Here is a 230,686-nt window from a genome sequence, read left to right as displayed (position 1 = left end):
TTCTCCAAAATCAATTATGTTTGAAAAGTAATCACTATCTATAACGTCATCACTCACACCGTTAACGTGAATAAGGACTGGACGACATGAAAAGCCTTTTGGACGCTTTAGTGTATCTATTTTCTTTTGTACTTCTTGTATTATTGAATGACCGATTTTATTTTTTGAAAATTTGATTTCGCAAATGTAGAGAGTGTTAAACCTTGTTTGAATCATGTAATCAATTTGACAACCAGCACCTGTCTTCCTCTGAAAAAATGGATTTTCGCTTACTATTCCATCAATTCTCAAGATATTATGTATGCTCTTTCTATTGTTAAGCACCAAATTTTCAAACTGAAGTCCAATAATTGTATGCCACTCTGGTAGAGATGTAAGTAACCCTATAGAGTAGGTGTCGCGATTAATTTTTCCTAGATTTTTTTCAATATATTTTAGATAAAACCTTAAATAATTATCTTGAAGTCTGTACTTCCTGAGTCGTGAATCAGTACCCGTTTTTATATCCCAAGTGTGATCCTTTGCAATAAAACCGGCAAGCTCGAGCTCATATAGATACTCAGAAATGCGTCCGTGTCTTGCAATGTTTAAAGCAGTACAAATTTCTTCCTGTTCTTTAGCTCCAGTAGAAAGAGCTCTCACTACTTGCTTATAAAAAGCTGTTTTTCGCATGAATAGATCTGAAAATATTTGGTCAAACTCCTCAACTAAAAACCCACCTTTTGTAAAACAAAGCTTTTTAATATTTTCTTCAGTACCATGTTTAAAATTTACCTCTTCTAAATATTTTGGAATTCCACCGGTTACTGCAAGCACCTTAAACTTTTCGTATGCTGAAATATTTTTTGGCCAAAATTCATTGCAATCAGAAAGTGATAACTCCCCGAGTGTTAAAGTCAACGATATTCTTCCTACAAAACCAGTACTACTAAGTATATTTTTTTCAATCCAGGATGAAGCTGATCCACAGACAACAAAAATTAGCTTGTTATTATTTTTTAGCTGTGTATCCCAAAAATTCTTTATTTTGCCTAAAAAAGTTGGATCTTTTGAGCCCATCCAAGAAATTTCATCAAGGAGCAATAATATTTTGCCAGATAGTAAACGTTCACCAACTGCCCATAGTAAGTCACTCCAGTCGTCATATCTAGCAAAAGATGTATTAAATTGTCTAGCAACTTGTCTAGAAAATTCATTAAGTTGGTGGGATGTTGTAGTATGCTTTTCTGGTGGCAAACCTGCAAATGAGTAATGTTGTTCGAAATGTTTACCAAACTCTTGAATTAAACGACTTTTTCCTATACGACGCCTTCCTTTGACTACTACAAAAGATGCAGTGTTTTTTTCCGTAAGCTCCAGCAGTTGCTTCAACTCGGTTTGCCTACCAATAAATGATGGAGACATAAAATACAAAATATAAATCTTTGTCTCCATTATACACAATGAAATTGGAGACGTAAATAAGTAAATTTCGATCTTTGTCTCTATAGTGCTATAGCTAAACTGACTTACGACAATTTGAAAAACCGTCATTCCGCTACGTGTTAGCGGAATCTATGCTGGGATACCGCGAATGAATCGCGGTATGACGGTTCGCGGTGGTATAGTAACTCGTCATTCCGCTACGTGTTAGCGCCGCGGCGGTATAGCTATAAATTGTTGATATCTTTTTTATATCACATTTTTAACTTACAATAGTTAGCCAGCGTTTCTTACATTAACCAAATCTTTCGAATTCTGCACTCACCACTACCTATAACTCACTTTCACGCAATATTGATCGTTCTTAAAAAGCAATCTAACATTTTTTATTCCTTGATTGCGAAGCTTTGATGCAGCTGATTTAGCAGCCTGAGCACTTTTAAAAAATGCAACATATCCCTTACTTTCTGCACTGTCTTGTTTCGGGTGACGTTTCTGCATTTCTTTTTCATATTGCTTTCTGTAATGAGGAGTATTTTGTATCAATTGTTCTGACATCTTTCTTAGGTATTGGACTTTTACCTTTGCAAGCCCTACTTTATGAAATCCTAAGACTTGAGCTGCTTTTTCTGATAAGTCTATTATTCTGCCTTCAATAAAAGGCCCTCTATCGTTAATCCTTACAACAAGCTTTCTTCCATTTTCTAAATTAGTGACAAGAGCAAAGCAGGGTAGGGGCAAAGTCTTATGCGCTGCAGAGATCAAGTGACGGTTAAACACTTCACCATTTGCTGTAAGCGTGCCATGATCTTCTATTCCATACCACGACGCTATCCCTATCTCTTCATAGTGTTTACAGTTTTTTGGATAATAAGTTATACCATTTATTGTGTAGCTGCAGCCAATTTTATAATGACCTGCAGTGCAATTAAACCTGTTGCTAAAACTGCAACTACTTATCAAAACAAATATTAGACATAGGAAGGCTAGGTTTTTTATCATTGTATTCGGTAAGAGGGTTCGATACTATGAGGATTTTAAATTATACTATAATAAATTTAGTAATGAGTAAACATCTACTGCTAAATATTAACAAAACTCAAAAAAGAATAATACATATAATTGGTATAGGTGGAATCGGAATGAGTGCCATTGCTGAAATTCTTCACAATTCCAATTACAAAGTTCAAGGCAGTGATGCACAATCAAACAACAATGTAGATAGATTACAAAGGCTGGGCATAGAGGTTTTTATTGGTCACAATGCTAATAATATAAGCCAAGCTCAAATAGTTGTACATTCTTCTGCGATAGAATCTGATAATGTGGAGTTAGTAACAGCGAGAAATAACAATAAAACCATTTTGCATAGATCAGACATACTTGCTGAAATTATGAAAGATAAATATGTGATAGCAGTTTCAGGTTCAAGTGGAAAGACGACAACAACGGCTATGATTGCTTCTATTTTTGATCATTCTGGCATTGATGCGACTGTAATTGTAGGAGGAATACTAAATTCGTATCAGAGTAATTCAAGACTTGGAAAGAGTGACATTTTTTTAATCGAAGCTGATGAGTCTGATGGAACCATGCTAAAAATTCCTGCAAATATTGCTGTCATAACGAGTATTAACGACGATCATATGGATCATTATGGTACATTCGACGATATTAAAAATGCGTTTTCTCAGTTTATAAGCAAAGCAGGTTTTGCAGTTTTGCCTGATTCTGTAGGCATTAATTATGATGCGAGTAATTCTATAACGTTTGGGTTTGAGAATGGTAGCATAAGAGCCAGCAACATTAAACAGCATGCTAACAGCATAGAATTTGACGTGTTGAACAACTGGATTCCAGCATCAGCTACTTGCATGACAAAAAAGCAGGTGTCATCCCATCACCTTCTGTCATCCCATCACCCTCTGTCATCCCAGTGCGTGACACTGGGATCCAGCCCTTTAAAAAACATAGTACTATCAAACGCAATAGGTATTCACAAAATGAGTAACGCCTTGGCTGCAATATCAGTTGCGATAAAGCTCGGGATTAGCAATGCAGAGATTAAAAAAGGCCTTTTGGAATTTCAAGGAGTAGCAAGAAGATTCTCTTTGATTGCCAATATTAAAGGTGTTAAGTTAATTGAGGATTATGCCCATCATCCAAATGAAATATATGCAACTTTAACGGCTGCACGTTCGATTACTAAAGGAAAAGTAATAGGAATTATCGAACCACTTCGTTTTGCTCGCGTTCGTAATTTTTTTGGTGAATTCATAAGGATCTTTATGATGTTTGACTATGTAATCCTTACTCCTATTCATCCCCCAGAAGACAAGCCTATTCCTGGTTGTGGGATTGATGATATACAAAAAGCTTTAATCAGTAATGGGTTTAATGATGTAAAGATTATGAATGATGCTCTACTCATTTCACATTTTATTAGTGATTCGACAAGTCCAGGTGATATAGTATTATTTATTGGTGCTGGTAGTAATATAGCTAAATTGGCAAAGGAAACTGCAGCACTTATTGCGGAAGTTAAGGTTTAATGCGATGAATAAGATAATCAACAACGTATTTGCAAGAGAAATTTTAGATAGCAGGGGTTACCCCACTGTTGAGGTGGAAATTGAACTCTGTGATGGAGCAATAGGTAGGGCCTCTGTACCTTCTGGAGCTTCAACTGGTAAATTAGAAGCCTTGGAACTCAGAGACCAAGATGAGAAAAGGTATTGTGGTAAAGGAGTGCTGAAAGCTGTTCAAGCTGTAAATGGAGTGATAGCAAATGAAATCATTGGCATGGATGCAACAAACCAAAGTGCAATTGATAAAGCATTAATTGAACTAGATGGAACAAAAAATAAATCTAAACTTGGAGCAAATGCAACTTTGGGTGTGTCTCTTGCGGTTGCAAAAGCAGCAGCAAACAGTTTCAAAATACCGTTGTATAGATATTTGGGAGGAGAGCAGATGCCGGTTCCACTCATTAACATAATTAATGGTGGAGTACATGCAGACAATAAGCTCGATTTCCAAGAATTCATGATTCTTCCGGTCGGTGCTGAGACTTTCAGTGAAGCAATCAGAATATCTGCGGAGGTGTTCCACAACTTACGTAGCATTCTTAAGAAAAAGGGTTATAGCACAAACGTAGGAGATGAAGGCGGTTTTGCACCAAATATTGAAAGTACTGAAGAAGCACTTGACTTGATCATATACGCTATAGAATCAGCAGGTTATTCAGCGCAAAGTGATTTTGCACTAGGCCTTGATGTTGCTTCATCTACTTTTTATGAAGATGGAATTTACAAATTTGAAAATAAAGAGCTTACTTCAAAAGAATTGACTGAATATTATTGTAGTCTTGTGGAAAGATATCCAATAATTTCTATAGAAGATGCAATGAGTGAAGACGATTACGAAGGTTGGAAATTACTTACTGCAAAATTGGGGAGTAAAATTCAATTGGTTGGGGATGATTTATTTGTTACAAATTGTGAACTAATAGGCAAAGGAATAGAAGAAAAAATGGCAAATGCTGTACTGATCAAGCCAAATCAAATAGGGACGTTAACAGAAACTTTTGCTGCTATTGAAATGGCAAAATCAAACAACTACAAAGCTGTTATTTCTCACCGCTCAGGTGAAACAGAAGACACAACAATATCTCATATAGCAGTTGCATCAAATTGCGGGCAAATAAAAACCGGGTCGCTGTCGCGTTCTGATAGGCTCGCGAAGTATAACGAGCTAATGAGAATAGAAGGCACATTAGGAAAAGATGCTAAATATTATCATGGGTTAGCATGGGTTTTATAGACGAAGTAAAATTGTACTTAAAAGCCGGTGATGGTGGTGACGGTTGTGCAAGTTTTCGTCGAGAAAAGTTCGTTGAATTTGGTGGTCCAAATGGTGGTAATGGAGGAAAGGGTGGAAACATAGTTTTCATCAGCGACGCTAATCTCAACACTTTGCTTCATTTTCGTTATAGAAGACACATTAAAGCAGATAATGGGGAAAATGGTGCAGGCAGGGATAGATCTGGCACAGCAGGGAAAGACGTTATACTTCGAGTTCCAGTCGGTGCACAAATAATTGATGAAGAAAGTGAAGAGATAATAGTAGATCTTGACAAGCCTGGTATGGAATTTCAAGTAGCACAGGGTGGAAAAGGTGGACTTGGAAATACTAATTTTAAATCTTCTACTAATAAGGCACCAAGACATTTTACTTACGGTCAGCCTGGCGAAGAAAAACATGTATTATTAAAACTAAAAGTTTTATCAGATGTTGGAATTATTGGCATGCCAAACGCAGGTAAATCAAAATTTTTGACTCGCTGCTCAAATTCCGATACAAAAGTAGGCGATTATCCATTTACCACCGTAAGACCCCACTTAGGTGTGACAAAAGTGGATGATAGCGAAGTTGTAATAGCAGATATTCCTGGAATAATTACTGATGCTCACCTTGGAGTTGGGCTCGGGCATAAATTTTTAAAGCACATAGAAAGGTGTCAAATTTTACTTCATTTAATCGATGTAACTCACGATGACGTTGTTTCGGCTTATAGTTGTATCCATAATGAATTGGAACTTTACAATAGTGATCTTGTTGAAAAAGAAGAGATTGTAGTATTAAACAAATGCGACTTATTGAGGGAAGCAGAAATTCTGGAAAAGAAGAATCACCTAGCTAATTATCTCAATAAAGAAGTGCTGTGCTTATCAATTAATGGTGATTTACAGCCTATTTTAAGATTATTAAGTGAAAAATTGAAAAAGAGTAATTCTAAGGAAATCGATGTATATGATCCTTTTAAGATGTGAATTTCATTTAGATAATTGATGTTTTTCATTTATTTTATCATATAACTAGAATATATGTGTACGAACGTTTGTTTTTGAAGGTGATTTGCACAGTAAATGGTCAGCGCGTGACGCACTGCCCAGTTCATGTTAGCTATAAATATTTAAGAAATTTACCAAACGAAAAAAAAGGCAAAAGAAGCCCTAGTCATTGTCTATTTTCAGTATTGGCGTTTTTTTATGTTTTAAACGTCTAATAACCGCGACTCAGCTGCTTTTTAATGCAACTAACCTTAGTTTAAATGTTTAAGAAATTTACTAAGCAGAAAAAAAGGCAAAAGAAATCCCGTGTTAGCTAGTTGTCACTCTCTAATCCTGCAAATTGGCGTACTATACTGTCTTAAACGACTTATAAGCGCGTTTCAGCTTATATAGGTAAAAACCCAGAAATGTTGTGAAGACATAAGGTGCACATAGTGCAAAAAATTAAAAATAAGACGCCAACTACGTTGTTTTCTTGCTGTTTAATCTGCACAGATGAAGATAACTGAATACCTTCACTATCATGATAAGGGGGCTGGCGGAGTTTGTCAAGGAATTTTTGCATTTAATTCGTTTCTGCGAGCTACCTGGTTTTCCTACTGAAATTTTGAAAAATGTAATCTACTTCTATATTCAAATATATCAAGCAGTAATTCAAAATTAGCCATTGCGCCTTTTGCGTTATTATACGCGAGATTGAGCAGCTCTTTGTCCTGATATAAATCAGCAAATTTAAATTCCATACATCCTGATTGTTTTGTGCCTAAAATATCTCCACTGCCTCTTAGCATCATATCCCTTTCAGCAATGTAAAATCCGTCCTGTGACTCACACATGATCTTTAACTTTGAAGATGAGCTTTTACTTAAATTATCGTATAATAATACACAAAAAGATGGCTTGTTTCCTCGCCCTACTCTGCCTCTTAACTGATGTAATTGCGATAACCCAAATTGCTCTGCATTTTCTATAATCATAATGGTTGCATCTGGCACATCTATACCAACTTCTATCACAGTGGTTGCAACAAGCAAAGAAAATTCATTTCTTTTGAAGGAAAACATAACTTGATCTTTCTGCTCCTGAGTCAATTTTCCGTGTATTATCCCGACTCTATCAAAAAATGTTTTTTGTAATTCCTGAAAACGCATCTCTGCTGCAGCAATATTGGTCTCTTCGTTTTCTTCTATATATGGACAAATCCAATATGCTTTTTCGCCCCTGTTTATAGCACCTTTTAGCTTTTCAATAACATCTGGCACCCTACTAATGTTCATAGTTACAGTTTTTATTGGCAATCTGGATTTTGGTTTTTCTCTCAAAATTGAACATTCAACGTCACCATACATAGCTTGCTGCAAGGTTCTTGGAATGGGAGTTGCAGTAACGAAAAGTATATCGGCATTTTCTCCTTTTCCTACCAAGCGATTTCTCTGCATCACTCCAAATCGCTGTTGCTCGTCTATGACTGCAAGCCCTAAATTTTTAAATGTAACGTTAGCTTGAAATAACGCGTGGGTGCCAATCACTATATTTAAAACACCACTTGCAAGTTCGTTCATGATAATCTTTCTTTCCTTGCGCGAAGTTTTACCAGTAAGCAGCGCAACTTTTATATCGGTACAGGATAAAACTTCCTCAATCCAATTATAATGTTGCTCCGCCAAGATAGTAGTCGGTGCCATTAGAGCTACCTGCATGTTGTTTTCTACCACATTTAGCATCGCAAAAAGTGCAACTACGGTTTTGCCACTACCAACATCACCTTGCAGCAAGCTCATCATGCGATACTTGGATTTTTGCCTCTCTGAAATTTCATCTATTGCACGAATTTGATCGTTTGTTAATTGAAACGATAATTCATTTAAAACTTGCTCTTTATATTTATTCAATACTATAAATTCTCTTCCCCTTTTTTTACATGATTTTCTCTTGCAAGTTTCAGTGCTAGCTGATACGCAAACAATTCATCATAAGCAAGCCTTTTTCTACAAACCTCGGCTTCCGCCAATGAGCTTGGTCTGTGCAACTTTATGATGCTTTCCCTCCAACTTAGCCATTTTTTTTGCTTGATTAATGTATCATCTATCCACTCTGGCAAATCAGGCAATTCTTTCAGGTTAGAGCTTATTATGTTCCCAATGCTCTTATTGGTAATGCCACGGCATAATTGGTAGACTGGCTCTATGCGAGCTATTTCTTTAAATTGGTTGATGTCAAGCGACACGTAATCTGGATGAGTAATCTGCCAATGCTCAGCAAATTTTTCGAGTTTGCCACTGATGATTACATAGGCTCCAACTGGAAATAGTTTATATAAATACTTAACTGAGTGATTAAAAAAGACTATGAATATATACTGACTCTCACTTTCAACGACTATTTTATATGGTCTACCTCTAAAAGTGGGCGACTGATGCTCATAAACTTTTGCCATGAAAGTTGTAAATTCTCCAACTTGAGTATCAAGTAGTGACTTACTTCTATCTATATAACCAAGCGGCCTATAAAACAGCAGGTCCACCACTTTGTTCCCACCACAGAGTTTAGGTAATATTGCGGAATGGAACTTAAGCATATTTTCCAGCTTGCCATTTAGAAAAGCCAGCACATCTAATTGCTCATTGAGATTCATACATGTGTAAAAACTGTTTATCAATAATAGAGCCTTTTTAAAATCTTGTCACCTTATGGTCAGGTATGCACTATAGCTAGCACAGCTCTCTAACATCATACCACCGCGGTGCTAACAAGCAGCGGGATGACGGTTGTCGGTAAGCCTAAGTTACCCCTAACTATATTTGCTATCATAGGGCTTATAGCAGGTATTTTATTGAATTATTAATAATTTGTGATATAATTAATTATGATGTTAATAGGTCTATGATAGAAATGAATAGTACCAATCCAGTAGTTACATTAAGGGCTCAAGCAGAAGAGTTTGATTTTGGCAAATTAAGAGCTGGTAAAGATAATGCTGAAGCAAACTCTGGTGAACAGATGTATAAAGACATCAATAGAATGGATTTTGTTATTAATGGTAAAAGTATAGACCAAACTTTAACTAGTGCGTTGATGGAAGGAGCTAAGCAACGTGAATTCGATAAAATTTGGAGCGAATATTGTGAAAATGACAATACTCCTGATCATAAAAAAACTGACCAGTATGAAAAGGAATTTGAGAGATTTTACAATTTAGGCAAGGAGTATGCTCACCTATTACCAAAGGAAGAAGCCAGAAATTATCGCCCGTTTGCAAAAGAAGTTTTTAAGGAAATGTTTAAATATGCTGAAGCAAAAGTTCCAAGTGATTCTATTCTAGAAGAGCTAATTACTAATTGTAATCAAGCAGGGTATGAAGGCACTTTATTCACTGATGTTCTCTTTCAAGCATTTCGCCAGTCCGAATTTACGCTACTAAGTCCTCAAAAAACAATAGTTATTGATTGCACTGATCCAAATCATGTAAAAGTCAAATCTGAGATGGCAGTGCCTACGGTAAAATCTGATAATCCAGAAGAAGAAGTTTGTCAGATAAATAGCTCATTAGAGTTTACACTTGCATTCCAAGATGAGAAAAATGATGTAACATATAAAGATGGTAAATTGTTACTTACTGCTCCTCGAGAACTGAAAAATTACAAAATTGATGGCAAAAATTTATTTGATATTATTAAAGAGTATTTCCAGAAATTTTGCGAGAAGTTAGGATTTAAGTTTGAAGCAGAGATAGAACATAGTTTAGGTAATCCACTAGAAGTAAACAGCCATCTGGAAAATATGGAACCGCCCATTCATAGCAATGAGCATGGAAATACACCTGGAAACTAACAATTAAAATATTTCAAGCGCTGTTAGCTCATTTGCACAATCAATTACTTCAGAACTTGGGAACTGGTTTTTAAACCAAGTGTACTGGCGTTTTGCGTAGTGTCTTGTGTTTGTTTGAGCAATCTGTATCGCTTCGTCTAAAGTAATCTCACCTTTCAAATACTTTACAATTTCTGGCACTCCATGTGCTTTCATAGCTGGCAAATGTGGAGCTAAGTTCATACTAAGTAGCTTTTTTACTTCATCAATTGCTCCATTTTCGATCATTTTGATAAAACGAGAATTTATTTTTTGGTATACATCCTCACGTTTAGGCAAAATTGTATATATCTTAAAATTATCGAATAAAGGAGGCTGTCTATTTTCTTGCCATACAAAGATTGTCTTACCAGTTTCAGTGATAACTTCAAGTGCCCTTGAAAGGCGGTGCGAGTCATTCATGAATACTTTACCTTGAATCCTTGGATCTTTGCTTAGCACTAATTTGTAAAACTCCTCTTTACTTAAATTTTTCCTTAATTCGCTTACATTTTTCCTTACTTTCTGACTTATTTGTGGCATTGATGATAAGCCTTTGATTAAACTGCTGATGTAAAGCCCGCTTCCTCCAGTGATGATAGGTATTTGAGCATTTTCTAATGCGTGATTAACTTCTTTTTCTAAATCCTCTAACCATAGACCCACGGAATAATTTTCTTTTGCTGAAACATAACCATATAATTTATAAAATTCTTCTTGCTTTAGTGGTTGAGCAGTAATTATGGGAATTTCTTCATATACCTGCTTTGAATCACAATTTATTATGCTGATATTATTATATTTTTTTATCAGGTTATCACACAATTCTGATTTACCTGAAGCTGTAATTCCTGTAATAATTACTATATTATTTTTCATTTATATTAATTTAATTAACATATGATAGAGTGTAGTAAAAATTTGGGTCCTACAATCTAAAGTTTGGAGATTTTTATGGCAGAAAACAACGACAATAATTCATTTATTAAGCGTTTCACAAACAGGACTCCTGGCGGTACAGGGGAAGGTTTTTCCAGTAAGTATTCGTCTCAAAACACCAAAGAACGGGCATTAGGGAAAAAGGGGGAATTTCTGAATTAGCAAACAAAAAAACCGAATCCAAGGAAGCTTTTTCTGAAAGTGGCGGCATAAAAAGTAAAAGCAGAACTGTCAATGAAAGATCTTTTGCTGATGCAACAAAAAGAAGTAGGTCAGATCTTATATATTTAGTCCGTGGTAAAGATCGTGGAAAATCAGCGTGGCATTATGTATTAGTTGATAAAGAGAAAAGAGAAATGTTTCTAGCAAAAAGCAGAACTGGCTCTATAGATGTTGCAGACTATGGAGAGATTTTGTATTCAGGATGGGGAGAGGATCCACCACAGGCAATAGTTGATAAAGTCAATGAAGAGTTTGGGTTGTAGCAAGTCTGCATAACAAATGGTAAGCTGCGTTGCATTGCGTTCACAAAAACTAGCAGTTACTATATAAGATACAATGCAACAAAACTGATCTAGTTGTTATGAATAAGTTTTTAGCTATATGGTATCTAAAATAATAAATGCAATACAGAACAACTTGTTAGTGTGTTTTCCAACAGAAACAGTGTATGCTCTTGCTTGTAATGCATTAAATAATGAATCTATAGGAAAAATATATCAGATAAAGAAACGCTCTCAAAATAAACCACTGTCTATATTTGTTAGTGATATTTGCAGCTTGATGAGAATAGCAAAGCTAGAGAAAAAGTATATTGGTTTAGTAAATCACTTTTCTCCTGGACCGATTACCTATATTTTACCACTTAAAAACAATAATATATTGCCAAACGAATTCTTTAAAGATAGTATAGGCATCAGAATCCCTGAGCATCCTATTGCAATTTCAATACTAAACAAACTGAAAGTTCCAATAGTTGCAACTAGTATAAATATTTCAGGAGAAAAAAGTGTATGTAAGGCAGACGATATACCACAATCCATTAAGCAACATTTATCTGCAGTGATTGAAGATGATGAATTAGTTTCTGGTATAGAATCTACTATTATTGACTTAACCGAAGATAAGATTAAGGTTTTAAGGGAAGGTGCAATTTTATTACAAACAGTAACCAATGCATTTTCAAACTAAGATCTATAGGAGAAAGAATGAAAAAAGTAATAGGTCACAACCAGGCCAAAAAAAAATTAATGAACAACTTATCTGTTCAGTCTTGGCTGATCTGTGGTAAAAAAGGTATAGGAAAAGCAACACTTGCAAAATCCTTCTCCAATTGGTTACTCATAAAAAGCTATAATGAAGTAGCATTGGACTTACACATTGTTGAAGGTGATACTATCGGAATAGAAAAAGTCAGAGAAATGAAAAACTTTCTACACTTAAGTCCCATTCAATCAGAACACAAAATAGCTATAATAGATAGCTTAGAGGCAATGACTAATAACGCTAAAAACGCAATATTGAAAATATTAGAAGAGCCGCCAAAAAATTCTAAGATATTTATAATTAGCCATAAGCCATATGATATACAAACTACTATCCAGTGTAGGTGCTTTCAGCTAAATTTACTTCCATTAACTTATGACGAAACAAAGCAAGTTGCTTCATCTCAATGTAAATTTGATGATCAAACGTTTGACGAAATGATTACTTTATTTCCTGGAATGCCAGGAATGATAATAAATGCAATAAGTAGTGATGCTTATGAAGCATACAAATGCTTTTATAAATTTCTTCATGATTTAAAGAATCCCAATATGATTAATAAAGTAATTAATAGCGAAATCGAACTAGAACTAGCATCATATATAATTCAGGCCTTCATTTTAGAAAGCATAAAGAGAGAGGTAAATGGTGTTGAAATTTTACTAGGTCAGTGGAAAAAAATAGATGAACTTTTCGTTGTTGCTAAGCAACTTCACTTAGATAAAAAGCATGTTTTAGCTAATGTAGTTAATATCATGACATAAGTTTACAAAGTATAATACTTTTAACATAAATTCATGATAAAATTCTGTTAATTTAATACTCGAAGTATATAATTTGACTGATAATAAATTAACTGTATGGCAATCAATAGAAGTTTTGACGAAAGCCATACTAAACATGCAGAAAGAATTAAGTTCAATCAAGAATATAGCTTTAGACCAGGACGTCACCTTAGAAAAAGGAAAGGAGTTGTTAAGCGGCATTTATGAAGCAAATTTTAAGCTAAACAAGGCAATCAATATAGCTACTTTGCCAAAAATTGGCTATCATATGCTAAATGGTGAGCTTGTTGTACGTAATCATATCACGGAAGAGGAAGTAAAGATTCCTAGAGATTTTCATTACCTTAAAGTCGTTAAATCCGATCATGATGATTATAAATTAACGTTTTGTAATTTTTTAGGTAATGAGTTCTTTGAATATAAAAAGTATGATCCACAATATTCTGGCGTTTCAGATGAATATAAGTTTGTGGATTTTGGTAGTGTAAAAAAGACTCATAATCTAAAATTTAAGGAATACGTTGGTCATGCACCTAAGTTTTTTGCTGCAGAAGGGCCTATTGAGCCTGGATCTCAAAACCATGCAATTGATCTATTTGAGCTAGTCAAAAGTGGTAAAGGTAGCAAAGTGGGAACCCTCGCTGATGAATTTGGTTATTTTGATGATCAAAATAAATTACATTATTATAATTATCACAAAAGTGCTGAAAGTAATATTTACAATCCTGAAAATTTCAGTGTAAAAATGATCAATGTAGATGTGAGCAAAATCGATAAATTCTACCTTATTGCGGAACAAGGTGATATAATCATTCATCCTATTTTGGAAAATTTAGACATATTTTAAAGTTTTTTAGAGTATCTAATCTTATTGTTATTATAATTGGGTTTGGTAGCATTGTGTTATGGAAGATAAATTGCTTGAATCAGTAAAAAACAAAAGTTATTTCAGTAAAGCAGTCGAATGGTACTGCCATAGGTATCTGTTTTGTGTAGCAGAAAGATCTTGGATGGCATTAATAGTATCGCTTCTCCTAGTATGCTTATGTTTATTAATACTAAACATATACCTGTTATTTCCTGTTAAAAAAGATTTAAATTTTGTGAAGTACATGAACCACACAGAAGATGAGTTCTCTGCAATGCATAAGCTTAGTTTCAGTAAAAAGGAAGATGAATACACTTCCACAGCGAGGTACTTAATAAGTAAATACATTGAAATATACGAGTCCATTAAGATCGTTGAACCGAAGTACCAAGAAAATTTTATAAGAAACAATTCTATACATAAAATCTATCAAGGCTTTCAGGAAAAAACGAACAATGAAGCTGTTAGTTCACCTTCATCCAAAAGAAAAACTGCCAACATAAATGTAATAACATTATCTATTGATCGATCGACCAAGGACTTAGTTACATTTGCTGGAAATGCTACTGTAGTTTTTACAACCGAGCAAAATAAGGAGGTGAAAGATCATACTGTGGAGATTAGCTTCACTTTGTCGAGTATAAAAGCAACTCTGGCTGGTATAATACCATTTAAATTTATTGTTAATGGTTATAAATACAGATTTTAAAATATTACTTGGTAGCTAAAAAAAATAACTAAAGTGCATGTAGCAGTAATAACTGGAGGTAAAACTAGAAGAATTGGCGTTTTTTTAATAAAGTAATTCTGAGAAGGTTTTAAGAAAAAGGCATTGTAAATTATCGGTAAAAAGTACAGAGCGTTAAGTATAGTACTAACAATTAACACTAGAGTTACAAACACAGAAAGTATTACATTGCCAGAGTTGAAAACAGCTTGAAAAATGAGAAATTTACCCCAAAAAGTCGGAGCAGGCGGCACCCCTATCATAGACAATGCACCTATAGCAAATGCTGTCATGTTAATTGGCATACTGCGTCCTATACCGTGAATCTTATCTATATATTTCTCACCTGTTTTCGTTATTATTGCTCCGGCAATGAAAAACAAAGTGATTTTTGCAAATGCGTGGCAAACTAATTGAAAAATTGCAACCCTCATGCTGAGCTCACTAAAAATTGAAGCAAATAATATAATATACGACAATTGAGAGATGGTAGAGTAAGCAAGCAATTTCTTTAATTCTTTTTGCTTTAATGCAATCAATGATGCAGTAATAATAGTAAATCCAGCAGCGTACGGAAGCCACCCTCCAGCAAACCAATTTTGCTGCACAAAACGTTGTATGTTATCGACGCCGAAAGTGTATAATATAACTTTTATGATGATGAAAACTCCGGATTTCACAACAGCAACAGCATGTAATAGTGCACTCACAGGAGTTGGTGCAACCATTGCTTTTGGTAACCAAAAATGCATTGGCATTAATGCAGCTTTTCCTATTCCATAAATCAGCATAGCAAAACACACTGCAATGAAAGTGATGAGTGAAGTATCAAATTTGAATATTCCACCACTTACAAAGTCTAAAGTATGAAATTCATTATATAAAAGGCCTATTGCAGGAAAAAATAATACTAAAGAAGAGAAAAATAGCACGCCAAAGTAATAGCGCCCTGCAATCATTGATTCATTTGTTGAGTTGTAAGTAACCAGAGGGTATGTACTAATAGTTAGAAGCTCATAAAAAACAAATGTAGTGAGCAAATCTCCAGAAAAAGCAATAAACATTGCACAGCTAATCGATATTGAAAAAAAGCATAGAAAACTTGAGTGATTGCCATCAGCATAGTTATTCTGCATATAACATATTGCATATATACTGGTTAGTATCCATAAAAACGATATTAATAAACTGAATATTACTCCGGTAGACTCTAGCTTTAAACTAATGTGCAAATTATTACCAAAATCCATGAGAATAAATTGAGAATGATCACCATATACCCAATATAAAGTGCACAGACACGTATACGTAAACAGAAGTACAGAAGAAATGACAGTAATACTATTGTTCACTCCGGGCCATTTACCAGTAAAAAAGATAACAAAAGCACTTAAAAGCGGAATCAACGCAGTAATTAATAAGTAATTCTCAGTAATTGAAAATGGTAAGGAAAGATACATTAAGATATAGTCCATTAAATTTTCTGTTTAGGTAAAGCTAGAATTATACTCAAATCATAGAAAAACCGCCATGTTTTTTTGGCAAACTAGTTGTTTGTGTATGCTATAGCTATACCGCCGCGGTATCTCTAGATCCCGCTAACACGTAGCGGGATGACGAATTTGTCGTTACGTCATCCCGCGATTCATTCGCGGTATCTCATCCGCTAACTAGTAGCGGGATATGAGGTTATCGTCATACCGCTGCGAACCGTCATACCGTGATTTATTCACGGTATCTCTTAGCATAGATCCCGCTAACACGTAGCGGTATGACGAACTTGTCGTTACGTCATACCGCGATTCATTCGCGGCATCTCATCCGCTAACACGTAGCGGGATGACAAGCTTATCGTCATGCCACCGCGAACCGTCATACCGCCGCGGCGCTAACTAGTAGCGGAATGACGGTTTTTCAAATTGTCGGTAAACCTAAGTCAGTTTAGCTATATAGATAGCATAAAGTCAACTGCATAAATTGAAACAATATCTGCTAGACGCAAATTATAACAAATGCAGTAGCGTAATCTCCATCGTCACTCAGAGAAAGATGAATCTTGTAGTCCTTTGAGATGAAATCCTTTCTGACAGCAATATATGGTTTTCCTCTTACATCGCTGTATATTTCTATATCTTTCATTATAATGCCCTGGCTAAATCCAGTACCTCGTGCTTTAACAAAAGCTTCTTTTGCTGCAAAGCGTTTGGCAAAATACCTTGCTCGCATTTCTTGACTATTATACTTTCTACTTAGCTCTATTTCTTTTTCAGTGTAGATTCTATTGAGAAATTTTTCCCGTATTTTTGTAATATTCTCAATACTCTTGGTATATATACTATGTCAGTGCCGATACCGCGTATCATTTTGTGCTAAAGCGATTTATTGCTTCCTCAATCTGCATTTCTTTTACCTCTCCAGTTGCTCTATTTTTTACTTCAACTATATTTTCATCTATTGCCTTTTTTCCAACAATTATTTGCCACGGCAAGCCTATCAGATCCATTCTAGAAAATTTTACTCCTATACTTCTTTCCGTATCATCGTAAAGCACTTCATCACTTTTCAAAGCTTTGTATATTTTATCTGCAGCCTCCGTTACTTTCGTTTGTAAATTGATTAAACCAATTCTGAAAGGAGCTACCGCTTCTGGCCAGATAATTCCCTTATCATCATGAAAAGCTTCTATTATTGCACCGACAAGCCTTGAAACCCCAATGCCATACGAACCCATATGCATGTTGACATTTTTTCCATCTTGAGAAGTAACACTTGCCTTCATAGGCTTTGAGTATTTGTCGCCAAAATAAAAAATATGCCCTATTTCAATACCTTTACTAACATTTAACTGCTCTTGCGGCACAAGGCAAGTTTTAGGGTCGTGCATATCATCTGCAACTGCATATATATTCTTCAAACTTTCAACATCTTCACTTTCCAGTAGTTCAGAAAATTTATTGTCATAATATAAAGTGCTCTCACCAGTGTTTGCCAATATATGAAACTCGTGGCTCAAATTTCCTCCAATTGGCCCAGTGTCCGCTCTCACTCCAATTGGAGTAAGTCCCATGCGTTTGAAGATTTTTATGTAAGTTTTGTACATCAAATTATATGAATTCAGTGCACCTTCGTAATCTACATCAAAACTGTATGCATCCTTCATCAGAAATTCCCTACCCCTCATAACACCATAACGTGGTCTTACCTCATCACGGAATTTCCACTGGATATGATACAAACAAAGTGGCAAATCTTTGTAACTTTTTACCACATCTCTAATTAGATCAGTTGCTACCTCCTCATGCGTTGGACCGAAAAGCATATCTTCCTCATGCCTATCCCTTATACGTAGCATTTCCTTACCGTAATCATCGTAACGTCCCGATTCTCGCCAAAGATTTGCTGGTTGCACACAAGGCATTAATGCTTCAATTGCACCAGATTTATCCATTTCATCTCTGATAATATCTTCAATATTCTTAAGCACGCGCAGACCAAGCGGCAACCACGTATAGATGCCAGATGCTATCTGCTTTATTAAACCTGCACGTAAAGAATATTGATGGGAGATAATTTTAGCATGGGTAGGCTTTTCCTTTAGAGTTGGTAGGTAATATTTGGATAAACGCATATAATAGACCTGATTGTATTAAGTAATCTTAATACAATCAGACCTGTAGGTAAACTTATTTTGAAAAAGAAGGGAAGTGTGTGGTACTTCCCTTGATAATTTTATAGCTACCGTGGTCTTGGTACAACATTTTCATCCCGCTAACAAGTAGCGGGATGACGATTGTCAGGGTGTCATCCCAGCGCCCCTATGATGTCATCCCAGTGCCCAGACACCTTAGACGGGAGTGTTAAATAAACTGTGTCAAACCGCATTTTTAGTTCAACTCAATTTTCAATCTGCCAGGAAAGAAAACATCAAGTTGAGAGATAGTTAATGCCCAATCATGTACAGGCATCGTCCACTTTTCCTCTGCCTTCTTTATAGCACAATATACCTGCTTATACAAGGCATTTATGCTGGTAAATGAGCCTTTGGTCTTAGTGAATTTCCTAATTTGCCTATGTAGCCCCTCTATGGGATTGGTGGTGTAGATTATCCTCCTAACTGGACCAGAATACTTAAAATAACCAGACAAGTTTTCCCAATTATTCTGCCAAGATTTTATAACCATAGGGTACTTTGTGCCCCATTTTTCATCCAATTCCAACAGATAATTCTCGGCAATTTCCTTGCTTGAAGCTTGATATACCTTCTTTAAATCGCTCAAAAAACTCTTCGCATCTTTACTGGCCACATACTTCAGTGAGTTGCGTATCTGATGCACTATACACATCTGCACTTCCGCATTAGGAAAGACACTGTTTATAGCTGCAGGAAAGCTTTTCAGCCCATCAACGCAGGCAATAAGGATATCTTCTACTCCTCTTTCTTTGAGGTCATTTAGCACTCCCAACCAGAAGTTAGCTCCTTCACTTTCAGCCAAATAAAAACCTAATACTTCTTTTTTGCCATTTTGATCTATGCCTAATATGTTATACATGCATTTACTTACGCAATGCCCGTCCTCTTTGACTTTAAAAAACCATGAAAACTATCGGATATACAGACTGCAGCGGGCGACTACGCCATTCGTTGATTACTGGTAGCAATTTGTCAGTAATACTTGATATCTCTGCCACCGATATTTTGTGATCATAAATTTCCTCAACATGTGACACTATATCTCTATAGCCCATACCACTGGCAAATGTGCTCAAAATCTTCGTTTCAAGCTCTGGATGTAAGTTTGTTTGCCTTTTTTTGACTATTTGTGGTTCGAAACTTCCTTCCCTATCTCTTGGCGTCAAAAGCTCAAATGACCCTGCGCTTGTACGTAAAGTCTTTGCATTCCTCCCATTTCTTCGATTATTCTCTTCGCTTTCAGCCGACAAGTGGTTTTCTATTTCACCTTCCAGGCTTACCTCCAGCAACTTTTTTATAAACGGTGTTAATGCTCCATCTCTTCCTGTCAACGGTCTTCCTTCTCGTATAGACGACAGGATATTTGTTTCTAATTCTTTATAATCTACCAAACCGGTAGTTCTGTTTACTACTTTCTGACTCATTGTCAAACCTCCATTTTTTTATATCAATTTATTACTTTTTTTTCGGTTTGACACAGTTTATTTAACACTCCCATCTAAATCCGATAGAGCATTGTTGGCACACCATCAAAAGTCGCCTCAGACCTCTAATGCATCAATGTACAGACTTACACCTTTTAGTTGGTAATACCATTTTAGACGTTTATCATTCGTTTTAGAAAATACTATAGTTTCATTAAGATTTTTTTTTAAACTCCTCTTGTTTACTTTTATCTTGTCCGTTATGCACTGGTCTTGGTGTGATATATGAGAATTTCATTCTTTGCATATTACGGTGTACTGTAGACTTGCTAAACCAAACTTTTCCTGAATTCTTATTCTCGTTTCTTTAATGGTAATGTTGGGATTTTCTCCTAAGAAACTCACTCAACTAACTCTTCTTGTTGAACTAATATGTAGCCAAATTCGCTCGCTTTTTTGATCAAATTTTTTACAGTTCTATCTTTATAGCGTGTTTCATAGTATTCCATTCCTTTTTCTACATATTCCTGTCCGTATTTGAGCATACTATAAAATATGCATGCCATTTTTCTTGCAGTAGCTGTTATTGCTTTTGGTGCTCCTAGTCGTTTTTTCAATCTTCTGTAGTATGCACCCAACGCACTTTTACTATTTCCTACAGAATGAGCAGCTATTCGCAAAGCATTCGCAGCACGGTTAATGACTTTACGTGTTCTTGTGTTAAACACTTTTTCCCCTGTAACTTTATTAGCAGGACTGAGTCCCAACCACGACGAAAAGTGCTTTTCTGTTGGCCATTTACTATGGTTTATACCAACTTCTGAAATTATGGTTTGTATACTTAATACATCAAATCCAGGAATTTTAGTGAAATCCATACCAGTTATTCGGTGCAGTTCCTCATACAAAGCAAAGCTTGGCTTACTTTTGCTATTTTTATTCTTTTGCTTACTTAGCTGTTTGCTTTCACAAGACTTTGTTTCAAACGTTTTATAATAGGCTTCAATATTTCTATCACATTCTGCTATTTTTTCTTGATAAATATTATATAATTCAAATTCTTGCTTTAGCGTGAATAAGTGTTCCTCTCTATAGTCACCAGCTAACGCTTTTGCAATAGTAGACTGATCATTTTTCATTCGCACGTCCCTGAATTCTGCTAATTTTTCAGAATCTCTTTCGCCTTCAATTATAGCTTCAATGATTTTCATACCAGTTATCCCAGTAATATGACTAATAACCTTGTGAATTGTATATTCATTTGAATTAATGCCTTCTGCATACGCAGCAGTTGTGTTAAAAGTCAATAGAAAAATTGATGTAGCTGTGAATAAGTACTTAAAATTTGTGTGGGCGTACTTATTCACAGCTATGCTATTGCTATATAGAAGCAGTTTTAGGGCTATACTCCTCAGTAAACAGTCTACCGTCTCTTACTAAAGAGTTAGCAAGGATAAGTAATTTTCTCATTGCAGCAGTAGAGGTAACTTTATATGGTTTTTTATATTGATTGTATAGCCTATCAAAGAAGATTTTTATATAAGAATTGTACCTTTGCGCACTAAGAATGCACATATGTAAAACCTTTCTAATTTGTGATCTACCACCCTGAATACACCTTTTTCCCTTACTAAAACCACTATCTCGATTAAAAGGTGCAACTCCGGAAAGGCTGGATATTTCTTTATGTTGGAGAGTTCCAAGCTCGGGTAGATAACAAATAAAAGTAATAGCTGTTATTGCACCTACACCAGGTATACTAGTTATTGACATATACTTTTTTTTAAGCTCTTGATTTTTATCGACTAATTCCATTATCTCATCTTCTAAGACTTGAATTTGATTTTGTAAAACTGCAAGTAGCTCTTCCATTTGTTTGATTATAGATAAATCGGTTACTTGATGAGCTTGGGTTTTTTGTATTTTTGCTATTTCTACTAGTTGATTCCTGCGAGATAATTTTTGCTTCAAACAGTCAATACTACTAACTTTTAAAGGAGTGACACGCATGTCTGTATTACTAACATAACGTGAGATGATGCTACAGTCTATTTTATCAGTTTTAGTAGCAATACCAAGGCTTTTTGCATAGTCTCTTACCCATCTTGGTTGAATGACATATACTTCAAAACCATGTCTTAATAAAGTATAAGCACATAATTTTTCGTATCCACCCGTTGCTTCAAGTCCAACTTTGGTTACGTTATGTAAACGCAAAAAGTCAAGTATTTGATCAATAGCTTGAACGTTATTTTCAAATACTTTATGATGTCCAAGTGGATGAATATGGATATCTAGTTTATTTTTGCTAATATCAATGCCAGTAATAATATTTGATAAATTCATAATCCCTCCATAAATAATGTGTATACTGCATTTTCCACCCTTATATACGAGCCTAAAAGCTCAACCAGTTGTTCGGAACTTTCAGTATAATAAACCAGAGAGGAGAACCTTGCTGCAAAACGGTCCTTATGACCAAGAATATGTACGGTTCCTCCTCTCTGCGTGTCTTTATACCGCTATTTCGTAACATTTATAAAGACTTGTTTTTAACATATAAGAATATGTGTAGATGCACTTTCAGTGAGATTTTTGCGTTGCCGCACGTAACTGCGCAATACACACATCTGATTATCTGGCCTAAACGATCCATGAAGCAGTCCGTAGCTATGCAGTTGTTGGAGCCATTGGCAATCTTGAACGTCAGACTTCCTACCAGGTACATTCTTTACATGCCGTGCATTTTACCTCGAATTTGTATGACTCAAGTATTTGAAATAAAGGAATCCAGTATACTCCTGTTGATTCCATAGCTACTGTTGTAACTTTACACTTTTTCAACCACTGTGCTAAGTTATGAAGGTCTTCAGTAAAGCAGCCAAATTTCTGAACGCGTTGTTCATCTCTTCCTTCAGGTACACACACATAGTGTACAGCTGAACCAATGTCTATTCCTGCTGCATTAGGATTCACTATTTCTAATTTACTTTTTGCTTTTTTCATGGTAACTCCTACATATAATTTGTAATAGGGAAACGCTTCAGCTTGGAACGGTTGATAGTACAATCTCCTAACCGAGGTAGTCTAAATGACTCCATCAATGATTTGACCGTTCCTTCCAAAACCATGCTTGCATACGGGCACTTAGGCACCATTGAAAATGTCGGTCATAACTGCAGAGGCGCTCCCTGTACAACTATACTTGAAAACTACTAAAAACTTAAATTTGTGTGTTTCTTTCTGATTTGACAGATTTCGTCTGTTCGATGCTTGCATCTTTTGCTTTTATGTACTAGCCTTTACTTGGAGCAGGGTAGACCACTTCCTTACCTCACTTCTTTTTTATAGCTGATCTACCTGCTCAAACATGGAAACCATTTTACCTTTATATAGTAACTTAAGAAGCACGCTAAGAAAGTGGCTATATTGGTAGGAGGAAATCTCCTTTTGGCTCCTCTATGCTGCAACGATTTTTACTAATATCCCCGGACGGTGGCACATCGGCAAAGGGTTGGATTGGGTATGAAGGTCAGTTCCTCTATCAAATCTTCTTGGCTCTTGTTTTGCATACAATGGCTGACCAAACTGTTTCATTAAAGTCCGCTGGCGCAAAGTAAGTAGTAAATGTGCTTGCTGTTCCTAGTGGAAAACAATGTCCTGTATCTTTTTCTATAAACCTTCTCACAATTCCTTCAGGATCGGTTGCTTGTCCTCTGTACTCCTCAAATGTTATTCCACAGAACGTAAATCCTGATCGTTCGGTAGAAGTCATAGTCCTATCCCCCTTGATTGAGTTTTACTTCTATAACTCCCCCGCAAGAACCTTACTATTACCCATAAATCTAAAAATGGAGAAAAAGCTGCTATTTTACTAATTCAACTTTCTATTATAAATAGATCTATGGTCTAAAAATGGAATATATGATGAAAAGAACTATAAATACCTCAACTGGCGAATGGGCAGAAAGTGAATTTGGAATTGTTAATTTTGGTGATATAAGATTAAGTAAAAGGTTTCTAAAAATAGTTAATAGTTTTGCTGAATCGCCTGAGCGTTCAATAAATCAAGCTTGTGAAGATTGGCATCAAAGTAAAGCAGCTTATAGATTTTTCCAAAACGATGCCATTTCTGAAAGAAAGATATTAGACAGTCATATAATTAAAACTGTTGAAAGAGCTAAAGAATACTCAACTATCTTAGCTATCCAGGACACGAGTTATATTTCATATAAAAATCATAAAAAGACCGAAGGATTAGGGATTATAGCAGCAAGATTAACATCTAAAACAACTAATTTTAAAACCCATGATGCATACAACGTTTGCAGTTACAACAGAAGATAGGATTATTGGATCAAAAAATTAGTACTAGACCTTCCTTAGCTGAAGACCTAAAGGAGTTGAAAAGAAGAAGCCATAATACTGCTCTTCCCATAGAAGAGAAAGAAAGCATACGGTGCACTTAAAGACTCTACTAAACATCCTGGATTAAAGGATGTTAAGGTAGTTACCGTTTGTGATAGAGAAGCAGATATTTATGATTTATTTGAAGTTGCTTCCACTAATCAATCTCTTTTTGTAGTAAGAGGAAATCAAAACAGAACAGTAAACAAGAAGTCGACTTATTCTGAAAAAGGTGGTGAAAGATTGTGGGATTTGATGAATCGCATGTCTTGTCAAGGAGAAATTCAAGTCTGCTCGCGATAACAAACCTCAAAGAACAACAGTTTTAGAAGTAAAGTTTAGTAACTTTGTGATGAATGCATCAAAAAACAACGCTAGACGTAAAACCCAAAAACTTCCTAATTTAAATTTAAATGCTGTCTATGTTATAGAAAAATATCCCCCATTTGGCGAAGAGCCCATGAACTGGATTTTGTTAACAAATATAAATATTAATAATTTTGAAGAAGCAGTAGAAAAAATACAATGGTATTGCTTAAGATGGAGAATAGAGGTTTTTCATAAAATTTTGAAATCCGGTCTTAAAGTTGAAGAATGTAGGCTCCAAACAGCAGATAGATTGATCCGCTTTCTTACAATTATGAGTATAATTGCATGGAGAATATTTTTTATCACATTGGTAGCTAGCGAATCTTTCTTGCACTGTCATACTGACTGATGACGAATGGAAGGTTTTATATACCAAAATGCTTAAGACAAAAAACTATCCTGCACCTATAAGAGAAATTGTGAGGTGGGTGGCCAAGTTAGGAGGGTTTTTAGCTCGCAAAAATGACTTAGCTATAGCTTTGTGGAAGGGATGGAAACGTCTCTTTGATTTAGCAGAAGGATGGAGACTTGCTCATGAATTCTATACTTGTGGGTAATAGTAAGCGCAAGAACCGTGCATGCAGCTTTCCCGCACACGGCTCCACAATATTAGCGTTCACGACATACCTCCTGTGTATACAAGGAAAAACATATTTTTGGTTTTGGTGGTGGATTGACTTGTGTATAATGAATAAATTGCTCCCAATTCATGCTCTTTTTCTGGCTACGTCGGTTTATCCACTTAAACGTTAGTTTCTTTACTGCCCAATTAAACTTATTGAGCCATCGATAATTTCCGCTAATCCCGAAGTAGTTATAGTGTCCTCTTAGTTTGGCTTTGAGTATTTGCCACCAGTCTTTGAGACGAATAAGATGTATGGTTCCAGAGTGTGATGGTGTGGATCTATTATAAATAATTCAGGAGACTTTGTCAACTGAGAACATATAAATTCAAAAGGCGTAAGACCCCTAAGAGCTTTGAGTCTCTTTGCATAATTGTAGGCCATAACAAAGTCATAAAGATGCTCCTTAAGTTGCTGATGCGAACGATAGTAATATTTCCTAACTGTAGCATTCTTTAAAGTTTTATTCATACGTTCAACTTGTCCATTTGTCCAAGAATGGCTAACTTTTGTCAGACGATGTTCAATGTTATTTTCTTCACAAACTCTATCAAATATGTGTTGGAAGGCGTATTTATGGCGCTTCTGATTTGTAAATTGTATGCCATTATCTGTCAAAATAGTGTGGATTTTATACGGTAAAATTCTAATCAGATTACCTAAAAACTCAGCAGCTATGGGTTTTGTAGCACTTTTGTGCAACTCAACGTAGGTGAATTTGATCTATTGCAACAAACAAATACAGCTTTCCTTCTTCTGTTCTAACTTCCGCGATATCAATATGGAAATAGCCTATAGGATATTGTTTGAATTTCTTTCTTGATTTAACTTCACCATCGACATCTGGTAGTCTGCTAATGTTGTGCCTTTGTAAACAACGATGTAAGCTGGAGCGACTCAAATGTGGGATTGAGGTTTGCAAAGCGTAGAGACAGTCATCTAATGGCAATAGAGTATGCTTACGAAATGCAACAATTATAGCCTCCTCTTCTAAAGTTAAAACAGTTGATCTTGGATGCTTTGGACCCATACCAGCATCTTTGGTAAATGAGCGTTTTCTCCACTTAATAATAGTTTTTGGTTTAAGGTTATAACACTTGGAGAGTTTTGCTATGCTCTCTTTACTATTTTGTATTGCTCTACAAATTGTCTCTGTTGTTCTGGCGCACCCATGTAATACTTGTCCCATAATTCCTCCCTTTGATGATATTTTTTTCTCACATTTTATCATACCATCACACTCTGGAACTGTGCATCTAATACAATTATAGAACAAGTTTAAAAGTTCTGGTAAAGTAGTTTTATTTACAAAGAATATGCTACTTGAAATTGAAAAGCGCAGCATAACAAATGCATTGTGGAAGTTGCAAGAAGCAGATCAAAGGGAAATCTTAACTCTTATACAGAGATTTGAGTTGCCAGAAGTACTAGCAAGAATATTGGTTACTCGTGGTGTTAACATAGAAAATGCGAGCGACTTCTTATATCCACTAATCAGATCGCTATTACCAGATCCCTTTCACCTTCTTGATATGGATAAAGCTGTTTCTCGTATAATACGGGCAATAAAAAATAATGAAAACATTGCAATATTTGGTGACTATGATGTTGATGGTGCAACGTCGTCAGCATTGATTAACAGGTACCTGAGAGCAATCGATATACACTCTATAATCTACATTCCAGATCGTGTTGATGAGGGCTATGGATTAAACACAGATGCTTTATTACAACTTAAAAAAAACGGGATCGATTTATGTATTTCCGTTGATTGCGGTACGCTTGCATATCAACCAATAGAAGATGCAAAGGTCTTTGGTCTTGATATTATAGTTGTCGATCATCATCTTGGTACGGAAAAGTTACCAAGCGCCGTAGCAGTTGTTAACCCAAACCGCCTTGATGAAAGCTCTCCTTATACTAACCTTGCAGCAGTTGGAGTGTCATTTCTGCTGATTATTGCTCTTAATAAAAGCCTACGTGAGCAAGGATTTTTTACCAACAAAAAAGAACCAGATTTATTTGATCTGCTGGATTTAGTTGCCCTTGGAACTGTTTGCGATGTTATGCAGATTACAGGCCTCAATAGAGCATTTGTCTCACAAGGATTAAAAGTTATGTCAGCAAGAAAAAACGTTGGCTTGCGTGTTTTATTTGATGCTTTGGGGATCCTTGAAAAACCAAGTGTTTCACGATTAGGGTTTAGTATTGGGCCATGCATAAATGCTGGAGGAAGAATTGGAGAAGCATCGCTCGGTGCAAGGTTGCTTTCCACCGATGATGATGAAGAGGCACATTCAATCGCGCTAAAATTAATAGATTTGAATAATGCAAGGAAAGTGTTAGAAAATGAGGCTCTCTTGGAAGCTACAGCACAAGCGGAAAAATTTGCCCAATTAGGTGTAAATTTTATAATGGTAAGCGGCAACTGGCACCAGGGAATAATCGGTATAATTGCATCGAGGCTAAAGGAGCAGTTTCACTTACCAACAATAGTGATGTCTTTAAACAATGGAATAGGAAAAGCAAGCTGTAGATCAATTTTGGGAGTTGATATCGGTGCTGCAGTCCTTTCCGCAAAGTTTACAAATTTAATTATTGAAGGTGGTGGCCATAGTATGGCGGCAGGATTTTCAATTAAAGAAGACAAAATAAATGATTTGCATGATTTTTTTACTGAAAGATTTTCAAACTCTATAAATGAGAAAACTTTAAAAGCTGATAGTATAGTAACTGCTAAAGCAATAAATTTATCTTTATGGAATCAATTGCAACGCTTGGGACCATTTGGAGTTGGGAATCCTGAACCAAGGTTTATTATCCAAGGAGCAAAGATAAGAAAGCCTGAAGTTATAGGAGTTGACCATATAAAATGTTTTATTGCTGATGATAATATTATGGTAAGAGCTATTGCATTTCGTTCTGCAAATACTCATCTTGGCTCTGCTATCATGCAGGGTAATGTTAAAGCTATTTTGGGTAAAATCTCTATGAATTACTGGAATGGCAATGAATTTGTACAATTTTTAATAGAAGATGTATTGACCATTAGTTGAGTTGCTATTTTACAATAATTACCTATCAATCTCACCAAAAACTATATCGAGTGAGCCAATAATTGCTGCAACGTCGGCAAGCATGTGTCCTTTTGCCATAAAATCTAAGGCTTGTAAATGTGCAAAGCCAGGTGCTCTTATTCGGCATCTGTAAGGTCTATTGGTACCATCTGAAACTATATACACTCCAAACTCGCCTTTTGGTGCCTCAACAGCTGTGTAAGCCTCACCTTTTGGTACATGATACCCTTCCGAATAAAGTTTAAAATGGTGGATGAGAGCTTCCATAGATTTTTTCATCTCCGCTCTTGGCGGTGGAGAAATTTTTCTATCTTCAGTTTTTACTGGCCCTTCAGGCATTTTCTCTATACACTGCTTCACTAAGCTAACAGACTGCCTGATCTCTGCCATTCTAACTAGATAACGGTCATAACAGTCGCCATTTTGGCCGATCGGTATATCAAAATCTAGTTGATCATATATCTCATATGGCTGGCTTTTTCGCAAATCCCAAGCAAGCCCAGCAGCGCGCAACATTGGGCCACTAAAGCCCCAATCAAGTGCTTGCGCTACTGATATTTCACTAATTCCTACAGTGCGTTGCTTCCATATTCTATTTTCTGTTAAAAGTTCATCAACATCGTCTATATACTTTGGAAATTGCTCTATAAACTTTGCAATATCCTCAATCAAACCTTCTGGAACATCTGCTGCAATTCCACCTGGCCTGATGTAAGCTGCGTGAAACCTTGCACCTGAAGCTCTTTCGTAAAATTCCAGTATTTTTTCTCTTTCTTCAAAGAGCCATAAAAGGGGAGTCATTGCTCCAACATCAAGTGCTTGAGAAGAGACGTTCAGTAAATGATTTAGTATTCTCGTCAGTTCACAAAACAAGACACGTAAATACTTTGCCCTAATTGGAATTTCGCATTGCAACAATTTCTCCACACACAGTGAATATGCATGCTCTTGTGACATTGGTGATACATAATCAAGGCGATCAAAATAAGGCAAAGCTTGAAGGTACGTTTTATGTTCTATTAATTTTTCAGTACCGCGGTGCAAAAGCCCAATATGAGGATCAGCTCTCTCAACCACTTCGCCGTCCATCTCTAAAACAAGGCGCAACACTCCATGTGCAGCTGGGTGCTGAGGGCCAAAATTTAACATCATTGTCTTTAGATCGGGCATGTCCAGTAGTTTAAGATATTAAAATTGTATAGGCTAAAGTGCGCTCAAAGTCAATAGACTTCTTGCATAGGCTACAACTGTCATTCAATAGAAACAAAAACTTTTACAATGCTAATAAGTGTTGGTAAAACTAAGTCACTTTAGCTATAGAATGACAAAAAAGGTTTGCATTAGCCAAATTTTTAGTTGAGGTAGCATAAGAGGTTAAAGGAAAAGCTTTGTGTTAATGGATTCATTTCAGGTATAATACAGATAATACCACAATACTTATAAAATGGATCATGTTGTTAATGCGTACAATAGACTTGACACTCCTATAGTTAGGGGAGAAGGGGCATATCTTTTTGACAAAGATGGTAAAAAATATTTAGATTTTGCTGCAGGTATTTCTACAACTTCTTTAGGGCATTGTCATCCATACATTACAGACAAACTGAAAGAGCAATTGAGCTCACTATGGCACTGCTCTAACATTTTCACTATTCCCGAGCAAGAAAGGCTTGCTGACCGTTTAACAACCCTTACTTTTGCAGATAAAGTTTTTTTCTGCTCAAGTGGGCTTGAAGCAACAGAAGCTGCAATTAAGTTTATTCGTCGTTACTTTTATTCAAAAAGGCAAGCAAAACGTAATCGTATTGTTACAATTGAAGGAGGGTTTCATGGCCGCAGTATTGCTGCAATTTCTGCTGGAAACAGTGAAAAATCACGCGAAGGTTTTGCTCCGCTTCTTTCTGGTTTTGATAAAGTGCCAAGAAATGACATTAAAGCTTTGGAGAAAAAAATCAGCAATGAAACAGCTGCTGTGTTTTTAGAGCCCATACAAAGCGAAGGCGGAGTATATCCACTAGACGTAGAATATCTTCAAAAAGTAAGGAAAATAACAAAAGCTCAAGGGATAATTTTGTGCTTTGATGAAGTGCAATGCGGATATGGACGCATCGGTTCTTTATTTTATTATCAAAATGTCGGCATTGAACCTGATATGCTAACCTGTGCAAAAGCTATGGGTAACGGTTTTCCTCTAGCTGCATGTTTAGTAAAAGATTACATAGCAGAAGCAATCACTCCAGGAACTCATGGATCAACCTATGGTGGCAATCCACTTGCCATGACTGTTGGTAATGCAGTGCTCGATATAATGCTAAAAGAAGGCTTTTTTGATCATGTTAAGAGAATTAGTAAATATTTAAAAGAAAAGCTGTTGCCTTTAGCTAAAGAATTTCCTGAGATGATTTCAGAAGTTCGTGGAGAAGGGTTACTAATGGGAATAGAACTAGCAACTCCTGTAGCTGATAAAGTTATTAGTCGATCTCTTGATAAAGGTTTAATAATAACTAGGGTTTCAAACAACAAAGTAGTAAGGATAACCCCACCACTTATCATTGAGGATGAGCATGTGAATGCGGCGTGTAATATGCTTTATGATTTATTTTTTAAGATTAAAGATATATAAAATTCGGCAATATAAATTCAGGCTTGCAAATACCTCTCATAACATGTAAAATTAATTTTATTTTTTATCACAATAACATCGTACTTTAATGGATTGGTTATTGGTCTTAGTATCATCAGCAATTTTTATTTTGTTAATTTTATCGTTTTTGTTCTCAGGAGCAGAAATAGGCTTAACCTCAATTAGCCGTTCTCGAGTTAATAAGCTAAAGCTAGACGGTAACAAAAGAGCCAGGATAATAGACCGCTTATTAAATAAGAAAGAATTGACAATAGGAACGGTATTGCTCGGCAATACAATTATTAATATTACTTGCTCTGCTTTATTTACAGCAATATTTATCAATCTTTTTGGAAATGAGGGCATTCTCCTATCAACAATTATAATGACATTTTGTATTTTATTATTCTTATATGTTAAAAACAAGTCTTTATAAATGTTACGAAATAGCGGTATAAAGACACGCAGAGAGGAGGAACCGTACATATTCTTGGTCATAAGGACCGTTTTGCAGCAAGGTTCTCCTCTCTGGTTTATTATACTGAAAGTTCCGAACAACTGGTTGAGCTTTTAGGCTCGTATATAAGGGTGGAAAATGCAGTATACACATTATTTATGGAGGGATTATGAATTTATCAAATATTATTACTGGCATTGATATTAGCAAAAATAAACTAGATATCCATATTCATCCACTTGGACATCATAAAGTATTTGAAAATAACGTTCAAGCTATTGATCAAATACTTGACTTTTTGCGTTTACATAACGTAACCAAAGTTGGACTTGAAGCAACGGGTGGATACGAAAAATTATGTGCTTATACTTTATTAAGACATGGTTTTGAAGTATATGTCATTCAACCAAGATGGGTAAGAGACTATGCAAAAAGCCTTGGTATTGCTACTAAAACTGATAAAATAGACTGTAGCATCATCTCACGTTATGTTAGTAATACAGACATGCGTGTCACTCCTTTAAAAGTTAGTAGTATTGACTGTTTGAAGCAAAAATTATCTCGCAGGAATCAACTAGTAGAAATAGCAAAAATACAAAAAACCCAAGCTCATCAAGTAACCGATTTATCTATAATCAAACAAATGGAAGAGCTACTTGCAGTTTTACAAAATCAAATTCAAGTCTTAGAAGATGAGATAATGGAATTAGTCGATAAAAATCAAGAGCTTAAAAAAAAGTATATGTCAATAACTAGTATACCTGGTGTAGGTGCAATAACAGCTATTACTTTTATTTGTTATCTACCCGAGCTTGGAACTCTCCAACATAAAGAAATATCCAGCCTTTCCGGAGTTGCACCTTTTAATCGAGATAGTGGTTTTAGTAAGGGAAAAAGGTGTATTCAGGGTGGTAGATCACAAATTAGAAAGGTTTTACATATGTGCATTCTTAGTGCGCAAAGGTACAATTCTTATATAAAAATCTTCTTTGATAGGCTATACAATCAATATAAAAAACCATATAAAGTTACCTCTACTGCTGCAATGAGAAAATTACTTATCCTTGCTAACTCTTTAGTAAGAGACGGTAGACTGTTTACTGAGGAGTATAGCCCTAAAACTGCTTCTATATAGCAATAGCATAGCTGTGAATAAGTACGCCCACACAAATTTTAAGTACTTATTCACAGCTACATCAATTTTTCTATTGACTTTTAACACAACTGCTGCAAAGTTCTACCAAAAACTTATGCTATTCAAAATCCTGAAAAATTTGCATCATTTTCTGCTTATTTTGTATTGTTTTTTGTAAAGATTTTTTCTCCATTGACGCTAGGTATTCAATTTATTGTTAACCTCATCCTGAAATTATGTGGGCTGCATAAAGATAAGGAAGTAATATCTGCAGCGGATGCAATGCGTAATATGATTACTCTTCACCGCAGTGAAGGAACTATGTTACAACAGGATTTAGATATGCTAAGCAGCATACTTGATTTGGCTGAGACAGAAATATCACAAATTATGACCCATAGAAGAAATTTATTTTCTCTTGATATAAATCGAAGTAAAGAAGAGTTAATAAGGGAAATTTTAACTAGCAGTCATAGTAGGATACCTTTATGGCAAAAAGAACCAGATGATATTATCGGTGTAATTCACGTGAAGGGTCTAATAAATGCCTTGCGTGAAAAGAATAATAAAGCGGAAGAAGTTGACATTACCCAAGTTATGTCAAAGCCTTGGTTTATACCAGAAAGTACACCGCTCAGCGTGCAACTTCATAACTTCCGTAAGAACAGGAAACACCTTGCATTTGTTATTGATGAGTATGGAGCACTGCAGGGAATTGTAACTCTTGAGGACATACTGGAAGAAATAGTTGGAGAAATTTCGGATGAACATGATTTGATCACGGAGAATTTCATAAAGAAAATATCTGACAATATGTATCACATAGAAGGAAAATCTACTATTAGGGACATTAACAGGCAGTTACACTGGAATCTCCCTGATGAAGAAGCTACAACTCTAGCAGGTATGATTGTGAATGAAATAGAGCGCATTCCTGACGAAGGCGAGGAGTTTTCCATGTATGGTTTTCGCTTTAAGATTTTAAAAAAAGATAAAAATATTATTACTGTTGTTGAAGTGCAAGTAAAAACTGGTAATACTAGTAGCAGCAATTAATTAGTGGAGTTTCATGGAAGATACAGTAAAAATAACGGCTGAAGAGTTGAAGGGTTACATAGAGAGAATCGAAAAACTTGAACAAGAAAAGAGGGATGTGCAAGATCACATTCGTGATGTATATGTAAAAGCCGCAGATGAAGGTTGGGATATAAAAGTGATGAAACAAATTATTAGGCTGAGGAAGATGGATGATGATGACAGAGAGGAACAGGAAATATTGCTTGATACCTATAAACGTGCATTGGGAATGAGCTACGAAGAAGAGTTAAGTGAATAGCAGAATTGTAATTGGAATAAGTGGAGCATCTGGTTCTATTTACGGTGTACGTATTTTAGAGGCGTTAAGAAATATTAATAGATCTCTTATCCCTGTCATCCGAGTAGCTGACACTGGGATCCAGGGAAAAAGAAATATAGATTCGAGCGTCACGCGCTGCAAATTTGGTTATGAAACTCATTTAGTGATAAGTCGTGCTGGAAAAATAACTCTAGCTCATGAGATTAAAGAAAAACTTGAAGATATTACATCACTTGCAGATTTTTACTATTCTGAAGAAAAAATAGGAGAAAAAATAGCAAGTGGCTCATTTAAAACCTCAGGAATGATTGTAGCACCATGCTCTATGAAGACAATGTCTGAAATTGCATCAGGTGTTACTTCCAATCTATTGACAAGGGCTGCAGATGTAACGCTAAAAGAAAGAAGAAAATTAATTCTTATGGTGCGAGAGTCACCACTACATCTTGGGCATTTACAAAATATGTTAAAATTAACGGAGATGGGAGCAATAATTGCTCCACCAGTGCCTGCTTTCTATATTAAACCAAAATCGTTGGATGATATTATTAATCATTCTGTTGGCAAAGTATTGGATTTATTTGATATCAAATTACCTGACTTTAAGGAGTGGCAAGGAAGTGACAATTATTATTGATGGTAAAAAAATAGCAAACGACCTATGTGAGAGGCTATCACAAAAAATTGATATTTTAAAGAGAGAGTATAACATTTTTCCTTGCCTGAAAGTAATTCTCGTGGGCAGCAATCCAGCAAGTCAGGTTTATGTTCGCAACAAACAGAAAAAAGCGGAATCAATAGGCATAAGTTCTGAGACCATTGTTTTGCCTAATAATATTTCAGAAGATGAATTGATTGAAAAAATCAATGAGTTAAATGAAGATCGATCTGTGCATGGCATTTTAGTACAGTTGCCTTTACCAAATCATATTAGTGCAAGCAGAGTAATTAACGCAGTAAGTATTGAAAAAGATGTAGATGGCTTCCACGATGAAAACGTTGGTAGATTAGTTAAAGGTGAAAAAAACTGCCTTATACCTTGCACTCCTAAAGGTTCTTTGCATTTAATTAAATCAATTGAAGAGAACCTTTCCGGTAAAAACGCAGTGGTGATTGGTAGGTCAAATATCGTGGGCAAGCCAATGTTTCACCTATTGCTGCAGGAAAATTGCACTGCTACCATCTTGCACTCACAGAGTAAAGATTTAGCTGAATATTGCTCTAAAGCGGATATAGTAGTTGCAGCAGTCGGAAAGCCAAATTTTGTTCAAGCAGACTGGATAAAGAAAGGTGCAATAGTGATCGATGTTGGCATAAATAGTGTTAATGTAGGAGAGCTTGTAGGTGATGTTGACTTTGAGGGAATAAAAGGGAAAGCCAAAGCTATTACCCCAGTACCCGGAGGCGTTGGCCCAATGACAATTGCATTTCTAATGATGAACACTGTTATTGCTGCTTGCTTGCAGAAGGGAGTTGATGCTTCTAATTTCATTAGTTGAGGTATGAAGAGGAAAGCTATATGAAGATAGAATGTACCACATCTCACAATTAATAAAAAATTGAGATTTTTGAAATTCCTCAGTAGTCAAATTTATTAAATATTTAGGATCATCATCTATTCTTTTTTCTCTACAAGTATAGTATTTTCAAAAGCGAATGATAAAGGTATAATATATTCTATACTGAGAATATGCACGAGCTCCAAGAGGAGAAAAAATATATGCTGATGTTCCAGGAAAAAAGCGGGAAAGAGTGAGTATAATAGGTGGATGGATTGAAAAGAAGTTTATTGCACCAATGACCTTCACAGGAGGGTGTAATAAAGATGTATTTAATGTATGGTTAGAGCGAACCACAATTGCAGCGTAATACAACCATAGTTATGGATAATGCTACATTCCATAAAACTCCCAAAACAAAGTCATTAATAGAGTCTTTTGGCTGTCATTTGCTTTATCTTCCAACATATTCACCTGATCTAAATCCGATAGAGCATTGTTGGCACACCATCAAAAGTCGCCTCAGACCTCTAATGCATCAATGTAAAGACTTACACCTTTTAGTTGGTAATACCATTTTAGACGTTTATCATTCGTTTTAGAAAATACTATACTTGTAGAGAAAAAAGAATAGATGATGATCCTATAGCTAACCCAAGAAAGGGTTACCTGAATACTGAAAAACAAAATCAATAGCAGAATTGATATCAGGCCAAAAGCTTGGCAGCGCTTTTTTTATGGCATGCTTGATGGCAAACCAGAACTTCTCAATTGGATTTAAATCAGACGAGTATGGCGGCAAAAATAAAACTTTACATCCAACACTTTCTATTGGGAGTGTTAAATAAACTGTGTCAAACCGCATTTTTAGTTCAACTCAATTTTCAATCTGCCAGGAAAGAAAACATCAAGTTGAGAGATAGTTAATGCCCAATCATGTACAGGCATCGTCCACTTTTCCTCTGCCTTCTTTATAGCACAATATACCTGCTTATACAAGGCATTTATGCTGGTAAATGAGCCTTTGGTCTTAGTGAATTTCCTAATTTGCCTATGTAGCCCCTCTATGGGATTGGTGGTGTAGATTATCCTCCTAACTGGACCAGAATACTTAAAATAACCAGACAAGTTTTCCCAATTATTCTGCCAAGATTTTATAACCATAGGGTACTTTGTGCCCCATTTTTCATCCAATTCCAACAGATAATTCTCGGCAATTTCCTTGCTTGAAGCTTGATATACCTTCTTTAAATCGCTCAAAAAACTCTTCGCATCTTTACTGGCCACATACTTCAGTGAGTTGCGTATCTGATGCACTATACACATCTGCACTTCCGCATTAGGAAAGACACTGTTTATAGCTGCAGGAAAGCTTTTCAGCCCATCAACGCAGGCAATAAGGATATCTTCTACTTGTATCTTGTCAAAAGCATCTAATGTTTTAAGCTTAAGCATTAGGTGGAGAAGGGAGGAACTCTGTGCTTCTTCTTAGATATAAAATCTGTAGAGGAGATAAGAATTCCCTTCTCAAAAGTATAGGCTGGACGGTATCGTAGAAAGACCTGAATGGTTCTAATTCTGTATTCACAAGACTAGCCTTACTTTTCATTTTTAATGGTAACGTATGGGGTTATATATGATCAACAACTTTTTGGGCATAGATATATCAAAAGATCGCTTTGATGTTTTTCTCTCATTTATAAGCAAAAAAGGAAAGCGTGAAACTAGAAAAAGAAGCTTTAAGAACGATGGTTTCAAAGTCTACTGAATTTTCTACACAAACATAATGTAGAAAAAGTAAAAACCTGCATGGAATCTACTGGTTGTTATAGCGAAGCACTGGCTGAATTTCTACACAATGCTGGACATTTTGTAAGTGTTGTAAATCCTTATTGCATAAAATCTTATGCAAGGAGTAAGCTGATACGACAAAAGAATGATCAGACCGATGCAGAAGTTATTGCTGATTATTGCCAAAGACAGGAACCTTCTAGTTGGACACCACCTTCTCCTGAAATGAAAAAATTAAAACATCTTTATCGTTGCTCAGTTGCGTTAAAAGATGAGTTAACATTAGTAAATAACCACTTAGAAAAAAAGAGAGACTGCCTAAAGAAGTTGCAAATGCTTGGGAAGACCTTGCAATGAATATAGCTCAAAAAATAGAAACAATAAAAAACTCCGTACGTGAACTATTAAATCAACACAAAGAATTGTTGGAAAATTTTCAACTTCTATTGACTATTCCAGGCATAGGAGAAGAATCAGCAATAGCTATTTTAGCTGAAGTTTCTGATATAGAGGTTTTTAGAGATGCCAGGCAATTGGCAGCATATACAGGAGTTATACCACGAAATATGACGTCAGGTTCCTCTGTATATGCCAAACCCAGATTAAGTAAATCCGGTTCACAAACATTACGTAAGGCACTTTTCTTTCCTGCCATAGTAGCTAAGAATCACAATCCTATCATTATGAGCTTTTGCCAAAGATTAAAGGAAAAGGGTAAGCATAATATGGCCATCGTTGGTGCTGCAATGCGTAAGCTACTCCATATCATTTTCGGTATTCTGACATCCAAAAGTGCTTTTGATCCTAACCATATCAAAAACTACAGGGCTAGGAGGTTGACTGAAGGTTTAGTACTTTAAAATCAAAAATGCTTCCTATCTATCTTATGTAAAGTGGTATCTTACACAAATTTATTGAATGTTGTTGGTTAGTGGATATGTTGATAAGTAAATTAGTTTTATACGCACAAAACAGATGAAGTTTACTTATCAACATATCCACTAACTATAATCTGTGTACTGTTACACAATTGGAAGTATTTTTTGATTTTATGATGCAACTTGGGAAATTTTTATAATTTTTTTGTTGACTAACAAGACGGTATCTCCTGTCATCCAGCCCTTCCATCCAAGACGGTGTCATTCCAGTGCCCAGACACTGGAATGGCTTTGTTGCATCGCTAGCTATGATGGATTAAAGATAAAAAAGATGGAGAATATCAGTAGCTTATTATTCTGGTATTTATAACAAGAACGGTCAGTGAATACCTAAATTTGAGTAAAAGAAATTTCACTACCACTCACTAATCCGGCTAAAATTCAAGAATTTCAATGCTTTAGCTATTTTCAATAGAATTAAGTTTATTAATATAAATAATAAATTACTATTCTTAAATTTGATCAGATTGATTGCAAAAAAACAAGATTTTCAATAGGTTGCTTATAATCCTAGCTATAGTTAGCCTTTCATAAGTAGCGATGCAACAAAGCCCACTGGAATCCAGAAAACTTAACTTTATACCAGGTAATAAGAACTGGATCCCAGTGTCTGGGCACTGGGATGACAAGAGAAGGTACTGGAATGACGGTTGTCGTTTAGCTATAAACATTAAGAAATTTACCAAATGAAAAAAAAGGCAAAAGAAGCCCCGTGGTTGGCTAATTACTTACATTATACTTTCAAGTATGGCGTTTTTTTATTCTAAACGCTTAATAACCGCGATTCAGCTGCTTTTAAACCGCAACTAATCTAAATTATAAACGTTAAGAAATTTACTAAACAGAAAAAAAGGCAAAAGAAACCCTAGGGTAGCTAGTTATTCACTATCCATTTTTTAAGTTGGCGTTTTTTGATGTTTTAAATGCTTTATAAGCGTATTTCAGCTTGTGTAGGTAAAAACCTAGAAATTTGATAAAGACATAAGGTGCACATAGTGCAAAAAATTAAACATGAGACGCCAAATACGTTGAGTTTTTTTGTCATTTAATCTGTACAGAGAAGATAAATAAATAGCTTCATTTTCATGATAAGGGGGCTGGCGAAGCTTGTAAAGTAATTTTTTCGTTTCTATTCCCAATAAAAGTTTGTTATATGGTTATGCAAGAAGTCTATTGTGAATGAAATGAATGTGAAAAATATCTTATTAGCGTTTTTAGTACAAACGGTATTCAGTTTGCCGCTATTTGCAGCTGATCCTGTTTTGCTCAACTGCATTGAAACTCCAGAAATATATGACCTTGATGCAAGGCCAAAAAATTTTAGCTCTTCAAACAATTTAAGAAGGAAAGCTGGTTCTCCAAATAGTGCAATAGGAGAATTAATACACATAGTGGGTAGAATTACTGATATAAACTGTTTACCAATACAAAATGCTGTAGTTTCTATATGGCACGCGAATTCACGCGGCGTGAACCATTACGATGAGAATATAGAGGATAATCAACTCGATCCGAATTTTGCTGGATCAGGAAGGTTTGTAGTGAATAATCTTGGCTATTATAATTTTATTACGATAGCACCTGGTAAAATTGGTGAGAGAGCTCCACATATTAACTTTCTAGTTCAACATCCAGATTTTCCAGAATTCACAACGCAAATGTTTTTTGCTGACCATAATTGCGATAATTGTGCTGATCCTGTTCTTGGAGATTTTGTTAGTAATGGGCTTGCAAGCCTTCTCATAACACCATTTACTTACAGTGATCAGGTCATAAAAACCTATACGTTTAACATTACCTTGGGTGGATATAATAAGTTCTCTAATAAAAGATAAAAACCCTTGCATGTAAGGTAGTCCATAGTAAACTTGAATGTTATTGTACTTAGGATGTATATGAAAAATATCTTACTGATGTTTTTGCTATGTTTTATGTACAGTTTACAATTATTTGCAACGGAGATGCCAGCAATGAAAATAACAATTTCTAAAATTTCGCCCGATTTTAAAACAATAGTAATGGGTTTATTTGAGGACAACGAAACCGTAAATGATGGCGGAGTTTTGCAAGGAAAACAGATCATAGATAATATAAAGCAATTTAGCGATTTTAATGGAAGCTTTGGTGAATTTTCTTCTACCATTTTACCAGAAGGAAAAAACGTTGTAGTTGTTGGACTTGGTAAGAAGGATGAATGGAATGAAAATAAAGAATTAAATATTGGTGGTAAAATATATTGTGAGCTAAGCAGATTAAAAATTAAGAAAGCAGCGATTTTAATCGAAGGTAGTGCAGCAAATGTTGCATATGGTGCGTTTCTGCGTAGTTTTAAGTTTGATAAGTATAAAACTAAAAAGGATGAGAAAATTACAGAGGTAGAGGAAATTACCGTATTAGTAAAAGATGAGCAATTAAGTAATGCTGAAAGATCATTTGAGCACTTAAGGCAAGAAGGTGAGAGTATATTCCTTGCGCGCTCTTTTATAACAGAGCCTCCTAACATTCTATATCCAGAATCCTATGCTGATCATATAAAAAAAGAGCTTACTAAGCTTGGTCTTGAAATCGAAGTGCTTGATAAAAAGCAGATGGAAGAGAAAAAAATGGGAGCCTTGCTTGGAGTCGCACAAGGAAGTAGTAAAGAACCAAAATTAGTAGTGATAAAATGGAATGGGGCTTCTAAAGAACAAAAGCCAATAGCTTTTGTTGGTAAAGGTATAACGTTTGACACTGGTGGAGTATCACTCAAACCTTCACGTGGTATGGAGTCGATGAAATATGACATGGCAGGCTCTGCTGCTGTAGTTGGGGTGATGCATGCTTTAGCAGGACGAAAAGCAAAAGTAAATGCAATCGGCGTGGTTGCACTTGCAGAGAATGCAGTGGGTGGTAATGCTCAAAGGCCGAGTGATGTAGTAACTTCAATGTCTGGACAGACGATAGAAGTGTTGAACACCGATGCAGAAGGAAGGCTCATACTTGCAGATGCTTTATGGTATACGCAAGACAGATTCTCACCAAAATTTATGATTGATCTTGCAACTTTAACTGGTGCTATAGTGGTTGCACTTGGAAATAACGAATATGCTGGTCTTTTTTCAAATAATGATGAATTAGCAAACCGTCTGATTGATGCAGGAAATGAAGTAAGTGAGAAGTTATGGCGTTTTCCTATGAATGAAACTTATGACAAAATTATTGATTCACCGATTGCTGATGTTCAAAACATCGCTCCTGCAGGCTCTGGTGGAGATAGCATAATGGCTGCACAGTTTTTACAGCGTTTTGTGAATGAAACTTGCTGGGCACATTTAGATATCGCAGGCACTGCTTGGTACGAAAAAGGTACTGACATTTGTCCAAGAGGAGCAGTAGGTTTTGGTGTAAGGTTACTTAATAAGTTGGTTAAAAAGTACTACGAAGCCAATGATTAAAGGTCTTTATACTGGATTTATGGCTTGACTCACAGCTACATGAACGTTTATTTTCGAGGCGCAGCAAATGAAAGTAGCTGATGCATATTTCTTTTTTTCTGGTCAAGCACTGGAATGATATCAAGGAGTAACTTTTTATTTAAACAATGATTATAATAAGAGATCTATTGAAATTTTAAAGTTATTAAATATTGACGCTATATACTTAAGTGTTAAAATAGAATGAAAAGTTTTTAGGAGTTTATATGGCAGTAGGTGGGAAAGCAAAGACAGCTAGTAAAAATAACCCTACTCAGCGTAAGAAGGCCGAGCAAAAAATGTATAAAGATAAACCGGTAAAACCTGTTAGATATATAGATCGTGACTCGCGCATGAATTATATGTCTGCTCAATATGATAACGGCAATCTGGTTGAAGATGAGGTAAGCGGCAATCCTATAAAGTGGGAAGCTGTATAATAGTTGTGGTTAAAGTTACTATTAATTCTAAGGAATGTGAAGTAGAGCATGGGCTCACTATAATTCAAGCTTGTGAAGTCGTGGGCGTTGAAATTCCACGTTTTTGCTATCATGAGCGTTTAGCAATTGCTGGTAACTGCAGAATGTGTTTGGTTGAAGTTGAGGGTGGGCCTCCAAAACCAGTAGCCTCTTGTGCAATGCCAGTTGCAGAAGGGATGGTTATTCACACTGATACCCCTAAGGTTAAAAAAGCACGTGAAGGTGTGCTTGAGTTTTTGCTAATTAACCACCCGCTTGATTGCCCAATTTGCGATCAAGGTGGTGAATGCGATTTGCAAGATATCACGATGGCTTATGGGAAAGGAACCAGCAGACTTGATGAGCATAAGAGGGCTGTGCCAAAAAAACACTTCGGACCACTGATTGAGACTGCGATGAATCGATGCATTCATTGCACTCGGTGTGTTAGATTTTTGTCTGATGTTGCAGGTACAAATGAACTTGGAGGAATCGGAAGGGGAGAAAATGTAGAGATTAGCACTTACATAAAAAGGCATATTAGTTCTGAATTATCTGGAAATATCATAGATCTCTGCCCGGTAGGGGCTTTAACTTCAAAGCCTTACTCCTTTACAGCGCGTCCATGGGAGCTATCACATTGTGAGACTATAGATGTGCTAGATGCTGTGGGAAGTAGCATTAGAGTTGATTATCGTGGCCTGGAAGTTATGCGAATATTACCAAGACTGAGCGAAGAGGTAAATGAAGAATGGATATCAGATAAAACCCGCTTTGCCTATGATGGACTAAAAGTTCAGCGTCTTGATCAACCTTATGTAAAAAAAGATGGTAAATTAGCCCCAGTTGATTGGAATGAAGCATTAACTATTGCTGCAAAGAAATTAAAGAATACAAAATCAAATAAAATAGCTGCAATTGCAGGTGATTTAGCAGATTGTGAGTCTATGCTTCTACTCAAAGAAGTGATGCAGAAGCTCGGCTCGGGGAATATAGACTGCAGGCAAGATGGTGCAAAGCTTATACCAAGTAATCGCGGATCTTATGTGTTCAATACCACTACCCAGGGTATAGAGAATGCAGATTTGTGTCTGCTTATAAATACAAATCCAAGGATAGAAGCACCGATCATTAATGTAAGATTGAGAAAGAGATATTTACAGGGCAACTTTCCTATTGCAAGTGTTGGTCCTAACATTGAATATTTGTATCATGTTGAGAAATTGGGCGATAATCCTGATATTTTGAGTGAAATAGCAAATGGAAATCATAAATTCTGTGAGCTGCTGGTAGCCGCCCAAAACCCTATGCTGATCATTGGTCAAGATGCATTAATAAGAGATGATTCTGAATCAATTCTAATTCTAGCTGGCAAAATTGCAGAAAAATTTAACATGATCAGAGATGATTGGAATGGCTTTAATGTGCTGCATAAAGCTGCAGCAAGAGTCGGTGGTCTGGACGTTGAGTTTGTTCCTGAAAAAGGTGGAAAAGACACTAATCAGATACTGGAAAATGCAGAAAGTGGTGACATAGAAGTGGTTTATCTTCTTGGTGCAGATGAAATTGATACATCAAAATTAGAAAATACATTTGTAATTTATCAAGGTCATCACGGTGATAAGGGTGCACATGTGGCAGATGTTATCTTGCCTGGTGCTGCATATACAGAAAAATATGCAACTTATGTAAACACTGAAGGTCGAGTGCAAAGAACAAATTTAGCTGTATTCCCACCTGGTGAAGCAAAGGAGGATTGGTTAATTATTAAAAATCTTTCACAATATTTAGACCTTTCTTTACCGTATGATAGTTTATTTGATGTGAGAAAAAAATTAGATACTATCGGTCCACAGTTTAGAAATGCCGATCAAGTGGTAAAAAACACATGGGTGCCAATTAGCAATGATGGGATAAGCTTAAGTAATACACCTTTCACTTTAAAGGAGTGTAATTTTTATATGACGGATTCAATAAGTCGCGCTTCAAAAATAATGGCAGATTGTACTAAAGCTTTTTATGAACACGCTAGTTAATATTTTATTTATTTTAGTACCGCTACTACTTTCAGTTGCGTACTTGGTATACTTTGAGCGTAAGGTTATTGGTGCAATTCAACTGAGACACGGCCCAAGTGTAGTTGGACCTTTTGGGCTATTGCAGCCATTTGCAGATGCTATTAAGCTACTGATTAAAGAGCCGATAATACCATTTAGAGCGAGCACCATACTGTTCATTATGGCTCCAATGCTTACCTTTATCTTGGCATTAATTGCCTGGGCAGTTATACCGTTTGGTGCTGAAGTAATTGTAGAAAATGGCCAGCAAGTAGTGATTCCTAAGGTTATAGCAAATATTAATGTTGGAGTGCTTTATGTGCTAGCTATATCGTCGCTGGGAGTATACGGCGTAATTATTGCAGGCTGGTCAAGCAATTCTAATTATGCATTTCTTGGCGCTATACGGTCGGCTGCTCAGATGATTTCATATGAAGTTTCAATAGGCTTAATAGTTGCTACAGTTGTTGTTACAACTGGTACGTTGAACCTTGGAGAGATGGTGGTAGCGAAACACAACATGCCATTTTGGGTTGATTTGCTACTAATGCCTATAGGAATAATATTTTTTATTTCTTTGCTTGCAGAAACTAATCGTCACCCATTTGATTTACCAGAAGCTGAAGCAGAGCTTGTCTCTGGATATAACGTTGAATATTCATCCATGCCTTTTGCCCTCTTTTTTCTTGGAGAATATGCAAATATGATTCTAGCAAGTGCTATGATGACGATATTCTTTCTAGGAGGATGGTATCCGCCGCTGGAGTTCAGTTTACTTTACAAAATTCCAGGTTTGATTTGGTTCGTTTTGAAGATAGTTATACTTTTGTTCGTATTTATTTGGATTAGAGCAACAATACCTCGTTATCGATATGATCAGCTAATGCGTCTTGGTTGGAAAGTGTTTCTGCCAATATCGGTGCTTTGGGTGGTACTCATTTCAGGAGTGTTGCTCTTTACTGGGAATTTACCCGGGTCCAATGTTTAATTTTCCAAATACAAGATTAAGGCGCAGGCGCTCGAGCAAATGGGTTCGCAATTTAACAAGTGAAAATAGTCTATCAGTAAATGATCTGGTTCTTCCTCTGTTTGTTCACGACAGAAAAGAAACAACTGAACCAATTTCTGGCTTACCAGGCGTAAAGTGTTATTCAATAGATGGATTAGTGTCTATAGTTAAGGAAGCTAAAGATTTAGGAATTAATGCTGTTGCAATTTTTCCTGTAGTTGATAGTAAACTAAAATCTGAAAACGCTGAGGGAGCATATAATTCTGACAACTTAATCTGCAAAGCAATCCGTGCTGTAAAATTAAAGGTACCTGAAATTGGTATTATTGCAGACGTTGCACTGGATCCATACACTATTCATGGCCATGACGGCATTTTAAAAGATAATCAGATGGATGTAGAAAACGATGAAACTATATCAGTACTGTGTAAGCAAGCACTTGCTTTAGCGAAGGCAGGATGTGATATAGTTGCTCCTTCTGATATGATGGATGGTAGAATAGGAAGAATCAGAAAATCATTAGATGATAATAACTTTCAAGACGTATTAATATTATCTTATGCGGTGAAATATTGCTCTAGCTTCTATGCTCCATTCAGGCAAGTCGTTGGTTCATGTGGGCTATCACATTCTATAGACAAAAGTGGTTATCAAATGGATTATAAAAATGCGCACGAAGCAATGTGCGAAATTGAAATGGATATAAATGAAGGTGCAGATTTTATTATGATTAAACCAGGTATGCCATATTTGGATATTATCAAAACAGCAAGTGATAAGTTTAATTTTCCGATTTTTGCTTACCAAGTAAGCGGTGAGTACGCAATGATAAAAGCTGCTGCAAATAATGGCTGGCTAGATTATGACAAGGTGATTTATGAATCTTTGATTGGTTTCAAACGTGCGGGTGCAAGTGCAATATTCACTTACGTTGCACTTGATGTTGCAAAAAATTTGGTATCCGTTTAGCAGTGTGGCTAAAAGGCACGTCTGTGCAAACATTATGATTTAGAAAAATCCAAGTAGCATGAAAATGCAAAACCTACTTGACAAACTCCGCCAGCCCCCTTATCATGAAACTGAAGGTATTTTATTATCTTCAATCTGTGCAGATTAAACGACAACAGTATTACGTGATTGGCGTCTTATTTTTAATTTTTTGCACTATGTGCACCTTATGTCTTCACAACCTTTCTGGGTTTTTACCCATATAAGCTGAAACGCGCTTACAAAGCGTTTAAGACAGTATAGAACGCCGATTTGCAGGATTAGAGAGTGACAACTAGCTAACACGGGATATCTTTTGCCTTTTTTTCTGCTTAGTAAATTTCTTAAATATTAAAGCTAAGGTTAGTTGCACTTAAAAGCAGCTAAATTGCAGTGTTTAAGACTTAAAAAAACGCCAATACTGAAAATAAACAGTGACCGGGGTTTCTTTTGCCTTTTTTTTATTTGCTTGATATTTATAATAGACCCACACCATCACACTCTGGGACCATACAAGAGAAGGCTACTCGGATGACAGGGAGGAACGGTTGTCGGTAAACTTAGAGCTATAATAACTATTTGCCTTTTTTCTATGCAAGAAGTCTATTGATAAGTCCGTTACAATACAGTATTATAAATAATATAAACCAAGTGTTACTTAGAGCATGGGGATTTTTTTTGAATTTTTGGGAAAGATGCTAGGTAAGGTTTTTCCTGCCAAAACAGTAAGCTCTTTTTTGGGAATAGGATATTTACCAGGTTGGCAGAACTATTGGTCTTCTTTTTTAATATTATTTATTGTCGATGTTATATTGATTTTTACATATGGAGGCGAATATTTACTATATAAAATGCCAAATTCAGGAATAGTTGTAGCTGCTGTTTTTACAAAATTGGCAATAGTTATGTTAGTAATACAATTAATTGGAATATTTATTTTTCATGCTCAGGACCCTTCAGCAAACAGTGGTGAAGAAATAGTAATACAAATAGCGTCAGGGCAAGTATTGACTGTAGCACTTTCAATGCCAGCAATAATGTCAATTTATTATACTGTAAGTAAACTCTATGGGAGTATATGTAAGCAGATGTTTCAATGCCCATTTTGGTTTAATGATTTTATGCACTTTTTCTTTTTTCTTATGATACCTTACGTATTTTTTAATGTCGTAGAAGTGATAAAACCATGGCCAATAAGTTCAATACAACTCAGCTATAATAATGCAATTTCAATTACATTTGAGGGGATTTTTCACACATTTTATGCGGTGATTTTACTGTATTTAACAGCATTTATATTCTGCGATTTAACTATGCATGATGCAATTGTCCTAAATAAAAGCATAATTCAGTATGTGAGGGAAAGTTCAGCAGTTTTAGGTGATTATTTACATAGTGCTGCAAAAAAAATAAATATTGAATAGTACTTATTTATTTATATATTTAGTATAAAAAGTGTGCAATTTGTGTGAATTTACAAAGTATAATAAAAGAGTTGCAAGATTTTTGGGCTGGTGAAGGGTGCGTTATACTTCACCCATACACATCTGAAGTTGGTGCTGGTACATTACATCCTGCAACAATTATGTCTGCAATTGATACAAAACCGACAAAAATTGCATATCTACAACCAGTAATTAGGCCAGCAGATGGACGCTATAGTGATAATCCTAATCGCTTGTATCAACATCACCAATATCAAGTTATAATAAAGCCATCTGGTAATAATTTACAAAACGTCTATTTAGATAGCTTAAAAGCTCTTGGCATATCTACAGAAAAATATGATATTAAGTTTGTTGAAGATGATTGGGAAAACCCAAGTGTTGGTGCATCAGGACTTGGATGGGAAGTTACATGCAATGGAATGGAAGTAACACAGCTTACTTATATACAGCAAGTTGGAGGGATTGACTGCAAGATGATTCCTGGTGAGGTGGCATATGGGTTGGAACGTTTAGCAATGTGCATACAAGGTGTAGATAATGTTTACGATATAACTTGGAACGATAACGGTGTAACTTACGGAGATATTTTTAAACAAAGAGAATATGAATTTTCTTATTTAGCGTTAGATTATTATGATACTAAAGTGGTACAGCAGCAATTTGAAGATACGGAAAAATTATGTAAGTTCCTTATTGAAAAGGAGCTACCAATTGCAGCTTATGACCAATGTATTAAAACTAGTCACCTACTTAATCTGCTTGATGCAAGAGGTGTGCTTGGTGTCAATGAACGTACAGCGCATATTGGTAGAGTTAGAGAGCTGACAAAAAAATGTTGCGAATTGTACATGAGTAAATAGCGTATGTCGTTGCAGTTGTTATTTGAGTGCCTTTCAGAAGAAATACCATCGAGAATGCAGAATGTAGCTGCAACTCAAGTTAAGAGCTGTATTGCCAATGTTTTTAACAAAAATAATGTAAAATTTACATCAATGGAGGTTTTTGTAACGGCACGTCGCATTACCCTATTTGTTGACAACATAAATGCTTTGGAGCTAAAGGATTCCAATAACGAAGTTAAGGGACCAAACATTAACGCACCAAAAAGTGCTATCGAAGGTTTTTTAAGAAAATATCAGAAAAATGAAGAAGATTTGCTCGTTCGAAAAGTAAATAATGAGGATTTTTACTTCATTAAAAGAGAAAGCTGCTCATTTAACATCAGAGAATTCCTCAAAAATCAACTGGAGGAAATGCTCAAAAACTTTTCTTGGTTGAAGAGCATGAGATGGGGCGAAGGAAAAGAAAGGTGGGTTAGGCCAATTAAAAACATTTTATGCATTTTAAATGACGAAATAATACCTGTGTCTTTTGCAGGGATCACAGCATCTAACACAACATATGGCCATCGATTTCTCTCAAGTGATGCGACGTTAACTATTAAAGCACCTAAAGACTATTTTGAATTGCTAGAAAAAAACAGCGTAATTCTCCAGCTGGACAAAAGAAAGCAATTTATACTAGATCAGATTAATAAATTCACAAAAGAGCAGAATTTACAACTTGAGAAAAATGATTATTTACTAAATGAATTGACAGGGCTTATAGAGTGGCCAATCGTACTGTTTGGTGAAGTGAATCAAGAAAAGTCATTTGGATTACCGAAGGAAGTAATTCTTAGTATAATTAATACGCAGCAAAAATATCTTGCTTTAAGTAATGGAAAGAGAATTTCACACTTTGTCACTGTTGTCAACGTCAACAATGGTGAAGTTGTTAAAGGACACGAAAGAATATTAGAAGCACGTCTTGCTGATGCACAATTTTTGATATCTCAGGACAAAAAGGAAGATCTGGATCATTATGTCAAAAAATTGGGTTCGATATTATTTCATGCTTTTCTTGGCAGCGTGGGGAAAAGGTGAAGCGTATTACGTCTCTGTCAAAGTATATAGCTATATTTATTCCACATGCTTCGCTGATAAAAGTTGAACGTGCTGCATATTTGGCAAAAGCTGATTTGGCAACATCGATAGTAAGAGAGTTTCCAGAATTACAAGGAGTAATGGGTGGATATTATGCTTCTTATTTTCAAGAAGATAGAGAAATAGTGGAAGCTATAACTGAACACTATAAGCCAATCGGGCCAGAGCAGGAGTGTCCTAAATCCCCTTCAGCAATTGCTGTGTCAATTGCAGACAAAGTGGATAGCTTAGTTGGTTTAATTGCAGCAGGTGAGAAAATCTCTGGTTCGTATGATCAGTTTGGTTTGCGGAGAATGACAATTAGTATAATTAGAACAATACTTGAAAATAATTTGCATATTCCAATTAGGCTATTGATAGATAAGTCAGTATCTTTATATTCAAGGCTTCTATTTAATGAAAATACAACGTCAGTTGATAAGCCAAATAGAAAACAAATTTCAGAACTAGTATTTAGATTCTGCTTAGAAAGATTCAAGGTTATTTTAAAAAATAGAGATATAAGGCAAGATGTCGTAGATTCAATACTATATAAAATCGATATTAATGATCTGCTGACAGCAGAAAAGCAAACTGTTATATTGGATCGTTATCTTAGTACGCCAGAAGGTGAACAGATTCTAAGCACTTACAAAAGAGTCAGTAACATGATGAGCAAAGTAAGGAAAAGTGATGGCACTACTTATAGTGCATCTTACGGTAAGAGATTTTTGATTGAAAATGAAGAAATTGCGCTATCAAATTGTGCTATAACTGCTTGTAAAAACATAAAACAAGCGATAAAAAATAACCACTTTAATGCAGCGCTTGATGAACTTGCTGGTTTTGCTCCGTTTATCAATCAGTTTATGGACAGTGTAAAGATTAACTGTGATTCTGATAAGCTGAGAAGAAACAGATTATCTTTGCTTGAAAATGTAGTTTCCGTCTTTCATTTAGTAGCAGATTTTAACCTCATACAAGTCAAGTAATGGATAAATGTTCAAGCAATATAAAGAACAGATAAAATTATCTCCGCAGTCTTGTGGTGTGTATAAGATGATTGGAGATAAGGATAAAGTTTTATACATTGGTAAAGCAAAAAACTTGAAATCGAGATTATCTGACTACCTTCAATTCGAAAACCTTTCTGAACGAATTAGAGTTATGCTCTCACAGGTTGTTAAGGTTGAAATATTCATCACTGAGAATGAAATCGAAGCACTGCTTCTTGAAGCACAGTTAATAAAATCATTGAAACCACTTTATAATATTGTGCTCAAGGATGGAAAATTTTATCCTTATATAACAATTTCCAAGCACGATTATCCAAGAATAGCAAAATATAGAGGCAAATTTAAGAAGAATGAGTTTCATTATTATGGTCCCTTTACATCTGCCGCTGCTGTTAAGCAAACTATATTGTCATTGCAAAAAGCTTTTCTCCTAAGAGTATGTTCAGATCAATACTTTTCCTCAACAAAAAGACCATGTATTGAATATCAAATTAAGCGCTGCTCAGCACCATGCATAAACAAAATCACAAAAGACGACTACTGCCAATCAGTAAAACAGGCACGAAATACATTGCTTGGAAGAAATAAGGAAGTGAAAGAACAGTTACTTTTCACAATGAGAAAGTGCAGCAGTGAAGAAAACTATGAGCTTGCTGCTATATATAGAGATCGGGTAAAGTTTCTTGAGCAAATTCAAATACAGCACACGGATTTTTCTTTTGAAAAAGATGCAGATTTCTTCAGTATTGTACGTGAAGAGGATCTAGCATGTATTAGTGTGTTATCGTTCAGAAATAAAGACAACTACGGCAGCACTCCTTACTTTGCCGAGAACTGTGGTGATCACTCAAATGATGAAATTTTATCCACCTTTTTGGTCAATTTTTATAATTCAGCTAACATACCTCCAATACAAATTTACGTTCCAGATTCTATTGTGGATAAGGAAATTATAGAACAAGCACTATATAAGGTTGCTCAAAAGCCAGTAAAAGTTCTGCATGCAAAGAATAAAAAAGAGCGTGATTTATTGAAATTTGTTTATGATAACTCTCAGCATAGCTTAGAGCAGAAGCTTATCGATTATAGAAATAACCTAGAAAAGCTTGAGGAGCTTAGCAAAATCTTCTTGTTACCAAACATTCCAAAGCGTATTGAGGTTTATGACAATAGCCATATATTTGGAAATCAACAAATTGGTGTAATGGTTGTTGCAGGGCAGGAGGGTTTTTTAAAAAGTGAGTACAGAAAATTTACTATAAAGGAAAAATTTTCAGGCGATGACTATAAAATGATGAGGGAAGTGCTAACCAGACGTTTCTCCGGCAATATAAAAGGCATAATACCTGATTTTTTACTGATTGATGGTGGACCAGGACATGTTTCCATAGTACAGAATGTACTGGAAGTATTGAATATAAACGTTCCTTTTGCTTGTATGGCAAAAGGTCCTGATCGTAACGCAGGAAATGAAACATTTTATATGCTGGGCAGGGAAGAATTCAGTCTGGCAAATGACAGCAAAGTCATGCTTTACTTACAATTGCTGCGTAATGAAGCCCACCGTTTTGCGATAACTTCACATAGAAAAAAACGCGATAAACAGTTTATAGTTTCACAATTAAGCAAAATACCCGGCATTGGCAACAAAAGGAAAAAGGCGTTGATGTCTTATTTTGGTTCAGTGAAAAATATAAGCAAAGCTTCTCTGGCTGAAATTCAAAACGTACATGGAATTAGTAAAGGTTTAGCAGAAGTCATTCTTAAATACGTGAATTATAAGAGAGGAGTGCTCTTAACCTGACACATATGGCTTTTTGAATACTCCTAATGAACATATTTATAAATAAATATTTACTCTTCTTTTTTATTGTTTTTGGGTTTTTCTTGATCAACCATTTCTCCACCGATCTCTTTTATTTTTAGTATCAACGACTCTGGTACATACATGTCAATTACTTCTTCTGCTTTCACAAATAAAGCCTGATAAGAGTGTGAATTTATTATCCAATTAGGCAATATGTCTTCTGCTTTTATTTCAGAATGTTCCTCTTTTTGCCATATTCTTTTTTGTCATATACTGTGTAGCAATATAAGTGCACAGCAAAAAATAATACATAAGAGAGCAATATTCCTTTAAGCACTCCGAGAAAGATTCCAGTAACTCTATCGATAAACCCCAACCTTATGGGTGATAATATGTACATTAGCCAGTTGTTTATTATCATGAATATAAGATTAAGTATAATAAATACAGAGATTGTAGAAAGTATGTTTAGTATAACTTTAGAATCAAAATATTTACTATAATTTGGAGTGAAAAAATCATAGTGATTAGCTGTCAGAAAAATTGATAAAAATAGAAACATCAATGCGCATAGCTCTTTTATAAAACCTCTAGTTACCGAGATTATTACGCATAGAACAACAATGAAGATAATTAGGCTATCGAAAAGCATATTTTATATCTATATGGTTTTCAAGATATAATAGTTGTAAATAACAAGGTTGTAAAATTAATTGTATTTATGCTGCATCAATTGATCTAAATACCTAGCGATCATGTCAATTTCTAAATTCAGATAATCATTTATTTTGTTGTACTGAAAAGTTGTATTTTCCCATGTATAGGGAATTATATTTACTATAAATTCCTGATTAATAACTGAATTCACTGTAAGGGAAACCCCGTCTAGTGTAACGGAGCCTTTTTTTGCAACAAATTTAATTAATTCTTGTGGGCACGATAGTTTGATTTCATGAGAATCTAAATTTCGCTCAATTGTTAAAATTTTTACTATCCCATCAACATGACCCTGAACCAAGTGGCCATCGATTCTGTCGCTTAGCCGCATTGCTTGTTCTAGGTTTATTTTTTTTCCTATTCTCCACGTATTTAAGTTAGCAACCTTCATAGTTTCTTGAGACACTTGAACTGTGAATACATCGTTCAGTATGTTCACAACAGTTAAACATACACCAGAGCAAGCTATTGAATCTCCTTTGTTTATAGAGGGTAAATTTTGTGTTTTGATATGGAAAATTTGATCAGAGTTGGAGTGAGTGGTAGTATCAGTTATAGTCCCGATATCCGTGATAATTCCTTTAAACATATGGTGAAAATAAATAATTTTACCATGAAAATTTTTTTACAACAACTTACTTCTATTTTGTTATAGCTAAAGTAATTCTGGTTTACCAACGATTTAAAAAATGACAAATTCGTCATTCCGCTGCTTGCTAGTGGGATCTATGTGAGATACCGTGACGGTATGACGTAGGACTGCTGTCATCCCGCTGCTTGTTAGCGGGATCTATCCGCGGCGGTATGACGTAGGAAAACTGAGCCTGCACTAGCTATAGGCGCGAGAAAGGGGATCGTTTTCACTTACTTGCTTAACAGATTCTATAGAATATTCAGAATATATAAAGTAAGCTAAACTCAAAACACATAATGTAATCAATGTCGGTAACCCTATGTTCAATGCTAACCCAATATTTTCTCTTTTTCTGGTGGCACTAATTCTTTTAACATTGACACTTTTCCTAATGGAAAATGCCATAAGCAAAGTGTTGATGCAGATGCTACTATTATAAATAGACAAAAATAAGCCTTTTTTGAGGAAAATACAGTTTTTAACGGTGATTTGAGTGTAATGTTAGTAGGTGGTAGAGTTTTAGCTTCATTTGTTGCTGGTGAAGGATCTTTAGATTTATTTATTGGTAAAGGGTTTGTAGATTTATGAGGAGTATTTTCATGTTGCGTAGGAGGTTGTTGTATATAAACACCTGAAACTAATTTGAGCAATTGCTCTTTTTTTTATATACTTGCTTATGTAAATACTCTTTTGGAAAAGAAGACTTGCCAGCTGGTTGTGGTATTTCTAGTATTTCTAATACTTCTGATATCTCACCTGACTCCAATATTTCATGTAATTGTTTATCTTGAAAATAAACAATATTGAATATTGAGTTAAAAACATTGCGAAATGTTTCTGGATCTTGATTTTTGTATCCATTCATCACTTCAATAAATATTTCATCGAGTTTTTTTCCCCTGCGCTCAATCTGGTTATCTAACATAGCTACTCTAGCATCATTTTGTGCTTGTTTTATGGCTAATTGTTTTTCTTTCTCTGATAGTTCTTTGGTCTGCTTTTTTGACTTCTTTTTTCTGTTAGCCTTAAAATACTCTGTGTGCGAAGTAGTTTGACCTACATTCTGTTCTGCTCCTTGAGGTATTGGATTTCCTATACTACTTGTCATCCAAGTAGCTGACACTGGGGTCCATTTTTCTTTTTTTCTGGATTCCAGCGTCAAGCGCTGGAATGACACCAAATGGTATATTGTTGCTCTGTATAGAAGGTTTTGGTGTTCTTAAAAGGGATAACCTTATTACATCATTAAAAAAATTGGATAAGGGAAGGAAGATTCTATATTTTGGTATATTAGCTTTTATTGCAGCAGTAACCACTGGAGCTTTACAATTTCCTTTGCTTGCTACGTTAAAGCCAAACGAGCCTGTAAATGGTACAATTTGTCTATTTTGTGCGTTTTTTTGCTTAGTTTCACTCTGTTCTTGTCTGTCTTTATTTTCTGCTTCTTTTACTTGTAGTGTAACTTGACTCTGTTCCTCATTTTCAGTTTTTTCTGCATGTTTTAGCCTTTCATTTAAAAATGACCCTATTTGGTGCAAATTATCTAAGTTAATGTCTTTAACATTTGTTTGTAGTATGATTGTTATTCCTTGCAGAAGGATTTGAGGCGGAGCATTATTTACGAATTCTTCTACAGTTTTATCACTACTAGTTTTACAGTAGTTATTATATAATTCACTGCTTTCTTTTGGTACTTTTATGTTGACTGTAAAATTTTTTTCCCGAGAAAGGCAGATTTTAAAAAAATCAATTAAAGATTTTATTTGAAATGGTCTTGTATTAAAGGTGTCTTTACCTGTTGCTGTTAGCTCAAATGAAAATTCTTGTATATTACTTTCAATACTTCTCGAGCGAATGGTACTGATCTTAATTATTTTGCTAGAAAATGCTTTACTTATGTTTTTGGATCTTTCCTTAAAGAACTTAGGTAAATCCTCTATTTTGTACTTATTATCAGTTTCAGTGTCACTGTTGTGCATGGTTGATACAGCAAATTCATCAACGCAAAGGTAAATAAAAAAAACTAATTGGTCAATAAATTAATAATCAAAATGGGACAGTTTTTAGATTGTTGATGCTATTCAAGATTTTACTATAATTAAAGTTTAAGCCAGCGTTTCTAAGATGAATAAAGAGCTACTGAATGAAATACCTTCACTTGAAGATAAAGCGGTCTCTGAAATTGAGAATGCTTCTTCTTTACAAGATTTAGAAAAAGTCAGGCTATCATATTTGGGAAAAAAGGGTGTAATTAAAGCTTATTTTGACAACTTAAAAGAGATAGAAGACGCAGGAAAAAAGCGCAATTTAGGCGAAGTTATCAACGTTTTACGTAATAAGCTAGATCAGCTTATAATGAATAAGGAAAATGCACTAAAAGCCGAAGAAGTTAACTTTAAATTGCAGAACGAGGCGGTTGATATCACGTTGCCCGTTAGACCAGAAAAAATGGGCAAGGTCCATCCACTCAGTAAGGTTCTAAATGAAGTAAAGCTTATTTTTGCACATATGGGTTTTAAAGCAGTTGATGGCCCTGACATTGAAGATGAATTTCATGTATTTGATGCACTGAATACTCCAAGTCACCACCCTGCGCGGGAGGAGCAAGATACCTTCTACTTAAAGAATAAAATAAACGACAAAAGAATGGTGCTGCGCACTCATACCTCATCTGTGGAGATCAGAACTATGGAAAAAGCGAAAACTTTTCCGATTAAAATCGTATCTCCTGGTAGAGTATACAGAAACGACTTTGATGCAACTCACACCCCTATGTTCCATCAAATAGAGGGGTTATATGTCAATGAGAATGTCAATATGGGCCAGTTAAAATTTACTATTCATCACTTCCTTAATAAGTTTTTTGGAGATAAAGGGCTGAAGATACGTTTTCGTAATAGTTTTTTCCCTTTTACCGAGCCTTCTGCAGAAGTGGACATAAGTTATAAAGGTAGTAAATGGATAGAAGTACTGGGATGCGGTATGACGCATCCAAATGTATTTCAAAATGTTGGAATAGATCACACTAAATACAGCGGTTTTGCGTTTGGCATTGGTATAGAAAGGCTTGCAATGCTAAAATATCAAATTAGCGACTTAAGGAGCTTTTATGACAACAAAATCAGATGGCTTGATCATTACGGTTTTCATTTTTCATCTTTAAGATAAGTGATAAGTAAAACTCATACGTTCGTTATACTTGCTGCAGGGCATGGCAGGCGGATGAATTCAGATTTGCCTAAGGTCCTACACAAAATAGGCAGTTTTTCCATGCTCCAGCATGTCATTTACAATGCAAAACAGTTAAATCCTGAAAATATTGCTGTTGTAGTTGATCTGCCTTTAATTGAAAGACTAAAGTGCTTTAAGGATATACAGTTAATTACACAAGAATTAACACTTGGCACGGGAGATGCAGTCAAAACTGCGATGAGAAACCTGAAAGAATTGCCAGATTCGAGCATAATTATTGTGCAGTATGGAGATACCCCACTCATAAAAAGCAGCACAATAACTAAAATGGTTAGTTGCTTAGAAGGCAAGGCTCTAGTTTGCCTAGGTTTTAGGACAAGCAATAAAGAATACGGTAGGTTAATTATTGAGAATGGTTCCTTAAGAGAAATCGTAGAAGCAAAGAGTGATAAAAATAATCATGAAGAGTTTCTTGCAAATGCTGGAATAATGGTTGCATGTGCAAAGAATTTACGTGAATTGGTGGAGAAAATAGAGTGCAATAGCTCAACTCATGAATATTATTTGACCGATATAGTTTCCATTGCAGTGAAGAGTAATTTAAATGTCGGTTACGTTATTACCGGTGGAGAAGAGGCAACGGGAATAAATAACAGAAATGACCTTATAAAAGCTGAATTTTACTTTCAAGAAAACAAAAGAAAATTTTTTACCAACTCTGGAGTAACGCTTGTTGCTCCAGAGACTGTTTTCTTTTCTCTTGATACGCAAATTGCCAGAGATTCAGTTATTTACCCATATGTTTTTTTCGGTACTGGAGTGAAAATAGAGTCTGGTGCGAAAATACTGCCATTTTCGCATTTAAAAAACTGCTTAATTAAAAGTAATGCTGAGGTCGGTCCATTTACCAGAATACGCGGAAACACAACAATTGGTAATAAGGCAAAAATAGGAAATTTTGTGGAAGTGAAAACAAGTGAAGTTGGTCAAAACACTAGAATAAAACACTTAAGTTATATAGGAAATGCTAAAGTAGGGCAGAGGAGTAATATAGGAGCAGGTACTATTGTTTGTAATTATGATGGGAAAAAGAAACATAAAACGAACATAGGAAGCAATTGCTTTATTGGTGCCAATAGCTCACTCATTGCACCGCTTAATGTTCATGATGACTCTGTAATTGCGGCAGGTAGTGTTATAGTGGAAGATGTACCAGAAAAAAGCCTTGCAATAGCAAGAGAAAAGCAGGTGATTAAGAGAATAAAGTAATTCGCTGTAATTATATTATTTTTAATGCTTATATTTGTATACATGCGTATATCAATATTTGGAGGGTAAAAATGAAAAAATTACTTACCTTAGTAGCTATATTGCCTGCTGTTTCTTTGTCAGTACCATGTTTTGGAGTTGATTGGGTTAGAGATAGGATCTATACTTCTTCGTCATACAGTTCTGGCAATTTTAGTCATAGTATCGGTTATCACTACACAAACAGCGTAAAAATTTCAGTTGAGCCTATGATTTCAGTTGCAAATATTTTTAAATACAGACTGCAAGGAGGAATTTTAGCAAATTTACGTTATCATTACGAGTTTACAAACACGGATATCACTCCGTATGTCAATGTTGGTATAGGTGCTGCTATCGATTTTATTGGACAGTCAAAGTTTGGTTTCTCATATAAAATAAGCTCTGGTCTTGATTTTCCGCTTTCTTCAAGGACAAGTGCTTTTGCTGGTTATAGTCTATTGAAAGCATTTGAAGATTATAATCATGGATTTGAGCTTGGAATAAATTATAACTTATAAAACCCCAGCTGAATAGCAACAGGTTGTACTTTTTTCAAATTGAAGCTGAATTTTTGCTAGATAATTAATAAGCCATATTATGGAGTTTTAATTAGAGACCTACCGCAAAAGCAAAGTGAGGGAGATTAAAAATGATCAAGTTTTGCTTCTGTTCAAAACAAGATTTTTTGAGAATTAATTATTGTCTGAGAAAAAGCAGATAACAAGGTGAAAAAAGATAGAAGTATTTAAGTAGCTCAGAAGGAGCATTAAGTCATGTTTTTTATTTATATTGACAGCATATATGACATCGTTTACGATTAAAGTTAATAACAATAATTTATATTTATCATGTTTGCAGTAATTGAGACTGGTGGAAAACAATATTTAGTAAAAGAAGGCAGTATAATAAAAGTAGAGAAGTTAGAAGTTGAAGAAAAAAAGAGGTAGAAATCAATAAGGTGATTTGTATTTCAAATAATGGCTTATCTTATTCATCTAATGCTACTGTTAAAGCTGAAGTATTGGAGCAGTGTAGAGGAGAAAAAATTATAATCTTTAAGAAGAAAAGAAGAAAAAATTACCGTAGAAAGACTGGTCATAGGCAGTATATAACTGTTCTTCGTATCAATGAAATTAATCTTCAAAAGTAAGAGGTAAGATATGGCAACTAAAAAATCAGGTGGTAGTTCCTGTAATGGTAGAGATTCAGCAGGTCGTAGGTTAGGAATAAAGAAGAATGGGAAGGTTATTCCTGGTAACATAATTGTGCGCCAAAGAGGCACAAAATTCCATCCTGGGAAGAATGTTGGTATAGGTAAAGATCATACGATTTTTGCCAAAGTAGAAGGCTGGGTCAGCTTTAGAAGGTCAGCAAATAAAAAGACTTTTATTGATATCTTGCCTACAGATAATATGAAAGCTTCAGCTTGAATAAATCAGGGGTCTGTAGCTCAGGTGGTTAGAGCGCACGCCTGATAAGCGTGAGGTCGGAGGTTCAACTCTTCCCAGGCCCACCATTTAGTAATTACTAACTGTGTTTTTATAGCGGTTTTGGTATTGTATAAGCAGAAACCTAAAGCATGAGTTTATATAAAAATTTAGTAACCAGTGAGTCAGTGGCGGCTGGTCATCCAGATAAAGTAGCAGATCAAATTTCAGATGCAATACTTGATGAATACCTTTTCACTGATCCTTTTGCGCGAGCTGCAATAGAGACTTTAGTCACCAAAGATAACGTTATTATAGCTGGGGAAGTATTCGGACCTAACATCAAAAATAGCAGGATTGAAAGTATTGTACGGAATACAATAAAAGATATTGGTTATGAGCATGATGGTTTCCACTGGAGAAAAGTGAAGGTAAATATACTGCTGCATGAGCAATCAAATGACATTGCAATAGGGTTGGATCAAGGTGCTGGCGATCAGGGCATAATGTATGGCTATGCAACAACAGAGACAGAAAACCTTATGCCAGCACCCATTTTTTATGCACACTCGATTCTGAAAAATATCATGAGCGCAGTTAAAGAAGCAAAGCTTGGTCCGGATGCAAAATCACAAATCACTTTGGCATATGAGAATAACCTCCCGGTACGTGCTGAAAGTATCATTGTCTCAATACAGCACCCTGAGGATTTGGATCAATCAAAAGTAAAAGAAATAATTTATCCTTACATAGTTTCATCTTTACCTAAAGGGTGGATATGTCCTGAGGAAAATCTCTTAGTCAATCCAACTGGTAGATTTGTTATTGGTGGACCGGTTAGTGATTGTGGATTAACCGGACGAAAAATTATGGTTGATACCTATGGAGGTTATATTCCACACGGTGGAGGGGCATTTTCCGGAAAAGATGCAACCAAAGTTGATAGATCTGCAGCTTATATGGCAAGATACCTTGCTAAAAATATTGTCTTTGCAGGTTTAGCTGAACGTTGTCTTGTGCAGCTTTCTTATGCAATTGGTGTATCAAAACCTACTTCATTCTATATTGATACATTTGGTACGAATGCGGTGGAGGAAAGAGTAATTAAAGAGTTTATCGAGAATAGTATAGATTTATCAACAAAAGGCATAATCAAGCATTTATCGCTTAATCGCCCTATATATAAACGTACAGCCTGTTATGGACATTTTGGTAAAGAGTCAGAAAATGACGGTGGATTTTCTTGGGAAAGCATGAACTTGTCTGCTGATCTTTGTAGAGAATTCAATATAGAAGGTAATAGTAAAATTTCTTTAGATTGCTAAAATTTTTGATTTACAGCCTCATATTTATATACTAGCTTATTGTTGAAGTATAATTGCTTTTTCATAATAATTATACTATATTAGTGATAATTATTATATTCAGTTTTTATTATGAGGCTCATAAAGTGTATAACGAAATAGAAGGAGAACTGTACAACGTAATTGTAAAAGAGCTTTCCGATCTTATTGATAGGATGAAAGAACATCCTTTTTATGTTGAATTGATGAATGGTACTTTAGATTATAAAAGATTTAAATTTTACCTTCAGCAGGATTTTCTAGGTTCTGTAGATTGTGCTCGTGCTCATTTAGTTGTTGCAGCTAAAGTTAATGATGTTGAAACAATAAGTAGGTTAATTGATATAGCAAAAGGAGCATTTGATTTTCGAGAACAATATAAAAAATATTTCGAGGATTGTGATCTATCTGATAATCATAAAAAGTCAAGAGCTTGTTCTGCCTGTGTTGACCTTTTCATGAGTACTGCGTATCACAATTCTGTTACTGAGACCTTAGTATTGTCTTATTCTTCCTTTAATGTATACCAAATTGTTATATGCCATATGGCAAATGAGATAACAACTAAGGGGATTAAAAATAACAAATACAAAAAGTGGATTGATATCTGTAATAGCAAAGGAATGGACGCGGTGGTTGAGGAGGTTAGTGATATTACAAGTAGGCTATACAAAAGAGCTAGTGACTGTGAAAAGGAAAAGATATATGAGCTTTGTAGGAAAGGACTGGAGCTAGAGATAATGTTTTTGGATGAGGCATATTGCTCTAATATACCTCAATAAAAACGCATTAGCACAAGTTGTTTACGTTGGCAGTATTGTAGTGTTCAGTGGTATAATTAAGAGTTGTTATGGATCAAATCTTTTAAAGGATATAATTAAGCATCCTTTTAATGTTGAATTGGAGAATAACACTCTAAGTATAGAAAGTTCTCTAATTGCATAAAAGTCAATAATAATTTTTTATATCATTAAAAATATTTTCTGACATCAAGCCTGGCTATAGTACAAATTTTATCTGCTATTATATTATCTTACTCAACTACAAATCGCTTTATTGGCAAAAAAACACCTGTACTAAATTTTTAATGACCTTTCTAAATCAATATAGTTAATGAATATGTGGATAAGTACGTCCACACACATTAAAAGTACTTATTCACATATTCATTAAACTCATAAAAATTAAGGTGTCATACTTTCCTCATAATCCTAGTGATTTTACATAAGTTAAAGTAGCATGCTTCCAAAGTTCTCTCCGCGGTCCAATATGGCTAAAACTTTAGTTCGCCAAGCCGCACTATACTTGTTAGGCGGAAGTGGACGGCAACATGTTTCGCACGAAGTCTAAGCTTCACTTTCTGCTCTTGCTTGTCCCTTCCATCGGCATTACTATCTTCACTTTCAATAAAACTATTGTTCTATACTCCTCTTGTTTATTGATAACAAAATTCTGTTTTATCAACCAACATCCTGTGCATAATTACAGCTAATTTTCTCGCTACTGCTACAATTGCTTTTTTCATCCCTTTTTTCTTTGCTAGCTTTAATCCCCAGCTTTTTAACTTAAATTTCTTCTTATTGACTACAAGTAAGACTTGTGCAGCCTCATACAACATACTTCTGCACTCCACTGGTCCCATTTTTGATATACTGCCATGATGATTAACCTCCCCAGAAGCGTACTGCCTTGGTGTCAATCCTATATAGGCTCCAACTGTATAAGATGTTTCAAATCTATATGGATTATCTATTGCAGCTTTAAATGTCATTGCTACTATCATACCAACTCCTGGGGTAGTAGTTAACAATTTGCAATCTTCGTCTTTTTCGCCTTGTCCTGAAAGTATTTTGTCAAGTTTTCTTATTGATTCTTCTATTGTTTCCAAACTACAAACTAATGCTTCTATTGAACTCCTACTGATTTCATCCAAATTATTCATTGCATCTTGTATTCTTAAGGCAAAAATTTCAAATTTTGCTCCTTTACCGAGCTTTATTCCATATATCTTCAATAATCCTCTTATTGTTCCAATGATTTGCTGCTTGTTGCATATTAACTGCCTTCTGCTTCCAAGCGCTACCTTAATTTTGCAAGATTCGTCTGATTTTACCAATACTTCTTTGTATAACCCAGCTCTCATCATTTGTGCTATACCTCTTGCATCATTTTTATCATTCTTATTGATCCTTGCAGATAATGCTGCTGCCATATGTCTTGCATCTACACAAATTACTGGTAATCCAAAATTCCTTAATTCTTTGCACATTGATATTGATAGCTGTCCACTTTCTATCCCTATCACTTCATATTCTTTGTCTTGGCCAAGCAAGCACTTAGCTATTGCATCACTCTCACTTGCAACAACTTCTTCTTTAATAATTTTTCCTTTCTCATCAACGATACTGATAAAAGTTTCTTTGAGTGAGACATCTAATCCGCTATAATATTTCATGAGACTACTCCTACTATAAAAGTTTAAATTATTTTTGAAGAACTTATTCTACTGAATTTGTTACTTCGCGCCAAAATAATGGAGTATGTCTCTCCATTATTCAACAGCAATTACAGTATGTTTCAGATTCTATATTCAACAAGGTACATTACTCTTGAGTGATTATATTCGTACCGTCTTAATTACTGCATCCAGGGTAGAAGGCTGTAACAATGTTGTTTCACTTATTAGGGTGGCTCGAGGGGCAATTGCTATTGAGAGAATTTTGCATAACCACTACTTTGCTATATATGCTATAAGTCGTGGAGAGAAATCTCTTGAGTGCTTAAATTTTACTAATTTTCTTTTGTCTACCTCATATAGCAACACTTATGAAGCCATAACAGTTTTGTATTCTTATATGTTTATATACAAGACTATCGTTGATAGTATGAAAAATAGATTCAAGAAAAATAATAGATATAAGGATTGGTTTGATTATTATAGCGGTAGTTTTATAGAATCTGGATGCATTATTTTGGAAAATATTGTTGATGAATATTGCAGCAGGGCAAGAGAAAATGAAAAGAGCAGGATGCTTAAGTTATTTAGAATAAGCGCCCAATTCATGTTAGATTTTTTGAATGGTGCATATAATTTTTCAAGATTCAATCAATTTCCTAAGGAACATTGACAATTTTAAGCTAATTTGTATCCTTAGTAAGTATTTTTTAAAATGCTATGAAAAGTAAAGAACATGATTTTCATTTAGTGGACCCAAGTCCTTGGCCAATTGCTATATCAGCAGCAATTCTTATTCTTGCACTTGGATTAGTTGGCGCGCTTCATAAACAAATTTTCGGAATGTTTTGTTTAGTTCTGGGAATCTCCGCAGTATCAGGGGTGCTGTTCTATTGGTGGAGAGATGTAATAAGGGAGGCCATTTATGATAAATGTCATACTACCATTGTAAAACATGGACTCAAATTTGCAATGTACTTATTTATTCTCTCGGAGGTCGTATTTTTTATAGTGTTCTTTTGTTCATTCTTTAAAGCCTGGCTTGATCCAGTTTTTTTATTTGAGGCGTTTTCTCCTGCAAAAAAAGTTGAATGGCCCCCTGAGGGAATTTTGCCACCTGATCCGTGGTCACTACCATTCATGAATACATTAATATTATTGCTTTCTGGTACAACAATTACTTGGGCAAATCACTCTTTACTTGAAAATGATAAAAAGAGCACGATTAAAATGCTGTCCATAACTATATTGCTTGGGGTTTTTTTATAATAGTGCAAGCAATAGAGTATCATGAAGCGAGTTTTTCTCTACAAGAAACAGGAGAAAAGCTTATTTATACATCCAATTTTTATATGATTACCGGTTTTCACTGCGCACACGTTATAATAGGAATAATATTTTTATCAGTGTGTTTATTTAGAGCGCGGAAAGGCCAGTTTACACCTCAGGACCATTTGTGCTTTGAGTTTGCCTCCTGGTATTGGCACTTTGTAGATGTAGTCTGGATGTTTTTATTTTTGTTTGTCTATTGGTTAAGCGTTTATTAAGTGGTTAAAATAATAGGTCTAGATCCAGGGATAAGCAAGACTGGTTGGGCCATTATCAGCCTGAACGAGAAAAATAATATTGAATTTTTGGGCGGCGGTACCATATCAACTGATGGAAAATTGGGTACAGGTGAACGCTTACATATAATTTTTGAACAATTAAAGAAAGTAATATTTCAATATTCTCCGAATGAAGCTGCAGTAGAAAAAATTTTTGTTAATAAAAATCCTAAATCTTCACTAACTTTAGGATATGCAAGAGGGGTTGTAATTTTAGCGTTAAAAATAACAAAGCTAACTATGAATGAATATGATGCAAACTATGTAAAAAAAAGCATTACCGGAAATGGCCATGCTGATAAGGATCAGATTATATTTATGGTGAAGCAAATAGTTAAAAATTTGAGTATAAAATGTCACCATGCTGCTGATGCTCTTGCTGTAGCAATTTGTCATGCTTATACGAAAGGTTCTTGTTTTGTTGAGTAACTTTTATATGAGATTCAGTTTGAAGATTTCCAGATCTGAAAAAACTATTTGATTGTATTTATTTTGTCTAACGTTCGTTGCAAAATAATACATGCGGAGATTTTATCATCTATTTTTTTTGATTTTGTGATTGATATTCCAGTGATTTTTAGTGTATGAGTTGCGATAGATGTTGAGAAGCTTTCGTCTTGTAAGTATATATGTACTTTATATTTTTTTATTATTTTATTTGCGAATTGGATTATGGTTTTACACCATTTAGTTTCTTGCTCGTCCATTTTTAATGGTAGTCCTATTACCATTGATCCAGCTTCATTTTCTTTGAATATTCTATGCAGATAACCTAAATCTTTGCTCATATTTTTCCTATAATATACACTATGAGCTGTGGCTATAAGCTGTGTTTTATCGCTAAATGCTATACCTATTTGCTTTTCTCCCATGTCAAGGCACATTATGCGCTTATCTTTTGGAATAGACTTTAGAAACTCATCTGGATTTCTATGTAGCATCTATTAGACTTCCTTTAAAGTGACCTTACCCAGAAAAAGTAGAGAGAAAGTCAAGAAAATTTTTTACAAAAAGAATAATGAATCAAATTGCTCAGGAATGCAATAATTAATAGCAGAATGTCTACGCTGTTTAATACACAGCTTCTAATTAAAACTCAACTGTATATTCTCTTCTTTTTGTCATTACTACTCCTTTTGAAAAAACATTTTTATTATAAAAAAACGCCTTTTCTTTCTCTTCACTCTTTCTGGGTAAGGTCATATTTTAATTACTATAGGTTAAAAAGTTAAGACAAAAAATAAAAATGTGGGTTTTGTTTTGACTTTTTGTGTTAATTTTGCAGAATATTAAGATTATCATTTAAATAAAATACATGACGAAAGAGGATTGGGAAGCGGTAATTGGGCTTGAGGTGCACGCTCAAGTTTCTTCTAATACGAAGCTATTTTCTAGCTCATCAACGGAGTTTGGTGCTGAGCATAACACTCAAGTTTCTCTAGTTGATGCAGCAATGCCAGGTACGCTGCCAATACTAAATTATTACTGCATAGAGCAAGCAATACGCACCGGTCTTGCAATTTCTGCAGAAATTAATAAGTGTTCTTACTTTGATCGGAAAAATTATTTTTATCCTGATTTACCGCAAGGTTACCAGATAACCCAGTTTTTTGAGCCAATAGTTAAAAATGGTAGAGTATTTATCAACGACAATGAAAAGGAAATAAGAATTGCGAGAATTCATTTAGAGCAAGACGCAGGAAAGAGCGTTCATGAGGAAAGCAAAACTTATGTGGATTTAAATCGTGCAGGGGTTGCTTTAATGGAAATTGTTTCAGAACCAGATCTCCGTTCATCTGCGGAAGCTGCAGAATGCATGAAAAAATTGAGGCAGATTTTGCGTTACATTGGTTCATGTGATGGTGATATGGAAAAGGGATCACTTCGTTGTGATGCAAATGTTTCTGTCCGCCTAAAAGGCAGTAGCACATTTGGCACTCGTTGTGAGATAAAAAATCTGAACTCGATACGTTATATTGTGCAAGCTATAGACTATGAAATACAAAGACAAATTGAAATTTTAGAAGGTGGGGAAGAAATAAGTCAAGATACCTTATTGTTTGACGTTGCTTCGGGAAAAACAAAAGTGATGCGAAACAAAGAAGATGCAAGCGACTATAGATACTTCCCTGAGCCTGATTTATTACCTGTTGAGGTAAGCCAGGAGAAAATTGATTTAATTCAATCATCTTTGCCTGAGTTGCCAGAGCAGAAAAAGCAGCGATACATTGAAAAATTAGGTATCAACGAATACGATGCAAATGTCATTACTTCCGATAAGGCGATTGCTGATTACTTTGAGGAATTGATAAAAAAACATGATTCAAAGCTCGCGGTCACCTGGTTAACTGTAGAGCTTTTCGGTCGTTTAAATAAAGCAAATATTGATATTGTGAGCTCCCCAATCAAAGCAAATGCTTTGTCAGAACTCTTAGATTTTATCGTTGATGGAACGATCTCTGCTAAACTTGGTAAACAAGTTTTTGATATTATGTTTGAAACTGGAAAGCCTGCATCCCTTATTATAGAAGAGCAGGATCTCAAGCAAATAACTGACAAATGTCAAATTTCAGAGGTAATAGATAAAATCATCAATGACAACCAAGATAAAGTTCAAGAATACAAAAGCGGTAAAACAAAATTATATGGTTTCTTTGTTGGTGAAGTCATGAAATTCACCAAGGGAAAAGCCAGCCCTGATGTTGTGAATTCAATTTTGAGTGAAAGATTAAGTAATTAGTCACATTTTTTTATTTACATAACAGCACATCTCGTAGATATTCCAAGGTCTTTGTTACGATATCTGTATATCATGACATATAACTTTTTTACCATTTATGGGTACTATTTATAAAATTATGTGAGGTTGAGGATGCCTGAAACTTATCCTGCTGGAGGGAGAAAACGCTCTTTTCATGGTGATATTTACCAATTGAAGTGGCTAATGCTGTTTCTCAAACGTGCAGTAGATAGAGAATATTCTTTCCGCTTAGCCACAGAAATGGAATCAGCTGCAGGTTTTGATGATATTGTTTTTCGATATAGGCAAAATGGAACAACAGTACATAGGTTTGTACAAATCAAACACAAGCAAAATGAATGCGAAAAAATCGGTGTAGGCAAATTGCTTTCAAAAGATAAAAGTGGTGAATTTAGCTTGGCAAAATATTTTGTTCCCTACCTAAAGACTAAAAATAATCAAGATTTTGCAGATGGTGACCTAGAGGACTTTATTATCTGTACTAATATCGGTTTCGATCTAGCTCAAAGTACAACACAAAATACAATAAAAAAGTTGAAAGTAAAAACTTCGGGACCAAACAAGGGAATAGAAATTGCAGTTGAAGTAATAAGCACTAGTGATATTTTTTTTAAATACGGCGGTACGAGATACAAGTTCTCTTATACTCACGATAACATGATTTCAATAGTGCAACCGGCATTTAAGAGTGCTGTAAAAGAAGCAATAGAAGAATTGGAAAAGGAGATAAAAGAACTTCAAGGTAAATCAGATCAAAACTCAAAAAGAAAATTGGAAAGAAATCAGGTATGGCAACGTGAGTTTGAGCGAATGACAAATGAAGGCAGGTTAGAAGAGAATATAAGGGAATTTTTTGATAAATTAGTATTTGCAGTAAATCAACCTAACGAGATAAAACTAGCGGAAATCATTGAGAATGAGTTAGGCAAAGAATTTAATAATATCGATAAAAAGAACGTTTATGGTCGCTTTCTGGTAGAAGTTCTGGATTGGATGAAAGCAAGAGAGGGAAAGTTTCTATCACATGAAGAAATAAATGAGTTTTTTGAAAAAATAAGAGAGGAAATTTTAGGAGCGATTTGGTTTGGCATAATAGAGCCAGTGGCATCTTTTACTGGTAGAAGTATTGAATTAAAAGCCTTACATGACGCACTACAAAGGAGCACGGGCAGGCAAGCGGTGATATCGCAGGTTGCTACTATTAGTGGTCTTGGAGGAGTGGGAAAAAGTGAGTTAGCTAGGAAATATGCTTACAAGTATGGAAAGTATTATGGTGGCAATGTTATATGGATAAGTGCTGAAAACTCTAAGACTATGGAAAGTTCTTTTCTGGACTTAGCTAAAGATGATAAACTAGGCATTTCTCCCCAGGATAAGTACGGAAATGACAAGATGATAGAAACTATTGTTAAAGAAACATATGCTTTTTTTGCAAGAAGGGGAAGGAGAAGCCTGTTCATTTTTGATAATGCTGAGGGATATAAAGGTATTAAAAGGTTTTTACCTTCATCTTTACATCCTAGGCATAAAAAACCTTATGTTTTAATTACTTCTCGTGACTGTAAGTGGAATGTGAGAGGAGATACCGTCTTGTTAGTCAACAAAAAAATTATAAAAATTTCCCAAGTTGCATCATAAAATCAAAAAATACTTCCAATTGTGTAACAGTACACAGATTATAGTTAGTGGATATGTTGATAAGTAAACTTCATCTGTTTTGTGCGTATAAAACTAATTTACTTATCAACATATCCACTAACCAACAACATTCAATAAATTTGTGTAAGATACCACTTTACATAAGATAGATAGGAAGCATTTTTGATTTTAAAGTACTAAACCTTCAGTCAACCTCCTAGCCCTGTAGTTTTTGATATGGTTAGGATCAAAAGCACTTTTGGATGTCAGAATACCGAAAATGATATGGAGTAGCTTACGCATTGCAGCACCAACGATGGCCATATTATGCTTACCCTTTTCCTTTAATCTTTGGCAAAAGCTCATAATGATAGGATTGTGATTCTTAGCTACTATGGCAGGAAAGAAAAGTGCCTTACGTAATGTTTGTGAACCGGATTTACTTAATCTGGGTTTGGCATATACAGAGGAACCTGACGTCATATTTCGTGGTATAACTCCTGTATATGCTGCCAATTGCCTGGCATCTCTAAAAACCTCTATATCAGAAACTTCAGCTAAAATAGCTATTGCTGATTCTTCTCCTATGCCTGGAATAGTCAATAGAAGTTGAAAATTTTCCAACAATTCTTTGTGTTGATTTAATAGTTCACGTACGGAGTTTTTTATTGTTTCTATTTTTTGAGCTATATTCATTGCAAGGTCTTCCCAAGCATTTGCAACTTCTTTAGGCAGTCTCTCTTTTTTTCTAAGTGGTTATTTACTAATGTTAACTCATCTTTTAACGCAACTGAGCAACGATAAAGATGTTTTAATTTTTTCATTTCAGGAGAAGGTGGTGTCCAACTAGAAGGTTCCTGTCTTTGGCAATAATCAGCAATAACTTCTGCATCGGTCTGATCATTCTTTTGTCGTATCAGCTTACTCCTTGCATAAGATTTTATGCAATAAGGATTTACAACACTTACAAAATGTCCAGCATTGTGTAGAAATTCAGCCAGTGCTTCGCTATAACAACCAGTAGATTCCATGCAGGTTTTTACTTTTTCTACATTATGTTTGTGTAGAAAATTCAGTAGACTTTGAAACCATCGTTCTTAAAGCTTCTTTTTCTAGTTTCACGCTTTCCTTTTTTGCTTATAAATGAGAGAAAAACATCAAAGCGATCTTTTGATATATCTATGCCCAAAAAGTTGTTGATCATATATAACCCCATACGTTACCATTAAAAATGAAAAGTAAGGCTAGTCTTGTGAATACAGAATTAGAACCATTCAGGTCTTTCTACGATACCGTCCAGCCTATACTTTTGAGAAGGGAATTCTTATCTCCTCTACAGATTTTATATCTAAGAAGAAGCACAGAGTTCCTCCCTTCTCCACCTAATGCTTAAGCTTAAAACATTAGATGCTTTTGACAAGATACAAGTAGAAGATATCCTTATTGCCTGCGTTGATGGGCTGAAAAGCTTTCCTGCAGCTATAAACAGTGTCTTTCCTAATGCGGAAGTGCAGATGTGTATAGTGCATCAGATACGCAACTCACTGAAGTATGTGGCCAGTAAAGATGCGAAGAGTTTTTTGAGCGATTTAAAGAAGGTATATCAAGCTTCAAGCAAGGAAATTGCCGAGAATTATCTGTTGGAATTGGATGAAAAATGGGGCACAAAGTACCCTATGGTTATAAAATCTTGGCAGAATAATTGGGAAAACTTGTCTGGTTATTTTAAGTATTCTGGTCCAGTTAGGAGGATAATCTACACCACCAATCCCATAGAGGGGCTACATAGGCAAATTAGGAAATTCACTAAGACCAAAGGCTCATTTACCAGCATAAATGCCTTGTATAAGCAGGTATATTGTGCTATAAAGAAGGCAGAGGAAAAGTGGACGATGCCTGTACATGATTGGGCATTAACTATCTCTCAACTTGATGTTTTCTTTCCTGGCAGATTGAAAATTGAGTTGAACTAAAAATGCGGTTTGACACAGTTTATTTAACACTCCCTTTAAGCATAGAAACCACTTTATCGTAACTTGGCAATGATTTAATTTCTCCAATTGCAGCTAGAGTAGTTTTTTCATGCTGAGATAACAATTCTTTTGCTGCTTTTTTTACGTTAGCAGTGGTAACTGCACTAATTTTTTCTATTAATTCATTTTTACTGATGTACCTATTATAGTTACCATAGTAGTGCCCCAATGTTTCAGCGCGTGAGCTAACACTTTCGCGTGACATTAAAATTTGGGATTTTATTCGCTCTTTCACTCTATTTACTTCTTCTTCCCTCAGATTATCTGTAGACAGCTTCTTCAACTCTGTCGTCATAGATTTTAAAAGCTTATCTAAGTTACTACTATCTGTGCCAGCAAAAATGGAAAACATCCCTGTATCAGTGTAGCTGGAATTAAATGAATAAACAGAGTAAGCTAATCCCTGCTTTTCCCTTACTTCCTGGAACAGACGTGATGACATTCCGCTCCCTAATATAGAATCAAGCACTTGAAACGTGTGATATTTATCGTCATAACGAGAAACGCTAGGTAGACCAATTAGCAAGTGCACCTGATCTAATTTACGATGTTCTAAATACTCACCACCAGTGTAGCTCGTCGCATTTTGGCTTTTTTTCAGCTTTTTAGAATGAATCTTTGAGAGAAAATCTTTGGTTAATGCAACAACTTCTTCATGTTCAACATTTCCTGCAACGGCAAATAGCATATTCTCGCCAAAGTAATGCTCATTTATGTAGTTATTTAGATCTTCTCGAGTAAAAGATTTTACAGTATCTTGCGTGCCTAAGATTGACCTGCCGAAAGGTTGATCTTCATAAGCTGCCTCAAAATATTTATCGAAAACAATGTCACTTGGTGAATCATTAGTTTGAAAAATCTCTTGTATTACAACGCCCTTCTCACGTTCCAATTCATCTTCTGGAAATGTTGAATTCATCAATATATCTATTAATATATCAATACCAGTTTTTATGTCTTTCTTGAGGACTTTTGCATAATAGGTGGTGCTTTCCCTACCGGTGCTGGCGTTGAAAACCCCACCTATGTCGTCAAAAGCTTTTGCAATTTCAAACGCAGTTCTTGTCTTCGTTCCTTTGAAAGCCATGTGTTCTAGAAAATGGGATATTCCATTTTGATTTGCACTTTCCGCTCTACTGCCAACACCAACTCGTATGCTTAAAGCTACGGAATCAACATCACGCACCTGCTCAGTTATTATGCGCAGACCATTATCTAATTTTGTTACCTGAGGTGTATTCATCTTATGTATTCTTTTTTAAATTTTCTTCTGCAAAATCCCAATTAATCAAATGGTCAAGGAAAACTTTTATGTAGTCAATTCTACGGTTTTGACAATCTAAATAATAGGCGTGCTCCCAGACATCCATAGTGAGTAATGGAACTTGGCCATAAATTAATGGCAAATCTGCATTTGGAGTTTTGGTGATTTTGAGCTTTCCTTTTTCGAGCACTAACCATACCCATCCACTACCAAATTGGCTTACTCCATGATTGGCAAATTCCCCACAAAACTTATCAAAACCACCGATATCATCTTGAATTTTTTTTGCCAGAAAACCATCATCTTTAGGTTTACCACCACCATTCTTCTTCATTGAATTCCAATAAAAAGTGTGGTTCCAAACTTGCGCTGCGTTATTAAATATGGGAACTTTATCGCTATTACCATGCACTTTTGTTATTAATTCCTCAATTTTCACATGTTGATAATCTGTATTTTCAACTAGCTCGTTGAGTTTATTTAAATATCCTTTATGGTGCTTATCATAATGAAAATCTAAGGTTTTTGCAGATATGTAAGGCTCCAAAGCTGTTTTATCATATGGTAATTCAGGTAAAGTAAAACTCATGACAATCTCCTTATTTTTGACCTACTTGGATGGTATTGTAATATGTGCTCTTGTGCAACATATAATTAATAGCTAAAACATTAGGTATCTATTGCATTATTCTAAGTTTTATATCACAATAATGATTATTATATAAGCCATAGAAACGGATTAAATACAAAAACTTCCTTGACAAACTCCGCCAGCCCCCTTATCATGGTATTGAAGGTATTCAGTTATCTTCATCTGTGCAGATTAAACAGCAAAAAAACAACGTACTTGGCGTCTTATTTTTAATTTTTCGCACTATGTGCACCTTATGTCTTCACAATATTTCTAGGTTTTTACCTACACAAGCTGAAACGCGCTTATAAGTCGTTTAAGACAGTATAGTACGCTAATTTGCAGGATTAGAGAGTGACAACTAGCTAACGCGGGGTTTCTTTTGCCTTTTTTTCTGCTTAGTAAATTTCTTAAACATTTAAACTAAGGTGAGTTGCATTTAAAAGCAGCTAAATTGCAGTGTTTAAGACTTAAAAAACGCCAAATACTGAAAATAGATAATGACCAGGGCTTCTTTTGCCTTTTTTCTTCGTTTAGTAAATTTCTTAATGTTTATAGCTAAAGTAACTTAGGTTCATCGACAATCGTCATCCCGCTACTTGTTAGCGGGATCTATGCTAAGAGATACCGCGAATGAATCGCGGTATGACGGTTCGTGACGGTATGACGGTTCGCGGTGGCATCTCGTCATCCCGCTACGTGTTAGCGGTATGACGGTTGTCAGTAAACCTGAATTACTTTAGCTATGCAATGAGATTTCCTAAAAAACACTTTATAGCTCTTGAGTATAAAAAAAAATTCCTTTAATAATAAGGCATGCTAATCAGGAATTTAATCAAACAAGCGACTAAAGTAGGAAGCAGTGAAAATGCAATACGATATATTGAGTATCTCTATCAATTTGAGAAGTTTAGAAACACATTAAACCTCACTTTATCACTAATAAAGCAAAATAAGCTTTCGTTTGAAATATACCAAGAGGGATTAGTGGATATGGAAGAAGGGGTGTGTAAGACAATCAGGTCTTCCGGTGTAAATAGGTATGTTATTGTGCTGAGAAGGTCAAATCCATACATTATAGTGCATGAACTTTCACATATGGTTGAAAATGAGCTTAACTTGAGCCTAGAGCAGGAATTTCTCCATAAGGTTTACCAGGATATTGAGCAGAATTTAAGGCAAGCAAATGTTCTTGTGCAGAAAATTATTAGCCAAGTTATATTTAAGGAGATACAAGCTTATCAAACTGCAAAGTCACGCGCATCTGAATTGTTTGCACGCTATTTTGAGCTATTTGCTTGGGCACAAGAGGTTTATCCTAAGGATAAAGAATACTTAATTCGCACTCAAGATTTAAACAAAGTGTTCCTTGCTACTGATCAATGGAAAAAGAGCTGCCTGGATCCACAAATGATGGATAGAATAGATAAGGAAATCAAGGAATACAGCAATAAAACCGCCACTAAAGACGTAACCAAAGTGCAAAGCAGTTGGACTAATAAATTTTCTCCTGGGGGCAAAAAAATTAGCTCCATATTTGGAGATGATGATTAGCTTATAGTGCAGGTTTTCCTACGTCATACCGCAATTCATTCCACGACTGTACGAACGTCTAGTTTAGTGATAAAATGTATATAATTATTGATGTCATTCAAGCATTTACATTTGTTACATCAGCACTCACATTTGTCATCTCAGTCTCCTCTTCCTGTCATCTCAGTGCGTGACACTGGGATCTAAATTTTATGAAAAACTATTATATTTATATACTTGCAAGTAGACACAATAAGGCTCTATGTATAGGTGTTACGTCGAATTTAATTAAACGAATTTGGGAGCATAAGAACAAGGTTATTCCCGGTTTTACGTCGAAATATAATGTACAAAAATTAGTTTATTTTGAAGAATTTCAAGACGTAGATTCGGCTCTTGATAGAGAAAAACTTCTAAAAAGTTGGAGAAGGGAATGGAAAATCAATTTAGTTGCAAGAAAAAACCCAAATTGGTATGATTTATATTACGAAATTACTAAGTGAGATCCCAGTGTCACGCACTGGGATGACGAGAGAGGAGACCTGGAATAACAAGAAAGTGCTCCATCTCAATAGCGCAATGTTCATACGATTGTAGATTCATTCGCGGTATCTCATCAGCTAACAAGCAGCGGAATGACGGTTGTCGGTAAATCTTTTAGCTATAGAAGTTAACTTTGCAGTTAACTTCTACAGCGTTTCAAGGTATAGTTTTTATAATAAAGTGCTCGAATATACATGAAAACCATTTTAGCTGTTGAAACAAGCTGCGATGAAACTGCAGTAGCGATTGTAAATAGTGACAAGCAAGTCCTTGCTCACGAAATTCTCTCCCAAGCAGAACACAAAAAACGCGGTGGGGTGATCCCTGAAATAGCCTCACGTGCTCATATGGAGCATTTAAGTGGTCTAATAAAAAGCGCCGTGGAAAAATCTAACCTTAACTTTTGTGATCTCAATGCAATTGCAGCAACATCAGGACCAGGACTCATAGGTGGATTAATAGTTGGTACAATGATGGCTAAAGCAATTGCGCATGTAGCACAAAAACCGTTCATTGCAGTGAATCACTTAGAAGCGCATGCATTAGTTATTAGGTTACTGCATGAGGTGAAATTTCCGTTTTTAGTTCTATTAATATCAGGTGGTCACTGTCAATTTTTAATTGCACAGGATGTAGGTAAATATATTAAACTCGGGGAGACACTTGATGACTCGTTAGGAGAAGCATTTGATAAAGTTGCTAAGATGCTGGGTTTAAGCTATCCCGGAGGGCCATTAATTGAAAAGTTAGCTAAAAAAGGCAATGGTGAAAGATTTAAACTGCCAAGGGCGATGATAAAACGTTCTGGATGTAACTTTTCGTTTTCTGGAATCAAGACAGCAGTAAAAAACTTAGTGCAGAAACTCGAAATGAGCGAGCAAGATGTGTGTGATGTGTGTGCTTCGTTTCAAGAGTGTATTAGTGACATACTGCTGGACAGGGTTAGTAATGCGATTATTATGGCCGAATCTTTAAATATCAAAATCAATGACTTTGTGATTACCGGCGGAGTTGCAGCAAATAATTTTTTGAGAGAAAAACTGAAAGAACACATAAACTTAAACATATTTTTCCCCTAATAATCTATGTACAGACAATGCAGTAATGGTTGGATGGGCAGGAATTGAAAGGTTACAGAAGAATTATATAGATCCACTTAATTTTGCACCAAGACCTAAGTGGGAGTTAGAAAGTTATTAAAAACTCTCAATTCTGAATTATAGCTAAAGTGACTTAGGTTTACCGACGATTTGAAAAACGACAAATTCGTCATTCCGCTACGTGTTAGCGGAATCTACGCCGCGAATGAATCTATAGCTGTACGAACATTGTGATTTGAGAACAATTTCCACAAGGGATGACAGCTACCCTGACAACCGTCATCCCGCTACGTGTTAGCGGGATCTCTTGTTAGCGCCGTGGCGGTATGACGTAGGATTGCTGTCATTCCGCTGCTTGTTAGCGGATGAGATACCGCGAATAAATCGCGGTATGACGGTTTGCGGCTGCATGACGATGGTTTATACCTCGTCATCCCGCTGCTTGTTAGCGGGATCTCTTGTTAGCGCCGCGGCGGTATGACGTAGCTCAGCTATAGGCAATGAAGGAAATATTAACTATACTTCTTTTTACCATTGTTTATATTTCCTATTCACATATATTAATATTTTACTCACTTAAAGCAGGCTAACTGCCGTTATTAATATTTTTGTAATAAAAATTGTATATGGTGCATGTAATTAAATTAAGAGGAAGATTGTGGAAATTACGCCATCAATAAAAAAAGAATTGAAGCAAAGTACTCTATATATTTGCCTAGAAAAATGCAAAAGTGCATTTTGGTTTATCTTTTGGTTTAGTGCGGGAATCAATTTATTAATGTTATTTCTACCACTTTATACCTCTCAAGTGCTTGATCGGGTGATATCAAGCGAAAGTGTATCAACACTAACTATGCTGACAATTATCACTTTATCTGCATTTGCATGTTCTGCAATGCTTGAAACTTGTCGATATTTAGCCATGGCAAAAATAGGTGATTGGATCGATAAAACTGCAACACCAGATCTGATAGTAAGGTCAATCAGGCTAACGTCAGTGCAGAGCTCAACTTCAAGTGGTGAAGCAATACGAGATCTCGGGGTAATAAAAAATTTCATTACAGGAAATGGTATATTCTCACTGTTTGATACTCCATGGTCGTTAATTTACCTTGTTGTGATTTTCATGATACACACCTCCACGGGGTTTATAGCTATTGCTGGAATCATTATATTAGTCTCTATGGCAATATGGAATGAACTTGCCACTAAACGAATATTACAAGAAACCAACGAAGAAACTATACGGAATATCAATGCTATAGATGTTGCAACAAGAAATGCAGAAGTAGTTGAAGCTATGGGCATGTCAGAATTCATAGTCTCTGATTGGTGTAAACGAAATGATCAGAATCGAGCAATGCAAATTAAAGCACAAAATCGCTCTAATGTAATTACTGGAATCACTAAGTTTTTGCGCTCAACTCTGCAAATATCAGTAATTGGAACAGGTGCATTACTTGCAATTACAGCTCATAAAACTGCTGGTAGCATCATCGCTGCTTCAATTTTAATGGGTAGAGTATTAGCACCATTTGACGCTGCGGTTCATACTTGGAAGTTTTTAAATCAGGCTAGAATGTCATATGGAAGGCTACAAAGACTTATATTAACATCACCAAAAAGAGAGCAAACGATGGCTCTACCAGAACCTGAAGGAAAATTGGAATTTGATAGAGTATTTTTTACTCCTTATGGAAGCAATAAGCCAACAGTAAAAGGAATATCATTTATTATAGAACCAGGGGACGTAGTAGGTGTGATTGGTGCAAGTGCTTCTGGTAAATCCACTATCGCAAAATTAACTGTTGGTGTATGGAAGCCAATATCTGGTGTAGTCAGACTAGATGGCGCTGATGTATATACTTGGAATCGAGAAAATTTTGGTAATTATGTTGGCTACTTACCTCAAGATATTGAGTTATTTAACACTAGTGTCAAAGCTAATATTGCTCGCATGAGACCAGATCCAAATCCTGAAGAAATAATCAAAGCAGCAAAAATTGCAGGAATACATGAACTAATACTAAGCTTACCAAATGGATATGATACAACAATAGGAGGTCCTGGAGGAGTAACGCTCTCTGGCGGCCAAAAACAGCTTCTTGGACTTGCCAGAGCTTTTTATGGTCACACAAAACTTTTAGTACTTGATGAACCAAACGCTAACTTAGATAGCAATGGAGAGGCATGCTTAATTAATGCAATTGGCATTGCAAGAAAGCAAAATACTACTACTGTTATCATCACTCACAAGCTACCGTTATTGTCCGTAGTTGATAAGGTGATCCTCATGTCAGATGGTGTCATTTACGCTATGGGACCAAAAGATGAGATTTTGAGCAAATTAGTTGCTCCATCATCAAATACCAAAGAAGATGAGCGCTCTTCAGCAAATGGTTAGTTTACTTACACTAAATTCTGTATCTGAAATAACAACTGTTCCAGTATTACTAGAAATGTTTACCATTAGAAATAATATTACAAGAATAGTAAATAGATTAATAACTCCTATTAATTAAAGTTAATCGGCAGATAGTGTATATTTCTAATTAATGAGTTTTCTTAATTTATTAATTAAATAGCTTAATATTAGTAGTGATTTTATAAAAAAAATTATAATATAAATAATGTTGCTGCGAAAATTTATAACAATATTTCCCTCTAACGTTTAATGAATTTCAATAAATTGCCTTTTTAATTCTAGATAAGTATATGCTTTGTTAATATGTTTAGTTCAAAATCCAAAAGTAAGTTTATGCTTTCTATTGGAGAAGAAGGCATAATGTTACTATATTTTAAAAATAATACTTTAAATAAAAGGTATTTTGTTAAGGGCAAAAACGATAAAGCAGTTTCCGATTTAATTTCATGTCTTTCATCAGACAAAAAAGCACCTTTATACCTGGTGCTTAATCATGCAGATCAAAATTACTCGCTACAGTTTATTACAAGGGCAAACAAGATTAGTGCCTATCTATCAGCAAAAACAAAGATGGAGCATTTTTCTCGTAATAATGACATAAGTTCAGTTTTTTTGGTTGAGAAGCCAAACAAATTCAATCAAAACTGGTGCTATCTTCTTGTTTCATCAAAAGCAAAGCATTTAGTAGAATATTGGTTGAATGTGTTTATTGAGATAGGCTCCAACTTTAAGGGAATATTAATGTTTCCTATAGAAATAAGTAATATAACAAAAAAGATTCTACATAAAGATCCTAATAATTGGAAAATTATAGTTGCTGCAACTAAAACGGGAGGCTATAGACAAGTGGTTCTTAAAGAGAATAAAATGATATTTACGCGTTTAGTACCATTTACTAATGATAATTTACCAGGAATTATTGCTGGTGGAATATATCAGGAAGTGCAAGATACTATTCGATCCTTAACTAAGTTTGGGTTTGAAAAAAATAACCCTATCGACCTTTGCATCATAGTGTCAGAAGATATTAAAGCTAGTTTATCAGTCATAAATTTTTCAGAGAACAGTGTGAACATATTAACTCCATATGAGTTAGGCAAACTATTAGGAGCAGAACTAGCTATAAGTGAAAAAGATAACTTTTGCGATACCATAATTTTGTTTCACAGCTTTAAGAATAAATTAGCAGCTATTTTTAATACAAAGGAAACTAAAGAATTTTATCTATTCAATTATCTTTATTTAAACTCTCCTCAAATTTTTCTGTACTTCGCTTTGGTTTTAGTCGTAATTAACGCCCTTTGTTTGCTAAATTTGTATTCAAACTTCAGTGTCGCTGATAATTTATCCGCAAAGCAGAGCACCTTAAATAACCAATTAACAAAACTTAGCCAAAGCTATAATGTAAAAAAAATAGATGAAATTTATGATTTTATTAATATCAATAATATTTTATCAAAAATAGAATACTCTCCTCTTACACAAGTTAAGTATGTAGAAAAGTTAAAAGTACCAGGTATAGAGCTTCGATCATTTGAATGGAATTATAATGAGGCAAAAAGTTATATTACCACAACTTTAAGGTTTAATTTTCGATCCGGTAAAAATATTTCCTATCAATACGAGAAACTACGAAAAAATTTAAACGATAATTTTCGTACCTATGACATTAATATTTCTAACTTACCTGCTGCTAAAGGGCAAAATCTATCTATTGATGTTGAAATAGGAGAGGCAATGTAGATTAATGACTATCTCTCAATTAAAAAGAAAAGCTACAATTCAGTTTATATCGTGTTTGTTATTATCTGTTGGATTAATAGGGTTATTAACATATGTTGTTATCTATAACGAAAAGGTTTATAATAAAAACCAAATTGCGATTGATAAAATACGTTCTATTAATTTACAGATTACTGGAATTCAAAAAAAGGAAGTTGTTCTAAATAAAAACCTAGATTTATGGAAAAAAATTTCTTCTTCAAATTTACACAGTAGCAGATACATTGCAAATTTAAATTTCGAGCTTAGCAGGTTATATAAAAAGTACTATATATTAGAACCTGAAATATCAATTTCTATACCCGAAGAAGTTGAGCTCCACAACAAAAGTGAACGCACAAAAGTAATAAAAAGTGAAGTGGTCCTAAATTTAAGTTCAATCAGCGATAAGCATATTTTTTTATTTCTACAGTCTATTCCAAATCTGCCCGGTTATGTTATGATCAAATCTCTTATTTTAAACAAGCAGAGAAATATTGATGCTGCAACTATGAATCAAATTTTGAATGGTAATATGATAGAGATAGTGAGAGTTAATATAGTCTTTGATTGGTATACTATATTAAGTAGATAAGGTGATGAACATAAAGCTGTTTTTTATTTTTACGCTACTCATTTCCAATGTTAATGCATATTGCAGTTGTGAAGATATCATAGAAAGCATAGAAATTTGTAAGGAGTATTCTTGCCGACAATATATTGGCAATGAAGATTTTATTGAGCATAAAATATTAGGATTAAATAGTGGAAATTTATGCGTATATATAGAAAAACAAGGTGATAATGAAATGGTTTGTCATCATTCTCAGTATGGAATGATGATAGAAAAAGATATTTTGAAAGTATTCTTAAAGTTGGCAATCAAGAAATCGATGATTTTATTGATATAGCAAATTTGCGTGCAAAAGAGTGTTTCTTTATTAACAATCAAAAACTAAGCTATACAGATCGGGACGATATAATAAGAGAAGCAGTGGAAAGTGACTTTGACGTTTTGTCACAATATAGTAACGTAAAAAGCATTTTTTTTGATGAAGAGCCAGTTAATAGAATGGTCAATGAAATGGAAAAGTTCAATTTACGGTCTTCAAGAGCTGCAAAAGAGGAGGTATCAGATAATTTCAACTGTAAGGTAGTGAGTTTAGACTCAATTTTATATCTTTCTTCCGATACATGGAAAATATGGGTAAATGGAAAGCTGTTTATAAATACTAAGGACTTAAAGGTGCACTCAGTCACTGAAAATTGTGTGACTTTTGTATGGGCCGTAGATCAAAAAGCAATAAAAAAGCATGCGAATGATTCTCAAAATGTATATCTTGGACATGGGAGTGTTATGTTTACGCTTTATCCAAAACAAAAATTTGACTTGGATAGCTTATCTATTAAATAATTTAGTATATAGCCAAAGTGACTTAGGTTTACCGACAATTTGAAAAACCGTCATCCCGCTGCTCGTTAGCGGGATCTCAACATAGATACCGCGGGTGGGTAGCTATATATGCGCTTGTAGCTCAGTTGGATAGAGCGTTGCCCTCCGGAGGCAAAGGCCGTGGGTTCGAATCCCTCCAAGCGCACTTTTAATTAAATTTGACAATAGTACTTTCACATAAGATAATAAAGGGATTTATTTAGAGCATAATTATGTCTGGTGGTACCATAAACAAAGTCATATTAGTTGGTAATTTAGGAAAAGATCCTGAAATTAGGACTACACAAAATGGAAAAGAGATGGCAAGTTTTTCAATAGCCACGTCTGAAAGTTGGACTGACAAACTTTCCGGTATGCGCTCTGAAAAGACAGAATGGCATAATATTGTAATTTTTAGTGAAGGATTAGTAAAAATCGTCAAAGATTTTGCACGCAAAGGCAGTAAAGTTTATGTTGAAGGTTCTTTGAGAACTAGAAAATGGACTGACCAAAACGGTAGTGAAAGATACACAACAGAGGTGGTTCTATATAATTTTAATAGCGCTCTTACTCTCTTGGATTCGCGACCAAATTCCGATTACAAGCCAAGTGAATACAAGCAAAATGAAACAGAACAAAAAAATAAGCACGAAAGTTTTGACAACGATATAAAAGATGAACTAATCGACGATGAAATACCATTTTAACAATTTAAATTGAAATTTATATTTTTATGGACTGCTTGTGTTACTCCTTTTAATTGCAATGGGGATGACATAGATTACCGCAGTTTGCAGCGTTTACTTACAATACAAGCTGAAGCTGAAAATGGCGTAGTGTTACTGGGTAGCACAGGTGAAGGCCTATCGCTTACTGATTCTGAAAAGCGTACATTAGTTGAATTTGTATGTAAGCTAAAATTAAATACGAAAATTATAATTGGTGTACCAGGAGTGAATCTATATCAAACTCTTCAATGGCTTGATTTTTGCAAGGGTATGCCTATTCATGGCTATCTAATGACAACTCCCATTTATGCAAAGCCCGGAATTATGGGGCAGACTTTATGGTTTGAAAAGCTGCTTGAGAAAGCACATGTGCCGGCTATGTTTTACAATATTCCATCGAGAGCAGGAGTGAGTCTTCACGCTGAAACTGTACGCAACTTATCCAGCCACGAAAAATTTTGGGCTATCAAAGATTCAAGTGGCACCGTTGATACTTTAGCTCAGTATAAGAAAGTTGCTCCAAATATTGAGGTCTTTTACGGAGATGATAATATGATATCCGATATGGCCGCTTATGGTGCGGCTGGTCTGGTTTCCGTTGCTTCCAATGTTTGGCCACATGTAGCACATGAATATGTTAAGCAATGCCTACTGTCATTCCAGCACGTAACTAGAAAAAAAACAACTCCTCAAATGACAGGAAATGACATGAAAAGTTCAACAGATATCTGGCAACAAGCTTGCAAAGCTCTATTTATTGCCAGCAACCCAATACCCACTAAAGCACTTTTGCATGATATTGGTCTTATAGAACATCAAACTGTCCGCCTACCACTCAGCACAGAAGACTTGCCTTCTGTTGAAAAATTGAGGCAAGCTAATAAAATGATTCTTGGATGGAAAGAACTGACTAATGACTAGGGCTAGGAACACAACCTGCACTAGCACCATTAACTTTCACACCGCTGTCAACCGAGCTACCTGGTGGTGTTGGTGGAGAAGAAGAGCGTTCAGTTATTGCACTAAAAAGTGACATAATAACTTTGCATGCTACTGCAGCTAAGACGGCTATAGCTAGGGGCGATTCAAGGCCAAGGGCAGCTAAACCTGCTCCAACTCCAAAAGAAACAACAGCCCCTGCTATAAGAGGTAAAACACACTTACTCAATTTATCAAACAATTCAGCTTTTTCATTTATCTTTTTTTGGTCATATATATTACCGTATATTTTATCGAGAGAGCTTCTATCTATAAGCAATAAAATGCCAACAAGCGTACACGCAACTAGCGGGAGCATAGAGCCAATCATCCCCCCTGCGATCAAAGGCGGTAAACTAGGACAATATTTAAGAGCTGTGATACTAGCTATAAGCCCTACAGACCCTATGGCTATTGCTGCATATGATGCAAACTTTTTTAGGTTTACCGACGATTTGAAAAACGACAAATTCGTCATTCCGCTACTAGTTAGTGGAATCTATGCCGAGATACCGCGAATGAATCGCGGTATGACGTGTTGCTTGGGTCAGCTATAGGACCTGTACCAGCACCATGACCTTACCCAGAAAAAATGGAGAGAAAGAAAGGAGTTTTTTTGTGGTAATCCAATCAATCCGTAACCGTTCACAGATTTCCACTTAATTCTTCAATCTCACTAATAGAAAGGCCTGTAAACTTGACAATAGTGTTGACATCAACATTATTAGCCAGCATTGCTTTTGCGACTTCAATTTTCCCTTCAATTTTCCCTTCAATTTTCCCTTCAATTTTCCCTTCAATTTTCCCTTCAATTTTTCCTTTCTCTATACCTTTTTGTATACCTTTCTCTTCAGCAAGATCAAGTCTGTATTCAAGAATGGCTTCTTCTTTCCGTAGATCCATTATTCTTTCTTCGTAAGCTACTAAATCTTTTTCGTTCCAACGAAACTTGTCTAATTCATCATATGCTAGCTTTATTATTGGCGCTTTTTCTGCAATTTTCTTTAGATCTTCATCTGTCGTTTCTTCAGCATATTTAAAGAAAAATAGCCAACGATCTACTATGCTTTCTAGCTGTTCTACTTTGCTTTTTGTAAATTTAGGTAACTCAATAAAGACAAATTGAAAATCTTTTAAGTAATGGCCGTTGGTTTTTATATCACGTATATTATGAGTAGAGATATAACCAACTTCTTCAGGAAGTAAGTTACAATTGGAAATAGCAATAAAGAAGACTTTCTTTAAATCAATGTAGTTGCCAGATTTATCTAATTGTCTTGAGTAGGCTTTAGCGGCATATAATTGAGCGCGTTTTTCGAAGCCCTTGTCTCTAGCGAGCTGCATTTCTGCTATATATCTATTTCCATGAGAATCCTTGCAGAGAACATCAACAATACTTTGTTTATCAGAGGCAACTTCGGGATCCATAATAGTGCTAAGAAACTCAACTTCTTGTATTGCATTTATCTCAGTAAACCCTAAAATATCGTTCAAAAAGTGGATCAGGATATTCTTATTTTTTTCCGTTCCAAAGATTTTTTTGAAACACAAATCATTGCGAGGATCGAGAAATTTTGAAAGAGCCATGGCAAAAATGCTTGAAAATATTAATAATTATACACTATTATTAACAATTATTCAACCATATTTTTGAAGATAGCTATAGCTAAAGTGACTTAGGTTTACCGATAATTTGAAAAACAAAAATTCGTCATTCCGCTACTTGTTAGCGGAATCTATGCTGAGATACTGCGAATAAATCGCGGTATGACGTGTTGCTTGGGTCAGCTATAGGACCTGTACCAGCACCATGACCTTACCCAGAAAAAATGGAGAGAAAGAAAGGAGTTTTTTTGTGGTAATCCAATCAATCCAATTAACAGCTTGCTCATTATAGTCTTGCAACTTTGATTTAATATACAATCCAAATGTTATTTGAACACTCCCAAACTTATCACTTTATGCCACTGGTCTTCATCTAAAATTTCTACACCTAATTCCACTGCCTTTTTATATTTGGATCCTGGTTTTTCTCCTGCAATTAGGTAGTCAGTTTTAGCAGAAAGATGTGAGCTGACCTTTGCTCCTAGAGTTTTGGCTCTTACTTTTGCCTCTCCTCTACTCATAGCAAGTAGCTTACCAGTAAACACTATAATTTTATTATTTAAAACAGAGTCACTAGAGTTGGAGTTCACAGGAAGAATTTGAAGACAAGCAGTAAGATCATTTAACATTTTGATGTTATGTTCCTTAGAAAAAAATGATTCCAAAGATTCAGCCCCTTTTTTTCCTATGCCGTCTATACCGACTAGCTCAGTATTATCTGATGACAGTTCAATCATCGAATTATACCAATTATCATAAGAAACATAATAATCTGCAAGCAATTCTGCTGCAACTTGGCCAATAAATCTAATACCTAAAGAAAATATAAACCTATCTAGAGTTATTACCCTTCTGCTTTGTATAGAATTTAACAAATTAGCTATAGATTTCTCGCCCCAGCCAGACTGTCCTTCCAGATTAAATTCATCCAATTTTTCTTCTAAAGTAAAAATATCATGGATTTGTTTTATCAGATCAAGGTCGTAAAAAAACTCTATCTGCTTATCACCAAGGCCAACAATGTCAAATGCATCTTTCGATACAAAATGCTTTAGTTTTTCTATTATTTGAGCTTTACAGGCAAATTCCTCAGGACATCTTACTGCCGCCTCTCCCTCAACCTGACGTACTTTACTACCACATTCAGGGCATACTCCAGGAAACACAAATTCAGGTGTATTTGGAAGACGAGAATCTCTGCTTACTTCAACGATCTGGGGAATTACATCTCCTGCCCTTTTGATTGTTACAATATCTCCCTCTCTTATGTCTTTACGTTTTATCTCATCTTGGTTATGCAGACTTGCTCTACTAACTAGCACCCCACCAATATTGACTGGCACTAAATCTGCAACTGGAGTTAAAACCCCTGTTCTGCCCACCTGTATAAATATCTTATTTAACTTTGTTTTTGCATAAACCGCAGAAAACTTGTATGCAAGTGCTGAGCGCGGTGCTTTGTGAGTATTCCCTAGACGATTTTGTAGTACCAAATCATTTACTTTATAGACTATTCCATCAATATCATAATCCAAGTTATAGCGACAATTATAGACCTCGTTATAGAACTTCAGCATTCCATCCAAACTACTCGTTAAGGACTGATGCTCATTTACGCAAAAACCAAGTGCCTCAAGCTTATTTAGTATTTCACTTTGACTTTTCTCTGCTCCACCAATCAAAGAATAAGCAAAATATCTAAGTGGTCTACTTGCTGTAATGTTTGCATCCAATTGCTTTAGAGAACCAGCAGCTGCATTTCGAGGATTGGCAAATTCATCGTTTTCATTTAACTTTAAAAAGTCGCTGTTACTGATGTATATTTCACCTCTTACTTCTAGTCTTCCTTGCACGCCTTGCAAAAACTTAGGAAAGCCTTTTATTGTTGCAACATTGTGAGTGACATCTTCCCCTAAAAAACCGTCACCTCGAGTTGCAGCTTTAACAAATCTCCCATCCTCATAAATTGCAGAAAACGACAACCCATCAATTTTTGGCTCACATAATATCTCTATTTTGTCCTCAATTAAAAACCTCTTTATTTTAGACAAAAATTTCTCTACATCTTGTTCATCATAAGCATTCTCAAGAGAAAGCATAGGTTCTTGATGTTCCACCTTAGAAAACCTCTCATCAGGTGGAGCACCAACACTATCTTGTGTTGCATAAATTTCTGGAAATTGTGCCTCTATTTCAGCTAACTTTTTCTTCAGTTCATCATATTCAGCATCACTTATTTCTGGCTTATTTTTTTGGTGATACAAAACATTATGATAATTTATTTGATCTTGCAGTTTTTCTCTCATCTTTTCTAAGTTAGTCATGATATCAATATGATGCTACATTAGCCTTTGTCGTCAAGTTGTGAATTTTCTTGAATTTATCATATGGTCTTAATCCATCAAATATCAAAGGTGCCACAATGCTATAGCCATACTTATTCTTCTCTTGCTCAATTGTATTAGCAGATCTCACTTGCTTTAGCCGTATATTTATATAAAATTAAAATAAATTAGAGTAAATAAGTTATTATTTTACAATATTGCTATTTAAATGCTAACAAGATTCGCTCCAAGCCCAACTGGCTATCTCCACGTAGGAAACGTACGGACTGCTTTGGTTTGTTGGATGTACACACGTAATCAAAATGGAAAATTTCTACTCCGTTTTGATGATACTGACCTTCAGCGTTCAGATGTCAAATATATAAATAATATCATAGAAGACCTAAAATGGATTGGCATAGATTGGGATGCAAGTTTTAAGCAATCAGAGCGCTTTGAGCGTTACAATGAGGTGTTTTTGCAGTTAATAAAAGAAGGGCATGTTTATGCATGCTATGAAACAAGAGAAGAGTTAGACATTAAACGAAAATTGCAGTTAAAACAAGGACTTCCCCCGGTATATGACAGAAGCGCGTTACTTCTAACTGAGCAAGAGAAAATTCATTATGAGCAAGAAGGAAGAAGACCACATTTCAGGTTTAAATTGGATAGAAATGAAGTTGTTAAATGGAATGATGAAGTTAAAGGTGAAATAAATATTGCAACAAGTCACATCAGCGATCCTGTGGTAAAAAGAGAAGATGGAATTTATACATACATGCTACCTTCTGTTATTGATGACGTTGACTTTAATGTAACCCATGTTGTACGTGGGGAAGATCATGTAACTAATACCGCAGTTCAGATCCAAATGATTAAAGCATTAAAAGCGAAAATTCCTATATTTGCTCACCTTTCTCTACTACATTTTGATGATAGCAAGATATCGAAACGGAAAGGCGGGCTGGATATCAAGTCCATAAGAGAAGATGAGACTGAACCAATGGCGCTAGTTAGTTATTTAGTGAAGCTCGGAACATCCAATCCAATTGAAGCTTGCGCCTGTATGCAATCTTTGATTGACTCATTTGACATTAAAAAATTTAGCTCAGCATCTGTACAATTCAGCTTGAGTGAAGTATACAAGCTAAATAGCAAAGTGCTGCAACAAATGTCATTTGAAATTGTACAAGAACGTTTAAATCAAATTGGAGTGGGCTCCTCAGAGTTTTGGTATTTTATAAGGAACAATATAGAAAGGTTTTCTGAGGTGGCCAAGTGGTGGAAAATATGCAAATCTGATATAGAGCCTGTGATTCTTGATAAGGAGCTTATAAAAATTGCGTTCAATGCATTGCCTCAAGGCGATTGTAACGAAAACACATTATCAGAGTGGGTAAAAGCTATTCGACAGACAGTGGATATAAAGGCAAAAGACTTATTTATGCAGTTGCGTTCAGCTTTAACAGGAACAGAAACAGGACCAGAGCTCGCTAAATTATTAATTTTTATCGGCAAAGAAAATATCATTGCAAGGTTAAAAAAAAAGTGAAAATCAAAAAATTATATAGTAACCAGACTGCATTCTGTGAAAAACACGATCTTTCATTTGAGCTTTCTTCAATTTAAAGTAAATACAGAAACTAGCTATCTTCAAAAATATAGTTGAATAATTGTTAATAATAGTGTATAATTATTAATATTTTCCAAGCATTATGGCTCTTTCAAAATTTCTCGATCCTCGCAATGATTTGTGTTTCAAAAAAATCTTTGGAACGGAAAAAAATAAGAATATCCTTATTCACTTTTTGAACGATATTTTAGGATTTGCTGAGGCAAGTGCAATACAAGAAGTAGAATTCTTAAGTACTATCATGGATCCCGAAATTGCCTCTGATAAACAAAGTATTGTTGATGTTCTCTGCAAGGATTCTATTGGTAATAGGTTTGTGATTGAGATGCAACTGGCTCGTGATAAAGGTTTTGAGAAACGCGCTCAACTATATGCTGCTAAGGCTTACTCAAGACAATTAGATAAATCTGGCAACTACATTGATTTAAAGAAAGTCTTCTTTATTGCTATTTCCAATTGTAACTTACTTCCTGAAGAAGTTGGTTATATCTCTACTCATAATATACGTGATATAAAAACCAACGGCCATTACTTAAAAGATTTTCAATTTGTCTTTATTGAGTTACCTAAATTTACAAAAAGCAAAGTAGAACAGCTAGAAAGCATAGTAGATCGTTGGCTATTTTTCTTTAAATATGCTGAAGAAACGACAGATGAAGATCTAAAGAAAATTGCAGAAAAGGCACCAATAATAAAGCTAGCATATGATGAGTTAGATAAGTTTCGTTGGAACGAAAAAGATTTAGTAGCTTACGAAGAAAGAATAATGGATCTACGCAAAGAAGAAGCCATTCTTGAATACAGACTTGATCTTGCTGAAGAGAAAGGTATAGAAAAAGGTATAGAGAAAGGAAAAATTGAAGTCGCAAAAGCAATGCTGGCTAATAATGTTGATGTCAACACTATTGTCAAGTTTACTGGCCTTTCTATTAGTGAGATTGAAGAATTAAGTGGAAATCTGTGAACGGTTACATTACATAAAAGGTTTAAATATACTGGACATACTGATATACTTTCGTATTAAAAAACACCCAATAAGCAGAGTTGTGAGTGGAATAAACCACAAAATGTAAGTGCTAGGTGGGGTAGTTATAATTGAATTGCCGTAAGAATTTTTTAACTCTGAGATTATCTCTTCATCTGTGTATCCATCATTGATTTTTTTACGAATTGCTTCTCGCATATCATACGCAATCTGAGATCCAGATTCAGACAATGATTCGCCAGAACATATTGGACACCTTATTATTTCAAATAAACTGGTTGCTCGTTTTTCCATGCTTTTATCTCTGAGTTTATTATCCAGAGTAAAAGCGTTTACGCCTGAGTGAAATATCAATATGAAAAGTAAACTAACTACTGCTCTCATCCTTGGTTAATTGGGTTATTTTACTGAGTTGGTTCATAAAATCAGTGGTGGATAACTTTCCAATAAAGCTTGACCCTACATCATCATCGTACTTTATTGAAAATTGAACGCTGTCATCAGTTGTTTTTTCTGATAAGGAAGACATTAATTTTTCAAACGCATCTGAAGTTTTTGAGTCACCAATCATAAACGAGATTAATTCTTTATAATTTGATATAGCCACGTTGATTTTGTCTTTAAATGAAGACGTAACCAAATTATAATTTTGCATTCCACCATCTGCAGCAAGAGAAAAATTATTACTTTGAATTAAAAATTTCTCTATGTTGAAATTAACTCTGGAAGCTGAGATGTGGTTTACAAATTCGTAATCAAATTTAGTGTCGATACTAAGGTAACTTTCAGGACTTGCAGTATTTTTATACCGATAAGTATAAAAATCAAATCCTAGTTTAGTATTTCCACTTGGTTCTTTATCGAGGTGAAATTGAATGTAATTGCTTTTATCATTCACTTCAGTTATAACACTTTGCTGATTTTCTGAAACATCACATTTTAATCCATAATCTGCGTAACGAAGTGTATCTATATAGTCTATCACGGTACTATTTCTGTTGAATCGCAATGAAGATGGTAAATCATTTAGTCTAACAACAAAGTGGCTGCTATCGTTTGTGTGGCATTTTATATTCTTTTTCTCATCACCATGAACAACAATGTTGACTTCATTGCTTGGTATGTAGATATATACTGATTTATCAAACAATCTATTTTTTATCAATAAAGCATCAGATGAGATGGTTAATTGCTTATTGGAAAATTTTGGGTTTGTCACACGGAAAATTAGGTTAGAAGGAAGTCCACTGAAATCATGTGAAATATCAAACTTTTCGTCGTTAATGTATAGTATTGCTTCAGCTAAAAGATTTTTTACCTTACATGCAGAAAAATACCAAAAACCACCATACGCTACAGGAATAAACAAAAGTAAAGAGATGATAATATAGATAAAAATCTTACGCATAGCTAATTATTCCCCTGTTTATCCAATGATATATTTCTTGTACCCCTTGGTATGGTTACACACAAACCGTCGATATCTTTTGTGATTTTTATTTGGCACCCAAGTCTTGATGTCTCTGTTAAGCCGAAGGCTAGATCTAACATATCGTTTTCCTCATCAGATATGGGATTATGCGTTTCTACAGCATCATAAAATTCTGGATCAACAATCACGTGGCATGTAGAACAAGCAAGAGAGCCTTCACATGCACCTTCAAGCAGATCTGGATCACTTCTGTGAGCTAAATTAAGCAGAGTTTCTCCCTCTGCAGCTTCATAGCTTTTCTTACTCCCATCAGGTAAAACAAAAGTAACAGATGGCATATTATTCCTATTAAAATCCTTACTAATTTCTCTGTATTCTACAGGTAATAACTAATATTTGCAAACTCTTTGCAATTCCAGTGCCTATTTTTTGTCATCCAAGTACCCCTTTCTTGTCATTCAAGTAGCTGACTACTTGGATCCAGATTGGATACTGAGTTGGTGAGTATAAAAGTATAGCTTCTACGTCATACCGCCACGAACCGTCATACCGTGATTTATTCACGGTATCTCATCCGCTAACACGCAGCAGGATGACGAGGTTATCGTCATGCCGCCGCGAACCGTCATACCGCCGCAGACCGTCATACCGCCGCGGTATCTCTAGATCCCGCTAACAAGTAGCGGGATGACGAATTACTTAACCGTCATACCGTGATTTATTCACGGTATCTCACATAGATCCCGCTAACAAGCAGCGGGATGACGAGGTTATCGTCATGTCACCACGAACCGTCATACCGCCGCAGACCGTCATACCGCCGCGGTATCTCCAGATCCCGCTAACACGTAGCGGGATGACGGTTGTCGTTTAGCTATAAATATTTAAGAAATTTACCAAACGAAAAAAAGGCAAAAGAAGCCCCGAGTAGCGAGTTTTGACTCTATATTACTGTAAGTGGCGCTGTAATAATGTGCTGACGCTTAGTTTAAGCGCGATTTGGCTGAATGTAGAAAAAATTTAAAAGACATGCAGCCGCTATAATTTTATGTAATCCGCCAATAAATACCTGAGTTTTTTTACTGAATTTTGTTGTTGAGCCCGCGCGGATCAAAAACAAGTTTTGAGTCATAAACACCCTTAATACTACAATAAGGGGGCTGGCGGAGTTTGTCAAGGAAGTTTTTTCGTTTCTACTGAATGACAGTTGTGACCTATGCAAGAAGTCTGTTGTAGTTTGTACGATATCTTTATAAAATGGTTCGCATAAGTTATCTAGCAGTGCAACTAAACAAATACAAAAATCAAAACGTCGCGGTTTTTGGTCTTGGTAAAACTGGTTTATCCGCCATTAACGCTCTAATAAAGAGTGGTGCAAGAATATATGCATGGGATGATCATGAAGAGCAAATAGCAAATGCAAAAATGATGTATAAAAAATGTAATTTTATTCATCCCAAGGAATACAATTGGCATGAGATCAGTGCATTGGTTTTAAGCCCTGGAGTGCCAACAGAGCCACATTGGATAGTAAAACTTGCAAGGAGATTTGATTGCAAAATAAAATCAGACATTGAGCTATTTCTTGAAGCTAAAACTACGAACCAGAAGGTAATAGGCATCACAGGAACAAATGGTAAATCAACCACTACATCACTAATAGGGCACATATTAAAATCTGCAGGGAAAAAAGTAGCTATTGGTGGAAATTTAGGCGTTCCTGTTTTGGATCTAGAAAGAGATGCAGAAATTTATGTAATTGAATTTTCCTCTTTTCAATTGGAGTTGATGAATGAAATTAACGTGGACATTTCAGCACTGCTCAATATTACACCAGATCACATAGATAGGCATGGAAGTATGGAGAACTACATAGCAACTAAATTAAAACTGATAAACGGTAGTGAGGTTGCCGTAATAGGATGTGACAATGAGATTACTGCTGACATATTCAACAAATTCACTGGAAACAAAATTCCAATCTCAGCTTCGATGTCATCCTCTTTGTCATTCCAGCCACTTCTTTTGTCATCCCAGTGCTTGACTACTCGGATCCAGAAGATCTCGTTAAAACTAGAGAGTCATAGCTTATCAGTAAGCGACGTGAAAATAAACCTAATATCCAACGCAGAAAACATAGCAGCCGCATATGCCGTATGTAAGCTACTTGGAGTAGATAGCAACACTATTATCAATGGAATCAAGTCCTTTTCAGGACTGAGGCATAGGAATGAACTGCTTGGCAAAATAAGAAATGTGTTTTTCGTGAACGATAGCAAAGCAACTAATGCAAAGTCGAGCGAAAAGGCGATCTTATCTTATGAAAACATAAATTGGATCGTTGGTGGAAGAAGCAAAAAAGGTGGAATAGAATCATTAAGCAAGCATTTCACGAGGATTAGAAAAGCTTTTCTTATTGGAGAATCAACCGAAGCCTTTGCAAACACTATGGAGAATAAAGTAGATTATGTTAGATGTTGCAATCTAGAAGATGCATTCAGATTGGCTTTTGAAGAGGCCTTAAATAGCGCAGAAGAAGTAACTATATTACTTTCTCCCGCGTGTGCTTCTTTTGATCAATGGAAAAATTTCGAGGAACGTGGTGAAGCATTTTGTAGAATGTTTGAAAATCTCAGGTACAATCACACATGCTGTTTAGTATAATGTTGCGTGGAACAAGATGAAATAAAGTTAATAATAGATAAGCTAATTAGGGTTATTCCATTTGAAGGGATAAGCGATGAAACCCTATTAAAAATTTGCACAGACCTTAATCTAGCTAATAGCTTTTGCAAATTTCAGAATGGAATATATAGCGCTTTGGAGCACATAGCAGAGGACTTAAATAGCTCAATGGAAGCTGAACTAAGAAATTCCAATTTAGAAGATATGAAAGTGCGAGAGCGGGTAAAATTAGCTATTCAAATACGCCTTTCAAACTACGCTAAGCTACCGAATTATAGAGAACTTTTAAAAAATGTTTTATCATTCTCCGTATCACCAAAAAATACATATTTTTCTAGTAAACTTTTATACAGAACTATTAGCGCGATTTGGTATGGCATTCATGACCAATCAACAGATTTTAACTACTATACAAAAAGAGCAATATTAGCTGGAGTGTACTTAAGTACGATACTTTTTTTTATCAATGATTATTCAGAAGATTTTGCGGATACTTTATCGTTTCTTGATAACCGTATCAACAATGTCATGACATTTCAAAAATTCAAAACTCGCTTAAAAGGAATCATAGGAAATTTCTTATAAGCTTTTCATCATACTGGTTATTCATATTTATATTCTCTTGTTTTTTTTGATCTTTATGTTAAAATAACTAAATATTCATTAACGATAAAATGAAAGTTATTTATCATACCAATAGTGATATCAAGCCAGAAAAAAATACAAAACACGTGATAAACTTTTTTGGAGTACTTGGGTGTATTAAGGTTAATGCTCGTGGTAAAAATCCACTTAAGGGACAAGTAAGTTAGTTAAGCATTATTTTGACTATCCCTATTTCTCTAGAATTGTTAATCCAAGATTCTTTCAAGAAGAATTAAATGCTGAAGAAAAAAAATTCAATAGGAGAATAATCTCACTATGGTTATGTTCTGCTATATTGTCCACTGCTTCTATTGTGTCGTTATACTTGGCATACCAGAATCAAAAATCAAAAAAGGTACTTACAGGGTTAGCTTTTGCATCAGTAGTGCTATCAATTTTGGCTACCATATGTTTTATCGTACTTTGCCTATGGATGCTTTTTGACTTTATTAAGAAGAGATTTGTAGTACACAGAATTAAAAGCTTTTTAGAAAATGAAGTCAGCCCTGAGTGGATAAAGCGTTATAAAAAAGAACTTATAGATAAAGATTCGAAAAGAGATGCAGAAGCTTGTGATCAAGAGTTGGAAAAAGATATAGAGGATATTATAGAGTTCCTCTTGGAAAGAAAGAAAATTGTAGCGCTATATGAATTTCTAACAAACGGTGAAAAGTTAGTTCAAGCTGGAATGGCAATGGTAAACATGTTACTTGTAAAAGGTGTGCATCCAAACAATATAATTTTGGATACTAACTCTCTTGGAGGAGGAATTGCAGCAGAAGTTTTAAAAAGATTTGAAAAACAAGGTATCTATTTAACATTAATTCATAGTAATTCTTATAGCTCACTTAAGGATGCAACTAATAACTTTCCTCATGGGATAGGGAATTTTTTCATGAGACGGCTTCCTGCAAAATTCTTGAATTTTTGGTTTAATCGTTGCGGATTGGAATTTAATTCACGAGAGATTATAGAGAATACAAAATGCCCTGTATTAATTGCTGGCAGGAAAGGCGATACTGTAATTCCACAGGAAGCACAACTCGTTGGTAAACTTCCAGATTCATCCACATCTGACACATCTGAATGGTTTAGATGGAATATAGTACTTGAACACGATCCTCAAAACACGGAGTGTAAGAGCAAAAATATTCATGCTGATCATAAAGAACATTTAGTTTATCGTGAGGATAATGATGATATAACAAAATACACCAGTTACGAAGAAAAAGAAAATAAATTTATTGAAAAAGCACATAAGTATTTGTTGAAAGGTAAATTTAATAGAAATTTTAAGCTAAAAGACTACTGTAAAAGTAGTATCTTTGGAAGCTTGACGGAAATAGAACTGAAACCCATCAATGAAAAGCATATACAAGTTTAAGTTAATAGAGAAAGAAAAATTATTCTTGCTATACCGTAGGTACGTTCCAAGATTATACTGAAGTTTTTATTGCACTCAAAACCTTCGTTTTTCCTAATCTCTAGAATTATCAATGCATCATCACTTAACCAGCCTGAGTGAGCTAGTCCATTCAACGTTGATTCAACTAGATTGCTATTGTAAGGTGGGTCTATAAAAACTACATCGCACTTTGAAATAGGTTGTGGCAATTTGTTAGCACTGCAACAAATTAGCGTGACATTGTTCGTAATTCCAAAATCTTCTGCTGTTTTTTTAGGCAGTTGCAAATTGTAATAATCTGAATCCACCATGAATGCATGTTTAGCGCCGCGAGAAAGTGCTTCAAATGAAAAAGAGCCACTTCCGCAGAATAAATCAAGTACATTCAAGTTATAAATAGGTTTTCTTGAGGAAAGTATACTAAATATTGCTTCTCGGACAACACTCATAGTTGGTCGTGCAGCTAAATGCTTACCTGTAGTTATTTTTCTTCCGCGATATTTGCCTGCAATGATGCGTAGCATACTAAATAAGCTCCAAAATAACTAATTATTTAATACTATATGATTAATGTCAATATGGCTTTAGCAGTTTAATAGAGAGAAGCTATCGAGTCGCTTGTAAGAAAAACACAAACACAAAACTCATCCGTTATTTTTTTCTGATTTGCCTACTGCATTAATTGCTTGACCAATCTCATCTTGTAAACCACCATAATCATTTCTTTCATCATGATTTATCCCTTCAATTCTGCTTTCTAACTCCAGCTTAATTATAGTATTAATTTTATCTATGTTATCGAGAAAGCTTTTACATTCTTCATCACTATACTCTTCGCCAGATGCTTTTTTTTCAACAAATAGGTTTTTAAATCCTACTAAATTGGAATTCTGATCGGTATTCAGTACAACATTTCTCTCTACGAAGCTAAGATCTGATAGTAATAAACTAACCTCTAATAGATCTTCACTTTTAATGTTTGCAAGATTATCAAGATTGTCTAAAATATTAAACACCTTAAGCCTTTCTTGTGCAATCTCTTTGTCTTCCTTATCAAATTCAGACAATAAACTATGATTATCTACAAATTTCTCACTCAAAGCTTTATTTAATTTAGTGAGGTCGATATTGTTGTCTAGTGTGTTGTCTAATAGTAGATCTACTCTTGCCCTACGCGCATTTAAAATGTCATCGTAGTCATTTAACTTTATATTACCATCACCGTCTTGCTGCAGACCATAATAATTTAATCCTTTAAAGTTATGATTCTTCGTCATTATCACCCCTGTTATCAGCCCTTTCATTATTCTCACGTTCTGTATCTTCTCCAAAAAGTAATGAGGTGTCGTAATTTTCGCCTTCTTGATCTCTTTCTTTTTTTCTTCTAGCTCTTTCAGCACGTTTTTCTATATCTTCCGGAGTATTAGTGTATTTTTCTGTGCCTAACTCTCGTGCTAATTCATTTGATTGATCAGACTTATTTTCCTTTAGTGGTTGATCAAGCTTGTCTTTTTCTGGTTCTCTCTTACGTCCGATAGTGTAATCATGAAGTTTTTCTAAGAAATCTCGCCTATGCGATTTTGCTCTACAGAGCAGATTACCTTGGTAACCATCTTTTTCTCCTGTACGGTGGCTAACTCCTATAGAATCAAGGCCATGCTCCCAAGTAAACTTCATAGCATCTTCTATTGTATAGCCCAAATGTGACCCTACATATCCTTTATAATAATCTAAATATTTACCAATCCTTCTATGTGTAATATCTTCTTTATCAACTCCAAATGCCCTGTAAATTTTTTCCTCAAGCTTATCAATGTCATTTTCAGGCGATGTCACAAATTTTGTTGCTTCAATAGTAGCATTTACAAGTTTACGTGGCGCATCAATAGCATGTTTCAGTACACCTCCAACTCTTGGTATCCTACCCAGTAGATTAGCTGTACCTCCGGCTAATCTGTCTGGTAAATGAGTAGCCCAACTGCCTAAAGACTCTAGTTTTCCACCAGCAAAATCTTGCCACTTCTGCTTTAATCCTTCTGCTACACCAGCTAAAGGTGACGCATGATACATGCTAGATATGCTGTAAACGCTGTATCCACCACCGGCAATACTTGAGCCCATTTGTTGCACAAACTCACGTAAGGAGAACATTAAGAATGAGAGCAAGAATAATACAAAGATTTCCCCCGCATTGATTAAATAGCCCCTCTGTATGTCTTGCACCCTTTGGTAATCGCTATTTTCTTGATAATTTTTGCAATCCTCACAATCTTTACATTTCTGACAGTATTCACTGTTGGGATCCCTATATAATTTGTGCAAATCCTGTAATTGGCAATGTGGCTCTCGTCTAATAACATCCTGCACCAAAGACTTTATCTCTCTTTTAAGATCTGGTCTTATGGTACCTTTTCTGTAGTCATCCACTATTTTCCTATAATTTTTACATTTTTCTTCATCTTGCTGAGGTTGACAGTAAAGCTCTGTTATTTTACTATTCATACCACCTATCTTTTTGTCTATATTGTTGATCAGTAATATAATGTTAGCCCTCTCTGATGCATGAGATAAACTATTTGTTAAGCGTACTAGATCCTTTGCACTACAGTTATTATCCACTACTATATCACTTTCCGCAATATAGTGGTCTGCTGGATTCCTTTTAGTACCAGGAATTGGATTAAAGAAAGGATAATCTATATAACGAAAACCTTTTTCAATGTAATCCGGTGGAAGCAGGATATATCCAGCGCCTCCAGTAAATTTTATTGTACCACCTTCTCTGCTTATCTTTTCTATACCTTCTATGTTCTTATCTACGTTCAGCGGAGAAGCTTCTCCAAGAGTGTAAGGTACGAAAATTTGCCCTGGGGTCCAACCAAAGTACTGCTTATCAACGATACAAAAACCGCCAAACACCCATTTTGGAGCACATAACCTTACCTCAAACCATTTATTGTAGCATACAGTAAAACCTAACTGCCTATAAAAGGTATTCATTATAATGGAAGCCAGTAATGACAAGAGAGCAAATATCATAATCGACTGTAAACAAAAGCTGATGCAGAATTTTATCCAACCTTCAAACAGACTTTTCAGCGGTGAAAATAAAATAGAGATCAGGAACAATGGCATGATAGCTATAAGAAAAGCTATACCCATAAAACCAGAGAGAAATATTATGTAAGCATATAAGCACAGCAAGAAATATAAAACTATCCCTATGAAAATTGCTGGTATCATAAGTAAGCTTGCCCACATTTGGTAATGTAAAAACGCTGCAAACTTTTTCCAAACAGAATAAGCAAAAAACTTATTGAACATGTCCTCCATGAACTTAAACAACTTAGCTTCATCTCCTTGAGCAATACTTCCGGTGTTCATGTTGGGAGCAAAATTAGTAATTATACTTATCAGTTGTTCAAGACCTTTAACGAATAGAACGAGAAAATGATCATAGAAAAATCTAAAACTTCCAGGAGATATAAGCACTATTACTAGAGTGATTTTCATCATTCTGATGAGCATATCATGCTTAGTTTCTCGTATCATGCCAAAAAGATAAAGAAGCGATGAAATCATTACAAATAGAACAAGCAAGGAAAGAACAAAATTGTGAAAACTTGAACCTTTTTTAACTATATTCTCAAACATAGTTTGCGCAGCCGCACACTCACTACCTTTACAATCTTTATTAGGTGAGATCAATAAAGTGTCTTTTAGATAATGATAAACTTCATTGAAAAATCCAAAGGTACCTGGTTTTTGTACTCCATACAAAAACTCAAAAGAGTAGCCACCTACATTATCTAAGTAATATCTATCTAATATTTTTACATATATTTTCCATCCCTTTTCTAACTTCAACTCATTACAATTTCTGTCCTTTAATTCAGTGCTATCTCTGTCTAAAGTAAAAAGTCCATTGGCGCCCTCTGCTGTGGAGTTATAACCTAGATGTACAGTAGGATATTGAGGATCGCGCATTAACTTTAGATTTTCGTTAGGATCATCTTTCCCCGTTTGAAACAAAAGATAAGCACCATGACCATTGGTAAACCAGCATGGAGCACCACGTGATACTGTATTTGCGCTATCATCTTCATTAATGCACTTGCAATTTACAGTGCAACTTGCATTAGGCTTACTTGAAAATTTTTGTATGCTAGGTTTATAATCATTACAAACTAAGTGAAAGTCAGGTAGACTATTATCACCTGACTTGCCTTCAAATTTAGTTGCATATTTTAACTGCTCCAAGCTTTGTAAGGTATAACTGCCTTTTTTAGATTCCTTCTTGTTATTATTGCTCCAAGATGTCCATGCACCATTAACTCGCACTCTTAAACTATCTCCATTGGTTTCGAGTCCGGTATCCTCCCACTTCACCACTTGGTTATGGTGAAAACCATAATTAATTTCGCCAGTTTCAGGATCAATAACTTCTCCATCTTCTGGAATAAACGCATCGTGATCGTTTGTAAAATGAGCGCTTACTGTAATAGGTTCAGGACCAAAATAATCGGCAGATATGCACCTTGGGAAAGGCATATCGTTCTTACTACAACCTGTGATCAGCACATAAGCTGCAAGAAGTAATACCCTAAACCAACATTTGCCTAAGCGTGATTGCATATCTAAACTTTTTCCAAATATAGAAATAAATTTCTAAAACTTTACTTAAAATATCTTTTTAATTAGTTACTCCATAACATCATTCATATCTTACTTCTCTCCATTTCCTTCCTTGTTTTTAGCTTTATCACTAGGATCACTTCTTATTGTTTCATCAGGATTTTTTTGCTGACCTGATTGTTTTGGTGCTTCAGGTTTAGAGCTCCCCCTCTCCTTTTTATCAGGACCTTCTTGCTTACCTGATTGTTCTGGTATTTCAGATTTAGGGCTCATGGAATTATCCTTCACGTCAACTTCCGTCCGATCTTTACCCACTTGTTGCCTAATGTTCTGTATCATACCTTGGGTGTTATTATCAAGGCCAACAGTTGACAGTATAGCTTGTGATGCGCTTGTGGCAACTTGACGAACACTGCCAGCAACTCCCCAACCAGAGCTGAATAGTGCTTGTGCCATAGTTTCTGATATAGTAACAAAAGCTTCCATTGCATTAGCAATAATTAAGTACATAAATGCTTGGATCAGATCTATGGGCAACGCTGCAAAGTGCCCACCAGCCCTTTCTCCGGTACTGAGTGCAACATCAACATTAGTGCCAGGACTGTATCCAAGAGGCAGTATTGATTTCATCAAGCACAGATCATACGATAAGAAATTTACGCTAATTAAACATTGATAGCATGCAGAAAAATTTGTGAGATTGTATAGAACTGAATACATCAACTGATTTAAAAGAGATAAAGATGAAAATAAAATAACTGGTTGTACTGCAACGTGAGCCAGCGTTTTTATCCAGTTATCAAACAAGGGTTTAGTCTGTTGAAATAAAATAAACACGATAAACAAAGGTGTTAATGACAGTAAAAACGCTACTAGAACAGTAGATATTACATATTTAAACGTAGCGCTAATAATGCATTTTAAAAACGCAAAAGTAGCGTAGAGTATTGCCAAAAATGCAATAAAGCCAAAAGGACCAGAGAGCATCAACGATAAAAACTTTAACCAAGTTTCTGCTGTGAATAATATTCCTGCTGTCAAGTCTAAGAATGCAAATTTTCTCCCCCCTTCCCCTATATAGCCAGAAAAGCTATCAACTAAATAAGTGCTACCATCTATAAAAAGTCTGGATAAAGTTGTACCAAAAAGTTCCCAGCTTCTATCGCTAAAGGCAAAAGCTATAAATGCTATCTTGAACATTCTTACAATGAAATCAAATTTACTTAGCTGTATTGTTCCAAGCATATAGCCAACGACAGTAAATATAACGTATAGAGTAAGCAAAGCTCTTACTCCTTGAAGAAGACCTCTTGCATATCCTTTGTATGAATCTTTAACGCTGTCACCAATTACTTCTTTTTTCATAAAACCAAATATCTTGTTTATATTTGATGAAATAAAATCATTAATTTTTCTTTTGACAAATAAAGTTACACTATACTTATTGTTTTCGTAATATTTGCCATTTTTGTCCGTAATGTCATCTCTCTCTACGTTGCTTACATCAATACCAAAATATATCTTCTTAGATTCTTCGTTCTGAAAGTGTTTTCCGCTTATTACATCTAATATAGTGTACTCATCTTTTCCGTCTACTCTTTCTCTCACTCCTACCACTTTGAAATCATTAGTTCCCACACCATGCAAATCTTTAGGTGGCTCATCACCCAAATACACATACAGTTTTTCGCCATTAATATATTCACATGATCTAGTCACTTTAACATGGTACCCACCCCTATTAGCTCCATAATGATCATAATCTGCAATGGCAAGCATCACACTGCTACCAGGTGTTACACTTCCTATTGGATAGTCATGATTTAATTTCAGAGAAAAATCTCCAAATTCATCTTTAATTTGTGAACACACATTATCCCCTTTTGCACCCCTTTCCTTTGGAAGACATTGAATACCTTTAGCAGTATCTTGATCACCAAGATCACCAATTTTTGCAACAAGAGCCTCAGCCCATGAGATATCTTCTTCAGTGTTTGATGTAAAATCAACGTTAATCTGCATGGGACCCCCTTTATTTTCTTCTATCCTCTTAAGCTTATCTTCAACTCCTTTAAGGTGAGAATACATGTCACATTTATTTCCTTTATCATATTTGCTATACCTTATAGAAGAGACACAGTTCCGTTCTTTGTCTTTATATGTATAATTCCATATACCCTTCTCGGTATAGCACACGTTCTGATAGTAACAATTAAGCTCATAAGAGCTGTACTTTTTCACCTCGTTAGAATCGCAGTTTTTTCCATCACATAATTCGTTCAATCCTATTTTAGCGCGGCGTAAATCGAGTAGCGAGCCATATATCCATGGTTCGTTGTCTTGAATATAACCTTTATTAAAATGTACCTTATTATCATATGGGGTGTAACCATTGCCAACTAGCACTTTGCTTTCCTTTGCTTTTGTTTTATCAAGAGGTAAAAATTGTATTTCATTTTTTGTACCATCTTTACCATCACAAAAAAACTCTCCCCCCTGATGTACTTCACTCACTGTAGCTTTCTTATATACAGTTTCCTTACGGTCATTTTCTACAGCTTTATAACAATTATCATCAAAATTGATGCCTTTCCCTTCTGGATTGTCATAATCAATTGTTATTTTTCTGGGAACTAAGCTAAAGCTTAACCTGTCACCAGGACTTACTTTTATTCCAGTGTCTACATAACGTCTATTGCTGCCAAATTCTTTACCGCCGCACAATTCGTTTTCATTTACGCCATAATTATTAGGCACATCGTTAATATTTGCAGCTTTACTATAATTTGGTTCTGAGCCATCAGCACAAAAGCTAGCTGGCACAAGTACTTTCCTTGGATTTTTGTCTTCTTTAAAAGGGCAAAAATTTACTGATCCATCGAGGGTGAATTTGATTTCCTCACCCTTGCTAATTATCTGACCAGAATCAACCCAATGAATTTTAACTCCTTCATCTGCTTTATGAACTGGAACATCCACATTAACGCTGGTGTTTCTGCTCTGCAACCCAGGCTCAACACACTCCATAGTACAACCAGTGATTGCAAGACACAGTATCAATAATAGTGATCTTTTACTTATCATTGCTGTCTTCCTGGTTGTGGTATCTGAGGCGTTGACCTTTGAGTCCCTTAGTGATCTTTTACTTATCATTGCTGTCTTCCTGGTTGTGGTATCTGAGGCGTTGACCTTTGAGTCCCTTGTGGTATTTGAGGTCTTGACGCACCTGACTGTTGAAAAGTACCTCCTCCTCTTCTTTGAACGCTTTGTTCATCTAACCCTACTGTTCCCATTAAGCTTTGTTGATATTCTTTTCCAGGTTCGTTTTGCACATAAGCACCAAACAACGAGTCAGATATTGCCGAAGAAGCTTTAACTAAAGCTTTCATAGCGTGTCCCAAAATAACAAAAGCCATCATAGCGGTAATATTAGGTGTATATTTGGAAGCATAACCATAGAAGATACAAGGGTTAAAAATCTTTAGGTTAATACTAAGTATACACGTAGAGCAGACTTCAAAATCAAATACTGAATATATGATATAATCCATAACCTGACTTATCAGTGATATAAAAATTAAAAGCACTACTGGATGAATCGCAAATCTTGCTAAATTTTTAACCCAGTTGTGAAACATCTGCCTAGTATACGCAAATAAAAGACAAATAATAAAAATAGGTGCTAAAGAAAGCAATAACGCAACTATTGCTATAGATGTAATAAAAGAAAATAAGGCATTAAAAATAGATAAGCTCACTGTGATTAAACCCCAAATCACCAAGCAAAAAGATACAATGCCCAAAGGGCCAGAAAATATAAGAGATACTATTAACAATACTGAATGCGATGACAGAAATCTATTTAACGGCAAATCAAGAAACTCAAAAACATTTGAAGTAGTGCCTCTGAAATTTGCTATTTCTATTAACTGTTTTGGGGTGTTAATAAAAATAGAAAATGCATTGTTATAAAAAAAATTCCAACTGTTGTCCTGCAGCAGCTGGGTAATAACTCCTATCTTTACGCATATAATTAGAAACTCATATATAGAAATATGAGTTAATCCAAAAAAGTAGTAAAGGGTATATAAGATTATGTATAATACTAACAGCGATATTATCGTAGATCTAATGATATTTGTTTTGCTTGATTTTAGAAAACTTTCGTAAAGATGCTTTACAGGACTAGTATCAGAGTGAATCGCGTTGGAGTCTTTATAGCTGGAACCAAAAAATGCAGTTTTTACTTTTTCGTCAAAAAAATTATAGATTGCACTAAAAGTTCTTGTAGGTGGCTCTTTAGTTGTTAGGTTAATGCTAAACTGACCTTCATTTTTGTAACCGCAGCCATGGTCTCTTATTCCGTAATATATGGTGCCTGTTTTGTCTTTTAACTTTTCTTTTAAGCTTTCCATGTATTGAACGTCATGAACTTGGCTAATATCCACAGATATATCCGCTTGGTCTTCACCAGGCTTATGGTCAGGGAATTTATCAGAAACACGTATATATAAGTTATTTTTTAGGCTATGGTTCTTTGTTACTCTTATGTTGAAACCACCTTTGTCATTTCTATCGTAGCAGTGCTCGTCATTTCTACTACATAAACTAAAAGTTAAACTTGGTGTTCGATGGTATTTTTCTATCTTATAATCACAGTTAGTACATATGCCACCTGTTGGAATGTATTCAAAATCTTCACCATCCATGTGAATTTTCAAAAGTGTAATGCCAGTTTTTATCTGTTTTTCTTTTAGTATTTTACTAATAGCTTCAACATCAGACCGGGATATCTCACCTTCTACACTATTGTATTCAATATATGCGCAACCTTTGTTTCCGCTGCCGGAAGGAAATTTACATATACGTCCGCAGAGTAAATTCAAAATGCGCGTATCTATTTCGCTTGCGCTGCTATCTGAAAGGCTCCTACAGTCTATATTTTCTCCTTGTTTTATAGAATTGATGATATTTTTAATCTTTTTTTCATCTTGATCTAACTTCGAAAACCAGTACTCTTTTCCATTCAACCATTGCGCATCGCCTATTATATATTTATTAGGACATATTCCATCTTGAATACTACCTTGACATTCTTCTTGATTTAAAACATGTGCAAAATGTTCCGTTTCTTGCTCGCTACACTTTTCATCGATTTTCACATACCTGATTTTTGTCTCACTCTCTTTATCTTTACACACTTTACTTCCAATAACACTAAAGCTTATCGTATCGTCTTTTTTAATTGCAAATGGTAATGTAACGTCATTTCTCCCAGGCCTAATTGCAAAATCTGCATACTGCTTAGGACAAAAATTAACCTTACTAGGCACTATATTAATCTCTGTTACGCTTCTTATCCCATCTGAGATGTAAACACCAGAATCAACCCACTTCTGCTCTGTTGACACTATATCTAGTTTTTCACGCAAACCTGATAAATTTTCTGGCTTAATACAGTGATCCTCCCCGCATCCAGACAATAAAAAAAGTACCACAAAACTTATGCATAGCTTACCCAAGTTTTGGTTACTTAAACGTTTAAGCATCTGTTACTTACCTTAACTAGCATCACCGCCACCTTAGTTAATCTTTTCGCTGGAACCTTTACCACTATCTCCACCTCCTCCACCAGCACCACCTCTTGCCTTCTTGACAGCCGCAGCAGCAGCTTGACCAACACCTCCAGCAGCGGCTTTGGCAGCAGATAAAGCTTTGCCCACCATTTGTCCAGGTGTACTACCAGAACCGAGTAATGCTCTATGGTTACCAGCAAGTTCAGCAGCCATGTTAGGAAGAATGTTTAAAAAGTGGTAAAAGAGGAATAACACTAGACACAACTTTAATAACTCTCCGATGAGAGAGCTGCCAAACTCCATGTATTTAAAGTAGAATAGACCAAGTATGTTGCTCTTTTTAAAGCTATAATTTTGCATCATACATGCAAGAGTAGTTTCATTTTTATCACATTCACCATCCTTCAATTTGAACCACTGTTTTTTCTTACTATCTGAGGTTTCTGCTTGTTTCTTTTCATATAGCTTATCCGATTCAAATTTCAAATTTTTAAAATATATTTTATCACATGCTATGAACATAAAGGACAAAAACGCAAAAAGGATAACCGGGTATAAGCTATAGGTAATCAACTCTTTCACCCAGCCGTCAAAATATCCTTTGGTGTGTTGGAATAAAACCATAGGAATAAACAAAGGTGATAGAATAACAATTACACTTAAAGCAACTAGAGATAAAATAAATACATAGCACATCCACAAAATAACCATCATCATCAGAACGGCCATAAATATACAGACAAGAGCTACTAAAATTTGTCCACCAGCGAAAATAATACCAATCACCGAACCTGCAACTAACAAGACAGGAGCAGCACCAAGCAAGACTGCTAACGTTGCAACACCTCCAGTACCAATTTTGCCACCAATTCCATCTAAAGGGGCACCTAAATAAAATAAAATTCTACAATCAAGCCTATCCCAAGGTGCAAGATAACTGTAAGATACCTTCTTTCCTTCACGAGTATATTCATAATCTGTACCTGCTTTATAATTACATATGCCTTTACTTTCAGATGACGCTTTTAGCACTATCTCTGACAAACCATTTGAGAGACGAGTTAATTCTCCATAATAATGAGACATGGTACTGCCTGTTGTGAAGTAAATCACTAAAGCGAATTTAATAATCAACATGTACATTTCTTGTGGGCTGCGAACTCCACCAGACATAGCTTTTATAGAGAACAGTATTAAAGCTAAAACCAAAACAGCAGTTACAGTGTTTTTCAACCTCTTTTGTGCTACAGATAAGAAACTGCCCTTGTTATGTCCATCTTTATCTTTAAGTGGGCTGCCACTTGAATCAATACCTGCAACTAAATTATCTAACGATTCCTTAATGCATTGCACTATCATAGAAGTGATGGGAATAGGAGCTAATGATTTACTTCCTGCCTGATTATAGCAAGCTTTAGAGACATACGAGCTAAAACAGCCAGCATTATCATAACCTACAAAAATTTTCCCCCTTGTCCGTTGAGTCCTTTTTCTTTAGATCTGATAATAGTTTTATAGTCATCATTATTACCAATAGAAACTTTTTCCTCTCCTGTACCATCTTTATTTTTGAATGTCATCATAGATTTTTCACACATAGGAGCAAGTGGGTCAGGTGGCAATTCCGTGCACCCCATATCAACCCCTTGCGGCCAAGGAGTCATTTCGATACCAAGCATGCTCACACTTCCCAGCTCCACACACAACCTGCCCATTTTTCTTACTGCTTTAAATGTTGACCCATGTATGGTTTCGCTTTGCCCAGCTTTAAGAACTTTACATTTCAGCTCACCATCGACCGTCGGGGACCATGACCCATCTACATATCCAGTATCTTTTTCCCTTACATCAAAGTCTATGTATCCAGGTTTTTCTCTGGAATCAAAGTCTTTCTTGTTAAAAAGATTACCAAAAGTTAAAGGATTTCGATGACATATTTCTATATATTCACTGTATTGCACACCGTTTTTTGGCCAGTAATAACTTTCTGTACTCTCCTGAACGTTAGAATTTAAGGCTTCTTTTTCTGCTCTTTTCCCGTCATAGTCTTTTTTGTTCACGTCTTCCCGAGCTTTATCTTGCAAACAAGAAAAATATTCATCTTCTGTTTGGTAATTTTTATTGGTGCAGCCACTATAACCTGTGTCTTCTTTAAAATTTTTGTATTTTCCATCATGACCACGTGCAACTGGGTGTTTAACAAAACTATGTTCACAAACAACAAGCCCCCCTATTGCTTTCCAGACTCCAACAATTGCAGCTATCATTCCAACAATAACAAGAGCGGTAAACAAACCAGCAGAAGAGACGATTAAGACAATGCCAGTAAATATTGCGCCAACAGCAATCGCTATTCCAGCAAGTGCTGCAGCTGTTTTAAACGCCCCACAATCAGGATTAGAGGCACGACTGAAGCTGCCAGTGGAATTAAATCTGCTAACAAATTCTGTCTTGTCAGTACCACTTACTCCATCTGCAAGCACTGGATATGAGAGTAAAAAGTCTATATTTAGTAAAAATATCGCAATTAATAGCAATGACAGCTTAGTCTTAAACATTTTTTACCTTCTGATAAAATATAGGCAACCATACTTTTGGGTTGTCCCCAACTTCATTTAATATATCGTGTAACAATAGAACACTTTCTGCACGTCCGGATAATACGTTGATTATATCATCTAAGTCTTTTAAGTCTATTCTAGCTACCACAGCATTAACTCCTTGTTTCACCAAAAAGAATCTAGTACTCGGATCTGTGTGCTTAATTAATATATATTCACGTTCAGTTAACATAAAAACATCCCGATAGACACTAGTAGCTTTCAGATTTGGTAAAAAAATCTGTGTCGCTGTTTGTTGTACAAGCGTATCGCTAATAGCACTTTTACTTGCATCCTCAACACTCTGAGTAGCAAAAATCACAAAAGCATTTAGTTTTCTCAGTACCTTCAACCAGTCTTTTATCTTGGGTGCAAAAACTGGATTATCTATTAATGCCCATGCCTCATCAAGAACGATAATAGATGGAGTGCCATCAAGAGATATACTAATCCTATGAAATAAATAAATCAATACTGGTCCAAGGGCAACAGGATCTTTGAGCAAGCTAGCCATCTCAAAACCAAATACTCTTGCTCGTGAAAAATCTAGCAAATCTTCTTTATTGTCAAATATTGCAGCATGAGAACCATTATCATGCCACATAGATATTGCCCCAGCTAGAGTATCAGGACCTGCAAGTCCTAAAAACGGTACAAGGTTTCTCAAGAACCTGTCTTCTTTTCTTAATTTAAAATTTCCTTCAATTGCATCATTAATTCGTGCAATATCTTCTGAAGTAAATTTATCATTATATACCGAAATTAAAGACTTTATCCACTCCATTAAAAATGTTCTATTATCAGAGGTGTCATCAAGTTGCAAAGGATTAAAATTTGTTTTAGTTCTTGGTTCTATTACAGTATAGATACCACCAAGTGCTCTTAAGAAAATCTCTGCACCGCGATCTTTGTCAAAAAAGAATATCCTTGGAGAAAATTTTATCGCTTGAGCACATAAGAAATTCATTAAAACAGTTTTACCAGCACCAGTTGGGCCAATTATCATAGTGTGTCCAACATCCCTTATATGAAAGTTGAAAAAAAATGGAGTACCAGATGTCGTGTCGAAAACTGTAACGGCATCTCCCCAGTGGTTATTGAATTTATTACCAGTAGGATAATTATGTTGAGATGCAAATCCAGCCAAATTAAGACTACTTATTGTAGCTTTTCTCACTATATAATCGAAATTACCAGGAATTTGCGCCCAAAATGCTGGTTCAAGGTTAACTCTCTCACGGACAGGGTAAACACCGCAATTAGAAAGCTCTGATTCTACCAACGACAGAGCGTTATCCAATGATTTAGGACTTTTTTCTATACATAAAATAGTCAGGTGATGTTGACCAAATGCAATCTTACCACTCATTGCGTCATCAAGCGCTTGAGAAATTTCTGCTATTTGAGAAATAGCTTTATCTGCAGACTGTATCATTCGATTTTGCTGTATCTGCATTTTTCCAATCGCCATTTGCCTGTTTATAAATTGAAAAGATTGCGTAATTATAAACTCGTAAGGAAGTTGTAAAAACGAATCAAGCATTCCTGCAGAAGTATGATTTCCATATTCTTTGATACTAACTACTCCAGCATATTTACTCTCATTATGAGTCACAACCTGTATCATCTTACGGCCAAAGAATAACCTATGTACTGGTAAGTATCTTGATATTTCAGTTCTTAGCGGAAAAAGCGTATTTGTAACGAAGCCACAATTTACGATTCTAGATAGAAACTCCATTATTTCGCAGAACAAACCATCTGGAGTTTCTTTTACTCCAAGAATTTTAGGCGAATAATTTCTAAGGCTTGTCACTACACGATTTGTCGTTTCCTCTAAATCTTCATACGTGGCACGCATATCACTTTCCCAAGCATGTTTTGAAGTTACATGTCCGAATTTTTTTAGTAGATATGACAAAAATTCTACTCCTTTTGTGTCTGCTCTACGGATAATCGTAATGTATAGGTCATTAATAAATGATTGCCTTGTTGCGTGTTTTTCTCTCCATTTTAGATTTACGTGATTAGCGAAAAAATTCGGCAAACCTTGACTTGCAAATTCATCAGAAAAAATATTTTTTTTACGTCTGATAGTATGAAAATACAAACTAAATGCCGGAGATGAAATGCTTCTGAGCATCTGATTCCTGATATTATTTTGTATTACTAAATCCTCGTCATCGGCGGTTTCAAATGCAAAGCCACTTAGTTTTATAACCTTAACCAACCAATTTTCTTTTGTCATCAAGGTTGTGCTATTCCAATAGCAAGAATAAGGAATAAATTCAGCAGCGTGAACTTCCCTGCTCAGAGTAGATTTACTCTTTGATTGAATAGCCCTAAACCTCAGCATCACACAACATTAAGCAATATCATAAGAATTGGCTCCATGATAAAAACGATTTAAACATTTCGAGCACTTTCCTAATTTTACCATAAATAATTCAATAAACAAAGGTTCTTTTGCAGAAGCTATATAGCCAAGTCCATGTATACCTGGTAACATTAAAAGAATCACTCTCAAATCATTTGAATTAATGAAAATTAGCAGGCAAATCAGGACGTTTAATATTGCAAACATATAACTCACACCAAAGAGCATTGCAGGTCTTGTAAGACCTTTAAATAATTGATCTGTTTGTATACTACCTGTGGACATATCTTTAACCTTCTAATAATAGCTCTAACACTAATACTATATCATTATATTAAAAATCCATTGAAACTAGTAGCACTTTAAGTTAAGATACATTGATTAATAATTTAACCCAGATAATGACAAGTTGGCCATTTCAAGAAGCAGAAAAAATATTGCAAGAGTTTCCTAATAAAAAAGAAATAATATTTGAAACTGGTTATGGACCCTCTGGTTTACCCCACATAGGAACCTTTGGAGAGGTTTTCCGCACTACAGTTGTTGTAAATGCATTAAAAAAAATAGCTCCTGGTATAAAAACCAAAATCATTGCAGTTTCAGATGATATGGATGGTTTGCGAAAAATACCAGATAATGTGCCAAATCAAGAGATGCTAAGGGAGCACTTAAATAAACCATTGACTATGATACCCGATCCATTTGGCACTCATGAGAGTTATGGTCATCACATGAATTCGTTGTTGTGTAAATTTCTTGATTTGTTTGAATTTGAATACGAATTTAGGAGTGCAACAGAGTGTTATAAATCTGGCGTTTACGATGAAAAACTTTTACTCCTGCTGAAAAATTATGATAAAGTGATGGACGTAATGCTTCCATCATTTCGGGAAGAAAGGCAGCAGACTTACAGTCCATTCTTGCCGATATGCCCAAAAACTTCCCAAGTTTTACAAGTTCCAGTAATTGAAACAAATACAGATAAAGGAACAATCACGTATGAAGACCCAAACGGGGAAAAAATAGAAGTTCCAGTGACAAAAGGAAAATGTAAACTGCAATGGAAACCTGATTGGGGAATGAGGTGGGCCGCATTTGGAGTAAATTATGAAGCTCACGGAAAAGATTTAACTCCATCTGCTGTGCTTTCAAGTCAAATATGTGAAATACTTGGAGAAAAGCCACCACTTCTGTTTTGCTACGAGCTTTTCCTTGATAAAGAAGGAAAGAAAATATCAAAATCAAGAGGAAATGGCATTTCGATTGAAGAGTGGCTAACTTACGCACCAACGGAGAGTTTATCACTGTATATTTTTCAGAGTCCTAAAAAAGCTAAACGTTTATATTTTGATGTGATACCAAAATCAACCGATGAGTATCTAGAGTTTGTAAGGTGCTATAATGAGAGTAAAGAAAAAGATATAAATAATCCTGCATGGCATATTCATCAAGGTGAAGTTCCCAGTATAGAAACTTCAGGTATAAATTTTACGCTACTTTTAAACCTAGCGGCGGCTTGTAACGCTGAAAACAAAGAGATTCTCTGGGGTTTTATATCCACTTATGCACCAAGCGTCACACCAGAAAATAATAAAATGCTTGATAGACTTTCAGACTTTGCAGTAAAGTATTACCACGATTTTATCAAACCAACAAAATCATATAAAACTCCAAATGCAAAAGAGAAAGAAGCGTTACTAGATTTGAAGGACACTTTACATTCTCTATCTACAACTGTTACTGCTGAAGAAATTCAATCTCAGGTATTTTCTATTGGAAAAAAATATGATTATACCAACTTACGTGACTGGTTTCAGCTATTATATGAAACGTTACTTGGCCAAAAAACCGGTCCAAGAATGGGATCTTTCATAAAGCTTTATGGAATAGATAATACGATTTCTCTCATAGAAAGCGCTACTAAATGTATACTGTAGAGTTTACCTTCTTTCATTTGAGCTCTTTAGTTTTTAGTTCTGCCTTCTAAGGCTTTTACTCGTGACAACCACTGTGCCTGCGATCTTGTCGTGCCAAGTTTGACAGCGTTTGTTGAAATTTGACCATAAAAAGCCCAAGAATAATGGTGCAGCTGACAATATAAAGGAAAAAAATCTCTTTGTTGCTTGTCTTAGGGTCATCTTTTCGAAAGTTTGTGCATCCACAACTCTAAGCCCAAGTAATAGTTTTCCAGGTGTAGCAGCAAACCTTACCCACATATATGTTACATAGCAAAAGAGCATAATGCATTGGACTATTTGATTTAGGATTTGTAATTTTATAAGTCTACTCTGCGTTGTCTTTTCTTCTGCAGACAGTGGCGCTTGCATTTGGTATTTTGCAGCAATTTGACTTAATATTTTGCTATCCTCTGAGTTCATAAAGAGCTTATTTAAGGCTTGGCTGCAAAACTGCAAGAACAAAACGATAATAATCAAATCAAGCAATACTGATATATAGCGCCTAAGTCCTGTTACATAACATATCCCATTTTCATCTTTCTTTACCTTTTGAATAACATTTATAGAAGAAAAAATAGAAAATAAACGATTAAAAAATTTATGTAACATATATATACTTTCCAATATTTAACGTGCCCCTGGCCGGACTTGAACCAGCATGCTTTTGCAAGCAACAGATTTTGAGTCTGCCGTGTCTACCATTCCACCACAGGGGCATTAAGTTTTAATGCTATAGGCAACACGGAATTAGTCAAATTTTATATGTCTTTCAAATGAGGACTAAATATTCTACAATAATCAACAGTTACTCTCAAAACTTAAAATGAATGAATTAGCTAGTCTCCTCAGTTCAAGAAGTGTAGATAAGGAAATATGTAAATTACCGCATAATTTAGAAGCTGAACAGATGCTTATTGGTGCAATGATTCGTGATAATAGAATCTGTGATGCAGTTGAAGACACAATCACAGCAGAAAATTTCTATGATCCATTACATCAAAGTATTTTTACGCAGATATCCAAAACCAGGAAACACGGTATAGTTGCCAATGAACTAAGCCTCAAAATGTTTTTTGAGAACGACCAAGCGTTTACCGAGTGTGGTGGGGTAGAGTACTTAGCAAAGCTTGCAGCAAAGGCAAGTATTGCACTTGATATCTATAGTTTGACTAGAATAATCCGTGATACTTACTTAAGGAGATGTTTAATTAAGCTCGGGCAAGAAATAGTTGGTGATAGCTACAACTACGATATTGAAAATCCTGCACAGGCGCAAATTGAACAAGCAATGACAAAATTGTTCAACTTAGCAGTAAAAAAACAAGGTGAGAAAACATATATAAAACTTGCAAGTTCAATTAAAGACGTAGTTGAGAAGATCAGCACACTGAAAAATAATCCAGAAGCGCTGGGCGTTACAACCGGACTTCAAGATCTAAATCAGCTTCTTGGTGGCCTACAAAAATCTGATTTATTAATTTTAGCTGCAAGGCCTTCTATGGGTAAAACAGCACTGGCGCTAAACATCGCACTTAATGCTTGTAAGATGTTGCAAAAAAGAGCAGATAAACAACATTATGTAGCGTTTTTCTCACTTGAAATGTCAGCAGAACAATTAACCGCAAGGCTGATCACTATAGATTCAGGGATTAGTTATTATAAGGCATTAACCGGGAGAATTAGTGATTTTGAATTGCATGAATTTATCAATGCTAGTACAGAATTATCTGAACTGCCTTTCATCATAGATGACACCCCTGCGCTATCAATTAGTGCCCTTCGCACCAGAATACGCTTGCTGTATCAATTATATAATGTAGAAGTGGTATTCATTGATTATTTGCAGCTAATCAGAGGAACAACAAAAAGAAGTAATGAAAATAGAGTACAAGAAATCTCGGAAGTGACGCAGGGTTTGAAAGCAATTGCAAAAGAGCTGAATATTCCCGTTGTTGCACTATCTCAGCTCTCTCGTTCTGTTGAGCAGAGAGACGACAAAAAACCACAACTTTCTGATTTGCGTGATTCAGGAAGCATAGAGCAGGATGCAGATATAGTGATGTTCCTCTATAGAGAGGAATATTATGAATTGAGAAAGCAACCAAGTGAAGGAAGCAATAAACATCGAGAGTGGCAAGAAAAAATGGAAAAAATTAGAAATATTGCAGAGCTTGTTATTGCAAAGCAGAGAAATGGGCCAATTGGCAGTGTGAAGCTATATTTTGACTCTAACAGAGGTTCGTTTAAAGATTACACGGAGAGGCATAGTGTGTAGCTTGGCAGCAATCTTCTTGTTCCCAAGTTCATCAATTGTTTTTTTATGTAAAAAGTTAGCTTGACAACTTCCTTTAAATCCTTTTATATGGTATTATATTTTACAATACGTGAGGAATAATCATATGAGTAAAAACAATTTACCCTATTATATAGCTGGAACTCTGGCTGCTTTAACTTTATTAGCACCTGGAGTGTTTGCTGCAGCTCCTTATATTGGTTTCTTAGCTCCTGTTGCAGCATTAAGTGTTGGCCTGCCATTTATTATTGGTGGTGCTGTATTTTCTGCTGTAGCTATGGCACTTTCGTATAAAGCAATTAGTAAGAATAAAACTATTTCTGAGAAAGATGTTCAACTGACTGAGAAAGTAGAAGAAATATCTAAAAAAGATGCTCAACTAGCTAAAGAAGAAGATAAAGTACAGGCTCAAAAGCAAACAATTTCTGGGCAAAATGACCAACTGACTAAAAAAGAAGCGGAAGTAAAAGCTAAAGAGGAGGAAAATTCTAAGCAAAAAATTGAAATTAATAAAAAAAATGAGGAGATTGATAATCAAAAAAAAGAAATAGAAGAACTTAAACACAAGAAAACTTTTGTTCCGCAAGCAATGAAGAATATCAAAGAAGCATCTCAAGAAGTATTTGCATATGTAGCAGAAGCCTACAGTAGTGGGCGCGTTCATAGTACTATTAAGCAGCGCCGTAGTGATGTTGCGAATGACTTAAAAAATGTCGTAGGTAGTGCGAAAAATGCTTATGGCACATCAGTTGAGTATGTAAAAGGGAAATTTAATAGTGCTGGAAATAAATTAAAAAATGTTTATGGTACATCAGTTGAGTATACAAAAGGAGCACTTAACAGCGTTGGAAGCAGCTTGTACAGTAGATTTCATGGTACTAAGGTTTCTAGTTCGGAAGAGCAGTTTAAGCGTGAAGATGGATCTAAACCTAGTATGCAAGAACTAACTAGTTTGGATTACTTAGATCTTGCAGTTTCTTCCAGTGAGCAAAAGCAACGAGCTAATAGTTTGGATTATTTAAATATTGATAACGACGTTCCTAAGCAACCTGATCATTTAAGTATTGATGCTGCTAAAAGGTATTTAATGAGTCTTTCTGAGGATCAGGAGATATTTTATGATGCAGAATCTGGTGGTGAAAAAGATACTGAGACTTCTAGCCTGAAAGAGCAGTTAGATGAAAACAGTAAAGCAAAAGTTCCGTCAAGAATTTCTGATTTATGTGAGTCAGTAAAAGGAAAGTTTACCAGCTTTTGGAGTGGGGTACAAAGTATTTATAGTAAGAATGTTTATAATAGTTGTGCACTAGGTACTGATCTGTTGCATGCTCAACATAAAAACACCTTGGCTAATGTACCACAAGAAGAGGTTGTAAATAAAGAAGCTCAAAAGCCAGAAGAGCAAGCAGACCAAAAGCCAAATCTTCAAAGGGACAACAGCATAAACAATACGGAAGAAGGCGGTAAAAATAAAAGGAGTGGAGCCGCAAGAAGAAAAAGAAAACAAGCACGAGTAGAACAACCTATAGTGTATACAGTTACAACAAGTAATAAATATGATGTGTTGCTACCTGAATGCTTCCTTAGTTAAACATCAACCCTCAAAAAAACCGGCGTAGGTTTAGGCAGCGTAATGCCTGAACTTACGCACGTATCGCACAAAGATTTTAAACCTCGTTGCTCTTTCGGAATTTGCAATTGATCGAGTATCATTTCCGCTGACCTCGGGACAATTGGCTGCAATAAAGTGCCAATTATCCTGATGTATTCCAGTAGCTTATAAATTACTAAGTTCATGCGCTCTCTGTCAGTTTTGCTTAGTGTCCAGGGTGCACTTTTATCTATATAAGCATTGGCTTCAGAAGAGATGTTGATGATTAAAAGTATGATATGGTTAAACTCATACTTTGATAGGTGATTCATCACCTGATCGAGTATAGCTTTGCAACCTGGAAGACTTTCTTCACCTTTAAGTAGGCTTTGATCGATTGTTGGTACAATTCCAGAACATTGCTTGTGTAAAAATGAAATTGTTCTTTGTACTAAATTGCCTATATTGTTTGCAAGTTCTGAGTTTATGCGGCTGATCATGTTTTTCTTACTAAAGTTGCCATCCTGGCCAAAACTTGCTTCTCGAAGGAGAAAATAGCGTAGTTGATCAACACCAAACTCTTGAGCGAGGCCAATTGGATCTATGACATTACCAAGAGACTTGGATATTTTTTCTCCTTCGTTTAGCCACCAACCATGAACTGCAATTTGTTTTGGCAGTGGCAAATCTGCTGCAAGGAGAATCGCTGGCCAATACACAGCATGAAAGCGCAATATGTCTTTGCCGATTACATGAACGTTGAAAGAGTTGTCAGCTAGGTTTGCAGTGCTTGACACTGGAATCTGTATTTCTGGTTCTGCCCAAAACTTCTTATATTCTTCACCTTCAGTACTAGGGAAACCTATTGATGTAAGATAATTGGTTAATGCATCTATCCAGACATAGATTACGTGTTTGTCATTACCTGGTACTTTTATTCCCCAGTTAAAACTAGTGCGAGAGATTGAGAGGTCAATGAGCCCTGATCTTACAAACGATACCACTTCATTTTTTCTGCTCTCAGGAAAGATAAAATTTGGCTGATTTTCATATAGTTCTAGTAATTTATCCTGCCAATTCGACAAACGAAAAAAGTAGCTCTCTTCTTTTACCCATTCAACCTCAGCACCTGTTGGTGCTTTGCCATCTATCAGCTCTGATTCCTGATAAAATGCTTCATCACGAACTGAATACCAACCCGAATAGGAATCCAAATATATTTGTCCTCTCTCTTCAAGCCTATTCCATAAAGCTACCACTGCTTTTTCATGACGTTCCTCCGTAGTGCGAATAAAATCGTCATACTCAAAATTCATGAACTTAGCTAATTCTTTAAATGAAACACTCACTTCATCTGTAAATTCTTTTGGCTGCATTTCCTTTGCTTTAGCTGCTTTTTCTATTTTTTGTCCATGTTCATCTGTACCGGTGGTAAATTTGACATTTTTCCCAGCTAGTTTCATGAACCTTGCCACCACGTCACACAAGAGAGAAGTGTATGCATGACCGATATGCGGCTTATCGTTTACGTAATATATTGGCGTGGTGATGTAAAAACTCTCAAATCGATCCATGGTTTAGCATTTTGATAAAAATCAACTGAGTTAATTATAGTATTAAAAAGGCAGTAATAAATAAATATTGATTGGGTTAAGCATAATTTTTGAAAAAAGCTATTTACTGAAATTTTATTAAAATAAGAAACAATCAGGTATGATTATTGAAAGAACAATGGGAAATTTTCTTGTAATTCTATTTATAGTTTTCTATGCATTTGATGCACACGCTGATGGAGCAACAGATGTAATGTGTAATGTAATAGGTTACGTTCATGGAATAGGTGGACCAATGATTACAGTAGTAGTAATTGGTACAAGCTTGCTTGCAATATTTGGAAGAATGCCTTGGCCTTCACTTTTCTCACTTGGTATGTTTGTTGCTGTGTTTTTTGGTGCACCTAAAATTGCAACAGCGATAACAGAAAAAAACGTTTGTAATTTTCTTGAAGATCAAATGCCGGTTCGTTGTCCTTATAAAGGTCAAACGTTGGTTCAAGGAAAGTGTGTTGCTGCTCCTGGATATGAACGTGTAGGTACAAGTTATTCTTGTCGTCGCGGTTGGGCGCTAACTAATAAAGGCTACTGTATAAAAGCTGGCCAAGATCCTTCAAAGTATTGGAAGTGAAAATGGTGCTTTTATAGAGTTAAATCTAACTACTCATCAAACCACAAAGTATATAATTAATATCCACACCTTTAGTTAAATTCCACTCACGCTTTATTACGTTGTACTCCATGCCAGCCATGTTTTGCAGCGTTACATTATTTTCTCTTAAGTGATTTGCAATTTCTGACGGCTTGAGAAATTTATTCCAATTATGCGTACCCTTAGGCAGCCAATTTAATATGTACTCTGCGCCGACTATTGCAAGACAGAAGGATTTGATAGTTCTATTTATTGTGGATATAAAGATTAGCCCTTCTGGTTTCAGCAATTCTATTGCTCTTCTCATAAAGAATTCTAAATTATCTACATGCTCGACTACTTCCATCAGCAGAACCACGTCGTACTTCTTGTCATTGCTTAGCTCTTCAATGCTGGTGTGCATATATTCTACATTAAGCCCTACTTTTTTCGCATGTGACTGTGCCACTTTGATGTTTTCTTCACATACATCTATTCCCACAACGTTAATGCCAACGCGTGCCATTGACTCTGACAAAATGCCACCACCGCATCCAACATCAAGCAATGATAATTCTTTCAAATTGCATTTTTTTAACTCTTTTATTTTCTCAATAATGTAAGATACTCTAACAGGATTCATCATGTGCAATGGTTTGAATTTGCCGTTCTCATCCCACCACTGGCCTGCCATTTTAGCGAATTTTGATATTTCATCTTCGTTATAAGTTTTTGTTTTTTTTTTCTTAGAGGTTATATTACTGAGTTTATCAAGGCGTTTTTTATGTCTGCTTTCTTTTGAAAATTCTGTTTCGAGGAATTGTTTGACTATGTCTTTTGCTAATCCACTCGCAGTAAACCCTGCACCAAGACACAGTACATTTGCGTTGCCATGCTCGCGAGCTAATTTTGCGATCTCAACACTGTTACATAAAGCAGCGTAGATTCCTTCAAAACGATTTGCCACAGTACTCATGCCCAAACCTGTACCACAAATTAATATCCCATAATTTGCTTTTTTGCTTGTTATATCTTCTACAACTTTAACAGCATAGTCTGGGTAATCTACACACTTTTGCTTAGCAGTGCAGCCTTGATCTACCGCTGTGTAACCCAGGGTTTCCAGGTAGGATTTTATTTCTGATTTTAATTCATAACCAGCATGATCTGAGGCAATTGATATTATATCTGACATATAAAAAGTTGATCTTGCATAACTTAAGGATATTTATATGGGTAATTTATTTTGATCTTTCTGTCAAGCCGTTTTAATACTCCTGATCTTTCGGGAGTCCTAAAGCTTGAAATAAATTTCGAGTCAGATGTGTATAAATTCTATATAATTTTTATCCTACTACTAATTCAATAAGATGGATCACATAGATATTATAAAATCAAAATTATTATTATCTGACATAGTAGGTAAAAAAGTCAGGCTAATAAAAGAGGAGATAGTTTTGTTGGGCTCTGTCCATTTCATAACGAAAAAACCCCATCTTTTTCGGTGAGCAATACTAAGGGGTTATATTACTGTTTTGGTTGTTCAGCTAGTGGTGATGCATTTGAATTTATTTCACAAACTGAAGGATTAAGCTTTAAAGAAGCATTGGAAAGATTAGCATCGGTTACAGGTGTTGAACTGCCCAAAAGTCTTAGTATTACAAAAGGGGACAATAAACTATTTTTAGCGCTTGATTTAGCTGCAAATTGGTTTGCACAAAAAAATCAGGGCATTGTAGATTATTTAAAGCAGCGCAAGATTTTACCTGAAATCATAGATAAATTTAAGATAGGTTATGCACCAAGCTCTGGTTTGAAAGAGTATTTAAACTCTTCAGGTATTGAAGACAAAATTTTAATTGATATTGGATTAGTAAACAAAAATTTTCATGATTATTTTTATGACCGGCTGATATTTCCTATATACAACATTGCAGGAAGAGTTATTGGTTTTGGCGGACGTGCGCTGAGTTCTGAGCAACAGCCAAAATATTTAAATAGCCCAGAGAGTCAGCTCTTCAAGAAGAGGGAGAATTTATACGGATTAAACTTTGCTTTAAGCGAAATACGTAAAAAACAGCACATATTTGTTGTTGAAGGATATATGGACACTATAGCGCTACATCAAGCGGGAATTAGTAATGCAGTTGCTCCACTTGGTACCGCAATTTCTGCAGAACAGATAAAAAACCTGTGGAGATTTGCTAAAGAAATCTCCATCTGTATGGATGGCGATAATGCCGGATATCGTGCTGCTACACGAGTTGCGGAACTTGCTCTGCCAATATTAGAGCCTGGATACACGTTAAAGTTTGTGACTTTGCCGAGTAATAAAGATCCATACGATATATGTAACGAACTGGCATACAAGAAAGAAGACGTGTTGACTGCTCTTGACCATTCAACAAAACTGCATTCTGAATATTTATGGCGTCACATAATCGATAGCAACTTTCAAAATTATGAAAAACTTGCTCCGGAAAAATATTCAATTCTTGAGCACAAGTTCATGGAATATGTAAATACTATTAGCAACAGCAGTATTAGAAGGTATTATAGAGATTATTTTTACAATAAGGCTAGTGAACTAAGAAGTAGCTTCAAAAAACAGATTTTTAATAGTAAAACTAGAGCAACAAAAGGTGAGTATCTTCATAACAAATCTCCAGAGCTAATTGAGGCAGAGCAAAATCAGGCCATAATTTTGCGTATAGCCGTAGAATTTCCTGAAATCTTGAACCGTCCTATATTTTTTGAGCAATTTTCTCATTTTGAATTTACTAATGAGATGAAAAGATTACAACAGCGTGTAATTGATGTAATAAGTAACAAAAGCAAACTTGGTAAAGAGGCTTTGTTACAAGAATTGAAACAGTTTGACGTTATAAAGTATGTATTTGAAAAAACTAGTGTACTAAATAGCCAACTGAACGAGAGAAAATCTGCAGAAATTGTGTGGAATAATATAGTGTTACTAAAAGAATTAAATGCGTTACGAAAAGAAAGAACCGAAGCGAGGCTGAGCGGTAATCTTGACTTAGAGGAAAGGTTGATAGAACAAATAGAGCAAATAGAAAGTAATATACAAGAAATGCAAATGGAGTTTATTGAAAAGTAGGCTGCTACAGTTAATTATTTTTAGGTTGTTTGTCATTCTGCTGCTTTTTAACGGAATTTATACTGCCTCTTAGCAATAAAAAACTTACTTATTGTAGGAAAATCTTGTGTTTGTTCTCATATAAAACTATTTATGGAGTGACAATGGTGCATGTATTATACTTACATTTTTGATTCGAAAATTTATGCAGTTGTTTCTAACAAAATTAGTCAACAAATTCTATTGTTTAAAGATGAGAAATAAAGTAATCATCATTTCTAGTATTGCTTTTATTCTACTGTTTTTTATCAGCAGTGCATTTTTAAAAAAGATCAGGCGGTTCATAGTGATAATGCAACTAGTAGCTTTTCAGTAAAAACTCAAGAATGTGCGCCGCAAAACCGCACTATATATTTAAATTTTTCTGGTACAGTAAATCCCTTACATAGAGCTAGCCTTGTCTCAAAAATAAGTGGTAAGATTATTGCTATTTATTTACCTGATGGTGAAAAGGTAAAAAGAGATGATGTAGTGTTAAAGATAGAAGATTATGACAGGATTGAGCAATCTCAGAAAGCCAAAGCTTTATTAAAGCAGCGTGAAATTGAGTATGATTCCTCTCACAAACTGAATAAAACAGGCTATGGAGCACAAATACAAGTAGAAGCAGCTTTTACTGCGTTACAAAGTGCAAAAGCTGACCTAAAAAGGCTAGAATTGGATTTAGAAAATACTGCAGTCAAATCTCCTATAGATGGTTATATTGATAAAATCAATGCAAACGAAGGGGATTTTGTTAATGCTGGGCAAAAAATAGCTGACGTGGTTGATTTCGATCAAATTCTTGTGGTGTTATACGTTTCGGAAAATGAAGTAAATAAAATAGAGCTAGGCAGCACAGCTCAAATTAGTTTACTGGACGGAAAAGAATTGGCAGGTGAAGTAAGTTTTATTAGTAAAATTGCTGAGCCTAAAACTGGGTCTTATAGGGTAGAGGTAAAGGTAATTAATAATAAAATGATATCCTTGCAGGGACTAACTGCCAACGTAAGACTACCTTCAGGCGAAAGATTTGCATATAAAGTTCCTTCTTCAGCCCTGAGCTTAAGTGACGAGGGTGCTCTTGGAATAAAGATTGTTGATGACAATAATTATGTAATATTTGTACCAATAGAAATTGTTGATCATGAGAGCGATGGGGTTTGGATAGTAGCAAATAACGAAGGTAAACCCATAAAGTTAATAGTATTGGGCCACCTATTTGTTAAGCCTGGTGATAAGGTTTAAGACATAAGATCCTTTTTCATAGCTTATACTACGTTATACCAATCCCAGCGTCTGGGCACTGGTTTCTTGGTACTTATTCCGCAATAATTTTTTTTTCCTTCAATAAATTTTGCAGTTCGCCTTTTTCGTACATCTCGCGAGTGATGTCGCAACCACCGATAAACTCTTCCTTTATATATAATTGTGGAATTGTTGGCCAATCAGAAAACTTTTTTATAGATTCACGTATTTCATCATTCTCCAACACGTTAATATACTTAAACTTCACGTTCAATTTTTTTAGGATTGACACGACGAGTCCAGAGAATCCGCATTGAGGAAAATCAGAAGTGCCTTTCATGTACAACACCACATCATTTTCCGCTATATCTTTTTTTATTTGTTCAAAACTGCTCATAAATTCACCTTATTTTTAAGTATTAGTTTCCAGTTGCAAGGCGTGTATAGACTGACCTTCCAGAGCTTTATATACCATTTTATGCTGTTCTATTTTTGTCTTTCCAAGAAAGCGCTTGGAGGTTATTTTTAAATGATAATGATCATCATCTCCAGCAAGGTCCTGAACCTTTATATCAGCGTCGGGGAACGATTGTTTGATGATCCTTTCTAATTCGTGAATTGCAATAGTCATTGATTTGCTTTAAATTACAATACTTTCATTATAAATCTAAAACGACTGGGTGCAATTGAATTATTGATTATATGGTTACTAATATTGTGAAGACAGTAGATTCAGCGTGTTAAGTGTACTAGCAAGGCGAGATTTCAATTGATTTTCATATTTACTCCAATCTTGTATTGCCTTTCTTGCAATACCTGAATCAACTGCGGCTTTTGCAACAGCAGGAGATACTATAGAAATTAATCTTGGGTCAAATGGAGTAGGTATTATATATTCACGTCCATAGCTCATTTTACGACCGCCATAGGCTGCAGATATCTCGTCAGACACTGGCTCACGGGCAAGCTTTGCTATTGCATCTGCAGCTGCAATTTTCATCTCATCATTTATTGTTGTTGCATGTACATCAAGCGCTCCTCTGAATATATAAGGAAATCCCATTACGTTGTTGACTTGATTGTTGTAATCTGACCTGCCAGTTGCGATTATTGCATCTGGCCTCACAGATTTTGCAAACTCAGGCCTTACTTCTGGATCGGGGTTGGCGAGAGCGAAAATAATCGGGTCTTTGCCCATACTCTTTAACATCTCTTCATTTAACACATCTTTTGCAGATAATCCGATGAATACATCAGCGCCTTTTATTGTATCAAGTAGAAACGTTCGGAAGTATCAATTGCATATTTTTCCTTCCACTCATTCATGTCCTCGTTTCTACCTTTGTATATTACTCCTTGCTTATCACACAGCACTATATTTTTAGCGCCCATGGACTTTAGTATTTCTAAACATGCAATACCGGCTGCTCCAGCACCATTCATAATGATCTTAACGTCCTCTAATTTCTTTCCGACAATATCAAGAGCATTTTCTATACCAGCTGCAACAACCACTGCAGTTCCATGCTGGTCATCATGGAACACTGGAATATCCATCAGTTCATTCAGACGTTTCTCTATTATAAAACAATCGGGAGATCTTATATCCTCTAAATTTATCCCCCCCAACTTGGCCCAAGGTACCTTACTGCATTGATGAAATCTTCTATATTTTCTGTACCAACTTCTATATCAACTGCATCAATATCAGCAAAACGCTTAAATAAAACAGCTTTGCCTTCCATGACAGGTTTTGCAGCAAGAGGACCGATATTACCAAGCCCAAGCACTGCAGTGCCATTTGAAATGACAGCTACAAAATTGCTTTTTGCCGTATAATCATAAACAACCTCAGGATTTTTAGCTATTTCAAGGCACGGAGCTGCAACGCCAGGAGAATAAGCAAGTGACAAATCATACTGGGTAGATAAAGGTTTTGTTGGCATGATTGAAATTTTACCAGGGTTACCACCTCTACTGTGATACTTAAGTGCCTCTTGTTTTGTGGTATTATCTAAATCATCGTTCATTCTTATATTTTAAGCTTGTAATTTTTAAGTATATGGAGTTTTTATAAATGTTCAATTGTAAACTATTAGCTTGTGAACTCTGTTGTACTTCTGTATAAGTTTACCTATTACGTAAGATGATATTACATGCTTAAGAAAAACGTGCCTAATTTGCTTACAATTTCTCGTGCACTTGCAATACCAGCAATAATATTAAGTTTTTATATAGAAAATAAATATGCAGGCCTGATAACAATATCAATCTTTGTGTTTGCGTGCATTACGGATTTTTTTGATGGTTACTTGGCGCGTGCGTGGAAAGTCCAATCAAAGTTTGGCAAGCTATTTGATCCAATTGCTGATAAATTAATAGTGGTTTCAACGATAATTATGCTAGTTTATAAGCAGAAGATAAATGATTTTACAATAGTACCATCGATTATCATCATCTGTAGGGAAATATTAGTTTCGGGTTTACGGGAGTTCCTTATAGCTATAAATGTTAGTCTACCTGTAAGCAAAGCTGGCAAAATTAAAACATTTTTGCAGATGGTTGCTGTAGTAGCGCTAATAATGAACGATTACGACACAACTCAATATATAGGTGCAATTTGTTTATGGGTTGCAGCTATTATAACTATGTGGTCAGGCTATAATTATATCCTAGCCGGCATCAAACAGGTTGACTGAATTTCTTGAGAAACAGTTAATATACAAAAGTAGTTAATACTTTCATAATATTGACTGAATAGTTAAAATCCTGTATAATATATTAGTTAATAGGGTTTATATGACTGATAACTTTAAGACTACGTTTTCTCCTGAAGATTTTTTTGGGGATTTTTGGCTGACAGTTGATAAGGAAGTCAAAAAAGAAAGGTCAGAACAAGAGTCATTAACACTAAAAGAAGAAGCAGAAAAAAAGAAGAAGCTTGAACAGGAGTTATTAATGCTAAAAGTAGGAGAAGCAGAAAAAAAGAAGAAGCTTGAACAAGAGCTATTAACACTAAAAAAAGAGAGCTATATAGACAATGTGTATCATTGGTAACAATGGTTCCATTTGCATTATTTATGGCTATTGAACTGGAAAAAATATGTAGCGATCAGGTATTACTTGGCGTGATAAGTGGCGCGCTAAGCCACACTATATTACCTTCTATGGTCCTATCTCTTATTTGTACGCTATATTTAATTTACAATAATAGGAAAATAGCACAAAAAGAACGAGAGTTGGAGAATATTGAAAATGGAGAGGAAGTAAAGGAAAAAGAGCACAATATTTCTGATATAGGTCAGTGTTTGATCTATATTGAGGCTATAACAACTGCACTGATTATTGTAGGTATGATAATGGGTGAAACATCTTCACTTGAAGCAGCAGAGGATGCAATTTTATTTCTTGCCAATGCAATTGCTTTTCTTGTAACTCTTGTTTCTTATATTGATGAGCATGAAAAAAATAAGAAAAAGGAAACAGAAAAATCTAATCTTGATGAAAAATCTAGCAAGAAAACTAGCAATATGTCTGTAGCCGGATTGGCGCTTGCTGGTTCTTCTATATTTTTAATAAGAAGGATAATGTTAATGGCATTAGCATCGTCCTTAAATCCTGCTGTTGGGCCTACTTTAGGCTTGATAGGTATTGCACTTTTTATGGTTGTACAGATATTAACTACACATTCCTACAGCAAAACGCTGAAAGATCCAAAAGTGGAAGGACAAGGTAAATCGAGGAATGCAGGTAGTTCTGACCGTAGTTATAAAGAGGAAGGGCCGGCTATTGCCTAAGAAATTTATTTATTTAAGTAATATTTAGGTCTATACTTTATTTTGATCGAAAAAAATCTTATGTATAAGACTTTAATCACGTGCTTTATTTTCCTAATTTGCTCCTTTACACAATCGTATGCGGATGATCTTGAAAAAACTGAAGCTGAACTATATGAGGAAGCAGTTGAACTTTTTGACCAGAAAAAATATAAACAAGCTATTAGGGCATTTCAAAAGATAGAAGATTTGTACCCTTTCTCTTATTGGGCAAGGAAAGCAAAATTATTATCTGGGGTTTCTCACTATAATATGGGTAACTACAGTAGTGCTGCAAGTGATATGGATGATTATATATACGTTTATTCAAATGGTGAAGATTTGCCATATGTGTATTACTTAAGAGTACTATCTTATTACATGCAAATTAACAAAGTGCAGCTCGGGCAACAAGTTGCATATAAAACTTTAGAGCTAGCTACAGAGTACATTAATCTCTTTCCAGGCAGCGAATATGTAGACGAGATGAAGGAAAAAGCAAAGCTGATCACAGAGCATATATCAACAAAAGAGTACTCTATCGGTAAGTTTTACCTGAGGCGTGGTGAATATTTAGCAGCAATTAAGCGTTTCCAGAATATAGCAAGCTATAAGGATTCTAAATATTTTTCTAAGTCTATTAACTATTTAATAGCAGCCCATTCAGCTCTTGGCCTTGACTTAGAAGCTGAGCAGTATGAAAGTATGTTATTAGCAGAAAACCTGCAAGATGCCAAGCCAGAGGCTTGAAAATTTGCTTTAGCTTTTTCTATGCTTTGATATATAATTAGGTTTTTAACTATTTGAATATGGCTGGTCATTCACAATTTTCAAATATAAAACATCGGAAAGGCACTCAGGATGCAAAGCGCTCTCAAAAATTTACGAAGCTGATTAGAGAAATAACAGTTGCTGCAAAGCAAGGGCTACCCGATCCCGAACTCAACCCGCGCCTTCGCTCTGCTATATTTGCTGCACGCAAGGAAAATCTACCAAAAGATAAAATAGAAACAGCAATAAAAAATGCAACTGGTAACGTTGCTGGAGAAAATTATGAGGAAATCCAATATGAAGGTCATGGGCCTTCTGGCACTGCACTTATTGTCCATGCCTTGACTAATAACCGCAACCGTACTGCTTCTGAGGTACGTTATATATTTTCTCGCAAGGGTGGAAACTTGGGAGAAACAGGAAGTGTTAGTTACCTTTTCGATCATGTAGGCTTAATCGTCTATAAAGCAGAGGGTGTGAATTTTGATGATTTATTTAATTATGGGATCGAGTTAGAAGTATTGAATGTTGAGGAAAATGACAAAGAAGGATTACACGTTATAACTTGTGAAATAAAAGATTTTGGTAAAGTACGCGATGCCTTTTATGCAAAATTCGGAGAACCAGAACTTGCTCGTCTTTCGTGGCAACCAAAGGATCTAGTTGAAATTAGCGATAAAGAGTTGATCGATAAATTATCCACATTGGTTGAAGAATTAGAAGATAATGATGATGTACAGTATGTTGAAGGTAATTTTACTTTTGTTGATAAGCTATGAGGCTGGTAATATTTGTATTGCTTTGTATTTTACCAGCATATGCTACTGAAACATCAACAGATCTTGCACAGCCATTCCAGCATGGAATCAGAAAAAAAGCTACTTTGACGACAGAAAGTGATGGAAAGTTGTTATTCATATCTAGTGACATAAAATCCTCTTTTTTTGACACGGAAGGGTTGGCGCCAAATACAGTGGTAAAATTGATCAACATATATAAAGATTTTGGTGTTGATTTTAAAAAAGACATTGTGCCGAAGAGTAAATTGGAGGTTCTTTTTGAGAGATCGCTCAGTAATCAGAAGACTGAAGAAAAGATTTTATATGCTTCACTGACAATAAACAAGAAAGCTATTAGTTTATATCATTATAAATCGCAAGACGGCAAAGAAAGGTATTTTAATAAAGAAGGAATAAGCTTAAAAAATGGCGAAATTTTTGCAAATCCTTTAAATGGAGATTATCGCATATCCTCAAAATTTGGCAATAGAAAGCATCCTGTTCGCGGTAAAATTGCTTTTCACAAAGGAGTGGATTATGCAGCTAAGCTTGGCACTCCCATATACGCTGCTGCAGAGGGTGTGGTAGAATATATAGGAAAGAATGGTGGCTATGGAAATTACATCAAAATAAAACACAAAAATGAATATTCAACCTGTTATGCGCATATAAGTAGATTTAGTGGCGATATAAAGTTAGGCTCTAAAGTAAAACAGGGGCAGGTCATTGCCTATGTTGGTAGCACTGGTGTTGCAACAGGACCCCATTTACATTACGAAGTTATATATAACGGCAAACACATCGATCCGCTTACGATAGCGCATGAAACTGAAGTAAAATTGCCTGATCATGAATTAAGAGAGTTTAAACTATTTGTAAATAAGATAAATAAAACGATCAACAGAGAGGGTTCAAGTGAAAAAGAAGTTTAAAGACAATATGGATAAGAATACGATAAACGATAGAAATTTAAGTCAACTCCGGTTTTTTCCTGTACTAATAGCGCTAGGATTAATTTTATCGCTGCTTTTTTTGCATATGACAGCACAATTGCGCTTGGAGTTGCTGCTGTTTCAATTTTGACTTTTCTTCAAGGATTTTTTATTAATGACCCTAATGAAGCAAGAGTGATAGAGTTTTTTGGTCATTATATTGGAACTTATTTTAAGTCTGGAATATGTGTAACGCTTCCCTTTTCAAGCAAATATATAGTTTCCCTAAAATTTCAAAATATCAACACAGAAAAAATAAAAGTGAATGATGCAAATGGAAGTCCAATAGAGATTTCTGCAGTAATTGTTTGGAGAGTAAACAGCCCTGCAAAGGCGTATTATAATGTTAACAACTATCACGAATTTGTTTTTGTACAAAGTGACTCAGTAATAAGAGAATTAGCAAGCAATTATCCGTATGATAGCGAAAGCGATGAGGAATCTTTACGTAAAAATTCTGATAAAATTTCAGATGAATTGCGGTCAATGTTACAACAAAGATTAGATATTGCAGGAATTGAGATTACAGAAGCAAGAATATCGCATTTGGCGTATTCGTCCGAGATTGCACAAGCAATGTTAAGGCGTCAACAAGCACATGCTATCACTTCGGCAAGAAGGCATATAGTGCAAAATGCAATAGGAATTGTCGAGGAAGTAATAGCTCATTTTGAAAAAAACAAAAGCTTACAATTAGATGGCAAGCAAAAGGTTCAATTGATAAATAATTTGTTGGTTGCCCTAATCTCTGAGCAAGATGCACAACCGACGATTAGTTTGGATAATAATTAGCATAGAAGCCGATTGGGTTTCATGAATGCAAGTCACTATTAATTTCTTGATTAATAGACTAAATGATGTTATAAATTACACGCATTAGGGGTGCTCTAGAAAAGCTGAGAGTACATAAAGTACAACCCTTTGAACCTGATATTGTTAAAGCAAGCGTAGGAAAATGTATGTATATAAATATTGAAGAATGCTTCGGCTTCATTGCGTTAATTGCATCTCTAATTGGATTATCACCTCAAGTATATAAAGCATATATCACTAAAGTTACTCGTGATGTATCGATGCTAATGTTAGTAAACTATCTTATTTGTTCATTGTCTTGGATTGGCTATGGTCTTTACCAGAGCTCAATTTTTGTGGTGCTTAGCAATATTGCTGGATTAGTGATTAGCATAATATCAATTATTTAAAAATGTTACTACGATGCAAAACCTGCACCATGATCATGTGCTGCACTGCAGTACACAACAACAATATCGTTCTATTGTAGTGCTAAATGGAGAAATACCGAGCTCATCGTTTTTTAAACGAGATATACCTATTATTGCTGTAGATGGAGGAGCAAACAAGCTTCTATCAATTGGCGTAAAACCTGATCTTGTAGTAGGAGATTTGGATAGCGTAAATCTGGATTTACGTGCTAATTTGAATACGATATATCTACCTGATCAAGATTATTGCGACTTTTCTAAAGCAATGGCTCACTTAAAAACAGTAAAGTTATTGCCATCAATAGTAACGGGTATTACTGGAGGAGCAATTGATCACATACTACAGAATATTAACATTTTTCTAAGTACGGGCAGTATCTTTTACACACCTTCACCTCCCATGGTAGGTTACATCCTACAAAAAAGTATTACCCATTTTTCTTTGCCGAAAGATACTAAAATATCTTTACTTGGTATACCGAGAGCTCAAATATCAACCAAAGGATTAAAATGGGAACTGCATCTTAGCAACCTTGCTTTTCCAGGAAAGAATTCTTGCTTTAATCGAAGTTTAGGCAGTAAGTTATCTATAGAAGTACACAGTGGTATATGTTTGGCGATGGTTTATTTAGAAGCAGTAGATGATGCTGCAAGACATCATGTGCGTCAAGTTAAGAAGTAAATAGACTTCTTGCATAACCCAAACTAAGTAGAAAAAAGGTATCATCCAAGTAGCTAACACTGGTTCCTTTATGACGTGTCATTCCAGTGTCAGCTACTTGAATGACAGCAGTCCTACGTCATACCGCCGCGGTATCTCAGATCCCGCTAACAAGCAGCGGGATGACGAATTGCTTAACCGTCATACCGCCACGAACCGTCATACCGCGATTCATTCGCGGTATCTCTTAGCATAGATCCCGCTAACACGTAGCGGGATGACGAGGTTATCGTCATGCCACCGCGAACCGTCATTCCGCCGCAGACCGTCATTCCGCGATTCATTCGCGGTATCTCATCCGCTAACACGTAGCGGGATACTTGACCTTTACAGGGATGACGGTTGTCGTTCAGCTACAAATATTAAGAAATTTACCAAGCGGAAAAAAAGGCAAAAGAAGCCCCGTGGTGCGAGTTTTGACTCTATATTACTGTAAGTGGCGCTGTAATAATGTGCTAACGCTTAAAATAAGCGCGATTTGGCTGAATGTAGAAAAAATTTAAAAGACATGCAGCCGCTATAATTTTATGTAATCCGCCAAAAAATACCCTAAGTTTTTTACTGAATTTTGTCATTGAGCCTGCAGGTCAAAAACAAGTTTTGAGTCATAAATACCCTTATTATCATAATAAGGGGGCTGGCGGAGTTTGTCAAGGAAGTTTTTTGTTTCTACTGAATGACAGTTGTGGCTTGGGAGGTAGTGCAAGAAGTCTATTGTATTACTGAATTATTAATAATTCAGTAATAGTGCCTGCTATGTAGCTAAAATTTTCCTTTAACTTAAGCTATATGTAGCTAAAATAACTTGGGTTTACCGACGATTTGACAAACGACAAATTCGTCATCACGCTGCTTGTTAGCGGGATCTAGAGATACCGCGGCGGTATGACGTAGGGAAACCTGACTTGCATTAGCCATGTATAATAAAGGGAATCTATGACAAAAGAATCATTGGTAAAAACTGATATAGTGAAAGTTGAAGACAAAAAAGCGGTAAGAAGCTTTTTTAAAATACTAGGTGGAGTGGCAGATGCTGTAAGATCGTGGATTGGTAACATCGGTCCTGATTTAAGCAACAGTCGCGATATCGATAGTTTAGTCTTGAAGATGAACGAGTGCTTAAACCCAAAGGGAGGAGAGGTTTCAGCACGTAAGAACGCTGTATCTCTTGGTAACCTGTACTTGAGCTTATCAGAGAAAGGTAAAATAAAATTTCTACAAACCCTGGCAGAAAAATTTAATCCGAATAAAGCGGAAATAGATGAGAAAATTAAAGAGTATAAGAAAAACCAAGATCCCGAGTTAAACTATAAATTTGAACAGGATTTAATAAAAATTCTTGAATCACCGCGTTCTAAAATATTGAAGCAATTTATTTCTCTACCAGAAGGCCTCAAGTTTATTGTTGATATGCGTTCTGATGTGCTTAAGCTAAAGAACCAATATAGAAGCTTGAATCCACTAGAGAATGAATTAAAAAATATACTCTATACTTGGGTTGATGTTGATCTACTCGATCTTCGTCAAATCACCTGGGATTCACCTGCATCATTGCTAGAAAAACTTATAAAATATGAAGCTGTGCATAAAATTTCCTCTTGGGATGACTTAAAAAACAGACTAGATTCTGATCGTCTCTGTTTTGCTTTCTTTCATTACAAAATACCAAACGAACCTCTAATTTTTGTAGAGGTTGCATTGGTGAATAAGATTGCAGATAGCATTCAACACCTTTTAGATGAATCAGTACCTTCAAGTGATCCAAGTAGTGCAAGCACTGCTATATTCTACTCAATATCAAATACTCAAGCAGGGTTATCTGGAATCAGCCTTGGTAATTTTTTGATCAAAAGGGTTGTAGAAAAGCTATCGCAAGAGTTTAAAAGTATAAAAACATACGCAACTCTTTCTCCAATACCTGGCTTTACGAAATGGCTAAAAAACAATCTAAACCAAGATGTCACTTTATTGGGCAAACTAAATATAAAACAATCTAGTGCAGAAATTTTAGAAAGTGCAGAGCAATTAAAAACTAACGTTGAATGTACAAATGAAACTAAACAATGCATGCTTAAACTGTGTACATATTATTTACTAAAAGTGAATAATAGTAATGGAAATGCTTATGATCCGGTGGCACATTTTCATTTAAGCAATGGCGCATCAATAAAACAATTAAACTGGATGGCGGATACTTCTGAAAAGGGTATTAGTCAGTCGGCTGGAATGATGGTGAATTATCTGTATGAGTTGCCTAAAATAGATAACAATCATGAAAACTATATGGTTAATAAAGTGATTTCCTGCTCGAAAAAAGTGTCGTCTATGTTGAAGGAGTAAATAGTCTCTTAATAAATAATTGCCCTCACAACACTTAAAATGTAAAATAGTTTTACTAATTAAGTATAGTAGGCCATAAATGAACAACATAAGAAATTTTGCAATAATAGCGCATATAGACCACGGTAAGTCAACGCTTGCTGACCGTTTAATAGAGAAATGTAACGGCCTTGAAGCAAGAGAAATGATCAATCAAATACTCGATTCAATGGATATAGAGCGTGAACGTGGCATTACAATTAAAGCACAGACGGTAAAACTCAATTATACGGCAAACGACGGTAATCAATATTGCCTAAATCTCATGGACACCCCAGGTCACGTTGATTTTTCTTATGAGGTAAGTCGAAGCTTAGCTGCATGTGAAGGTTCACTTTTAGTGGTAGATAGTAGCCAGGGTGTTGAAGCTCAGACTCTTGCAAATGTATATAAAGCTATTGACAACAATCATGAAATAATAGTTGTACTCAATAAAGTTGATCTCCCTGCTGCAGATCCAGAAAAGGTAAAACTCCAGGTTGAGGAAGTAATTGGCATTGACGCAAGTGAGTCAGTTTTAATATCAGCCAAGACTGGTCTTGGAATAAGGGATGTATTAGAAGCTATAGTGACAAAACTTCCAGCTCCTCAAGGTGATGTGAATGCTCCACTACAGGCAATTTTAGTTGATAGTTGGTATGACACTTATTTGGGAGTAGTAATTTTAGTACGAATTAAAAATGGAGTGCTAAAAAAGGGCATGAAGATTGTTATGATGTCTAATAACTCTACATACCAAGTGGACAATATCGGTATTTTTACTCCTAAAAAAGTAATGACAGGTGAACTCTCAGCAGGTGAAGTTGGTTTTATCACTGCTTCAATGAAGGAAGTTGCAGACTGTAGAGTGGGAGACACTATTACTGAAGAGAAAAGACCGTGCAGCAAGGCATTGCCTGGTTTTAAAGAAGTGCACCCTGTGGTATTTTGTAGTATTTTTCCTAATAAAACGGACGACTTTAAATATTTAAGAGAAGCACTGGAAAAATTACATTTGAATGATGCAAGTTTTACTTTTGAAGCAGAAACTTCAAATGCGCTAGGCTATGGATTTCGTTGTGGTTTTTTGGGAATGTTGCATCTTGAAGTTATTCAAGAAAGGCTCGAGAGAGAATTTGATTTAGATCTAACAGCAACTGCACCGAGTGTTATATATAAGGTTACAACGCAAGGTGGTGAAGTTCTGAGCATTCATAATCCTAGTGACATGCCAGATCCAACAAAGATTGAAATGGTAGAAGAGCCGTGGATTACTGCAACTATAATGGTCCCTGACCAATATTTAGGTGAGATTCTATCATTATGTGAAGAGAGGAGGGGAGAACAGGAAGATTTATCTTACATTGGTAACACAACAACAGCATTGTTAAGATATAAGTTACCACTGTCTGAAGTTGTTTTTGACTTTTATGATCGATTAAAATCAATTTCCAAGGGGTATGCAAGTTTGGATTGGGAAATTTCCAGCTATCTGGTAAGCCAAATAGATAAATTAAGCTTTTTAATTAATGGAGAGCCCGTAGATGCACTGGCTTGTATCGCTCACAAAAGCAGAGCAGAAAAAAGGGGGCGTGAAATATGCGCACGCTTGAAGGATCTAATACCACGTCAGCAATATAAAATCGCGATTCAAGCGGCAGTGGGCGGGAAAATTATTGCCAGAGAAACGATTAATCCATATAGAAAAGATGTAACAGCTAAACTCTATGGTGGAGATGTAACGCGAAGAATGAAACTACTTGAAAAGCAAAAGAAGGGTAAAAAAAGGTTGCATTCTATAGGGAACGTAAATATTCCACAGAATGCTTTTATTCAAGCTTTGAAGATAAGTGATTGATCTTAAAAGACTTCTTGTATAGTTTTTGGCAACAACCGTTAGAAACGAAAAAACTTACTTGACAAACTCCGCCAGCCCCCTTATCATCTTACTATTACCCACAAATAAAAACATAGTATTGTATTTACTCAAATAATTTAATTTTATTAACCTGAAAGCTTATTGGATTAAAATTATTAAACTAAGAGTTATAATTTTAGCAACTAAAAGCTGTAAATTGCACCATATAAACAGTTATTTCAAGCAAAAGTTATGCCATTAAGAGCTATGCAACAAACATTTATATTTGTGGGTAATAGTAAGCTTATCATGGTACTGGAGGTATTCAGTTATCTTCATCTGTGCAGATTAAACAGCAAGAAAACAACGTATTGGCGTCTTATTTTTAATTTTTTGCACTATGTGCACCTTATGTCTTCACAACATTTCTGGGTTTTTACCTATATAAGCTGAAACGCGCTTATAAGTCGTTTAAGACAGTATAGTACGCCAATTTGCAGGATTAGAGAGTGACAACTAGCTAACACGGGGTTTCTTTTGCCTTTTTTTCTGCTTAGTAAATTTCTTAACGTTTACAATTTTGTTATAAAAGTAGCTAAATTGGAGCGTTGAGAGTAAAAAACGCCAATTTATAAAGTTAATATAGATAATTAGCCAACCATGGGGTTCCTTTTGCCTTTTTTTTCGTTTGGTAAATTTCTCAAACATTTATGGCTAAAGTAATTTAGGTTCACCGACAACCGTCATCCCGCTACGTGTTAGCGGCTAAGAGATACCGTGAATAAATCACGGTATGACGTAGGATTGCTGTCATCCTGCTGCGTGTTAGCGGATGAGATACCGCGGCGGTATGACGGTCTGCGGCGGTATGACGGTTCGTGGTGGCATCTCGTCATCCCGCTACGTGTTAGCGGCTAAGAGATACCGTGAATAAATCACGGTATGACGTAGGATTGCTGTCATCCCGCTGCTTGTTAGCGGTATCTAGAGATACCGCGGAGGTATGACGGTTCGTGGCGGTATGACGGTTCGCGGTGGCATCTCGTCATCCCGCTACTTGTTAGCGGGATCTATGCTAAGAGATACCGCGAATGAATCGCGGTATGACGAGGGAGAACAGTTGCTACTTGTTAGCGCCGCGGCGGTATGACGGTTCGTGGCGGTATTACGGTTAAGCAATTCGTCATCCCGCTACGTGTTAGCGGGATCTAGAGATACCGCGGCGGTATGACATAGGACTGCTGTCATTCCAGCGCGTGACGCTGGAATCTAGAAAAAGAAAACGGATCCCAGTGTCTGGGCACTGGGATGACATCGTTTACTATGTGATATCGTGCCATATTACAATGTTCGTGCAGTTGTGTGTCAACTACTTTTGTGGCACCGTTTGTTATTCAATCTTTATGCTAGCTTTACTAAAAATTATAGTATTTTAGGTATAATTGCAATATCTAAATTTAAGGTATAGGGATGAACCCTAGGAAAGTTTTTAATATTCTTTTTATAGTATTATTTATTTCTTTTTCTCATGTTGGGAGTGCTGCCGCTGACACTAATGCTGATACAACTGCTCAAGTAATATGTAATATTATTGGCTACGTTTGGGGAATAGGTGGACCGCTTATGACCGTAGTGATAATAGGTGCAGCTTTGCTTGCGATATTTGGTAGAATGCCATGGCCAGCTCTTTTTGCACTCGGTATATTTTGTGCTGTATTTTTCGGTGCTAAAACTATTGTGACAAAAGTAATGGGTGGTATAGGTGGAAATACTTCTTTGATGGACCAATGTGGAGTGGACAAACAGAAATAAATTCCGATAACATTTTGCCAGTAAATTGCTTTTATATATTGTATTAGAAGTTAAAAATTATTTTTTTTCTAAAACAGACCTGATGCACGGCTTCAACTATATCTTCCACTTGTGGTAATGCTTTTTTTTCTAGATTTGCAGCGTAAGGTAAGGGGATGTCCTTGCCAGTTACGCGCATAACTGGAGCATCAAGGTAGTCAAATCCTTGTTCCATAACAACGGCTGACAGCTCTGCTCCTATTCCTGCAAATGGCCATCCTTCTTCTACACTAACCAACCTATTAGTCTTCTGAATAGAGTTAATAACAGTTTGAGTGTCAAGTGGTCTTAAGGTTCTGAGGTCAATAACTTCAGCTTCTATACCTTCACCTGAAAGTAAATCTGCTGCGTTTAAAGCATCCATTAATTTCAGTGAGAAAGCAGTGATAGTTACATCCTTTCCTTCCCGTATAACAGCAGCCTTGCCTATCTCAAGTAGATAATCTTTATTTGACAGCTCAGAGTCAGAAACTTCATGTTCATGTCCGTAAGCTATTTCGTTTTCTAGAAATATTACCGGACTCAGGTCACGAATTGCAGCTTTAAGCAGACCTCTGCAATCGGAGGCAAAGTAAGGTGCTATCACTTTTAATCCCGGTATATGCGAATACCAAGATGCAAAGCATTGAGAGTGTTGTGCAGCAACTCTTGCTGCAGCACCATTTGGCCCACGAAATACTATGGGGCATCCAAGTTGTCCACCTGACATATAATTTGTTTTTGCTGCAGAATTCACGATTTGGTCGATAGCCTGCATAGAAAAATTAAAAGTCATAAATTCGACAATTGGCTTTAATCCAGCGAATGCTGCTCCAACAGCAAGGCCAGCAAATCCATGTTCGGTAATAGGCGTATCAACCACTCTATTTTCTCCAAACTCTTTCAGTAATCCTTTTGTTACTTTATAGGCACCATCATACTCTGCAACTTCTTCACCGATGATCAACACGTCAGGGTCGTTTTGCATTTCTTCTCTGATCGCTGTGCATAAAGCTTCTCTTACACTTAAGGTTGCCATTTATAAACTTTTATAGACTTTAACTAAAGTAACTATATCAGAATTACTAGGAAGCGTACAAATTAAGTTTTACAAACTGACCTTACCCAGATGATATGAATAAGTATTACTTGGTTGAAAGCAAGAGAAGATAATAACTTCTCAGAGTGGATAGGTGGCAGTTCTTTTGAGGCACTGTCTGCTCTTACATGGAGTGTAGGAAGAAGACCTCGTGACCCAGATTCTGCCACCGATGAGGCTCAGTCACCTTTTGATAGCCTGAAGATGGCTTTATGTTTCCTGTTTCTTTTTTCCTTTTCCTCTATAAATATATTGTTTTTATATTCAGTTTAAATATTTCACTAATTCTTTTTATCGTCATTGTTTTTTCATCAACTGCTTTGAGAACTCGTTCTCTGAGGTCTTCACTATATGGGCTTGGCATTTTTCATCTCTTTAATATGCCATTATAACCTATTCTATCCTTCAGGTAAACCTTTCTTGGGTTAGCTATAGCAGTGGGAATAGCAGTTGGAGCTTATTGTCTGGTTGCTGCTGCAATCATATACTATTGTAATAGACCTTCAAATTCACTTGAAAATAGCAAGGTCTAAGGGTTTTCTGGAAACCATGAACAACCTACTCTGTAAAATTCACAAGACCTATTAAAATATTTTTTTACTTTTCATCGTATATTTCTCAACATATTATCTTTAAATACTAAAATAATTAACAATATGGCATTATTAATAGTTGAATCACCTGCGAAAGCAAAGACAATAGGCAAATATTTAAGTAAAGAGTTCAAAGTAGCTGCATCCTTTGGACATGTGAGGGATCTTCCAGCAAAAAACGGTTCTGTCGATCCGGATAATGATTTTGCTATAAAGTATGAAACCATTGAAAAAGCAGAAAAGTATATAAAAGAGTTAGTAAAAGCAGCGAGTAAAGCATCAGATATATATCTTGCAACAGACCCAGACAGAGAAGGGGAAGCAATGGCTTGGCATGTGATAGAGACATTAAAAGAAAAGAAAGCAATCAGTAATGAAAACAACATTTATAGAGTAGTCTTTAATGAGATAACAAAGAGAGCAGTTCAAGAAGCAATAAAGAATCCACGTGAAATTAATATGGACTTAGTGCGCGCACAGCAAACACGCAGAGCTTTGGATTATCTAGTTGGATTTAGCTTGTCACCGCTGCTGTGGACAAAATTGTCGGGAAGCAAATCTGCGGGGCGAGTTCAATCTGTTGCATTAAAGCTTATATGCGAACGAGAAGATGAAATCAGTAAGTTTATAACACAGGAGTATTGGAGCATAAAGGCAGAAATGCAAAATAGCAAAGATGAGGCTTTTTTTGCTATGCTGAGTCACTATGACAATAAGAAGCTAGAAAAATTTGATATTAAAAATGAAGAAGAAGCAAAGAACTTAGTCAGGGAGATTGAATCAAGGCAATATGCTGTAAGCACAGTAGAACGCAAGCAAGTTAAGAGAAATCCGCTTCCTCCATTTATTACCTCTACTCTACAGCAAGATGCAGTGAATAAGCTGTATTTTAATGTGAAAAATGTTATGCGCATAGCGCAAAATTTATATGAAGGTATCGATATTGGTGGTGAAACTGTAGGGTTGATAACTTACATGCGTACAGATGGGTTTCATATTGCAGATGAGGCTATAAACTCAATTAGAGGGTCAATTAAGTCGTTATATGGTGATAAATATTTACCACAGTCTCCTCGTAAATATGTAAAAAAGGTCAAAAATGCTCAAGAAGCACATGAAGCAATTCGTCCAACTGATATCAATAGAACGCCGGGTAGTATTAAGGATTACTTAACGCCAGAGCAATTTAAATTGTACGATTTAATCTGGAAAAGAACCATTGCAAGTCAAATGGAATCGGCGATTCTTGATCAAGTGGTAGTTGAAATTAGTTCTACTGATCAGAAAGTGATTCTGCGAGCAAGTGGATCAAGTATATTCTTTGATGGTTTTTATAAAGTCTATCAAGATAACATGGAAGCCGAAAATGAAGGCCTGCTACCTGCCATGAAGGAAGGGGAAGCGTGTAAGCTGATTTCAGTTGAGCCAAAACAGCATTTCACTCAACCGCCACCTCGTTATAGTGAAGCAAGTATCGTTAAAAAAATGGAGGAAATCGGTATAGGCCGTCCATCAACTTATGCGACAATTATTTCGGTATTGCAGGATCGTGAGTATGTTACACTGGATAATAAAAGATTTATTCCAAGCAGTCGTGGTAAGATCGTTACCATATTTTTAGAAACTTTTTTTCAGCGTTGTGTAGAGTATGATTTCACAGCACAAATGGAAGAAAAGCTTGATTTAATCTCAAATGGACATGCAGATTGGAAAAAAGAATTGAGCCACTTTTGGGTGCCATTTTTTGGTCATGTAAATTCTGTCAAGCAAATGACACATGATGAAGTTTTCAGCGGCATTCACGATTTGGTAGTTAATTGGTTTTGTTCAGAGGAAGGAAAAGAAGAAATAGGTAAGAAATGCCCTGCTTGCTCTGATGGTATATTAAAATTGAACTTTGGGCGAGCAGGAGTGTTCCTTGGATGCTCTAACTATCCTGAATGCAACCATACAAAAGAAATTACAGGTAGTAATGACAATTTAGAATATCCAAAAAGTTTAGGTGTAGATGATATAACAGGCCAAGAGGTAGTAATTAAAAAAGGTCCTTTTGGGCTTTACCTTGAGTTTAATAGTGAGTCCAAAAAGAAAAAAACAGTTTCCATACCAAAGGATCTAAATGTTAATGATATTGATCTGAATACCGCTACTCAGTTACTTTCCTTGCCAAAAGTAATCGGAGAACACCCTGAGACCGGAAAGGAAATAAAAATAGGCCTTGGACGATTTGGGTACTATATTTTTTATGATGGTAGATATTTTTCTCTTAAAAAAAGCTCTAAAGAGGTGCTGAATACAGAATTGAGCGAAGCTGTACAAATTATTGCAAACAGTCCACGCAAAGAGTTAAAATCTCTCGGGGTTAATGAAAAAGGAAAAGAAGTTTTCATCTGCAACGGTAGGTACGGATTCTATATAAAATGCGATAGAACAAACGTTGCTTTGGGTAAGAATGCAGATATTGAAAGCATAGATTTGAAGAAGGCTTTAGAGTTGATTAAGGGTAAGAAATAGACTTCTTGCATAACCATATGCTCTTTATTGTCACTCCAGCGCGCGACGCTGGAATCTAGAAAAAAGAACCTGGATGCCAGTGTCTGGGCACTGGCATGACACCCTTTCTGGTAGAGGTTGCTCTCAAATCACAACGTGCATACAACTGCAGCGGCATGATGTTTTATTTATTATAGCTATAACACTGAAGTTTACAATCAGAACAAACCACTTGGCCACGTGGAACTGACTTCAGCTTGTCCGTTGAAACTTGATTTGAGCAGAATATACATTTTATTGTGTTGCTTGGAGTAAGTGAGTTGTCAACAGTAATTCTATCATCAAAAACAAAACACTCACCTTCCCAATTACCATTTTTATTATAAGTTTTTTCAAGGTAAGAAAGAATGCCGCCTTTCAGGTGGTATACATTGTTAAATCCAAGATTTTTCATGTACGCTGTTGATTTTTCGCATCTAATCCCACCAGTGCAGTACATAGCTACTTTCAGGTCTTTACTCTCAGAGAAAGACTTTGCCCACTCAGGAAAATCGCGAAAACGCTGAGTATGTGGATTGATTGCATTTTTAAACTTGCCTAATTTCACTTCATACTCATTTCGTGTATCTATTACTAAAACGTCAGGTTGAGAAGTAAAATCATCCCAATGCTCTGGATCAACATATTTACCCTTAAGGGAAATATCAAGATTGCCTACACCAAGATTCACAATCTCTCTTTTTAATTTTACCTTCATCTTGCTAAATGGTTGATATTCTGCTGCACTCTCTTTCCATGTAAGGTCCCTTAGCCTATAATCAGAACGTAGAAAATCGAATATTTTATCAATCGCGTTTCTTTCACCAGATACGGTTGCATTAATACCCTCTTCTGCAAGGAGTATAGTACCCTTTAATTCAATGTTGTCGCATGCAGTTTTTATTTCGTCTTTCATGTCATAATAATTAGAGAGTTCTACAAAGTGATAGAAAGTTGCAATGACGAAGCTCATGATTATTCACTTATCAACTAAAAACATGATATACAAAATTATAAAGATATTCAATAGTACGGCTGTTAATTACTGGATATCTTCAGTTTTTACATATAACATTTTAATATCAAATATAGATCCAAATTAATGTTTTTGAGAGTATTTAAAAATATATTCTTATTTTTAGTAAGTATATTATTCGTCTGTCCTATACTATCGTTAATATCGATTCTATTTACAGAATCAGCAAATTCTGGATGGGTAATCAGCACACTTTTCCCTGAATATATACTGAGTACGCTAATTTTGATGATAGGAGTGGGGGGATATCCTTCATATTTGGAGTGATTCCAGCATGGCTCACCACATTTTTTTCATTTCCTGGAAGTAAAATTTTTGAGATTGCTTTGTTCTTTCCGATATCGATTCCTGGATATATAGTAGCGTTCGTCTATGTAAATACACTAGAATTTTCAGGTCCGGTGCAGAGCTCATTAAGAGACATTTTAGAGTGGAGCAAAGGTGACTATTGGTTTCCTGAAATAAAATCCCTAGGTGGTGGAATATTAGTAATGGGATTTAGTTTATATCCATACGTTTATATGCTAGTCCGCTCAAGTCTAAAGAATGTTAGTAACTCAGTCACTATTGCGTCAACACTTGGGTTCTCCTCATTACAGAGCCTGTTTTCTGTCATCATACCTTCCATACGTCCATCAATTATAGCTGGGTTGTCCTTGGTACTAATGGAGGTAATTACGGATTTCGGCACACCACAGTTTCTTGCTATCGATACTTTTACGACAGGAATATATCGCACCTGGTTTTTACTGCATGATAAATATTCAACTACTGTTTTAGCAGTTGCAGAATTGATTTTCGTTGCAACACTAATAGCTATCGAAAAGAAACTACAAAAAAAAGGAATATCTTACTCTTCAATCAACGCTAATGCAGATTATCACAACAAACGGAGTGTAAGTGGCACTATACCATTGATCTTTGCTTATCTTATGTGTGTATTGCCGATATTAATAGGTTTTATTTTGCCAATGATTCCGCTCATATATTGGAGCATAGAGAAGGGGTTTTTCATATACGAAGCAAGGTTCTATAATATAATAGCAAATAGCGTTAGTTTATCATTTATCACCGCATTAATCTCAATTAGCATTGCAATAATGATTGGATATACGGCGCGTAAAAGTAAGGTAATCAATAATGTAGCACGTCTCATTTCTTTAGGCTACGCAATTCCAAATGCAATTATCGCAATTAGCATAATAATATTTTTAAGCAGAATATCTTCTTTCATTACTCAATATATTGTGGAAATTAGCTTGGTAGGAACTATTGGCGCATTAGTTTACTCATATTTATTTCGTTTTTTTGCTATATCTTTCAAGGCGGTAGAATCAGGGCTCAAAAAAACACCAAATGAAATTGAGTGGACTGCATATACCATGGGTCATGGGCCTATTTCCACATGTTTGAATGTTCATATCCCTCTCATCAAGAAGAGTATATTATCGGGATTTTTGCTCGTATTTATGGATACTATCAAGGAGCTCACAGCAACACTCATTATAAGACCATTTAGTTTTGAAACTATATCAACTAGAATATATGAACTTGTAAGCGATGAGCGCTATAGAGAAGCTGCCCCATTTTCGTTGATAATAGTTATAATAGGCTTAATCTCTACAATAACCTTATTTACACTTGATGATAAGGATAAAAAATAAACGTAACCGTTCACAGATTTCCACTTAATTCTTCAATCTCACTAATAGAAAGGCCAGTAAACTTGACAATAGTGTTGACATCAACATTATTAGCCAGCATTGCTTTTGCGACTTCAATTTTCCCTTCAATTTTCCCTTTCTCTATACCTTTTTGTATACCTTTCTCTTCAGCAAGATCAAGTCTGTATTCAAGAATGGCTTCTTCTTTCCGTAGATCCATTATTCTTTCTTCGTAAGCTACTAAATCTTTTTCGTTCCAACGAAACTTGTCTAATTCATCATATGCTAGCTTTATTATTGGCGCTTTTTCTGCTATCTCTTTTAAGTCCTCTTCTGTTGTTTCTTCTGCGTATTTAAAAAAGAAACACCACCTTTCTACTATACTTTCTAACTGCTCTACTTTACTTTTTGAAAATTTGGGCAATTCTATAAAGATAAATTGAAAATCTTTTAAGTAATGGCCGTTAGTTTTTATATCACGTATATTGTGAGTAGAAATATAATCAACTTCTTCAGGAAGTAAGTTACAATTTGATATAGCAATAAAGAAGACTTTCTTTAAATCAATGTAGTTGCCAGATTTATCTAATTGTCTTGAGTAGGCTTTAGCGGCATATAATTGAGCGCGTTTTTCGAAGCCCTTGTCTCTAGCGAGCTGCATTTCTGCTATATATCTATTTCCGTGAGAATCCTTGCAGAGAACATCAACAATACTTTGTTTATCAGAGGCAACTTCGGGATCCATAATAGTGCTAAGAAACTCAACTTCTTGTATTGCATTTATCTCAGTAAACCCTAAAATATCGTTCAAAAAGTGGATCAGGATATTCTTATTTTTTTCCGTTCCAAAGATTTTTTTGAAACACAAATCATTGCGAGGATCGAGAAATTTTGAAAGAGCCATGGCAAAAATGCTTGAAAATATTAATAATTATACACTATTATTAACAATTATTCAACCATATTTTTGAAGATAGCTATAGCTATGCTGCCGCGGTATCTCTTAGCATAGATCCCGCTAACAAGTAGCGGGATGACGAGGTTATCGTCATGCCGCCGCGGCGCTAACTAGTAGCGGAATGACGGTTTTTCAAATTGTCGGTAAATCTAAGTCAGTTTAGCTATAGGCAGCAATTTTCTGTATTTATTTTAAATTGAAGAAAGCTCAAATGAAAGATCATGTTTTGCTAAAAATCACAGAATGCAGTCTGGTTACAAATAAACTATTTTGATAGTTAATGGGGTCTAGTTTTGACGTATGGACTATCCAAAGAAAAGGGTGGTATCATAACCTCAAAAATTTTTATGCTTTCTTCATTCAGAAATTCATACTTACCCTGCATTATTCCTGACGGTGCATTTAAGTATGTTCCACTTGTGTATTTAAATACCTCTCCAGATTTTATCACAGGTTGTTCTCCGATAACACCAACTCCGGCAATTTCATTTATTTTTCCCTTATAATCTATTATTTGCCAATGACGACTTAATAATTGAATAGTTGATTGGCTTTTGTTTTTTATCTTAACGTTATACATCCATATATAGCAATTTTCATAAGGAATGGATTGCTCTTCAATATAAATTGGTAAAACTGTAACTTCAACAAAGTTGGTAGTTAGTGTGTACTCTATCATTATAGAATATTCATGATAAAAAGATAGTATTTTAATTATATACTTTTTTCATAGATTTTTCAAGTATACTTTAATTAGGAAATATCAATTTATAGTATGAACGAACCAGATGCGCTTAGCAAAAAAGTAATAGGAATAATAGGTGGTGGACAATTAGGTAAAATGACTGCTATCGCTGCAACAAAACTTGGACAAAAAACACATGTTTTTGCCAGTGCTAAGGACGATCCGGCTTGCTCTGTTGCTGATGATTTCACAATAGCAGATTTCTCTGATAAGAAAGCGCTTGAATCTTTTGCACAGAGTGTGGATTTGGTCACTATTGAGTCTGAAAATATTCCATGTAGTGCAATTGATATCGATGTAAATTTTTATCCGGGTAAAAAAGCGTTACACATTGCGCAAAATAGGCTTAGAGAGAAAGATTTCATTAGAAGCTTGAGTATAAAAACTGCTGAATACAAAAGTATACAAAATTATAATGAGCTACTGAAAAGCAGTAGAACTTTTGGCTATCCAACAAGGCTGAAAACAACAGAAATGGGTTACGATGGAAAAGGGCAATATGTGCTTGAGAATGATTCTGAAGTGAAGCAATTTGCTTCCTTTGATTGGAATACAGAGTACATTCTTGAAGCAAGTGTTGATTTACTGAAAGAGGTTTCAATAGTCATTGCAAGAGATAAAAACGGTAAAGTAGCTTTTTTTCCTATAGCAGAAAATTACCACGTTGATGGAATACTTGATACTTCAACAGTGCCAGCTAAAATAGATAGCAAATTAACTCAAGAGGTACAACGAGCTGCAAAGAAAATAGCAAATGCGCTCGATGTAATAGGAATTCTGGCTATTGAATTTTTTGTTACTAAAGATAACGAATTGTTAGTTAATGAACTAGCTCCAAGACCTCACAATTCTTGCCACTGGAGCTTGGATGCATGTAACGTTAGTCAATTTGAACAGCTGGTTAGGATAATATGCGGGCTACCTATGCAGGAAGTAGTATTACGCTTTCCTTGTATGACGAAAAATATAATAGGTAACGATATATATGATTCTCATAAGTATTTGAGCAACGAAAAAGCTAGTTTAACCATATATGGAAAAAAAGAGGTTAGAGATAAGCGTAAAATGGGACATGTCAATATAGATTTAAGTTAATAGTTTTTCTACGTCATTCTGCCACAACTGTACGAACATTGTGATATGATGAGATGTTACATAGTAAACGGTGTCACTCTAGCACGTATTTGTACGAACATTGTTATTTGAGCACACCAGGAAGGATGTCATTCAAGTAGCCCCTTTGTTGTCATCTGAGTAGCCCCTTTCTCGTCATCCCGCTACGTGTTAGCGGGATCTCATTTCACTTTATGAGGGTGTCATCCAAGTAGCTGACACTGGTTTCCATCCAAGTAGCCCCTCTTGTCATCCCAGTGTCAAGCACTTGGATCCAAGATTGGATACTGAGTTGGTGAGTATAAAAGTGTTGTGTTATGGCTAACGCTGACTCTACGTCATACCGTCACGGTATCTCTAGATCCCGCTAACACGTAGCGGGATGACGGTTGTCAAGGTTTCATCCCAGTGTCAAGCACTGCCTTTGTGTTTGTACGAACATTGAGATATAAGAGTCAAGAAAAAAGATGTCATCCCAGTGCCCAGACACTGGGATGGATCTGTTGCAAGGTGATGTTTTACTCGCTTGCTTTGCCAGCTCTTTTACATATTTTTCTGCTTTCTCAATAATCTCATACTTTATGGCAAAATCATTATCTGGATCAACAGAGCCGTTTTTTGCTGGAAGATCTCTCACATGTCCAAAGGATGCAGCTACTTTGAACTCTTTACTTAAATATTTGCCTATTGTCTTTGCTTTCGCAGGTGATTCAACTATTAATAACGCCATATTGTTAATTATTTTAGTACTTAAAGATAATATGTTGAGAAATATACGATGAAAAGTAAAAAAATATTTTAATAGGTCTTGTGAATTTTACAGAGTAGGTTGTTCATGGTTTCCAGAAAACCCTTGGACCTTGCTATTTTCAAGTGACTTTGAAGGCTGATTACAACAATATATGATTGCAGCAGCAATAAGACAACAAACTCCAACCGCTACTCCAACCGCCAACATTTCTAAGTAAACTGCAATAGTTATTCCTAAAGCAACTCCAGCTATTGCCAGTACAGAAGCAGCTATAATAGTTCTCTTTTCACTTCGTGGAGCAGCAGCATTTGGTTTACTTGGTTGTTGATTATTGTTTTGAATACCAATTTTTTGATCTGAAACTTCAAGCTGCTCCTGTTCAGGAGTTTTTTCTTCTTCTAGGTTACTTGGCAGTACATCATCGTCTTGATTTACTTGATCCAAAACTTCAGGCTGCTCCTGTTCAGGAGTTTTTTCTTTTTCTGGGTTGCTTAGCTGTACACCATCGCCTTGAGTATTATTTGCTTGATCTGAAACTGGTATTTCAGGTTGGCTTAGCTGCTCCTGCTTATTTCCTGGTGTTTTTTCTTCTTCTAGGTTACTTGGCAGTACATCATCGTCTTGATTTACTTGATCCAAAACTTCAGGCTGCTCCTGTTCAGGAGTTTTTTCTTTTTCTGGGTTGCTTAGCTGTACACCATCGCCTTGAGTATTATTTGCTTGATCTGAAACTGGTATTTCAGGTTGGCTTAGCTGCTCCTGCTTATTTCCTGGTGTTTTTTCTTCTTCTAGGTTACTTGGCAGTACATCATCGTCTTGATTTACTTGATCCAAAACTTCAGGCTGCTCCTGTTCAGGAGTTTTTTCTTCTTCTTGTTTTATTCCCAAAACTTCTAATGAATTTTTAAGAGCAGCAGATTTTTCCTCAGCAGAACAATTAATATCTTCCTTCATATTTTTACCTCTTTCTACCAATAGGTCTATTGGGGACTTGTCATTATTGTCCTTAGCATCAATTTTTGCCCCACCTTTTATTAATGCTTCTAATTTGGGATAAAAACGTTTATTTACTTCTTCAAGCTGAAAACTCTGACCTACCTCCTCAACGCTGTTGCAATATTCTGAAACAACGTAATGCAGCAAGGTTTGCCCTAAAGAATCAGGAGTATTTAGATCTACTCCATTTTCAATTAAAGATTCTATAGTAGAAACATCACAACATCCTTTAACTAATGCGTTTTTGCCACTGCTATCCTCTTCCATTAAGTCAATGTTTGCTTTATTTTCGACGTGTGGATAAATATTATGCTCTACAATCTTGTGTGATATAGGAATACCGTTTGCATCCTTTAATCCTATAATTCCTTTCTCAACAAAAACATTCATCATTGAATAGTATGCTTTCTCTGTTTCCACGCGATCATAATAAAAGATGTAATCAGTCCATAAACTCTTTCTATGATTATCTACAAACTGGTCAATACACACATCAAGTGAAGTTACGTGTTCACTATTTGAAATATCGTAACGTACACCTTTATCTATAAGTGAGTGAAAAAAGGAAACAGCATTCTTAAGAGATATAATTACACTCTCTCTTGCACAACCTTCCCTAAATTCCATTGAGTTCATTTTTGACTGGCATTGATCAAAAAGCTTAATTATATTTTTATAGAGAGGACTTGTATTACAACTGATGTTATTATCTTGTGTATCTTTCTGAACATTAGGGTTACTACTATTTTCGGAAGAAGACTTCTTAGAAGAAGGTTGACCAAAATTAAAAGCATCAAAGTTAAATAACGTCTTTTTTAGAACAAAATCATCAGAATTAGGGTTATTAAAATACTTAAAGAAATCATGGAAAATCGTATTCCCGTCACTATCTTGCACATTAATATCGTCCACATCTAACTTCCCTAACAGCAAGCCTGCGGTTTTATAAGAATTTAATTTGATAGCAAGACGTAAAGCGTCAATAAGAGATACTTTTGCTCCTTTGCTAATCAAATAATCAACAATTTGCTCATGATCTTCTTTAATTGCATAATTAATCGGAGTAATACCAATATATATGCAATCATACTTAATATTAATATCGACACTGAACTTTTCTACTACTGTGCGTACAGATTCTAGATCACCTGCAAGAATTGATTGGTACAAAAAGTGGTATGGTTGCTTCCTTATATAATCTGCAAATAAATCATCAGATTTTGCTGTATTTTTCTCTTCACAACCACTTTTATCATATTCTTTTCTTTTTTTCTCGTTGGATAACACTTCATATGCCTTTTGAACCTCTAGAAATGGCATTACAAGATCTTGCATTTCTTTCGATTCGGACTCAGATAAAATACCACCACCACGTTGCTTTTCTGACAATTCTCGATATCTTTCTTTTTTTAGGTGGGAGTTTATCAGGATGATATTTCAGTGCTAATTTTTTATAAGCTTTGTTTATTTCTTCCGGAGTAGCATCTTTATTTACTTCTAGTATTTCATAGTAGTTCCTAGCCATATATACCCCAACTCACAAATAATATATATTAGCATCATATGACATAAAAATCAAGTGAACTCACCCAGGAAAAGTAGAGATGTAGACAATGCTGGAATTTCTATATACTATAGCTTCCTACTTCATACCGCCACGGCGCTAACAAGCAGCGGGATGACGGTTGTCAGGCTAGTACCTTCTCCTGTCATCCCAGTACCTTCTTCTGTCATCCCAGTGCCTTCTTCTGTCATCCAAGTAGCTAACACTGGGATCTCATTTTACTTTATGACGGTGTCGTCCTAATACCTTCCCCTGTCATCCAAGTAGCTAACACTGGGATCTCATTTTACTTTATGATGATGTTATGAAAGTAGCTGACACTGGGATCCAGAAGACTTAATTTCAACCAAATAATAAAGGCTAGATCCCAGTGTCACGCACTGGGATGACAAAAAGGAGCACTGGTTCACCTTATGACGGTGTCATCCAAATACCTTCCCCTGTCATCCAAGTAGCTAACACTGGGATCTCATTTTACTTTATGATGATGTCATGAAAGTAGCTGACACTGGGATCCAGAAGACTTAATTTCAACCAAATAATAAAGGCTAGATCCCAGTGTCTAGGCACTGGGATGACACCTGTAGCCCTACGTCATACCGCGATTCATTCGCGGTATCTCTTAACATAGATCCCGCTAACACGTAGCGGGATGACGGTTGTCGGTGAACCTAAGTTACTTTAGCTATAAACATTAAGAAATTTACCAAACGAAAAAAAAGGCAAAAGAAGCCCTAGTCATTGTCTATTTTCAGTATTGGCGTTTTTTAAGTCTTAAACACTGCAATTTAGCTGCTTTTAAATGCAACTCACCTACACCGCAAGTGTTTAAGAAATTTACCAAGCAGGAAAAAAGGCAAAGAAAACCCAGAGTAGCTAGTATTCAAATTCTCCCTTGTCAATTTGACGTTTTTTGCTGTCTTAAACGCTTTGTAAGCGCGTTTCGGCTTATATAGGTAAAAACCTAAAAATTTTTAAAGACATGCGATGCACGTAGTGCGAAAAATTAAACATGAGACGCCAAATACCCTAAGTTTTTTGTCATTAACCTGCACAGATTGCGAAGATAAATAAATAGCTTCACTATCATGATAAGGGGGCTGGCGAAGGGTGTCAAGTAAGTTTTCGTAGCTCTCATGGTTTAAAAAGCTGGATTCCAGCGTCACGCGCTGCCATGTGGTATACAAATTTCCTTCGAATTACAACGTACGTGCACTCTATATGCACTTGATTGACAAATGCTCTCTTATCAAAATCTCAAGAATCTGCACTATATTTAGTGCTGCACCTTTGCGCAGGTTATCAGCCACTATCCACATATTTAATCCGTGCTCAACAGTATTGTCTCGTCTAATACGCGATACATATACAGCATTCTCCTGTACAACATCAATTTGAGTTATGTATTCACTGTCTTCACGCCTGTTGTATACTAAAACTCCACTATCTTCGGCTTCACTTAGCACTTCACGAGCTTGTTCTTCAGTGATATGTTGACCAAATTCCACATTTACTGCCATAGCGTGGCCGATAAAGACGGGTACCCTTACACAAGTTGCAGTAACTTTTATATCTTCCTCTAAAATTTTTTTTGTCTCCTCTTGCATTTTCCATTCCTCTTCTGTAGAACCATTCTCCATGAATTTCCCTACATGGGGAATGCAATTAAACGCTATTTGCTTGGGGAATATCTCGGGCTTTTTAGTCTCATTCATGAAGATTTTTTTTGTCTGGTCATAGAGCTCATCCATTGCTGCTTTGCCTGCGCCAGAAGTTGATTGATAAGTTGAAGCAACGATTCTCTTTATTTTTGCTTTCTGGTGTAATAGATGTAGTACTAGCAGCATCTGTATTGTAGTACAGTTTGGGTTGGATATTATGTTGTGGTTTTTATATTCCATAATTTTTTCTTTATTAATCTCCGGAATAATGAGTGGCACACCCTCTTTCATTCTAAAATGGGAAGTGTTATCTATTACGATGCACCCAGCCTCAATTGCAGTCGGTACGTGTTTCTCAGAAACATGAGATCCGGCACAGAAAATGGCTATATTAACTCCAACGAAGTCATAATTCTCAAGGCACAAGACAGTTAATTCTTCATTACCGAAACTCACCTTCTTCCCTTCTGATTTTTTCGACGCAAGTGCAATAACAGAATCTATTGCCTCATCTTGAAACTCAGCAAGCGTGCTTAATACCTCACGCCCTACTCTTCCGGTTGCTCCAATAACAGCAATTTTGTATCCCATATAGATGAACCTCTAACTTTAAAGTCCTATTATATTTTTACTGACAAAATTTACAATTGTTTTAATATTTTTACCTTGCAATTAATTGTAATTTAGCTATTATTATGCAATATTAGTAATATTACATAATAAAGTGAAAGATGAATAAAGAATACAATGAAACTAAGGTTAAACCTGCAATGTCTACACCTCAAGAGCCTGAAAGAACCAATGGATTAAAGGCTCAAAATGTTCTTTCAAAAAAAGAAAGCCTGCAATAAATTTTGATGATAAAAAGTATGGTGTAAAAAACCTTAAAATAGACCAACAGTTCCTAAATAAAAGACAAGAATCTTCAAAGCTAAGAGATTTCTTAAGATCAATACCAATAATAGGGAGATTTTTAGCAAGGATTTTCACACCTGAAAAAATAGAAATCATCAGTAACCCTATATATGACAACATGGAAGCATATGAAAAATCGCAAGCAGGTCACTCCAGTAAGATAAAAGATGAGACTAGTGTAGATGATGAACACGCAAAAGAAGTAGATAGTAAACTTGAGAAGGGTAATGTTGAACAAGTGGACAATAAGAAAAGTCGTTAAACTCTATTTTATTGTGCAGGAGCTCTGCAGTACCAAAATAAATAAATGGGTATGCCACTTGCGGTGAATAAGCTTGCGATCAGCAAGGTATTCACAGAAGTTTCAAATATTACCCAGCAGCAAAAGGTTGTTGCTATACTGCCAATTAAAAATTTGTAATAGTTTTTCTCCTTTATAATAACCTTGAGAAAAGCAAGACTGCATGCAAGGTAAACAAATAAAAATGAAACTACAGAAAAGTCGATAATTGATGTGATCTGTTTAGCAAAATTGTTGCTTGAAGTGAGAATTAGTAGAACTGAAGTGCCAACGGAGCTGATTGTTATGCCCCAGAAAGGAGAACCGTGCTTGTTTCTTTTAGCAAAGAACTGTGGCATCAGTTTATCTTCTGCAAGGCCAAGGGCCACTTGTCCACTAGCTAGTACCCAAGCATTTAAACTGCCAACACAAACAATAAAAGCAACAATAGAAATGATCAAATGCCAATTACCAGGAAACATAATTTTTATTGCGTCAACATACGGCGCTTTTGAATTAACTAGATCATTGCCGTTTATCAATCCCATGATTGCAAGGCTATTAATGAAATATATAACTGCAACAGAGATTGTGCCAAGTACTATGGCTCTTGGTATAGTCTTTGCTGGATCATTGACTGATCCTGCAGGTGCTGTTGCTGATTCAAGTCCAATAAAACACCATAGAGTGAGTAGTGTAGAGCGAGCAAGGACTTGAGACATCGTGAGGGTTGATATTTCCTCACTTATGATAAAATTATTCCTATCAAAGAAAAACAACGCTGTTACTGGTATAGCAAGCAGTGCGGTAATTTTGACAGTCATCAATAAAAGCTCAACACATCCAGCAGCAGTGACACCTCTTAAATTTATTAGTGTAATGATCGTAAATAATAGTATTTCTAAAAATAAGCGTATATTTTGAATATCTCCATGAAAAAGCGAAGTAAGATAGCCAATACTTGCAACGATTACTGCTGTCGTGCTAACCCATGAAATTACCCAATATGTCCAACCAACAAAGAAAGCTGCAGCAGGGCCAAAAGCATGCTTTACATAAACGTGAGGACCACCCGTTTCTGGAAATTTTGCACAGAGTAAGGCAAAAACCAAAGCAAGAGATATAGCACCAAGCCCTGATATCACCCAGCTTACAAGGCTGTACATGCCATATGGAGCAAGGCTAATTGGAAGCATAAAAATTCCAGAGCCAATTTGGCTACTAATCACTAAGGCAAAAATAGCCCAAAAACCTATTTTATTTGACACAATAATTTTTATCTAAATAGACTAACGATATAACTGAAGCTCAGAAATTTCAATCGATCTTTATAAAAACTTGCATTTTTTAAATTTATGCATATAATGAAATAGATTATTAGGAGAAGGCTATGAATCCGAGGTTAAAAACATTTTTGGTTGTTTGTGGGTATGTTTTATTAATTGGTGCTGCTATTGGAACATTATTTTATCATGATTCTCTGCTTAAGATCTTTATTAATGCGCTTTATGCATTCCTTCTTGCCAAAACTTCAAGTGAGGTATTAGCTGCTTTTGGAACACTTGCAATTTCTCTTGCTGCCTGTGTTGCATGCTATGGCATACATAAGCTCTGTTCTATCTTTACAGAAAAAATTACAAGCAACTATCAGTCTTTCAAAAATAAAAACAGTGATGATAGTATTTTTTCTGAAGTATATAACGACCCAACAATAGGGTTGAAAGATAAGATTCTATTTTTCTCTATATATTTAATATATTACATTCAATTACCATTTTTGTACTGTGCATCGAAAATATCTGCCCTTAATGGGTGGCTGCTACTGAGTACTAGAAGAGAATACCAAGTAATCACATATTTCTTGTGCTTATAAATGCTGTATTATTAATTCCAGTAGCACTTCTTGAATTGATAAAGTATCCATTAGTGAGGCTTTTCTCACCTTTGGGTTTGAATGTAAAGCAGCTAAGCTTTTTGTTTAATGTAAGTGATGTGGGCACTGGCAGTCAAAGTGTTCACACGAGTAGTTTTGAACCTTACTATTACCCATAAATCTATAAATGATGAAAAGCTGCTATTTTACTAATTTAACTTTCTACTATAAATAGATCTATGGTCTAAAAATGGAATATATTATGAAAGGAAATATAAGCACCTCAACTGGTGAATGGGCAGAAAGTGAATTTGGAATTGTTGATTTTGGTGATATAAGATTAAGTAGGAGGCTTTTAAAAATAGTTAATAGTCTTGCTGAATCGCCTGAACGTTCAATAAATCAAGCTTGTGAAGATTGGCATCAAAGTAAAGCAGCTTATAGATTTTTCCAAAATGATGCCGTTTCTGAAAGAAAGATATTATACAGTCATATAATTAAAACTGTTGAAAGAGCTAAAGAATATTCAACTATTTTAGCTATCCAAGATACGAGTTATATTTCATATAAAAATCATAAAAAGACCAAAGGATTAGGGATTATAGCAGCAAGGTTAAAATCTGAAACAACTAATTTTAAAACCCATGGATTAGTGACGCATACAACATTTGCAGTTACAACAGAAGGATTACCTATAGAGTTATTGGGTCAAAAAATTAGTACTAGACCTCCCTTAGCTGAAGATCTAAAAGAGTTGAAAAAAAGATGCCATAATACCGCTCTTCCCATAGAAGAGAAAGAAAGCATACGGTGGATAGAATCACTTAAAGACTCTACTAAACATCCTGGATTAAAAGATGTTAAGGTAGTTACCGTTTGTGATAGAGAAGCAGATATTTATGATTTATTTGAAGTTGCTTCCACTAATCAATCTCTTTTTGTAGTAAGAGGAAATCAAAACAGAACAGTAAACAAGAAATCAACTTATTCTGAAAAAGGTGGTGAAAGATTGTGGGATTTGATGAATCGCCTGTCTTGTCAAGGAGAAATTCAAGTGAATATTCCTGCTCGCAATGATAAACCTCAAAGAACAGCAGTTTTAGAAGTAAAGTTTAGTAACTTTGTGATGAATGCATCAAAAAATAACGCTAGACGTAAAATCCAAAAACTTCCTAATTTAAATTTACATGCTGTTTATGTTATAGAAAAATACCCACCATTTGGTGAAGAGCCTATGAACTGGGTTTTGTTGACAAATATAAATATTAATAATTTTGAAGAAGCAGTAGAAAAAATACAATGGTATTGCTTAAGATGGAGAATAGAGGTTTTTCATAAAATTTTGAAATCTGGTCTTAAAGTTGAAGAATGCAGGCTACAAACAGCAGATAGATTGATCCGCTTTCTTACAATTATGAGTATAATTGCATGGAGGATATTTTTTATCACATTGGTAGCTAGAACAAATCCAAATCTTCCTTGCACTACCATACTAACTGATGATGAATGGAAGGTTTTGTATACCAAAATGCTTAAGACAAAAAACTATCCTGAGACCCCACCACCTATAAGAGAAATCGTGAGGTGGGTAGCAAAATTAGGAGGGTTTTTAGCTCGCAAAAATGACTTAGAACCAGGCCCTATAGCTTTATGGAAGGGATGGAAACGTCTCTTTGATTTAGCAGAAGGATGGAGACTTGCTCACGAACTTTATATTTGTGGGTAATAGTAAGGTTTTGAACATAGTATTTTCCAATGCGCTCAAGAGTTAAAACAGAAATTTGGAGCTCAACCAAATGTACTCAATAAAGAGTTTGAAGACTACATAAATAATTCAGATGAGCTTACAACTGAGCAAAAAGAGCAATTAAAACTTTATCTTAACTTTAATGGTTCCAATGGAGCAGCTTATAGAGAATCAAAAACTAGCCTTACTCTCACGCAAGCTGCAAATTTAGTTTTGACTGCAGCTAAGGATCAAAAGTCAGATATAGATTTTCTAAAGTGCATGTTACTGATACGTTTCAAAGAGGGAAATGGTAAGTGCAATCTAGGAATGTTCAATCGTATTATTTATTCACTCAGTTGTCTTGAAGCTAAAAATAACTTTACAGTTGAGGTAAACGCTCAAGTGTATGAGAGAATGCCAAGCATTACAGAAAAATTCCTGAGAAGCTGTAACAATAAAAAAATTACAGTTTTAAAGGACAATTTTGATAATTTTTATTCTGATGGTGATATGGATCCTCAAATAAAAAGCAACATCAGTAAACTGATAGAAGAAGCAAAACAATCTGTCTTTAATGAATTATATGTGGATTATTACAATAGGTATGGGCAAGATGTTGGAAGAGGCCCTATAAAGCATAAATTAAAAGAGTTAATTACAAGCGATGATGTAAAAGAAGCAATAAGCGCTGTTATAGATGGTATAGAAATTCCTCCAGTACCACCTACTTATCTTGAAAGAGTAAAAGCATTTTTTGGAGGTCATGCAAGGTCTTCTGCTGCTTAGTAGTGCTATAGCAGAAAACTTTTTTATTTTAACTAAAAAAATTACTTCTGCATATTCAAAGCCTTATTATAATGACAATTAGAGATATTTAGAGAGCTCAAAATCTATCTCCGTCTGCAGACTTTTCATCTAAATTTCAGTTAAAAATGTGGCGTATCTTCTTCAGCGTGTATACATATACTTAATCTCTGCCCAATGTACGTTGCATTTTTTCTGAATCTTGTTCATATGGGGGATTCTATGTCTAAAATTCCAGACACTTGACTTTAGCTAAAAACCATCTGGCGCCTATGGTTTTTTATAGTTTTGTCTTCCCTTTTCTGAATGGTTTGCAAGCTGCTGTAGCTAACCAAGAAAGGTTTCCCTACGTCATACCGCCGCGGTATCTCTTAACCGCTAACAAGCAGTGGGATGACGAAGTTATCGTCATCCCACCGCGAACCTTCACATCGCCGCAGACCGTCATACCGCCGCGGTATCTCTAGATCCCGCTAACAAGCAGCGGGATGACGAAGTTATCGTCATGCCACCGCGAACCGTCATATCGCCGCGGTATCTCTAGATCCCGCTAACAAGCAGCGGGATGACGAAGTTATCGTCATGCCACCGCGAACCGTCATATCGCCGCAGACCGTCATACCGCCGCGGTATCTCTAGATCCTGCTAACAAGCAGCGGGATGACGAAGTTATCGTCATGCCACCGCGAACCGTCATATCGCCGCAGACCGTCATACCGCCGCGGTATCTCTAGATCCCGCTAACACGTAGCGGGATGACGAAGTTATCGTCATGCCACCGCGAACCGTCATATCGCCGCAGACCGTCATACCGCCGCGGTATCTCTAGATCCCGCTAACACGTAGCGGGATGACGATTCTTCAAATCGTCAAGGTGTCATCCGAGTAGCTTGACTACTTGGATCCAGAAAACTTAACTTTAAATAAGTGGCTGCATAATAAAGACTAGATTCCAGCGTCACACGCTGGAATGACACCATTTTCGGTCTCTTAAATTGCTTTAGCTACAAACATTAAGAAATCTACCAAACGAAAAAAAGGCAAAAGAAGCCCCGTGGTGCGAGTTTTGACTCTATATTACTGTAAGTGGCGCTGTAATAATGTGCTAACGCTTAAAATAAGCGCGATTTGGCTGAATGTAGAAAAAATTTAAAAGACATGCAGCCGCTATAATTTTATGTAATCCGCCAAAAAATACCCTAAGTTTTTTACTGAATTTTGTTATTGAGCCTGCAGGTCAAAAACAAGTTTTGAGTCATGAATACCCTTGTTATCATAATAAGGGGGCTGGCGGAGTTTGTCAAGGAAGTTTTTTCGTTTCTGCGAGCTACCTGAGTTTATTGACTTCATTAGAGCCAAAACTCTTGAGACCTAGGTGATAATTCTATCTAAAAGGATGCCAAAAAAGAGAAGCAACCCTACGTAGGAATTATTTTTAAATATGGACATGCATTGACTGGGATCGTCAGGATTGAAATTTTTGTATTGGCGGTGAAATATGAACCCTACAGCAAGTAGAGCAATATAAAAGATGTTATTTAATGATGATAAGATACCAGCATATAGCCACGTCATAAGAGATATTAAATAAAATCTTTTCAACCAAGATTTTGTTGTATCACCAAAATATAATGCGGTAGATTTCATTCCGAGTTTTTCATCATCTTTTTTATCTTGATGAGCGTATATGGTGTCATAGCTAAGTGTCCAAAAGACGCATCCTATATAAAACAGCAAGGATTCTATACTGATCTGGTTTATTATTGCTGCTGAGCCCATGAGCATCCCATATTGAAGGTAAACCCTAAGAACAATTGTGGCCACCAAACATACCGCTTTAATAAAGGGTAAGTAGCTATCATACACATTGAGATTATTCCAAGTATGAGTGTGGTTTTATTAGTTAACAATAAAATTACCAAGGCGATAGATAGTAGCAGTGAGAGTAAAACCAAAGCCTGCTTTATGTTTAATGCACCACTTGCAAGTGGCCTATATTTTGTTCGTTCAACGTGCGCATCTATTTCCCTATCGAAAATGTCATTGATTATGCACCCTGCAGGTCTCATTAAAAATGCACCTATAGTAAATAAAACAAGGAGAAAAAGAGCCTGATACGATAGAGAAGTTGAGGCTAAAAGAATACCGCTCAAACTGGGAAATAGCACAAGCCACAAACCTGTTAAACTGTGCAGTCTCATTAATGAAAAGTAACGGTTGAAATACATTAATTAAGTGTGATTATGTAATATTTTGCTTACATTAACAAAATTATCGAACGCTAAATCAGGCTTGAAAACTAACTCAGGTATAAATCGCAAATCAACATAACACAATATAGATTTACGTATTGACCATGCAGATTGGTTCATTTCATTAACAACAGTGTTAATATCACAATTATCCTCAGAAGGATCTCCAGTGCGTGATGCTGAAATCCATGTACTTTTTTCTGAATCTGAGTAGTCAGCTACTTGGATATTCAATGAAGATAACACAATATATACATCTGCTTTTTTCAAATCTTTACTTAATTTTACGTCAGATACCGCTACATTTTTATTGAACACCTTACCTTCCATTAGGACTCTTGATATTGCTCTATGCAATACCGATGCTATTTTTAGGTTTCTAATTTCCTTTTTCATATCCATCTACTATAACACCCTTTCTCTTGCACTAATTGATAAGCTTCCAAAATATCTCCAACTTTAATATCGATATTACCCTCTAGTGATACTCCGCATTCAAAGTTTACACCTACTTCTTTAACATCATCTTTAAATCTACGTAGTGCTTTTAACTTTCCTTCATGCACCAATTTGCCACCACGCACTACCTTAATTAAAGAATCTTTTCTTATGACTCCATCACTTACGTAACATCCAATGATATTACCAGCTTTAGATACGTTAAATATTTGCCTCACAGATGCAGAACCAACACGAACCTCTCGTGTAACAGGCTTTAACATTTTAGTTAAATACATTCTCATGTCGTCAATGAGCTCGTATATTATGTTATAAATATGTATTTCTACACCTTTTTGTTTTGCCAAGTCCCTTATTTTTGAGTCCACTTTTACATTAAAAGCTAAAATTACTGCACTTGATGCTTCTGCAAGCAGCACATCTGAATCTGTTATCCCTCCTACTGCTTTGTGTAGGATATTTAATTTCACTTGGTCTTTACCGAGTTTATCAATTGAACTTGATATCGCTTCAATAGAACCAGTTACATCGCACTTTAAAACTACAGATAGTTCTTCTGTTTCACTGTTATTACGACTGAATATATCTAAATTATTGTCGTCTAAATCTTCTTTCTTTTTCTTGATCAACTCTAGCCTGTATTCAACAATTTCACGCGCCTGCTTTTCAGAATTTACAACAACAAATTTATCTCCAGCATTTGGCACACCATTTAGACCAGTAATTTCAATTGGAGCGGAGGGTAGTGCTGCTTTTTCTCTTTGACCAAGGTGATTAACCATACTACGTACTTTGCTGTATGTTGTACCAACTACCAATATATCACCAACCTTTAACGTTCCTTCCTCAACTATCAATGTAGCTGATATTCCTTTCGCTTTATCTATTTTGGATTCTATTACCCATCCAAGTGCTCGACAATCTTCTATTGCTTCTAGCTTCATTAATTCAGCGATTAACAAAATCGCCTCTTCTAGTTTATCTAAATTAGTTTTCTTTTTTGCTGATACTGGCACAATCATAATATCACCACCAAGCTCTTCAGAGATGAGATCATATTGAGGCAAACTATTAATTATTTTTTCTACATCACCAGGTTCAGATTTATCAATTTTATTAATAGCAACTATAATAGAAACATTTGCTGCTTTTGCATGATTTATTGCTTCAACTGTTTGTTTCATGATTCCATCGTCAGCTGCAACTACTATTACAACTATATTAGTAATATTGGCACCACGTGCACGCATCGCAGTGAACGCTTCATGTCCTGGTGTATCAATAAAAGTAATTTTTTGCTTATCTTTTGTCGTTATTTGATAAGCACCTATGTGTTGAGTTATGCCACCTGACTCTCTTTCTGCAACATTAGATTCACGAAATGCATCGAGCAATGAGGTTTTACCATGATCAACGTGTCCCATAAAAGTGACGACTGGTGGTTTAGGTTCTTTAGACAAGCTTTCCCTGTCTTCTATGAAAAATAAATCCTTTTCTCTGTTGGTATCGCTCACTCGTTTAGCCGTATGATTGAATTTTTCCACTATTTCATATGCTATATCTGGATCCACCAGATCATCTACTCTATAACTCTCACCGACTTCTTCTTTGAACATTTTTAGCACACTCTTGCTATCTTCTGCCATACGAACAGATAACTCCCTGATAGTTATTTTGTCTGGTATAATAACTTCTCTTGATATATTTTTACCCTTAGTAAACTTTGACTTTCTACTTCTTATACCAAATCTTTGCTTAAATACAGGGGGTTGTTCAGTTTTTTCATCTATTGCCTGTGCAATTACCAGTTTAGAATGCTTAGAATATATATCTTTGTTGACTTTAGAAGACTTTTTATCGTCGCTCTCATAGTCAATATTATCTTCTCTTAGTTCAACTAAGTGAGTATTACTTAAAACTTTCTTATTTATTTCTTTAGATAAAGTGTCCGCTTCATTTTTCTCGTCAATCTCTTTATTGCTGTCTTCTTTTGCTGTTTTCTCTTTTTCTTCTCTCTGATTTCTTTCTTTCAGCAAAGCAGCATTCTGCACAGCATTAATGCGGAAAATTTGTTCTTTCTCTGTTAAAGAACCTAATTTACTCTCGTCAAATAAATTATGTTCTTCTGCATCATGAGATTTTTTTCTTCTTTTTTTTACTATTGTAGCTCCAGTACTTGGGCTAGCTGAAGAGTTTAAATTGAGGTCTAATTTAAGCTTGCTTAAGCCTTGGAGCGTTAATTTTTTATTACTGATATCTTCATTATTCATATTATTTTATTATATTAACCCAAGCTTTTTACGTGCTTCTATGATTATTGAGTCTACTGTATCTTTTAGATTTTCTTTACTATCAGCTGAGGAAGAGAGTATGCTGCAAAACTCATAACTTGATAAATCTGCTATGTCCTCTAAAGTCTTAATATCATGTTTACTAAGAGCAATTTTATTGTCTATTGATAAAGTTAAATTGATTACATCATCTTCCATACCTAGACTTTTTAGCTCTTCTATTTTTCTATCATTTTCTGCTTTCAGGTGCTTGTTTGCTCTGTTATGAAGTTCGTTTGCAATATCCTCATTAAAGCCCTCTATTGAAGAAAGCTCTTTAATTGAAGCGTTGGATATATCTTCTACGCTTGAAAAACCTTCTGTTACCAATAGCTGACCCATAATCTCTTCTAAGTTTAAAGCTTCAGCAAATAAAGCTGAACATTGACTAAGTTCTTTACTTCGCCTTTCTGATTCTTGCTGAGTGCTTAATATCTCAATTTTCCATCCAACAAGCTCTGAAGCTAATCTTACATTCTGGCCCTTTTTTCCTATAGCTAAACTCAATTGATCTTCAGCAACTATTAACTCTATGCAATTTTCATTTTCATCAATAATAACCTTCGATACTTCTGCAGGAGTAATGGCTTTAATAACAAATTGACCCAAATCTGAGGAGTAATTTATAACGTCAATTTTTTCACCATTTAATTCGTGTATAATAGTTTTTATTCTATCTCCCTTAACTCCAACACAAGCACCTACTGGATCAATGTTCTTGTCAGGAGAGAAAACAGCAACCTTAGACCTTGAGCCGGCGTCTCTAGCTATACCTTTAATTGTTACTAACCCGTCAGCAATTTCTGGTATTTCTTGATTTAATAATGCCTCTAAAAAGCCTTCATGAGTCCTAGAAAGAATAATTTGACGTCCATCATCAGAGCGCTTAACGGTCTGTATGTAAGTTTTAACCTTATCGCCTTCACGAAATGATTCACCACCGGTCAAATTTCGCAATGGAAGATATGCCCTAGTGCCATTTATGTCTATAATAAGATCTGAATATTCTACTTGTTTAACAATACCATACCTTATTTCTCCCACCTTATCTTTAAATTCCTCATATTGCTTTTTTGACTCTTCATCTTTAATTATTTGAGCAATCTTTTGCTGGGCAATCCTTGCTGAAGCAAGATCAGTGTTAAGAGAGAGCAATTCACTAACAGTATCTCCAACTTTTGCATCTCCTTTTATTAATTTAGCTTGTGTCAGCGTAATTGATTCATACTCAGTGTTCTCTTCTTCATTTGATTCGTCATCAATAACTTTTAGTTTTCTGTATGAAGTAACTTTGCCTGTATTTCTATCTATATTAACTACAATTTTACTTTTGCTACCATACTTTTGATAAGCCACTGCTTCTATAGCACTTTCTAGTGCCTTTATTACAACATTAAAATCTAAACCTTTTTGAAGTGAAAGTTCTCCTGCTGTTTTTATTACATCAAGGCTTCCAACTATGTTATTCTTGTTACTTTTCTGCTTAACACTGCTTTTACGATTAGCAATCATAATAAATAAATCCAATGTAATTAGTTATAATTATAGCTTCAACGGGCAAAGAACGCTATCTTAAATGTTAAATGATTGCTAATTTAAGTCAAGTTTTTTCATGTCTTTGTATGACAAGCAACGCCGGAGTAAAGAATAAAGTTAAGACCGTTGCAGCCAATATTCCACTTGCTATGGTTGTTGAAATGTCAACCCACCACTGGCTTGATGGAGCATCATATGTGATTTGTAGCGTAAAAAAATTGATATTTAACCTGGTAATCATCGGTATTAAACCAAGAACTGTGGTTGCAACGGTAAGCAATATTGGCCTAACGCGAGAAATTGCAGCGTTTATTACACATCGCTTGATGTCATTTTTGTGTACCTTAATTTGGTGATGAAAGGCATCAAGCAATAGTATGTTATTATTTACTATAATTCCTGCCAAAGCAATTATCCCCACTCCACACATAACAACTACGAAAACTTGTTGGATAAGAAAGAAAACAAAAAACACACATGTTGTGGATAAAAACACTGCTGTCATTACGATAAATGTATGGTATACATTATTAAACTGTGTCACTAATACCAATATCATTAGTGTAATTGCTAATATAAAAGCCTTTAACAAAAATGTTCCTGATTTTTGTTGATCTTCTTTGTCGCCTTTAAAATCAATTTTTACTCCCTTGTCCCAATCCTGGGCAATAGAATTCTGAATGAACTTTACTCTTTCATTAACAAGATAGCCTGTATCCACATCAGCGGAAATTGTCACTGTACGTAATCCATCAATCCTATTTAGTTTGTTTACCTTTTTTTCGGGAGCATATTTTACTATGTTGCTCATAGGATGCGGGCCATTAACTGTATTGATAAAAAGATTATCTATAGTCTTCATGTTGCGGTCCCTTCTGGGGAAACGGAGTACAATATCGATTTCTTCATCCGTGTTATTTGGTCTATATTTTCCAATCAACACTCCATTTGTAACCATCTTTATAAAATCGCCAATGGTTGCAACACTTACTCCAGAACTTGTAGCCTTACTCTTATTAACACTCATATTCCACTCTATTTCAGGTGCTGATCTGCTATCTTGAATATTTATAAACCCGGATGAAGGTTGGTCCATAATTTTTAGAATTTTCTCTGCTGCTAAATTCAGATTGGATGCACTTCCGCTGAGGTTAATTTGTATTGGCTTGTCAGCCGACGGTCCTGACTTTTCCTCTTGAACATTAATTATTATTCCTTTCATGTCTTGCACACTGCTCCTTATATCGTTTAATATGTGCTTAGCTTTGCGCCTGAAGCGCCAATCCATAAGTTCTAGTTGAATTCTGGCGATAACGTTGTCTGAAAATGCTCCTGATCTAGCATAAGAAACATGAATTTCTTTTTCAACGCTCAAAATGCGTTCTTCCACTTCTTTGAGTATCAGATCTCGTTCTTTGGCTGATAAGCTTTCTTTTGCTTTAACACTGATTAAAATATTATCTGAATCCACTTTCGGAAAAAACTTCACTCCAGGACCAAAGGTAAAGTACAGCACACTAAATGAAAACAGGACGAATACAGTAGCACATATGAATTTTTTAGGATGATCTAAAACCTTCTCTAGCATGCGTATGTAAGCTCTTATTATAGACCCAGCATTTTTTATCTCACCACTTTCTATAGCACTCATTTTTTTTATTTCTTTTTTTGAAGTTATTGAAGGCTTACCAAATATTGCACCAAGTGTTGGTATAAAAACCAAAGCCATAATGAGCGATCCAGTCAAAGTTAGAATTATTGTAATTGGTATGTACTGCATGAATTTACCAACAGTATCAGGCCAGAATAATAGAGGAAAAAACACTGCTAATTTAGTTAACGTCGATGATAGAACCGGATAAAACATATCACGAACTGAAGTGTGAAAGGCTTCTACTTTGTCCATTCCGCAGATCATCTTTCTATCGGCATATTCGCTGATCACAATTGCATCATCAACCAGCATGCCAACAGCCATGATTAAACTGAAGAGCACAACGATATTTAAGGTTATGCCCATAAAGTAAAGAGCTATTATCCCAATGAGAAAGGAACCGGGTATCGAGAGTGCCACAAGAATAGCAATCCTTGTTCCCATAGAAAGCATCATTATGATCAATATTAACAACACAGCGAATATTATGCCGTTTTCCAAGTCATCAAGCACATCGCGGACGTTTTTTGACTGGTCATTTAAGTACACCACTTTTAAATTTTCAGGTAATTGATCTTTTGCCTTATCCATTAAGTATTTTACTTGATTTACTGTGTCTATTATGTTTTTTCCGTTACGTTTTGAAATTTCTAGCACGACACTAGGTAATCCATTAATGCGAGCAAACCCTTGGTGATCCTCAAACCTAGGGTATACTTTTGCTATATCTTTGATTCTCAAAACTGCATCGCCTTGAGATCTAATAGGAATATTCATAATATCTTCTATATCTTTTAATAACCCTGATATTTTAATCGAATATTTACCGGTATCATTTTCCAGTGACCCAGCTCCCACTAGTCTATTATTGCTTGATATAGCTTGGAATATTTCGTTTGATTGAATGTTATATTTTGTTAGAACTGTGGGCTCAATTATAACTTCCACTGTTTCTTTACGCATACCTGCCACTTCAACTTTGAGAACATTTGGCAGAGATTCTATTTCTTTCTTTAGCTTGCGTGCTATTTCAGTTAAGGCTCTTTCTGGCAAATTACCAATTAAGCCGACATTGAGTATCGGAAATAAGCTCAAGTTTATTTCATTGATTATCGGAGATTCCGCTTCAACAGGTAACTTCGATTTTATGTTTGAAAGCTTTGAACGGACATTATCGAGCACTTCTTTATTATCATACTCTGTTCCAAATTCGAGTATCATGTGAGCACCATCATTAGTTGCAAAAGCTCTCAATTCTCTTACACCTTCGATGGATCTTAGTTCATTTTCTATAGGCAGCACTAATAGCTTTTCACTATCTTGAGCAGAAATCCCAGGAAGTCCAACAAACACGCTGATTATAGGAATCTGTATATCAGGGTTACTTTCCCTTGGCATTTTTACATAAACGTATGAACCGAAGATAAAAATTACTATAAGTAATAATACCACCGCCCTGTTTCGCTCTATGAGTAAGCTCTGCATGTTGAATGTTAACTAAATATGTGTGTTTGTACAATATTATAGTCGAGATACGTTGCATATTAATTAATCCTTGTATAGCTTTAAAACTTTACGCAAATAATTAAAATTTTCGCAAAATTGCAAGTATAAGAAAATTTCTGTATAATAATTCTAGAACAGTATTTGAGAGGTTATTATGGTGGCAATTTTAAATGTAACAAAAGGCAAGAGAAAAGTTATTGTGTCTGGATTAGCTGGAGCTTTATCAGCTTTAATATTTTTAACAGCAATCCACATTGCCGCAAAGATAGCCATTATCGTTTCTGCTGCTGCAGTTACTTACTTATTACTTTTGCTGATTCATAAAATAAGAACTAAAGCTGAAATTACTCGTGTTTCAGAAGATGAAGGTGAAGAAAAAGATACGGAAATATCCGTAAAAGAACCAAAAAGAACTGAAACTGAGCTAGCAGAAGAATTAAAAAATAAAAGAGCACAAGAAGAAATGAAAAATGGACTACCTGAACATATGGATTTCAAAGGTAATTCACTTTCTAAAAGCACTAACGCTGATGATACAAGTCGGACTAAATACGCAACGAACTATATGGACTTAATGCGATCCCCTCCTATGCATATGAATGGATATGACAAAAAAATCAAAGAACTTACCAATGCTCCGAGGACTTTTTTCAGTGATAACTTAATGAGAATGCCAGAGCGGCTAACTATGGAAGATATTGTTAACCAACGTGGTTAGAGTTTATATCAAACTCTTCATCTTATATTGAGAATCAGATGCAATGCCGTAGACCCTATTTGGCGGAGCAATTTTGTTCTCTATACCAAAAACTATACCTTCAATTATTGCTGTGAGTACTTTTTCAAGGTTACAGTCTGCTCCAGGAACACGGTGCTCTAGGCGGCATCTTTTGGAATCGTTGCCAAAATAGGGAATTCTTATCGCAGCAGTTCTGTTATTTACTCCCCAACTAATCGTAGTTGGAGTGTGAATATCCGGGTACTGAAATCTTAAATATGAATCATCATTTGGAGCAAAAAACAACATATGTTTTTTCATCATTGCACATAATCCGCCAATACTATGAATCAAATAATCACTATACTTTTGCTCATTGATATAAAATAAGTTATCGTTATTTGAATTCACGAGATTAACATGCACATTTAATGCACTGCCTGCTCTATCCAAATAAGGCTTTGCTTTAAAAGAAACGTTCCCACCAAGTTTTTGTACTACTTCAGTAAGTAATTGTTTTGCTAACTCAAAATGCTTAATTAAATTGTCGGAGTTCGTATAACAACCACTTTTTATCTCATATTGATGTGTAGAATTCTCCTTCTCGCAGGAAAATTCAAGAAATGCTATTTTATTTTTGATGCTATTCAGAAATAAATATTCTTTTTCTATTCCTTCAATGTAAAACTCTAGTTCAATACCGAATACAGCATGACAACTCAAATTACTTAATATAATCATAAATTTGCTTCAGTAAATCTATATTAGGTTAGCTATATTTATATGAATACTTTACTTATTTGCCAGTAAATTTAACATCTTATTTATACATAATGTATTACTATTTTTAATAGCATGCTTCTAATCCTCGATACAAGCGACATTTACAAATTTTTCATTTTTTTGAAATAAAAATGATCAATTTTAGTGTTTTTATACCCTTTACAACTCATCAAAAAATCACCATAATTTTTAGTATGTATTAAGTAGTATTAGCTTTTCATTTTGCAGTAAGCTATTGATTATCTTATATTTTTCTAATTGTTGCTTTTTTCTTGGTATGGTATATGAACTTAACTAGCCCTAAGGTTTCTACTATGTTTTTTGATCAGATTATTACAGTAACGGATCACAATGTTACTTGGGAAAAAATCCAAAATTGTCTTTATAATCTTTATGGAGAAGCAACATATAACAGCTGGCTGAGTTCGCTAAAATTTGTCAGTAGCAGAAATGGGGAAGTTCTTTTATCCGTGTCAACAAGGTTTATAAAAGAGTGGATTACAGTTCATTACATGAAAAAAATATTATCATTATGGCAAAGCGAAGATAAAAGCATACGTTCTATTGATATTCAAGTAATTGAGGAAAGGAATTCAAATTTTAATGTTATACTAAAAAACAGAGAGGAAAGTAATCATAATCTTGGTTCGCCGCTGGATCCAAGGTTCACCTTTGATAATTTTGTAGTGGGAAAGCCAAATGAATTAGCATTTACGGCGGCAAAGCGTGTGGCAGAATCTATAGATCCAATATTAGGCAGCAATCCTTTGTTTCTATATGGTGGAGTGGGACTTGGTAAAACACATCTAATGCATGCTATAGCCTGGCACATAGTCAATTCCCCATCAGAAAAAAGAAAAGTAGTATATTTATCAGCAGAGAAATTCATGTACCAATATATTACAGCGCTGCGAAGCAAAGATATTATGTTATTTAAAGAGCAATTTAGATCAGTAGATGTATTGATGGTAGATGATGTGCAATTTATCAGTGGTAAAGATAGTACACAAGAAGAATTTTTTCACACTTTCAATGCATTGATAGACCAAAATAAGCAATTGGTTATATCAGCTGATAGGTCTCCTAGTGATCTTGATGGAGTGGAAGAAAGAATAAGATCACGACTCGGTTGGGGGTTGGTGGCAGATATTAATGAAACAACTTTTGAATTAAGGCTTGGTATATTGCAGGCAAAAGTGGAGCAGATGAATATGTATGTTCCGAAAGATGTCCTAGAGTTTTTAGCAAGGAACATAAAATCTAATATAAGAGAATTAGAAGGAGCATTAAATAAGGTTACCCATACCTCATTAATTGGAAGAAGTATGACGGTAGAATCAGCTAGTGAAACCCTAATCGATCTTCTTAGGTCAAATCATAGGTCAATCACAATAGAAGAAATACAAAAGAAAGTAGCTGAATTTTTCAATATAAAGGTTGCAGATATGCAATCCAATAGAAGACTTCGCAGTCTTGCAAGGCCAAGACAAATAGCTATGTATTTTGCCAAAAAATTTACGCAAAAAAGCCTACCAGATATTGGGAGAAACTTTGGTGGCAGAGACCATGCTACCGTTATACATGCAGTAAAACAAGTAGAAAATTTTATAAAGACCGACTCAAAATTTGCTGATGAAATCAATCGATTAAAAAAAATGTTTAAGTAGCGTTGTTAAAATAGCTAATAACAAGTCCTAAAATGAATCGACTATAGTTTTAATCCGTTTAAGTTTAAAATCTTCTGTTAGCTTCGCAGAATACATTTCCTTATTGTGTTGATTATAGAAGGTAAATTTGTGATCATCTAAGTTTAGTATTGCAAAGCCAAAACCGAAAAAGTTTCTAACCTCGTGTGCTAAGTAGTTTCTACCATTTGAATAGTCAAATTCTACATTTTGATAAACAGGCTCTTGATCTTGAGCGTGTAATAATGCACCACCGTTTCCAACTATAATCTGGTCTGGAACATTATCCATTAATAAAATCTGGGCTATATGAATGTGGCCAGAAACTATGGTAGTGACATTGCTTGGAAATTTATCTCCAAAAGCTTCAATTTGTGTAAGATTACCATGGCTTTTTAATGTCAAAAATTCTTTTTTTGGAGATCTCCAAAGCGGTTTATGAGTTAAAAACCACGTGGGCTTATCTTGTATCAATTTATCAAATTGCCTTTCAAAAGCATCAATTGTGCTTTGGGTTGTAAAAATATCCTCACCGGATGAAGAGTCGAAGATAAAAAATTTCATCGGTCCAGCATCTAAGGACCAACTAGAAACGAAGTTTCCACATTTTTCAGACGAAAAGGGGTATGAATCTAGATACCTGAACCATCCTTCATAAGCTCTATTACAACTCTCATGGTTTCCACAAAACAAAAGGAAAGGGGATTGTAATGAAATATCCTTTGCAGGCTCAAACCAATCAGCGTACCAAGCTTTTTTATTATATCCATAAATATCGCCACACTTTTTTGTATTTCTACATTTTGTTTGTCTATAATGATAATCACCAACATGGATAATTAAATCTGGTTTATGAAGGGCGATTGAATCTAAATTTTTTTTTAAAGGCCAGCTATCTACCGAATTACATTCCTGCTGAAATAACATATTTATTCTACAACCCGTGTCACCAATAAAAGCAATTTTATTAACCTTTTCTGGTAATATAGGAACTCGTAGATCCTCAATACTAATGTTTTTGGCACTTGTTTGTACTGTCAGTTCACAAACTGTTTCGTTATGATCACCATTGTTAATTGAGCTGCGATTCAGCATTTCTATTTCCTCGCCATCGACATAAACAATGGGACACATGTCATTGTCTGTAATTGCACGTATGCTTAATTTATTTTCTGGGATAACTTGAGACCATGTGTATAATATCTGTGCATGGACGAAATGAAAGCTAGTTATAAGAGAGAGAGCTAAAAAAATAAAGATATTAGCTACATTCATTTGTATAAAAACCTAAGTTAAAAATTAGTAGTAAGGTTGTCTTAAATGATTAAAATTTATAATCACAAAATTCATAATCAAATTATACAAGTAATTTCTAAATTATTCTAGTATCAGATTGACACTCTAGATGAAAAATTCTAAAATGATTAAATAATTTAAAATAATTATATAAAAACTAGAATATAGTGCGGCCGTGGTGGAATTGGTAGACACGCAGCGTTGAGGTCGCTGTGGCTCATAAGGCCTTGGAAGTTCAAGTCTTCTCGGCCGCACCAGTTTTTTCATAGCTGCTTAATATGGGTAAAAATGTTTATAGGAAATCAGAGTAGCAATAAGGTAGAAAGAGCTATCAGCGAAATCAGGCGCGGCCGGCCAATTGTAATATATGATAAAAGTAATTACCTATTGTTCGCTGCTGCTGAGGCTTTAGAAAGAGATTTATTTAATCAATACAAGCTTATATCAAGTAATGTATATGTTACTTTAACTTCAAGTAAGGTAAAATACATATCTCAGAATAAAGAACATAACAGCAAACGTCTGTTGGTGAATAATTTTGATGAACTGCTCCATTTAATAAACTGTTCAAAGGAAGATTGCATAAGAGAGTTGCAATGCTCAAAGACAATAGATGAATGTGCTATTGCCTTGCTTAAGTTCTCAGAATTATTGCCATACGCGTTAGTGGCTGATATGACTTTTGAGAATAACCATGAAATGCGAAATTGGTGCGAGAAAAATGACGTTATTGCACTGGACACGTCATTCATAAATAATTTTCAAGAAAATCAGGATGTATATGAAGTGTGCAAAACATCATTATTTTTAAAACAGACTCAAGAAGTAAATATCATATCTTATAGAACAGAAAGTGGTGGAAGAGAACATCATGCAATTATCATTGGCAATCCAGATAAAGATGGCGAACCATTAGTAAGAATTCATTCTTCGTGCTATACGGGTGACTTGTTAGATAGCTTATCATGCGATTGCAGAAGTCAGTTACATCAAGCAATTCAAATGATAGCTGACTCTGGAAGTGGTATTATATTGTATTTGATGCAAGATGGAAGAGGCATTGGTTTAACTAATAAGTTAAGAGCTTACAGTGTGCAAAGAGGACATAATCTTGATACTGTTGATGCAAACAGAATATTAGGTTTTGAAGATGATGAAAGGAGTTTTGCTGTTGCAGCTAAAATGCTTAATAAATTGAACATTAACAAAATCCAATTACTTACAAACAATGATAAGAAATTGTCAGAATTGGAAAGTAGTGGTATAGGAGTTACAAAGTGTCTACCACTTATTGTGGAACGTAATAAATATAACGATTCATATATGGAGACAAAGTTTGGTAAGCTAGGCCATAGATTAAGAGTTTTTTAGCTTTTTTGTTGTAACTACTTTGTTAATTTGCTATGTTTATTAACATAAGTTAAGATTTTTAGGAATACTAAAATGCTAAGATTTTTTAAGCGAGAAAAAAATACTGAATCCTTAGATAAGGATATAGATTGGAATTCAAACCGCTACAGCACAGTTATTGCTCAAAGGAATATTCTACTTTTATTTGCATTAATATTATTAGCAACGATCTCTATCAGCATATTAGTCATATTTAAAATTAGCACAAGTAGCACTATTGAGCCATTTGTTATAGAAATTGACAAGAAATCAGGAATAGTGCAATTGGTTGATCCTGTCACAGTAAAACAATATTCTGCAAATGAAGCGCTAAACGTTTATTTTATTTCAGAGTATATAAAAGCAAGGGAGGTTTTTGATCCATATCATTATAATTATAACTATTATACAAAGGTGAGGTTGTTTTCCTCACCTAATGTGTATAATGAATTTAGAAATTATGTAGGATCACAGAATATGGATGATCTTTTTAATTTGTACTCAGATACCAAAAGTGAATTTAAAATTCGCTCAATTCAAAAATTGGGTAACGATGCTCTTCAGGTGAGGTTTTTTGTGGAATTTATACGGAAAGATGGAAGTTCCACAAGAAAAAATAAGATAGTTATTATGTCATATAGATATGCATCGCTTGAAATGGATGATCAGCAAAGATATATTAACCCATTAGGATTTCAAGTTATTTCATATAGAGTAGATGATGAATATGTATAGGATATTATTAGTTTTAGCTTTACTTGTAAGTGGCAATTTAAACGCATCCATTAATTATAATGAGCCTATTTCTGTAGATAGTAGAATAAAGACTTTTGTGTATAGCCCTAATGAAGTATTTACGGTGGTTTTTAGTCAGGGTTACTATTCTTATATTGAATTTGCGGAAGGAGAAAAAGTTAAAAATATCGCTGTTGGTGATGCATCAAGTTGGAAAATTAATCCTTATGACAATAAATTGCTTATCATGCCATTTGAAGTTAGTAGTCGCACTAACATGATTATTACAACAACTAAAAAAAGAAATTACATTTTTGATTTAATCTCAAGGCCAAACTACGATAAATACCCAGATACTGATGCTAAGAAAGTGGGTCACGATTATTCTGCTGAAAAGGATATATCTTACGTAGTACGTTTTTATTATCCTCAAGAAGAAGGTGAATTTGATCTTGATTTAGATGAGGTTTCTTTACCTACTCAAATGCAATATACTACAGACAAGCCAGAAAAAATAATACAAGAAAATGATACGAAGTACAATTATACATATATTGATGAAGGTGGTAATGCGGATATAGTTCCGATTGAGCTATTTGATGATGGTTATTTAACCTATTTAAAATTTAGAAATAATAATAAAATACCTCAGATTTTTGTAGAAGAGGAGGATAAACCTTGTAAAAGGCTGTTATTTGATGATTATGTTATAATAAAAGGAGTACATAAAAAGCTATTTATGCGTTATGAAGATGGTGAAGTTGAAATTATAAATAGGTCACTTTAGCTGTGGTATATGCAATATGAATAAAGAAAGGCGTAACAATTCAGAAGATGAATCAGAAATAGAGAACAAGGTAGTAACAGTTGGCTCTAATCAAGGTCATAGGGCATTGATGGTCATTATTTTAGTGCTTCTGGTTGGTGGAGTGTATTATCTCTATTTTAGTCCTTCTCATAAAGAGGGTTCAGAAGTTATTAAAAAAGAGGAAACAAAGCAAAATGTTCAAGAATTGAAGGGAAAGTTGGAACAAGTTCCAGATAATGTAATGGTTCCTGAAAGAATAATAACTGATCCCTTACCACCCTTACCTCCTCTTCCTACACCACCAATCATACCAGAAATAAAACAAATTAGAAAAGAAGAAGAGAAACCAAAAGAAACTCCTGTGTCAAATATACCTATTTTGCCAAAGCAAAATTTTCCTTCTAGTAATGTTATGGGCAATTTACCTACCTCGTTTCCTACAATAGGGGGTAGCGGTTATCCTAGAGACAGACGTAGTGCACAAATGTTAACAATTTCAAGTGATGGTGGAGAGAATAAGGCTGCTGATGCTATTTTATCTGACACTTCAGCACAATCGAGCAAAGCTACCAGAGTAGGAAAGCTTGGTTTAATGGTTACTCAAGGTAAAATTATTGATGCTGTTCTTGAAACTGCAATAAACTCTGATCTGCAAGGAATGCTGCGTGCTATGGTGAGTAGAGATGTTTATGCAGAAACTGGTGATACAGTTTTAATACCTAAAGGCTCAAGATTGATAGGCAGTTATTCATTTGACTCGAATGTCGCAAGAGCTCGTGTAAATATAAACTGGAGTAGGGTCATTCTTCCTCATGGAATAGATATTGCTATTTCATCACTTGGTACGGATGAACTTGGCAGAGCAGGAATAGCTGGAATAGTTGATAATAAAATAGTAAGTGCATTATTCTCTTCAGTGGCACTTGCTGGTGTTTCAATTGGTTCGGCTGTTATAGGGCAAAAGGCCTCTAATCTTATTGATACGCTAACTGCTATGGATGCGGTGAGATCCATCACTGCAGCTGAAATAGATATCTCTTCTCTCAAAGGGGCTATTGTTGAGAGATTGGAGGATGCTATAAAAACTGAAGTTGGGAGGGTAGGAGACGAAAAATGGAAATTGGGTCTTAGGGCTATTGAAAAAATTCGGAATGCTAAAAGTGATCAGGATTTACTGAGAATAATAAAGGAAGAAATAGTAAGTGTGATAAAAAGTTCTGGAGCTAGTGGAGTTGATGCAATTACTAGTGACAATATCGGTATAACTTTAGACGATGTACGTCAACTGTTGAGGCAAACTCAGAAAAGAAGCAAGTCTGTTTATGATAAAGCAATCGGGAAATCAATCGAGGATTTTTCTAAAGATATGCGGGATATAGTAGGCAGATACACAGATAAAAAACCAACTATTTATGTTGATCAAGGCACCGCGTTGAAAGTATTTGTTAACCAAGATACAGTATTTCCTCCACAGGCAATATTAAATCAATGAAATGAATTATGCTGCACTTGATACATATTTGGAGCCATTACAAGGCATATTTCAAGAAGAAGGCGTAAATGAAATATCAATAAATAAGCCAAAGGAAGTATGGATTGAAAATCGCGGTGAAATAAGGTGTGAAAAATTAGAAGTATTCGATCTTAACCATTTGAAATCTCTTGGCAGACTGATTGCTCAAGCTACAGAACAAAAACTTAGCGAAGAAGCACCTTTACTTTCGGCAACATTACCAAATGGTTATCGTATACAGATAGTATTTCCACCAGCATGTGAACCTGATAAAGTAGTCATGTCGATTCGTAAGCCTTCTAGCATGCAATTAGCACTCGATGATTACGAAAAAATGGGGGCTTTTTCTGAAACTGTTACAGAAGCAACTGATAATCCAGTTGACCGTCATTTGGATTTACTGTTAAGGCAAAAAAAAATAAAAGAGTTTTTAGAATACGCTGTAATAAGTAAGAAAAATATTATAATTAGCGGTGGAACTTCCACTGGTAAGACTACTTTTACTAATGCTACTTTGCGTGCTATTCCAACTGAGGAAAGAATTATTACTGTTGAGGATGCAAGGGAAATCGTTTTGAACGATCATCCAAATAGAGTGCATCTGATTGCCTCCAAAGGAGGGCAGGGCAGAGCAAAAGTAACCACTCAAGATTTGATAGAGGCGTGCTTACGTTTAAGGCCAGACAGAATAATAGTTGGTGAGCTCCGTGGAGCGGAAGCTTTTAGTTTTCTTAGGGCGATAAATACTGGTCACCCTGGATCAATATCAACCCTTCATGCGGATAGTCCAACAATGGCCCTTGAGCAAATAAAATTGATGGTTATGCAGGCAAATCTTGGCATTCCTCCAGACCAAATTATACCATACATTAGAAATGTGATTGATATTGTTATTCAGCTAAAAAGAACCGGTGGGGGCAAAAGAAGCATTTCTGAGATATTATTTACTAGATCTGCAAGCGAAAATGCTTAAATTTATACATAAGTTAAAAAAGAGTAGTTTATGAGTAATGGAAATCACCTACGTAATATTCTCATAGGAGGTGTAGTAGCTTTTAGCGTACTTGAGTTTTGCTTCTATCTATCTGGTATATTGTTCTTTCTATTAGTTGACGGTCCGGATGCTGTGGATTTTAAGGCAATTAATCCTAGTTTGACGCCTTTCCCTCAAGCTCTTTGGCCAACGATTTTTGATCATATACAATATTGTTGGCACCACCCAGAGTTATATAGCCTTGAGCTCAAATTAAAATTAATTCTATCTTCTACAATGCCTATTGTTGTTTTAATGATTATCTTATGGAATTTAAGAGAAAGGATAATTGAGTGGCGACCATTTAAAAAGAAAGAATCACTTCATGGAGACTCGCAGTGGGCATCAGAGAAAGACATACGAAAAGCAGGATTAAGAAGCAAAAAGGGATTATTGCTTGGTAAAGATAAAAGAGGATACTTTATTGCTGATGGGTTTCAGCATGCATTGTTATTTGCACCTACAGGTTCTGGTAAGGGTGTTGGCTTTGTAATTCCTAATTTATTATTTTGGACTGACTCGGTAATTGTACACGACATAAAATTAGAAAACTATGAAATAACAAGTGGTTGGCGAGAACGACAAGGACAAAAAGTATACGTATGGAATCCAGCGCAGCCAGATGGAATAAGTCACTGTTACAATCCATTACAATGGATTAGTAAAAAACCTGGGCAGATGGTTGACGATGTGCAAAAAATAGCTAACCTCATCATGCCTGAACAAGACTTTTGGCAAAATGAAGCAAGAAGCTTATTTGTTGGAGTGGTATTATACTTACTTGCTGCACCAGAGAAAGTTAAATCTTTTGGTGAAGTTGTGCGTACGATGCGTAGTGATGACGTAGTTTATAATCTTGCTGTTGCTCTTGATACAATGGGTAAAATACTACACCCTGTAGCATATATGAATATTGCAGCTTTTTTACAAAAAGCTGATAAAGAAAGGTCGGGTGTTGTATCAACTATGAACTCATCGCTTGAATTGTGGGCAAACCCATTGATTGATACTGCAACTGCGTCAAGTGATTTTAATATTTTAGATTTTAAAAAGAAGAAAACTACAGTTTATGTTGGTTTAACTCCTGACAACTTGACTAGGCTCAGGCCTTTAATGCAGGTTTTTTACCAACAGGCAACTGAGTTTTTATGTAGAAAATTGCCATCGGATGACGAGCCTTATGGCGTATTGTTTTTAATGGATGAGTTTCCTACACTTGGAAAAATGGAGCAATTTCAAACAGGTATTGCATATTTTCGTGGTTATCGAGTTAGGTTATTCTTAATTGTTCAAGATACTGAGCAGCTCAAAGGAATATACGAAGAAGCAGGAATGAACTCCTTTTTGTCAAACTCGACTTACAGAATAACTTTTGCAGCCAATAATATTGAAACAGCTAATTTAATATCGCAACTTATAGGAAACAAAACTGTACAACAAGAATCGTTGAATAAGCCTAAATTTTTAGATTTAAATCCTGCTTCAAGGTCGTTGCATATCTCTGAAACACAGAGGGCATTGCTATTGCCTCAAGAAGTTATTATGTTGCCACGCGACGATCAGATAATTTTAATAGAGTCAACTTACCCAATTAAATCAAAGAAAATTTTGTACTATAGTGATAGCACCTTCACAAAAAGACTGCTCAAGCAAACTCGTGTGCCTACACAAGAACCATATGACCCAAACAAAGTTCTTTCTGCTGCTGCGAGCAAAGATAAGGTTAATAACGAGGGGAATAATGCTCTTGAGGGGCCTAGCGCTGCTGATTATCCTGCTGAAACTAAAACAGAGGATGCAGTGTATGATGAATCAGATGAATTTGCAGACGAAGATATTGATGATGAAGATATTGACGATAAGTTTGAAGATGATGATGACGGGTTTGATGACGAGAGGAGCGATGATGGGTTTGATGACGAAGACGAGGAGGATGAATTTGAAGATGAGGATATTGACGATAAATTAAAAAATGATCAAAAATAAAGGTTAACTTTGCCTATTTTTAGCTCAGAAAAGTGCAAGTTATGCAAATAATTAGGTTTTTCATATTAAGCCATTTTTAATTAATTAGTATTAGATTAGCTATTTTAACTAGGGGAGTAGTAATGATTAGTAAAAAAATATTAGCGGTTACAGCACTTGCTTTGCTGTTGTCACAACAATCTTTTGCAAGTGAAACAGAAGGGTTTTACTTTGGCAGTGGGTATTACGGTCAATATTTAAATTACATGGGTGAGTTGAAAGCAAAAATTGGAGATACTGCTGCTACAGCTGCCAATAATGTATCTGTAAATGACAGGAGTGCTCAGAATACAGAAGGTCAATCACTAAGTAAGTATAAAGGAGATTATAATCCACCTTTTGCTGCAAATGTGGCACTTGGTTATACAGGGGAATTGAATGGCAATAGCTACAGAGCTGAATTGGAAGGAATGTATTCTTCTGTAAAAGTGGATAATATTGGTTTAGCAAGCAGCCAGATAACAATATCCTACATAAAGGATAAAGCTAACCCAGAAGAGAGATATGAAGCAATAGTCAATCATGACCAGATAGAAAACGCGTCTTTAATGGCAAATGTTTATCATCATTGGAAAAGTGACCGTTTCTCTTTTTCTCCTTACGTTGGTATTGGAGTCGGTGCAACAAGAATGAAAATGTTTGAAAAATCGTCAATAAGACCCGCAGGTCAATTAAAAGCTGGCCTTGATTATCGCATAAACGAAGATGTAAATATGCATATTGGATATAGAGGTTTTGGTGCTATTGGTAGCAGTGAGTTCAAACTAGAAACCTCAAAGTGGGATCCCAATTTTAATAATGGCGCAGGTAAGCCAAAAGGTAAAATGGTTGAACAAACAGGTGATAATCAAGTATCTACTACCATACAGAATGGCTTTTTTCATACACACGGCATAGAGGCTGGCCTTACTTTCCACTTTGCCAGCAAAGCTTAAACATGTTGCCCTTTTAAAAAATGCATAAAACCGTTCCTGTCATCCTATGGCTTGACCATAGGATCTAGTTAAATATAGATCCCAGTGTCACGCACTGGGATGACGAGGTAGAGGGTACTGGGATGACGAGGTAGAGGGTACTGGAATGACATAGGATAATATGGGATGAAGGAGATAATACAAGAAAACATTAGCTATGTTTTTTGCACAACAATGCACCTCTTCATTCCTGCCAAATCATGTACATATTCCTGAAAAGCTAATTTGTATGAGGGTATTATTTTGTCAATATCATTTTGATCTTCACCTATCTCCAATATCGCAAACCCATTTTTTTTAAGACACCTCCTTAATATTGAAAAAATACTCAAGTAACAGTTTAAACCATCAATTCCACCATCAAGAGCAATTCTTGGTTCCTTTTGCACTTCGGCTTGCAGGTCTTTCAATTTGCTTCTTTTAATATATGGAGGATTACTGATTATAAGATCGAATGAACCTCTGCACTCTGTCCATGAGCTTGGAAATATTTTGGCTCTGCTGAGAAGATTATGTTTCTTTGTGTTCTGATAGGCAACTTTGTATGCTTCCAAGCTTTTTTCAAAACCGATCCCAACGGCATTTTCATACTCACTAAGTACGGATATCAATAAACAACCTGTGCCTGTACCAAAATCTGCAATTTTTAGTCTCTGCTTTTTATTTGGGTAATATTTTAACACTGCTAGGATTATTGTTTCACTATCTGGTCTTGGATCCAAAACATGCTGGTTAACTATAAAATTTTTACTCCAGAATTCACGATTACCTATTATTTGCGATATTGGATATCTTTCCGCTCTTTTTTTTGTTAATTTCCAAAATAAAAGTTCTTTCTCCATCGGCACTTGATCAGCATGGTTCATAATTATGAATGATCTTTCCACTCCAAGTACGTGCTGCATGATGATTTCACAATCTAAATGTGGTGATTCAACTTTATGTGACGATAATAACTCCGATCCTTCTTGAATTAAAGTGCTGATTGTTTTCATTATTCTAAAAATGTGTTCCTTTCAGCCAAGAATAGCAATTCCAATTTAGGGTAGCTGCACTAAATCCAAGTGTCAAGCATGGGTTCTTGCATAACCTAAACAGAAAAAAGATACAAGGTATTATTTTAGATATAAGCTATAAATATTTAAGAAATTTACCAAATGAAAAAAAAGGCAAAAGAAGCCCCGTGGTTGGCTAATTACTTACATTATACTTTCAAGTATGGCGTTTTTTAAGTCTTAAACACTGCAATTTAGCTGCTTTTAAATGCAACTCACCTTAGTTTAAATGTTTAAGAAATTTACTAAGCAGAAAAAAAGGCAAAAGAAATCCCGTGTTAGCTAGTTGTCACTCTCTAATCCTGCAAATTGGCGTACTATACTGTCTTAAACGACTTATAAGCGCGTTTCAGCTTATATAGGTAAAAACCCAGAAATGTTGTGAAGACATAAGGTGCACATAGTGCAAAAAATTAAAAATAAGACGCCAACTACGTTGTTTTCTTGCTGTTTAATCTGCACAGATGAAGATAACTGAATACCTTCAGTTTCATGATAAGGGGGTTGGCGGAGTTTGTCAAGGAAGTTTTTTCGTTTCTATTCCCAATAAAAGTTTGTATGCAATAACACAGAAGCATATGCTACTATTCCTTCATTTCTTCCAAGAGAACCTAATTTTTCTGCAGTGGTTGCTTTGACATTTACGAATTCATCATCAATCTCTAATGCTTTTGATATGAATTTCTTCATTTCTACTTTGTAAGGCGATATTTTAGGCTCCTCACAAACTATAGTAATATCTAAATTAGACACGCTGTACCCTTTTTCCTTTGCTTTTTTAGCAGCAAAGTCAAGAAAGTGAGATGAATTGCAATCTTTCCATTCAGAGGAACTAGGAGGAAAGTGCTCTCCTATGTCGCCACATCCCAGTGCTCCGAGTATTGCATCAACGATTGCATGTATTGCAACATCACCATCAGAGTGCGCTTCTATTGCCATGTTGTGTTCAATTTTCACACCGCAAATTTTTATAAAGCTCTCAGCACCATTTTGAACTTTAATGAACTTATGTATATCATAACCAGTTCCGACACGAAATTTTGGCTCTTCAAAGAGAAGCTTTGCCATATTGATATCCTCTTTTGTGGTTAACTTAAAATTGCTTTTCTCACCTTTAATAATCGCAACATGTTTTTTGTGCTCTACCATTAGTGATGAATCGTCAGTAAATTCTTTGTCTGATTGATGGCACGATAATAATTCTTTGAAATTAAAAATTTGAGGAGTTTGTATGGCTCTGAGTTTTCCTCTTGAAATCGTAGATTCAACGAAATTATTACCCACCAATGACATAGTGTCTTCGACTTCTATTGCTGGTACTACTCCTGTATATTGATCATTAATCATGGACTGAGCCAAGTTATCTATCAGAACATCTGACACAAAAGGCCTACAAGCATCGTGTATAACTACAAAATCTGGGTTAATTTTTTGTAAGCTTTCAAGCCCTAGTTTAACTGAATTTTGCCTGTTTTCTCCTCCATATATTGGACTTAGTAATTTAGTATCTACACCTCCTGTCATCCAAGTAGCTTGACTACTTGGATCCATACTTTCTTTTTTCTAGATTCCAGCGTCACGCGCTGGAAGGAGTGTACTGCTGATTTTTCACTTAAATAATGGTTGGATAAGAGATCCATTGCTTCCCTATAAAAACTTTCATGGTCTCTATTAATTGCTATTCTTATGTAATCTATATATTGGTTAGCCAGAAATCTTTTAATTGCATGAAATAAAACAGATTTACCTGCAAGTTTTGTATACTGCTTAGGAATTGTGTTACTGCATCTACTGCCTACTCCTGCTGCAACTATTAATGCTGCTATTTTGTATTTCTTAAGTCTGTTAGTGTGCATATTTATCATTTTCAGCGTAAGTGTATAGTAACAAGTTATTTACAGTTTTAAAAAAAGAGTGTATTATCTTATAAGATATAATACGATGCTAGAATGCACATTACTAAGTGTAATAAAGAAAATGAGATACACCTTATATTCTTTCATGGAATAGGGGATAATCATAAAAATGCTCAACAATGCTTACAGCATTTATGTGGCAGAAATAGGCTAAAAGCTATTGCTCATACACATAAATATCCGGCTATATTCCAAAACTACATAACTTATGCTGCAGTTAGCTTTTTGTTCCTCGTGGCATCTGTATCAGCGCCCATTGCAATATTACTACTTATAAGCCCCATAACAGCTGGAGTAGTTGGTTTAGCAAGCTTAGCTGCTCTAACTTGCATTTTTTTATCCGTAATGCTTATTATTATTCCCTTTATAAATAGAGATCAAAGTTTGCTTAAGCCCTCGATAGAAGAAATCAATGAATTAATGGACAAGGGTGTGAGGCCTGAAAACATTATACTTTTTGGCCATTCCTTTGGAGGAGCAGTTGCATCGGCAGTTTTGAAGCACTTTGCAGACAAAAACGTTAAACTTGGAAGTGTTATTTTTACTAGCACTTTCAGCTCTTTTCATACAGCAATAGGGCATTTTCCGATCCCTCAAGCAAAAATTTTAAGTATGTTGCCCTCATCCATTTTTAAAAAATTGCTAAAGGCTTTAGATCTAGATTTTGATTTAGTGAACGATATACGAAAGTTGCGAGATGAGGGAAAATTGAATATGCCAATAATAGTTATTAATAGCAAAAGAGATTACTTAATACCACAACCTGCACAATTGGCGCACGCAATAGAAAATGATGTATTGCTACGTGGAAAATTGATCAAGATTGTTAATTCGAAAAGGTATGAAGATGATCCACATAACGGAGTTTTATCTAGTTGGGAATTGGGTGAAAATTTGATTGACCTAATACTTAATAAAATTGATAAAACAATGAATAGATAGTATTTACAATAAACTGTATATTTTTCAGTAAATTGACTATGCTAAACGCATGCAAAAACGTCATATAACTATTTGTTTTATACTGCTTTTTATAATAGGGATGTTATTCCTGATGCGTCCTATGATTTTTCCATGTTTAATGTCTATTGTTATTGCATATTTGTTTAATCCGCTAGTAGTCAAGTTTGAAAAGTATAGAGTACCGCGTTCATGTTCTGTAATTTTTATAATACTTGTTTTATTAATAGCTTTTATACTAGTTATAACATTTGTTTTACCTATTATATATGTTCAAATTACTTCAATATTAAATTTCTTAGTGAGTAAAGTGCCTTCATTAAAACTTAAAGTAATCCCCTCTGTATTAGAATTTCTTAATATAAAAATCGAGGATAGCTTATTTGATCACTTATCTAAAAATCTAGCAGAAAATTACAGCGACTATGTATCTTATTTCATAAATGCTCTTGATATTGCTAGTAACTTTATAATCCAAGTGTTAAGTTCAAGCTTTAGCTTGATTCACACGGTATCATTAATGGTGATTACTCCTGTAGTGTTTTTCTATATATTACGTGATTGGCCTTTAATTATAGAAAAAGCTAATAAATTAATTCCTGTTTCTTATAGAGAAAAAGTTGCAAATTATTTTTCCAAAGTGGATTTCATCATATCTAATTATCTAAAGGGGCAGGTAAATGTATGTATTGTCATGATGGTCTTTTACTCTGTGAGCCTGAGCATAATCGGATTGAAACACTCTATTGTTATTGGAATTTTATCAGGAATATTAACGTTCATACCTTACGTAGGACCATTATTATATACCATTATTGGGTTTTTGAGCGCTATTACTCAATTTAGTGAATGGTTTGAAAGTGCTGCCGTTTTGCTATTATTTGGTGTTGGACAATTAATAGATTCAAACATATTAGTTCCTTTATTAATAGGAAAAAAAGTTCATATACATCCAACTGTAATTATTCTGGGAATTACTATATGCGCTTCATATTTTGGATTTACAGGTATATTACTTTTTATTCCAATAATAGCAATGTTCAATGTATCAGTAGAATATGCAATCAATAAATATTTTAAAAGTGAGCTTTATAAAAACGGCTAACAGACCTTTTGCATAATCAATTTATGGTAAGAGGAGAAATGAGCCCAGAATACCTGAGATATTTGAGGAGCGTAAGTAAATTTCTGCGCAAAAATTACTACCAGAAAGAGGTTACGTAAGAGGTTTAATGTGCAATTAAATTTATTTAACAACAATCAAGCTGATTATAGTCGGCAAAATTACATCATCTTAGATGAAAATAAGCACATATATAATTCAGTAATTGAGGATTTATCTTGGAAATCTCTCATTCTTTTTGGACCTAAAAGCTCTGGTAAAACTCATCTTGCTCATATTTGGCAGTCAATAAACGATGCAATTTTTATCAATGTGAATAACTTTGTAAGCGAGATTAGGTATAGCGATGCTTTTATTTTAGAAGACGTACAAAACATTAAAGATGAAGAAATGTTATTACATTGTTACAATTACATGAAAGAAAATGATAAGAAGCTGCTAATCACTTCTTCAATTTCGCCAAAAAAACTTAACTTCAAACTAAGAGATTTAAGTTCTCGAATATTATCAACTATCAGCGTAAAAATTTTGCCTGCAAGCGAAGAATTATTAAGAATCATGCTAATAAAACGATTTTCAGATAAACAGTTAAAAATTGATTTAAAAGTGATTAATTATATTTTAGCAAGAATAGAACGTTCTTTCTATAGCATTGATAAAATTATAGAGAAGATAGATAATGAATCTATAGGGTCAAATGTGACCGTTCCTTTTATTAGCACTTTATTTAAAAAAGATGCCATTTGATTTCTTCTTTTGTAAAGTACTCATTGTATATATTAAAAATTTATTAACACCCATAACACTAACGTAATTGAAATCTCTATCTGTCCATGTTAGAATTATAATAAATGTTATGTTATAATAAATATAGATAGATACAGCTAAGAAGTATTCTATATTTATAGTAGAGCTCACTTTATAAGGTGTTTTTTATAGATTTGACGTTATAATTTAACTATGATAAGAGTAAGATTAAATTTAAAAAAAAGGTTAAAGCAAAGGTTTGTGATGTTCACTCTATTGATAAATGCCTTATTTGTCTCATATTTTCTCATAAGACACATAGGAAACACTTCCAATCAAATTATAGCCAAAGAAATAAATATAGGAGCTGATAATGAAAAATAAACAGTCGCAAAATAAAAAAGAAAATCTTTACATAACATATTACATAGATGCTTTGGCTTCAGAGAGGTCCGCTACACAAAATACTCTGGAAAGTTATCGTTCGGATTTACACCAGTTTGAAGAATTTTTATTAGAAAGCGGCACTACCTTGGTTGGCGTAAACAAAACCAATATTAAAGATTATGTGAAATATCTATGTACACAAAAAAAATATAAAAGTAGCTCTATATCAAGAAAAATATCCGCTATGAAAAATTTCTATAAGCGTCTATTTAATGACGGAATAATAGATTTTAATCCAGCACCGGCTAATGATGCTGAATTAAAGAATCCAAAAGTTTCTCGTCCTTTGCCTAAGTATTTAAGTGTCGAAGAAATATTTTTGCTAATGGACGCAGTGAGAAAATCAGCAAGCGAATCGAATAAAGAGATAAGCAGTAAAAGGCTATGTGCGATTTTAGATATCCTTTACTCTTCTGGAATGCGTGTTTCTGAACTAATTGATATGAAGTTATGTGAAGTGTCACATTTAATAAACAGTAATAACAAAGAATGCTATATAATAATAAAAGGAAAAAGTGGTAGAGAGAGGCAAATTCTTTTTAATGAACAAGCATTGCAGAGCCTTAGAAATTATTTATCAGTTCGTGACAATCTGATCCCTAACGAAAAGGAATCCGATTGGCTATTCCCAGGTGATAAACCTAATAAACCAATTACAAGGCAAAGGGTCGGTCAATTAATGAAGGAGTTAGCAAGAAAATGCAATATTGATGAAAATAAGATCTCTCCACACGTGATTAGGCATTCTTTTGCTACCCATCTACTGGATAGCGGAGCAAATATTGTGTTGATACAGAAAGTTCTTGGCCATACTAACCTTTCTACAACACAAATATATACTCATATTGCTAACGAAAAGTTAAAGGACAAATTAGCTGATTCGCATCCTATTACTCAGATGATCAATAATTAAACTTATTGCTTTTAATTTGTAGTAAAGTTAAATTCAAATAAGTTTATGTGAGTTTGTGATTTCAAGTTTATTGTTTAATTTCTTCCTTATATTATGGGAAGTATTCTATACTTCAATTGCTCTCCCTGTAATTTTCTTTCCTGAGTATGTAATAACCATTTTCCTCGTCTGTTCGGTGAGAGTTGTATTATTCATGCTGCGTTTATTATGTGGCATTAAATATGAAGTGAGGGGAATGGAAAACATTCCTAAGCAACCTTTTATCATTGCATCTAAACACCAATCTCCATTTGAAACATTTATTTTTATACTACTATTTAGAAAAGCGGTTTTTATTTTAAAACGTGAATTGAAATGGATTCCATTCATTGGTTTACATCTTATAGCGCTGAAAATGATTTTTATTAACCGTTCAGATGGTATCAGTTCTATACGCCATATAATTAAACTAGCAAAAATGCGTATAAAAGAAAATAGAAGCATAATAATATTTCCTGAAGGTACAAGAACGACTATAAACCAAAATATAAAATATCAACCAGGTATTGCTGCTTTATATAGCGTATTATCTGTTCCTGTGTTACCGGTTGCTTTAAACACTGGTTTGTTTTGGCCAAAAAGCATACTTTCTCTGAGAAAGAATCCCGGAAAGGCAGTAATAGAAATATTGCCCCCAATATATCCTGGGTTAAACAAAAATGAATTCTTGCAAAGTTTAGAAAAAATTATTGAAGAGAGAAGCAGTAGATTAACCATAGAAAAAACTGATATTGCAAATTAACAAAAAAACTTTATAATTAAAAAAAAAGTACAGTATTTTAGGTATTAATATATGGCAAATCATAAGAGTGCTAAAAAAATGATAAAGGTAATAGCAAAGCGCACTTTAATAAATAAGATGCGGAAAAGTAAAACTCGCACCGCTATTAGAAAATTGGTTGATATAATCAAGTCTGGCGACAAAGAAAATGTTGTTCTGGCATTTCGGAATGCTGAATCTAATTTACACAAGTGTGTGAATAAAGGTGTTATTCATAGGAATACTGCTGCGCGTAAAATAAGTCGCTTAAATGCAAAAGTAAAAGCATTGATGACCGCTTAATACGGTTAATGTAAAGTTAACTGTATTAATATATACTCTTCAGTTTGTATATTCTGTATAAAATTTAAGTAGCTTAAGTGATGGATAAAAAAGTGCTATTAGAACTAAGTGATGGATAAAAAAGTGCTATTAGAACTAAGTAATGGATTAAAAATTGAGCTACCCATATTAAGTGGAACAATAGGTCCTGACGTGTTAAATATCAAGGATTTATATAAGACGACAGGATTATTCACTTATGATCCGGGGTTTGTTTCCACAGCTTCATGTTCTTCTTCGATTACATTTATTGATGGAGATGAAGGAGTTCTTAAATATAGGGGACATGATATAGCTGATTTGGCAGAGAATAATAGTTTTACTGCTGTGATTTATTTATTACTCTATGGTGAACTACCCAGTTCAGAGCAACACAAAAAATTTCTTCTCAAAATACAAGAATCATCCAAAGTATCAGAGCAAGTTACAAATGTAATCAAAGCATTTCCAAAAACTGCTCACCCTATGTCGATTTTAGTTGCATGTTTTGCAAATTTGTCAGCATCTTACCATGAAACACATGGCAACAATGTCAATGGTGAAGATTTAGATTTTGGAATTTCTGCAATAGCACAAGTTCCTGCAATTGTTGCAATGATTTATAGGCATATCAACAATCAGGAATTCATAAATGCTAACAATGAATTAAGTTACAGTGAAAATTTCTTAAAGATGATATTTGGCGATGCTGTTGATAATGATAAAAGCGCCCTTTTTGCAAAAGCTCTGGATAAAATATTTACTCTCCATGCTGATCATGAACAGAATGCTTCTACGGCGGCTGTCAGATTGGTGGGATCGGCTGGCTCTAATCTGTTTGCAAGCCTCTCTGCAGGAGTTGCTACACTTTGGGGACCAGCACATGGTGGAGCTAATGAAGCAGTTATAAATATGCTAAAAGAGATAGAGCAAAGTGAAGATATAGATAAATTCATCGAAAAAGCTAAAGATGATAAAGATCCATTTAAATTGATGGGATTTGGACATCGTGTTTATAAAAATTATGATCCGCGCGCGCGGATATTGAAAGACGCTTGTCATGAGGTTCTAAGTAAACTAGAACAAAATAATGAATTGCTCAAAATTGCAAAAAAACTTGAAGAAATAGCTTTAAAGGATGAATATTTTATCGTGCGTAAGTTATATCCAAATGTTGATTTTTACTCAGGTATAATAATGAATGCTATCGATATTCCCTCAAATATGTTCACGCCTATTTTTGCACTTGCAAGAACCACTGGTTGGGTTACTCAGTGGTATGAAATGATAAATGATAAAGAAACTAAGATCTGTAGACCAAGGCAACTCTATTTTGGTAAATAAATTTATTTTCACTTCATTAGACTTCTTGTATAACCCAAGCTAAGTAGAAAAAAGGTATAGCTAACACGTCATACCGTGATTTATTCATGGTATCTCTAGATCCCGCTAACAAGTAGCGGGATGACGAGATGCCACCGCGAACCGTCATACTGCCGCAGACCGTCATACCGCGATTCATTCGCGGTATCTCATCCGCTAACACGTAGCAGGATGACGAGGTTATCGTCATACCACCGCGAACCGTCATACCGCCGCGAACCGTCATACCGCCGCGGTATCTCACCTGCTAACAAGTAGCGGGATGACGAGTTACTATACCACCGCGAACCGTCATACCGCGATTCATTCGCGGTATCTCTTAGCATAGATCCCGCTAACAAGTAGCGGGATGACGAGCTTATCGTCATGCCACCGCGAACCGTCATATCGCCGCAGACCGTCATACCGCCACGAACCGTCATACCGCCGTGGTATCTCTAGATCCCGCTAACAAGTAGCGGGATGACGAATTACTTAACCATCATCTACACCGTCATACCGCCGCGGTATCTCTTAGCCGCTAACAAGTAGCGGGATGACGAGTTACTATACCACCGCGAACCGTCATACCGCCGCGGTATCTCTTAGCCGCTAACAAGTAGCGGGATGACGAGTTACTATACCGCCGTGAACCGTCATACCGCCGCGGTATCTCTAGATCCCGCTAACAAGCAGCGGGATGACGAATTACTTAACCATCATCTACACCGTCATACCGCCGCGGTATCTCTTAGCCGCTAACAAGTAGCGGGATGACGAATTACTTAACCATCATCTACACCGTCATACCGCCGCGGTATCTCAGATCCCGCTAACAAGTAGCGGGATGACGAGATGCCACCGCGAACCGTCATGCCGCCGCAGACCGTCATACCACCGCGAACCGTCATACCGCCGCGGTATCTCTAGATCCCGCTAACAAGCAGCGGGATGACGAATTACTTAACCATCATCTACACCGTCATACCGCCGCGGTATCTCTAGATCCTGCTAACAAGTAGCGGGATGACGAGATGCCACCGCGAACCGTCATACCGCCGCGGTATCTCTAGATCCCGCTAACAAGCAGCGGGATGACGATTGTCGTTTAGCCACAAATATTAAGAAATTTACCAAATAAAAAAAAAGGCAAAAGAAGCCCCGATTAATATCTATTTAAAAACATTGGCGTTTTTTAAGTCTTAAACACTGCAATTTAGCTGCTTTTAAATGCAACTCACCTTAGTTTAAATGTTTAAGAAATTTACTAAGCAGAAAAAAAGGCAAAAGAAACCCCGTGTTAGCTAGTTGTCACTCTCTAATCCTGCAAATTGGCGTACTATACTGTCTTAAACGACTTATAAGCGCGTTTCAGCTTATATAGGTAAAAACCCAGAAATGTTGTGAAGACATAAGGTGCACATAGTGCAAAAAATTAAAAATAAGACGCCAACTACGTTGTTTTCTTGCTGTTTAATCTGCACAGATGAAGATAACTGAATACCTTCAGTTTCATGATAAGGGGGCTGGCGGAGTTTGTCAAGTAGCTTTTTCGTTTCTATTCCCAATGTTATATGGTTATGCAAGAAGTCTAATTGGTATAACCATGCATGAATGCTATTTTCGGCAGAATCTCTTACAATGCTCAAAAGCAGAAAAACAAAAACTTGATTTTCGCAGCTAAATAGTGGACCATCAAAAGCACGCATAAATATCTACAATGAAAGAAAAAACTTTCACAATCATCGATGGCTATGGTTTTCTTTTCAGAGCTTACTATGTACTACCTCACTTAATTACCACAACAGGAATGCCAATAGGTGGTGTATATGGCTTTCTGAATATGGTTCTTAAGTACATTGCCCATTCGGACTACTTAACTATAGCACTTGATGCAGGAAAAAAGAATTTTAGGCACAATTTATATCCTGAATACAAAGCAAACAGAGTAACGCCTCCTGAGGATCTAATTCCACAGTTCACCATACTGAGGGAAGCGGTAGAAGCTTTTAACCTCAGCTATGAAGAAATTGAAGGTTATGAAGCAGATGACATAATCGCAACACTAGCTGCAAAATACGCCAACCACCAAGACTTTAAAGTGGTAGTCGTTTCATCAGATAAAGATTTATTTCAACTCTTGAACCACAATATTTTAATATTCGACCCCATTAAAAATATATATATAGATGAAAAACAAGTAATAGAAAAATTTGGTGTAAACTCACACAAGCTTCTTGATTTATTTTCTCTAACTGGTGATGCATCTGACAACATTCCAGGCGTTCCGGGAATAGGTCCGAAGACTGCAGCTAAATTACTAGATGAATTTGATTCATTGAATAATATTATAGAGAACATTGATAACATCGAGCAAACGAGGATTCGTAATATTCTTGCTGAACATAAGGAAAAAGCGCTAATTTCAAGAGAACTTTTATCACTATGCGAAAAAGTAGACCTTCAACATGATATTGCAAAATGTGAAGTTCGCCCTCCAAATATGGAAAAACTATTATCCTTTTTAAAGAAGTATGAATTCAATTCCTTAATAGGTAAAATAGAAAAGCTTTTTTCCTATAATGGATCTAGCACAAAAGAGAAAATAGAATATAGTAGTGAAGAGTTAGAGAAATTTTTGGAGCATTGTAGATATGAAGGCAAAATTGCAATTCATTACCACCTTGAAAACAATGTATTAAGTCTATCTTATAGCGAAAGTAATATTTTTTGTATAGAGCAAGATAGCATACAAAATGCACTCATTACAATCAACTCAACTTTACTCTCAAATGGGGTGCTTAAAATAATACATAACATTAAAGAGATGAGGAAAATCTTCCCTGCAGTGGAGAAGATGCTAGATTCAGTTGATGATTTGATGATAATGTCGTATAGCTTGGATACAGGAAAACATGATCACAGTATTCCAAACATAGTTGCGCATAATTTGAGTGAAAATGCAGAAATTTTCTCGGCAAAAACTTTAATAGCAATTCATGAAAAGCTAAAGCAAAGGTTATTTCAGGAAAAATTGTTCACAATTTACGAGCGCTTCGATAAGCCACTTATGAAAGTGATATTTAATATGGAGAAAAATGGAATATTGCTAAATATTCAAAAATTACAGGAGCTGTCCGATAAATTTCAGCAGGTAATTGCTGTACTTGAAAGTGAGATATATAATTTGGCAGGGGAGAAATTCAACATTGCGTCACCAAAACAATTAAGTGATGTTTTATTTAATAAAATGGGGCTTAATAAAAAGAAAAAGTCAAAATCTGGATCGTATAGCACCAATTATGAAGTTCTAGAGGCACTCGAAGAAGAAGGGGTAGAAATTGCAGGTAAAATTTTAAGTTGGCGACATTCAAGTAAATTGAAGAGTACCTACACTGATGCATTAATAAAACAGGTTGATCCGCTCGATGATAGAATACACACAAGCTTTTCAATAACTGCAACTGCAACTGGAAGGCTGAGCTCCAGCAATCCTAATTTACAGAATATTCCTATCAGAAGCGAAGAGGGAAATCTTATCAGACAAGCATTTATTGTGCCAAAAGGGTGCAAGATAATCTCTGCTGACTATTCGCAAATAGAATTGAGGCTCCTGGCACACGTTGCAAACGTTGCAGCATTTAAAGAAGCTTTTGCAAACGGACAAGATATTCACGATATCACCGCTAGGCAAGTTTTTGGAGTGCAAGAAATAGATGAGCAATTAAGACGCAAAGCAAAATCCATTAATTTTGGAATTATATATGGAATCAGCCCGTTTGGCCTTGCAAAACGGCTTGGAATTACCATTGCGGAAGCTGCTGAATACATTAATTACTATTTTTCCTGTTACCCAGAAATAAAGGCCTATATGGAAAAAGCAGTGTCTATCGCAAGATTGCATGGTTATGTAGAAACTTTGTTTGGCAGGAGATGCTTTGTAAGAGACATAAACAATACAATTCCTTATGTAAGACAATTTGCAGAAAGGGCAGCGATAAATGCACCACTGCAAGGAACTGCTGCTGATATAATAAAACGTGCGACGATTCAGCTTTTTGATCAGTTAAAAGTAGGTAAAATAATCCTCCAAGTTCACGATGAACTACTGGTTGAAGTAGAAGACGAAAAGGTACAAGAAACAGCAAAACTTATGAAAGACGTAATGGAAAATGCAATAGAAATTTCTATACCACTTGAAGTAGAAATAAAAATTGGCAACAACTGGGCTCTTAATTATGACTTAAACATGGCGGATTCTAAGAGTATAGATTATTTGAATTAATATGAAAAATATGCTACAATTAAAGTATAGTAAATGTGAGTAACTCAGTTATGACAAAAATATTAACTCCACAAACAAAGAATTTGGAGCCTTCAAATCAGGTAACTAACAAAGATGAGAAAGTTTTTAAATTTAAAAACGAGGAGCACCAGTTAATCTATCGTGCTTTCCTAGATACTTTAGAAAATCCAGAAACTCTAGAAAATCTAAAAAAGCAAACGAAACAGGAAATAGAAAAGAAGGAACAGAAATTGAAAGAAGAACTTCCAGATCGAGAAAAACAAGAATTACAGGATGATCTGAAGTCATTAGATGAACGATTAGAGCGATTACAGAATGGAAATGAAAAGAAAATTTTTACTTTTATATCAAAAAATCATGAAGGTATATTCAATAATATTAATCAAGAAGATATAAAGTTACTAAGTGAAGAAAACTTTTGTCAGCTTTTACTTTCCGTATTTGAAAAAATTAGAGAAAAAAATTTAGCTAGTGAAGAGAATTTAAAGAATGACAAAATAAAGCAAGAAGTAGCTGAATGTGTAGCTGATATACGCGGTACAGAAGCTAAAGATTCACTCATAAAGCTTGCTGGGTGGCCGCTTGGAATAAAGATAGACCCAAAAAATATTTCCAGCTCTTTTATGAATGGGGTGAAAGAAAAAATACCATTCTTAGGTAAAGATAAAAAAGAAGAGGATGAACCACCACTCAGTGATGAAGAGATGGCAACAGCATTCTTACGTAAGATTTTTCTTCCTATTTCTTTTTCCATTGCTTCAATATTAATTTTTGGTCCTACTACACTCGCGATAGTTGCTGCCGTTATTGGTACAATATTCGCCATAAAAGGGGGAGTGGAGGTTCTTTTTTCAAATGACAAAAAAGGTACTTTATATAACCCTCATTCACGAGATGAAAAGAAAAAAGAAGGATGGGATGGGAAAATTCTTGATGGTATTAGTAAAATTTTAGGATCCAAAGTTAATGAAACTGGGCAGGGTAATCAACCTGCTGTAACAACTGAGGAGCAACTTACTCAAAAGAGTGAGCAGTCTACTGTGCTTGAACAAGTTACTTTAGATCAGCAAAAAACCACAGGGCAGCAACCAAGTAAGACTACCTGAGTTTGCCAATAAAGTGAGTTGTGTAAGAGGTCTACTGTTATTCTATAACGCATACAACAGGAGTATGATCAGACGGGTTTTCTAGCTTACGCAATCTATCATCTACGTAGCATGTTTCCAATTTATCTACAGCTTGTGGCGATAATAGCATATAATCTATTCGCATTCCTTGATTGTTTCTGAGTGAATTGCCTTGATAATGCCACCAAGTGAATTGTTGCAAATTGGGGTGGGATATTCTAAACGTGTCTTTAAACCCAAGATTCAAGATTGCTCTTAACTTCTCACGTTCTTTTATATGAAAGCACACTTGGCCATTCAATAAATTTGAATCAAAAACATCAATTTCATCCAGTGCAACATTATAATCGCCAGCTATAATAGTTAACTCTTCATTTTTCAACAAAGTGCTCATCCTTTCATATAGGTTATCAAAAAACTTGAGTTTATACTCAAACATATGAGAGTCTGGGCTTTGACCATTTGGAACGTATACACTTCCTACCCTTACCTTATGATTGGTGTGTTTTATCACACATTCTATATAACGTGCTTCTTGATGACTCTCTACAACATCAATTTTTAATTTTTCCAGTATCGGATATTTAGATAAAACACAAACGCCATTTCTTGCAACTTGTCCATAGATAGCATATTCATATCCTAACTTTTCTATCTCTACATAAGGAAATTGCTCTTCCGTACATTTTATCTCTTGCAGCAAAACTATATCTATCTGACTGTCAACTATAAAACTACAAAGTTGGTTAACTCTTTTACGTATGGAGTTTACATTCCAAGTTGCAATCTTTAGCATCAACAATCCTTATTAATTATATCAATTAAACTCTCCCCAGTAGGCAACCTCGATGTTATAATTTTTTTCCATTTGATTAACCTTAAACTATCAGCAATGTTTTTACTCATGGTATATGCAACTGTATTATTCATCACATGAGATAGCCCACTTTTTAGAACTAATGAACAAAATACCCTTGCTGTCTGTGAGGAAAAAAAAGCAACACTATCAATTTTACCATCCAACAGTAAATTTTTACACCTATTAGTTAGACTCCTTTTTATAATTGTTTTATAGAGTACAACTTCTCTTACATTAAAATCTTCTTCAGATAATCTCTTTTTTAGGTCACATGATACTTCTTGTCCCCTTATATACAAGAACTTTATTGCGTTTGAATAATGAGCTTTTATGAATGATATCAGACCATCAACGTTGCTGTCTGCTGAGATTATATCAGAAAATCCCAAATTTTTTGCAGCCTGCATGGTTGAATTACCAACTGTAATAATCGGAAAGTCATCCTCTTTGCATATTTGACTAAAAGCCTTTACACTGTTTTTACTTGTAGATATCACAACGTCAAATTCGTACGCAGATATATCAGGATTTAAGTACTTTATTGTGAATACTGGTTCTATAAAAACTTTGTATCCATACTTTCTCAATATATTTCTTGTATTGAACGAATCCAATAAAGGCCTCGTTAATAAAATAGACTTCATTCTGATTTATTTCACTACTAGTAAAATAGTACCCTTTATACACAAATTACTGAATAAAAATTTTTATTTTGATGGCTTGAGCAACTATTCAAGTAATTGATGTTGAAATAAGGATACTCAGTCCCCTATTTACCACTAAGCTTTAAATTCACTTATACTTTTCTAATGCTAATTACATTGAACTCTGTTGAATCATTCCATTTACCTGGAGTTATATTGAATACTAATTCTCTCTCATCTAAAGATAAAGTTCCATTATCTATCTTATAGTTATTTGTATAACACTGTTCGATTCTGCTATCTTCTATCCTCTCTTCTATTTGTAAAGATTTTGGATTAAGCATTATATCTTTATGTACGTTTCCATCGGAACGTATATATGTATATAAGTTTTTGAATACCAAATTCTCATATGCATCACGTTCTACTACATATGTACTAAGATCTGTAAGATCTCGATTATCCGTATTATATTCAGATATTACATAATAAGCATTATCCTCAAAAAAATCTGGGTGACTGTTTAAAAAATCCATATACTAACCTCTTTTATTATTAAACTATTAATATTATAGCTAATATTCCTATACAAGTCAAATAAGTTAACTTGTTGACACTTAAACTGCTTTTACAGATGGAGAGAGGGTATCAGTAGGTTTTTCTGCCTGTGGTTTGCTGATCAAAGTCCGAACGATATTAGCTGCCATAAAGGTACAGCCTAGAATAAAAAAGGCAGTAGAAACAAAAGGAATGATAGGAGATTCGAGAGGCAATATAGATGCAATTCCTCCTATTAAAAACGAAACGTTAGATGTAATATCAAGACAGATCTTTGTTAGTTTTTTTTGTCCTGCTACACCAAGTTGCTTCTGCTGTAGGAAATGATCCTTTAATGACCATATATTTAAAGCAAACGAAAGTACACTTAATATAGTGCCGGCAATACTAAAATACAGACTTAAGACAGGAATACTAAAGGCTAATGCTGCTATATATCCAATAAAAGAAGCAGTAGATAGTGTAGTAACTAAGCGTTTCGAGTAAGTTCGTACCTTCTTTCTGTAGGCTAACTTATCTTTTTCACCATACATAGCATAAATATTACCTAATACGTTATATTGTAGCATTAATTAATTCAACAAGCAATATGGAAGCTAAAAGTGCCCGAGAGAAGACTTGAACTTCCACAACTTAAAAAGTTACTAGCACCTGAAGCTAGCGCGTCTACCAATTCCGCCACCCGGGCTTTTTATAGTTTACTATGTTAAAGTTAAATAATATACTTAAACAATTTTTAGTTCAAAGGTAATGCCAAATCTAGATCAAATATTTTTCGCTCAAAACAATGTTAATATTAATAACGTATATAAAATAGTCAATAACGCTTTGAGCAATAGCGATGGTGGTGAGCTGTTTCTAGAATTTTGCCAGTCGGAGTCCCTGATTTTCGATGATAACATATTAAAACACGTGGATTTGAATACCAGAAGGGGATTTGGTTTAAGGTCTTTTTGTGAGGATAGTACATCTTTCGTTTGTTCTTCTGAGATTAGCGAAAAAGAAATTAGTAATGCTGCTTCTATGGTAAAAAGCTCAGTGTCTTTAAACAAGACAAATTCAATAAATTTAAACGAAGAGACAAAAAGCCTATATTCGAGGATTAACCCTACAAATGAAATGGATCTGAATTCAAAGATTAAACTACTCAATGAGGTTAATGAGTATGTAAGGTCCAAAAATAACTGCGTGAAGCAAGTAAAAATAACTCTAAGTGGAGAATGGCAAGTCGTACAAATAATAAAGGGTGATCACAGATTAAGCGATATCAGGCCTCTGGTACGTTTTAATGTGCTAGTCATTGTAGAAAAGGATGGCCGTACCGAGAGAGGCTCCGCAGGACACGGTGGAAGGGATTCTTATAGTAAGTTTATTTCTGAGAAAAAGTGGAAAGAAGTTGCAAACCAGGCTTTGGAACAAGCACTGGTAAATCTTGAAGCAATTCCAACTCCAGCCGGAGAAATGACAGTTATTCTAGGTCCGGGCTGGCCGGGAGTATTGTTGCATGAAGCTGTGGGTCATGGACTCGAAGGCGATTTTAATCGTAAAGGAGTCTCAGCATTTTTAAATTCTATTGGTAAACAAGTAGCAGCTAGTGGCATCACAGTAGTTGATGATGGAACTCTGCCTAATTTGCGTGGTTCTATTAGCATAGATGATGAAGGTACTCCACCCAGTTATAATGTGTTGATAGAGGATGGAATTCTCAAAGGCTACATGCAGGATCATATGAATGCTAAACTCATGGGTGTGAATCCAACTGGTAATGGTAGAAGAGAAAGTTATAAAGAAGTTACTATGCCGCGCATGACAAACACCTATATGTTACCAGGGAAACATACGCCGGAAGAAATAATATCTAGCGTAAAGAAAGGTCTGTATGCAGTAAATTTCGGTGGTGGGCAAGTTGATATAACGTCAGGGAAATTTGTTTTTTCATCTTCAGAAGCTTACTTAATAGAAAATGGTAAAATTACACAGCCAGTCAAAGGAGCAACACTAATTGGTGATGGGCCAACAGTGCTAAAAAAAGTATCCATGGTTGGCAACGACTTAAAGTTGGACCCCGGTGTTGGCACATGCTCAAAAGATGGACAAAATGTGCCCGTTGGAGTTGGTCAACCAACACTCAAAGTCGACGCAATAACTGTTGGTGGAACTGAGATATAGATAAGGGCTAAAACGGGTTCCAGCGCATGACGAACAATTGTACAAACATTGTAGCCGTTATTCAAGTAGCCCGCAGAAACGAAAAAACTTACTTGACAAACTTCGCCAGCCTCCTTATTATGACAATAAGGGTATTTATGACTTAAAACTTGTTTTTGACCTGCAGGCTCAATGACAAAATTCAGTAAAAAACTTAGGGTATTTTTTGGCGGATTACATAAAATTATAGCGGCTGCATGTCTTTTAAATTTTTTCTACATTCAGCCAAATCGCGCTTATTTTAAGCGTTAGCACATTATTGCAGCGCCACTTACAGTAATATAGAGTCAAAACTCGCACCACGGGGCTTCTTTTGCCTTTTTTTCCGCTTGGTAAATTTCTTAATGTTTGTAGCTAAAGCAATTTAAGAGACCGAAAATGGTGTCATTCCAGCGCGTGACGCTGTAATCTAGTCTTTATTATGCAGCCACTTATTTAAAGTTAAGTTTTCTGGATCCAAGTAGTCAAGCTACTCGGATGACAGCTACCCTGAAAACCTTCATCCCGCTACGTGTTAGCGGGATCTATGCTAAGAGATACCGCGAATGAATCGCGGTATGACGGTCTGCGGCGATATGACGGTTCGTGGTGGCATGACGATAACCTCGTCATCCCGCTGCTTGTTAGCGGGATCTATGCTAAGAGATACCGCGAATGAATCGCGGTATGACGATCTGCGGCAGTATGACGGTTCGCGGCGGCATGACGTAGGATTGCTGTCATCCCGCTATGTGTTAGCGGCTGAGATACCGCGAATTAATCACGGTATGACGCAGAGCTCGCGTTAGCTATACTTTTATACTCCAACTCAGTATCCAATCTGGATCCAAGTAGTCAAGCTACTTGGATGACATCTTTCTTCTTGGTATAAATTACTTTTATATCTCAATGTTCATACAGCTATGCACGTTGCCGCATAGTGGATGAGGTGTATTACCTCTAAGAGTATGATTTTTACATAATAATATAATATTCTGTTCATAAATCAATGTTTCAACGTACAACAAGAACATTTTCATTGTGATTAAGATTTCTAGTATGTATATTAATAAATCTTGTTCTCAACTAAGTAATGAAAGTAATAATTGTTATAATAATGTTATTGTGTAGCAGTTACACAATGGCAAGCGAGCGAATAAGTCTAGTGGATAAAAAACTATCTCAAGGATATGTAGCTCCAGTGCTTACAGAAGATAGCGTTATTTTATCAGACAAGCACGGCGCTTTATATTCCTTTGATATTGATAACTCAAAGGCTATGAATTGGAAATTACACCTCTCACGTAGGAAAAAAATTGGTAACATGAGCCTATCGCATTATGAAAAAAATGTTTTCTTTATAGTGGATAACACTTTACACGCAATAGATGCAAAAACTGGCAAGATTGAGTGGGAAAAAGAATTGAGAGCTCCAGTAAGAGGGAAAGCAGCAGTAATAAATAATAAATTGGTAGTATTGACTATTGATAATTATCTGTACGTGTTTGATATAAAAGATGGCAGCTCCGTTTGGGCTTATCAAAACGGTATCAATGAGGTTCGAGGTTTGTATTCCATATCGCCAACAATTTCTAACGATAAAATAATAGCACCATTTTCAAATGGTGAGTTAATAGCTTTTAATGAAGACGGTAAAAAATTGTGGAGCCAAAAATTGGCTACAAACCTTTTGGATACACAGCTCACAGATGTAACTACTACACCGAGAGTGCTTGGCGATACTTTAATAGCTACAAACAATTCTTATATTTATGGTATTGACGTGAAATCAGGAAATATTTTGTGGTCAAAGTCACTGCAAGTAAAAAGTGTATCAGACATTGAGTCATATTATAGTCCTCTTATTCCTGTAGAGAAACAAAAAGAAGGCGGAAGAATTTTTATAGTAACTGAAGATAATAAAATAATCGGCCTGGATATAAAAAATGGAGAAACAGTCTGGGCATCTGATTTAATAGAAAATACGCAATTGTTTGCTCCAATTGTGCATGCCCATACACTGTGGGTGACAAGCAATAAAGGTTCAATGCTTGCTTTTCCTGGATCTGAAAGTGCAGGAAAGGTAATCAAAGTACCTGGTAATGTGTTTCACACTCCAGTGTTTACTCACGATAAAATATATGTAACAACTGAGGGAAATGGTGTTTATTCTTTAGAAAATAGGTTTGTTCTTTATGATTGATTATGACCTGATTGTTATAGGTGGTGGTCCAGGCGGTTATAAGTGTGCTATCGCTGCTGCAAAACTTGGATTGAAAGTTGTCTGCATAGATAAAAATAGCATTTTTGGTGGTACATGCTTGCGAGTTGGGTGCATACCTTCCAAAGCACTACTTCATTCTTCCTATCAGTATGCTCACACGAAAAATGATCTGTCGAAGCTTGGCATAAAAATTAAGGATGCAAGTTTCGATTTAAAAGAAATGCTAGGCTATAAGGACGCCAGAGTTCAGGAACTTGGAAAAGGTATAGAATATCTGTTTAACCTTCACAAAATCACTAAAATCAATGGACTTGGGAAAATTACTTCTTTTGACCAAGGTAATCTTGAAGTTTCAGTTGAAGATAAGGTGCTGAAGACAAAAAATATAGTAATTGCAACCGGTTCTGACGTTATTTCTTTGCCAGGAATTAATATCGATGAGAAAAGTATTATTTCATCAACTGGTGCATTGTCTTTAACTGAAGTACCAAAAAAACTTGTCGTAATCGGAGCCGGGGCAATAGGGCTTGAAATGTCTTCTGTATGGAGGAGGCTAGGGTCTGAAGTCACTGTAGTAGAATTTTTTGACAGAATCGCTGCAGCAATGGATGGAGAATTAAGTAAGTCTCTACTTTCTAGTCTACAAAAACAAGGAATAAAATTTTTACTTAGCACTAAAGTTGAGGGAATAAAACAAAGTAGTAACTCTTTGAGTGTGAAAGTTTGCTCTGTAAAAGATAATCAAACAAACACTATAGAGGCGGATAAGGTATTGGTGGCAGCAGGACGCAAACCATGCACTGAGAATCTTAGTATTGATGAAAAAATAGAAAAAGATAATCGCGGTTTCGTTCAAGTTAACAACAGATATGAAACTAATGTGAAAGGAATATTTGCTATTGGTGATGTGATTGGTGGAGCAATGCTTGCTCATAAAGCAGAGGAAGAAGGAGTGGCAGTTGCAGAGATAATAGCAGGACAGTCACCTCACGTTGATTATGAAATTATACCATCTGTCATTTACACTCACCCTGCGGTTTCTTCGATCGGTAAAGCCGAAGAGGAACTCAAAAATGCTGGCTATAAGTACAAAGTTGGTAAATGTCAATTTGCTGCAAACGGCAGAGCAAAAATCACTGATGATGCTGAAGGATTCGTGAAAGTGCTGACTTGTAGCAGAGCAGATACAATACTAGGTGTGCATATCATAGGAGCATACGCTGATACGCTAATCAACGAAGCAGCGGTTGCAATGGCATATGGCGCAGCAGCAGAGGATATATACAGAATTTGTCATTCTCATCCTGATATAAATGAAGCCTTTCGAGATGCGTGCATCGATGCTTTCTTTAAAAAATAATTGTGGACCTCGGTTCAATCATTGAAAAATGGTATGAGTGGCTGAGGTGCAACAGATCTTATTCACCAAACACTTTAGAGTCATACATGAGGGACTTGAAGGATCTTATAAGTTTCCTAAATACTCACATTGGTGGAGAAGTAAATGTTGGTACTCTGAAAAATTTAAGTATACCTGAGTTAAGAAGTTGGCTTACCTCTCGTTATGCAAGAGGTGTGAATGCAAGATCTAACGCTCGTGCATTGTCAGTAATCAGAAATTTCTTCAAGTACATAAAAAACAACTACAATATAGACAATGAAGCTGTATTTTCCTTATCAAGGCCAATTCAGAGAAGAACTCTGCCCAAAGCATTATCAATACCTGATATAAAAACTTTGGTGAAAGAAATGAAATTATCTGACTTGAGCGAACCTTGGGTGGTAAAAAGAGAAATTGCAATTATCGTCCTGCTATATGGTACAGGCTTAAGAATCAGTGAAGCGTTGAACCTTGGGGTTAGTGATATTAACAATGAAAGTTTAATAGTAACAGGTAAGGGAGATAAACAAAGGCAGGTATTCATTCTTCCGGTAGTAAAAAAGTGTATACAGGAATATGTAAAAGCCTGTCCTTATCTTGGCATTAATAATGAAACACAATATCTTTTTTTGGGAGTAAGAGGAAAAAAATTGGGAAGAACTTATGTGGCTAATCGTTTGCAGAAAATAAGGAGAATATTAAATCTGCCAGAAATCTTATCTCCACATGCATTTCGTCATAGTTTTGCTACTCATTTGCTTCAAGAAGATATTGACATAAGATCAATACAACAACTGCTTGGCCACTCAAGCCTGGAAACCACCCAGGTTTACACTCACCTCAATTATCAAGATGTTTTTAACATGTACAAAAATTTTCAGCAGGGCCTGGATAAGAAATCAAAACCCTTGTAACTTGAGGATTGTCGGTGGTACCACCAGGTCCTATATCTCGTTCATCCGCTTTACATAAATAATATCCTACTAAAAAAAGAACCAGTGCAACTGCTGTAAGACAAGCACCTATTACTAGATAATCGTATAAAATTGCTAAACCTACACAACCAGTCAATGCTCCAGATAATATAAAAAATGCATAAGCATAGTTGCTTTGTTTTTTACCAGGAGAAATTGCCTCCGAGGATTTTTCGTTTTTATTACTCAGACTTTTAGTACGGAGCAGTATATTTTCTGATGAAAGCCTATCTCTTTCTTCCCTTACTTGTTTCAAATCTCTTTCTAATTGTGAAATTTTGCTAGTTTCGCTCGTTTTTTCACGCACAACCTTATCCAGCTTTTGCTCTGTTTCTGCAAGTTGAGCTTTTGTCTTTTCAAGTTCATCTACAAGTTTTTGTGCAAACTCCTCAAAACCTGCTGGTATATTATTCGTATTTGCTACAGGTTGCTCTGCACTTGTAGGGAATTTTTCATTTAGATAATTTCTGATACGTTCAATACTTTCAAATGCAGCAGTAACAATTGCACGATTTATGAAACAATTATCCTCTACTAACTTTTCTACATCATCTAAATCTTTTCTATTAATAGCATCAGTTAATCGCTCTGTAATAGCTTGTTCAATTATTTTCTTCAACCGTGAATTTTGCTCTATAGCTCGTATTGGCTTTATTTGACTAAAATCTAGGTCTTTATGTTTTAAAAGTTTAATCAATACTTCTTCGTTATCTTGTGTTATTCCTTGTAAACATATTAAGCTCAGGGGTGTTTCTATTTCTCCATTTTGGTTTCTTTTCCAGCAATTAGGATTAAGCTCTTGAGCCAACAGTGTTTTTGCTCGGTTAATATTTCCATTAAAAAGAGCATCTAATAATTTTTTTCCTTTTTGTGCTTTTGTTATTTCCATTGTAAGATGCGAAAAGTCCTTTTTTTGTATTCGCCCTATTTTTTCAATATATTCCTTAGAAGTATAAAAAAAACATTGGTTGTACTCTGCATGTTCTATAAGATATGCTCTGGTACGATCATGTTCAGGCTCAAGATATTTATCCTGAAGAAGAAAAACTTTGTTTTTACTGTTTGTATTAATGCTAGGGTGTCTAAGTAACATCCGTATAAAATTCTTATTTTCCATGTGAAAGGCTAGATGTAGAGCTGTATTACATTTTTTAGTTTCTTGAGCATTAATATTTAAATTTTGATGTTGTAAAAGCAACATCATCATTTTTAAGCATATAGGGCTGTCATCACCATTCATGATAATAGTCATTAGTGGTGTATATCTCTCATCAAACGCATTAACATCCGCACCTTCTGCTAGAGCTTGTTTAAAATTCTCTAGGTTTTCATCATCAATAGCTTTAAATAACTGTTTTGTTGATTCACTTAGCTGTCTTAAAGTTGTCGAATTTCGAGCTTGCGATGCCGTGTTATCACCACCTCCATAAGCTCCATAATATGTTACACCGTTTCTATAAGGCATACTAAACCCTCTTTATTAATGATTTACTAATATAATTATGTAAAAAAAAAGGAAAATTGCAAGCGATTTATCTATAGCTAACCCAAGAAAGGTTTTCCTACGTCATACCGCGATTTATTCGCGGTATCTCAGCATAGATTCCGCTAACAAGTAGCGGAATGACGAATTTTTGTTTTTAAAATTATCGATGAACTTAAGTCACTTTAGCTATAAAATCCTAATTCTGAGTTAATTAATTATGACTCTAAAAACTTCTCTGCATCAAGTGCAGCCATGCACCCTGTTCCTGCGGCAACTACTGCCTGGCGATATACCTTATCTTGAACATCACCTGCAGCAAATACTCCTGCTTTACTAGTTAAAGTTGTTCCAGGTTTTGTAATTATGTAACCCTGTTCATCCATTTCAACAAAGCCTTTAAAAATACCTGTATTTGGTGCATGCCCAATTGCAATGAACACTCCATCGACTTTCAATTCTTGAGCTTCCGTTGATTTAACTATAATACCAGTAACTTTTTTCGGATTTTCTTCTCCAAGAATCTGCTCTACGGTATGGTTCCACATTACTTTTATTTTATCATTTTTAAAGAGCCTATCTTGCATTACCTTTTCCGCTCTCAATTTATCACGCCTGTGTATTAATATCACTTCTTTGGCAAATCGAGTTAAAAATATTGCTTCTTCAACAGCGGTATTTCCACCACCAATCACGGCTACAACTTTATTCCTAAAAAATGCACCATCACAAGTTGCACAAGCCGAAACTCCGTAACCTTGAAATTCCTTTTCACTCTTGAGACCAAGCCACTTCGCTTGCGCACCAGATGCAATTATAATTGCATCTGAATAGTAGTCATTAGTATTACCAGAAGATCTAAACCTATACTCATTAGAATCCTCAAGTTGTTCAACGCTTTTTATCTCATCATCTATTATTTTTGCTCCAACCTGTTCTGCATGCAACCTCATTTGCTCCATTAGTTCTGGACCCTGTATTGAAACAAAACCAGGATAGTTTTCAACATCTGTAGTAATTGTAAGCTGACCACCAGGCTGCATTCCCGTTACTACAATTGGCTCTAAGTTTGCACGTGCTGCATATATAGCAGCAGCATAACCCGCTGCTCCAGATCCAATAATAAGAACTTTTGTACTAAATCTATAATTCTTCACTGTATGAGTTTAGATAATCAGCTACTCCTTCATCGCTTGCCTGCATTGCTGGCTTACCTTTTTTCCACCCTGCTGGACATACTTCACCATGCTCCTCATTATGTTTAATTGCATCAATGATTCTAACGAATTCATCGATATTACGCCCTAAAGGCAAATCATTTATCGATTGATGACGTACAATAAATTTATCATCAATAACGAAAGTTGCTCTCAGCGCAATTGAGTCATCATATAAGACCCCATAGTCTCTTGATATAGACTTTTTGATATCAGACACTAAAGTGTAGCTAACCTCTCCAATACCACCATCATTAACTGGAGTGTTTCGCCATTTATAATGTGAAAATTTTGAATCTACACTTATTCCTATCACTTCAATACCACGCTTTGCAAACTCATTTATTCTATTATTGAGCGATATCAATTCAGTTGGGCAAACAAAAGTAAAATCAAGTGGATAGAAAAAAAGGACAGCATACTTATTTTTTATGTGCTTACTCAGACAGAAATCATCAACAATTTCTCCGCCGGAGAGAACAGCTGAAGCAGTAAAATCGATAGCAGATTTTGTTACAAGATTCATAATTGACCTATTCTTTTAAAACAACTCTAATTTTACACTTGATGAACTTATATGCAAGTTTTCTTTAGTTTTAGCCCTATAAAAACTTCCTAAAATAGCTCTTCTTTTTTACCGATAAGATACAATCCAGATTGGACACTGAGTTGGTGAGTATAAAATTCTACGTCATTCCACCATGAACCGTCATACCGCCGCGGTATCTCTAGATCCCGCTAACAAGCAGCGGGATCCAGGGTTTTGATTGGGTTGGTAAGCATAAAAGTATAGCTTCTACGTCATACCGTGATTTATTCACGGTATCTCACATAGATCCCGCTAACAAGCAGCGGGATGACGAGCTTATCGTCATTCCACCACGAACCGTCATACCGCCGCGGTATCTCTAGATCCCGCTAACAAGCAGCGGGATGACGATTGTCAGGCTAGCTGTCATCCCAGTTTGGAATCCAGGAAAAAGAATGGTGTCATCCCAGTGCCCAGACACTGGGATCCAGGAAACTTTGATTGTAAACTAATTTGGTAAGCATAAAAGTAAAACACAACGTTCTTGATTATGTTAAATTAAAAACTAGATCCCAGTGTCTGGGCACTGGGATGACATCCTTTCTAGTGTAATTTATTCGGGAGATTTGCTAAGCGGTAAGATTTTTCCTGATACGCTGCAATCGTTAGAAGCTAACTCCACAAATTTGTCTGTTAGTTTATCAGGTGACACCAATTCAGATCCAGGAAATGCCTGCTCACTACCCACAGGTCCTTTCGTGTATACAGCATTTACACATAATTTTGTATGTTTTGTCTCAGATGCATATATCTGCACCATTATTTCTAGTGCAACTTTACTTGCAGCATACGGCATCCAATATGGATAAGAGGAAGGAGAAAGTGTCACCTCTGAGGTCATGAATATCACTCTTCCAGCATTAGACTTCTTTAGCATTGGATCTAAGTTTTTTAGTAAGTACCAATTGGCAGTAAAATTTGTATTCATTACGTTCTGTAGCTCTTCAATCTCACAGTCGTGAATAGGGTTCAATTTGCCTAAAATTCCAGTACATGCAACTAATATATCAAGTGCTCCAGATTCTGATAATTTCAGGCTTTCTATCATGTTTGTCAGTATCTTTACATTCTCAAAGTCTAAAAGATCAAGCTGAATTAGTTTCACAGAGCCTTCTTTAAATTCTTCAAGCTCTTCAATTTCATTATATAGTGGCTTGAGATTATCAAGAGATCTTGAAATCAGAATTACACATGCACCTTCTTTTACAAATCTTTTTGCAACAGCAGAGCCTATTTCACCTGAAGCTCCGGTGATTAAAGCTACTTTACCTTCTAACTTACTCATTTCTTTCTCCTTAGCGAGATTCATTGAAATATTTTAGCTGAAAATTAAATTTTGCTCCATATATAAAAATCAAACTTAGCATATAAAAAAATAGTAATGACACTACCATACCACCTAAACTTCCATATATCAAATTCAGTTGATCAAAGGAAGCTTTTAAGTATTGCTTGAAAGCTGAAGCAGAAATTGTCCAAAGAATAACAGCCACACAAGATCCAGGAAAGACGTCTGATAAATTTTGTTTTATGTTTGGCAACATAAAATATAGCCAAGAGACTACTGTGAAAAGTACAAATTCAATGAGGAGATATTTAGTATAACTAATCCCCTGATAGGAAAAATCAATTAGCATTGGCACTAATGTAGAGAACACTATAGTTAGAGTTATAATAAGCGTGATCACTAAAAATTGTAGTATACTTAACAACCTTCTTAATATATAAGGTGGCGAAACCGGAACTTTATAAGCTTTGTTCAATATTGTTCTTAGCCCTTCAATTGTTGACGAGGCGGTCCAAACAGCGCCTACAATTGCTAAAGTTAGTAAGCTTTGCGGCGGGCCTGATATTATCTCTCTGATACGCGGCATCAAAGATGATAAAATATCCTGTGGCATGTTATCAATGATAAATACCCAGCCAATGTTATACTGGTCTAAGAAATTTGCGAATGTTGACGCCACAGCCATTAAAACGATGAGAAAAGGGAATATTGATAACAGGATTAAAAATGATAGATACCCTGCATGCTCCACTCCATCATTATGAATTGTGTCAATCAAAGCACGATAAAGGCAATAAACGATGCTGTAAAATTTCTGTAGCATGTAATATAAACGAACCAAGAAAAGTATTCTAAATGAAATAAAGGATACTTTTAAGCAAAAAATCCTCACCATTTACTTAAACTTAATCAATGTGATAGATAATCAAATATGAAACAGAAATTATAGGAGGCGTAATGAAAAATTTTCTTCTACTTGTAGCTTTAATTCTCTCCTTTGCATTTGATGCAAATGCTGATACTAGTCCTACTTTTGTTGATCAAAATGATACAACATCATTAGTGATATGCAAGATAATAGGCTATACTCATGGCATAGGTGGACCAATGATCACAATAGTGATAATTGGTGCAGCGTTGCTTGCAATATTCGGCAGAATGCCGTGGCCAGCGCTTTTTGCACTCGGTGCATTTACTGCTGTGTTTTTTGGCGCTCCTGTAGTCGTTTCAAAAATAACACCAAGCGGTGTGATTTGTAAAGACGGTGCAGTAGCGGTTCATCCATAGAAATTATTGGAGGCACAAAACGTAGTTTTCTTTACTTGAAAGTGGTAAGTTTTACCACTTTCAGTGTCTATGACTACCTAATAAATTCTCTTTCTGTAATCATATCAGTTAAAGTCTGGATTCCAGCGTCACGCGCTGGAATGACAAGGTTATCGTCATGCTGCCGCATACCGTCACGGTATCTCTAGATACCGGCTAACAAGCAGCGGGATGACGAAGTTATCGTCATGCCACCGCGAACCGTCATATCGCCGCAGACCGTCATACCGCGATTCATTCGCGGTATCTCTTAGCATAGATCCCGCTAACACGTAGCGGGATGACGATTGTCAAGGTGTCATCCGAGTAGCTTGACTACTTGGATCCAGAAAACTTAACTTTAAATAAGTGGCTGCATAATAAAGACTAGATTCCAGCGTCACGCGCTGGAATGACATCATAGGGGCTACTCGGATGACGAGAAAGGAGCACTGGGATGACACCTTCCTGCCCAGTTCATGTTAGCTATAAACATTAAGAAATTTACCAAACGAAAAAAAAGGCAAAAGAAGCCCTAGTCATTGTCTATTTTCAGTATTTGGCGTTTTTTAAGTCTTAAACACTGCAATTTAGCTGCTTTTAAATGCAACTCACCTTAGTTTAAATGTTTAAGAAATTTACTAAGCAGAAAAAAAGGCAAAAGAAACCCCGTGTTAGCTAGTTGTCACTCTCTAATCCTGCAAATTGGCGTACTATACTGTCTTAAACGACTTATAAGCGCGTTTCAGCTTATATAGGTAAAAACCCAGAAATGTTGTGAAGACATAAGGTGCACATAGTGCAAAAAATTAAAAATAAGACGCCAACCACGTTGTTTTCTTGCTGTTTAATCTGCACAGATGAAGATAACTGAATACCTTCAGTTTCATGATAAGGGGGCTGGCAGAGTTTGTCAAGTGATTTTTGTCTCTCCATGCTACTTGGGTGACACCAACAGTTGTATTTTATATTATCTTTTTGCTCTACTAGCACTCAAGTTTCCTATTTAAAATTTTTAATATTAAATTCAATTCATTTGGATTATTATACCGTATCATAACTTTACCCTTAGAATTACTGTCATTAATTTTGATCTTTAAACCAAGTTGAGAAGATATAGCACCTTCTAGTGCTGCCATATCTTGATTTTTGGTATATCTCTGCTCTTTTTGGTTGTTACTTTGATGTAAGTCTTTTATCAATTTTTCAGTTTGCCTAACGCTTAAGCCTTGGGAAATTATTTTTTCTGCAATACTTTCCGCATTTTCAACATTAATCAACGCTCTTGCATGGCCCATAGATAGCTTTTTTTCGTTGATCATTGTTTTTACTCCATCAGGAAGTGACAACATCCGAATCATATTGGTTATGTGACTGCGGCTTTTGCCTATAGTTGAAGCTAATTCTTCATGTGTATAGGAAAACTCATCTATCAGTCTCTTATACGCTTCACCTTCTTCTATTGGATTAATATCTTGCCTTTGTATGTTTTCAATAATGGATACTTCCAAGCATTCCTTGTCGCTCAGATCTTTTATGATAACGGGTGCACTATCAAGATTTGCAATCTTGCTTGCTCGCCAACGACGTTCCCCAGCTATTATTTCGTAACCATCATCATTTGAATCTTTGCGTACCACGATAGGCTGTATAATGCCACTTTTCTTTATCGAATTTGCAAGTTCTCTTAATGACTCCTCGTCAAAATGTTTCCTCGGTTGAAATTTGCTTGGGTGCAGTAATGAAATAGGCAAATACTCTTGTCGATCTTCTTTATTATCATAATTATCGCCTATGAGGCCGGCAAGACCTCTGCCGAGGCGTCTATCATCCTTCATACCACGCCCTCACTCACTAGCTTCTTCTCCTTACAACTGCTCGCGTGCTTTTTTAAAATTTCCCTTGCCAAACTTATATATGCTTGTGCACCAGGACACTTAAGATCATACACAATAGCGGGTTTTCCATGAGAAGGCGCTTCTGATAACCGTACGTTACGTGGAATAACAGTCTCATACAATGGGATGATAGTTTTGTATACTTTATCATTTAAATACTGGCAAATATCGTTTTTAATCTGTTCACTGAGTTTGTTGCGCCTGTCATACATTGTTAACACGATCCCTTCTATTGCCAAAAAAGGGTTTAGGTTATTCCTTTTTATCAGTTCTACAGTTTTAACTAAATGGCTTAATCCTTCCAGAGCAAAAAACTCACACTGAAGAGGAACAATAATAGAATTAGCAGCAGTCAAAGCATTTATGGTTAGAAGCCCAAGTGATGGAGGGCAATCGATGATTATATACTCATAATTATCGCGTATCTTCTCTAATGCGCTTTTTAGCACAAATTTTCCTCGCTCAAGTTGCGATAATTCAATTTCTGCAGCTGACAGATCAACTACTGACGAAATTAGTGATAAATTTGGAATTTCCTTTATATTGAAAATTGCCGATTCTATCAATTTATTTTCTCTGCTCAGTAGTATTTTGTATATATTTTTTTCTTCCCTACTACGATAAGAAATCCCGAGTCCGGTGCTAGCATTTCCTTGAGGATCAAGATCTACCAATAAAGTGCTTTTTCCCACAGCAGCAAAGGCTGTCGATAAATTTATACTAGTTGTGGTTTTGCCAACTCCACCCTTTTGATTTACTATTGCAATAATCTTGCTCACGCCTTTTATCTTATGTATAAAATAATTCTATTGTATATATGCAAGAAACTTTTGCATTAGAAAATTTTTTTGTTGCTAATCACACTAAAATTAGACTGTCTTTTTTGCTTTGTGTAACACACTTTGAACCTTGTTTCCTAATTCATTCAGAGTGAATGGTTTTGGCAAAAAGTGAAAATCTTCTATATTGATGTCATCACTCTTTAAAAAAGCATCTTCTGCATACCCAGAAATAAAAATAACGTTGATATTTGGCCTATGGATCAATGCTTCTTTAACTATTTCTGGACCACTCACCTCTGGCATGATTACATCAGTGATTATTAGATCTATGTGTTGATTTTTTTTACTGATTATTTCTAGCGCCTCGCTGCCTATGCTCGCTTCTATTACATCAAATCCTTTTCTTTTGAGTGCTTTAGAGATGAATTCCCTTACTGAATTTTCATCTTCAATCAATAAAATTATACCATTACCTTTAATTTCACTTACTACCGGTCTTTCTATTTCTTCACTATCTTCCTCTATCAGATTTTCATCTGATATGTAAACCATGGGCAAAAATATGCTAAATTTAGTTCCATGATTTACTTTGCTAGCAACATAGATGTATCCTTCAGTTTGTTTAATAATGCCATATACAGTAGAGAGGCCAAGACCTGTACCAGAGGTAATATCTTTGGTAGAAAAAAATGGGTCAAATGCCTTTTCAATTGTATCACTTGTCATTCCACATCCAGTATCAATTACTTCAATCACAACATAATTTCCATGTTCGATCGTTTCCTTGTCTGGAGAAAACATGTCCTGAGATGTAGAATTTAATGAGTCAATCTTTTGATTAAAGGTTCGTATAGTTAATTCTCCGCCCTTTTCCATAGCAGCACTAGCATTGACTGCTAAGTTAAGTATAACTTGCTCTAATTGCCCTTGATCAGCCCTAACAGCACCCAAGTCTCTACCATAATAAATATTAAACTTTATATTTTCACCTATTAATCTTTTTATCATTTCATAAAGATTAGCTATAGTACTATTTACATCAATAATTTTTGGCTGCAAGGTCTGTCTTCTTGAAAAAGCAAGCAATTGTCTTACTAAATTTGATCCACGCTTTGCATTTTGCTGTATCTGTATTATATCTCCAAAAGATGGATCACCAGCTGAATGTTGGAGTAAAAGCAAATCGCAAAATCCTATTATCCCAGTCAATATATTGTTGAAATCATGCGCAATACCACCTGCTAACTGCCCTATAGCTTGCATCTTTTGATAATGCTCAAGCTTTATCTCTAGGTTTTTGTGTTCAGTATTGTCAATAAAATAACAAAGTATGAAGATCATTTTATTATGAAGAAACTTATTGAAATATATTTTTATGTTATTATCGCCGTTGAGCTGTACATCAAAGGACGCATTATTTATTCTATTACTCGAAAAATATTCACGTATTTTCACATGATAACTATCTAATATCAATGTAAAGATTGAATTATTATCTGACCCTGCAAGCTTTATTAGTGCCGTATTTTTCTTTACAAAGTTGCCGTTTATGTCACATTGTGCAATAGCAATTGATGAATTTGCAAAACAAGGGTGTAATTGATAATCAACAATATTTGATTCGGTTGGTGTTATAAAGCCATATATATAGCTATGGTTGTATTTATCACAAAATATAGCAGTGCTCATATAAGCCTTGAATGGAATACCACTTATAGTAAAAAACAAAATTTCATTATCGGTTGTTGTATTGTTATATTTAGATTGAGATATAAAATCACTGATTGAGCTACCTTTTTCCAGTTTTTTCAGTTCAAATATATCTAAAAATCTTTTATTTACAGATAAAATCACCCCTTTGGCATTTGCAATGTAAGTTCCTATACTGTGTTTTTCTATTAACTCTTCATATATCTGCTCCTTGTTTATCTGTGTTGCTTTTAACACAAAATACCCATCTGGCCTTGCTATTGGCACTAATGATAAATTTAAAATCTTATTACTATTTATAGCAATTTGGGGATTATCTGGTATCGGCTCAAAGAGCAAAAGAAAGTTAGATACTCTATTCTTCTTGTTTAAGGAAATGCATACTTGTACAGAAGAGTTATTTTTTAGTGCATGATAGAGTACTTTTTTGTCTTCTTCTGAAACATCTCCTATTTCAAAAATCTTGCCTAACGTAATGTCATCATCTATATGATCTTTAAACCTTTCGTAGAACCTTGCATCAGCATAAATAATACCCTCATCTCTATGTAAAATAAGGCAAAATTCTGTATTATGATTTAGTGCATTTGCAAATATTGCATTTTGAAATTCTATAGTATTAAGTAGGTGTCTGTAGCGTTTTACATTATATATCATAAAGAGAGTTGTTAGAATGCTCACTAATAAATTAATCTCTATATTAATATGCTGACTATATATATCAAAAAAGTAGAGTATCGATATTGCTACTGGAGGTAAGAGCATAATAACTGCCATCACAACAATTGACATTCCATAATTTCTTAGTATGAAGTCAACCCTGTTCTCTTTCTTGTTATCTATGTATCTTTTATTCATTATTGCTATTTGGCATTGTTGTATATACGAAAATGTTTTATTATATTGATTTAATTATTATAGATTTATTAACGTCTTTGATAGATAATTATCATCCAAATCTAATTAAGTTCCTTAAATATCAGATATAACAATGTTAATAAGCTAGCAAGAGGACATTATGGAAAAACAAAAAACACAAGCATTTAAGTGGTTCTGTGCACTAAGAGATAAGATCATAGAATCTTTCTTATTAATTGAAAAACAATCATCCACAGAGCCAAAGATTGAAAAAAGAAAGTGGGATCGCCCAGGTGGTGGAGGTGGTGAATCTACAATTATTTTTGGCAATGTTTTTGAAAAAGTTGGAGTAAACGTTTCAAAAGTACACGGAAAATTTGCAGATTCAGCCATTAATGAAATTCCTGGTGCAAGTGAAAGTAACGGAGAGTTTTGGGCAAGCGGTACATCTTTAGTGTCTCATATGCAATCGCCCCTTATCCCTGCAGCACATATGAACACAAGGCTGATATATACTTCAAAACAATGGTTTGGTGGAGGGATGGATTTTACGCCAATATATAAAAATGAAGAAGATTGCAAGTATATTCATGAATCAATCAAAATGACATGTGATAGATTTGACACCGGATATTATCCAAAATTTAAAGAGCAATGTGACAACTATTTTTTCTTACCACATAGAAAAGAGCCGCGTGGCATTGGTGGTATTTTCTATGATAATCTGAGTTCTGGCAATTGGAGAAATGATTTTGAGTTCACAAAAGCAGTAGGTGAAGCCTTTTTGGAAATTTATTTGCACATCATACGTAAACATATACAAAAATCTTGGACAAAAGAACAACGAGAAAATCAATTAATAAAACGTGGCAGATATGTAGAATTCAATCTGTTATACGATCGTGGCACAAGGTTTGGTTTAATGACTGACGGCAATCCAGATGCAATTATGATGTCAATGCCACCACTTGTTAAGTGGTTATAGAGAGCTGCTATTAGCAGAAAATAAATCATCATAGTTTAAAGTTGTACCATGATAGTGAGCTTTTATATAGGGGGTATAATCATGGGTATAATAGATAATTTTTTAATTAAATCTGTCAAAAACAATGACATAAAAGGTGTTAAACTGACTCTAAGTCTCTACAATGCACTAAAAGGCTGGCTTTAGTGTAGAAGAAATAAAGCAGAAATATGAGCGTAGAGATTCTGGCTACGATTCTGGCTATGATTCCGATACAAAAGTTGAACAACAATTAGAATTAGGATCTAAAACTCCTAAATCTGAAATAAATTCAGTGAATATTAAATATGGAATAGAGAAAGACGTTTGCGCCATAAAATAATTGACTTTATGTGCATAATCAATATAACTTGAGTTAATTCGCATTGACTCTTTCGTCTAGTGGTTAGGACACCACCCTTTCACGGTGGTAACACGGGTTCAAATCCCGTAAGAGTCACTCAAGTAGAATATAATTAAAGTTTTGAATGGGAAAAATTAGGCTTTATTTTGAAGAAGCTTTATCACAAGGCGTGAGTTTAGCACTTAATCCACAACAAAGTCACTATATTTGCAATGTAATGCGGCTTAAGAAGTATGATAATCTCTCTCTTTTTAATGGAAAGGATGGAGAATGGTTAGGAGAAGTAGTTAATATATCGCGTAAATTAACAAAAGTTACACTCAAAGAATGCACTAAACAACAGCAATATGAGGAAAATTTATACTTATATTGTGCCATGGTAAAAAGTGGTGCTTTAGGCAACATAGTAAGACAGGCAACTGAAATGGGAGTAACCTGCATTCAATTTATTTCAACGGAACGTACAGTAGTAAAAAACATTAACCTAAGTAGAGCAAAATTACAGGCAATCGAAGCTGCGGAACAATCCGGTAGGATGAGTATACCAGAGATTTTGCCTCCTATTAACTTTTGTGAGTTACCTGATTCCCAGAGTAAAAATTTTGTTTTATGTGATGAAACAGGTAAAGCTGATAAAGTGCTGAAAGGTAAGAAAAATGTTGCTATTATTGTTGGCCCTGAAGGTGGTTTTTCATCTTATGAACTTGATCTTGCCGATAAGTTTTGTCAAAAATTGAGTCTAGGAAAAAGAATTTTAAGGGTCGATACTGCTGTGGTTGCTGCACTAACTTTCACCAATTGGTGTAGCTAGATTTTTAAATATGGCTAAGGTTTGGGCCATAGAGAAATCTGATTCAGTGTTGCACGCGCTAACTGTACAAACTCTATAGGTCGCCTGCGAAGCAGTTTGCTACTAAAGAGGAGCTAATAAAAAACATATTCTAAAATAATATTAAATCTTATATTATATTTTTTCTAAAATAAACAAATGAATCTTGCATTTTGCCTGAGTTATTGATACTCTGAGTAAAGAAGTCGGGGCGTAGCGCAGCCTGGTAGCGCATTTGGTTTGGGACCAAAGGGTCGGGAGTTCAAATCTCTCCGCCCCGATGCTAGCAGAAGTTTTAACGCTTTTAATAGTTAGAGCTTTTAAAGGCATTTCGTTCATATTGCAGTTTAACGCTCAAGTTTATAAAATAATTGACAATGTTAATTTTCTAATTTATAAATAAATTTTGAAATGATTACCGAAGGAGGTATAGAGTTTGATTGAAGTATCAGTCCATTATGGTGATGTAGACAGAGCTCTTCCAGTATTGAAAAAAACAATTCAAAAGGAAGGAAGAGGGTTGAAAATGAAAAAACAATATCATGAAAAAAAATCAGAAAAAAGAGCTAAAAAGAAAGCTGAAGCGAGAAAAAAGAGGCACCAGCAAGAATGCAGAAGGCAGCGTTACGGTTGGTAATTTTTTAATAGTTTATCATTGGTTGTTTTATGAATATTCACGAATATCAAGCAAAAGAGATTTTGCATAAATTTAATGTCTCGGTGCCAAAAGGTTTTGTCACTATATCTGCAGAAGGAGTAAAGACTCAAGTAAGTCAATTAAAATCTGACGTGTTTGTGGTTAAAGCTCAAATTCATGCAGGTGGTAGGGGTAAAGCCGGTGGCGTAAAGCTAGCAAAGTCAGCTGAAGAAGCTCAACAGTTTGTAAAAGACATGATTGGTATGACTTTAGTTACTCATCAAACAGGGCCAAGCGGGCAGCAAGTAAGAAGAGTATATATTGAAGAAGGCTCAAGCATTAAGAAAGAGTATTACTTAAGCCTGGTAATTGACCCGAAGCTCAGTAGGCCAATATTCATATTTTCCTCAGAAGGTGGAATGGACATCGAAGAAGTGGCGAAAAATTCTCCCGCAAAAATTGTGAAATTTGATATTGATCTTGCTACAAGTTTTGATAGCAGCAAGTTAAGCAGCAGTTTTAATTTGAGTTCAGAACAAATAGAAAAAATAACAAATGTTGCAAAAAATATATATGATGCGTTTATTGCAACTGATGCGAGCCAAATTGAAATTAATCCACTGGTTGAAACAAGTTCTGGAGATTTTATTGCGCTCGATGCGAAAATTAATTTTGATGACAATGCTTTATATCGTCACCCAGAAATTATGGAACTTCGTGATTATGATGAAGAAGTGAAAGAAGAGATAGAGGCTTCAAAGTATGGGCTCAGTTACATCAAAATGGATGGCAGTATTGGTTGCATGGTAAATGGTGCAGGTCTTGCTATGGCAACAATGGATATAATAAAATACTACGGAGCAGAGCCTGCTAACTTTTTGGATGTTGGTGGTGGAGCGAGTAAAGAAACTGTAACTGAAGCATTTAAAATCATATTGTCTGATAGCAACGTAAGAGGAATTTTGGTTAACATATTTGGTGGTATAATGCGTTGCGATATTATCGCAAGTGGAATTGTTGCGGCTGTAAAAGAAATGAGCATTAAAGTTCCTCTAGTGGTTAGATTATCAGGCACTAATTTCGAAGAAGGAAAAAGAATTTTAGAAGAGTCAGGATTAAATATTATTGCTGCAGATGAACTGGGCGATGCTGCGCAGAAAATAGTACAAGAGGTGAAATAGAGTATGTCCGTTTTAGTAAACAAAGATACAAGGTTAATATGCCAGGGTTTTACTGGTGCGCAAGGTACATTTCATTCAGAGCAAGCAGTTAGCTACGGAACAAAAATGGTTGGTGGTGTAACTCCTGGCAAGGGTGGTAGCACTCACCTTAACTTACCAGTTTTTAATACTGTAGCAGAAGCCAAAGAAAAAACTGATGCGAATGCCACGGTAATATATGTACCTGCTAAGTTTGCAGCTAATGCAATACTTGAAGCAATAGATGCAGAGATAGAGCTAATAGTTTGCATTACAGAGGGCATTCCTATACTTGACATGGTAAAGGTGAAGCATGCTCTTGCTCGTTCAAAAAGTCGATTGATTGGTCCTAACTGCCCGGGAATTATTACGCCCGAAGAGTGCAAAATAGGGATTATGCCTGGCCATATCCATAAGCGTGGACATATAGGGATTATGTCTCGTTCTGGAACTTTAACTTACGAGGCAGTAGCACAAACGACCGCTGTTGGTCTTGGTCAATCCACGTGTATCGGAATTGGGGGGATCCAGTTCATGGTATGACATTTGTCGACTGTATGGAGCTCTTTTTAAAAGATGACGATACTCATGGTATTGTAGTTATTGGTGAAATAGGTGGAAACGAAGAAGAAGATGTATCACATTTTGTGAAAACAGAAAAAACTAAAAAGCCAATCGTTGGTTTTGTAGCAGGTCAAACAGCACCTCCAGGAAGACGTATGGGACACGCTGGAGCAATCATCTCTTCCAGTGGTGGAAGTGCTGGTGCAAAACTAGAAGTTATGCGGAGCGCCGGGATTGCAATTGCTGAAACCCCTGCAGTGATTGGTAAGAAGGTATTGGAAGTAATGCATTAGTGCCTAATCTAAAACGCAGCTGTACGAACGTTGTGATTTGAGGAGCAGTTTCTGCTAGAAAGGGTGTCACTCAAGTAGCTGACACTGGTTCACTCTATAATGGTGTCATCCGAGTAGCTTGACTACTTGGATCCAGGAAAGTTTGCTTGTAAGCAAGCAAACTGATTTGGTGAGTATAAAAGTATAGCTAACGCTGACTCTACGTCATACCGCGATTCATTCGCGGTATCTCATCCGCTAACACGTAGCGGGATACTTGACCTTTACAGGGATGACGGTTGTCGGTAGGCCTAAATTACTTTAGTCATAAATATTAAGAAATTTACCAAACAAAAAAAAGGCAAAAGAAGCCCCATGGTTGGCTAGTTATTTATATGTACTTCAAAATATTGGCGTTTTTTATTCTAAACGCTGCAATTTAGCTGCTTTTAAATGCGACTAACCTAAATTATAAACGTTAAGAAATTTACTGAGCGGAAAAAAAGGCAAAGAAACCCTAGGGTAGCTAGTATTCAAATTCTCCCTTGTCTATTTGACGTCTTTTACTGTCTTAAACGCTTTATAAGCGCGTTTCAGCTTATATAGGTAGAAACCTAGAAGTTTTATAAAGACATGAGGTGCACATAGTGCAAAAATTAAGCATGATTTACGCCAAATACATTAAGTTTTTTGTCATTAATCCACTGCAGAGATTGCGAAGATAAATAAATAGCTTCAGTGTTATGATAAGGGGGCTGGCGGAGTTTGTAAAGTAATTTTTTGTAGCTCTCATGGTTTTTGGATTCTAACTAACGTCACGCGCTGGAATAACACCCTTGGTGGTAACAACTAAAGAAAAATATCAACTAGGTTTATAATCTATCACTACCGTGTTTGCAATTTTGTCATGAAAAGCTTGTTTATGTTCATCATCTACTGCACATACTAAAACTAGGATTAGTATAGCTAAAAGTAAAATAGGATTATAAAGCGATATACAGTAAATTATGAAAAAAGCGATGGTTCTTTATTATTGCTTGTATTAGAGTGATCTGCTCAAGTGTATCTTTGTCTCTTACACGCATGCTAAATAACAAGTGCCCTAGAGTGCCGCCAAATTTTACTAGCATGAATATATGAAATATACATGGTATCATTAAAAATAAAGAAAATACAATCGTGGTGATTACAATTATTGCACCCATGATCCCTTGTATTACGTGTGTAAGTGAGAAACCTACCGCCATTAAAGCAAATGGTATTGCGATAAATAAAATACAATCAACTATAAATGCTAGAATACGCCTTGTCATTTTTGAGTAGTTTACGTTTTTATCCATACACTGCCTATAAAGAAAAATATCAACTAGGTTTATAGTCTATTACCACTGTTTTTGCAATTTTATCATAAAAGGTCTGTTTACGTTGGTCAAATATTGCAAACATTAAAACTAAAGTTAGTATAATAAAAAGGCATCCAGAAACATAGCCAGGCAGAAGATAAGACAGAAAATTATAAATAACCCAAATGCCTTCCCTAAAAATGTATCTTATTGTTGCTTGCATTAGAGTAACGTTTTTAAATGTATTTGCATCTTTTATACGTACGCCGCACAGTAGTCTTCCTGGAGTGCAACCGTACTTCGTTATTGTTAATATATTAAATACTATATATGTTATAAGCAGTGTTGCCATAAGGATTATCCTATGGGTAGATATATCATCTACATCGTAATTTAGAAAAAGGAGTGAAACAAGTGCTATTATCATCCATAAAACACCGTCGATCGCACATGCTGAAACTCGCCTCAGAATCCCTGCATAACTTACTTTAGTATCCATACTCTGCCCATGTTCTACTGTGACATAACTAGTATAAAAATATGTTATTAAATAACCGTAAATATACTAATTTGGATAATACTAGCTACTTGTGCCACTCTGTTATTTGAATTAATATTAAATCATTTATAACTAGGAAAGTTATGTCAACACCAATCACAGTTGCATATGGTGATGGTATCGGACCAGAAATCATGGAAGCGGTGCTGTCGATATTGCGCAAAGCGGAAGCAAAAATCTCAATAGATATTATTGAAATAGGTGAGCGTGTTTATAGTAAGGAATGGTCTCACGGAATTTCTCCAAGTGGTTGGGAATCAATTGAAAGGACAAAAATATTATTAAAATCTCCAACAACAACTCCTCAAGGTAAAGGCCACAAGAGCTTAAATGTTGCACTCAGAAAAAATCTAGGGTTGTATGCAAATATCAGACCATGCGTTTCATATCATCCTGTTATAGAAAATAAATTCGATAAGTTTGATATCGTAGTGATACGCGAAAATGAAGAGGACGTTTACACCGGAATAGAGCATAGGCTCACTGGTGATTCTTACCAATGCACTAAAATTATTACTAGATCTGGCTCAGAGAAGATATGCAGGTATGCTTTTGAATACGCGAAAAAACACAACAGAAAAAAAGTAACTTGCCTGACTAAAGACAACATAATGAAAATGACTGACGGAACTTTCCATGCAGCGTTTGATCGCATTGCAAAGGAATACCAGGACATAAAGGCAGAACATTATATAGTTGATATTGGAATGGCACGTGTTGCCACAGAACCGGAGAATTTCGATGTTATAGTAACTGAAAATCTATATGGCGACATATTATCAGACATAGTGGCACAAACCTCTGGATCTGTGGGACTCGCTGGAAGTAGCAATATAGGTAATGAATATGCGATGTTTGAAGCGGTTCATGGTTCTGCTCCTGATATTGCAGGAAAAAACATAGCTAATCCTTCTGGTCTTTTAAATGCTGCAGTGCATATGCTAATTTACATAGGTCAAGTGGGTACTGCAAAACTAATCTACGATGCATGGCTGAAGACTTTAGAGGATGGAATACACACTGCCGATTTGTATAAGGAGAAAAGAAGTAAACAGAAAGTTGGTACAAAAGAATTTGCAGAAGCTGTTATAGATAATCTAGGAAAGAAACCTGCAACATTACCTGAGCTTATAATTAGCAGTGGTTCAGATAGTAAAATAAATAAAGTACAAGACAATTACGAACAAGATTACAAAGTTAAAAAGCTAGTGGGTAGTGATATAACGCTTGCTTGGGACAAATCCAGCAATTTTGATCAAATAGTAGGATTAAATAATCTGCAAATGATAGCAATATACTCAAAAGGACTGGCAATTTGGCCAAGAAGCTCAAAATCTTCAAGCGATCAAATAACCTGTAGGTTTATCGCAAATAATGAAAAGAAAACTATTACAAATATTGATGTGAATAACTTGCTAATCAAACTCGAAGAAAATAGCTTTGACGTGGTGAGAATGGATAAGTTGTATTTATATGATGGGAAAGAGGGGTTCTTTTCTTAATTCTTTAAAAGAGGTGTGATAAATGAAATGGATTCAAAAAAAGTAGAATTGATATTTGAAAAGTTTCAACAATCAAATCCTATACCGAAAATAGAGCTAAATTATACCAATCATTTTACGTTATTAGTTGCAATAGTTCTATCAGCGCGGACAACCGATGTCAGTGTTAATAAAATTACAAAGGAGCTATTTAGTATCGCTGATACGCCAGAAAAAATGCTGAGCTTTGGACAAAATGAGCTGAAAAAATGCATAAGCAGTATTGGTTTATATAATTCCAAAGCAAAAAACATAATCGGGCTCAGCAAAATATTGATTGAGCAGTACAATAGCAAAGTGCCTACTGATTTCGATGATTTGGTATCTTTACCAGGGGTTGGGAGAAAGAGCGCTAATGTGTTCTTAAATTCAGGACTTGGTATTCCAACATTGGCAGTTGATACTCATGTTTTTAGAGTAAGCAATAGACTTGGACTTGTGAGAGAAAAAGATGTGTTTAAAACAGAGCAATCTCTTTTAAATGTAGTTCCAAAAGAATACCTGCTTTATGCTCATCACTGGCTAGTTTTGCATGGTAGATATGTTTGCAAAGCGCAAAAGCCTTCGTGTGAAACGTGTATAATTCATGATTTGTGTGAGTTTGAATGCAAAAGGTATAAAGTCTAGCACACTATGATCCCTTTCTTGTCACTCCGATATTCCTTCCTTTTATCATCCGAGTAGCTGACGCTGGGATCCAGGTTGCTCATAAGCAAACTATAGTATTTTCAAAAGCGAATGATAAAGGTATAATATGTTTTTTTAAAGTAGGGAAAGCGATGGTATATAGTGTAGATTTAAGGGAAAAAGCAGTGTCTTTGGTAGAAAAAGGAAAGTCAAAGGTTGAAGTTGCAGAGGTTTTTGAGATAGAAACTATATAGATGGCTAAAAAAGAAAGCTACTGGCCAAGGTCTCAAAGCGGTAAAAAGTACTGGTTTTATTCGGAAAATAGACCCAAAAATACTTGTAGACTATGTTAAAAAACACCCAGATCACACACTAGCAGAAATGAAACAAAACCTTGGCTTTGGAATAAGTGCAATTTGGTATAGGTTAAAACAGCTAAAAATAACCTTAAAAAAAGTCACATTCTATCAAGAGCGCAATCAAGAAGATAGGCAGCAATTTATCGATAAAGTCTCAAAAATAGACCACTGTAGCATTTTATATATAGATGAAGCAGGAGTTGATAATAGACTATACCGAGAATATGCATGAGCTCCAAGAGGAGAAAAAATATATGCTGATGTTCCAGGAAAAAAGTGGGAAAGAGTGAGTATAATAGGTGGATGGATTGAAAAGAAGTTTATTACACCAATGACCTTCACAGGAGGGTGTAATAAAGATGTATTTAATGTATGGTTAGAGCGAACCACAATTGCAGGGAGTGTTAAATAAACTGTGTCAAACCGAAAAAAAAGTAATAAATTGATATAAAAAAATGGAGGTTTGACAATGAGTCAGAAAGTAGTAAACAGAACTACCGGTTTGGTAGATTATAAAGAATTAGAAACAAATATCCTGTCGTCTATACGAGAAGGAAGACCGTTGACAGGAAGAGATGGAGCATTAACACCGTTTATAAAAAAGTTGCTGGAGGTAAGCCTGGAAGGTGAAATAGAAAACCACTTGTCGGCTGAAAGCGAAGAGAATAATCGAAGAAATGGGAGGAATGCAAAGACTTTACGTACAAGCGCAGGGTCATTTGAGCTTTTGACGCCAAGAGATAGGGAAGGAAGTTTCGAACCACAAATAGTCAAAAAAAGGCAAACAAACTTACATCCAGAGCTTGAAACGAAGATTTTGAGCACATTTGCCAGTGGTATGGGCTATAGAGATATAGTGTCACATGTTGAGGAAATTTATGATCACAAAATATCGGTGGCAGAGATATCAAGTATTACTGACAAATTGCTACCAGTAATCAACGAATGGCGTAGTCGCCCGCTGCAGTCTGTATATCCGATAGTTTTCATGGTTTTTTAAAGTCAAAGAGGACGGGCATTGCGTAAGTAAATGCATGTATAACATATTAGGCATAGATCAAAATGGCAAAAAAGAAGTATTAGGTTTTTATTTGGCTGAAAGTGAAGGAGCTAACTTCTGGTTGGGAGTGCTAAATGACCTCAAAGAAAGAGGAGTAGAAGATATCCTTATTGCCTGCGTTGATGGGCTGAAAAGCTTTCCTGCAGCTATAAACAGTGTCTTTCCTAATGCGGAAGTGCAGATGTGTATAGTGCATCAGATACGCAACTCACTGAAGTATGTGGCCAGTAAAGATGCGAAGAGTTTTTTGAGCGATTTAAAGAAGGTATATCAAGCTTCAAGCAAGGAAATTGCCGAGAATTATCTGTTGGAATTGGATGAAAAATGGGGCACAAAGTACCCTATGGTTATAAAATCTTGGCAGAATAATTGGGAAAACTTGTCTGGTTATTTTAAGTATTCTGGTCCAGTTAGGAGGATAATCTACACCACCAATCCCATAGAGGGGCTACATAGGCAAATTAGGAAATTCACTAAGACCAAAGGCTCATTTACCAGCATAAATGCCTTGTATAAGCAGGTATATTGTGCTATAAAGAAGGCAGAGGAAAAGTGGACGATGCCTGTACATGATTGGGCATTAACTATCTCTCAACTTGATGTTTTCTTTCCTGGCAGATTGAAAATTGAGTTGAACTAAAAATGCGGTTTGACACAGTTTATTTAACACTCCCAAAATTCCTTAAGCTATTAACTTGATAGCACCATCCATTTTACCCTATAGTACGGCTTGTTGTTTGTTCTGAGTTTGAGACTCTGCTTATTCTTTCACACCAACTCTCTTCTGTTTTTCCATTAGATTGACTCATTGCTTCAGAACGCATCAATTTTCCAGACCTTTCAAAATATCCCTGTTCAATAGCATCGTATACTAAATACCCACCAAATGAGCAATTCTTACCTAATTCTTCTTTACAATTTTTGAACTTTTCCAGTATTTCCTTTTTATTACTCACTTCTACTATTATTTTATCTTGCTTGCCAGGGTATAAATTAACTTCTAATTCCCCTAAACTAGTATAGAAAGTTAACACTATATTGCTATTGTCCGCAAGATCAGTGTAATGCCTTATGCCATTTGCCGTTATAATTTCTACCTCACTTTTACCGATCTTTATTATATCTCTTCCGTATTCTATTTCTCCTTGAGTTAGTCCTAAACTCCTTGCTCCATCTGTAATCTTCGCAACATCTATTTTACTTCTAAGAAACTTCCCATTAGTTATTCCTGTTGAACTAAGATATAACCGAATTCCTGTGCCTTTTTGATTAAATTTTTTACAACTTTCTCTTTGTAACGTGTTTCATAATAATCTATTCCTCTTTCTACATATTCTTGTCCATACTTCAACATACTATAAAAGATACATGCTAATTTCCTTGCCGTAGCAGTAATCGCTTTTGGTGCACCTAGTCGTTTTTTTAACCTTCTACAATATGCACCTATTCCGCTATTGCTTCTTGATACACAGTGAGCAGCCATTCGAAATGCATTCGCGGCACGATTAATGACTTTACGTGTTCTTGTGCTAAACACTTTTTCCCCTGTAATTTTATTAGCAGGGCTTAGCCCCAACCACGAAGTAAAATGCTTTTCTGATCGCCATTTATTATAGTTAATACCAACTTCCGAAATGATAGTTTGTACAGTTAGTATATCCAATCCAGGAATTTTGGTAAAATCTATACCAGTTACTCGATATAATTCTTCATGCAAAGCAAAGTTTGGTTTACTTTTTCTGTGCTTATTTTTCTCTTCACCTAACTTTTTACTCTCATCAGACTTTGTCTCAAATGTTTTATAATATTCTTCAATGCTCCTGTCACATTCTGCTACTTTTTCCTGATAAATATTATATAGCTCAAATTCTTGCTTTAATGTAAATAGGTGTTCTTTTCTATAGTTTCCTGCTAATGCTTTTGCAATAACAGATTTATCACTTTTTATTCGTCCATCTCTTAGTTCAGCCAATTTTTCAGGATTATTCTCACCATCTATTATTGCTTTAATAATTTGCATTCCAGTTACACCAGTTGTATCGCTTATAACTTTATGTAGTTGAATATTCATTTGTGTTAGCGCTTTTTGCATACGCAAAGTATGTGTAGAAGCATTTTCAATTAAATTTTTACGTTGCCGAACATAACTACGCAATACACACATTTGATCATCTGGCCTAAATGACCCTTGGAGTAACCCGTAACTGTGTAGTTGTTGAATCCATTGACAATCTTGCACATCTGATTTTCTCCCAGGTACATTTTTAACATGTTTTGCGTTTACCAGTTTTACTTCAAATCCGTGTGATTCAAGTACTTGAAACAAAGGAATCCAGTACACTCCTGTTGACTCCATGGCTACTGTATTAACTTTACATTTTTTCAACCATTTTGCTATGTTGTAGAGATCTTCCGTAAAGCAGCTAAATTTTTGTATACGTTGTTCATCGCTTCCTTCGGGTACACATACATAATGTACAGCCGAGCCAACATCGATTCCTGCTGCATTAGGATTCGTTATCTCTAATTTACTTTTGAACTTTGCCATTTTTAATCTCCATTATATAATAATCCATAATTGAGAAGTGCTTAAGCTTGGGACGATTGAGTTATACATTCTTCTAATCGAGGTAGCCCAAAAGGCTCCATCAGTGGTTCGACCGTTCCTCCAAAGCCACGCTGTCCTACGGGCACTTAAGGCACCATTGCACAGTTCGGCTATAACTGCAAAAAGCTCTTCTCTACAAAATTATACATAAAATTTGCCATACACTCAGCTAGGAAGTTTCTTTTTGGTTTGACAGGTTTTATCTGTCCGGCGCTGTTCTCAAGTGAATTACTCTTAATCTAGCATAACTAACAACTTAAACGAACAACTATTTTCAGCAAACTAAACAATGCCTGTGATAGGTTCTTAATTTGAAAAGACTCCCCGAATCTAATATGTCATTGCTGTAGGCTGCATTTAGTAATATAATCTCATATTAAATAAGACGTTACTTAAGTTTATGCTAGATTCTCCGCTAATTTTGACAGCCATTCTTATATTTTTCATTTTTACGTTGTCATTCTTTTTTATAAGAAAGATATTTGGGTCAACAAACAAGAAGATAATAAAATCCTTTAGGAAAATTGTTCAGCAAATAAATGCATTAGAAACAGAAATGCAGAGCTTATCTGATGAGGAGCTTGCTGGTAAAACTCAAGAATTCAAACAGGAATTGAAAAATGGGAAAACGTTAAATGATCTTCTCGTACCTGCATTTGCAGTTGTGCGTGAAGCCTCTCGCAGGTTTCTTAACATGAGGCACTTTGATGTTCAGTTGATTGGTGGAATGGTGCTCCATAACGGCATGATATCAGAAATGAAAACAGGAGAGGGAAAGACACTCGTTGCAACTTTAGCTGCATACCTTAATTCTTTAGAAGGGAAAGGCGTGCACGTCGTAACTGTTAACGACTACCTTGCGAAACGAGACACAGAGTGGATGAGCAAATTATATAATTCTCTTGGGGTTTCTGTTGCGTTTATCACGAATAACTTGACAGACGAAGAGAGAAAAGAGGCTTACAGTGCAGATATCGTGTATTCCACAAATAACGAGCTTGCCTTTGATTACCTGCGAGACAATATGAAATTTTCTCAAGAAGACATGGTTCAGAGAGGCTTTCACTACGGAATAGTTGATGAAGTAGACTCAATACTCATTGATGAAGCTCGCACTCCGCTTATTATTTCTGGCCAGATTGAGGAAAACAATCAGATATATAAGCATATCAATAAAATAGTAACCAAATTAGTTGACTCTGATTATGAGGTGGATGAAAAGGGTAGGG

At 35.4% G+C, this 230,686-nt stretch carries 180 protein-coding genes, 7 tRNA genes, 39 pseudogenes and 1 riboswitch (2 of these 227 cut by a window edge); of the genes and pseudogenes, 132 read left to right on the top strand and 94 right to left on the bottom strand.

The genetic code is table 11. The features are described from left to right. Positions 1 to 1,533 carry the 5' portion of an AAA family ATPase gene (locus tag NMD99_RS04025; RefSeq protein WP_309165569.1) on the bottom strand. It extends 18 nt beyond the left edge of the window, so only the first 1,533 of its 1,551 coding nucleotides appear in the window; it begins with the start codon at positions 1,531 to 1,533; its stop codon lies beyond the left edge, outside the window. 216 nt (positions 1,534 to 1,749) lie between these two features. Further along, positions 1,750 to 2,424: a septal ring lytic transglycosylase RlpA family protein gene (locus tag NMD99_RS04020; RefSeq protein WP_253309498.1), complete on the bottom strand. Its 675-nt coding sequence runs from the start codon at positions 2,422 to 2,424 to the stop codon at positions 1,750 to 1,752. 26 nt (positions 2,425 to 2,450) lie between these two features. On the opposite strand from NMD99_RS04020, the gene murC reads away from it, so the two are divergent. The 3 genes from murC to cgtA are packed head-to-tail and all read left to right on the top strand — an operon-like array spanning position 2,451 to position 6,254. Next, positions 2,451 to 3,974: a UDP-N-acetylmuramate--L-alanine ligase gene (gene murC, locus NMD99_RS04015; RefSeq protein WP_265016471.1), complete on the top strand. Its 1,524-nt coding sequence runs from the start codon at positions 2,451 to 2,453 to the stop codon at positions 3,972 to 3,974. 4 nt (positions 3,975 to 3,978) lie between these two features. Then, positions 3,979 to 5,244, top strand: coding sequence for a phosphopyruvate hydratase (eno, locus tag NMD99_RS04010; RefSeq protein ID WP_253309496.1), 1,266 nt, complete (start codon positions 3,979 to 3,981; stop codon positions 5,242 to 5,244). Further along, positions 5,232 to 6,254, top strand: a complete 1,023-nt coding sequence (gene cgtA / locus NMD99_RS04005) for an Obg family GTPase CgtA (RefSeq protein WP_309165566.1) — start codon at positions 5,232 to 5,234, stop codon at positions 6,252 to 6,254. The genes eno and cgtA overlap by 13 nt, the downstream gene beginning before the upstream one ends. Before the next feature lie 617 nt (positions 6,255 to 6,871). On the opposite strand, the pseudogene recG reads toward cgtA, so the two are convergent. Continuing rightward, positions 6,872 to 8,910: pseudogene (gene recG, locus NMD99_RS04000) on the bottom strand (ATP-dependent DNA helicase RecG). A 257-nt stretch (positions 8,911 to 9,167) separates the two neighbouring features. Here recG and NMD99_RS03995 point away from each other — a divergent pair. Further along, positions 9,168 to 10,106 (top strand): hypothetical protein, encoded by a 939-nt coding sequence (locus NMD99_RS03995; RefSeq protein ID WP_264688491.1) that lies wholly within the window; start codon positions 9,168 to 9,170, stop codon positions 10,104 to 10,106. A 3-nt stretch (positions 10,107 to 10,109) separates the two neighbouring features. On the opposite strand, the gene miaA is transcribed toward NMD99_RS03995, so the two are convergent. Beyond that, the gene (miaA, locus tag NMD99_RS03990) at positions 10,110 to 11,003 is read right to left on the bottom strand and encodes a tRNA (adenosine(37)-N6)-dimethylallyltransferase MiaA (RefSeq protein ID WP_253309493.1); all 894 of its coding nucleotides are present in this window, start codon (positions 11,001 to 11,003) and stop codon (positions 10,110 to 10,112) included. A gap of 75 nt (positions 11,004 to 11,078) precedes the next feature. On the opposite strand from miaA, the pseudogene NMD99_RS03985 reads away from it, so the two are divergent. From NMD99_RS03985 to NMD99_RS03965, 5 genes and pseudogenes are all read left to right on the top strand, one after another. After that, positions 11,079 to 11,548 (top strand): annotated as a pseudogene (locus NMD99_RS03985) (hypothetical protein). 118 nt (positions 11,549 to 11,666) lie between these two features. Next, positions 11,667 to 12,254, top strand: coding sequence for an L-threonylcarbamoyladenylate synthase (locus NMD99_RS03980; protein ID WP_253309491.1), 588 nt, complete (start codon positions 11,667 to 11,669; stop codon positions 12,252 to 12,254). 17 nt (positions 12,255 to 12,271) lie between these two features. Next, positions 12,272 to 13,093 (top strand): DNA polymerase III subunit delta', encoded by an 822-nt coding sequence (locus NMD99_RS03975; protein WP_253309490.1) that lies wholly within the window; start codon positions 12,272 to 12,274, stop codon positions 13,091 to 13,093. 73 nt (positions 13,094 to 13,166) lie between these two features. Further along, positions 13,167 to 13,961, top strand: a complete 795-nt coding sequence (locus tag NMD99_RS03970; protein ID WP_253309489.1) for a hypothetical protein — start codon at positions 13,167 to 13,169, stop codon at positions 13,959 to 13,961. A gap of 58 nt (positions 13,962 to 14,019) precedes the next feature. Next, positions 14,020 to 14,691: a VirB8/TrbF family protein gene (locus NMD99_RS03965; RefSeq protein ID WP_253309488.1), complete on the top strand. Its 672-nt coding sequence runs from the start codon at positions 14,020 to 14,022 to the stop codon at positions 14,689 to 14,691. Here NMD99_RS03965 and NMD99_RS03960 read toward each other — a convergent pair. From NMD99_RS03960 to NMD99_RS03920, 9 genes and pseudogenes are all read right to left on the bottom strand, one after another. Continuing rightward, a complete protein-coding gene (locus NMD99_RS03960) occupies positions 14,688 to 16,184 on the bottom strand; it encodes a proton-conducting transporter transmembrane domain-containing protein (RefSeq protein ID WP_253309487.1) in 1,497 nt (498 codons plus the stop codon). The genes NMD99_RS03965 and NMD99_RS03960 overlap by 4 nt on opposite strands. A 517-nt stretch (positions 16,185 to 16,701) precedes the next feature. Next, a pseudogene (locus tag NMD99_RS03955) lies at positions 16,702 to 17,072 on the bottom strand (holo-[acyl-carrier-protein] synthase). Beyond that, positions 17,069 to 18,337, bottom strand: coding sequence for a proline--tRNA ligase (proS, locus tag NMD99_RS03950; RefSeq protein ID WP_264688213.1), 1,269 nt, complete (start codon positions 18,335 to 18,337; stop codon positions 17,069 to 17,071). Before proS ends, NMD99_RS03955 begins: the two are co-directional and overlap by 4 nt. Before the next feature lie 256 nt (positions 18,338 to 18,593). Continuing rightward, positions 18,594 to 19,824 (bottom strand): annotated as a pseudogene (locus NMD99_RS03945) (IS256-like element ISWpi15 family transposase). A gap of 223 nt (positions 19,825 to 20,047) precedes the next feature. After that, a pseudogene (locus NMD99_RS08090) lies at positions 20,048 to 20,211 on the bottom strand (helix-turn-helix domain-containing protein); the annotation flags it as partial. Between the two features lie 14 nt (positions 20,212 to 20,225). Beyond that, positions 20,226 to 21,121, bottom strand: a pseudogene (locus NMD99_RS03935) (transposase); the annotation flags it as partial. 83 nt (positions 21,122 to 21,204) lie between these two features. Beyond that, complete coding sequence (locus NMD99_RS03930) at positions 21,205 to 22,170, bottom strand: IS110 family RNA-guided transposase (protein WP_309165561.1); 966 nt, start codon at positions 22,168 to 22,170, stop codon at positions 21,205 to 21,207. A gap of 215 nt (positions 22,171 to 22,385) precedes the next feature. Beyond that, positions 22,386 to 22,830, bottom strand: a pseudogene (locus NMD99_RS03925) (IS110 family transposase); the annotation flags it as partial. 453 nt (positions 22,831 to 23,283) lie between these two features. After that, positions 23,284 to 23,584, bottom strand: a pseudogene (locus NMD99_RS03920) (major capsid protein); the annotation flags it as partial. Between the two features lie 164 nt (positions 23,585 to 23,748). Here NMD99_RS03920 and NMD99_RS03915 point away from each other — a divergent pair. Continuing rightward, a pseudogene (locus tag NMD99_RS03915) lies at positions 23,749 to 25,157 on the top strand (IS4 family transposase). A gap of 270 nt (positions 25,158 to 25,427) precedes the next feature. Here NMD99_RS03915 and NMD99_RS03910 read toward each other — a convergent pair. Beyond that, positions 25,428 to 26,412: pseudogene (locus NMD99_RS03910) on the bottom strand (IS481 family transposase). Between the two features lie 127 nt (positions 26,413 to 26,539). On the opposite strand from NMD99_RS03910, the gene recJ reads away from it, so the two are divergent. After that, positions 26,540 to 28,279 carry a single-stranded-DNA-specific exonuclease RecJ gene (recJ, locus tag NMD99_RS03905; RefSeq protein WP_264687720.1) on the top strand — a complete coding sequence of 580 codons (1,740 nt, stop codon included), beginning with the start codon at positions 26,540 to 26,542 and terminating at the stop codon, positions 28,277 to 28,279. Between the two features lie 18 nt (positions 28,280 to 28,297). On the opposite strand, the gene NMD99_RS03900 is transcribed toward recJ, so the two are convergent. After that, positions 28,298 to 29,470 carry an NADH-quinone oxidoreductase subunit D gene (locus NMD99_RS03900; RefSeq protein WP_253309374.1) on the bottom strand — a complete coding sequence of 391 codons (1,173 nt, stop codon included), beginning with the start codon at positions 29,468 to 29,470 and terminating at the stop codon, positions 28,298 to 28,300. Between the two features lie 274 nt (positions 29,471 to 29,744). Here NMD99_RS03900 and NMD99_RS03895 point away from each other — a divergent pair, with 274 nt between their 5' ends. The 8 genes and pseudogenes from NMD99_RS03895 to NMD99_RS07955 all read left to right on the top strand — a co-directional run bounded on the left by NMD99_RS03895 (position 29,745) and on the right by NMD99_RS07955 (position 35,973). After that, a complete protein-coding gene (locus NMD99_RS03895; RefSeq protein ID WP_253309373.1) occupies positions 29,745 to 30,923 on the top strand; it encodes an aspartate aminotransferase family protein in 1,179 nt (392 codons plus the stop codon). An 88-nt stretch (positions 30,924 to 31,011) separates the two neighbouring features. Beyond that, positions 31,012 to 31,353: pseudogene (locus tag NMD99_RS03890) on the top strand (CNNM domain-containing protein); the annotation flags it as partial. Between the two features lie 196 nt (positions 31,354 to 31,549). Continuing rightward, positions 31,550 to 32,515 carry an IS110 family RNA-guided transposase gene (locus tag NMD99_RS03885; protein ID WP_309165561.1) on the top strand — a complete coding sequence of 322 codons (966 nt, stop codon included), beginning with the start codon at positions 31,550 to 31,552 and terminating at the stop codon, positions 32,513 to 32,515. Positions 32,516 to 32,608: 93 nt separating this feature from the next. Beyond that, a pseudogene (locus tag NMD99_RS03880) lies at positions 32,609 to 33,571 on the top strand (HlyC/CorC family transporter); the annotation flags it as partial. 13 nt (positions 33,572 to 33,584) lie between these two features. Then, the gene (locus NMD99_RS03875; protein WP_064125346.1) at positions 33,585 to 33,851 is read left to right on the top strand and encodes a DUF2312 domain-containing protein; all 267 of its coding nucleotides are present in this window, start codon (positions 33,585 to 33,587) and stop codon (positions 33,849 to 33,851) included. Continuing rightward, positions 33,844 to 34,509, top strand: a complete 666-nt coding sequence (locus NMD99_RS03870) for a UbiX family flavin prenyltransferase (RefSeq protein WP_253309371.1) — start codon at positions 33,844 to 33,846, stop codon at positions 34,507 to 34,509. Before NMD99_RS03875 ends, NMD99_RS03870 begins: the two co-directional genes overlap by 8 nt. Continuing rightward, the gene (gene folD, locus NMD99_RS03865; protein WP_253309370.1) at positions 34,493 to 35,371 is read left to right on the top strand and encodes a bifunctional methylenetetrahydrofolate dehydrogenase/methenyltetrahydrofolate cyclohydrolase FolD; all 879 of its coding nucleotides are present in this window, start codon (positions 34,493 to 34,495) and stop codon (positions 35,369 to 35,371) included. Before NMD99_RS03870 ends, folD begins: the two co-directional genes overlap by 17 nt. A 217-nt stretch (positions 35,372 to 35,588) precedes the next feature. After that, positions 35,589 to 35,973 (top strand): annotated as a pseudogene (locus NMD99_RS07955) (transposase). Between the two features lie 47 nt (positions 35,974 to 36,020). On the opposite strand, the gene NMD99_RS03860 reads toward NMD99_RS07955, so the two are convergent. Together NMD99_RS03860 and NMD99_RS03855 are read right to left on the bottom strand one after the other, a co-directional pair. Next, entirely contained in the window at positions 36,021 to 36,236 is a 216-nt protein-coding gene (locus NMD99_RS03860; protein WP_373457553.1) for a transposase, read from the bottom strand. Between the two features lie 2 nt (positions 36,237 to 36,238). Then, positions 36,239 to 36,784 (bottom strand): annotated as a pseudogene (locus NMD99_RS03855) (IS256-like element ISWpi15 family transposase); the annotation flags it as partial. A gap of 223 nt (positions 36,785 to 37,007) precedes the next feature. On the opposite strand from NMD99_RS03855, the pseudogene NMD99_RS03850 reads away from it, so the two are divergent. Beyond that, a pseudogene (locus tag NMD99_RS03850) lies at positions 37,008 to 38,022 on the top strand (IS110 family RNA-guided transposase). 530 nt (positions 38,023 to 38,552) lie between these two features. On the opposite strand, the gene NMD99_RS03845 reads toward NMD99_RS03850, so the two are convergent. Next, a complete protein-coding gene (locus NMD99_RS03845; protein WP_309166896.1) occupies positions 38,553 to 38,771 on the bottom strand; it encodes a hypothetical protein in 219 nt (72 codons plus the stop codon). Between the two features lie 513 nt (positions 38,772 to 39,284). On the opposite strand from NMD99_RS03845, the gene NMD99_RS03840 reads away from it, so the two are divergent. The 10 genes and pseudogenes from NMD99_RS03840 (at position 39,285) to uvrC (ending at position 52,296) form a co-directional block, all read left to right on the top strand. Beyond that, positions 39,285 to 39,935, top strand: a complete 651-nt coding sequence (locus NMD99_RS03840; protein ID WP_253310013.1) for a protocatechuate 3,4-dioxygenase — start codon at positions 39,285 to 39,287, stop codon at positions 39,933 to 39,935. A 126-nt stretch (positions 39,936 to 40,061) separates the two neighbouring features. Then, positions 40,062 to 41,534 carry a leucyl aminopeptidase gene (locus NMD99_RS03835; protein ID WP_482134909.1) on the top strand — a complete coding sequence of 491 codons (1,473 nt, stop codon included), beginning with the start codon at positions 40,062 to 40,064 and terminating at the stop codon, positions 41,532 to 41,534. Between the two features lie 245 nt (positions 41,535 to 41,779). Next, positions 41,780 to 41,992, top strand: a complete 213-nt coding sequence (locus tag NMD99_RS03830) for a hypothetical protein (protein WP_006015760.1) — start codon at positions 41,780 to 41,782, stop codon at positions 41,990 to 41,992. Between the two features lie 5 nt (positions 41,993 to 41,997). Continuing rightward, entirely contained in the window at positions 41,998 to 44,046 is a 2,049-nt protein-coding gene (gene nuoG / locus NMD99_RS03825) for an NADH-quinone oxidoreductase subunit NuoG (RefSeq protein WP_265016757.1), read from the top strand. Further along, positions 44,030 to 45,055 carry an NADH-quinone oxidoreductase subunit NuoH gene (nuoH, locus tag NMD99_RS03820; protein WP_264687804.1) on the top strand — a complete coding sequence of 342 codons (1,026 nt, stop codon included), beginning with the start codon at positions 44,030 to 44,032 and terminating at the stop codon, positions 45,053 to 45,055. Before nuoG ends, nuoH begins: the two co-directional genes overlap by 17 nt. Then, the gene (hemB, locus tag NMD99_RS03815) at positions 45,048 to 46,046 is read left to right on the top strand and encodes a porphobilinogen synthase (protein ID WP_309166887.1); all 999 of its coding nucleotides are present in this window, start codon (positions 45,048 to 45,050) and stop codon (positions 46,044 to 46,046) included. The genes nuoH and hemB overlap by 8 nt, the downstream gene beginning before the upstream one ends. A 683-nt stretch (positions 46,047 to 46,729) precedes the next feature. Further along, positions 46,730 to 47,488 (top strand): phosphatidylglycerophosphatase, encoded by a 759-nt coding sequence (locus NMD99_RS03810; protein WP_253307312.1) that lies wholly within the window; start codon positions 46,730 to 46,732, stop codon positions 47,486 to 47,488. 44 nt (positions 47,489 to 47,532) lie between these two features. After that, positions 47,533 to 48,372, top strand: a complete 840-nt coding sequence (locus NMD99_RS03805; protein WP_253307313.1) for a glycine--tRNA ligase subunit alpha — start codon at positions 47,533 to 47,535, stop codon at positions 48,370 to 48,372. Between the two features lie 3 nt (positions 48,373 to 48,375). Then, positions 48,376 to 50,468: pseudogene (gene glyS / locus NMD99_RS03800) on the top strand (glycine--tRNA ligase subunit beta). 7 nt (positions 50,469 to 50,475) lie between these two features. After that, positions 50,476 to 52,296, top strand: a complete 1,821-nt coding sequence (uvrC, locus tag NMD99_RS03795; RefSeq protein ID WP_253307315.1) for an excinuclease ABC subunit UvrC — start codon at positions 50,476 to 50,478, stop codon at positions 52,294 to 52,296. A gap of 50 nt (positions 52,297 to 52,346) precedes the next feature. Here the strand turns inward: uvrC and NMD99_RS03785 are convergent. The 5 genes and pseudogenes from NMD99_RS03785 to NMD99_RS03765 all read right to left on the bottom strand — a co-directional run. Beyond that, a pseudogene (locus NMD99_RS03785) lies at positions 52,347 to 52,951 on the bottom strand (CvpA family protein). Between the two features lie 57 nt (positions 52,952 to 53,008). Next, on the bottom strand, positions 53,009 to 53,605 hold the full coding sequence (locus NMD99_RS03780) for a riboflavin synthase (RefSeq protein WP_264687809.1): 597 nt from the start codon (positions 53,603 to 53,605) through the stop codon (positions 53,009 to 53,011). Positions 53,606 to 53,979: 374 nt separating this feature from the next. Further along, a complete protein-coding gene (locus NMD99_RS03775) occupies positions 53,980 to 54,300 on the bottom strand; it encodes a hypothetical protein (RefSeq protein ID WP_309166879.1) in 321 nt (106 codons plus the stop codon). Next, the gene (locus NMD99_RS03770; protein ID WP_309166878.1) at positions 54,288 to 54,758 is read right to left on the bottom strand and encodes a hypothetical protein; all 471 of its coding nucleotides are present in this window, start codon (positions 54,756 to 54,758) and stop codon (positions 54,288 to 54,290) included. The genes NMD99_RS03775 and NMD99_RS03770 overlap by 13 nt, the downstream gene beginning before the upstream one ends. A 231-nt stretch (positions 54,759 to 54,989) precedes the next feature. Then, positions 54,990 to 55,629, bottom strand: a pseudogene (locus NMD99_RS03765) (hypothetical protein); the annotation flags it as partial. A 145-nt stretch (positions 55,630 to 55,774) separates the two neighbouring features. Here NMD99_RS03765 and pheS point away from each other — a divergent pair. From pheS to NMD99_RS03725, 8 genes and pseudogenes are all read left to right on the top strand, one after another. After that, complete coding sequence (gene pheS, locus NMD99_RS03760) at positions 55,775 to 56,818, top strand: phenylalanine--tRNA ligase subunit alpha (RefSeq protein ID WP_265017357.1); 1,044 nt, start codon at positions 55,775 to 55,777, stop codon at positions 56,816 to 56,818. After that, positions 56,819 to 58,111, top strand: coding sequence for a bifunctional UDP-N-acetylglucosamine diphosphorylase/glucosamine-1-phosphate N-acetyltransferase GlmU (gene glmU / locus NMD99_RS03755; RefSeq protein WP_253307320.1), 1,293 nt, complete (start codon positions 56,819 to 56,821; stop codon positions 58,109 to 58,111). Positions 58,112 to 58,182: 71 nt separating this feature from the next. After that, the gene (locus NMD99_RS03750) at positions 58,183 to 58,650 is read left to right on the top strand and encodes a P44/Msp2 family outer membrane protein (RefSeq protein WP_264687812.1); all 468 of its coding nucleotides are present in this window, start codon (positions 58,183 to 58,185) and stop codon (positions 58,648 to 58,650) included. 330 nt (positions 58,651 to 58,980) lie between these two features. Continuing rightward, a pseudogene (gene rplU / locus NMD99_RS03745) lies at positions 58,981 to 59,282 on the top strand (50S ribosomal protein L21). Between the two features lie 10 nt (positions 59,283 to 59,292). Next, entirely contained in the window at positions 59,293 to 59,562 is a 270-nt protein-coding gene (gene rpmA / locus NMD99_RS03740; protein WP_096617064.1) for a 50S ribosomal protein L27, read from the top strand. 9 nt (positions 59,563 to 59,571) lie between these two features. After that, positions 59,572 to 59,648: transfer RNA gene (locus tag NMD99_RS03735), tRNA-Ile, on the top strand. A gap of 63 nt (positions 59,649 to 59,711) precedes the next feature. Continuing rightward, on the top strand, positions 59,712 to 60,884 hold the full coding sequence (metK, locus tag NMD99_RS03730) for a methionine adenosyltransferase (protein ID WP_265016733.1): 1,173 nt from the start codon (positions 59,712 to 59,714) through the stop codon (positions 60,882 to 60,884). A gap of 125 nt (positions 60,885 to 61,009) precedes the next feature. Then, on the top strand, positions 61,010 to 61,684 hold the full coding sequence (locus tag NMD99_RS03725) for a thiaminase II/PqqC family protein (RefSeq protein WP_264687814.1): 675 nt from the start codon (positions 61,010 to 61,012) through the stop codon (positions 61,682 to 61,684). A 653-nt stretch (positions 61,685 to 62,337) separates the two neighbouring features. Here NMD99_RS03725 and NMD99_RS03720 read toward each other — a convergent pair. After that, positions 62,338 to 63,357, bottom strand: a complete 1,020-nt coding sequence (locus NMD99_RS03720) for an IS110 family RNA-guided transposase (protein ID WP_309165827.1) — start codon at positions 63,355 to 63,357, stop codon at positions 62,338 to 62,340. Positions 63,358 to 63,442: 85 nt separating this feature from the next. Between NMD99_RS03720 and NMD99_RS03715 the strand changes: the two genes are divergently transcribed. From NMD99_RS03715 to ruvC, 3 genes and pseudogenes are all read left to right on the top strand, one after another. Next, positions 63,443 to 64,030 (top strand): thiaminase II/PqqC family protein, encoded by a 588-nt coding sequence (locus NMD99_RS03715; RefSeq protein WP_309166870.1) that lies wholly within the window; start codon positions 63,443 to 63,445, stop codon positions 64,028 to 64,030. 47 nt (positions 64,031 to 64,077) lie between these two features. After that, a pseudogene (locus NMD99_RS03710) lies at positions 64,078 to 64,904 on the top strand (cytochrome c oxidase subunit 3). Then, a complete protein-coding gene (gene ruvC / locus NMD99_RS03705) occupies positions 64,905 to 65,393 on the top strand; it encodes a crossover junction endodeoxyribonuclease RuvC (RefSeq protein WP_253309367.1) in 489 nt (162 codons plus the stop codon). A 44-nt stretch (positions 65,394 to 65,437) separates the two neighbouring features. Here ruvC and ruvX read toward each other — a convergent pair whose 3' ends face one another. Further along, positions 65,438 to 65,905, bottom strand: coding sequence for a Holliday junction resolvase RuvX (ruvX, locus tag NMD99_RS03700; protein ID WP_253309368.1), 468 nt, complete (start codon positions 65,903 to 65,905; stop codon positions 65,438 to 65,440). A gap of 374 nt (positions 65,906 to 66,279) precedes the next feature. Here ruvX and gatB point away from each other — a divergent pair, with 374 nt between their 5' ends. Both gatB and NMD99_RS03690 read left to right on the top strand, forming a co-directional pair. Beyond that, positions 66,280 to 67,704, top strand: a complete 1,425-nt coding sequence (gatB, locus tag NMD99_RS03695) for an Asp-tRNA(Asn)/Glu-tRNA(Gln) amidotransferase subunit GatB (RefSeq protein WP_264687817.1) — start codon at positions 66,280 to 66,282, stop codon at positions 67,702 to 67,704. 132 nt (positions 67,705 to 67,836) lie between these two features. Beyond that, positions 67,837 to 69,363 (top strand): ATP-binding protein, encoded by a 1,527-nt coding sequence (locus tag NMD99_RS03690; RefSeq protein WP_253309369.1) that lies wholly within the window; start codon positions 67,837 to 67,839, stop codon positions 69,361 to 69,363. Positions 69,364 to 69,552: 189 nt separating this feature from the next. Here the strand turns inward: NMD99_RS03690 and NMD99_RS03685 are convergent. Further along, positions 69,553 to 70,567 (bottom strand): annotated as a pseudogene (locus NMD99_RS03685) (IS110 family RNA-guided transposase). Positions 70,568 to 70,790: 223 nt separating this feature from the next. On the opposite strand from NMD99_RS03685, the pseudogene NMD99_RS03680 reads away from it, so the two are divergent. After that, positions 70,791 to 71,336: pseudogene (locus NMD99_RS03680) on the top strand (IS256-like element ISWpi15 family transposase); the annotation flags it as partial. Between the two features lie 19 nt (positions 71,337 to 71,355). Here the strand turns inward: NMD99_RS03680 and NMD99_RS03675 are convergent. After that, entirely contained in the window at positions 71,356 to 72,639 is a 1,284-nt protein-coding gene (locus NMD99_RS03675; RefSeq protein WP_253309213.1) for a M16 family metallopeptidase, read from the bottom strand. Position 72,640: 1 nt separating this feature from the next. After that, positions 72,641 to 73,249 carry a superoxide dismutase gene (locus tag NMD99_RS03670; RefSeq protein WP_264687915.1) on the bottom strand — a complete coding sequence of 203 codons (609 nt, stop codon included), beginning with the start codon at positions 73,247 to 73,249 and terminating at the stop codon, positions 72,641 to 72,643. Between the two features lie 858 nt (positions 73,250 to 74,107). Between NMD99_RS03670 and NMD99_RS03665 the strand changes: the two genes are divergently transcribed. The 11 genes and pseudogenes from NMD99_RS03665 to dapA all read left to right on the top strand — a co-directional run bounded on the left by NMD99_RS03665 (position 74,108) and on the right by dapA (position 83,734). Continuing rightward, complete coding sequence (locus NMD99_RS03665; RefSeq protein ID WP_264735927.1) at positions 74,108 to 74,845, top strand: WD_0702 family putative metalloprotease; 738 nt, start codon at positions 74,108 to 74,110, stop codon at positions 74,843 to 74,845. A 191-nt stretch (positions 74,846 to 75,036) separates the two neighbouring features. After that, a complete protein-coding gene (locus NMD99_RS03660; protein ID WP_253309210.1) occupies positions 75,037 to 75,327 on the top strand; it encodes a GIY-YIG nuclease family protein in 291 nt (96 codons plus the stop codon). A 234-nt stretch (positions 75,328 to 75,561) separates the two neighbouring features. After that, positions 75,562 to 76,567: pseudogene (gene tsaD, locus NMD99_RS03655) on the top strand (tRNA (adenosine(37)-N6)-threonylcarbamoyltransferase complex transferase subunit TsaD). 207 nt (positions 76,568 to 76,774) lie between these two features. Next, positions 76,775 to 76,948 (top strand): hypothetical protein, encoded by a 174-nt coding sequence (locus NMD99_RS03650; protein ID WP_309166863.1) that lies wholly within the window; start codon positions 76,775 to 76,777, stop codon positions 76,946 to 76,948. Between the two features lie 177 nt (positions 76,949 to 77,125). Next, entirely contained in the window at positions 77,126 to 78,871 is a 1,746-nt protein-coding gene (locus NMD99_RS03645) for a type I secretion system permease/ATPase (protein ID WP_264735926.1), read from the top strand. Between the two features lie 324 nt (positions 78,872 to 79,195). Then, positions 79,196 to 80,635, top strand: a complete 1,440-nt coding sequence (locus tag NMD99_RS03640) for a hypothetical protein (RefSeq protein WP_253309206.1) — start codon at positions 79,196 to 79,198, stop codon at positions 80,633 to 80,635. 4 nt (positions 80,636 to 80,639) lie between these two features. Next, positions 80,640 to 81,248, top strand: coding sequence for a hypothetical protein (locus NMD99_RS03635; RefSeq protein WP_253309205.1), 609 nt, complete (start codon positions 80,640 to 80,642; stop codon positions 81,246 to 81,248). 4 nt (positions 81,249 to 81,252) lie between these two features. Then, a pseudogene (locus NMD99_RS03630) lies at positions 81,253 to 82,067 on the top strand (hypothetical protein). Positions 82,068 to 82,177: 110 nt separating this feature from the next. After that, positions 82,178 to 82,251: transfer RNA gene (locus tag NMD99_RS03625), tRNA-Arg, on the top strand. Positions 82,252 to 82,318: 67 nt separating this feature from the next. Beyond that, complete coding sequence (ssb, locus tag NMD99_RS03620; protein WP_096616007.1) at positions 82,319 to 82,792, top strand: single-stranded DNA-binding protein; 474 nt, start codon at positions 82,319 to 82,321, stop codon at positions 82,790 to 82,792. Positions 82,793 to 82,801: 9 nt separating this feature from the next. Continuing rightward, positions 82,802 to 83,734 (top strand): 4-hydroxy-tetrahydrodipicolinate synthase, encoded by a 933-nt coding sequence (gene dapA, locus NMD99_RS03615; RefSeq protein WP_309166854.1) that lies wholly within the window; start codon positions 82,802 to 82,804, stop codon positions 83,732 to 83,734. Here the strand turns inward: dapA and NMD99_RS03610 are convergent. Beyond that, entirely contained in the window at positions 83,724 to 84,071 is a 348-nt protein-coding gene (locus NMD99_RS03610) for a hypothetical protein (RefSeq protein ID WP_309166851.1), read from the bottom strand. The genes dapA and NMD99_RS03610 overlap by 11 nt on opposite strands. Positions 84,072 to 84,075: 4 nt before the next feature. Here NMD99_RS03610 and NMD99_RS03605 point away from each other — a divergent pair, with 4 nt between their 5' ends. Beyond that, on the top strand, positions 84,076 to 84,348 hold the full coding sequence (locus tag NMD99_RS03605; protein ID WP_253309200.1) for a hypothetical protein: 273 nt from the start codon (positions 84,076 to 84,078) through the stop codon (positions 84,346 to 84,348). A gap of 88 nt (positions 84,349 to 84,436) precedes the next feature. Here NMD99_RS03605 and NMD99_RS03600 read toward each other — a convergent pair whose 3' ends face one another. From NMD99_RS03600 to NMD99_RS03590, 3 genes are all read right to left on the bottom strand, one after another. After that, positions 84,437 to 85,378: an Rpn family recombination-promoting nuclease/putative transposase gene (locus tag NMD99_RS03600; protein WP_309166848.1), complete on the bottom strand. Its 942-nt coding sequence runs from the start codon at positions 85,376 to 85,378 to the stop codon at positions 84,437 to 84,439. Positions 85,379 to 85,722: 344 nt separating this feature from the next. Further along, on the bottom strand, positions 85,723 to 87,720 hold the full coding sequence (ligA, locus tag NMD99_RS03595; RefSeq protein ID WP_253309199.1) for an NAD-dependent DNA ligase LigA: 1,998 nt from the start codon (positions 87,718 to 87,720) through the stop codon (positions 85,723 to 85,725). A 4-nt stretch (positions 87,721 to 87,724) separates the two neighbouring features. Next, entirely contained in the window at positions 87,725 to 87,871 is a 147-nt protein-coding gene (locus NMD99_RS03590) for a hypothetical protein (protein ID WP_264687924.1), read from the bottom strand. 78 nt (positions 87,872 to 87,949) lie between these two features. On the opposite strand from NMD99_RS03590, the gene gltX reads away from it, so the two are divergent. Continuing rightward, positions 87,950 to 89,272 carry a glutamate--tRNA ligase gene (gene gltX / locus NMD99_RS03585; RefSeq protein WP_264687925.1) on the top strand — a complete coding sequence of 441 codons (1,323 nt, stop codon included), beginning with the start codon at positions 87,950 to 87,952 and terminating at the stop codon, positions 89,270 to 89,272. 163 nt (positions 89,273 to 89,435) lie between these two features. Beyond that, positions 89,436 to 90,317 carry an Rpn family recombination-promoting nuclease/putative transposase gene (locus NMD99_RS03580; RefSeq protein ID WP_265016667.1) on the top strand — a complete coding sequence of 294 codons (882 nt, stop codon included), beginning with the start codon at positions 89,436 to 89,438 and terminating at the stop codon, positions 90,315 to 90,317. A 9-nt stretch (positions 90,318 to 90,326) separates the two neighbouring features. Here NMD99_RS03580 and NMD99_RS03575 read toward each other — a convergent pair whose 3' ends face one another. The 4 genes from NMD99_RS03575 to NMD99_RS03560 form a co-directional block, all read right to left on the bottom strand. Then, complete coding sequence (locus tag NMD99_RS03575) at positions 90,327 to 90,722, bottom strand: cytochrome c-type biogenesis protein CcmH (RefSeq protein WP_264735675.1); 396 nt, start codon at positions 90,720 to 90,722, stop codon at positions 90,327 to 90,329. After that, on the bottom strand, positions 90,706 to 91,746 hold the full coding sequence (locus tag NMD99_RS03570; RefSeq protein ID WP_264687927.1) for a hypothetical protein: 1,041 nt from the start codon (positions 91,744 to 91,746) through the stop codon (positions 90,706 to 90,708). Before NMD99_RS03570 ends, NMD99_RS03575 begins: the two co-directional genes overlap by 17 nt. A 2-nt stretch (positions 91,747 to 91,748) precedes the next feature. After that, positions 91,749 to 92,108, bottom strand: a complete 360-nt coding sequence (locus tag NMD99_RS03565) for a ferredoxin family 2Fe-2S iron-sulfur cluster binding protein (RefSeq protein WP_064125547.1) — start codon at positions 92,106 to 92,108, stop codon at positions 91,749 to 91,751. A gap of 94 nt (positions 92,109 to 92,202) precedes the next feature. Further along, positions 92,203 to 92,334 carry a hypothetical protein gene (locus NMD99_RS03560; protein WP_264731526.1) on the bottom strand — a complete coding sequence of 44 codons (132 nt, stop codon included), beginning with the start codon at positions 92,332 to 92,334 and terminating at the stop codon, positions 92,203 to 92,205. A 693-nt stretch (positions 92,335 to 93,027) separates the two neighbouring features. Here NMD99_RS03560 and murD point away from each other — a divergent pair. From murD to NMD99_RS03540, 3 genes and pseudogenes are all read left to right on the top strand, one after another. Then, positions 93,028 to 94,434, top strand: a complete 1,407-nt coding sequence (murD, locus tag NMD99_RS03555) for a UDP-N-acetylmuramoyl-L-alanine--D-glutamate ligase (protein WP_265016666.1) — start codon at positions 93,028 to 93,030, stop codon at positions 94,432 to 94,434. A gap of 6 nt (positions 94,435 to 94,440) precedes the next feature. Then, positions 94,441 to 95,040, top strand: coding sequence for a COQ9 family protein (locus tag NMD99_RS03550; RefSeq protein WP_264329272.1), 600 nt, complete (start codon positions 94,441 to 94,443; stop codon positions 95,038 to 95,040). A gap of 89 nt (positions 95,041 to 95,129) precedes the next feature. Next, a pseudogene (locus NMD99_RS03540) lies at positions 95,130 to 96,484 on the top strand (alpha/beta hydrolase family protein). Here NMD99_RS03540 and rsmD read toward each other — a convergent pair. The 8 genes and pseudogenes from rsmD to NMD99_RS03500 all read right to left on the bottom strand — a co-directional run bounded on the left by rsmD (position 96,481) and on the right by NMD99_RS03500 (position 111,978). Beyond that, positions 96,481 to 97,029: a 16S rRNA (guanine(966)-N(2))-methyltransferase RsmD gene (rsmD, locus tag NMD99_RS03535; RefSeq protein ID WP_253309159.1), complete on the bottom strand. Its 549-nt coding sequence runs from the start codon at positions 97,027 to 97,029 to the stop codon at positions 96,481 to 96,483. The pseudogene NMD99_RS03540 and the gene rsmD sit on opposite strands and share 4 nt — an antisense overlap. 120 nt (positions 97,030 to 97,149) lie before the next feature. Then, on the bottom strand, positions 97,150 to 97,782 hold the full coding sequence (locus NMD99_RS03530) for a WD_0853 family protein (protein ID WP_253309160.1): 633 nt from the start codon (positions 97,780 to 97,782) through the stop codon (positions 97,150 to 97,152). Next, complete coding sequence (locus NMD99_RS03525; protein WP_309166836.1) at positions 97,766 to 101,140, bottom strand: TrbL/VirB6 family protein; 3,375 nt, start codon at positions 101,138 to 101,140, stop codon at positions 97,766 to 97,768. Before NMD99_RS03525 ends, NMD99_RS03530 begins: the two co-directional genes overlap by 17 nt. A 90-nt stretch (positions 101,141 to 101,230) precedes the next feature. Next, complete coding sequence (locus NMD99_RS03520; RefSeq protein WP_265045102.1) at positions 101,231 to 104,224, bottom strand: TrbL/VirB6 family protein; 2,994 nt, start codon at positions 104,222 to 104,224, stop codon at positions 101,231 to 101,233. Positions 104,225 to 104,289: 65 nt separating this feature from the next. Next, positions 104,290 to 106,689, bottom strand: a complete 2,400-nt coding sequence (locus NMD99_RS03515) for a TrbL/VirB6 family protein (RefSeq protein ID WP_309166835.1) — start codon at positions 106,687 to 106,689, stop codon at positions 104,290 to 104,292. 33 nt (positions 106,690 to 106,722) lie between these two features. Next, positions 106,723 to 109,274 (bottom strand): annotated as a pseudogene (locus NMD99_RS03510) (TrbL/VirB6 family protein). Then, complete coding sequence (locus NMD99_RS03505; protein ID WP_264688467.1) at positions 109,267 to 111,672, bottom strand: VirB4 family type IV secretion/conjugal transfer ATPase; 2,406 nt, start codon at positions 111,670 to 111,672, stop codon at positions 109,267 to 109,269. The pseudogene NMD99_RS03510 and the gene NMD99_RS03505 overlap by 8 nt, the downstream one beginning before the upstream one ends. 9 nt (positions 111,673 to 111,681) lie before the next feature. Further along, complete coding sequence (locus tag NMD99_RS03500) at positions 111,682 to 111,978, bottom strand: type IV secretion system protein VirB3 (protein ID WP_253307377.1); 297 nt, start codon at positions 111,976 to 111,978, stop codon at positions 111,682 to 111,684. Positions 111,979 to 112,094: 116 nt separating this feature from the next. On the opposite strand from NMD99_RS03500, the gene NMD99_RS03495 reads away from it, so the two are divergent. Next, positions 112,095 to 113,630 (top strand): lysine--tRNA ligase, encoded by a 1,536-nt coding sequence (locus NMD99_RS03495; RefSeq protein ID WP_265016662.1) that lies wholly within the window; start codon positions 112,095 to 112,097, stop codon positions 113,628 to 113,630. 33 nt (positions 113,631 to 113,663) lie between these two features. On the opposite strand, the gene NMD99_RS03490 is transcribed toward NMD99_RS03495, so the two are convergent. Together NMD99_RS03490 and NMD99_RS03485 are read right to left on the bottom strand one after the other, a co-directional pair. Further along, positions 113,664 to 114,260, bottom strand: a complete 597-nt coding sequence (locus tag NMD99_RS03490) for an RDD family protein (RefSeq protein ID WP_253309168.1) — start codon at positions 114,258 to 114,260, stop codon at positions 113,664 to 113,666. A 24-nt stretch (positions 114,261 to 114,284) separates the two neighbouring features. Then, positions 114,285 to 114,367: transfer RNA gene (locus tag NMD99_RS03485), tRNA-Leu, on the bottom strand. A gap of 107 nt (positions 114,368 to 114,474) precedes the next feature. On the opposite strand from NMD99_RS03485, the gene NMD99_RS03480 reads away from it, so the two are divergent. Continuing rightward, positions 114,475 to 115,926, top strand: a complete 1,452-nt coding sequence (locus NMD99_RS03480; RefSeq protein ID WP_253309169.1) for a replicative DNA helicase — start codon at positions 114,475 to 114,477, stop codon at positions 115,924 to 115,926. Positions 115,927 to 116,050: 124 nt separating this feature from the next. Continuing rightward, positions 116,051 to 117,535 carry a hypothetical protein gene (locus NMD99_RS03475; protein ID WP_309166832.1) on the top strand — a complete coding sequence of 495 codons (1,485 nt, stop codon included), beginning with the start codon at positions 116,051 to 116,053 and terminating at the stop codon, positions 117,533 to 117,535. On the opposite strand, the gene metG is transcribed toward NMD99_RS03475, so the two are convergent. Continuing rightward, positions 117,532 to 119,109: a methionine--tRNA ligase gene (gene metG / locus NMD99_RS03470; protein ID WP_264687937.1), complete on the bottom strand. Its 1,578-nt coding sequence runs from the start codon at positions 119,107 to 119,109 to the stop codon at positions 117,532 to 117,534. The two genes, NMD99_RS03475 and metG, sit on opposite strands and share 4 nt — an antisense overlap. Before the next feature lie 139 nt (positions 119,110 to 119,248). Here metG and NMD99_RS03465 point away from each other — a divergent pair, with 139 nt between their 5' ends. Next, positions 119,249 to 119,719: a TrbC/VirB2 family protein gene (locus NMD99_RS03465; protein WP_264687938.1), complete on the top strand. Its 471-nt coding sequence runs from the start codon at positions 119,249 to 119,251 to the stop codon at positions 119,717 to 119,719. A gap of 25 nt (positions 119,720 to 119,744) precedes the next feature. Here NMD99_RS03465 and ubiG read toward each other — a convergent pair whose 3' ends face one another. Beyond that, positions 119,745 to 120,914, bottom strand: coding sequence for a bifunctional 2-polyprenyl-6-hydroxyphenol methylase/3-demethylubiquinol 3-O-methyltransferase UbiG (ubiG, locus tag NMD99_RS03460; protein ID WP_253309173.1), 1,170 nt, complete (start codon positions 120,912 to 120,914; stop codon positions 119,745 to 119,747). Positions 120,915 to 121,089: 175 nt separating this feature from the next. Between ubiG and dnaG the strand changes: the two are divergent. Both dnaG and NMD99_RS03450 read left to right on the top strand, forming a co-directional pair. Beyond that, positions 121,090 to 122,837: pseudogene (dnaG, locus tag NMD99_RS03455) on the top strand (DNA primase). Positions 122,838 to 123,021: 184 nt separating this feature from the next. Beyond that, a pseudogene (locus NMD99_RS03450) lies at positions 123,022 to 124,103 on the top strand (efflux RND transporter periplasmic adaptor subunit). 73 nt (positions 124,104 to 124,176) lie between these two features. On the opposite strand, the gene grxD reads toward NMD99_RS03450, so the two are convergent. The 3 genes and pseudogenes from grxD to NMD99_RS03435 all read right to left on the bottom strand — a co-directional run bounded on the left by grxD (position 124,177) and on the right by NMD99_RS03435 (position 126,133). Next, entirely contained in the window at positions 124,177 to 124,500 is a 324-nt protein-coding gene (gene grxD, locus NMD99_RS03445; RefSeq protein ID WP_164224629.1) for a Grx4 family monothiol glutaredoxin, read from the bottom strand. Positions 124,501 to 124,515: 15 nt separating this feature from the next. Continuing rightward, positions 124,516 to 124,734, bottom strand: coding sequence for a BolA/IbaG family iron-sulfur metabolism protein (locus tag NMD99_RS03440; RefSeq protein ID WP_253309175.1), 219 nt, complete (start codon positions 124,732 to 124,734; stop codon positions 124,516 to 124,518). A gap of 78 nt (positions 124,735 to 124,812) precedes the next feature. Then, positions 124,813 to 126,133 (bottom strand): annotated as a pseudogene (locus tag NMD99_RS03435) (malic enzyme-like NAD(P)-binding protein). Between the two features lie 126 nt (positions 126,134 to 126,259). Between NMD99_RS03435 and pgsA the strand changes: the two are divergent. The 9 genes and pseudogenes from pgsA to NMD99_RS03390 all read left to right on the top strand — a co-directional run bounded on the left by pgsA (position 126,260) and on the right by NMD99_RS03390 (position 132,365). Then, positions 126,260 to 126,802 carry a CDP-diacylglycerol--glycerol-3-phosphate 3-phosphatidyltransferase gene (gene pgsA, locus NMD99_RS03430; protein WP_253309177.1) on the top strand — a complete coding sequence of 181 codons (543 nt, stop codon included), beginning with the start codon at positions 126,260 to 126,262 and terminating at the stop codon, positions 126,800 to 126,802. A 100-nt stretch (positions 126,803 to 126,902) separates the two neighbouring features. Next, positions 126,903 to 127,160, top strand: a complete 258-nt coding sequence (locus NMD99_RS03425; protein ID WP_309166827.1) for a hypothetical protein — start codon at positions 126,903 to 126,905, stop codon at positions 127,158 to 127,160. 2 nt (positions 127,161 to 127,162) lie between these two features. Next, positions 127,163 to 127,900 carry a hypothetical protein gene (locus NMD99_RS03420; RefSeq protein ID WP_309166826.1) on the top strand — a complete coding sequence of 246 codons (738 nt, stop codon included), beginning with the start codon at positions 127,163 to 127,165 and terminating at the stop codon, positions 127,898 to 127,900. Positions 127,901 to 127,960: 60 nt separating this feature from the next. After that, positions 127,961 to 128,668 carry an outer membrane protein assembly factor BamD gene (locus NMD99_RS03415; protein ID WP_253309179.1) on the top strand — a complete coding sequence of 236 codons (708 nt, stop codon included), beginning with the start codon at positions 127,961 to 127,963 and terminating at the stop codon, positions 128,666 to 128,668. A 59-nt stretch (positions 128,669 to 128,727) separates the two neighbouring features. Next, positions 128,728 to 129,468, top strand: coding sequence for a YebC/PmpR family DNA-binding transcriptional regulator (locus NMD99_RS03410; RefSeq protein ID WP_253309949.1), 741 nt, complete (start codon positions 128,728 to 128,730; stop codon positions 129,466 to 129,468). Further along, positions 129,465 to 130,400, top strand: a complete 936-nt coding sequence (locus tag NMD99_RS03405; protein ID WP_309166823.1) for a peptidoglycan DD-metalloendopeptidase family protein — start codon at positions 129,465 to 129,467, stop codon at positions 130,398 to 130,400. The genes NMD99_RS03410 and NMD99_RS03405 overlap by 4 nt, the downstream gene beginning before the upstream one ends. Before the next feature lie 7 nt (positions 130,401 to 130,407). Continuing rightward, a pseudogene (locus NMD99_RS03400) lies at positions 130,408 to 131,252 on the top strand (SPFH domain-containing protein). A 76-nt stretch (positions 131,253 to 131,328) separates the two neighbouring features. Beyond that, positions 131,329 to 131,431, top strand: a riboswitch (TPP riboswitch). After that, complete coding sequence (locus NMD99_RS03395; protein WP_253309181.1) at positions 131,420 to 131,662, top strand: SemiSWEET family sugar transporter; 243 nt, start codon at positions 131,420 to 131,422, stop codon at positions 131,660 to 131,662. (Overlaps the previous riboswitch by 12 nt.) 13 nt (positions 131,663 to 131,675) lie before the next feature. Further along, entirely contained in the window at positions 131,676 to 132,365 is a 690-nt protein-coding gene (locus NMD99_RS03390; RefSeq protein ID WP_253309182.1) for a thiamine diphosphokinase, read from the top strand. Between the two features lie 173 nt (positions 132,366 to 132,538). Here NMD99_RS03390 and NMD99_RS03385 read toward each other — a convergent pair whose 3' ends face one another. Next, positions 132,539 to 132,712 carry a hypothetical protein gene (locus tag NMD99_RS03385; protein ID WP_265017302.1) on the bottom strand — a complete coding sequence of 58 codons (174 nt, stop codon included), beginning with the start codon at positions 132,710 to 132,712 and terminating at the stop codon, positions 132,539 to 132,541. A gap of 628 nt (positions 132,713 to 133,340) precedes the next feature. On the opposite strand from NMD99_RS03385, the gene NMD99_RS03380 reads away from it, so the two are divergent. The 5 genes from NMD99_RS03380 (at position 133,341) to NMD99_RS03360 (ending at position 138,432) form a co-directional block, all read left to right on the top strand. Next, the gene (locus NMD99_RS03380) at positions 133,341 to 134,744 is read left to right on the top strand and encodes a malonyl-CoA decarboxylase (protein ID WP_264687944.1); all 1,404 of its coding nucleotides are present in this window, start codon (positions 133,341 to 133,343) and stop codon (positions 134,742 to 134,744) included. A gap of 79 nt (positions 134,745 to 134,823) precedes the next feature. Beyond that, positions 134,824 to 136,620 carry a translation elongation factor 4 gene (gene lepA, locus NMD99_RS03375; RefSeq protein WP_253309184.1) on the top strand — a complete coding sequence of 599 codons (1,797 nt, stop codon included), beginning with the start codon at positions 134,824 to 134,826 and terminating at the stop codon, positions 136,618 to 136,620. 777 nt (positions 136,621 to 137,397) lie between these two features. Next, entirely contained in the window at positions 137,398 to 137,538 is a 141-nt protein-coding gene (locus tag NMD99_RS03370; protein ID WP_309166818.1) for a hypothetical protein, read from the top strand. An 85-nt stretch (positions 137,539 to 137,623) separates the two neighbouring features. Then, positions 137,624 to 137,770: a hypothetical protein gene (locus tag NMD99_RS03365; RefSeq protein WP_264736090.1), complete on the top strand. Its 147-nt coding sequence runs from the start codon at positions 137,624 to 137,626 to the stop codon at positions 137,768 to 137,770. Between the two features lie 320 nt (positions 137,771 to 138,090). After that, positions 138,091 to 138,432: a TrbC/VirB2 family protein gene (locus NMD99_RS03360; protein ID WP_253309185.1), complete on the top strand. Its 342-nt coding sequence runs from the start codon at positions 138,091 to 138,093 to the stop codon at positions 138,430 to 138,432. 43 nt (positions 138,433 to 138,475) lie between these two features. Here the strand turns inward: NMD99_RS03360 and NMD99_RS03355 are convergent, their stop codons facing one another. Continuing rightward, positions 138,476 to 139,489, bottom strand: a complete 1,014-nt coding sequence (locus NMD99_RS03355) for a pyruvate dehydrogenase complex E1 component subunit beta (protein ID WP_253309186.1) — start codon at positions 139,487 to 139,489, stop codon at positions 138,476 to 138,478. Between the two features lie 301 nt (positions 139,490 to 139,790). After that, a complete protein-coding gene (locus tag NMD99_RS03350) occupies positions 139,791 to 139,913 on the bottom strand; it encodes a hypothetical protein (RefSeq protein ID WP_264687946.1) in 123 nt (40 codons plus the stop codon). A 73-nt stretch (positions 139,914 to 139,986) separates the two neighbouring features. On the opposite strand from NMD99_RS03350, the gene NMD99_RS08115 reads away from it, so the two are divergent. Both NMD99_RS08115 and topA read left to right on the top strand, forming a co-directional pair. After that, positions 139,987 to 140,082 carry a TomO hydrophobic C-terminal domain-containing protein gene (locus NMD99_RS08115; protein WP_425244434.1) on the top strand — a complete coding sequence of 32 codons (96 nt, stop codon included), beginning with the start codon at positions 139,987 to 139,989 and terminating at the stop codon, positions 140,080 to 140,082. Positions 140,083 to 140,205: 123 nt separating this feature from the next. Then, the gene (gene topA / locus NMD99_RS03345) at positions 140,206 to 142,656 is read left to right on the top strand and encodes a type I DNA topoisomerase (protein WP_253309187.1); all 2,451 of its coding nucleotides are present in this window, start codon (positions 140,206 to 140,208) and stop codon (positions 142,654 to 142,656) included. Between the two features lie 163 nt (positions 142,657 to 142,819). On the opposite strand, the gene trhO is transcribed toward topA, so the two are convergent. After that, complete coding sequence (trhO, locus tag NMD99_RS03340) at positions 142,820 to 143,647, bottom strand: oxygen-dependent tRNA uridine(34) hydroxylase TrhO (RefSeq protein ID WP_265017441.1); 828 nt, start codon at positions 143,645 to 143,647, stop codon at positions 142,820 to 142,822. Positions 143,648 to 143,776: 129 nt separating this feature from the next. Here trhO and NMD99_RS03335 point away from each other — a divergent pair. Further along, positions 143,777 to 145,374: pseudogene (locus NMD99_RS03335) on the top strand (ABC transporter permease). A 10-nt stretch (positions 145,375 to 145,384) separates the two neighbouring features. Here NMD99_RS03335 and NMD99_RS03330 read toward each other — a convergent pair. Further along, the gene (locus tag NMD99_RS03330; protein WP_264731013.1) at positions 145,385 to 146,278 is read right to left on the bottom strand and encodes an Rpn family recombination-promoting nuclease/putative transposase; all 894 of its coding nucleotides are present in this window, start codon (positions 146,276 to 146,278) and stop codon (positions 145,385 to 145,387) included. A gap of 331 nt (positions 146,279 to 146,609) precedes the next feature. After that, positions 146,610 to 147,011, bottom strand: a complete 402-nt coding sequence (gene apaG / locus NMD99_RS03325) for a Co2+/Mg2+ efflux protein ApaG (protein ID WP_253307374.1) — start codon at positions 147,009 to 147,011, stop codon at positions 146,610 to 146,612. A gap of 96 nt (positions 147,012 to 147,107) precedes the next feature. Here apaG and NMD99_RS03320 point away from each other — a divergent pair, with 96 nt between their 5' ends. Beyond that, entirely contained in the window at positions 147,108 to 148,172 is a 1,065-nt protein-coding gene (locus NMD99_RS03320; RefSeq protein WP_253309191.1) for a 5-(carboxyamino)imidazole ribonucleotide synthase, read from the top strand. Positions 148,173 to 148,707: 535 nt separating this feature from the next. Here the strand turns inward: NMD99_RS03320 and NMD99_RS03315 are convergent. The 3 genes and pseudogenes from NMD99_RS03315 to NMD99_RS03305 form a co-directional block, all read right to left on the bottom strand. Beyond that, positions 148,708 to 148,920, bottom strand: a pseudogene (locus tag NMD99_RS03315) (toprim domain-containing protein); the annotation flags it as partial. 87 nt (positions 148,921 to 149,007) lie between these two features. Further along, positions 149,008 to 151,326, bottom strand: coding sequence for a TomO hydrophobic C-terminal domain-containing protein (locus NMD99_RS03310; RefSeq protein WP_309166811.1), 2,319 nt, complete (start codon positions 151,324 to 151,326; stop codon positions 149,008 to 149,010). Beyond that, positions 151,289 to 151,462, bottom strand: a complete 174-nt coding sequence (locus NMD99_RS03305) for a DnaJ domain-containing protein (RefSeq protein WP_309166810.1) — start codon at positions 151,460 to 151,462, stop codon at positions 151,289 to 151,291. The genes NMD99_RS03310 and NMD99_RS03305 overlap by 38 nt, the downstream gene beginning before the upstream one ends. Positions 151,463 to 151,615: 153 nt before the next feature. On the opposite strand from NMD99_RS03305, the gene NMD99_RS03300 reads away from it, so the two are divergent. Further along, positions 151,616 to 151,744, top strand: coding sequence for a hypothetical protein (locus NMD99_RS03300; protein WP_309166809.1), 129 nt, complete (start codon positions 151,616 to 151,618; stop codon positions 151,742 to 151,744). Positions 151,745 to 152,718: 974 nt separating this feature from the next. On the opposite strand, the gene NMD99_RS03295 is transcribed toward NMD99_RS03300, so the two are convergent. Further along, positions 152,719 to 153,753 carry an aspartate-semialdehyde dehydrogenase gene (locus NMD99_RS03295; protein ID WP_253307369.1) on the bottom strand — a complete coding sequence of 345 codons (1,035 nt, stop codon included), beginning with the start codon at positions 153,751 to 153,753 and terminating at the stop codon, positions 152,719 to 152,721. A 140-nt stretch (positions 153,754 to 153,893) separates the two neighbouring features. On the opposite strand from NMD99_RS03295, the pseudogene NMD99_RS03290 reads away from it, so the two are divergent. After that, a pseudogene (locus tag NMD99_RS03290) lies at positions 153,894 to 154,339 on the top strand (hypothetical protein). 8 nt (positions 154,340 to 154,347) lie between these two features. On the opposite strand, the gene NMD99_RS03285 reads toward NMD99_RS03290, so the two are convergent. Continuing rightward, positions 154,348 to 155,625, bottom strand: coding sequence for an APC family permease (locus tag NMD99_RS03285; protein WP_253307367.1), 1,278 nt, complete (start codon positions 155,623 to 155,625; stop codon positions 154,348 to 154,350). Between the two features lie 122 nt (positions 155,626 to 155,747). Here NMD99_RS03285 and NMD99_RS03280 point away from each other — a divergent pair, with 122 nt between their 5' ends. From NMD99_RS03280 to NMD99_RS03265, 4 genes are all read left to right on the top strand, one after another. After that, a complete protein-coding gene (locus NMD99_RS03280; protein ID WP_309166807.1) occupies positions 155,748 to 156,230 on the top strand; it encodes a hypothetical protein in 483 nt (160 codons plus the stop codon). Beyond that, the gene (locus NMD99_RS03275) at positions 156,221 to 156,409 is read left to right on the top strand and encodes a hypothetical protein (RefSeq protein ID WP_309166805.1); all 189 of its coding nucleotides are present in this window, start codon (positions 156,221 to 156,223) and stop codon (positions 156,407 to 156,409) included. The genes NMD99_RS03280 and NMD99_RS03275 overlap by 10 nt, the downstream gene beginning before the upstream one ends. 80 nt (positions 156,410 to 156,489) lie before the next feature. Continuing rightward, complete coding sequence (locus NMD99_RS03270; protein ID WP_309166915.1) at positions 156,490 to 157,956, top strand: IS4 family transposase; 1,467 nt, start codon at positions 156,490 to 156,492, stop codon at positions 157,954 to 157,956. A gap of 234 nt (positions 157,957 to 158,190) precedes the next feature. Then, a complete protein-coding gene (locus NMD99_RS03265) occupies positions 158,191 to 158,745 on the top strand; it encodes a hypothetical protein (RefSeq protein WP_309166803.1) in 555 nt (184 codons plus the stop codon). A gap of 1,389 nt (positions 158,746 to 160,134) precedes the next feature. Here NMD99_RS03265 and ubiA read toward each other — a convergent pair. From ubiA to NMD99_RS03240, 5 genes and pseudogenes are all read right to left on the bottom strand, one after another. Then, positions 160,135 to 160,964, bottom strand: a pseudogene (ubiA, locus tag NMD99_RS03260) (4-hydroxybenzoate octaprenyltransferase). 30 nt (positions 160,965 to 160,994) lie between these two features. After that, positions 160,995 to 161,411 (bottom strand): ribosome-binding factor A, encoded by a 417-nt coding sequence (locus NMD99_RS03255; RefSeq protein ID WP_164225054.1) that lies wholly within the window; start codon positions 161,409 to 161,411, stop codon positions 160,995 to 160,997. Next, complete coding sequence (gene infB / locus NMD99_RS03250) at positions 161,408 to 163,744, bottom strand: translation initiation factor IF-2 (protein ID WP_309166797.1); 2,337 nt, start codon at positions 163,742 to 163,744, stop codon at positions 161,408 to 161,410. The genes NMD99_RS03255 and infB overlap by 4 nt, the downstream gene beginning before the upstream one ends. Before the next feature lie 9 nt (positions 163,745 to 163,753). Further along, positions 163,754 to 165,316 carry a transcription termination factor NusA gene (gene nusA, locus NMD99_RS03245; protein ID WP_264731488.1) on the bottom strand — a complete coding sequence of 521 codons (1,563 nt, stop codon included), beginning with the start codon at positions 165,314 to 165,316 and terminating at the stop codon, positions 163,754 to 163,756. Positions 165,317 to 165,404: 88 nt separating this feature from the next. Continuing rightward, positions 165,405 to 168,479, bottom strand: coding sequence for an efflux RND transporter permease subunit (locus tag NMD99_RS03240; RefSeq protein WP_264687957.1), 3,075 nt, complete (start codon positions 168,477 to 168,479; stop codon positions 165,405 to 165,407). A 175-nt stretch (positions 168,480 to 168,654) separates the two neighbouring features. On the opposite strand from NMD99_RS03240, the gene NMD99_RS03235 reads away from it, so the two are divergent. Continuing rightward, a complete protein-coding gene (locus NMD99_RS03235) occupies positions 168,655 to 169,218 on the top strand; it encodes a hypothetical protein (protein WP_253309365.1) in 564 nt (187 codons plus the stop codon). Positions 169,219 to 169,221: 3 nt separating this feature from the next. On the opposite strand, the gene NMD99_RS03230 is transcribed toward NMD99_RS03235, so the two are convergent. After that, positions 169,222 to 169,959: a type I glutamate--ammonia ligase gene (locus NMD99_RS03230; RefSeq protein ID WP_265017437.1), complete on the bottom strand. Its 738-nt coding sequence runs from the start codon at positions 169,957 to 169,959 to the stop codon at positions 169,222 to 169,224. A 326-nt stretch (positions 169,960 to 170,285) separates the two neighbouring features. Here NMD99_RS03230 and dnaA point away from each other — a divergent pair, with 326 nt between their 5' ends. Next, positions 170,286 to 171,668: a chromosomal replication initiator protein DnaA gene (gene dnaA / locus NMD99_RS03225; protein WP_253309363.1), complete on the top strand. Its 1,383-nt coding sequence runs from the start codon at positions 170,286 to 170,288 to the stop codon at positions 171,666 to 171,668. 27 nt (positions 171,669 to 171,695) lie between these two features. Here the strand turns inward: dnaA and NMD99_RS03220 are convergent, their stop codons facing one another. Beyond that, entirely contained in the window at positions 171,696 to 172,961 is a 1,266-nt protein-coding gene (locus tag NMD99_RS03220) for a metallophosphoesterase family protein (protein ID WP_309166790.1), read from the bottom strand. Positions 172,962 to 173,151: 190 nt separating this feature from the next. On the opposite strand from NMD99_RS03220, the gene NMD99_RS03215 reads away from it, so the two are divergent. From NMD99_RS03215 to NMD99_RS03180, 8 genes are all read left to right on the top strand, one after another. Then, positions 173,152 to 173,239: transfer RNA gene (locus tag NMD99_RS03215), tRNA-Leu, on the top strand. Positions 173,240 to 173,270: 31 nt separating this feature from the next. Then, complete coding sequence (locus NMD99_RS03210; RefSeq protein WP_309166788.1) at positions 173,271 to 174,353, top strand: GTP cyclohydrolase II; 1,083 nt, start codon at positions 173,271 to 173,273, stop codon at positions 174,351 to 174,353. Positions 174,354 to 174,425: 72 nt separating this feature from the next. Beyond that, positions 174,426 to 175,106 carry a VirB8 family type IV secretion system protein gene (locus NMD99_RS03205; protein ID WP_253309360.1) on the top strand — a complete coding sequence of 227 codons (681 nt, stop codon included), beginning with the start codon at positions 174,426 to 174,428 and terminating at the stop codon, positions 175,104 to 175,106. Beyond that, the gene (gene virB9 / locus NMD99_RS03200) at positions 175,093 to 175,893 is read left to right on the top strand and encodes a P-type conjugative transfer protein VirB9 (protein WP_253309956.1); all 801 of its coding nucleotides are present in this window, start codon (positions 175,093 to 175,095) and stop codon (positions 175,891 to 175,893) included. Before NMD99_RS03205 ends, virB9 begins: the two co-directional genes overlap by 14 nt. 16 nt (positions 175,894 to 175,909) lie before the next feature. Continuing rightward, the gene (locus tag NMD99_RS03195; RefSeq protein ID WP_309166787.1) at positions 175,910 to 177,406 is read left to right on the top strand and encodes a TraB/TrbI/VirB10 family type IV secretion system protein; all 1,497 of its coding nucleotides are present in this window, start codon (positions 175,910 to 175,912) and stop codon (positions 177,404 to 177,406) included. A gap of 1 nt (position 177,407) precedes the next feature. Next, positions 177,408 to 178,400, top strand: coding sequence for a P-type DNA transfer ATPase VirB11 (gene virB11, locus NMD99_RS03190; protein WP_253309358.1), 993 nt, complete (start codon positions 177,408 to 177,410; stop codon positions 178,398 to 178,400). A gap of 30 nt (positions 178,401 to 178,430) precedes the next feature. Then, positions 178,431 to 180,446, top strand: coding sequence for a type IV secretory system conjugative DNA transfer family protein (locus NMD99_RS03185; protein ID WP_253309357.1), 2,016 nt, complete (start codon positions 178,431 to 178,433; stop codon positions 180,444 to 180,446). 122 nt (positions 180,447 to 180,568) lie between these two features. Beyond that, entirely contained in the window at positions 180,569 to 181,420 is an 852-nt protein-coding gene (locus NMD99_RS03180; RefSeq protein WP_309166785.1) for a P44/Msp2 family outer membrane protein, read from the top strand. A 194-nt stretch (positions 181,421 to 181,614) separates the two neighbouring features. On the opposite strand, the gene prmC is transcribed toward NMD99_RS03180, so the two are convergent. From prmC to NMD99_RS03165, 3 genes and pseudogenes are all read right to left on the bottom strand, one after another. Next, the gene (prmC, locus tag NMD99_RS03175; RefSeq protein ID WP_253309355.1) at positions 181,615 to 182,454 is read right to left on the bottom strand and encodes a peptide chain release factor N(5)-glutamine methyltransferase; all 840 of its coding nucleotides are present in this window, start codon (positions 182,452 to 182,454) and stop codon (positions 181,615 to 181,617) included. A 597-nt stretch (positions 182,455 to 183,051) separates the two neighbouring features. Beyond that, positions 183,052 to 184,065: a 2-C-methyl-D-erythritol 2,4-cyclodiphosphate synthase gene (gene ispF / locus NMD99_RS03170; RefSeq protein WP_309166783.1), complete on the bottom strand. Its 1,014-nt coding sequence runs from the start codon at positions 184,063 to 184,065 to the stop codon at positions 183,052 to 183,054. A 77-nt stretch (positions 184,066 to 184,142) separates the two neighbouring features. Beyond that, positions 184,143 to 184,379, bottom strand: a pseudogene (locus NMD99_RS03165) (2-C-methyl-D-erythritol 4-phosphate cytidylyltransferase); the annotation flags it as partial. Positions 184,380 to 184,463: 84 nt separating this feature from the next. Here NMD99_RS03165 and NMD99_RS03160 point away from each other — a divergent pair. The 8 genes from NMD99_RS03160 to NMD99_RS03125 all read left to right on the top strand — a co-directional run bounded on the left by NMD99_RS03160 (position 184,464) and on the right by NMD99_RS03125 (position 191,084). Further along, on the top strand, positions 184,464 to 185,372 hold the full coding sequence (locus NMD99_RS03160; protein WP_253309353.1) for a PGAP1-like alpha/beta domain-containing protein: 909 nt from the start codon (positions 184,464 to 184,466) through the stop codon (positions 185,370 to 185,372). A 49-nt stretch (positions 185,373 to 185,421) separates the two neighbouring features. Continuing rightward, positions 185,422 to 186,495 (top strand): AI-2E family transporter, encoded by a 1,074-nt coding sequence (locus tag NMD99_RS03155; protein WP_309166782.1) that lies wholly within the window; start codon positions 185,422 to 185,424, stop codon positions 186,493 to 186,495. 129 nt (positions 186,496 to 186,624) lie between these two features. Continuing rightward, positions 186,625 to 187,260 (top strand): DnaA ATPase domain-containing protein, encoded by a 636-nt coding sequence (locus NMD99_RS03150; protein ID WP_253309351.1) that lies wholly within the window; start codon positions 186,625 to 186,627, stop codon positions 187,258 to 187,260. A 213-nt stretch (positions 187,261 to 187,473) separates the two neighbouring features. Next, entirely contained in the window at positions 187,474 to 187,644 is a 171-nt protein-coding gene (locus NMD99_RS03145; protein ID WP_309166781.1) for a hypothetical protein, read from the top strand. Continuing rightward, positions 187,634 to 188,620 (top strand): tyrosine recombinase, encoded by a 987-nt coding sequence (locus tag NMD99_RS03140; protein ID WP_309166780.1) that lies wholly within the window; start codon positions 187,634 to 187,636, stop codon positions 188,618 to 188,620. Before NMD99_RS03145 ends, NMD99_RS03140 begins: the two co-directional genes overlap by 11 nt. 55 nt (positions 188,621 to 188,675) lie before the next feature. Next, complete coding sequence (locus NMD99_RS03135) at positions 188,676 to 189,401, top strand: lysophospholipid acyltransferase family protein (protein ID WP_309166778.1); 726 nt, start codon at positions 188,676 to 188,678, stop codon at positions 189,399 to 189,401. Between the two features lie 51 nt (positions 189,402 to 189,452). Beyond that, a complete protein-coding gene (gene rpsT, locus NMD99_RS03130; protein ID WP_006279236.1) occupies positions 189,453 to 189,722 on the top strand; it encodes a 30S ribosomal protein S20 in 270 nt (89 codons plus the stop codon). A gap of 111 nt (positions 189,723 to 189,833) precedes the next feature. Continuing rightward, complete coding sequence (locus NMD99_RS03125; protein ID WP_253309349.1) at positions 189,834 to 191,084, top strand: citrate synthase; 1,251 nt, start codon at positions 189,834 to 189,836, stop codon at positions 191,082 to 191,084. 16 nt (positions 191,085 to 191,100) lie between these two features. On the opposite strand, the gene NMD99_RS03120 is transcribed toward NMD99_RS03125, so the two are convergent. From NMD99_RS03120 to NMD99_RS03110, 3 genes are all read right to left on the bottom strand, one after another. Then, positions 191,101 to 191,286, bottom strand: a complete 186-nt coding sequence (locus NMD99_RS03120; RefSeq protein WP_309166773.1) for a hypothetical protein — start codon at positions 191,284 to 191,286, stop codon at positions 191,101 to 191,103. Further along, a complete protein-coding gene (locus NMD99_RS03115) occupies positions 191,273 to 191,545 on the bottom strand; it encodes a hypothetical protein (RefSeq protein WP_309166771.1) in 273 nt (90 codons plus the stop codon). The genes NMD99_RS03120 and NMD99_RS03115 overlap by 14 nt, the downstream gene beginning before the upstream one ends. 342 nt (positions 191,546 to 191,887) lie before the next feature. Next, on the bottom strand, positions 191,888 to 192,013 hold the full coding sequence (locus NMD99_RS03110) for a hypothetical protein (protein ID WP_309166768.1): 126 nt from the start codon (positions 192,011 to 192,013) through the stop codon (positions 191,888 to 191,890). A gap of 809 nt (positions 192,014 to 192,822) precedes the next feature. Between NMD99_RS03110 and polA the strand changes: the two genes are divergently transcribed. After that, a complete protein-coding gene (gene polA / locus NMD99_RS03105) occupies positions 192,823 to 195,387 on the top strand; it encodes a DNA polymerase I (RefSeq protein WP_309166766.1) in 2,565 nt (854 codons plus the stop codon). A 59-nt stretch (positions 195,388 to 195,446) separates the two neighbouring features. Beyond that, the gene (locus tag NMD99_RS03100; RefSeq protein WP_406719585.1) at positions 195,447 to 196,514 is read left to right on the top strand and encodes a hypothetical protein; all 1,068 of its coding nucleotides are present in this window, start codon (positions 195,447 to 195,449) and stop codon (positions 196,512 to 196,514) included. Between the two features lie 37 nt (positions 196,515 to 196,551). Here NMD99_RS03100 and NMD99_RS03095 read toward each other — a convergent pair whose 3' ends face one another. The 5 genes from NMD99_RS03095 to NMD99_RS03075 form a co-directional block, all read right to left on the bottom strand. After that, positions 196,552 to 197,331 (bottom strand): exodeoxyribonuclease III, encoded by a 780-nt coding sequence (locus NMD99_RS03095; RefSeq protein WP_253309345.1) that lies wholly within the window; start codon positions 197,329 to 197,331, stop codon positions 196,552 to 196,554. Then, positions 197,331 to 198,038, bottom strand: coding sequence for a uroporphyrinogen-III synthase (locus NMD99_RS03090; RefSeq protein WP_264687969.1), 708 nt, complete (start codon positions 198,036 to 198,038; stop codon positions 197,331 to 197,333). The genes NMD99_RS03095 and NMD99_RS03090 overlap by 1 nt, the downstream gene beginning before the upstream one ends. Before the next feature lie 152 nt (positions 198,039 to 198,190). Then, positions 198,191 to 198,574, bottom strand: coding sequence for a hypothetical protein (locus tag NMD99_RS03085; protein ID WP_253309343.1), 384 nt, complete (start codon positions 198,572 to 198,574; stop codon positions 198,191 to 198,193). 81 nt (positions 198,575 to 198,655) lie between these two features. Beyond that, entirely contained in the window at positions 198,656 to 199,129 is a 474-nt protein-coding gene (locus tag NMD99_RS03080) for a hypothetical protein (protein WP_264688469.1), read from the bottom strand. Between the two features lie 70 nt (positions 199,130 to 199,199). Continuing rightward, positions 199,200 to 199,284: transfer RNA gene (locus NMD99_RS03075), tRNA-Leu, on the bottom strand. A gap of 62 nt (positions 199,285 to 199,346) precedes the next feature. Between NMD99_RS03075 and tldD the strand changes: the two genes are divergently transcribed. The 6 genes from tldD to NMD99_RS03045 all read left to right on the top strand — a co-directional run bounded on the left by tldD (position 199,347) and on the right by NMD99_RS03045 (position 205,302). After that, entirely contained in the window at positions 199,347 to 200,765 is a 1,419-nt protein-coding gene (gene tldD, locus NMD99_RS03070; protein WP_309166762.1) for a metalloprotease TldD, read from the top strand. A gap of 565 nt (positions 200,766 to 201,330) precedes the next feature. Then, complete coding sequence (locus NMD99_RS03065) at positions 201,331 to 201,462, top strand: hypothetical protein (protein WP_265017428.1); 132 nt, start codon at positions 201,331 to 201,333, stop codon at positions 201,460 to 201,462. Next, positions 201,440 to 201,592: a hypothetical protein gene (locus tag NMD99_RS03060; protein WP_265017427.1), complete on the top strand. Its 153-nt coding sequence runs from the start codon at positions 201,440 to 201,442 to the stop codon at positions 201,590 to 201,592. Before NMD99_RS03065 ends, NMD99_RS03060 begins: the two co-directional genes overlap by 23 nt. A gap of 284 nt (positions 201,593 to 201,876) precedes the next feature. Beyond that, the gene (locus tag NMD99_RS03055) at positions 201,877 to 202,986 is read left to right on the top strand and encodes an outer membrane protein assembly factor BamB family protein (RefSeq protein ID WP_309166755.1); all 1,110 of its coding nucleotides are present in this window, start codon (positions 201,877 to 201,879) and stop codon (positions 202,984 to 202,986) included. Then, a complete protein-coding gene (lpdA, locus tag NMD99_RS03050) occupies positions 202,979 to 204,367 on the top strand; it encodes a dihydrolipoyl dehydrogenase (protein WP_253309340.1) in 1,389 nt (462 codons plus the stop codon). Before NMD99_RS03055 ends, lpdA begins: the two co-directional genes overlap by 8 nt. Before the next feature lie 2 nt (positions 204,368 to 204,369). Beyond that, entirely contained in the window at positions 204,370 to 205,302 is a 933-nt protein-coding gene (locus NMD99_RS03045; protein ID WP_309166754.1) for a tyrosine recombinase XerC, read from the top strand. Here NMD99_RS03045 and NMD99_RS03040 read toward each other — a convergent pair. The 5 genes from NMD99_RS03040 to NMD99_RS03020 form a co-directional block, all read right to left on the bottom strand. Next, positions 205,247 to 206,827: an ankyrin repeat domain-containing protein gene (locus tag NMD99_RS03040; RefSeq protein WP_309166752.1), complete on the bottom strand. Its 1,581-nt coding sequence runs from the start codon at positions 206,825 to 206,827 to the stop codon at positions 205,247 to 205,249. The genes NMD99_RS03045 and NMD99_RS03040 overlap by 56 nt on opposite strands. Before the next feature lie 236 nt (positions 206,828 to 207,063). Next, entirely contained in the window at positions 207,064 to 208,002 is a 939-nt protein-coding gene (gene trxB, locus NMD99_RS03035) for a thioredoxin-disulfide reductase (protein WP_264687975.1), read from the bottom strand. After that, positions 207,989 to 208,588 (bottom strand): peroxiredoxin, encoded by a 600-nt coding sequence (locus NMD99_RS03030; protein WP_253309335.1) that lies wholly within the window; start codon positions 208,586 to 208,588, stop codon positions 207,989 to 207,991. The genes trxB and NMD99_RS03030 overlap by 14 nt, the downstream gene beginning before the upstream one ends. A gap of 616 nt (positions 208,589 to 209,204) precedes the next feature. Next, positions 209,205 to 209,960: an SDR family oxidoreductase gene (locus tag NMD99_RS03025; protein WP_264687976.1), complete on the bottom strand. Its 756-nt coding sequence runs from the start codon at positions 209,958 to 209,960 to the stop codon at positions 209,205 to 209,207. Beyond that, positions 209,947 to 210,762 (bottom strand): YihY/virulence factor BrkB family protein, encoded by an 816-nt coding sequence (locus NMD99_RS03020; RefSeq protein WP_253309333.1) that lies wholly within the window; start codon positions 210,760 to 210,762, stop codon positions 209,947 to 209,949. Before NMD99_RS03020 ends, NMD99_RS03025 begins: the two co-directional genes overlap by 14 nt. 134 nt (positions 210,763 to 210,896) lie before the next feature. Between NMD99_RS03020 and NMD99_RS03015 the strand changes: the two genes are divergently transcribed. After that, positions 210,897 to 211,226: a TrbC/VirB2 family protein gene (locus NMD99_RS03015; protein WP_264687977.1), complete on the top strand. Its 330-nt coding sequence runs from the start codon at positions 210,897 to 210,899 to the stop codon at positions 211,224 to 211,226. Positions 211,227 to 211,399: 173 nt separating this feature from the next. Here NMD99_RS03015 and NMD99_RS03010 read toward each other — a convergent pair whose 3' ends face one another. The 5 genes from NMD99_RS03010 to NMD99_RS02990 form a co-directional block, all read right to left on the bottom strand. Continuing rightward, complete coding sequence (locus tag NMD99_RS03010) at positions 211,400 to 211,537, bottom strand: hypothetical protein (RefSeq protein ID WP_309166748.1); 138 nt, start codon at positions 211,535 to 211,537, stop codon at positions 211,400 to 211,402. A gap of 18 nt (positions 211,538 to 211,555) precedes the next feature. Then, positions 211,556 to 211,708, bottom strand: coding sequence for a hypothetical protein (locus NMD99_RS03005; RefSeq protein WP_264687978.1), 153 nt, complete (start codon positions 211,706 to 211,708; stop codon positions 211,556 to 211,558). Between the two features lie 522 nt (positions 211,709 to 212,230). Further along, the gene (locus NMD99_RS03000; protein ID WP_264731549.1) at positions 212,231 to 213,082 is read right to left on the bottom strand and encodes a ParB/RepB/Spo0J family partition protein; all 852 of its coding nucleotides are present in this window, start codon (positions 213,080 to 213,082) and stop codon (positions 212,231 to 212,233) included. Next, positions 213,079 to 213,921, bottom strand: coding sequence for a ParA family protein (locus NMD99_RS02995; protein ID WP_264687980.1), 843 nt, complete (start codon positions 213,919 to 213,921; stop codon positions 213,079 to 213,081). Before NMD99_RS02995 ends, NMD99_RS03000 begins: the two co-directional genes overlap by 4 nt. A 90-nt stretch (positions 213,922 to 214,011) precedes the next feature. Next, positions 214,012 to 216,492, bottom strand: coding sequence for an ATP-binding protein (locus tag NMD99_RS02990; RefSeq protein WP_253309329.1), 2,481 nt, complete (start codon positions 216,490 to 216,492; stop codon positions 214,012 to 214,014). A 160-nt stretch (positions 216,493 to 216,652) separates the two neighbouring features. Here NMD99_RS02990 and hemF point away from each other — a divergent pair, with 160 nt between their 5' ends. The 7 genes and pseudogenes from hemF to sucD all read left to right on the top strand — a co-directional run bounded on the left by hemF (position 216,653) and on the right by sucD (position 221,381). Beyond that, a complete protein-coding gene (gene hemF, locus NMD99_RS02985) occupies positions 216,653 to 217,477 on the top strand; it encodes an oxygen-dependent coproporphyrinogen oxidase (protein WP_253309328.1) in 825 nt (274 codons plus the stop codon). A gap of 406 nt (positions 217,478 to 217,883) precedes the next feature. Continuing rightward, positions 217,884 to 217,955: transfer RNA gene (locus NMD99_RS02980), tRNA-Glu, on the top strand. Between the two features lie 28 nt (positions 217,956 to 217,983). Further along, a complete protein-coding gene (locus NMD99_RS02975) occupies positions 217,984 to 218,670 on the top strand; it encodes a 16S rRNA (uracil(1498)-N(3))-methyltransferase (protein ID WP_264687982.1) in 687 nt (228 codons plus the stop codon). Positions 218,671 to 218,895: 225 nt separating this feature from the next. After that, positions 218,896 to 218,969, top strand: a tRNA-Pro gene (locus tag NMD99_RS02970). A 155-nt stretch (positions 218,970 to 219,124) separates the two neighbouring features. Continuing rightward, positions 219,125 to 219,325, top strand: a complete 201-nt coding sequence (gene rpsU / locus NMD99_RS02965; RefSeq protein WP_064125049.1) for a 30S ribosomal protein S21 — start codon at positions 219,125 to 219,127, stop codon at positions 219,323 to 219,325. Positions 219,326 to 219,354: 29 nt separating this feature from the next. Further along, positions 219,355 to 220,506: an ADP-forming succinate--CoA ligase subunit beta gene (sucC, locus tag NMD99_RS02960; RefSeq protein WP_264687983.1), complete on the top strand. Its 1,152-nt coding sequence runs from the start codon at positions 219,355 to 219,357 to the stop codon at positions 220,504 to 220,506. Between the two features lie 3 nt (positions 220,507 to 220,509). Further along, positions 220,510 to 221,381 (top strand): annotated as a pseudogene (gene sucD, locus NMD99_RS02955) (succinate--CoA ligase subunit alpha). Between the two features lie 962 nt (positions 221,382 to 222,343). Here the strand turns inward: sucD and NMD99_RS02950 are convergent. After that, positions 222,344 to 222,700, bottom strand: coding sequence for an RDD family protein (locus NMD99_RS02950; RefSeq protein WP_309166743.1), 357 nt, complete (start codon positions 222,698 to 222,700; stop codon positions 222,344 to 222,346). A gap of 22 nt (positions 222,701 to 222,722) precedes the next feature. Continuing rightward, positions 222,723 to 223,202 carry an RDD family protein gene (locus NMD99_RS02945; protein WP_264687985.1) on the bottom strand — a complete coding sequence of 160 codons (480 nt, stop codon included), beginning with the start codon at positions 223,200 to 223,202 and terminating at the stop codon, positions 222,723 to 222,725. 143 nt (positions 223,203 to 223,345) lie between these two features. Between NMD99_RS02945 and icd the strand changes: the two genes are divergently transcribed. From icd to NMD99_RS02915, 6 genes and pseudogenes are all read left to right on the top strand, one after another. Beyond that, positions 223,346 to 224,764, top strand: coding sequence for an isocitrate dehydrogenase (icd, locus tag NMD99_RS02940; RefSeq protein ID WP_253309322.1), 1,419 nt, complete (start codon positions 223,346 to 223,348; stop codon positions 224,762 to 224,764). A 27-nt stretch (positions 224,765 to 224,791) separates the two neighbouring features. Further along, the gene (gene nth / locus NMD99_RS02935) at positions 224,792 to 225,430 is read left to right on the top strand and encodes an endonuclease III (RefSeq protein WP_253309321.1); all 639 of its coding nucleotides are present in this window, start codon (positions 224,792 to 224,794) and stop codon (positions 225,428 to 225,430) included. 152 nt (positions 225,431 to 225,582) lie between these two features. Then, entirely contained in the window at positions 225,583 to 225,684 is a 102-nt protein-coding gene (locus NMD99_RS02930) for an IS630 transposase-related protein (protein WP_253309320.1), read from the top strand. A 52-nt stretch (positions 225,685 to 225,736) separates the two neighbouring features. Continuing rightward, positions 225,737 to 226,021: pseudogene (locus NMD99_RS02925) on the top strand (IS630 transposase-related protein); the annotation flags it as partial. 54 nt (positions 226,022 to 226,075) lie between these two features. Continuing rightward, positions 226,076 to 226,201 (top strand): hypothetical protein, encoded by a 126-nt coding sequence (locus NMD99_RS02920; RefSeq protein WP_264687987.1) that lies wholly within the window; start codon positions 226,076 to 226,078, stop codon positions 226,199 to 226,201. A 57-nt stretch (positions 226,202 to 226,258) separates the two neighbouring features. Then, a pseudogene (locus NMD99_RS02915) lies at positions 226,259 to 227,489 on the top strand (IS256-like element ISWpi15 family transposase). 73 nt (positions 227,490 to 227,562) lie between these two features. On the opposite strand, the gene NMD99_RS02910 reads toward NMD99_RS02915, so the two are convergent. Together NMD99_RS02910 and NMD99_RS02905 are read right to left on the bottom strand one after the other, a co-directional pair. Then, complete coding sequence (locus NMD99_RS02910; RefSeq protein WP_309166737.1) at positions 227,563 to 227,883, bottom strand: hypothetical protein; 321 nt, start codon at positions 227,881 to 227,883, stop codon at positions 227,563 to 227,565. 188 nt (positions 227,884 to 228,071) lie between these two features. Next, positions 228,072 to 229,397 (bottom strand): IS110 family RNA-guided transposase, encoded by a 1,326-nt coding sequence (locus NMD99_RS02905; RefSeq protein WP_309165749.1) that lies wholly within the window; start codon positions 229,395 to 229,397, stop codon positions 228,072 to 228,074. A gap of 460 nt (positions 229,398 to 229,857) precedes the next feature. On the opposite strand from NMD99_RS02905, the pseudogene secA reads away from it, so the two are divergent. Beyond that, a pseudogene (secA, locus tag NMD99_RS02900) lies at positions 229,858 to 230,686 on the top strand (preprotein translocase subunit SecA); it runs 1,831 nt beyond the window's last position.

This window comes from Wolbachia endosymbiont of Listronotus oregonensis (assembly GCF_031205055.1).
Taxonomy (GTDB): Bacteria; Pseudomonadota; Alphaproteobacteria; order Rickettsiales; family Anaplasmataceae; genus Wolbachia.
The sequence above is the reverse complement of the archived record's forward strand: the minus strand, read 5'-3'. Positions and strand labels throughout refer to the sequence as shown.

Excerpts from the sequence above, each read along its gene's own strand:
- NMD99_RS03575 (WP_264735675.1), bottom strand. The coding sequence starts at position 90,722 with ATGAGAGCAGTAGTTAGTTTACTTTTCATATTGATATTTCACTCAGGC.
- NMD99_RS03390 (WP_253309182.1), top strand. The coding sequence starts at position 131,676 with ATGCAAAACCTGCACCATGATCATGTGCTGCACTGCAGTACACAACAA.
- NMD99_RS03570 (WP_264687927.1), bottom strand. The coding sequence starts at position 91,746 with ATGCGTAAGATTTTTATCTATATTATCATCTCTTTACTTTTGTTTATT.
- NMD99_RS03145 (WP_309166781.1), top strand. The coding sequence starts at position 187,474 with ATGATAAGAGTAAGATTAAATTTAAAAAAAAGGTTAAAGCAAAGGTTT.
- NMD99_RS03000 (WP_264731549.1), bottom strand. The coding sequence starts at position 213,082 with ATGAAGGATGATAGACGCCTCGGCAGAGGTCTTGCCGGCCTCATAGGC.
- NMD99_RS03500 (WP_253307377.1), bottom strand. The coding sequence starts at position 111,978 with ATGTCCACAGGTAGTATACAAACAGATCAATTATTTAAAGGTCTTACA.
- NMD99_RS03300 (WP_309166809.1), top strand. The coding sequence starts at position 151,616 with ATGACGGTTGTCAGGCTAGTACCTTCTCCTGTCATCCCAGTACCTTCT.
- ispF (WP_309166783.1), bottom strand. The coding sequence starts at position 184,065 with ATGGATCCAAGTAGTCAAGCTACTTGGATGACAGGAGGTGTAGATACT.
- NMD99_RS03830 (WP_006015760.1), top strand. The coding sequence starts at position 41,780 with ATGGCAGTAGGTGGGAAAGCAAAGACAGCTAGTAAAAATAACCCTACT.
- NMD99_RS03360 (WP_253309185.1), top strand. The coding sequence starts at position 138,091 with ATGAACCCTAGGAAAGTTTTTAATATTCTTTTTATAGTATTATTTATT.
- NMD99_RS02975 (WP_264687982.1), top strand. The coding sequence starts at position 217,984 with ATGGGAAAAATTAGGCTTTATTTTGAAGAAGCTTTATCACAAGGCGTG.
- NMD99_RS03185 (WP_253309357.1), top strand. The coding sequence starts at position 178,431 with ATGAGTAATGGAAATCACCTACGTAATATTCTCATAGGAGGTGTAGTA.
- gatB (WP_264687817.1), top strand. The coding sequence starts at position 66,280 with ATGACGAAAGAGGATTGGGAAGCGGTAATTGGGCTTGAGGTGCACGCT.
- eno (WP_253309496.1), top strand. The coding sequence starts at position 3,979 with ATGAATAAGATAATCAACAACGTATTTGCAAGAGAAATTTTAGATAGC.
- NMD99_RS03380 (WP_264687944.1), top strand. The coding sequence starts at position 133,341 with ATGACAAAAGAATCATTGGTAAAAACTGATATAGTGAAAGTTGAAGAC.
- NMD99_RS03520 (WP_265045102.1), bottom strand. The coding sequence starts at position 104,224 with ATGATAAGTAAAAGATCACTATTATTGATACTGTGTCTTGCAATCACT.
- NMD99_RS03040 (WP_309166752.1), bottom strand. The coding sequence starts at position 206,827 with ATGCCTTATAGAAACGGTGTAACATATTATGGAGCTTATGGAGGTGGT.
- virB11 (WP_253309358.1), top strand. The coding sequence starts at position 177,408 with ATGAATTATGCTGCACTTGATACATATTTGGAGCCATTACAAGGCATA.
- NMD99_RS03230 (WP_265017437.1), bottom strand. The coding sequence starts at position 169,959 with ATGATTATATTAAGTAATTTGAGTTGTCATGCTGTATTCGGTATTGAA.
- NMD99_RS03110 (WP_309166768.1), bottom strand. The coding sequence starts at position 192,013 with ATGACGGTTCGCGGTGGTATGACGGTCTGCGGCGGCATGACGGTTCGC.
- NMD99_RS03140 (WP_309166780.1), top strand. The coding sequence starts at position 187,634 with ATGAAAAATAAACAGTCGCAAAATAAAAAAGAAAATCTTTACATAACA.
- icd (WP_253309322.1), top strand. The coding sequence starts at position 223,346 with ATGTCAACACCAATCACAGTTGCATATGGTGATGGTATCGGACCAGAA.
- rpmA (WP_096617064.1), top strand. The coding sequence starts at position 59,293 with ATGGCAACTAAAAAATCAGGTGGTAGTTCCTGTAATGGTAGAGATTCA.
- NMD99_RS03845 (WP_309166896.1), bottom strand. The coding sequence starts at position 38,771 with ATGTTTATAGCTAAACGACAACCGTCATTCCAGTACCTTCTCTTGTCA.
- NMD99_RS03030 (WP_253309335.1), bottom strand. The coding sequence starts at position 208,588 with ATGAATCTTGTAACAAAATCTGCTATCGATTTTACTGCTTCAGCTGTT.
- ruvX (WP_253309368.1), bottom strand. The coding sequence starts at position 65,905 with ATGCTACATAGAAATCCAGATGAGTTTCTAAAGTCTATTCCAAAAGAT.
- NMD99_RS03900 (WP_253309374.1), bottom strand. The coding sequence starts at position 29,470 with ATGCCCGATCTAAAGACAATGATGTTAAATTTTGGCCCTCAGCACCCA.
- NMD99_RS03420 (WP_309166826.1), top strand. The coding sequence starts at position 127,163 with ATGGTTCCATTTGCATTATTTATGGCTATTGAACTGGAAAAAATATGT.
- murC (WP_265016471.1), top strand. The coding sequence starts at position 2,451 with ATGAGGATTTTAAATTATACTATAATAAATTTAGTAATGAGTAAACAT.
- NMD99_RS03515 (WP_309166835.1), bottom strand. The coding sequence starts at position 106,689 with ATGCTTAAACGTTTAAGTAACCAAAACTTGGGTAAGCTATGCATAAGT.
- topA (WP_253309187.1), top strand. The coding sequence starts at position 140,206 with ATGGCATTATTAATAGTTGAATCACCTGCGAAAGCAAAGACAATAGGC.
- NMD99_RS03895 (WP_253309373.1), top strand. The coding sequence starts at position 29,745 with ATGGATCATGTTGTTAATGCGTACAATAGACTTGACACTCCTATAGTT.
- proS (WP_264688213.1), bottom strand. The coding sequence starts at position 18,337 with ATGCGTTTATCCAAATATTACCTACCAACTCTAAAGGAAAAGCCTACC.
- NMD99_RS03770 (WP_309166878.1), bottom strand. The coding sequence starts at position 54,758 with ATGACAAGTAGTATAGGAAATCCAATACCTCAAGGAGCAGAACAGAAT.
- NMD99_RS03115 (WP_309166771.1), bottom strand. The coding sequence starts at position 191,545 with ATGACGGTTCGTGGCGGTATGACGGTCTGCGGCGATATGACGGTTCGC.
- NMD99_RS03195 (WP_309166787.1), top strand. The coding sequence starts at position 175,910 with ATGAATAAAGAAAGGCGTAACAATTCAGAAGATGAATCAGAAATAGAG.
- NMD99_RS03095 (WP_253309345.1), bottom strand. The coding sequence starts at position 197,331 with ATGCTAAAGATTGCAACTTGGAATGTAAACTCCATACGTAAAAGAGTT.
- NMD99_RS03690 (WP_253309369.1), top strand. The coding sequence starts at position 67,837 with ATGCCTGAAACTTATCCTGCTGGAGGGAGAAAACGCTCTTTTCATGGT.
- NMD99_RS03810 (WP_253307312.1), top strand. The coding sequence starts at position 46,730 with ATGGGGATTTTTTTTGAATTTTTGGGAAAGATGCTAGGTAAGGTTTTT.
- NMD99_RS03980 (WP_253309491.1), top strand. The coding sequence starts at position 11,667 with ATGGTATCTAAAATAATAAATGCAATACAGAACAACTTGTTAGTGTGT.
- NMD99_RS03840 (WP_253310013.1), top strand. The coding sequence starts at position 39,285 with ATGAATGTGAAAAATATCTTATTAGCGTTTTTAGTACAAACGGTATTC.
- NMD99_RS03675 (WP_253309213.1), bottom strand. The coding sequence starts at position 72,639 with ATGAATACACCTCAGGTAACAAAATTAGATAATGGTCTGCGCATAATA.
- NMD99_RS03085 (WP_253309343.1), bottom strand. The coding sequence starts at position 198,574 with ATGGATTTTTTAAACAGTCACCCAGATTTTTTTGAGGATAATGCTTAT.
- ssb (WP_096616007.1), top strand. The coding sequence starts at position 82,319 with ATGTCTGGTGGTACCATAAACAAAGTCATATTAGTTGGTAATTTAGGA.
- tldD (WP_309166762.1), top strand. The coding sequence starts at position 199,347 with ATGCCAAATCTAGATCAAATATTTTTCGCTCAAAACAATGTTAATATT.
- NMD99_RS04020 (WP_253309498.1), bottom strand. The coding sequence starts at position 2,424 with ATGATAAAAAACCTAGCCTTCCTATGTCTAATATTTGTTTTGATAAGT.
- apaG (WP_253307374.1), bottom strand. The coding sequence starts at position 147,011 with ATGATAGAGTACACACTAACTACCAACTTTGTTGAAGTTACAGTTTTA.
- NMD99_RS03885 (WP_309165561.1), top strand. The coding sequence starts at position 31,550 with ATGAATTTATCAAATATTATTACTGGCATTGATATTAGCAAAAATAAA.
- NMD99_RS03505 (WP_264688467.1), bottom strand. The coding sequence starts at position 111,672 with ATGCTGAGGTTTAGGGCTATTCAATCAAAGAGTAAATCTACTCTGAGC.
- pheS (WP_265017357.1), top strand. The coding sequence starts at position 55,775 with ATGAATAAAGAGCTACTGAATGAAATACCTTCACTTGAAGATAAAGCG.
- NMD99_RS03495 (WP_265016662.1), top strand. The coding sequence starts at position 112,095 with ATGACAAGTTGGCCATTTCAAGAAGCAGAAAAAATATTGCAAGAGTTT.
- nusA (WP_264731488.1), bottom strand. The coding sequence starts at position 165,316 with ATGATTGCTAATCGTAAAAGCAGTGTTAAGCAGAAAAGTAACAAGAAT.
- lpdA (WP_253309340.1), top strand. The coding sequence starts at position 202,979 with ATGATTGATTATGACCTGATTGTTATAGGTGGTGGTCCAGGCGGTTAT.
- NMD99_RS03395 (WP_253309181.1), top strand. The coding sequence starts at position 131,420 with ATGTATATAAATATTGAAGAATGCTTCGGCTTCATTGCGTTAATTGCA.
- gltX (WP_264687925.1), top strand. The coding sequence starts at position 87,950 with ATGCTAACAAGATTCGCTCCAAGCCCAACTGGCTATCTCCACGTAGGA.
- pgsA (WP_253309177.1), top strand. The coding sequence starts at position 126,260 with ATGCTTAAGAAAAACGTGCCTAATTTGCTTACAATTTCTCGTGCACTT.
- NMD99_RS03960 (WP_253309487.1), bottom strand. The coding sequence starts at position 16,184 with ATGGACTATATCTTAATGTATCTTTCCTTACCATTTTCAATTACTGAG.
- NMD99_RS03090 (WP_264687969.1), bottom strand. The coding sequence starts at position 198,038 with ATGAAGTCTATTTTATTAACGAGGCCTTTATTGGATTCGTTCAATACA.
- rsmD (WP_253309159.1), bottom strand. The coding sequence starts at position 97,029 with ATGCTACGCATCATTGCAGGCAAATATCGCGGAAGAAAAATAACTACA.
- sucC (WP_264687983.1), top strand. The coding sequence starts at position 219,355 with ATGAATATTCACGAATATCAAGCAAAAGAGATTTTGCATAAATTTAAT.
- NMD99_RS03605 (WP_253309200.1), top strand. The coding sequence starts at position 84,076 with ATGCCAACAAGCGTACACGCAACTAGCGGGAGCATAGAGCCAATCATC.
- NMD99_RS03930 (WP_309165561.1), bottom strand. The coding sequence starts at position 22,170 with ATGAATTTATCAAATATTATTACTGGCATTGATATTAGCAAAAATAAA.
- virB9 (WP_253309956.1), top strand. The coding sequence starts at position 175,093 with ATGAATATGTATAGGATATTATTAGTTTTAGCTTTACTTGTAAGTGGC.
- NMD99_RS03405 (WP_309166823.1), top strand. The coding sequence starts at position 129,465 with ATGAGGCTGGTAATATTTGTATTGCTTTGTATTTTACCAGCATATGCT.
- NMD99_RS03255 (WP_164225054.1), bottom strand. The coding sequence starts at position 161,411 with ATGAAAAAGGAAATTAGAAACCTAAAAATAGCATCGGTATTGCATAGA.
- NMD99_RS03580 (WP_265016667.1), top strand. The coding sequence starts at position 89,436 with ATGGCTCTTTCAAAATTTCTCGATCCTCGCAATGATTTGTGTTTCAAA.
- NMD99_RS03025 (WP_264687976.1), bottom strand. The coding sequence starts at position 209,960 with ATGAATCTCGCTAAGGAGAAAGAAATGAGTAAGTTAGAAGGTAAAGTA.
- NMD99_RS03965 (WP_253309488.1), top strand. The coding sequence starts at position 14,020 with ATGGAAGATAAATTGCTTGAATCAGTAAAAAACAAAAGTTATTTCAGT.
- NMD99_RS03055 (WP_309166755.1), top strand. The coding sequence starts at position 201,877 with ATGAAAGTAATAATTGTTATAATAATGTTATTGTGTAGCAGTTACACA.
- hemF (WP_253309328.1), top strand. The coding sequence starts at position 216,653 with ATGGAAAAACAAAAAACACAAGCATTTAAGTGGTTCTGTGCACTAAGA.
- nth (WP_253309321.1), top strand. The coding sequence starts at position 224,792 with ATGGATTCAAAAAAAGTAGAATTGATATTTGAAAAGTTTCAACAATCA.
- NMD99_RS03355 (WP_253309186.1), bottom strand. The coding sequence starts at position 139,489 with ATGGCAACCTTAAGTGTAAGAGAAGCTTTATGCACAGCGATCAGAGAA.
- NMD99_RS03640 (WP_253309206.1), top strand. The coding sequence starts at position 79,196 with ATGTTTAGTTCAAAATCCAAAAGTAAGTTTATGCTTTCTATTGGAGAA.
- miaA (WP_253309493.1), bottom strand. The coding sequence starts at position 11,003 with ATGAAAAATAATATAGTAATTATTACAGGAATTACAGCTTCAGGTAAA.
- uvrC (WP_253307315.1), top strand. The coding sequence starts at position 50,476 with ATGTTCAAGCAATATAAAGAACAGATAAAATTATCTCCGCAGTCTTGT.
- NMD99_RS03490 (WP_253309168.1), bottom strand. The coding sequence starts at position 114,260 with ATGTTACATAAATTTTTTAATCGTTTATTTTCTATTTTTTCTTCTATA.
- NMD99_RS03480 (WP_253309169.1), top strand. The coding sequence starts at position 114,475 with ATGAATGAATTAGCTAGTCTCCTCAGTTCAAGAAGTGTAGATAAGGAA.
- NMD99_RS03295 (WP_253307369.1), bottom strand. The coding sequence starts at position 153,753 with ATGGGATACAAAATTGCTGTTATTGGAGCAACCGGAAGAGTAGGGCGT.
- NMD99_RS03410 (WP_253309949.1), top strand. The coding sequence starts at position 128,728 with ATGGCTGGTCATTCACAATTTTCAAATATAAAACATCGGAAAGGCACT.
- NMD99_RS02950 (WP_309166743.1), bottom strand. The coding sequence starts at position 222,700 with ATGGATAAAAACGTAAACTACTCAAAAATGACAAGGCGTATTCTAGCA.
- NMD99_RS03160 (WP_253309353.1), top strand. The coding sequence starts at position 184,464 with ATGCACATTACTAAGTGTAATAAAGAAAATGAGATACACCTTATATTC.
- NMD99_RS03280 (WP_309166807.1), top strand. The coding sequence starts at position 155,748 with ATGAATCCGAGGTTAAAAACATTTTTGGTTGTTTGTGGGTATGTTTTA.
- NMD99_RS03780 (WP_264687809.1), bottom strand. The coding sequence starts at position 53,605 with ATGTTTAAAGGAATTATCACGGATATCGGGACTATAACTGATACTACC.
- NMD99_RS03565 (WP_064125547.1), bottom strand. The coding sequence starts at position 92,108 with ATGCCATCTGTTACTTTTGTTTTACCTGATGGGAGTAAGAAAAGCTAT.
- NMD99_RS03415 (WP_253309179.1), top strand. The coding sequence starts at position 127,961 with ATGTATAAGACTTTAATCACGTGCTTTATTTTCCTAATTTGCTCCTTT.
- dnaA (WP_253309363.1), top strand. The coding sequence starts at position 170,286 with ATGAACTTAACTAGCCCTAAGGTTTCTACTATGTTTTTTGATCAGATT.
- metG (WP_264687937.1), bottom strand. The coding sequence starts at position 119,109 with ATGGATCGATTTGAGAGTTTTTACATCACCACGCCAATATATTACGTA.
- NMD99_RS03995 (WP_264688491.1), top strand. The coding sequence starts at position 9,168 with ATGAATAGTACCAATCCAGTAGTTACATTAAGGGCTCAAGCAGAAGAG.
- NMD99_RS03835 (WP_482134909.1), top strand. The coding sequence starts at position 40,062 with ATGCCAGCAATGAAAATAACAATTTCTAAAATTTCGCCCGATTTTAAA.
- NMD99_RS02930 (WP_253309320.1), top strand. The coding sequence starts at position 225,583 with ATGGTATATAGTGTAGATTTAAGGGAAAAAGCAGTGTCTTTGGTAGAA.
- polA (WP_309166766.1), top strand. The coding sequence starts at position 192,823 with ATGAAAGAAAAAACTTTCACAATCATCGATGGCTATGGTTTTCTTTTC.
- NMD99_RS03080 (WP_264688469.1), bottom strand. The coding sequence starts at position 199,129 with ATGTATGGTGAAAAAGATAAGTTAGCCTACAGAAAGAAGGTACGAACT.
- murD (WP_265016666.1), top strand. The coding sequence starts at position 93,028 with ATGGTTCGCATAAGTTATCTAGCAGTGCAACTAAACAAATACAAAAAT.
- NMD99_RS03060 (WP_265017427.1), top strand. The coding sequence starts at position 201,440 with ATGCTAAGAGATACCGCGAATGAATCGCGGTATGACGATCTGCGGCAG.
- cgtA (WP_309165566.1), top strand. The coding sequence starts at position 5,232 with ATGGGTTTTATAGACGAAGTAAAATTGTACTTAAAAGCCGGTGATGGT.
- NMD99_RS03020 (WP_253309333.1), bottom strand. The coding sequence starts at position 210,762 with ATGCTACAGAAATTTTACAGCATCGTTTATTGCCTTTATCGTGCTTTG.
- NMD99_RS03465 (WP_264687938.1), top strand. The coding sequence starts at position 119,249 with ATGATTATTGAAAGAACAATGGGAAATTTTCTTGTAATTCTATTTATA.
- ubiG (WP_253309173.1), bottom strand. The coding sequence starts at position 120,914 with ATGTCAGATATAATATCAATTGCCTCAGATCATGCTGGTTATGAATTA.
- NMD99_RS03975 (WP_253309490.1), top strand. The coding sequence starts at position 12,272 with ATGAAAAAAGTAATAGGTCACAACCAGGCCAAAAAAAAATTAATGAAC.
- NMD99_RS03365 (WP_264736090.1), top strand. The coding sequence starts at position 137,624 with ATGACGGTTCGTGGCGGTATGACGGTTCGCGGTGGCATCTCGTCATCC.
- NMD99_RS03330 (WP_264731013.1), bottom strand. The coding sequence starts at position 146,278 with ATGGCTCTTTCAAAATTTCTCGATCCTCGCAATGATTTGTGTTTCAAA.
- metK (WP_265016733.1), top strand. The coding sequence starts at position 59,712 with ATGAGTTTATATAAAAATTTAGTAACCAGTGAGTCAGTGGCGGCTGGT.
- NMD99_RS03155 (WP_309166782.1), top strand. The coding sequence starts at position 185,422 with ATGCAAAAACGTCATATAACTATTTGTTTTATACTGCTTTTTATAATA.
- NMD99_RS03750 (WP_264687812.1), top strand. The coding sequence starts at position 58,183 with ATGAAAAAATTACTTACCTTAGTAGCTATATTGCCTGCTGTTTCTTTG.
- NMD99_RS03525 (WP_309166836.1), bottom strand. The coding sequence starts at position 101,140 with ATGCAATCACGCTTAGGCAAATGTTGGTTTAGGGTATTACTTCTTGCA.
- NMD99_RS03350 (WP_264687946.1), bottom strand. The coding sequence starts at position 139,913 with ATGCCAAGCCCATATAGTGAAGACCTCAGAGAACGAGTTCTCAAAGCA.
- grxD (WP_164224629.1), bottom strand. The coding sequence starts at position 124,500 with ATGAGCAGTTTTGAACAAATAAAAAAAGATATAGCGGAAAATGATGTG.
- NMD99_RS03015 (WP_264687977.1), top strand. The coding sequence starts at position 210,897 with ATGAAAAATTTTCTTCTACTTGTAGCTTTAATTCTCTCCTTTGCATTT.
- infB (WP_309166797.1), bottom strand. The coding sequence starts at position 163,744 with ATGAATAATGAAGATATCAGTAATAAAAAATTAACGCTCCAAGGCTTA.
- NMD99_RS03205 (WP_253309360.1), top strand. The coding sequence starts at position 174,426 with ATGCTAAGATTTTTTAAGCGAGAAAAAAATACTGAATCCTTAGATAAG.
- NMD99_RS03440 (WP_253309175.1), bottom strand. The coding sequence starts at position 124,734 with ATGACTATTGCAATTCACGAATTAGAAAGGATCATCAAACAATCGTTC.
- NMD99_RS03660 (WP_253309210.1), top strand. The coding sequence starts at position 75,037 with ATGAAAAACTATTATATTTATATACTTGCAAGTAGACACAATAAGGCT.
- NMD99_RS03635 (WP_253309205.1), top strand. The coding sequence starts at position 80,640 with ATGACTATCTCTCAATTAAAAAGAAAAGCTACAATTCAGTTTATATCG.
- nuoH (WP_264687804.1), top strand. The coding sequence starts at position 44,030 with ATGAACACGCTAGTTAATATTTTATTTATTTTAGTACCGCTACTACTT.
- NMD99_RS03240 (WP_264687957.1), bottom strand. The coding sequence starts at position 168,479 with ATGCAGAGCTTACTCATAGAGCGAAACAGGGCGGTGGTATTATTACTT.
- NMD99_RS03320 (WP_253309191.1), top strand. The coding sequence starts at position 147,108 with ATGAACGAACCAGATGCGCTTAGCAAAAAAGTAATAGGAATAATAGGT.
- NMD99_RS02905 (WP_309165749.1), bottom strand. The coding sequence starts at position 229,397 with ATGGCAAAGTTCAAAAGTAAATTAGAGATAACGAATCCTAATGCAGCA.
- NMD99_RS02945 (WP_264687985.1), bottom strand. The coding sequence starts at position 223,202 with ATGGATACTAAAGTAAGTTATGCAGGGATTCTGAGGCGAGTTTCAGCA.
- NMD99_RS03235 (WP_253309365.1), top strand. The coding sequence starts at position 168,655 with ATGGTGGCAATTTTAAATGTAACAAAAGGCAAGAGAAAAGTTATTGTG.
- NMD99_RS03665 (WP_264735927.1), top strand. The coding sequence starts at position 74,108 with ATGCTAATCAGGAATTTAATCAAACAAGCGACTAAAGTAGGAAGCAGT.
- NMD99_RS03180 (WP_309166785.1), top strand. The coding sequence starts at position 180,569 with ATGATTAGTAAAAAAATATTAGCGGTTACAGCACTTGCTTTGCTGTTG.
- NMD99_RS03720 (WP_309165827.1), bottom strand. The coding sequence starts at position 63,357 with ATGAAATATTATAGCGGATTAGATGTCTCACTCAAAGAAACTTTTATC.
- recJ (WP_264687720.1), top strand. The coding sequence starts at position 26,540 with ATGCTACTTGAAATTGAAAAGCGCAGCATAACAAATGCATTGTGGAAG.
- trhO (WP_265017441.1), bottom strand. The coding sequence starts at position 143,647 with ATGAGCTTCGTCATTGCAACTTTCTATCACTTTGTAGAACTCTCTAAT.
- NMD99_RS03065 (WP_265017428.1), top strand. The coding sequence starts at position 201,331 with ATGCTAAGAGATACCGCGAATGAATCGCGGTATGACGGTCTGCGGCGA.
- hemB (WP_309166887.1), top strand. The coding sequence starts at position 45,048 with ATGTTTAATTTTCCAAATACAAGATTAAGGCGCAGGCGCTCGAGCAAA.
- NMD99_RS03305 (WP_309166810.1), bottom strand. The coding sequence starts at position 151,462 with ATGGCTAGGAACTACTATGAAATACTAGAAGTAAATAAAGATGCTACT.
- NMD99_RS03210 (WP_309166788.1), top strand. The coding sequence starts at position 173,271 with ATGTTTATAGGAAATCAGAGTAGCAATAAGGTAGAAAGAGCTATCAGC.
- prmC (WP_253309355.1), bottom strand. The coding sequence starts at position 182,454 with ATGAAAACAATCAGCACTTTAATTCAAGAAGGATCGGAGTTATTATCG.
- NMD99_RS03715 (WP_309166870.1), top strand. The coding sequence starts at position 63,443 with ATGTCTCTCCATTATTCAACAGCAATTACAGTATGTTTCAGATTCTAT.
- NMD99_RS03220 (WP_309166790.1), bottom strand. The coding sequence starts at position 172,961 with ATGAATGTAGCTAATATCTTTATTTTTTTAGCTCTCTCTCTTATAACT.
- NMD99_RS02990 (WP_253309329.1), bottom strand. The coding sequence starts at position 216,492 with ATGAATAAAAGATACATAGATAACAAGAAAGAGAACAGGGTTGACTTC.
- rpsT (WP_006279236.1), top strand. The coding sequence starts at position 189,453 with ATGGCAAATCATAAGAGTGCTAAAAAAATGATAAAGGTAATAGCAAAG.
- ligA (WP_253309199.1), bottom strand. The coding sequence starts at position 87,720 with ATGACTAACTTAGAAAAGATGAGAGAAAAACTGCAAGATCAAATAAAT.
- NMD99_RS03600 (WP_309166848.1), bottom strand. The coding sequence starts at position 85,378 with ATGGCTCTTTCAAAATTTCTCGATCCTCGCAATGATTTGTGTTTCAAA.
- NMD99_RS03875 (WP_064125346.1), top strand. The coding sequence starts at position 33,585 with ATGGAAGATACAGTAAAAATAACGGCTGAAGAGTTGAAGGGTTACATA.
- lepA (WP_253309184.1), top strand. The coding sequence starts at position 134,824 with ATGAACAACATAAGAAATTTTGCAATAATAGCGCATATAGACCACGGT.
- NMD99_RS03425 (WP_309166827.1), top strand. The coding sequence starts at position 126,903 with ATGACTGATAACTTTAAGACTACGTTTTCTCCTGAAGATTTTTTTGGG.
- NMD99_RS03860 (WP_373457553.1), bottom strand. The coding sequence starts at position 36,236 with ATGCGGTTTGACACAGTTTATTTAACACTCCCAATAGAAAGTGTTGGA.
- NMD99_RS03530 (WP_253309160.1), bottom strand. The coding sequence starts at position 97,782 with ATGACGAAGAATCATAACTTTAAAGGATTAAATTATTATGGTCTGCAG.
- NMD99_RS03125 (WP_253309349.1), top strand. The coding sequence starts at position 189,834 with ATGGATAAAAAAGTGCTATTAGAACTAAGTAATGGATTAAAAATTGAG.
- NMD99_RS03475 (WP_309166832.1), top strand. The coding sequence starts at position 116,051 with ATGAGTAAAAACAATTTACCCTATTATATAGCTGGAACTCTGGCTGCT.
- NMD99_RS03670 (WP_264687915.1), bottom strand. The coding sequence starts at position 73,249 with ATGAGTTTTACTTTACCTGAATTACCATATGATAAAACAGCTTTGGAG.